Genomic DNA, 230,686 nt, shown 5'->3' with positions numbered 1-230,686 from the left:
CATGGGCACCGAAGAAGCGATGCACTATTTCAAGAACAATGCCGATGGAACGTTCACCGACCTCTCCGACAAGGTGGGCCTCAAGGGCATCAGCGGCGGCTTGAACATGGTGCAGGCCGACTACAACAACGACGGCTTCAAAGATGTGCTCGTGCTGCGCGGCGCGTGGAAAAAACAATTCGGTGAAGAACCCAACTCCCTGCTGCGCAACAATGGCAACGGCACCTTCACGGACGTCACCACGCAAGCCGGTCTGCTATCGTTTCACCCCACACAAGCGGCCACCTGGAACGACTTCAACAACGATGGTTGGATTGACTTGTTCATTGGCAACGAAACAGCCGTCGCGCAATTTGAAAAAGGTCACCCGTGCGAACTCTACATCAACAACCAGGACGGCACCTTCCGCGAAGTTGCCAGAGACGCCATGTGTGACATCGAGTTGTATGTAAAGGGAGTGACCTCGGGCGACTATGACCACGACGGATGGAAAGATCTTTTTCTCTCCACCATGAACGGCCAGCGCGTCCTGCTAAAGAACATGGGCGTGCAACAAGGCAAAGAGATCGCCTTTGCAGATGCCACACACGTTGCCGGGCTGGATCATGAACGCGGCAACACGTTCCCGACCTGGTTCTTCGACTACGACAACGACGGCTGGCTCGACATCTTTGCCTGCGACTACACCTTCCGCCACACGCTGGCCTTCTATGCCGCCGCAGAAAAACTGGGCATCCCCGAAGGCAACCCGCAAAAAATGTTGCTGTACCACAACAATCACAACGGCACCTTCACCAACATGGCCGACAGTCTCGGACTCGACAAGGTAACCTTTGCCATGGGATCGAACTTCGGCGACATCGACAACGACGGCTGGCTCGACATGTACCTGGGCACGGGCAACCCGGATTACAAATCGCTTGTCCCAAACAAAATGTTTAAAAACCTGGGTGGAAAAAAATTCGCCGACGTCACCAGCTCCGCGCGCGTAGGGCATCTTCAAAAAGGTCACGGCGTTTCTTTTGCCGATATGGATAACGATGGCGATCAGGACATCTACATTGAAATGGGTGGCGCCTTCCCTGGCGATGCATACCAGAACGCTTTCTTTCTGAATCCGGGTCAGAGCAACAACCATTGGATCTCGTTGCAACTGGAAGGCACCAAAGCCAACCGCGCGGCCATCGGCACCAGCGTGAAGGTCACCTTCACAGAGAATGGCCAACAACGAAGCGTCTACCGTGATGTAAACTCCGGCGGCAGCTTCGGTTGTTCACCGCTGCGGCGCGAGATTGGGGTGGGCCAGGCCGCCACCATCGATGAGATCGAAATTCGCTGGCATGGCAGCAACACTGTGCAGGTTTTCAAAAACGTAGGGGTCAACCAGTTCTTCAAGATCACCGAGGGCGACGACCAATTGAAAAAGGTCGACCTCAAGATGTTGATCTGGTCCCTGCCCGACAAGTTGTGTTTGCCCTTGGCATACAACAAGCCATAATCCGTTGGCTCAACACCGATAAGGAGGTGGCACGCTTGATGACTTGGGCGTGCCCCTCCTACGTCGGGTCGGGTCGGCTCGTATCGAACATGTAACTAGCCCTCTATTGCGTATACCCCTCCCGAATGTTCGGGTCGGGCTGTCCGCTATAGTCCTCGCTCCACCGCACCGGCCCACGCTGCTCCGGGCTGCCGCTACCATCCCTCACGCGTGCGGGGTCATAAATATGTCTCACGTTACTTTAAGTTTTCACGTATCTATTCATTTTATGGAGAGCGCTGGATCCTGATTGATCAATCCGCGCTTGATCAAAATGCGAATCCGATTGCGGTAATGCAGCAACTCAAAAATTAGATTGTCGACCCCTTGTTTCAACGTCCAGTTCGTCGCGGGATATATCGCATTAGTCGCAAATCCGCTTGTGGCCATCATTTTCCGGGGTGACCACACGTTCCATTGCCAGATCTAAGCAAATATATCTCCCCTTATGAAATCGCTGAAAAGAAATCTGAACCCAAACGTAGTGTTAGCTGGAGCCATCCTTATCCTGGCAAGTGTGTTTACTATTTCGGCTTGCAACGACGCAGATGAACCCGTCGCGACCCCTTCGATAACAAGTTTTACACCGACGAGCGGCCCTATCGGAACGACCGTCACCATAACGGGCACGAACTTCAACAGCACGATTGCCAATAATACCGTGACGTTCAACGGCACACAGGCAACGATAACGGCGGCCATTTCCACGCAACTCACCGTAACGGTTCCAACGGGCGCGACCACGGGAAAGATTGCCGTTACCGTTAGCGGAACGACGGTGACTTCAAGTGCCGACTTCACCGTAACAACTTCGACGACGACGAGTGACTGCAGTTCGGCCACAACACAAATTGAAAAGCTGGTGTGCCTGGCCAACACCTTCCTGTCCACGTTGACCAGTACGCAGCAGTCCGCTGTGGTGATAACGTTAAATCTAACGAATGCGAAAAGATGGTCAAATCTGCCTTGTGCTTTGTCGTGCCGGAATGGATTACTTTTCAGTAGTTTGACAACAGCCCAGCAAACAGCAGCCTTGGCGGTGATCGAGGCCGCATCAGGAACCGTCAGCAATGAGGGCTATGAAGAATTTCAAACGATTCGCGCAGCCGATGACTACCTGGGCACGATGCAGTCCGGATACAGTTCGGGGAATTATGTGATTGCATTTTTGGGGACACCGAGCACGACGGGTAAATGGATGCTCCAGTTTGGCGGGCATCACTACGCTCAGAACATAACTTACGACAATGGACAAGTCACCAGCATAACGCCATTGCATGAGGCGGTCGAACCAAACGGCTCCTTCACCGTGAATGGCACGACCTACAGCAGTCCGATGACCACGGAACTTGCCGCAGTTCGCGATATGCTTGCAGCATTCACCACGAGTGAGCTTGCTTCAGCCAAGATCTCGACAACTTTCTCGGATTGTCTAATGGTTCCCGGCTCGACCACCAACACATTCCCGTCTACAAAACAGGGTATACAGGTAGGTAACCTGAATTCAATCGCCCAGGCAAAAGTATTAGTGACCATTGCCGCCTGGGTCAATGATGTAGATCCGACGAGTGCTGCGACGTATCTCACTACTTATCAAAATGAGCTGGCGAATACATATGTTACGTATTCCACCAACACAAGTGGTGCCTCGGGGAATGCGAGTTCATTTTTTACCTCCAATACAGACTACGTGCGAATTGATGGACCAAGCGTATGGATTGAATTCATCTGTCAAAATGGGGTCGTCATTTCAAATCAAGTGCACTATCACACCGTAATGCGCGACCACAACCGTGACTATATCGGACTATAAGAATAAGCAACGTTCATTCGAGTTTATGGAAGCCCATTCATATTTCAGCGATCGCCAGCGTAAAAACTGGCGATTGCTCTTTTGGATAACGATCTTTGCGATGAGCGTTCTTTCCCCGCTAAGCGTCCACGCCCATCCATCGCCGAATTCAATATTACTCCTCGATGTAAGCTCACGCCAGGTCGTGTTGGAGGCACACATTCCCTTGCCCGAATTGGCACTCGTGTTGGGTGATGAAATACAAAAGACGCCCGAAGTGCTAACCGAGCGCTTCTCGTCACCGCTGCGCGCCTATCTGACGGAACACATTCATGCGTATGTTGACAAAAATCACCCGTGGCAGGTGTCCATTAAGCAAATGAGAATGGACAAAGGCAAATACGTCGACAGCAACATTCCGTATTGGGAGGTCGCCGTACAATTTGTACTGCTCCCAAATCCCGGCGAAGGCACCCGATCCTTTACATTGCAATACGATGCGGTCATGCACCAGGTGATGAATCACGTCGCGTTTATTTCAATCAGAAGCGACTGGGAGGCTGGTATCATCCATGCCGATACCACAAAAGATGTCAGTGTGATCGGTTGGAACCTAAGCGACAATTCGATTCCCCCGCTGGACGTGAACCTTGATGCGGGCAGTTGGTGGAAGGGGATCGCCAGCATGATCATGCTCGGCATGCAACACATAAAAGAAGGCACCGACCATTTGCTTTTTCTGCTGACCCTTCTTCTGTCGGCACCATTGACAGTTAAATACCACAGGTGGAGCAATTATGGTGGTCTCCGGTACAGCGTGTTTAACCTGCTAAAGGTTGTCACAGCATTTACGATAGGCCATTCGCTCACCTTATTAGTTGGAGCTTTGGGTTGGACACGCATCCCCAGTCAGCCGGTCGAAGTGCTGATTGCATTTTCAATACTGATCTCGGCAGTCCACGCATTCCGTCCGATCTTTGCCGGTAAGGAAATCTATATCGCCGCCGGCTTTGGGTTGATTCACGGACTTGCTTTTGCCAGCATCCTCACGGATTTAAACCTTGACACGGAACAAATGGCATGGAGCATTCTTGGATTCAATATGGGTATTGAGCTTATGCAGATTTTTGTGATTGCGATGACCATGCCATGGCTTATCGTGCTGAGCCGTTCGGCGCATTACGGCATCGTGAGAAGGGGTGGAGCAGGCTTTGCGATCGTCGCTTCCCTGGCATGGATTTTTGAACGCGTCTCCGGAACGTCAACGTTCATTTCAGTCATTATTGAAAAATTTGCCGGTCACGCGATGTACGGCATTGGTTTGCTTGCTGTTATTTCACTTGTCGTTCATTTTCTAAGCCGGCCCAAGGTTAACGTTGTGTAGGATGGGTGCACGTTAAGGGTACCGATCACGGGCCACTGCCACCGTGCATCGACACCGTGACGTTTGGACATGTTTTTGTATTTTGCATCATGAAAAAGAAAGAAATCCGTTTCCGCTGCTGGATCGAGATCGATGGTGTAAAATTCTTCGGCCCGGGCCCTGCCGAATTGTTGGAGCACATCGAACAGGAAGGCTCCATCGCAAAAGCAGCAAAACAAATGGGCATGTCCTACAAAAAAGCCTGGGACATGGTCGACGATCTGAACGCCCGTGGCAAAAGCCCTTACGTAGAATCCCGCAAAGGCGGCGAAAAAGGGGGCGGGGCTTCCTTGACCAAGGCCGGCAAAACCGTGGTGGCCCATTACCGTCGCCTGGCCGCCAAACTCAATAAGATCGTTGAAAAAGATGTGGCCATTCTGAAACACATCTGACGTTTTTCGTCAGGTGAACCCCGCCGTTCGCAGGCGCCGCCGGCAGTTTGGTCCGGTATTGTATTCTTCTCCCATAATCTGATCGCCCCACCGGCATCGAACATAGCAAAATGCGTATCTTTCGATATATATGATCGTATATATCGAAAAATCAATGCTATGAAAAGACTGTTACTCCCCATTGCCTTCTTCACATCATTTACTGTTTTTGCGCAGGCCCCCGACAGCCTCGCCCAGCGCGACCGTGTGTTCACGTTGGGAGAAGTGCTGGTGCTAGGTTCACCCCTCGACACCGCCAACGCGCTGTCGTTCAAGAAAATTGAAAAATTCAACCGGACCGACGTTTCCAATGCCCTGAACATATTGTCCGGCGTAACGTTGGCCAACGTAGGGCCGCGCAACGAATCGGTGGTCTACGTACGCGGCTTCGACCTGCGGCAGGTGCCGGTGTTCATCGACGGCGTGCCGGTGTATGTTCCCTACGATGGCTATGTCGACATGGGACGATTCACCTCTGTGGATTTATCGCAGGTGAATGTGTCAAAAGGATTTTCCTCTATTCTATACGGGGCCAACACCATGGGCGGCGCTATCAACCTGGTGTCGCGAAAGCCACAGCAAAAGTTTGAGCTGGGCGCACGGGCAGGCGTTTTCAGCGGCGAAGGATTCCGGTGGAATGTGAATGCCGGCTCGAACCTGGGGAAGTATTATTTTCAACTGGGCTTGTCGCAATTGAAACAGAACTATTTCCCCATGTCGAAAGACTTCACCGCCATGCCCAACGAAGACGGTGGTGAGCGCGAGAACTCTTATCGCGACGATATCAAGTTCAGCGTAAAGGCGGGCTTCACCCCGAATGCTACCGACGAATATGTCGTGAGCTTTAGTACGCAGCACGGTGAAAAGGGAACACCACCCTATACCGGCACGGACCCGAAAATACAAACGCGTTTCTGGCAGTGGCCCAAGTGGGATAAACAAAGCCTCTACTTCGTTACCAACACCGCCCTCGGCACAAAAAACAAACTAAAGACCCGCTGGTACTACGACACGTTTGTGAACGAACTCTTCAGCTATGATGACGCCACCTACTCGAAAATGACCAAAGGCTATGCGTTTCAAAGTTACTACGACGACTATACGGTGGGGGGAAGTGCGGAATTGGAATCGCATGTGATCAGCAAGAACACATTGAAATTGGGTGCTCAGTATAAGCGGGATATCCACCGCGAAAACAACCTTGGGGAGCCACAGCGGACGTTCATCGACAACACGCTTTCCATCGGGCTGGAAAATACGTACCAAATTATGCCCACTGTGGCCGTCGTGCCGGGCATCAGCTACAACGCCCGCAACAGCTCCAAGGCGCAGGACTACAACGCGGGCACGAAAGAAGTTTCTGATTTTCCATCCAATAACAACAACGCAGTGAACGCCCAGTTGGGGATCTTTTGGGACGTCAACCCAAGCCATACGCTGAAGGGCACGATCTCGCGCAAGACGCGTTTTGCCACCATCAAAGACCGCTATTCCTATCGCATGGGGCAAGCCATTCCCAACCCGGATCTGTCGGCTGAAGTGGCCGTTAACTACGATCTCACCTACACCGGGAAGTTTTTCAACAAGCTGGTGGTAACCGCCAGCGCTTTCCGCAGCGACATCTCCAACATCATCCAACAAGTGGACAACGTGCAGCCGGGCCGTTTCCAATTGCAGAACGCGGGCGACGCTTTGTTTTATGGCTATGAGGCCAACGCCGACTACCATCTCATGAAAGGCCTGAACCTGGGGGTCAACTACACCTACATGCGCCGGAAAAATGAGACCAATCCGTCCTTATATTTCACCAACGTCCCCGATCACAAAATTTTCGGATTCGTGGACTATAGCTTCCTGTCGCGCGTAAATATCCTGGCAAGTGCAGAACGCAACAGTAAGCGCTACAGCACCAGCTATGGAACATCGGCCGGTGGCTATACGGTGGTGAACACAAAGGCTTCGGTGAAGATCATCAAGAACCTCCAGCTGGAAGGCGGTGTAAATAATATATTCGACACCAACTATGCGTTGGTAGAAGGATTTCCGGAAGCCGGCCGTAATTATTTTGTCAGTTTGAGCTTCCGTAATTTTTAAAAGAGAAGGGAAAAAATGAAGAAACGAAAGCGGCCCTCGGTATGGATGCTCGCAACTGCGGCGACGACGCTGACGGTCTTGCTTTCGTTTCAAACACCCGGTCCCTCATCCCAACCCTACACCCTCAACTACCCAGCCTATTTCGGCGGCAGGTTCACCATCCCCGAAAACAACCCGATGACCCAAGAAGGGGTGGCGTTGGGAAGGATGCTGTTTTATGAGCCCAGGCTGTCGGGCAACAACCGGGTCACGTGCGCCACCTGTCACCAACAAAAATTGGCGTTCACCGACGGCAAAGCCTTTAGCGCGGGCGTTGACGGAACGTTGACCAAACGCAGTTCCATGTCGCTTTCCAATCTCTTGTGGGTGCGGAACTTATTCTGGGATGGACGGGTGAGTGGCCTGGAAGCCCAGGCCGTGGTGCCGCTAACGGACCCGCACGAGATGGGGCAGTCGCTCGAAGCGTCGGTGATGAAGTTGAAAGCCGACGGTTCATACCGCGAAAAATTTGCCCAGGCGTTTGGCTCCGGCGACATCACCGGAGAAAACCTGCTAAAGGCCCTCGCGCAATTTGAACGTACGCTGATCTCTGGCGATTCGCGTTACGATAAATATCTGCGCGGGCAATATCAACCCACAGCGCAAGAGCTGCGCGGCATAGAACTCTTCATGACCCCGCCTTCGCCGCAGCGGAATATTCGCGGTGCCAACTGCGGCCACTGCCACGGAACACCCAAAACTTTTGTCGAGCTCTTTCACAACAACGGACTCGACACGCTGCCCAAAGACGCAGGTCGCGAAGCCATCACCGGCCAGGCCATCGACCGGGGACGTTTCCGCGTGCCCACGCTACGGAACATTAGTCTCACAGCGCCCTACATGCACGACGGCCGGTTCGCGACATTGACGGAAGTCCTGAATCACTACAACGAACACGTGCAGCCCAGCACCACCCTGAGTCCATTCATCGCCGAAGCCACCAACGCGGTGGACGGTAAAAGTCTTATGCTGACGGAAACCGAGAAAGGCGACCTGTTGGTTTTCTTGCAGATGCTTACCGACTCGGCCTTTGTCAACAACCCTGATTTTTCGAACCCTCATTTTTTAAGAAGCACAAAACCGTAACTTTACCCTATGAGCAAGAAATTTTGCAATCCCTTTTTGCTGGCAGCCCTGCTGCTGATCTCCATCGCGGGTCACGCTCAACCTAAACCATCGTTCCGCGTGGAAGGCGAAGTGCTGAAACCGCGCACGCTCACGCAAGACGACCTCCTGAAGTGGAAGACCACCGAAGTGAAGGGCAAAGACCGCGACGGCAAGGAACACGTGTTCAAAGGCGTGCGCCTGGTCGATGTGCTGGATTCGGCTGGTGTAACCCTCGGCGGGAAACTGAGGGGAGAGAACCTGGCCAAATACGTCCTCGTGAAAGCCGCCGACGGCTATGAGGTGATCTTCTCCCTTCCGGAAATCGACCCAGAGTTTACCAGTCAAACCGTGTTGCTGGCCTACGAAGTGGACGGCCATCCGCTGGCGAAAGGGGAAGGTCCGTTTCGCATGGTTGTACCATCGGATAAAAAACAGGCGCGTTGGATTCGGGAGCTCACCACGATCAAGGTGGTGTTTTCAAAAGAATGACGGCGTCTGCGTAAGCAGCGTACAAATATTATTTTTGGTGATATGAACAGGATAAGACTCAGTATCGTATGCATTGTCATGATGATCGCCGGGCAGGGGCATGCACAACCCAAGATCCTGATCGCGGCGGCATCCGATTTGAAATTTGCCCTGGACTCCGTGGCCGCTACGTTTAAGAAAACTCACCCCGGAACGGTGGACATCACTTATGGTTCGTCCGGAAAATTATTCGAACAGATCTCCAACAGCGCGCCCTTCGATATTTTCTTCTCAGCCGATATCACGTATCCCCAACAGCTTAAGCAAAAAAAATTGACCCTTTCCGAGATCTATATATATGGAAAGGGACGCATTGTGTTATGGAGTAAAAAGATCGATCCGGAAAAAGAAGGCATGAACACCTTGTTGTCGCCGTCCATTTTGAAAATTGCGATCGCTAACCCACAGCATGCACCCTATGGAAAACGCGCGGAGGAGGCATTGGCTTATTATAAATTGACGGAGCGTGTGAAATCGAAATTGGTGTTTGGTGAGAATATTTCGCAGACCGCCCAGTTTGTGACTACGGGTGCGGCCGATGCGGGCATCGTCGCGTTGTCGCTGGCCCTTTCGCCAAATATGAAAAAAGAGAACGGGACCTATTTTCTCATTCCCGAAGAAAGCCATAAACCACTCGAGCAAGGAGCGGTCATCACAAAACACGCGCTGGGCAACGCCTACGCCAAAGCCTTCCTGGACTATATGAACGGCGCCACGGCCAATGCCATTTTGCTCCACTTTGGGTTCACCAAACCCTAGCCTATGCTCGACCTTTCCCCCTTCTACCTGACGCTGAAATTAGCCACCGTGACGACGGCGATCCTGTTTGTGATCAGCGTGCCGGTGGCCTATGGATTGGCGTTTGCCCGCTGGCGTGGCAAAGTGATCGTCGAGTCGATCGTGGGCCTGCCGTTGGTATTGCCACCTTCTGTTTTGGGATTTTATTTACTGCTGGCGCTCAGTCCGCTAAATGCATTCGGTCATTTCCTGGAAAAATATTTCGATCTGCGACTCGTGTTCACCTTCCCGGGACTCGTGGTGGCATCTGTAATTTATAGCTTGCCGTTCATGATCCAGCCGATCCAAAATGGCTTTCGGTCCGTGCCCGTGGCCCTCAAGGAGGCGGCGTACACATTAGGCAAGAGCCGGTTCACTACCCTCACCAAAGTTTTGCTCCCCAACATGAAAGGTGCACTCCTCACGGGTTGCATGCTCACCTTCGCGCATACGATTGGTGAATTTGGAGTGGTGTTGATGGTGGGAGGAAATATACCGCACGAGACGCGCGTGATTTCCGTGACGATCTACGATGAAGTGGAGGCCATGAACTATCACCAGGCGAATGTGTATGCCTCGATCCTGCTCGTATTTTCTTTCCTGGTATTGATCAGTGTTTACCTCGTAAACAATCGTGCATTTAAAGTTGACCCGTATCATGATTGAGCTCGCCATCACTCGAAAGCTACACGGCGCCGGTGGCGCGATCAACCTAAACCTGGATGTCAGGATCGGGACGGGTGATTTTGTGACGGTCTACGGTCCCTCGGGCGCGGGCAAAACCAGCGTACTCCGCATGCTCGCCGGCTTGCTCACGCCGAATGACGGACGCATTGTCTGCGATCGCCAGATCTGGTTCGACAAAAGTAAGGACATCAACCTAAGGCCACAGTTCCGGAACCTCGGCATGGTCTTCCAGGAATATTCGCTCTTCCCCAACATGACGGTGCAAGGCAACCTGGAGTTTGCCCTGCAAAAAGACCAGCCGAAATCAAGGATCGACGAGTTACTGCAATTGATCGAGTTGGAACAGCTCCGCGATAAAAAACCAGCGTTGCTTTCCGGCGGACAAAAACAACGTGTGGCGTTGGCCCGCGCCCTGGTGCGCCAACCCAACCTATTGCTCCTGGACGAGCCCCTGTCGGCGCTGGATACGGCGATGCAAATAAAACTTCAGGATTATATTTTACGCGTACACCGTCAATACAACCTCACCACCCTCATGGTGAGCCACGATCTCAATGAAGTAATCAAAATGTCGAAACGCGTTTTGATTTTGGAAGACGGCATCATCAAAAAAGATGGGCCGCCACTCGAGGTGTTGCCGTTGGATAATTTGAAGCCGTTTATAACCGGCGGTCTTTCGCGTTGAATGGCAAGCGGGGTCGGCCCGTCACGAGCGATCCCCAATGACGCGTTAAGATTTTAACAATTCAAATGAAAATACGCTTCCCTTCCCGATGTGACTCTCCACTTTTATCTTACCACCCTGGGCCTCGATAAATTCCTTGGAAATGGCAAGTCCCAGGCCCGTGCCCGATGGTGTGCCCGGTACCTGGAAGAATTTTTCGAATATCCTGTTCAGGTATTTTTCCTCTATGCCGGGGCCGTGGTCTTCGACCGAAAAAATGATGGCGCCGCTCTCCGATTTGCACCGCACCGTCACCGTTTCATTTTCCGGACTATAGCGGATGGCGTTGGTGAGGAAATTCACCAATACCCATGTCGTCTTGTCCAGGTCGGCCTGCAGGGATGGGATGTCGTGAAACGGCGCCACGGTTATGGCCACATGTTTTCGCTCGGCTTGAAATTTCACGGCTTCGGCGGCCAGGTGGATAATGTCGCCGGCGTCGGCCTTGCGGATGTTGAGCTTGATGTTGCCGGTCTCCACCTGGGAAAGATCCAGCAGCTCGTTGGTGATCTTCGAAAGGCGGGTGACTTCATCGTCGAGTGTGTGGATGATGTTGAGTTGCTCCTCGTTTAGCTCGCCGACCCGTTTGTCCTGCAGAAGGCGCGTGCACATTTGCAGCGAGGCAATGGGTGTTTTTAGTTCGTGTGAGATGGTGGCAATAAAGTTTGTCTTGGCCAGATCGAGTTCTTTGTAGGAGGTGATGTTCTTTAATAAAATCACCTGACCGATCTTCATCGCATCCGTTTCCCCTGTGGGCGTATGGTGGATGGTGATGGATTCTTTTGAAAAATAATTTTCTTTCCCGCCGATCACGGCTTTGACGAGCGCGCTTTCGGCTGGTGGGCTCTGCCGGATCAGACTTCTGAACAAGTCGTTATTCACGGCGATGTCGGGCGCATAGCGATCCATCACATCGTTGCTGGAAAGATTTAGCAGGTTCAGCGCAGGCTCGTTGGCGAAGATCACTTTGTCATGTTCGTCAAGCCCGATCACGGGGTCGGTCATGCGGTTGATGATGGTCTCGATGCGCTTCTTCTCAAACAGTATTTTGGCCAGATTGCTGTGTTCGTATTCGTCGAGCTTTTCTGCCATTTGGTTAAACGCTTCAGCCAGTTCTTCAAACTCGTCCTTGCGGTCGAAGTGCAGCCGCTCTTCGTAATTTTTGCGGGCGATTGACTTGATACTGCTGGTGAGCTGCACAATGGGGTTGGCGATGTAGCCGGGGAAGTTGATGATAAATGTAAACGCTGCCAGTGTACAAATGCTGCCGATGATGATCAGGTAGGTGGAAGCTTTGGTGGCCGTCTTTTGCGTCACTTCATTCTTCCGGATGATAGCTTTCATGTTCATATCCTGAATAGCAAGACAAATGCTTCGGATACGCACGATGTTACTGTCACCAAGCGTGGTGTTTTTTAGTCGCTCGAAGGCCACGCGAAGCGCAAGGGTGAGTTCGCGTTCACCCTTCTCCGTTACGTTGGCCTCCTGCAGTTTGAGGTTGGCCGCCATAGCGTTCATGGCCTTGACGGAGTCGATCTTCAGGCTGTCGCAATTTTCGACAATGCTTTTGGTGTACTCCAGCGTTTCATAGTTGTCGGTCAATATGTTCTCCGAATCGTTGGAGAGCGTTTCGAGATAATACAATCCCAACCCGCCGATGGTAACGATCACCAGGAAGAGAAAGATTACACCCCATGCCACTTTGATCTTGATGCTCATGATAGTATCACTAAGTCGATATCTGAATCTGAAAGTCTGTTAAGCAACTGGTTGAAGACGTTGGTCTTCAGGATCACTTGCCACAGCCGCAAGTGAGGCTTGCCGATGCACACGGTGGTGATCTTTTTTTCTTCCGCCACCGTGGCGATCACATCGGGTACGCGATTGCTTTTCACCTGGATCACTTCGGCACCCAGCTCGGTGGCCAATTTGAAATTGTTGATCAGGTGACGTTGTACGGAAAGCTTTATCCGGTTGGAATCTTCCTGCGGCGTCTGAACATAGAGCACATGCCATTTTGAATTGTAATACCCCGCCAGGCGGGCGGTCTTGCGAATGATCATTCGGGCGGTATCGTGGTTGGTGCTGATGCACGCCAGGAATCGCTCGTGTCGTATCCTTTTGTCTACCGTAACCTCGCTATCTACTTTGCGCTCGACCTGTGAGGCCACTTCCTTCAATGCCAGTTCGCGCAGTTGCAGGATCTTCTCCGCCTGGAAGAAATTTCGCAAAGCGGTCTCGATCTTGGAGGGATGATAGATCTTTCCTTCACGCAGGCGCACGATAAGCTCGTCGGCCGTCAGGTCGATGTTCACTACTTCGTCGGCGAGTTGCAGCACGCGGTCGGGTACGCGTTCGCGCACTTCGATGCCGGTGATCTGCTGGACTTCTTCGTTCAGGCTTTCGATGTGCTGGATGTTCATGGCGCTGATCACGTTGATGCCTGCGTCCAATATTTCCAACACATCTTGCCAGCGTTTTTCATTTTTGCTGCCTTCAATATTGGTATGGGCCAGCTCGTCGACGATGACCACCTCCGGGTGGATGTTGAGAATAGCCTGCAGGTCCATTTCCTCGAGTTCTTTGCCCTTGTAGAAGACGGTTTTCCTTGCGATCATCGGTAGGCCTGCGATGAGGTCATGGGTCTCTTTCCGGTTGTGCGTTTCAATGAAGCCTACCTTCACATCCACGTCATTCTTTAACAAACTGTGGGCTTCCTGCAACATGCGATACGTCTTCCCCACACCGGCGCTCATGCCGATGTAGACCTTGAATTTCCCACGCCTGGATTTCTTGATCAGGTTCAGGAAGTGTTCGACCGATTTCTCTTTTTCTTCCATGTCAAAGTTATGAAAGGCGTTCACCTGCGCATCTTGCGGGAAAGGGCGGATATAAGCCCGGTAAATATCCACACAGATTATGAAAGCCCACAGTTTTCTATTTAATATTTAAAGAAAGAAGCCGTGCCTAGGCACAGCTCTTCTCGTTGTTTCAAAAGGCCGGGCGCGAACCCATCAATCAAATCCCTGGACGGCATGATGAACTTTAAAGTGCAGACGTGCCGCCATGAGTACGGCATGAGGTTAAAAGCTTATGGCCAAGGCCGTGGAAACAAATGTGTCGTTTTTCGTGGCGCGCTGTTCTTTTGTGAAGACTTCATCCTTGCTATTTAAATGACGCACCTCGATCCGCCACAGTGCATTCGGAGCGATCTGGTAGTCAAGGTTGGCCGAAGCGCCGGCCGTCTTGAAACCGTGTGGTGTGCCCGTGGCAATGATCACGCCGTTGCCGTCGCTATAGTACTCACCGCGCGCGGCCACCGTAACTTTCTTGCTTAACGCGAGTCTTGCAATCACAACAGGCGAATACCATGCATTGGTAGAACTGCTTTCAGGACTTTTCTCTTCCACACCGTAGTCAAAGCCTACGATCAAACCAAAGGCCTCAGTCACCTGGAAGGTGCCATAGAAGTTATGGAAGTAACGCATCTGCCGGGCACTGTCGGGTTTGTCTGTGCCGATAAACGAACTGCTATTGAGGGTCATGGTGGATGAAGGTTTAAAGGTGATCTGCGTTCCGAAAGAGGGGAGGGAGTTGCCACTGACGCGCTGAATGCGTTGCCAGCCGTTCAGCACAAGCCCGGAGAAAAACCATTTGCCGTTGTCGGTGGTGTAAGAGATTTTGGCACCCGCTTCATAGTATGGTGTGTTGTCGGCCAATATACTCCGCGTGAGGCTCCAGCAATCTTTGCCGACGGCACTCTCAAAACCGATGTGCGAAGCAAAGATGCCCGCGTCAACCCACAGGTTCTTGCGGGCCGAAAGTTTTACACCGGCGTTGGCTTCATAGATATTCTTCAACACGCCCGGTTCGGAGGCGAGGTTGGCGTTGGCGTAGGTGCCGGTCATCAACGCCAGGTTGGCCCGCACGTTGTCGGTGTTATAGGACCCTTTGATGAAGCCGAGGTTGAGGTTCACTTCATTGTGTCGATTATAGGAATAGACAAAACTGGGTCGCGTGTTGTCTGCGGGCTTATTGAAGTCATAGACATAATAGGTTTCCAAATAACCGCTCACCGTGAAGGGGGAGGGTTTTTCTTCCTCCTGGGAAAAGCAAAGCATAGAAAATGAAGTCAATAGAAATATCAGGATGATAGTTTTCATAGTATAGTGCTAAAAGATAAAGGAGATGTGTGCGGCGGGAAGACAACGTGCGTTGCTTCCTGCCGGGCACACAAAAGTGATGACATTATTTTAATTCATCCAAAGCCATGTTCAGTTTTAAGACGTGTACTTTCGAGGGACCGAACATGCCCAGGAAGGGACCTTCGATGTGCGCGTTCACCAGGGCTTCGAGCTTATCGGCGCCCAGGTTCCGGACGCGCGCAATCCGCGCGATCTGAATTCGGGCGGCCTCCGGTGAGATGTCCGGATCCAATCCACTACCCGACGCCGTCACCAGGTCGGCAGGGATTTGTTCTTTGGCGATGCCGGGATTGTGCACGAGGAAGGTATCGATACGGGCCTGCACCGTAGCGAGATAGTCCGGGTTGCTGGGGCCTTTGTTGCTACCGGCCGAACCCGCGGCGTTGTACTCCACGGCGGAGGGCCTTCCCCAGAAATACTTGTCTTCCGTAAACTTTTGTCCCACGCGTTCATAGCCTACTACTTTGCCATGGACCGAAAGGGTTTCACCTTTTCCACCACCCGGTGCGGCCTTGCCAGCGCCCGCAATCAGCAGCGGATATAATCCCGCGGTGATGATCAACAACACCAGGGTAAGTTTGAGCGATATAATGATATTCGTTTTCATTTGTATTGCAATTTTAAATTCAGATGACAAAACCCAGTAAGGCGTCGATGAGCTTGATGCCGATGAAGGGTGCTATGATCCCTCCTAAACCATAGATAAAGAGGTTCCTTCTCAGCAGGGCCGACGCCCCGATCGGCTTATACGCCACGCCACGCAAGGCCAGCGGAATGAGCATCGGAATGATCAGCGCATTGAAGATGATCGCCGATAGAATGGCCGACTCCGGGCTGTTCAGGTTCATGATGTTGAGACTTTGCAGGGCTGGGATGGACGTTATGAACAGCGCCGGCACAATGGCAAAATATTTCGCCACGTCGTTGGCAATGGAAAACGTGGTGATCGTTCCGCGCGTGATCAGCAACTGCTTTCCGATCTCCACCACTTCAATCAACTTCGTCGGGTCGCTGTCCAGGTCCACCATGTTGGCGGCTTCCTTGGCGGCTTGTGTGCCGCTGTTCATGGCCACGCCCACGTCGGCCTGCGCCAGGGCGGGAGCGTCGTTGGTGCCGTCGCCCATCATGGCCACCAGTTTGCCGTTGGCTTGCTCTGCCTTGATGTAGTTCATTTTGTCTTCGGGCTTGGCTTCGGCAATGAAGTCGTCGACGCCGGCCTTTTCGGCAATGTATTTTGCGGTGAGCGGATTGTCGCCCGTCACCATCACGGTCTTCACGCCCATCTTGCGCAAGCGCTCAAATCGTTCGGCAATGCCGGGCTTGATGATGTCCTGCAATTCGATGGCACCCAACGCTACGTGATTCTCGGCCACGACCAGGGGCGTTCCTCCATTGGAAGAGATCTTGTCGACCGTGGCTTTTATTTCCTCAGGGAAACGGTTGCCGTTTTTCTCCACCAGTTTCCGGATGGCATCATAGGCGCCTTTGCGGATCATCCGGCCATCCAAATCAATTCCCGACGTGCGGGTATCGGCAGAGAATTTTATCACCTTCGAATTGGGCAAGCCATAGGAAAGATCTTCGGGACTTCCCATCGAAGCCGGATGCCGGTAGCCTTTTGTGGCCGCAAGCTCCACAATAGATTTTCCTTCCGGCGTTTCATCCGACAAGGAAGCCAGCGTGGCGCTTTCAATAAGACTATCCACGTTGACGCCTTTGCCTGGATGAAAGTGGGTGGCCTTGCGATTGCCGATGGTGATCGTTCCTGTTTTATCCAGCAACAGCACATCCACGTCGCCGGCCGTTTCTACGGACTTGCCACTCTTGGCAATCACGTTCGCGCCAAGCGCACGATCCATACCGGCAATGCCAATGGCCGACAGCAACCCGCCGATGGTGGTAGGAATAAGACACACGAAGAGTGAAATAAAGGCCGCAATGGTAATGGGCGTGTTTGCATAATCAGCAAACGGCTTCAGGGTAACACACACAATGGTGAAGATCATCGTGAAGGCCGCCAGCAAAATAGTGAGCGCGATTTCATTCGGTGTCTTTTGACGTGTGGCACCTTCTACGAGGGAGATCATTTTATCTAAAAACGTTTCGCCTTGCGAAGTGGTCACGCGCACTTTGATGCTGTCGGAAAGAACTTTCGTCCCACCGGTCACCGACGATTTATCACCACCCGCTTCCCGAATGACGGGAGCCGATTCTCCCGTAATAGCCGATTCGTCCACCGTGGCGATGCCTTCGATGATCTCGCCGTCCATAGGAATAGTATCACCGGCTTCACAAAGGAAGACGTCACCTTTCTTCAGCTGTGAGGAAGGCACCATTTTGATGTGATTGGAATTTTCGGCAAGCACTTTGGCTTGCGTTGTTTCCCGGGTTTTGCGCAGACTTTCGGCCTGCGCTTTTCCGCGGGCCTCGGCAAGCCCTTCTGCAAAATTGGCGAAGAGCAAGGTGACGAAGAGAATGATGAACACGACCACGTTGTACCACAGCGCACCTTGCGAAGCATCACCCGTGAGGAGCTGGTTGGCGATGACAAACAACATCACCAGTGTACCCAACTCCACCGTGAACATCACCGGGTTCTTGATCATCAGCCGGGGAGAAAGTTTTACGAACGACTGCTTGAAAGCGGAGCTCACCAAAGCAGGCTCGAATAATTTTATTTTGCGTTTTCTAGTCATGACTCAATTATTTTAAAGAGAAGTATTCGGCCAAGGGGCCCAGGGCGAGCGGAGGGAAGTATGACAGGGCGGTGACAATAATGATCACGGCAAAAGTCATCATACCAAATGTGAAAGAATCCGTTCTCAACGTGCCACCACTTTCCGGAATGAATTTTTTATTCGCGAGCAAGCCGGCAATGGCCACGGGACCGATGATCGGAATGAACCGACCCAGGATCAGCGCAAAACCGCTGGTCACGTTCCAGAAAATATTATTGTCGCCAAGTCCCTCAAACCCACTGCCGTTGTTGGCATTGGCCGAAGTGTATTCGTATAGCATTTCGGAAAAGCCGTGGTAGCTGGGATTGTTCAGCCAGCCCGAGGGTTTAACCGCCCACGCCACGTCGGGATGATGGGCCACCATGTACGCGGCCAGCGCCGTAAAGCCTTTCGTGATCAACGCAGTGAACAGCGTCACGATCATGGCGATCTTTACTTCGCGCGCTTCGACTTTGTGACCCATAAACTCGGGTGTGCGCCCTACCATCAGGCCGGAAATAAACACGGCGATGATGATGTAGATATAATAGTTCAGGATACCCACACCGCAGCCACCGTAAAATCCGTTCACCATCATGCCCAACAATTGCATCATGCCCGAGAGCGGCATGGAACTGTCGTGCATCGAGTTCACCGAGCCGGTCGAGATGATCGTTGTCACGATGCTCCAATACGCAGACGCAGCCGGGCCGAATCGAACCTCCTTTCCTTCCATCGCCCCAGTGTTTTGTGTAACACCCATTTGTGCGATGGCCGGGTTGCCGTGCAACTCGGTGATCACCGTTGGGATCAGCAAGAACAGCATGCCCACGGTCATGACGAGGAAGATCACGTAAGCAAATTTTTTCTTGCGGATGTAAAAGCCTAATGCGAAGATCATCGCCACGGGAATGATCACCTGCGCTACCATCTCCAGGATGTTGGTGAAGTAGTTGGGATTCTCCAGGGGATGCGCCGAATTGGCGCCAAACCATCCGCCACCGTTAGTGCCCAGGTGCTTGATGGCGATCATGCCAGCTGCCGGTCCACGCGAAACCTGCACAGCGTCGCCTTGCAGTGTGGTGATGGCATCCTTGCCGTCAAAGCTCGTGGGGCTACCGTTGAAGGCGAGCAATATGGCCATGACGATACAAAGCGGGAGCAAGATCCGTGTATTGGTCTTGATGAAGATGCTCCAGAAGTTTCCAAGGTTGTTCGTGGTCTTTTCTTTCAGCCCGTTGAACAGGGCCACCAGGCAGGCGATGCCGGTAGCGGCGCTCACAAACTGGAGAAAGGTGATCACCAGCAGCTGCGTCAGGTAGGTGAGGCCCGATTCACCCGAGTAGTGCTGGAGGTTGCAATTCACCACAAAGCTGATGGCGGTATTGAAAGCCAGGTCAGGGGTTTGCCCGGCGTTGCCATCGGGATTGAGTGGCAATTTGTCCTGGTACATCAACATGAAGAAGGCATAAAACAACCACACCATGTTGATGGTCAACATGGCCTTGAGAAACTGTTTCCAATCCATACTCTCGTTTGGATCGATGCCGCAAATGCGATAGATAAAGCGCTCCACCGGATTCAAAAAATCGGTGAAGGTGCGCTCGCCGCCAAAAACTTTGGCGATATATTTTCCCAAGGGGGAGGCCAGGGCCACCGTGATCAGGAAGGTGAAGATGATGCCTGTGATTTCTGTGTTCATACGATTCGGCATTAAAATTTTTCCGGTTTTACCAATACATAGAGTAGGTAGCAAAACACGGCTATGGATAAGATGAAGAGTGCAATGATCATGGCAGCGCGTTTATATTTTTTCGAAATAGTCGACAGATTTGAAGAAGAGCAGGAAGCTCAGCAGGAACGACAAGAGAAAGATGATGGTTAGCATACGACTTAGATTTTGGTATAGTGAAATTTAGAATGTTGTGATGGGGAGTTGAGAAGCCTTAAGCACGTTGTCTCAAAGACTCGAAGCGTGATGCAACTGGGCATAAGCAATCCGAAGCTCACCCGGCATAAACGGCTCAATCCACTTCCGCGCATTGGGTCGTTGGTCGAGTGAGTGGGCGAGCGTGTACAGGTAGATGTCCACGACGCCGTTTTTCACGGTCTCGTTTCCTTCCTTGAAAAGACGAAAGGCGACTTTCAAAAACTGTTCGAGTTTTTTGAATTTACCTTCGTCGCACAGCTTCAACGAAGCGTTGGCAAAAGCCTGGATCGATTTGTAAAACTGCCGTGTATAATGGGGGTCGTCTTTCCTTTCGGGAACTTCGCCATCCAGCATGACCAGGGCTATTCGTTCGGTTATCATATAGTGTTGTGAATGATTTACACCGCTCAGGGCAACAGGAATGCCGGAACCGTTAAGGGGTTCAATAACAGTCATTTAGGAAGATGCACCCCGGAGCCTACCCTACGGAATCCGTAGGGTGTTTCCGGAAATCATAGGGCACCCCAGGCCAGACCTTGCAAACAGGGCAGCGTGGCCAGATGGTATGGATGTTGCTAAGGACACGCACAAACAACCGGATCACACCGATATGGACGAAGACAGTAGTCATCATCATTTTAACATCCAACAAGCAACCACCGAACACCTCCACCTGGCGCCACGCATCGCTGCAACGATGGAGGAAAGTGCAAAAGCGAGGGGCACAGGCATCGGCAAGCGCTCACCCGAAACCATCGCCCACTACATACGCGAAGGGAAAGCCTTGATGGCCTTTCACCATGACGGCCGCTGGGCCGGATTTTGTTACATGAACGAATTCGACAACGGCGCCATGGTGTCCAACTCAGGGCTGATCGTTGCCCCGGAATTTCGTGAACACGGATTGGCCACCCTCCTTAAAAAAGCATTGTTTGACTTGTGCCGCGAAAAATATCCGGAAGCAAGCGTAATAGGCATCACTACCAGCCCTGCCGTTATGAAGATCAATACAGCACTAGGTTTTTATCCAACCGCATTTTCCGAAATGCCGCGTGACGAAAAATTCTGGAAAGGTTGTGAGCTGTGCGTGAACCACGACATCCTGAAACGCACCGGTCGCAAGTTTTGCCTCTGCACGGCCATGCGATTCGACCCGAAGGCAAAAACTGTCAGCGCGGTCAATGGAAATTAAGTCCAGGATTCAGAGGCTGTACTCTTTTATTTTTTGATACAACGTGGTTAAGGCAATGCCCAAAAGTTTTGCTGCCTGCGTTTTATTGCCCTGTGTATGGCGGAGCACTTTTAAAATGTGGTGTTTTTCGGCCACGGCAAGCTCAAAGGAGTCGCGACTTTCGTCGATAGCAAAGTCAGAAGGGAGCACCGACTCGGTGAGCTCGTCGTCGGCAAGGATCACGCTGCGTTCGATGACATTTTTCAGTTCGCGTATATTTCCTTTCCAGGGATGCTGCTCCAACGCTTTCAGGAACGCAGCGCTCATGGCGGGTTCGCGCTTGTTGGTTTTGATGGAAAACTGCGTGATAAAAAACCGGGCCAGGATCCCGATGTCGTCCTTCCGGTCGCGAAGTGAAGGAAGGGCGATGGTGAATACCGAGAGCCGGTAATACAGATCCTTGCGAAAATGCCCTTCATCCGATTCCTTCTCCAGGTTTCGGTTGGTCGCGGCAATGAAACGGGTGTTGACTTTCCGGGGCTTGCTGTCGCCCACGCGATAGTATTCGCCGGTCTCGATCACGCGCAAAAGTTTGGCTTGCAGGTCGATGTTCATCTCGCCGATCTCATCCAAAAACAAGGTGCCTTCGTGCGCTTCCTCGACATAGCCTTTTTTCGATTTGGTGGCGCCCGTGAACGCGCCCTCGGCATGACCGAACAATTCGCTTTCCAACAAGTCTTTCGGGAACGCGCTGCAATTCAACGCCACGAACGATCGCGATTTGCGCGGACTTTCATAGTGGATGGCCTGCGCAAACACTTCTTTCCCCGTTCCCGTTTCGCCCAGCAACAAAACGCTGGTATCGGTGGCAGCGACTTTTTCAGCAAGCGCAATACAATCTGTCAGACGTTTGTTCTCGCCGAGAATATTGTTGAACCCAAATTTCTTTTGGAGCAGTGATTCCAGCGCCACCACTTTTTGTTGCAGCATGGCTTTCTCGGCGGCCTTGCTTAGCAGGGGAATGATGCGCTCCTGGTGGTCGCCTTTTGTGAGATAATCGAACGCGCCGTTCTTGATCGCTTTCACGCCATCCGCGATGGTGCCATAGGCCGTGAGCACGATCACTTCCACGCCGGGATATTCTTTTTTGATCCGGGCCGTCAGATCGATGCCGTTGCCGTCGGGAAGTTTTACGTCCGAGATGACCACCTGGAACAGGTCGTGTTGCAGCGCCTTGATGGCCTCCTTCACCGACGCCGCCTGCGTAACCGTATAGCCTTCCAACTCCACCACGCGGGAGAGCAACTTCCGAAGATTCTCTTCGTCGTCGACGACGAGTACCGATGCTTTCATGAGATCTTAAAAATAACGCGTCTAAAGGTAAGCATTGCGGGCGTTCGCGCTACAGGCCACCCCAAAAAGCGTTGGGGAATAGTGTTGAGCGGTTGGCGTGGATTTTCCACATTTTGTTCGATTCAGTAGGGTTGGGATGCTGTGTAGGGCTGGCACAATTTTGTTGGGTTAATCCGTTGTTGAACCGCCTCACCTGTTCGGCGAGCAAAGAAAGACGCAAGGAAACGCAGTGCTTTGCTTTAACTTTGCTTGCCCGCCGAAGCTTCAGCGAAGGAGGGTGGTTTAACGCATTTCTTACGCCAAAGAATATGAGCTTAACAACCTACAAAAAGAAAAGGGCCTTTAGCGAAACCCCAGAACCCACCGGCGGAAAGTCTGCCGGTGCTGCGCATACATTTGTCGTTCAAAAACACGCGGCGTCCCACCTTCACTACGACTTTCGCCTGGAGATGGACGGCGTGCTCAAAAGTTGGGCCGTCCCGAAAGGCCCATCGATGGACCCTTCCGTGAAGCGTCTCGCCATGATGGTGGAAGATCATCCCTATGACTACCGGACCTTTGAAGGAACCATCCCAGAAGGCAACTACGGCGCCGGCACGGTCATGGTTTGGGATGCGGGGGCGTATGCCGCAGCCGATGGACCCTTTGCTTCGAAGAAAGAGGAAGACAAAGCGTTGCTTCACCAGCTGCATGCCGGCAAGCTAAAGTTTGTTATGCTTGGCGAAAAATTAAAGGGAGAATTTGCCCTCGTAAAAACCAGCGCCCGGGGCGAAAACGCGTGGCTGCTTATGAAGACCAAAGATGAATATGCCACCACCGGTGACATTCTTTTAAAGGACCGCTCAGCCAAGTCCGGGAAGACCTTGGACCAAATTCAAAAGAAACGTGCGCCAAAAAAAACGGCGGCCAAGAAGACCGCCACCAGGAAGACGGTAGCAAGAAAAACAACGGCCCGGAAAAAGAACTAGTCATGTGAAGCTAGCTCCATCCCAGGCCAATTCTTTAAGTCAAGCTCACAATTTGGTTTCCCAGCCCGACTCCTTCAGGGCTTCATCATTTTCTTTTTTCAAGAAATCTTTTTCCGAGAACGACTCGGTTTCCCATTCCATCAAGGCGTTGTCGGGCACGATCTCCACGGGAATTTTCCACGCCGAAGAAGGCTCGTTATACGCTAGGTTGGATTCGGCTGAGTAGCAGGAGATCACCGACCACCGCGAATTGTCCGACAGGTTGGCTTCGGAACGATGCAGCAGGTTGCTGTGAAAGAAAAGCGCGTCGCCGGGATGCAACTCGCAATAGACCAGCTCCATGGTTTTCAAGGCATTGTTGACCATCACCATGTCTGCACCCACCTGTTCTCCCGCAAAGCCATGATTGACGCGGCCAAGTTTATGCGAGCCCTTGATCACCTGCAGACAGCCGTTGCCTTTATTCGCCGTCGTCAGCGCGACCATCACGCTCATCAGTTGGTCGGGATACATAAATTGATTCTTATACCAATAACCATAATCCTGGTGCCACTCCCAGGCACCGCCCACCCGAGGTTCCTTTTGCATGAGCTTCGAATGATAGTGACAGATACGACCATTTCCCTCCATCAACTGCGCCACGCGGTTCACCATGCGCTCGCTTCGCGTGAGATAGCCATAGGGATTGTTGCCGGGCGTATACCAAAGCGAAAGCTTTGTCTTTTTACCCGACTGGTCATCAAGGTCCCAGGCATTGGAGCGGATGTTCTTATCCTCGTAGGCGATGGTCATGAGCCGGTCGATCTCCTGCGGATAGCAGAAGTTTTCGACAACAATGTATCCGTCGGTGTTGTATTGGGCCACTTGTTCCGGAGTGAATAGCGTTTTCATGGTTCGGTTGTTTTGAATAACGAAATTACGGCCCATTCCATCAGGAAGGCTACATCGGGGATGGTTAAAACTGGTACTTTTCTAACATGCTGAAAAAGTAGCCAGTAGTTAGTAGCCAGTAGGGGTGTGGGAGTGAGGGGGTGGGTGTTTGGGTGGACTTTAGATGATTTCCTTTAGGGCGGAGATAAAAGTATCGATCTCGGGTTTTGTGTTGAAGTAGTGGGGTGAGGCGCGGAGAGCCCAGGCGGCTTTTTTCTCGTCGAAGTCGATGACGGCAAAATTCCGGAAGCTGGGGACGACATTGATCTTTCGTTTTAGGAATTCGTTCACCAGGTATTTTGGGTCGGAACCGGCGACGGTAAAGGTGACCAGTCCGCAGGTTTCAGGACCGCGGTCGAGCATCCGAATCCCGCCCAACGGGGAAAGTTCCTGCCGCAGGTAGGTGGAGAGAAGTTTGACCTGTTGCCAGATGCGGTCCTCGCCGAGGTGCAGGCAATATTCAATGGCCATCCGAGTCCCCAACACGAGGGCATAGGCAAACTCCCAGTCTTCGAAGCGCATGGCGTCTTCGCGGGGTTTGTAGCGATCTTTCTCGATCCATTCCGCGCCGCGCATGTCGATGAACAGCGGCTCCAGTCCTTGTTGTAAGGCTTTGTCGGAAATGTAGAGAAATCCTGCGCCGCGGGGGCCGCGAAGAAATTTGCGGCTGGTCACGCTGAGGAAGTCGCATTTTAAAACTGCTACATCCAGCTTCATTTGCCCAACCGATTGGCAGGCATCCAGCAGATACCAGGTTTTGTCGCCGTGTTGTTGCGCATAGCGCCCATAAATTTCGCCGATGGCTTTCACCGGTTGAACGAGACCCGAGTTGGTGGGAACATGTGTGATGGCGAGCACGCGAGGCTGTAACGTATGGAGTTTGTGATCGAGATCGTCGAGGTCGACGCCACCACCGGGAGCATTTCGAATGTGCTCGATGCGGATGCCAAATCTTTTTTGACAGGACAGGAATTGGATCTGGTTGGAGATAAAGTCATCGGTGTCGGTCAGAATGATATCGCCTTCGCGAAACGGGATGGAGGATAGGGCGCGCGTATACGAGTCGGTCGCACTTGCCGTGAAGGCAATCTGGGAAGGCTTGCAGTTGAACAGCTTCGCCGCCACATCGTAGAATTGGCGGATGGCATCGTGTCGCAGCGCAGAAGCCTCATAGCCGCCGATCGCCGACTCCAGCTTGATGTGATCCAGAATGCTTTGCGTCACGCCCCGCGGCATCAGGCTGGCACCGGCGTTGTTGAGGTGGATGACCTGCCCGCAGCCTTCCGTGTCGTTTCGCAAGGCGGCGATCTCGTCGGAGGAGAAAGGACTCTCGTTTGTACTTTTCATAGTCGAAAAAAGTTTGATATGCCCTGCAAAATTGCCAAGGCCTGCCCGCACAATTTCTGCAAAGAACAGGGAATAGCAGTTTTTTCCGGTAATTTTAAATCCCAAAACGCATAAAACATGCAACCCCTGGACGAGTTCGACAAAAAGCTGTTAAGACTGTTACAGCGCAACAACAAGACCACCGCCGATGAACTCGGTGAAGCGGTAGGCCTGAGCCCGTCGGCCGTGCAGCGGAGGTTGAAACGGCTTCGCGATGAAAAAGTGATCGAGGCCGATGTGTCTATCATCTCACCCCAGGTAGCAGGCATCGGCATCACCTGCGTCGTCGACATTGTTTTACAGGATGGCAATTCGCGTGCGCTGGAGAAATTCAAGACCACCATGCGCAAATGCCCCGAGGTCATGCAATGTTATTTCGTGACCGGCACGTATGACTTTGTGATCCTGGTCAACGCAAAAGACATGCAGCACTACGAAGCGTTTTCAAAAAAATGGCTCATGGACAATAACAATGTAAAACACTTTTACACACATGTGGTCATGGACAAGGTGAAGGTGGGATATAGCGTGGACGTTTAAGATCGTTAGCAGACAGCCAGGGACCGTCAGATTACATCGTTCTTTCCGTAGAATCACACGAATTTTACCCGTAACATAACCGCTTGGAAGCCCGGCATCAATCCCCGGGCCAGAAAAATAATTCCATTTCTATAGCAAAAGTGAAAATAATCTATTTATTTCACATTCGTTAAGTAAATCAACCGCTATGAAAACTCCTTCGCTCGGAGAATTTGAAGAACTGGTTTTATTGATGGTGGGCGCCCTCCACGACGAAGCCTATGGCGTGGCCGTGCTCGAAAACCTGGAAAGTCATCTCAAAAAGAAACTTAACATCAGCGCCGTGCACGTCGCCCTCAAGCGCATGGAAGACAAAGGGCTGGTGCGATCGCGCTTCGGGGGCATCACCGAAGACCGGGGAGGACGCAGAAAAAAATACTACGTCATGACCGCCTTGGGCAAGCGCGCATTAGATCAACAATACGCCCTGCGCAACAGCATCTATAACCTGATACCGGATATATCCTTTAGCAAATGAAACCTCCAAAGCGAGCCTTACAATTCCTGCGGTGGTTTTGCCGTGAAGATTATCTCGAAGAGATCGAGGGCGACCTCATCGAAGTGTTCGAAAAACAATCCCTCCTCTCGCCTCGGCGGGCGCGGTGGGGTTTTATATGGAGTGTATGTAAATATTTGCGCCCGCAGTTCATACGGGCCTTTAAAATCAATGTTCACCAAAATGCCCGCGCCATGTTCCGTCATAATTTCACCATCACCTACCGGAGTTTCTTAAAATACAAGAGCTCCTTCTTTATTAACCTGATCGGATTGTCGTCTGGGTTGGCGTGTACCATACTGATCTACCTGTGGGTGAGCGACGAGTTGAAAGTCAACAACCTGCACGCAGCGGGCGATCGCCTGGTGGAGGTGATGGAGCGCCAGCTGGATAACGGACAGATCACGGTACAGAGCGGCACACCTGGCATACTGGCCGAGACCATGGCGCAAGAACTTCCCGAAGTAGCGTCTGCCACCACCGTATCCTGGACCGACAAATACGTGCTCTCCGTCGACGACCGGAACATGCAGGGGACAGGCGTCTATGCGGGCAGAGATTATTTCAAGATCTTTTCGTTCCCTCTCCTGCAAGGCGATCCGGGCAAAGTACTGATTGATAAAAAATCCATCGTGCTCTCTGACGAAATGGCCGTGCGTTTGTTTGGCACCACAGAAAATGTGCTGGGCAAAACCGTGACCTGGCAACACGAAAAGCTCTTCAATGTATCGGGCGTGTTCAAGAAAATGCCCGCGCAGTCCACACAACAATATGACTTCCTGCTCACGACGGATGAAATGAAAGAAGCACACCCCTGGACCTTGCAGTGGACGAACAATGCGCCGTCCACTTTTGTTGTGCTGCGCGAAGGAGCATCCCTGGAGGCCTTCTCGGCCAAGATCGTCAACTTTGTGGAAGATCATGGTGGAGAGAAAGGAACAACCGTGTTTGCCACTCCCTATTCTCGTCTTTACCTGCACGGCCGGTTTGTGAACGGTGTGGAGGCCGGCGGACGCATCGAGTATGTGCGCATGTTTTCGATCATCGCATTTTTTATTTTGCTCATTGCGTGTATCAACTTCATGAATTTGTCTACGGCCCGGGCGTCGCGTCGCATAAAAGAGATCGGGACCAAAAAGGCGATGGGGGCAAGCCGGCGTGCACTGATCATCCAATACCTGGGCGAATCCATGCTCATGGCGCTGCTCTCGATGGGATGTGCGTTTCTGTTGGTTATCCTCCTGTTGCCACAGTTCAATCTCATCACAGGAAAAACATTGACCGTGCCTACCGATTATCCGACACTCTTGTCGCTTGCGGGCCTTGCTATTTTTGCAGGATGGATAGCCGGCAGCTATCCCGCCCTGTATCTTTCGGGTTTCAACCCGGTGGCGATCCTGAAAGGACAGCTTCATGGATCGTGGAGCGAACTGTGGGTGCGCCGCGGGTTGGTAGTATTTCAATTTGTGTGTTCCGTGGTACTCATCGTATCGGTGTGGGTGGTGTATGAACAGATGCAGTATACACAAACCAAGAACCTGGGCTACAACAAAGATCACCTGCTATATTTCGAAGGACAGGGCAAGGTCACCCAAAACCTGGAGACGGTAATCGCCACGGTCAGAAATTTTCCGGGTGTGACCAACGCCTCCAGCATCGGCCATAGCCTGATGGAATTTGGCGCCGGCAGCAGCACCAGCTCCATGCAATGGGAAGGCAAAGACCCCGACCTGGTGGTGGAGATGGAGAACGTTAGAGTGAACTATGGCATGATCGAAATGCTGGAAGTGCAATTGGTGGCGGGACGTTACTACGCACAACAGTTTGGCGCCGAAGACTCCAACATCATTTTCAACGAGGCCGCCATCGCTGCCATGGGCATGGAGGATCCTATTGGCAAGACGGTAACCCTCTGGGGCAAACCCCGCACCATTGTGGGGGTGGTGAAAGATTTTCATTTCCGGTCGTTCCACGAAAAAGTGAAGCCGCTCTTCTTCAACCTCGCCCCCGATGGCACGTGGATGGTGATGATGAAGGTGGAGCCCGGCAAGGAGGCCGATGTCATTGCGCGTCTTGAGAAATTTCATAAGGACTACAATCCCGGTTTTCTTCTCAGCTATCGTTTTCTCGATCAGGATTATCAGGCACAATACGTTGCTGAACAACGCGTGGCCACACTTTCAAAATATTTCGCGGGCTTGGCCATTCTCATCTCCAGCTTGGGATTGTTGGGCCTCGCAGCGTTCACGGCCGAGCGCAGGCTAAAGGAAATTGGTATCCGCAAGATTCATGGAGCAACCAATGTCGGCGTTGTGTTTTTGCTGATGAAAGATTTCACACGGATGGTGCTGGTGGCCATTGTGATTTCTTTTCCGATCAGCTACGTTATAAGCCGGCAGTGGCTGGATGGGTTTGCTTATAAGATCAATTTACAATGGTGGTTCTTCGCGACGGCTGGTCTGTCGGCTCTTTTCGTGGCGTGGTTCACGGTGGCGCTGCAGACATGGCGTGCGGCACGAGTCAATCCGGCAAAGACGCTTCGCAGTGAATGATGGCTCCTTGGACGGTGAGAATATTTCGCCGCATGAGCTCCTGATAACGCACAACCCTGTTTCAATACCGGTCAGCCATAATCTTTTGCTGTCGTTTCAAATTGCTGGTCATTAGGCTTTTACCCGTTGGCACTCGCTTTGAAAGGATGAGGTCTGACCGAAATTTCAACGCTATGCTGAGAAACCATTTCAAGATCGCCCTGCGCAACATCTTGCGCAGCAAAGGGTTCTCCTTTATAAATATTACGGGACTTGCCGTTGGTATGGCAAGCGCAACGCTCATCCTGCTTTGGATCTATAATGAAGTGAGCTATGACCGCTTTCATAAAAATAAGGATTCTCTATACGAGGTGTGGAACAGGGGAACATTCGATGGCAAAATTCAATGTTGGAATTTTACTCCAAAAATTCTCGGTCCAACTTTAAAACAAGAGTATCGCGACATCGACGCAACCGCCCGAACCTTCTCCCGTTGGTTCGTGACCATTGCCGGCGAAAAAAAGATCTCCACAAAAGCGCTCGTTGCCGACCCCGCATTCCTCACCATGTTCACCTTTCCCTTTCAACATGGCGACCCGGGGACGGCCTTGAACAATGTTACCTCCATTGTGATCACGAGCAAAATGGCAAAGAAAATGTTCGACACCGAAGATGCCTTAAACAAGGTCATTACGATCGATCGCGATAATTTTACAGTCACCGGCATACTAAAAGATCTCCCCATCAACAGCACCTTCGATTTCGAATATATCCTTCCCTATTCGTATTTCGTGAAACGGGGAGAAGATGACACCAACTGGGCCTTCGATTTCATGAATACCTACGTTCAGCTTGCACCAGGAGCCAACGCGTTGGATGTGGAGGCAAAGATCAGGAACATTACAAAAGATCACACCAACGGGCAGGAGCAAAAAGAAGTATTCCTTCATCCCTTAACGAAGTGGCATCTGTACTCCAAATTTGAGAACGGAAAGCTTGCCGGAGGACGCATCGAAACGGTCATGCTGTTTGGATTCATAGCGATGTTCATTTTGTTGATAGCCTGCATCAATTTCATGAACCTGAGCACGGCCAGAAGCGAGAAGCGGGCCAAGGAAGTCGGCGTGCGTAAGACTGCCGGTGCCAACAGGGGTTTGCTCATCGTCCAGTTCCTGGGCGAGTCTATGCTACTGGTCTTTCTATCGGCCATCCTGGCGATGGTTCTGGTGCAAGTGTCACTGCCTTCCTTTGCTGTGCTGGTGAACAAAGAACTTTTCATTCCTTTCGATAACGTGTATTTCTGGTTGACCGCCCTCACTTTTATCGTGCTCACCGGGTTGGTCGCCGGCAGTTATCCGGCATTCTTTCTATCGTCTTTCAAACCTATTGCCGTGCTGAAGGGCACTTTTAAAAAATTGAATGCTTCTGTAAACCCGCGCAAGGTGTTGGTTGTGCTGCAATTCAGCTTTGCTATTGTGCTCATCATTTGCACATTGGTTGTCGTGCAGCAGATTCGTTACACGCAGCAGCGCGACACGGGGTATGACAAGAATCCGCTCGTCTATCATTGGATGACGGGTGATCTCTACAAAAATTATTCACCCCTCCGCAACGAGCTGCTCGCCTCCGGTGTAGCCGCCGAGGTCACCAAGACCAACTCCACGCTCACCGAGGGCTTTGGCACCACCTATGCGCTTCAATGGCAAGGCAAAGATCCAAACGATAAAACCGCTTTCGATGTCTTAAGTCAAGATCAAAACCTGGTGCGCACGGCGGGCCTGAAGCTGGCACAAGGACGCGACATCGATCTCGCGAACTATCCGGCCGATTCAAGCGCCATCCTCTTGAACGAATCAGCCGTCAAAGCCATCGGCTTCCAGGATCCTATTGGGCAACGCATCACCAACGACATGGTCGAATACCAGGTGGTTGGAGTCATCAAAGATTTCGTTTTCGGATCGCCGTCAGAGCAAGTCAAACCAATGGTCATTTTCGGCAGCAAGGCCGACGGGTTTAACGTCATCAACATCAAGCTAAAGGATAACGAGGCGACCGCGGGGAATTTGAAAACCATTCAGCAACTTTTTGAAAAGTATAACCCCGAACTCCCTTTCGAATTTCATTTTGTGGACGCAGACTATGCCAGAAAATTTGACGACATTCAGCGCATCGGTCAGATGACCGCACTCTTCACCGGCCTCACCGTGCTCATTGCCTGCCTCGGCTTGTTCGGTCTCGCCACCTACATGGCTGAAACAAGAATTAAAGAGATCGGCGTTAGAAAAGTGCTGGGGGCTTCCGCTTTCCGGATCACCGTTCTGTTGTCGAAAGATTTCCTGCGTCTGGTGATGGTCGCTATCCTTATCGGCTCGCCTATCGCCTGGTACATCATGCAGCAATGGTTGCAGGGCTACTCCTACAACATCGGTTTACACGCGTGGGTATTTGTTATGGCTGCCGTCGGCGTGCTCCTATTGTCCCTCTTCACCATAAGCTACCAGGCACTTAAGGCTGCAATAGCAAACCCTGTGGAGAGCTTGAAAACGGAATAGAATTCTGTATGGATTAGTTGATCTTAATTTTACAGTTTAACTTGTTGTATCCGGTCTCTGCCTCCCAAATTTCATGGTTGGCCAGCCTGATCGAATACTCAGCACGCTTTGCCAATGCGTTATGCGAGTCGGGAAAATTCAGCAGAAGCTCGTATGTACCGGAGGGTATTGCATTTGCCGGAAAACTTCCCTCCAACGCTACAATACCGCTGTACCATTTTCGAATATCGCTATCGAACTTTAATGTATGGATGGATTTATCGTCCACATTTCTAAGGATCAGTTCCACAGGCCGGGCGTTGACGGGCGAGGTGTAGCCGACATTCTCCAACATCAGTTTCACTTTCAAGGAATCCGATGTCGATATGATAGAAGGATAAATGCCTTTCTTTAATACGATTCGATAGCCGAGATTTCTCTTAATGCTTTCCATACATCCTCCTGTCACCCAATCGTTGTTCACGTCGTTGTTGTAGCTGGTGTTCAAGTAAGTATAGTGCATATCTTTCATCTCTTGTTCGGCATGTCCTGCGGGGCCACAGTCATTTTCGGGACTGTAGTCGTCGCTGCAAGTCTCGCCACCGACCACTACAAACCGGCTATCGGCAGCAAAATATTTTCGGAGAGTAGCGGTTTCGGATTTGCGAGGCGTGGCGGAGTTGCCGTAGTCATCGAATGTTCCGTAATCGTCTGGGCTGGAGATGAAGCAGTCGTTGTGGAAACCGATGCGGGCTTTGTCGGTTCCGCTGAAGGCTTCACTTTCGGTGATCGGCTCCACGGTGACCGGTGCTTGTATTCCATAGACTTGCCGTTGTTTGATTTGGGGTGTTCGAACCTGCACCATGATCTCTTGTGGAACAGCGTCAAGTAGTGCTTTCAATACTTCGATGCGGTCCTGCCAGTTTGCGTCGAGTAATTTCTTTTGGTGGTTGTTGTTGGAGGCGTCGCCAAAATGATCGGTGTAATAATTTTCACCCCAGATCCCGATAAATCCCATTTGAACAAACGCTGTCACGTCGGCATTTTCCTGAAGTATGGGTTTGAGTTGGGCAATGTGACCCAGTACGACATGCTTTGGTGCGTCGCCATAGGGCGGGCAAATGGAAGCATCCGGGCAGTTGCCTTTTTTGGTTTTGACAGTGTACGTAAAGCGAGGGATCAGCTTTACGCCGGCAACGCGGGCGGTGGTAAAATCTGTTTTCACTTGGGTGAGGAACTCTTCGCTCAAGGGTTGATCGGTGAATTTGTCCAGTACAAAATCTCTATAGACCAACGTGCTCACCACATCGTATTCGGCTTTGCCCTTACGGGTTGGCGACCGGTATCCTTTCAAAACATTTTCGGACAGCGGCTCGAAGTTACTCGCAAGGGCGTTGGTAGGATGATAAAATCCCCGTTCCGGGTTGAGAAAATCTTCGGCAGACTCCTGGTAGGTAACCTCCTGTGGAGCGGATTGGCAACCGATGATAATCAGCAAGGTGAAGTAGAGTATGCGGGGCATAGGGCGTTGGCTATTGGATCACAGGAAAGATGATATTTTTTTACGGACAAAAACACGTTGGATTTTACAGACGGTCATTCTGCGGGAGCAACCCCCGTACTTCAGCGGTGTCGCAGACACATCGCGCCGGGTGAGTGATGAAGTTCTTTTTTAAAACAGCGCTATCAAATTTTTCAAAAAGCATTAGTTCCATTATCTTGATCACCAAACAAGGTTATATTCTATTTCCGTTGCACTATGAAAATCTATCGTCTGGCCAAAGGATGGACCATTTTTGTATACATCTTTATGGTCCTGGTGATCGCTGGTTTAGGCTGGGGCATCTTCAACATCTTATCCAAAGGAAATCCCAATGAAACGGTGTATTGGCTTGGGCCAACGCTCATGATGATGGGCATTGGGCTGTCGATCTATCTCATCTTTGAGGTCAAGAAAGACACGTTCGTGATCGCCAAAGACAGGATCTATACTACCGGAACATTTTATAAACGCTCTTTGAACCTGGATGAGATCCGCGGATTTTCAGTGAATGAAAAATACATTTTTATCGAACCCACTACGAAGGGCAAAAAGCGGGTAAGGGTGAGCACCTATTTTGGACGCACCGACGATATTCTCGCCTGGCTTGGCGAACGATATCCGGACCTGGATGAACTGAATGCTCAGCAAGAGCACGAGGAAATACTTTCTAACCCTGAGTTTGGATGGACGGAGGAACAACGCGAACACCGGCTCACGCAGGCGCGTCGCCAGGCACGGGTCGTCAATGTTTTCGGCACGATCGCGGCGGCCTGGGCGTTCTTTTGGCCGCATCCCTATTTCTGGTCCATGATAGCTCCCATGGCAATGTTCATGGTTGGCCTGGTCGTGACCAAACTTTCGAATGGCCTCATCCGGATTGAAGAGAAAAAAAATTCTGCCTACCCGTCGGTTTTGTATGGGGTTATTTTTACAGGCATGTGCGTTATGGTCAGGGCGTTGTTGGATTTTAATATACTGGATTTCAAAAAAGCCTGGATGCTGACCGGCGTCATCACCACGCTGCTCATTATCCTGGTGGGATTCAAAAACTCGGAATTGAAATTCAAAACGGGCACCGAAATTTTCACATCGATCTTCATCGCGGTTGTGTTGATGGCCTACAGCTTTGGTACGGCGGTCACGTTGAATGGTTTGCTCGATACTTCGGCACCCGAAGTGTTCACCGTCAAAATTGTGAGCAAACATGTGAGCGGTGGGAAGGTGACCACCTATCACCTCATGCTCGAACCCTGGGGTGATCAAAAGGAATCGGAAGATGCTACAGTGTCGTCAGATTTCTATCACAGCATCGACGCCGGCGAATCGGTGGAAGTATACCGCATGAAAGGAGAACTCGGCATTCCCTGGTTTTTTGTTGCAGAGGATATGATCCTGGATGCCAAAGCCAACCCCAATCCATAAGACGAAAGCATCTCCACTAGCCCCTTCAATTTCCTGTCAGCGTAACCGTCAAATTTTCAAACAAACGGTTTTGGTCGCCCTCAACACGAATTTTTAAAAGGGCTGAATTCACAAACGTCATGGCGCGGGCAGTCTTGAATGACAGGGAGTCGAAGGTCAATGACGTTCCTTCGTGATTGGTGAAACCGTAGGTTTGGATGGTGGTGGAGATGGCGCTGATATGGCTGATCTTTGTATCCTCGCATGCCATTTCGGCGCCGTTCGAAAAATCAATCTGAACCGTGCCATAGAGGCCTGTCAGTTTTAAGGTATTGAAATTGACATCCCGCTTCAGGAACAGCTTGGCCATTTGGAGTGTGGCGTTTGTCGTGATCGTGTTGATGAAGCATTCCTCGAACGTGAGGTCATGGATCTTGCAGTTAATGGATACCGTCTGCGCATTGGTCATGCCGCCAATGTTGAGGGTTGTAATGACCGGGGAATCATCCGTGGTAAAGGAATTGAAATTGGTCTGCGAGCCCGCAAGCGTAACGGTGGCGATGCGGGTGTTGCCTTCGATGGCGATGGAATTTAAAGGACACTCATTAAACAGGAGCGACACAAGTTTACAGTCCTTGATGGTAAACGGATTGGGAAAGGTCGTAAACATCGTGTTTACCGGCTCGCTGACTTTTTTGTTTTCAATGATGCCACCGGCGATCATCAGATTTCTAAATTCATCGGCTGAAATTTGGGTCATATTTTTGGGGGATTAAAATGTTGCCTGAAACGGAAAATGCATCCACTGCCCGAAAGGGGACGACCTGGGATAGCTTTTGTCTAAGATAACGCTGGTCGCTGTTTATTCCTATCCTCCAAGGTGAAAATGTTTCTGTTGGGTGGCTCACCATAAACAGGTATGCAGCCGAATAAAACTGACCTTTGTTATTATCTTCGCTATCACGAAACATTGAAATGCCAATGACGGGTCTGAAAAATCTCCCCAGCGACTTCTCCGTAAAAGAAACCCTCGACCGGCTCGCAGCCTTGGTGTCGTCCCATGGCCTCACCGTTTTTATTCGCATCGATCATCGCGCCAATGCTGATCAGGTTGATTTGCCGCTTCGGCCCACGGAAGTAATATTTTTCGGCAATCCAAAAGCGGGCACGGTGTTGATGCAGGACAAACAAACCGCGGGCCTCGATCTTCCTATGAAAGCTTTGGCGTGGGAAGACGAAAATGGAAAAGTCTGGCTGACCTACAATGAAGTCGAGTGGATCTCACAGCGGCATGAGTTGACCGATAAAAGCGCCTCCATGGTCAAGGCCATCGAAGATGGAATGACCATGGTCTGCAACAGCGCAACAAAAAAATAAGGAGAGCTGTGACCGGCACAGCTCCATGATCCATCTTAAGGTGTCCGGATCGTCAGGTTTGCGAAGTCGCCTTCCAGCGCATCGTTCCACAATCCTATTTTCCCACTCTTTCGGGTGTTGAGCTTTTTCACCTTCAGCGAAGGCGTTGCCGCATTATTTACATAAACCCTGATCTCGTCTTCCGTCACTTCGATCTTGGCATGAAACCAGTCGGTTGCTTTCGGTGCGGGGTCGATGGCTTTTTCATAAACGCCATTGTGTTCTTCTCTTAGTTTATCCCACGGGAAATCGGGCATGGCCATATATTGAACGGCGTGAATTTTCCGAATAGGGTCCGGGTTCTGAAAATTGAACGGCCGGAAATAGACGATATCGTATGTATTGCTATCGACAGCATGGAATGCGATCCCCAAAAAACTTCTTTGAAGCACATCAAGACCGCGGAGGTCGACGTCAATCGTTCCTGTGGAGAAGTCGACGCCATTCAGCCAGGCAACCCCGGCCAGCGTGATGCCCTTTTTGGCGCCGTCGGTGATGGGGTAGGGCCTGGCGGGAATGAGGGTGAGCTGTTTCTCTTTGAGAAGTTTTTGGAGATCATAGGTCTTCACTGCCTGGGCATGGCCGGTGAACGACAGCGAGATCAGCAACAGAAGAATCGTGAGTTTTGCATTCATAGTTTTTGTGTCTTATGGCTTTATAAACGCAAAGGTTCAGCAACCTGGGAAAAGATCCGTGTCCATTTCTCGCTCGTTTTCCGTTCAATTCCCATTTTTTAAGGCTTACCCAGTATTTTGTATCTTGAATGCTAAATGACCTGAACGCAAAATGCTTTACGACCCTCAAAACAAGACCGTACAACGCTGTGCCCAAGGCATGACCCTGGAAGGGGAGGGTCAGGGTGAGGTTTTCCGGCAGGCCTGGGATGAGGCCACCACCGACCTTGAAAAATTCATCGCCGCCCATTACGTGGCCCGCCACCAACCCGGAGCATCCGCCAAACTCCAGTGGGACAAAACCGCACTCGACCACGCGCAACTTGTGCCCGACACCCAAGTGAAAGGAGCCTACTCCTCGCTCTACCTCAACATCGCCAAGGACTACGAAGACCTCCACGAATTCATCCAAGCCCGCGCGCACTATGAAACAGCCCTCTCTTACACGCCGTTTCTAAGTGACGATGGCTATGGCAAAATGATACGCGCAGGAATAACAGCCGGCATCGAAAGAATAAAGAATCGATGAACAACAAACTTGGCGAACCCCCACTTGCCCACCGAAGCTTTACGAAGGAAGGCGTCTTTCTTTGCTCGCCGAAGCTTTAGCGAAGGTGAGGCGGTAAAAACTGACGACCCATGCCCAAATTCAAAGCGCCCATCTACAAAACCGGCATCAACACCTGCGCCGACGTACCCGATGCGATCACCCGAAAAATGAAACCCACCAAAGGAAAAATTCACGTAAAGGGCACCGTCAACGGCTTTCCATTCGTCAAAACATTAGTACCCGTAAAAGGCAGACCCTACCGTCTTTTTGTCAACGCTCCCACCTTGAAAGGAGCAAATACCGCCATCGGTGAAGTTGCCGTCTTTGTGATCACACAGGACCTGCACAAAATAAAAAAGCAATACACCATGTCACCAGCTTTCCGCCGGCAGCTGCAGGTGCACAAAGTGCTGAAAGACTTCAACGCCCTCACCCCAGCCCGGCAGCAGGATATCTTAAAATACCTGAGTTTTGTAACAAAGGAAGAAACGCTGTTGAAGCATGTCGGAAAGATCGTTCAGAAGCTAAAGGCTGGTGAGAAAAACATTCGAATACCCTGAGAAGTAAGGTGCAAGCGTGAGCCTGCCTGTGTTAGCATGGCCGTTTTAACACGGCTTTTTAAAATTTTGATTTGACATAAATAATATAACTTTCGCAATCCTTATAAGAATGAGATCCCTATTCGCTCCATCCCTGATCCTGTTTGTATTGCTGGCCGCATGCGGCCGGACCGTTGAGGTCCAGACGGATTATGCAAGAGACCCGGACGGCAAGGAATATAAAGTTCGCGAATATGAGTATGTTCTCGCAAGTGACAGCAGCCAAAATGAAATTAAGCTACGGCACGGCTTTATGCGGCTTTATTATCCCAACGGGCAAATTCTGAAAGAAGAGCATTATGAACTGGGTGTCCAGGAGGGTGAGAGTAAGGTGTATGGCGATCCCGGGATTTTGTTTGACGTTGAAAACTGGTCAGATGGCGCCCTCGATGGCAAAGCGACTTCATACAATCGGGAGGGAGGGATTGTTATGGAAACGAATTATAAGAGAGGCAAGCGCGATGGCGAGGAGCGGATCTACCACGAGAACGGAAAAGTCAAGACCGTATTAATTAATAAAGACGACAGGCTGTGGCAGAGTGTTGCAAATTACGACAGCAGCGGAAGGAAGCTGGACGAGCTTGCCGTGGTGGAAGGCAATGGTGTTTTGAACGTCTGGAACTCCAGTAACACGCTTTTGGCAAGCACGGAGATGAGGAATGGTTTGCCTCATGGCAAAGCGAGGCGGTACTACGCAAATGGCAGACTTCAAGTGGAATATGACAACCGGGAGGGCCTGAAACAAGGTTTGTTAAAAGCCTATCATCACAACGGGGTGCTTGCCCGCGAATCAAACTACGAGGATGATTATCTGACAGGTGTCAATAGATTGTATGATTCAACCGGAGTGTTGCGGGAAGAGCTTTCCTACAAAACCCATCTGACGCCACTAGACATTAGCCGTCTTAACCACGGCATAACGAAGGTACTAAACGAAGCCATGGACCGTTACCAATTCGATAGAGGAGTATTATCTGGCGCCCACAAGATTTATCACGAAAATGGAAAGCTTCAATCTGAGGAATACCTTTTTGACAATCTACCCGATAGTATTGCCAGGGAGTATTATGACAATGGCCAATTAAAGTCGGAAATTTTTTACGATAGCGATTTCGAACAGGCCAGACGATATGAAAAGACCTTTGCTCGAAATGGAAAATTGGTTAAATCCATTAACCACGCCAAGCGGAAGCCCGGTGCTCTGGAATCAGAACCCGATACGGTTTCTTCTTTTTTGGAGGATGCCCTGGCACCTGATAAACCGTAGGCACATCACGCCATCAAATCCCGTTCTTTCAAAAAATCAAAGATCAAAATATCTACGGGAGCAACTTTATCCTTATCCCCAAACCGCAGCCACCGCATTTCCTCGATTTCCGCAGCCGGTGCCAATGTGCCGGAATAGGCTGCGCGATAGCACGTCATCCGCACCAGAGTGCCCTCCGGCTTCCCATGGGCCTGCGCTTCGAATACGCCCACAAAATCGATACTGGCTTCATCCAGTTGCACGGAAAGTTCTTCCCGGATTTCCCTGCATAAAGCGTCCACATCAGACTCGCCTTCTTCCCGTTTCCCACCGGGAATATAGTACTTGTCTTTACCAAAAGACCTGGTGGATAATATCTGTTTGTCTTTTAATTCAATCCAGGCAAGTTTGTCGATCACTTTCATCGAAATGGGATTCAGGTGCGATTAATGGATGAAAGTTAAAATATAAATAATAGGACAAGCAAGACTTTACTCATCTTTCAACACATCCACCGGATTGGTCAACGCAGCTTTCACGGCATGATACCCCGTAATGGCCATCGCCAACAAAAGCGTGCTGGCGCCTGTCACGATAAAGATCCAAACCGACGGTTTGATCGCGTAAGCAAAATCCTCCAGCCAAAGCCCCATCATCCAATACGACACCGGCGCCCCGATCGCGAAAGCGACAAGGATCAGTTTCGTATAGCCCGACGATATCAACACCAAAATATTATAAACCGAAGCGCCCACCACTTTGCGGATGCCGATCTCCTTGGTGCGTTGCTCTAACGAATACACGATCATTCCCAGCAACCCAAGACTGGCGATGAGAATGGCCAGGGTGGCCATCACGCGCAGCACTTTTCCAAATTGTTCGTGGGTGGCAAAGGTTTCCGCAAAGTTTGCGTCGACAAACGAATATTGAAAAGGAGTGTCGCCGGCGTGTTGTTTCCAAACTTTTTGGAGACTAGTCAGCGTGTTTTGCCAGGCCTCGCTGCTTTGTGGTGCTATTTTCAGGACCATGAAGTCGTTGCCGTCGTCTTCGATCATTTTGTTTTTCATGTTGAAGATGCCGAGGGGTTCGATGGGGCCGTCCAGGCTCCAGTAGTTGAAGTCGGCCACCACACCCACGACCTCAAAGGTCGCGTCGACGCCGCTGTTGGGATAGGCGAGTTTCTTTCCGATAACGGATTCATCCAGCGTCCAGCCGATGCGGCGTACAGCGCTTTCGTTGATGATCACGCGGTTGGAGTCGGCTGGTATCGCCGCATCAAAATTCCGTCCGAACTTTATTTTGATGCCCAGTGTGGGGATGTAGTTTTCGTCGCCACCGGTGTAGTTGAGCGGAAATTTCAAGTCACTTTGGCCTTCCGCTGAAAACGAGTCGCCGCCATAGATATAGGGTGGCGCCGATGCGCACCAGGTAGTGCTGATGGCGCCGGGCACGCTTTCGGCATCATGCGCCAGGTTCACGCGGTTGTTCGCGTGTTCTACATGGTGCAACACCAACAGGTTTTCCCGGTCAAAGCCAATATCTTTCTCGGCAACATATTTCAGTTGTTGAAACACAACGGCCGTGCAGATGATCAGAATGATGGAGACGCTGAATTGAAACACCACCAACACATTGCGAAATGATTTTCCTTCGCGGCCCACCTTCGATCTTCCCTTGATGGCCTCTACGGGGTTGAAGGTGGTGAGGAACAACGCCGGGTAGCTGGAGGAGATCAGGGCCATGAAGAGCGCGAGCCCCAGCAATCCACCGGCCACCCAAGGGTCGCGAAAAAGCGAAAGCGTGAGGTGTTTGCCGGTGATGAAATTGAACGCCGGGAGTAGAAGTTGCGATAGCGCAACGGCCGCCACCAAGGCCAGCAGGCAAAAGATGAGGGCTTCAAAGAAATAGCTGAGACCCAATTCCTTTTTATTCAACCCCAATATTTTCCGGATGCTGGCTTCCTTGATGCGCCGTGTGAATTGCGCGGTGGAGAGATTCATGAAGTTGACGCACGACAGCAGCACAATAAAGATGGCGGCGCCGATAAAGGAATAGATCACCGTGAGGTTCCCCGTGTCGGGAAACGATCCGACAACCGGAGATTCCGGTAAGTGAAGGGTGTTGATCGGTTGCAGGAACAGTTCCCACTTTTTCCCCGAAGCGATGTATTCGTCGTAGGTCATGCCCATCGCCGCCTTGATCGATTCTTCGGCGCGTTTGCGCGGAATGGTCTGTAATTTTTGGCGCACGGCTGCGATGTCGGCATCGGGTCGCAGACGAACAAAGGTTTCCAGTTGTGTCCATACCCAACTCCAGGCCCTTTGTTCGAGCTGAAATCCTTTTGACGATAGCAACACCGTAAACTGGAGTGTAGAATTTTCCGGAACATCCTCCATCACCCCGGTCACTTCATAAGTCTGTTGCGAGTCGGTATTCGGAGCCCCCAGACGCACCATTTTTCCGACGGGATTTTCGTTGCCGAAATATTTCACGGCCGTCGATCGTGTCATCACCAACGTGTTGGCTTGGCGGAAAGCCGATGCAGGGTCGCCCTGAAGCAGCGGGAAGTTGAGAACTTTGAAAAAATTGGTGTCGGCCGACAGTACTTTGTTCTCTTCAAAGACCACCACTTCATTGTTCGGCTTCACATAAGAAATAATGAAATCACCCGGCGTATGCAGGCTCGTCGTCATTTCCACTTCGGGAAGTTCTTCGAGCAGGGCATGGGCCACACCCGGACCGGTTCGTGAAAACTGGCTGTTCCGATTGTCGGCCCAGATGAAGGTTTGATTGACGCGATAGAGGCGTTCGCTATGCGGATGAAAATTGTCAAAACTAAATTCCTGGCGCACATACAGATAGATGAGCAGCGTACTGGCCATGCTCACCGTCAGCCCCAATAAGTTAATGGAGGAGAATAATTTCTGGCGTTTCAGGTTCCGCAGAAAAAGCAGGGCGTAATTTTTAAACATAAGTATTAGGTCTTGGGCGAAAACAGACAAAGGTCATACCACCCTCTGAAATCGGAATTTAAGGCTATTTTCAATATCGTCATGTTCACTTATGATAGCGGGTGTCCGTTTCTGACCGTCGCAGCGCCGGGTTCTTTTCGGTCCCTCCATGTTAACACACATAACATTCCGGTAAATCTGGCAAAACATTGCCCTTCTATTTTTGCGACATCCATTCCCACCATACCGTGAAACGCAAACTACGCTGCACCCTCATCGCCTTGTCGACCATCCTAACCCTGCATGTTTACGCCCAGGATTCGGCCACCAAAATCGTCGACGCGGCGTATCACCGCGCCGAAGCGATGCTCTTCACCCGGCCCGATTCCGCCTTTGTCATGACACAGGAAGCCCTTCGCCGGGCGCAAGATCAAGGCTACACCGAGGGTACGGCCTACGGACACTCCCTGGTGGGTGAAATTTTTTATCGCCAGGGTTTTTATGAAGAGGCTCTTAACCACCTGCTCAAAGCAGAAACGTTATACGAATCGTCGCGCAATACGGAAGCGTTGGCCCGGAACCTGAATCAGCTTGGGTTGGTCTATTACACCATCCGCCAACCTGAACTGGCGCTCGAAAAACACAACCGCGCTTTAAAACTCTACGAGGCTTCCAAAAATCTGAAAGGCATGGCCGACACGTATGGCAGTCTCGGCCGGCTCAGCGAAAAAAAACAACAGTATCCCGAGGCCCTGGACTTCCAACACAAAGCGCTGTCGTATTATGAACACGCCAACGACGTGCGGGGAACTTCCATCATCCTCGAAAACATCGGCAGCATCTATGAAGACCTCAATCAAAACGACACGGCCCGTTATTATTTCCTTCGTTCACTGAGCCTGAATGAGCTCACACGCGACAGCCTCTCCATGATCGTGAACCTGAACAACCTCGCCGATGTGCACCGGAAGAAGGGAGAGAACGAGCCGGCGATACGCTTTTCCACTAAAGCGCTCAACCTGGCCCTGCGCCTCAACGATAAGTATCAAGTCACCAGCGCGTATAAAGACCTGGGCAAAGTCTATAATCAAGCCGGTCTGTATAAAGAGGCCTACGCAAACCTGGAGAAAGGACGCATTTTGTATGAAGAGATCTATGGCGAAGAGACCCGTCGCCAGTTGGGACTGTTGCAAACATTTTTTGAGTTGGAGCGAAAGAATGGCGAGATCAGCGCTTTGGAGAGCGACCGGCAGCTGAACTCGGTGATCAAGATCTCGCTGGTGTCGGGCATTGTGCTGGTGTTGTTGCTGGCCGCGGCGATCATCAGCCGGCAGCGGTTAAAGATCCGGCAGGACAAGGAGCTGATCGAGTTGAAGGAATCACAGCTGGAATTAAAAGAATCGCAGCAAAAGCTCATGCATGTGGAATTGGAGAACGCCCACCTGCACGAACACCAGCTTCAGCATGCGCTGGAGAGCCGATCCAAATCGCTGGCGGCCCACACCCTGCACATCATCAGCAAGAATAAAATGATGGACGACATCAAGGCCAAGCTCCAGGAGGCCTTGCAGGAAGACTTCAAAGACCAGCGCAAAAAGATCACCAACCTGATCAAACTTATCGACCACAATTTTGTGCAGGACAAGGATTGGGATGACTTCCGCCACATTTTCGGGCAAGTGCACCAGAATTTCTTCGACCAACTCCAGAAACTGTCATCCGAGATCACGGCGGCCGACACGCGGCTGGCGGCCTTGATCCGGTTGAACCTGCCCTCCAAAGATATCTCCACCATTTTGGGCATTTCGCCCGACAGCCTGCGGATCTCCCGCTATCGCTTGCGCAAAAAACTCCGGCTAAATCAAGGTGACAGCCTCTCCAATTTCATCCTCAGCCTTTGAAAAATAGCGAAAGTTTCTCGGTGCGTCGGCGTGCAAAAGGATTGGCGTTGTTGCTGCCCTTTGTCTGAATTTTCAATGTATAACGGGCCGGTTTCCCACATCACTTGATGAAGAAGTTTCTAGTCTTTGGCTTGAAATGGCAGACTGAGTAGCATTCGATCACGTCGCCGGGGCCTACTCCTGGCTCCAGGAGATTTTTGTAAAAGAAAAGAGGCTGACTCAAAAGCGAGCCAACCTCTTTTTTTATCCGGATACTTCTCTGAGTAAGTTGGTGTTTATACGCTTACAAGAGATAATTTACTTGGGTCCAAATGCTCCAAAATAACTTGACGGCTTCGGGGAGGCGTATGTCTTTCCGCCGGCAGTCAGGGAAGCTGCATGATAGGGGCTGAAATTTGTGTTGCCTCCGGTCAATGCCGGTGAACCTGCCTGAAGATGAAAATCAAATGCGGCGGGGAAACCTTCATTCGCGGGTTCTTCCGCTGCAACCGCCGCCGCCACGTCAAATGTGGTTACGGCAAATTTTACAAACAACGGATCGTGACCGGCTGCTGTTGTTGCAACTTTATCAAATACGTTATTGGTGTACACGGGAGCAGGAACATCATGTGCTGTTTCAAAAGTAGAATCTACGCTGGCAGGACCGGTTTTGCCATTGCCATAGATGGTAAACCCATCTGTAGGATAAAATTCAGGGGTAAAATTATCGGTACCAACAGGGCTGGTGATACTGAGATAATGGAAGTTAAATCCGTTTGACAAATGCGCCACATCAGCCAGTTTTCCGTTAGAGAAACGAACACCGCGCGTGGAGTTTACGATCAGGTTGTTATACACCACGCCTTTGCCTCCTTGTTCAACATTGAACGAACCGCCGTGATCGGAGTGCGACGTTTGTCTCCATCCACATTCAACCGCTGTATTATTGTAAACGTGCAGTTCAGAGGATCCACCCTTGGCGTTAAACTTCACGCCGTTTGTCGCTACTTTATAGAACAAATTGTAGGCAATATCGCCAAACGTGCCCACCTTGAGATCAATGGCTTCACCGCCGGCCTTTCCATTTAAGATGAACGCGTTGTTGCTGACCAATACTTTTCCCTGATCTATTTGTACAGCAACATCCGCTGAATAAGCGAACGTGGAATTCTGAATCACACAAACACCATTGGGGTTGTTGAAGAATAAGGCGTATTCGGGCGTATTCGTATCGGCCACTTCGCCCAGCTTTACAATATCCTGCCAGGCCTGGCCGAGCATACCGGCGTATTCAACGCGCGTGTATTGCACCACCATTTCATCGGCGGCAAAAGTATTGGTGCCATCGGTGTTGGAAGACATAATACCTCCCCACAAGCCCGCAAAAATATTGGCTTTGGTCCGTTGCTGCGCCGGCACTGTAAACACCACGGAATCCGTTGCTGTGCCGTAGCTGTAGAAGTTTCCTCTCACGGTGAACGAATACTGGCCATCCACAATCACGGTTGTTCCTTCCAATAGCGTAAGGGATCCGGTTGGCTCAACAAAGACGTTGCCCGTTACGTGATAGGTGAGGTGAGGCCCCCAGGTGGTTGCCTGCGTGATATGGAACTCCTTTGTATCGGTTGATCCTACTGCGCCCGAAATTTCAACGGGAGGATGATCGGTAACATTAACGGAAACCGCAGTGGTGGACGATTGTTGGGCATTGTCCGTTACGGTAATCGTAATGTTGGCTGTTCCCAAAGTATACGTCGAGGTCATCTTGATATTTGCAGTGCCTACTGTTTTGCCGACGAGATCCGCTTTGTTGGTGATCTCCGCTGTTAAGATGGTGGCGTTATCGATCGTAACGGTAATGTCCTTAATGCCTGCTGCAGCAGACACATCCGCAGTAAAGACTCCCGTAGTGTCCTGTATAAGCGTCAGGGCAGATGACGTTGTGGTGACCACCGGTTTTGGCTTGCTGTCATCGTCTTTGCTGCAGCTTGCCAGAAGGGCGACAGTGCCCAAAAAGGCGATGACTGCCAATCTGCTTGTTCGTTTTTTCATGGTGTTTTGTTTTTTCATTTGAAGTTTATTCATTGATTTTGATTCTTGCTGAAATTGACCCGAACGCCTACTCGGAACGACTGATAGTATTCATCTCTGCGCGTGAGCGTTTTGTTCTGTGGATCCTTCTGGTAGGGATATTCATTGTCCTTTTGATACACCGGGTTCTTGATATACATTTGATAAGCCGAGTTCAGCAGGTTGGTTGCCTTGAGGAACACATCGACGGTTTTGGATACTCTTTTCTCTAAAGAGAAATCCAGAATAGCGATCGGTTTGCCATACAGGTCGTTGTTTAAATACGGCGAAATGGCTTCCAGTTTTTCACCGGTATACACCAGTGAAAGCTGCGACTCCCAGCCTTTGTCGAGGTTTTTGTACAGCAACGACACGTTACCAATGTGGCTTGCCTGGCCTTGCATGGGGCGCGTTTGGTTTACATAATAGGTGGTATAGCCTTTCGATAAATCGTTCGGATCAACCGGGCCAGGCAGCTGTTTTGTCGTGGTGATCGTCGAGTGGGTGAACGTGTAGTTGGCGCGTATGCCGAACTTGTTGAAGTAGTGTATGAAATCAATTTCGGCGCCCATGTTCCGCGCATTGCCAAAATTGTTGGGCTGCAGGGAATTTTCGTTGGCAATGCCGAATTTTGTTATCGTATATTCAATGGGGTCGGTAATGGATTTATAAAATACACCGACTAAAATCTGATCGGTAACATTGGGGAACACTTCCAATCGCAGATCAACGTTTTGTGCCCGTACGCGTTGAAGCTTCGGATTTCCGCGTTCAGGATAGCCGTCTTCCGGATAGAGGTAAGGAACAATTTCAAAAAAGCTGGGGCGCGAAATGCTTTTGTAATAGCTAAACCGCAGGTTCATTCCTGGTTTGATCTTATATTTCGCCATCAGGCTCGGGAGCACGTCGGTGTAATGCTCACTGGTGTCACGGATCACACCCGGCACAGGATTTTTTAATGTAAATCCCTGGTTGGTCTGTTCTGCCCGCACGCCGGCATTCACCTCCCATCGTTCAACATCCAGTTTCCCCAGCACATAAGCCGCATGGATATATTCGTGTGCCTTATAATTCTGGGCATCACTTGTGGCGCCCAGTGGGTTGGTCAATGACCAGGTAACATCGCTGACGGTGTTCCAGTTAGTGCCCTGAAATTGCTGCGTGGGCTTCGGCATAAAATTGTAGATGTCGTAATTGCCGTCGCGGTCTTTATGCCGTGCCATGGCTCCGGCCTTCAGCAGGCTTCTGCCCCACGATTCGGGCTGCACGGTCAAGTTCAGATAACCTGTCAGATCGTTATCCTTGTTGTTCAGCCATTGGCGTGAAAGCCCTTCCGCTCCCTGTGGTGTTTCCTTAAAATCCTGCATCGTGCTGCTGCGCGTAAACTTGGCATTGTCAGGCTCATTGTTGGATGCTGTCGAATAGACAGCCGACCATGCGAGCGCCAACGGCCCAAACAATTTGTGGTTGCCTTGCAGCGACGAGGTCAAAATACCTTGATTGGTGGTTTTTGTGCGCGTGGTGTAACCCAAAGAGGCATCTCCCTGAAGTGAATTGTAACCGAGCTTCAGGGAAGTTGACCTGATCTGGCGGGTTTCGTTATTGTCTAACGCGTAGTACCCGGCATAGAATTTAATTTCATTTCTATCATTGAATTTATAATCCAGTCGTGCGTGGCCCGCGCTGCGCATTTGATGAATCGAGTAATGCCGCTCTTGCAGCGAACCCAGCTGGGGAAGATCTGAACCATAGGGGTCAACATCATAATCAAACCAAAGGCTCTTGGTAGCACGGTATGAATTTTGAAAACTGCCGCCCACCAGCACGCCCAGCCTGTTATTGAAAAAACGGTTGCCAATGGAAAGCGAACCGATCAGGTCGGGCATCGGCTTGTTGTTTTTCACTTCCAGGTTCTTCTGCGTGAATTCATCAGGCTGAGCCGCGTAACCCGTGCCATACAGCTGGCGCGGCGAGTGTTTCTCAATCCCTGAAGCATTGTAATGATCAAATCCGTACAGCGTGTTGATGTAATTATATCCCGTTTGGAAATCGGCCTTCACTTCGAAATGATCGGGCGCGCTCTTCATGACCAAGTTCACGGCGCCGCCAATGGCGTCGCCTTCCATGTCGGCCGTCAGACTTTTATATACTTCCAGTCTTTCCAATAACGTTGCAGGAAAAATATCGAGCGGCAGATAGCGGTTTTTATTGTCCGGGCTTGGTATTTTAAAACCGTTTACCAGCGTGTAGCTGTAGCGTTTGTCCATGCCGCGCACAATGACATATTGCGGATCGCCATTGCTGTTGCGCTGTACCGTCAGGCCTGACATGCGCTGCACCAGATTGGCAACGGAAAGATCGGGTAAAATAGAAATTGCTTTTGCCGACATCACGTTTACGACCTGAGAAGCATTTCTCTCCGTGAGGCGTGCTTCTGCATCTGAACCCGCTTCGGCTTTTCCGGATACGACCACTTCATTCAGGACCTTTGAATCCTGCGCCAATTGAAAATCAATCGTTGCGGCATCCGATTCGCCAGTCATCGTAATTGTTTTTTCCTGTGTCAAATAGCCAATGAACGAAACGGTGATGGTGTGCGTACCTACAGGAACATTTTTGATGATGTACGTTCCGTCCAGTCCGGCAAGGGCATAAAGACCCTTACCGGCATCCAATAGAATAATCGCGCCTGTCAGCGGCTCTTTATTTTCATCCAGCAATTTTCCTTTGACCGTTGCTGCCTTTGCATGGCAGCACATCAGCAGAAAAGCGGCAACAAGTGCAATTTGTTTCATCCCGTTATTTTTTTACCGATCGGATTCCGTTCCGCGCAATCGCGAGGTCTTTTCCTGCCAAATCCTCCCAGCGATAGAGCTGAAAAGTCTTGTCCGTAGACATCCCCACAAACAATCCTGACTTGAATTTTCCAGGAAAAGAAACGCTCGTCACCTCAGAGCCATCGCTTTCCAAGGTTGATGTCGGAATGATCTTAATAAGCGGATGATCATGAGGTCCTTTTGCCGAGCCTTCACGCGGATAAACATTGAAATGATTTGCGCCCTGATCGGAAACCAGGATGTAACCTGTTCCATCATTAATTTTGTAAATCGAAATGCCCTCGTGATCGGCTGCAAAATGGGTTGTGGCAAACAGCGCTAGTTCCTCATCTCCCCTGGCCGGATCAGCATAATATTTGTGAACACCAACGCCTTCGTCCGAATAATAGACATATCCCAGCTCATCATCCACCGCAATCGATTCGATTTCCTTTTTGCCGCTGTACTTTCCAAACTTGCGCACAAGCGTTGCCTTCACCTGGCCGCGGCCGTTGTCTTCCAACTGGTATTGCCAGAGATAACCTCCTTCGTGCGGGCCATTTTTTCGTCCCACAATGGCGTAGATTTTCCCGTCGGCCTGATTTTTATAAAGCGCGATTCCCATCAACTCGCGGAAGCCCTCGCCCGTTTCGCCTTCAAACACTTCAATCCCGCCATGGTCAACAGGTTTCACGTCGGGCAAGCTGAAGATGCGTAGCTTATACGTCAACCGCTCGGTAACCACGGCGATGTCTGTCTGCTGGTTCTTCAGCGACAATCCATATTCAATGTCCACGTTGTTAGGGCGTTTCAGTGGGACCGTTTTTTCGGAAAGGATTTTTCCGGCAAGATCAAACACATACAAGCTGCCATTATCATCCTTGTTCGTACCGACGATCAGGCTTCTAGCCGTGTCGGCACTATTGATCCAAATAGCAGGATCGTCCGTATCAAACTGCACGGGCTCGGTAACCACCACGGGTTTTACAATCGCCACAGCTGTGGAGTCCTTGGTTGTGTTGACAATTTCTGCCGATCTGGTCTGCGAACATTGCGCGCTCACAAAAGCGAGCACTGCAAGTGGGAATATATTTTTTATCATTGGGTCAGAAAAAATTTCGATGCAAAGATCACCTGACCGGACGTGTGAAATCAATGGATTTGCGTTATCAAAAAGGCAACAACCGCCCGGAAGGGTGTTATCAAAAGGGCAACAAAATACCAAAAACGGTAGCTAAGGATTTGTTGCTTCAAGTTTTCTGGATCAACACAAACTTTATCGGGGATGAAGATCGGACAGGACTACTCTCCATCCCGGATCTTACCCCATACCCACACCGCTACTGGCTACTGACTACTGACTACTGGCTACTGACTTCTTAATACAACGTTAACACCCCTCACCCCCCTCATCCCAACCCGAATCCTTAAATTGAATTTTTAACCATCCCTATCTCTATTTTTTATATGAGAGCTTTTCTCTACGGGCTTCGCATCCGCATCAAGCTGCTGGCCGCCTTTGGATCGATCTTGTTGCTTTCCGTGGTTTTGATCGTCCTCTCCGGGAGTGCCATTGAGAACATTATCTATTTTAAGAGTGTCAACGAAGAAGTAGACATGCTGAAGCTGCGCTTGCAGACGATGGATCTGGTCACGAAGGAGTTTGTCTACGAAGGCTTCAAATCGCCATCGTTTCTCGAAAAGCAGGAAGCAGCGGCCATCACCACCTTTAACGAGAATCAGGCGGCTGCAAAAAGTCTCCTCGGAACGCTTCGGGATGTTCAGTCGGACAAGGACCAGGGCGCTCAGCAAACCGTGTCCCTCGACTTGACCCTCGACAGTCTGCAGACCAATTTCGAAAAACTGGTGGACCTCCTGAAACAACGCGGCTTCAAAGACTACGGGCTTGAAGGCTCTTTACGCACGGCCATTCATGCGGTAGAGAATTCAGGTTTTGAGTTCGATAAAGTGTCGATGCTGATGCTGCGCCGGCATGAGAAAGATTTTTTCTTGCGAAAGGATTTAAAATATCAGCAGGAGTTCAATGCCCGCTTCGAAACGTTCAAGAGCCAACTGGAGGCCACGGCAAATAAAGAGCTGATCACCTTCCTGGATAATTACCGGAACGAATTCAACCGCGTGGTGGAAATTGAAAAACAGATTGGGTTGACCGAAAGCGAAGGCATTCGCGGCCGGATAAAAAATCTCTTTATAAAAATGCGCCCGCAAATCGAAACGATCCATGCGTCGATGAAAGAGCAAAATGAAACCCAGATCAGCCGCACGCAATGGTTGCTGTGGACCGTCTTCATCATTCAGACCATTGCCGGATTTGTGATGGCCATCGTCTATGCAGGCTTGCTCACGAAGGCGATCAAGGAGATCCGTGATGGTGTGCAAAATTTAGCCGCCGGAATTTTCCCCGACAAATTAGTGGTGAAGACCACGGAAGAGATCGGGCAAACCAAGATGGCCTTCAACCAATTTATCGACCGTCTCCGGGCAGCCACACAATTTGCCGAACACCTTGGCGCGGGCAATGGCAACCTGAAGTACGACGAACAATACAACGACGACGTCCTCGCCAAGTCGCTGATCAGCGCCCACGATAAACTGCAAACCGCCGAAAGCATTCAGCAGCGGGCCAACTGGATCAATGAAGGAGCAGCCCAATTCAACGAAATCCTCAAAAATGATGCGGAGGACGTCAGGATCATGGGCGAACGGATCATTCACATTCTCGTTACGTACCTGAAAGCCAATCAGGGCGCGCTATACGTGGTAAATGGTACCGATGGCTCGCTATACCTCGAGCGCATCGCCACCTATGCCTATGGCAAAAGGAAATTTGTCGATGAGCGTATCGACGGCGATGCGGGCCTGCTGGGCCAATGCGTGTTGGAGGGCCAGACCATTTACCTGAAAGATATTCCCAAAGACTTTGTAAAGATCACCTCTGGTTTGGGCGAAGCCACACCCCGCAATGTGGTCGTTGTTCCCTTGAAAACACGCGAGAAAGTGATGGGTGTGGTGGAGCTGGCATCGTTCGGGATGCTGGAAGCGTATCACATCGAGTTCATCGAACGCGTAGCCGAAAGCATCGCGTCCATTCTGTACAATAAACAATCATCAACCGAAACCAAGCGACTCCTTGAAGAATCCCAGCAACGCGCGCATTCGCTTGCCCAACAGGAAGAAGAGATGCGTCAAAACTCGGAGGAGTTGCAGGCCACCCAGGAAGAAATGGAACGGCAAAGGCTGCACTTGCAACAGGAGATAAAGGCACTGAAGCAAAAGCTCAAAGAAACCGTACTGGAGACTTTATAAGGAAGCGGTGAAGGATCTCCTTCACCGCATTATGGCCACTCAATACTCGCCTCCGATTTTCCGCTTGTCGAGCCGCGCGTCGTTGAAAGCCGGCAAGGTTGTCGGGACATTGGCGAGTGCCGAGTTGTCGTTCAGGCTTTCCAGGAAGGCGATGATTTGCGCCTGTTCCTGTTTCGTCAGCAAAAGTTTATCGGGAGGTAACGTTTGGTTGGGAAGATCAATGCCGATGCCCGCGCCACCACCGCGATTATAGAAGTCGATCACCTCCTCCAGTGTTTTGAACACGCCGTTGTGCATGTAGGGCGCCGTGAGCGCTGCATTGCGCACGGTGGATGTTTTGAAAGCGTATGTATGCAGGGATCTGTTGTAGGCAACGAGTTTCCCTTTGTCGCTGTCGACTTTTGCATGAATGGTGTCGGGGTGCGCGGGTACCCCCAGCACTTCCGACTCGGTTTCGCGATACAGCGGAGGGACTGTACCGTTGAACAGCGGCGCAAAATGGCAGGTGCCACACTTGGCCTTACCCATAAACAAATTAAAACCATCCACTTCATTTTGCGTGAGGCTCGATTTGTTGCCCCGCATGTAGTGATCAAACCGCGAATTCAAACCGGTGAGCGAACGAATATAACTGGCCAGCGCCGTCTGCATATTCCGTTTGGTGATGGTGTCCTGGCCAAACGCATTTTTGAACATTGCGCGATACGCAGCGCTCTTCATGAGTTTCAATGCCGAGGCTTCCATGTGGCCATGCATTTCGATCGGGTTCGCGATCACGTTGTTCACCTGGTCTTCGATGAAACTCACGCGCTGATCCCAAAACTGGGATTGCTGAAAGCCGGCGTTGATCAACGTGGGCGCATTTCGCGCAACAGCGCCCTGAAAGTCAAACGCAACGCTCTTCACCTTGCCATCGGTAAATGCCTTGGAGGGCACATGACACGAAGCGCAGGCCCGGTGATTGTTACCCGACAAAACCGGGTCGAAGAAAAGTACCTTTCCCAGTTCGGCTACTGCCGGTTTCAATCCACGGTTGAACGTAGGCGCAAAGTGATCCACATTGAATACACCGGGTTCGAAGAACGTAGACTTCTCCAGGTTCACCGCCGTCAGGAAGGTGTTGTTGGGGACATGTGCAGCTTGTTGATACTGATACAACAATTTTGACAACGGATTGAGATGATCTGCAATGAATGTTGCACGGTCGAAAGCATTGAAGTCAACGGGCTTGTCCAGGTAGGCATACGCAGATTGGAGTTGGTTGTGCCAGGCCGTCTTTATACTCTCGTCCGCTAACCGGCTGGCATAGAAATCGGTCAGCGCGGCTACACCCTCAAGGGAAGCCTTCGCTTCGTCGATTGACTGAAAGGCGATGGGCGAATCAAAACCCGATATGCCCATGGCCATGACGGTGAGCAACTCGAGACGCGCGCCTTCAAAGACGTTGGCATCCGTGAGCGTGTTGGAGTGGATGGTATTTTGCAGGTTTCGGATGATGATCTGAAGTACTTTCGTTTCGTGCTGCACGGTGGCATAATCCAGGGAATCACTGAACACTTTTTCTTCCAACACCTGGAAACCCGTGGGGACAATGATCTTGTCGTCGTATTCTTCCATGCGGAGCAATGCCGGGCCGTTGATGCGCGCATACTCTTCCGGAAAATAAAACTGCGTCAACGACTCAATGTGTTTGAAATAGCGTCGCGCGCGCGCAAAATAATCCTGCAGGACGGCAGCCTCTTCGTGGCGTCCTGTCTTTTGAGACAGACTATCCAGCGAGCTTTGTATGGAATCGGTTTGGCCGAGCCAATAAGCGTTGACATCCGCCAACGGGCCGGAGGTTGTCTCTTTCGACTGGGTTGTACAGGCAGCAAGCAACAACATCATGGACAACCCCGTGAAAATTGATCTGGTTTGCATCTTCATAGAAATAAAGAAAAATGAAAACTGCCCGGAACACGCCCGGGCAGTTGAAAGAATCTTGATGATGGGAGAGGGAACTAGCGCGGCAAGCCGTGAATGACAACGATCTGGCTGCCTTCTTCAAAGTTTGTGGCCAGCGTTCCACCGTCAGCATTTTTAAACTGCGGCGACTTCCAGCTATGCACCTGAATGTTCAGTGTGAACGTGTTAGGGATGCCCACGATGTCGGAGATGTCGACCATGGCACCGTATTCCCAGCCACCGATGGCGGCAACCCCGTAGATGGCTTCGGCCTCTGTGTTGCCACGGAAGTGGTCGAGTTCGAATACCTTTCTCAGCGAGCCGGTGGTGAGGTTGTACTGGTACAGGTAAGCATCGTGATCGAAGTCGGCATAACCGTTGGGATCTTCGGTGATGTAAGCGTAGTTCTCGGTTACCATGATGTTGTCAGGGCTTTCATACGTACCGGCTTTGCCGTCGCGGTTGTCGCCGTCGAGTACCAGCTTGAGTTTGCCTTTCAGCGGATCGGTGGCATCGAGGACAAGTTTGTAGGTGCGGCCGTATTTCGTGCGGTCGGCATTGCCGGGTTGGCCCGTTACATTGAAATAAACTTCACGACCCACGCCATCTTTGCGATAGTCGATGTCTTCCACGCGGCCAAAAGCCAATGCTTTCAAGGCAGTAGCTGCCTGGTTGGTAGCTTCGCCGGTGAGGTCTTTTTGGTTGTCGATCTTCACGAATTCAACACTCACTTCAGTGTCTACCACCAGGTCCATTTCGCGGGGGTTCTGATCGACCGTGCGCATCACGTAGACGCTGCCGTTCTCCAGGTCGCCTACCGTCGACGATACATACATCGCTACTTGTCCGCCATACGTGCCCGAGTCGTCGTCGCCAATGATGATCACCGTTTTGCCGGTGTAGGCTGTTTTGGGGAGGGGCACCGCGTTTTCTGCGTACCAGCGTCCGAGGGCGGGAAGGAATTTGGGCGTGGTCTTCACCTGGTCGGTCACTACCACCAGGGGATCCAGTCCGTGGATCTGTGCGCTGGCGTTTTCACTGCACGTGAGGAAGACCGGGCCAAAGCCGTGTTCTTCGGGAGTGGCCAGCGTGGCCGAGCAAAGACGTGCCATACCACCGTCGGAGTTGAGAATGTATTCGCCTTTCACAGGACGGAAGGTCTTGTCGAGCGTGATCCGCGATACGGCAATATTGTCTTCGTTGTTAACAACCATCACAAAGCCATCAGCGGTTTTCAACACGCCGGTTCCGTCGGCTGCACCACCAAATACATAGGCGGGCGATTCGGGTAAATAGTCGGCGCTGCCAATCAGCGAGAATGCTTCAACGCTTTCGTAGCCAGGGAATTTTTTCAGGAAGGTGGTGGTGGTCGAGTGGTTTGCCAGGACAACCTCGTTGGCGTTTTCACCGTCGTCACCGGTGTCGCCTTTGTCACCCTTGTCGCCTTTGGTGCCGTTCGTGCCGGCGGGGCCCACGTCTCCTTCGGGACCCTTGCAGGCCGTCAGGGTGAAGGATGCTACTACCAGCATGCAGAGGATTTTGGTAATGAGTTTGGTCATGTGAAAATAAGGGGGTTAGATTAGACTTTGTACCAAAATTATCCCGCGGGTTTTCAATGGGCGTCAAATCCGTATTACCAGTCCGTTACGGTTTGCTGAAGTTTGTTATTGTGATGTTAATTGGTAATGTTGCAGCGGGGAGAAATCGACCCTTGGCATGTAGAAAATTGCAACTCACGATGGCGTGCATCGTCTATTTTCGGAACGTATGAATGGGGATACTTATGATAAACATGGATTCACTTTTAGAACGTGGCATGGTCATGAGTATTTGGTAAACCCAAATGAATACAGCTTGAAGGAGATGCGGGATCTGGACATAAGAAATGTCGAGTTAAGTTTTAATACCCAGCGCACGACCCGTCGCGACATAACGTTTTTAAAGTCTCATTACGATTTCATAGAGGGAATCTCGATAACCGGAAATCTGGACATCACGGCCCTGGGTAAATTTGTGAACCTCAGGCGGCTTTTGGTTCAAACGGCGCCAGCGCAGGTCATTGATTTCGATAATTTCCCCTTGCTGCAGGAATGCAGAATTGAATGGAGCAAGAAGGTCAAAAATATCGACCGCCTGAAGTCACTGGAGATCTTGCACGTATGGAAATACAAGATGGACGATCTGCAGGGCATTGGTGGATTGCGATCGCTTCGGGAGCTTTCCGTTATTCGCTCCAGTATTACATCTCTTGAGGGGATCGGATCGCTCGATGCCCTGGAGCGATTGGAGCTCGGGTATTTGCGTAAACTGAATTCGCTGCACGGCGTGGAGCGCGTGTCGAACTTGCGCAGACTTGATATTGATTGCTGCCCGCATATAGAGGACTTGTCGCCTGTTCAGGAATTAAAAAATCTGGAACAGCTCGGCACTTATCGCTGCCGGAAAATAAATTCCTTAAAGCCATTGAAGTATCTGACGAAGCTCGATATCGTGTATATCCTGGGAGGGACGGATATTGTAGATGGCGACATGACCCCACTGATCGGTAGAAAAGACGCGACCATCGCTACGCGGAAACACTACACCCATAGCAGCGGGGAGATCGACAAATTGAATGGCACCGTCAGGCCTAAACAGGAATGGGATTGGTGAGCGCGGCAGGGCCGAACCACCCATCCTAAACCAGCCCGAAGTGGCATGATAATTTCTGTGCTCTTGCCGAACGCTTTCAGGCGGGCCATGGAATTGGAGTGTCGATGCCCTCCAGGGGTCCGGTTTTACTCAATTAAGGTGAAAATGTGGTAATTTTTCAACACTTTGTGTAATCCTATCCCCAAAACCGAGCCTGTGGATATAATATTGGAAGCTGGAATCGTTTAAAAAAACTAAAACCAAACAAATGAATGCTATTCGAAATTCGTCACGACTGATCATGATCCTAATGGTGGTCATGAGCTGCGCCATGAGTTGTAAAAGTAAAAAGAAGGCTATGGAAGCGCAGGCTGCCGCTGAAAAGGCTAAAATGGAACAACAGGAAGCCGCCCTGCGCAAACAGCAGGAAGAAGAACAACGACGGAAAGAGGCCGAAGCCCAGGCCAAGCTCGATGCCGAAGCCCGCGAGCGCGAACGCCAGGCCAACGCCGCCGCCAGCGCACCTGCCGCCCGGTTGTCAAAATATTTTGACGCCATCTCCAACGCCGGCAGTCCTACCTCGGCCAACGCCAGCATCAGCGAAGCGCTGAGCTTGTTCTCCTCGCCCGACACGCCGCTCCTCATTGTGATCAGCGAAGAGAACGGGCAAAAGGACTACGATCGTCCCACCACCATTCAGAAATATCTTAACTATCTGAAAGACCAGAAAAAGAAAGCAGACAAAATCAGCAACCTGCAGTTCGACGGCTCCGGTAAGATCACCGAAGTGGAGTTAAGAAAAAATTGATCAACCCTTAAATACAACAATCATGGCTACTTACCGCTATACATATTGCACACTCTTGCTCCTTTGTCTTTCCCTCACGGCCCCGCTATGGGCCCAAACCGGCGAGATCAGCAAAGAAAGAAAACAAGCTATCGACTCGCTGGCCCTGGAAAAAGTGCGCGATCTCAGCAAATACATCAGCATCATCGGAAACAAAAAAACGGCCTTCTCGGAAGCGAACCGGGTGATGGACCGCGCCGAAGAACTTTTTGCACCCGGCAGCGAAATGGGCGTGTCGGCCCTCAACCGCAAGGAGGTGAACTATTACAAAGTGCGTAAATATTTTGAACGCCTCATGGCCCTCAACTACGACCGGGTGACCATCCAATGGTATGACATTCACTACATCAGCGACCTCGAACGCCAGCCCGACGGCCGCTATGTGGGTGTGGTGACCGTGTATCAACGCTTCGAAGGCACGTCCGACGACGGCTTGAAATACAAGGACACAACCAAGAAAGATATCACCATCTACGTGGAACGGAAAAAGACACAGATCGCAGGCCGGACCGTCGAGTTCTGGGATGTGATGCTGGGCGATATTCGCGTGACTGAAACGAGTGCATGAAGCTAAGCCGTCTTTTATTTTTTATACTGCTCCTCGCATCCTCCCGGTCGCTCCATGCCCAAATGGTGGACCTGGAGGATGAGAGCAAGCTCTACGCCTCTTCCAAACAGGTGAACCAATTCTTCCGCCGCTTCAATGGCGAGGAGGACGAGAAGGGAAACCGCTACTACGAGGGCGACAAACAATACAGAAGCACCAAGCTCCGGAAAAAATACCTCGGCATCCTCTTCGACGCCAGCAACAAGGGCATGACGGATGCGGTCAAAACCGACTTTGCAAAAAATGTATTGGATAAATCACTGCTGCTGGATTTCCACGGCGGCAACTGGTTTTCGGAAGTGCACACCACCTTCACCCAGAATGGCAAAGACCAACCCATTACATTGTTCATGGCGTTGGAAAAAGACCACCTCGGTTACAAATGGGTGATCCAACGGGTTTACGCCGATATGTTTGCGCCCTACTTTGCACGCGACACGATGAAGGTTGGTAAGTTCCTGCACCCGCTGAGTCATGAGCTGGATTTTATGAACCTGCGCAAGGCGTTCATCAACAGCGACAGCGTCAGCCAATTTGCGGCGAAAAGTTTCAAGCCCGATCACCTCTCGCTTTTTTTGTATGAGATCAAAAAAGGCACCTTGAAATTCAAGACGGTGAACGAAGTGAAATTTCATTTCTTCCAGATCGACGGCTGGTATTTCGAGCTGGCCCAATTTAACCGTCCCGGCTACAACACGGGTTGGCTCATCTCCAGCCTGACCAAGTTGAATACCCTTGCCGATATGGACGCCTTACGAAAGTACCTGTATTATGAAACGAAGTAGATCGCGCTGGCCCATTCTTTTTTTGCTATGCCTGCTGGCGGTAGGCGCGTTTGCGCAGCAATCGAAAACAAAAAAGCCCGCAAAGAAAACGACTACTCAAAAGCAAGCCCCTAAAAAACAGGCTCCCCAAAAACAAACCCCGAAGCCTGTAGCGCAAAAAACGACCACCCCAACCCAACCTGTGGAAACCGCCGCGGCCCCGACGAGTGCGGCCGATGACGAAAAGAAAGTGCGCGACATGGTGGCCTTCCTCGAATACATGCTGAACACCCTGGGCAGCAGTGGCACCTCCGCCCGCGACAAAGAAGTTCTTGTGCGCGAAAGCTACTCGAAGGTCTTCCGCGACGGCAAAGTGCAGGTGGAAGACGACCTCGACACGGAACGCAAAACCATCACCAACAAAGATGTGGTGGCCTACCTGAAAGACGTGGACTTTTTCTTCACCGACGTCCATTTTGAGTTTGTCATCGAAAGCATCAAAAGCGGAACGATGGCCGATGGGAAAACTTTTTATAAGGTCTCGCTCCGGCGCAACCTGAAAGGGACCAACTCGGAAGGCCTGCCGGTGAACAACACGGTGCCCCGGTTCCTGGAGATCAACTATGATCCACAAGACCGCGACCTCCGCATCGTCAGCATCTACACCAACCTGATCGACGAGAAAGGGGCCATCGAACAATGGTGGACCGACTTGTCGTATGAGTGGCAGGAGATTCTTTTGCGCGCGGGCAATGTGTCCGACAGTGCCACGTATCCGGTCATCAAAAAGATCATGGCCATCGAACGCCTCGACCTGAGCAACAACACCTACATCCAAAACCTGGAGCCGCTCACCGAGTTTACGAACCTCAAGAAATTGAACCTGTCGCATACGGCGATCAACGATCTGAACCCCATTCGCTCCCTCACCGACTTGCAGGAATTGGACGCTTCCTTCACCGCCGTTCACGACCTGACACCGCTAAAATATTCCAATCGTTTGGTGAAACTGAATGCCAGCCACACGTTCATTGACGACATCAGTGTATTGGAAAGAATGCCCCTGTTGCAGCAGCTGGATTTGAGCTATACGCCGGTGACCGATTTTACCTTCCTGCAAAACAACACGGAATTGATCACGCTGAATGTCGAGACCACAAAGATCGCCGACCTCACCGCCTTGCAGCCGCTGACCAAGCTCACAACGCTTGATCTTTCGCGCACAGCCGTGAAAGACCTGTCCCCACTAAAAGACATGAAGACGTTGGTGAATTTGGATGTCGACAGCACGGCGTTGCAAAACATCGCACCGTTGAGTGGACTCGAAGGCCTGGTGGTGCTTTCGCTGAATGCCACGCAGGTGACCGATCTCCAGCCGCTGCAGAAACTGACGCACCTCCAAAAGATCTACGCCGACCATGCCGCCGTTCGCCGCGAAACAGCCGATGCATTTATTGCCGCCCACCCGCGCGTGCTGGTCATATTCGACTCACACGACCTCAAGACCTGGTGGGATGCACTGCCCGACGCCTGGAAAGAAGTGGTGAGCAAAACGATGAAGTTCGGCGCAACCCCGGCCAAGGAAGAACTTGCCAAGTTGGACGTTGTGGACTCTATAAATTTCCGTGGCAACCTCGAGATCCGCGACCTGGAGCCGCTTCGGAAAATGAGAAGGTTGAAGGTTGTCATTGCAGCCCACACCAGCATAAGAGACCTTACTCCGTTGCAAGACCACAAGGAGGTCCGCTACCTCGACATCAGCGAAACCGAAGTGACGGATCTTTCGCCTATCGGCAACTTCTCGAAGCTGAAAGTATTGATGGCCGATAAAAGCAAGATCGAAAAGATCGATCCGCTTTTTGGGTTGACCAACCTGGAAAAATTATACACCGACAACACGATGGTGCACGACATCATTGCGCAGGAATTTTTTGAAAAGAATCCGCGCTGCCTCATGGTGTACAAGACCATCCACCTGAACCGCTGGTGGAGAGGGCTTACACCCGAATGGAAAACGGTGTTCCGGGGCCTGATGGGAACCGACACCACCACGACGCGCGAAAACCTTCACGTGTTGGTGGAACGCGAAAAAATGCACATCAAGGATGCACCCGTCAGCGACCTGACGGCCTTGAGTGAATTTGTGCGTCCGAAAGAATTGCATTTTTCCGGCACCGGCATCAGCGACGTGGCGCCGTTGGCAAACTTTAAAATGCTGACGTCCCTGCGCATCACGAACGGTCCCCTGCAGCAGATCGAGACGCTGAGCCAGTTGACAAGCCTGGAAGACCTCGACATTTCAAACACGCCCATCGCCGAGATCAAGCCCCTGGAGATGTTGGCAAACCTGAAGACATTCAACGCCGCAGGCACACAGATCAAACGCCTTGACCCGCTAAAGAATTTGTTGAACCTGACCGAGCTGGATTGCAGTAACACGAATGTGGGCAAACTCGATCCGGTGGACAATCTTCCTTTAAAAACGCTGAAGTGCTACAACACGAAAGTGTCCAGTCGCGCGATCGAGAATTTCAAACAAGCTCACCCCGATTGTAATGTGGTCTATTACCGGTGAGCAACCCAGCCTTGCACTGTCGTTTTAGCTTGGGTTTTAAGAAGGACAGTGCTAAGGCAAGGGTTGGCTTATTTCTTTTTCTCTGATAATCCGGCGAGCGCAAAGAAGAATCCGGCAAAAGCAAACGACTCACACAATCCCATGCGATCACTGGGGTCGTTCATGTTGGCGAAGAAACGGGGAACGTGCAACAGCAGGAACCAGCCAAAAACCATGATGCCCGATAGCAGCGCAGCCAATCTCCGCGTACCCGGAATGAGTATCCCAATTCCACCCGCAAAAAGACAGATGGCGCAGAAGTAGGTGAAGAATGCGTGAAAGGGAATATAGGCCGGAATGAAGCCGATCACGAATTCGGCATACAAAAAATGCGAATAGCCACCGGCAATAAAGAATGAAGCCAGGAAAACACAGCCGATATAAATCAGCACGTCCCAGTTTTTTTCATTCAACGTTTTGAGCGCACGCTGTTCACCGGTATACGTGGCGGCGATGACGATCGTGCCACCTACCATGAAAAACGACTTCAATCCATTAAGCCATTGACTTGCAAAGCTGGGTACCTGGCGAAACAGGGCGGAGATCAGGATCAACAGCCCGATCACGAGCGCGCCATACGCAGCGTATTTATGATTAACAAGGATCGCGAGTGCCGAAAGTGCAACAACGCCCGCCCCCACATAACCCAACATGGAGGCCATGCCGGCGAGTTCGGCAGGCAAGGCCGGCGGACGACCGAAGATAAAATCCTGGGCAAGAATGCAAATGAACGAAAGGCCGAGCATGCCAATGGCAAACATCAGGCGGCCAGCAGAAATAAGTTTGGGCATAGGGAATGTGATTCTGCATTTAAATTATAAAAAACTTATCGATGCCAGAATCGCCTTTAACCCAAGCGGGGTGAACGTCTTTTAGTTTTTTACAGAATTTTTTTTGTGAATCGAAAATTCTTCAGCAAACGACATGCGATCCGTCAGATAAATAAGAACAACGCCGCGGTGCGCAACGTCATTTTGTGACCCAACGATATTGTTTTCAAAGTGTCGAACTTCAACAGATTGGATATGGCGGGGGTTGATGGCCTTCAATAGATCGGCGGTGATGACCTCCGAGCCATGGATATTGCGAGGCTCTACGACGATATAGAGAGGCTCCGTCTTTTTTGGAAGCTCAAACGGCAACGGCTTGTTGGAAGCCAGGCTACCAGCTTTAGCGGTAGATGACCTATAGCCTTTCAGATAGATCAGAATGACTCCGGCCTGTGTTCCGTCATGGTGCCCAACGACATCACTGGCATAGCGCCAGACCGCGACGGATTGGATCTGCGCAGGGTTGATAGCCTTAAACTGCTCAGGGGTGATGACAGCCGAGTCGTTGACAATGTAGAGCGGCTCCATTGGTTTTGGAAGCTCAAACGCAAGCGGCTTTTCAGAAGCCACGCCACTTTCTTTGGAGGAAGGGTCCTGTGCGTAAACGAAGGTCGATACACAAACCGAAAGGAGGAGGGCCGGTAGTTTTTTCATGGGTCTTATTTTTTATAATAACGATACCCATGAAGTTAATAAAGAACGCCTTGATCTCCTATGGAAAGGATCGGTATTCGAGGCGGCAGGGTTACTGTGCGTGTGTTTTGTTTTTCATGACTTCTCCCGCTTTTGCGGGGAGGCCCAGGTCTCCCCTCTGATTCACCAAGTGCAAGACCAGTTTTGTCACGCGCCACCGGCCGTTTTGCTGAGCCACCTCGGCATCGTAATTACCTTCCACCGTCCAGGTGGCAGCGCCGATGAAATGATCGGCCTTTCCGGAAAACCGGACCTTTGCCACCGACCCTCCCAGGTCAACTTCAAATTGGGAAAGCTGGTGATGAGTTTTGTCAAATCCGGGGAGGAATGCAGCCCAGGCGTTGGCAATTTGTTGGCCGGTCAACAATGCTGGTTGTCCGCCGGCGAGGGAAGTATAGTCCAGCCAGACCTGGTCGGCCAGTGCGTTTTGCACGGCGGCCCAATCGTGTTGGTCGGCGCCGTGGAAGATGGTGGTGATGGTTTGAATGACGAGATCTTTTTCCATGATCGATTAGCGGTTTTGATGGGGTACTGTATTGCGATCCGCCCAATATCCCAGCGCTACAAAAAGCCACTGAAATTGTGCAGACCAGGCCAGTGCGGTCACATTTTCCGGTGGAGGACCGACAAGGCCAGACACCTGCACCGACAGCAGCAAAACAATGAGTACCCAAAAAACGATCCGCGCCGTTTTATTTTTAGCGATGGTAGAGCGTAGATAAAGATAAATGCCAGCCCCAAAAAGCAGACCCTCCACAACGTTGGTGATCTCCACCGACCCCCACAATCCAAAACCTACCTTGGCCGATGCCCAGGGAAACAGCGGCAGGTCATGGAAATGAACAACCAAATCCAGCACCCAGTGACTCAAAACCCCCACCCCCAGGATGACCGCATTGCGGCGGTCTTTTTTGATCAGCCAATACACGCCGCCAAAAAGTATAGACCACCCGATGGCCATCAGCAGGCTGTGCGTGATCGGGTAGTCGCTAAACTCCAACGTGCGGGTGCTGCCCAGTTCCGGGTGAATGACCACATGTTCCACGTTCAGCAACAGGAGGGTGGGCCACACCAGGTCGAGAAATTGTACGGCCATGAGGGAAGTTCCCAAGGAAACGTTAGGAGCGATTTTTTTGGTGGCAAGGCCTAATCCGAAGTGTCCGATGAACATGGTGCAAGGTTTTAAAAGTGGTACGATGACTTTTGCATCGCGCAACAAAGATGCTGATCGCCAATGGAAATCCAGCTTGACAAAAATCAAGAAGACGCAAAGTTTTTTAAATCACGAAAGTGATGTCTGCTTCTTGCGGATGCGGCTCAAGGTTTCGGGCGTCATGCCCATCATCGAGGCCAGGTATTGCAATGGCACCTGGTTGAAGAGCTCCGGGTTTAGGTTGAACAGCCAATGGTAACGCTCTTCCGCCTTCATGGAAAGAAGCGAAAAAATACGCTGCTCCATAAACAAAAAGCAGCGGGCAATAAATAGTTTTTCGAGATGATGCCATTGGGGCAGACGCTCGCCAAGCCGCACATAGTCCTGTTGCTGGATCGTATAGAAATCGCTGTCGGTCAACGCCTGAATGTTGCACCGCGAAGGCTGGTTGAAGATCAGCCCGGAAAGCTCCGTCACAAAGCCGTCCTTCCCGGAGATCCATTGCGTCACTTCCTGGTCGCCGTCGTCGATATAAAACCGCACCAAGCCGGTCCGTTGAAAACTGAGTGTGCGACACACTTCTCCCGGCTTTAGAAAAAAATCTCCCTTCTTCAGCTTCGTCTGTGAAAAGTACGAAGCAATCTCCTGCATATCCGACCCCGTCAATCCAAAATAGGTGGAGATATAGCGCTCAAGTTCATTCATGGCAGGAAAGTTAATCGCAGCGTTGCTGAGACGCAAAGAAAATTTCGTGCATTCCGTTTGCGCGACCTTCTGCCGGTTCAAACATCTATACGCACACACGAAAAGCACACACAAAGAAATCTGCAATTCACCCGTCACCGATACCGCTTAAATTTTTTTCACATCCGCTATGGATTCATGAAGTCCGCTCTTTCTACCTTCCTTAATATTTTCATCTCCTTCATCATGAAATTAAAGATCTCCCTGCTAATCACCGCCGTGGCCTTGCTGGCCTTCAAATTTATCCGCGAACCGATGGTGGCCAACTTCAAAGACTCGGCCTCCTATCGCTGGTTGAACAAAACCGTTCTCAACAGCCGCGTGCTGGACGACATGGAGGACCTCCAACACTGGCACTCCTTCACCACCGCTGGTGGCGAAGTGGTGGATGCCCGCAAAGTGATCAAGATCGTAGACGCCAGCGCGTCGGCGGCAACGATCCAGCTCAGCAAAGAACGCACCCACCATGGAAACCAATCGCTGCTCATGACCACCCCTACACGCCTGGATGGGCCCGCCCCCACCAGCGGCCGCGGTTGGGGCAGGTCTGGGGTGAGACGCCACTTCCCCGACGAAGACTGGTCATCGTTCAACCGCATCTCCATCTGGATCTATCCCAATCTGCCCGGCTTCTACACCACCGCGCTTGACTTCCGCCTCTATAACGACGGCGTCGAGAAATTGCCGGCGCTCTTTGGCCAGGAAGGGGAGACCTCGCTCATCCTGCGCAACCATGAATGGAACCACATCGTGTGGGAAATTGGCAACGTGGCGCGCGACAAGGTCACGAGTTTCGAAATGTCCTATGGCCTGTCGGGCAACACCCCCGACGAGGCCGACACCATCCAATTCTACTTCGACCAACTGGAACTCGAACGCGTAGACGCCGACAAGATCGAAGGCTGGGACGTTTGGCCCGGAAGAATTTCGTATAGCCACACCGGTTACCAGACCGGCGCACAAAAAACGGCCGTAGCTAACAACATCAAGGCGACCGAATTTAAATTGATCGACGAAACCACGGGCGAGACCGTGTTGTCGAAACCGATCGCGAACGTGAGCTCACACATTGGCAGCTTCCAGGTGATGGACTTCTCGGAAGTGCGCAGACCGGGAAGCTATATTCTTCAAGCCGGCGACGTCACCTCACAACCCTTTCGCATCGACGCCGACGTCTATGAACGGACCCTCTGGAAAGCACTCAACTTTTTCTACGCCGAACGCTGCGGCGCAGAGATCCCCGGCGTACACGGCGTTTGCCACCGCGACTGGACGTGTGTGCATGGCGATAAACGCATGGTCATCAACGGTGGCTGGCACGATGCGGGCGACCTCACCCAAGGCATTGAGAATACGGGTGAGATCACCTACGGTCTGTTCAGCCTCGCCGAGCAATTAAAATCGCGAGGCGACCATCCCGATCTATATGAACGCGTGCTGGAAGAAGCCCAATGGGGGCTGGACTGGGTGACGAAAACAAGTTTCGGCGATGGCTATCGCAACGGTGGTTCTATCAGCAGCCGTCGCACCAACAACATCATGGGCGACTTCGACGACATTGCCGCCACCGCCCGCAACAGTCCCATGACAAATTTCCAGGCCGCCGCCGTGGAGGCCATTGCGGCCCGCGTGGTCAAAGACGGCGATGAACGCCTGTCGAAGTTTGCCCTGAAGATGGCCGAGGCCGACTGGAACTTTGCCGTGGCCGGCATGGCCAACGTGAAGCCCTCGAAGGAAATATGGAGAGGATCGTTCGACTCCGACAATGTCCAGCATGAACTGGCATCCCAAGCCATCATCGCTTCCATCGATCTGTGGAAAGCAACCGGCAACAAGAAATATGCAGACAAGGCCATCGAATTGTCGGCGGTGATCACCGATTCGCAGCAGCGGAAACACACCGATTGGGATACGCCCATGACCGGTTTCTTCTACACCACTACCGCGAAGGAACGCATTCTCCACTATTGCCATCGCGGCCGCGAGCAAGGCCCGACGCTTGCACTCACCGCCTTGTGCGATGCCTTTCCCGATCACGCCGATTGGATGAAGTGGTATTCCAGCGTGACCCTCTACTCCGAATATTTGAAAACCATCAGCAACTACACAGCGCCCTATGGCGTGCTTCCCGCCTCGGTCTATACCGACGACGAATACATCAACGTGCCCGAAAGCCGCAAAGAATCTTTCCGCAAACAAGTGCTCAACGGCGTGCCGCTCGGCAAAGGACACTACCTCCGGTTGTTCCCGGTGTGGATGGACTATCGTGGGCATTTCGGCACCATCCTGCCCCAAGCCCAGGCCCTCGCCAGCGCGGCGCATTTGCGTGGCGACCTTCCGTCTGCGCAGCTATCACAACACCAACTGGAATGGATCATAGGCCGGAATCCTTTTTCGCAAAGCACGATGTGGGGTGAAGGCTACGATTTTGCACCCATCTACACGCCGTCATCGGGCGACATGGTAGGCGGGCTTCCCGTGGGCATTCAAAGCAGGGGAGAGGCGGATGCACCGTATTGGCCCGTTCAAAATACCTGGACGTACAAAGAGATCTGGGTACACCCCGTCGCCCGTTGGGTTTGGCTGCTCAAAGACCTCGCCGGCCCCTCGCTGGTGGAGGGCCAGGCCGACGGCCCCGTCAGCTTCAAAGAGGCGACCACCGGCCAGGTCATTCCCGTGTCGCCCGACAGGGCAACCGGTCACTTCCGGGTCTTTTTGCCCGAGGGCAAGTACACCATCTCAGGCAGCGGCCCGGAGCAAACACAAACCTTTTTGCCAGGCGGTTCCTATCAATTGGATCTGCGTACGGCCCATGCGTTGAGTCTCGAGCTTTCTGCCAAGACCTCCAAGGGTGAAGTGATCCTGACGCTAAAAGCCCGTGGCAATGGCTCACACAAGTTCAGCGTCCGGGTGGACAACCTTACCTTGTCGGGGCCCGCGAAAGAGGTCAACCTGAAGCCGGGCGCCACGGGATCGTTGGAATGGCGTGGACGAATCACCTCGGCCGACACCCCGTGGGTGGCCGTGATCGTTCCGGACAACGACATGTCGCTGCGAAAAGAAATTCGTGGCGCTGCGTGGGAAACGGTAACGCCCCGCTAGGATCAATCCTTCTTGATGACCAACAAATTTTTGGTGCGCGCTTCCAGGCCGGCAATGGCGGGAAGCGCGTTTGCCGGTTTGTCGAGATAGAAATAGGCCGTGGCCGATACATCGTCTTCGCGATAGTAGTTGGTCCAGCCCTGTGGGAAGCCATCACTCATCAGATCGGGAACCGGATTCATCTCCAGGATCTTGTGAAATTTGTCAGCGGCGACGCTCACCGGTTTCAGCACGGCCCCTTTCTTCTTCAACCGCCGCACAAAATCGGTGGACTCACCGCCGATCTGTTGGAGCGTCACTTTGCATTGGGTTTGAAAATAAATGGGATCGGGAACATGGTAGCGGTAAAAACTCCACTGCCTGTTCTTCGCATCCGCCAGCGGGCAGCCCTGGTAACGGTGGGCATACTGGCCTTGACCCCACGCGGTGCCGATGTAATCTTCCGTGCCGGTTCCCGTTAGCGTGGGGAACTGTGAGTCGCCGTCGAGGAAGACCTTTACTTCGCCTTCACCCCACCAACTGGTTTCATAGATGCTGTCGGCAATCACGCCAACGTTCATCCCCAGGAATCTTCCCTTGCCCGCTACCGGTGGAAGCACAACAAAGTCGCGCTCCAGCTTTGTCTTGTTCTCGCGGTTCCAATAGGCATGAAAATAGAACACAGGCTTGTCGTGTTTCTCCACCGTCGTAAAATCGACGTCGTAAAAAAGCATGACGGGAATGGTCGAGTCGTTGATGATCACAATTTTTGCGGAGGTACCAAAGGGCATGGGAATGTTGCAATTGAAGGACCGGCCTTCCGGATCGGAGAAGAACTCACTTTCAAACGGCGTCCTCCGGCCTAAACCAATGCCAAAGAAATCGCCCAGCGGTGCCGACACCGCCGGTGTTTTGGAGTTGTCCCAATACATTTCCAGGCGCAACGAGCGCAGCATTACGGGCGAGCGCTCATTCACCGTGAGCCAGATGCGGCGAACGATCCCCGCGCCTTTGTAATCGAGCATGGTTTTGGAGCCTTTCGGATCGATCATGTCAAAGGCATGCCCCTTAGCGGTTTTGTTCTCACGGCCCCCCATTCCTTTTTCGGCCGCGGGATTTTCAAAACTGCTCCACCGCGTTTTGGTATTATCAGGTATTTCATACAACGCCTGGGATAGGGCATGTTGAAGGGAGCAAACAAAAAGGAAAAGGAGCAAAGACCGATGCGGTTTCATACGATGCATTTGAGTAGGGTTAAAAAGAAGCTGCAGGCAACAGGAAGCATCCCGGCCTGAATGAATTTAGCAAGTGTGATGATCTTTTCCTACTCGGAATATTCCAGCGCGTGTTTGAGGCTCTCGGCCGACAAAGGTTTTGTCAGGTAATGACTGGCGCCCATGACCCGGGCCTTGTCGATGTCTTGCTGATTGTCGGAGGACGTGACGACGATGATGTTCACGTGTTCTTTTTCTTTGGCCGGCAGGCCCATGATCTTGAAGGCTTCCAGAAAATCAAAGCCGTTCATGATGGGCATATTGAGGTCTAACAAGATCACGTCGGGCACTGATGACGTTTCCCGGTAGCTTTCGTTCAGGTAGTCGATCGCCTGCTTGCCGTTCAGGGCCGTATGGATCTCGCTGGCCATACCGGTCTGCTTCAGCATCTGGGTGTTGATGAAATTGAAGATCTTGTCGTCGTCTACCAACAGTACATTTTTCATGGCGAGAAACTGGTTGCGGTGGCCGAATAAAAAAAAGCCTAGTGCACTCCTCCCGGGGAATGTAGCAGGCTTAGGAATGTTTAAGTTATACCTTTTTCCAGCGACAAGCAAACGCGTGTGACCTCAATTGGCCATCAGGACCGTCTCGCTGCTCTCAAATAGGTCTTTACTACGGTAAATAATTTTTAACGGAATGTCTTTCGGCAACTCCTCCAGATATTGGGCCCTCGTGATGACAACGACCTTGTTGTGGCCTTTTGCCAGCGAGTCCAGCGCGGCAGGGGTATGATAGACCTCGACAACCTTTTTTAAATTAAAAGCATAGGCGGGGTTAAATAAATGAAAGGAAACGATCTGGCGGTCAGCGTACGTACCCACCAGTGCCGGCATCGAGCGCGACACGGGGTTCTTGCCGTCGATGGCGGGGTAGGCGACATAAAAGAACAACACCACGACCAGCATCCAGCCGGCGGCCCAGCTATAAATGAACGCCCCGATCTTGCCCTGGCGGTAGAAATACCACCCCAAGAGGGCCCCGATGGACAAGGGTAAAAAAATCCACACCACGGGGAGCAGGTCTTTTAGTTCTTTTTCTTGTTGAAGGGCAATAATGCCGCCGATCAGGAGCGCTATGGCGATGAACAGGTGTACGGAGAGGCTTGCCGTCAGACCGGTCTTTGAGAAGTTATGAGACTGTGTCAGGGTATATAAAAAATATCCCAGAACAATCGCGAGAAAAGGAATGGCTGGCGCCGGATAGCTCGGGAGAACAGTTCTGGAGAATGAAAAGAAAATACCAAATGCCAGACCCACAACGAGGCAGAAAAGCAGGAAGGGTTTCTCCGTTCGCTCACGCCAGGCCAGCCTCACGGCCTGCACGATAAATACAGAGAACGGCAGCAAGGCGGCGAACAGGATGACAAAGGGAGCCAGGGGAAAGGCGCCATGGCCCTCCATCGTGGAGGTGTATCGCTCCAGGTTGTGGCCGATAAAAAAGCCGCGCAACCATTCACCGTGGGTTGCATTTCCAACGGCTACATACCACGGTAAGGCTATAGCACAAAACAACAGCACGCCAGGCAACAGCTTCAGTCGTTTTAAAGACGCGAGCGTGAGTTGCTTTGTGATGATGAGATAGGTGACAACAATCAACCCGGTCATTACGATGGCGATCGGTCCTTTCGTGAGAAAGCCCAGCGCGGCAGCCACATACATCCACCAAAGTTGTCCGGGCTGATCGTGAAATCCCCGGAAGAAAGAAAGCAGGCACCAGCTGATGCAAAGAATGAGATAAGGATCTGGCACCGCCAGGTGAAATTGAATCGTAAGCTGGATCGAGCTGAGCATGACTAATGCTGAGTAGAATCCCACGCGTTCGTTCACAATGCGGCCAACCTGGACATAGATCAACGCGATCAGCAACAGCCCCGCGATCGCAGAGAAAAACCGTGCACCCCAGGCCGACACCCCGAAAACGTTATAGGACATCATCATGAAGTAATAGTGAAGCGGCGGCTTGTCCGTGCGCAGTTCGCCATTGAAGGTGGGCACCACGAGGTTGCCACGGTCCATCATCTCACGGGCGCAGCCGGCATTTTTGGCTTCGTCGAGAATGTAGATGGAAGGCCCGCCCAGGTTGGCGAAATAGAGAAATGCGCCGAGCAGGAGGAGAAAAATAAGAGGTCGCTTCGAAACAATTTGCATGCCGAAAACTAAAACCAATCCTTTATAGTTTGGTTATGGTAGTATGAATTTATTCAATTTAAAGTAACGTTGAATTAATTGAAAAACGGACGGGATCAAGTTCCTTTGTATGGATTATGGAATTATCAGTAGTAGTCACACTGTACAATGAGGAGGAGAATATTCAGCCCCTGCTGAAAGCCATCAACAGCGCCCTCGTCAAATACAAATATGAGGTCATCCTGGTCGACGACGGCTCAACGGATCGCACCGTGGCCGAAGTGAAACAGCATGCCGACCATCGTGTAAAGCTCGTTATACTGAACAATAACTATGGTCAAACCGCCGCCATGGCGTCGGGCATTGCCACGGCAACCGGCGATTACATCGTGACCATGGACGGCGATCTGCAAAACGATCCCACGGATATCCCGTTCATGCTGGAAAAGTTGAAAGCCGAGCATTGGGACATCGTTGCCGGCAACCGCAAGAACCGGAAGGATGGTGCACTGTTGCGCAAAATTCCCAGCAAGATTGCCAACCGGCTCATCCGGAACCTGACCGGCGTGACCATCCGTGACTACGGCTGCACACTGAAAGTTTTCCGGAAGGAAACCGCCAAGCACCTCGGCCTGTATGGCGAACTGCATCGTTTTATCCCCATCCTGGCCGTCATGGAAGGAGGCCGGATCGTCGATGTGGATGTGAAGCATCACGCCCGCCAGTTCGGCACATCCAAGTATGGATTAGGCCGGACGTTTAAGGTCATGAGCGATCTGCTGCTCATGGTGTTCTTTAAAAAATACTTCCGTCGGCCGATCCACTTTTTCGGCCCGCTGGGCATCGTGTGTTTCATGCTGGGTTCGGCAATAAGCCTGTACCTGCTTGTTCTTAAAATTCTGGGGAACGACATTTGGGGAAGGCCCATCCTGATCCTGGGCATCACCCTCATCTTGGCGGGCATCCAGTTCCTGACGTTTGGATTGATCGCCGAGCTGATCATGCGTGTCTATTATGAATCGCAGCACAAAACAACCTATACCATCCGCGAAATTTTCACCAAATCCGAAGCGTTTGAACTGGAAACTGCTCATTAAGGTCCTGCTCACAGGCCTGGCAGTCTACCTGGTTTCCACACGCATTGATTTCCCGGCCCTGGGGGTGTGGATCGCGGCTGTACCGGTGCCGCTCATTCTCGTTTCTTTTCTGTTGTTCAATCTTTCCAAGATTGTCGGCGCGCTGCGATTGAACTTGTTTTTTCGCGCCGAAAACATGCGGCTCACCACGCTGCAGAACTTGTTGCTCTACTATAAGGGCATGTTCTACAATCTTTTTCTGCCCGGCGGCATTGGTGGCGATGGCTACAAGATCTACCTCATCAGCAACACGCTGGGCAATTCCTGGCGCTATGTGTTCAAGGCCGTGATGTGGGATCGCGTGAGCGGGGCCGTGGCCATTCTTTTTCTGTCGGCTGTATTGATGTTGCTCGTGCCGGTGACGTATGCCTACAGCTTTGTGTTGTGGCCCACGGTGGCTACCGCGATATTGGTGTTCCCGGTATTCTACCTCATCACGCGGTGGATCTCGCCGTCGTATGGGGCGATCACGATTTCCGGCAATCTATTGGCCATCCTTATTCAACTGCTGCAAGCTGCGGTGGCGCTCATCATTTTTCGCGGGCTGGAAATCGCCCCTGCCCAAATGGGCGAATATATGGTGGTGTTTTTTATTTCTTCCCTGGCCTCGATCTTGCCCATCACGGTAGGCGGTGTCGGCATACGGGAACTGGTCTTTTTGACGGCCGCCCGGTATACGGCCATTGAGCCCAACAAGGCCGTGGCTTTTTCCCTCATTTTCTTTGCCTTGAATGCCATCAGTGCATTGGCCGGTGCTTTTATTACCGTGAACCTGCAAAAGCCCCAACCCAAATCGGAGGTGGTGTCGTGAAATTTCCGGAATTGTACGAAGACACGTTGACGAAGAACAAGCAGAAGCTAGTGCTTGAACATTTTTTCGTTGAACGTATGATGATGACCCGTGCGGACGCGGATGTGTAAATTCTTGTCCATCCAGGGAGCATACTTGCGATGAGCAAATACGGAATAGATCAGAAGGGCCGTTACCGTTCCCAGGATCGCGCCTACCGTGACATCGACCAGGAAATGCTGGAGCAAGTACATCCGCGAATACCCGACGAGTAACCCAATGATCAGCAACAATACCGACACATTTTTGCGGCCGCTCAACAACGAAAAGAAGACAACAACGCCAAAGATGGTGGCCGTGTGCCCCGAAGGAAAAGAGTGATGCGAATGAACCTCAACGCCAGGCACGAAGTAAAGCAAGGAATTATCGATGTGCGTGATCGGCCTGCCGGCGTCGGCATAGATCAGTCGCTTTAAAACGGAAGTGATAATGGCCAGCAAGACGGCCAGTGACGTCGCCGCCAAGGCATCGTAGAACCGGACAAAAAGCAGGATGATGATGATCGGCACAAAAACTGCGCCATCGCCTAAATAGGTAATGACCCGGAAGAGGTTGTCCTGGAATTCGGTGTGGGTGCTATTGACCAGCAGGATGTCTTGTGTCTTCGGGATCAGTATGGAGAACAGCACCAGGGTGCCGATAACCACACCGTACAGGTACGATAGAAATTGAATATGTTTCTGATGGGGTAGGGGCAATCCCATGTCAATTCGTTTTTATAACACAAAGTTATTTCGCGACGAAGAAATGCGTTCAAACTTAAGGTCATGCTATTATTAAGAATTTCATCGCCGTGTTATGATTTTGATAACGAAATCCGAATGTTCCTTGTTCACGTCTTGCCCTCTTTTTTAGAGGAGACGTTGTAAAATTTCTATAGTGAAGCCTGTGACAGATTGGCAAAGAACCAGCGAAAACTGTAGACGGCTTCGTCTAATCGTCCGACCCAGCCTTGCCGCTTTGAGAAGAGCGAACATCGTTAAAATGCATGTCCATAATATCTTCTTAATGCGTCGATAATCTTCAATCGATTTCGAACTTTTTAACAAATACACAACGATTACCCTACTAGCCGGACAACAAAGCGGAGGACTGTTCCAGGCTTCTGATCTTCATTTAAACCGGCCGATGTCAAAATGGCGTATAGCCCGGGTGATGAGCGGTAATGCAGGAATAACAAAAAGATTCCCTGGGGAAAGCTTCCGGCCTCCTGTATAAAGTTTACAGTGTGGCCCTATCGTATTTTCCACATTCGTGGACCAACCCATATCCACCCGTGTTCCGACCATCCCAAACCGACCTTTTTTCGACCGACCTCATCCAAACCAGAAACAAACGCATCCGGAAAAAGATCAGAACGTGGGGCTATGTCGTATGCGTGGTGGTCTCTTCCTGCATGGGCGGCGACGAGCGCATCCCCTCGGATGGGGCAAAGACCAAGCTTCCTATTTCGCAAGGAGCGGAAGGCGCATGGGAAATGTTGGGCTACCACCCCGGCGACACGGTGCCCGACATCACGTTGTATTCCGGGGAAGGGCAACCTTTTCACCTCTATGCCGAACTCCAAAAGGGAAAGCCGGTCATGATCATCAACGGTAGCTATACGTGCGACATCAGCCGGGGAAATCTTCCTTCCATCAACGCGCTCAGTGAACGCATTGGTAAGAATATGGAAGTGGTCATGGTCTACACGATCGACGCCCATCCCAATGATATGATGAGTCCCTACTCGCCGGACAGCGACATCTGGATACCCCCCAACAACATTCGCGACAGCGTCTCGGCGCAGCAGCCAAAGACGTACGGAGAGCGCGTTGAACTATCGAAAACCTGGATAAAGGAAAATCAGATCCACGTGCCGGTCGTGATCGACAAACCCGACAATGAATACTGGATGGAATTTGGTCAGGCTCCCAACATGTGCTACATCATCGATGCCGATGGCGTAGTGGAATACCGGCAGACGTGGTACGATGAAAAAAAGCTGGAAGAAAAGATCCGGCACATCACCGAGTAGAGACTACATCCGCTTTTTTTCCACCGCAGGAACAACGCCCATATTGTACCAGGCAAACGTGTATTGATCGGCAACCGTCTCAATGGCTTTCGAGAGATTGGAGGCGCCGTGTCCTGATTTGGTGTTCACGCGGATCAACACGGGATTGGATCCGGCCTGCGAGGCCTGGAGGGTAGCGGCAAACTTGAACGAATGCGCGGGCACTACGCGGTCATCGTGGTCGGCCGTTGTCACCAGTGTTGCCGGGTATGCGGTGCCCGTCTTCAGGGCGTGGACCGGCGAATAGCGTTTCAGGTATTCGAACATCTCTTTCGAGTCCTGCGCTGTGCCATAGTCATAGGCCCATCCGGCGCCAGCCGTAAACACATGGTAACGCAGCATATCCATCACGCCCACATCGGGAAGGGCAACCTTGGCCAGGTCGGGTCGCTGTGTCATGGTGGCGCCCACGAGCAAGCCGCCGTTCGATCCGCCGGAAAGCGCGAGATAGTTACTGGAGGTATAATTTTGTTGGAAGAGGTATTCGGCGGCTGCAATGAAGTCGTCAAATACATTTTGTTTTTTTTGCTTGGTGCCGGCGAGGTGCCATTTCTCTCCATATTCGCCGCCACCCCTTAGATTGGGTTGGGCGAACACACCGCCATTCTCCAGCCAGACGATACGCGACGTATTGAAGTTTGGCGTAAGGCTCACGTCGAACCCGCCGTATCCATACAAAAGGGTGGGATTCTTGCCGTTCAATACCAATCCTTTCTTGTGTACAATAAACATGGGCACTTTCGTCCCGTCTTTGCTGGTGTAAAAGATCTGCTTGGTTTCATACCCGTCCGGGTCAAATTCTACTTTGGGTCTTTCGTATACCGTCGACGTACCGGAAGCGATATTGAATTTGAAGATCGTGGGCGGGTAGGTAAAGGATGTGAACGTATAATACACATCGCTGTCTTTTATTTTTCCATCGAAGCCGCTGGCCGTGCCGATGCCCGGCAGTACAACGTCGCGCCCGGGTTTGCCGTGGTAGTCGAATTGCCGGATGAGTGTGCTGGCATCTTTCAGATAATTGACAAAAAGTTTTTTGCCGGCGATGCTGACGCCCTGTATAACATTTTCAGTTTCCGGAATGATGTCCTTCCAATGGGCTGACGTAGGATGGGCAAAGTCCACTTCCACTACGCGGTTGTTGGGTGCCTTCAAATTGGTGCGGAGGATGAGGCGCGCGCCGTCGTTGTCCACCACGGTGTGATTATTGTCGAAGTTGTCGGCCAGGGCCACCAGTTTGCCGTGGGGATCGTGCAGGTCCTGCACATATAATTCGTTGCCCGTGGTGCTGTTGGCCGCGTTCACGACGAGGAAGCGTTCGTCTTCCGTGAGACCCGCGAAAATATATCGGCGCGGTGTTTTCTCGCCGCCAAAGATCAGCACATCCTCGCTTTGTGGCGTGCCGAGCTTGTGATAGAATAATTTATGGTGCTGCGTCTTCGATGACATTTCACTGCCCACCGGTTTGTCATAGCTGCTATAGTAGAAACCTTCATTTCCTTTCCAGGAGATGCCGGTAAACTTCAGATCCACCAAAGTATCTTCCACCACCGATTTGTCTTTCGTGCGGATCACGATCGCCTTGCGCCAGTCCGAACCACCTTCCGACAACAGGTAGGCCGCCAGGCTTCCATCTTTCGTGAACGACAATCCCGCAAGCGAGGTGGTGCCATCGTGCGAAAACGTGTTCGGGTCCAGAAATACCTCGGGTGTCCCATGCTCTTCGGCCTTCCGGTAGAGCACGCTTTGATTTTGAAGGCCCGCGTTCTTGTAGAAATAATAATAATCCCCCTCCCGCGAAGGGGCGCCGAGGCGTTCGTAATTATAAAGTTCTTTCAGACGTTCCTTGATGGTCTCACGATAGGGGATTTTTTCAAGGTATCCAAACGTGATTTCATTTTGATCCTTTACCCAATCGGCGGTCGCTTGCGCCGTGTCGTCTTCCAGCCAGCGATAGGGATCGCTCACGGATTCGCCAAAGTAGTTATCGACGGTGTCCGTCTTTTTTGTTTCGGGATAAGTCATGTGGATCGCAGCTTCTTTCTTTTGCGAACATGCCATAACAAATCCTGTGATGCAAGCGATAAGATAAAGTTTCTGAAGTTTCATAAGGGCCAGGTGTTTCCCGAAATTTAAAAGCAAACAACAAAGACGCCAATAGGAGATATAATTTTACCTGACTCCTGCATTCTGACTCTTGGATTCTGACTCCTGCATTCTGGCTCCTGGATTCTGGCTCCTGACTCCCGCTATTTCTCCACTTTCTCCTCCAACACCTGAATCTCTGTCCGTTCCCGCTTGAGATCCATGCGGATCAATCCGAAGAGACTCATATAGATGTTCGCCACCCAAACCAACGAGAATCCGGCCAACAAATACCCACGCCAGTCCTGGAGCAGCAGCGTGTAGTCGGTGAGAAACAGAAAAGCGACGGTGACGTAATGACTGAAACAGTATTCGCAGGTGAACAGGTAAAAGAATTTTCTTTCCCCGAGCGAGCGCCCCTCCTGGCTTCTCCGGAGGCAATATTCCCGGGGTTCACGGAACACTTCTTCGTGGGTAACGGTCCATGCCACGCAGGCAATGGGGATGGCCAGCACAAAGAGCCAAACGATTTGGAGTTGGATAGTCATAGACCCTCTAACAACAAACTCGCCGATTGGTTAGGGACTTTTCGCGGCTTCCCCGCAATAAGTGTCCCCGCTAAACCGAGTAGTAAAAAAGAAACATGAGGATGACCTACCGTTTTGGAAGGGCCTTCTGCTGGGTGAGCCGGTAGAGGAGGACGGCCGTGCGCTTGCTTTGCATGGCCACGGTGCGGGGGTCGGCGATCTCGTGGATGGTGTGTCCGCCGGCACTGCCCAACCCAAGCCCATCGATCGCCATGTCGACATAGCCCGAAGTGAACGAGATGTCGGCTGCTCCGGCATCGCGGGGTTTGTTGGCGGTGACGGGCCCATAGCCCAGGTCTTTGCTCACCTGGTCGAAATATTTTAGCAGTTCATAATTGCCGGGTGAAGGGGCGAGGGGCGGATAGCCTTCGTCGAAGGTGATCTCGGCTTGTGTTTGGGGAAGGTGATGTGCAACGATGCCCTTCATAATTTCCTGCGCCTTGCTGAGTTGTTCCGGGGAGATGGCGCGGATGTCGCCCGTGACGATGACGTCCTTGGCAACGATGTTTTCCTTGCCAAAAGCGGAACCACCGTTCTTGTCGCCGTTGTGTTCCACGGTCGAGCCGCCCAGGATCACGCCGGGGTTGAACGTGAGGTCGGGTTCTTTGGAGAGGTCGTTATAAAAACTGTTGAGGATGCGGCTGGCCTCATAAATGGCGCCGGCGCCGATTTTGTCTGTGAAGATCTGCGAAGAATGCGAAGGAACGCCCGTCACCTTCAGGATCCAGCCCGAAGCGCTGCGGCGCGAAATGTTGGCGGTCTCCGTAAGGCCGTCGCCATCTTCGAAGCCGATGGCGATGTCGGCTTCCTTGGCGGCCTCGATGAGATCGTACTTGGATTTCGACAGCGGGTCGCCGCTCATCTCTTCGTCGCCGGTCATCACCACCAGGATGTTCATGTCTTTCAAAAGCCCCGCATCGTTCAGGGCTTGCAGGGTTTGGATGATCACCACATCGCCGCCCTTCATATCGCCTACGCCGGGGCCATGCACCACCGAATCATTCTCTACGGTATATTTTTGAAACGGGCTCGACAATTCAAATACCGTATCGAGGTGGCCAATGAGCAGGATAGTTTTTCCTTTACCGGAGTGGCGGGCCACCAGGTGGCCGGCGCGATTGAAGGGGGTGCCGTCAACCCATTGGGTTTTGAATCCGAGGGCGTCCAGCTTGGTGCGAAAGACCTGCCCCACTTTGCGCACGCCGTCAAAATTCATGGTGCCGCTGTTGATGTTCACCACCTCTTCCAGGAGCTTCAACGCTTCGCCCTGGTGTGCATCCACGTAGGCGGCGAGTTTCTTTTCGGTTTTGGAGAGCTGGGCTTGCGCGGTCACGACCACACCAAGAAAGAAAATGAAAAATCCGGCTGTGCGGAGAAGAACAAACGATAACGAAGTTGATTTGGGGTGAGCGATGGTCGGCATGGCGGTTAGGGGTAGTATGATCAATGGTGTCCAAATTAAGCATCTCCAGACGATTTACAAATACAATGGCGGCGCAGCGGATGCTGCGGCCGACCGGCTTTTCCTTTTGACATCATCAAAAAAATAAAAAAAGCGTTGCGCGTAAAATGGCTGAAAAGTATATTTATGTAGTCAACTACCTAATTTGAATATCCCGAAAGAACATATGCCATCCTCACCCGAATTTCTCCTCCGTCCCGCCACCCAGGCCGACGTGCAAAGCATGCTGGACATTTTCAATGACGCCATCATCAACACCACCGCCGTGTACTACTACGAGCCCAACACGCTCGACATGCGCCAGGCCTGGTACGACGACAAAGTGAAAAATGACATCCCCGTGCTCATTGCCGAAGTGAACGGCCGGGTGGCGGGCTTCGCTTCCTATGGCGAATTCAGAACGCGGCCCGCTTATAAATACACCGTAGAACATTCCGTTTACGTCCATCCCGATTTCAGAAAACGCGGCATCGCGCGCCAATTGCTGGAAGCGCTCATCGCCATCGCCAAACAAAAAGAGATCCACTTGCTGGTGGCCGGCATCGATGGAGAGAACGCCGTCAGCATTCACCTGCACGAACAGCTCGGCTTCGAACCTGCGGGCCACATCCGCCAGGTAGCCTATAAATTTGGACGGTGGCTGGACCTTGTGTTCATGCAGTTGACCCTGGAGGGCCCGCCACATCCCAACGAACTGACGCCATGAGCAACCTCATCAACGAACTCGGCGAACTCGCCTTGTCCACGCGCCTGATGCGCCTCAGCGAAGGTATGCGCAAAGACGTGACCCGCATCTACAACGAGCACGGCATCGACTTTGAATCCAAGTGGTTCCCCGTATTGTATGTCCTGTCGAAACGATCGCCCCTCAGCGTACTGGAACTGGCCAATGAGATTGGCTATACCCACCCCTCCGTGATCGCACTGGTCAAAGAGATGGAAAAAAAGAAGCTTGTCAAATCCGTGCCGGGCAAAGACGATGGGAGAAAGCGCATGCTTCACCTCACACAAAAAGCCCTGGACATGGTAGAGGAGTTGGAGCCGCTTTGGCATGTTATGCGCTTGGCATCAAAACAAGTCTATAATAATGGAAGCAGCCTGCTGAAAGCGGTGGAGGATGCGGAGGCGGCGTTGGAAGAGGAGGGGTATTATGAGCGGTATAAGAAGGCTGAGTTAGGAGCCAGAAGCCAGGAGCCGGGAGCCGGAATTCAGAAAATGGGGGGCAGGGGTCGGGCATCAGGGGGGAAACCCAAAGGGGGGGTAAAAAAGAAAAAATAATTTTTTTGTATCCTTTTTAAAGGGGATTGGTATTTAAGGTGTTCTGAATCTGTTTTCCTTTTTTGGAAAGCATTTTTTTGGATGATTTTATACTAAAATGTAGAACAAATTGAAAAAATGGCTATATTTCCTCTACAATCTAGTAACATAAAAGATGATAGAGACACGATTGGGAGAATTTGAAGAGGTTATCCTGCTGTTGGTAGGCATTCTGGGAGAGGAGGCCTATGCGTTCAACATTGCCGAGGAATTTGAGTCACAAGCCGGGCGACCGGTGTCGATCGGTGCTGTGCATTCGACGCTGACGCGCTTGGAGGAGAAAGGATTCCTGACCTCGCAGATGGGAGAATCCACGGCGGAAAGAGGCGGGCGGCGAAAACGCATCTACACGATCACCGCCTACGGACGCAAGACGCTTAGCGCAGCACGCGATTTCCGGATAGCGTTGTGGAAACAGTTTCCCGGGTTTGCAACAAGCAAGCTCTCATGATGGTCTTTCGCATACATGGAGAATAAAAAACATACACCGCCCCGCCTCGCCCGGCGTTTCCTTTTGACTTTTCTTCGTCACGACCTGGCGGAAGAAGTGCAGGGGGACCTTGACGAGAAATTCCTGTCCATGCTTCGGAAGACGACGCCTGCGCGTGCGAAGCTGCAATATTGGTACCAGGTGCTACAGTATCTACGGCCGTTTGCCATCCGTAAATCGACATCATCATCAAATCACTACGCTATGTTTAGAAATTATTTCAAGATCGGATGGCGCAATCTCGCCAAACAAAAGATGTACTCCTTTGTGAAGATCGGTGGTTTTGCACTTGGTATTGCAGCGTGTTTGCTCATCGCCTTGTTCATCCGCGACGAGTTGAGCTACGATCAGTTCTATGCCGACGGCAATCGGATCTACCGGGTCGTGGAAGTGTATACGGATCATGGTGAGACCGAGCGAGGTGTTTGGATGGAAGCGCCTTTTGCCGCTGCGGTCAAGACTGACTATCCGGAGATCGAGAAGGCCGGCCGGTATAATCCCGTAGAACTTTTCGGCGCAGGGAGCAACCAAATCCGACCCGACAACGGGATGGACAATACCTATGAGGAGGGATTTGTGTTTGCCGATCAGGAATTCCTGGAAATCCTGAAAGTGCCTATGGTGTACGGCAATCTCGCGCACTGTCTAGACCAACCCAACAGCATGGTCATCACCAAAAGCAAAGCCGACAAATATTTTCCGGGAGAAAATCCGGTGGGCCAGTTAATGGTGGTAAACGACGATGCAAAACAACCTTATAAGATCGGTGGTGTCATCGAGGATTTTCCGGCCAATTCGCAATTTGATTTTCATTTTATCATCACCATGAAAGAACGCGAGTTTTGGCAAGGTGAATCAAATTATTGGGGTGCCAGCAACTATCCCACGTACTTGTTGTTGCGCCCCGGCACGGACGTGAAACAACTGGAAAAGAAACTCCTCCGGGTCACCGAGAAATATTTGCTACCCCTATGGATAGAACAAGGTCGCTCCAACGCAAAACAAATGGCCAAAGATATGCAGTATGAATTGCAACCCATCGCCAACGTCCATCTGCGCAATGCAGGGATTGAAGATCCCGTGCCATCGCATGGCGACATACGTTTCGTGTGGTTGTTCGGCGTGGTCGCCGCTTTCATCTTGATCATTGCCTGCATCAATTTTATCAACCTGTCCACCGCCAAGTCGGCCAACCGCGCCAAAGAGGTAGGGCTTCGCAAAACCGTAGGGTCTTTCCGCAGCAACATCATTAACCAGTTTCTGATCGAATCGCTGCTGTTCAGTTTTCTTTCGTTCACATTGGGATTGCTCCTGGCGTGGTTGTTCCTGCCTTATTTTAATGTGCTGGCGTCTAAGTCGCTCTCCTTTCCGTGGAACGAGTGGTGGTTGGCGCCGGTCATGCTCGGTTCGTGCGTGTTGATCGGTCTGCTGGCAGGATTGTATCCATCCTTCTATCTGTCGTCGTTCAAACCTATCCAGGTGTTGAAGGGCAATGTCAGCCGGGGCAGCAAGAATGCCACGACACGCAGTGTGTTGGTCGTCTTTCAATTTACGACGTCCATCATCCTCATCATTTCTACGTTTGTTATTTACCGGCAAGTGCATTACATACTGACGAAGGATGCCGGCTTCGATAAGGAACAAGTGTTGCTCCTCCAGGGCACCAACACGTTGGGCGATAAATTGAAAACCTTAAAGGATGAACTCTTGCAATTAGCGGATGTGAAAAGTGTCAGCGTTAGCGATTACCTTCCTATCAACGGTACAAAGCGGAACGGCAACGGATTTTGGCTGGAAGGCAGAAACACGATCGACAAATCGATCGGTGGCCAGTTCTGGCAAGTGGATCACGACTATGTGAAGACCATGGGCTTAAGACTGGCCGCCGGCCGTGACTTTTCCCGCGACATGGCCTCGGATTCTTCGGCGGTCATCATCAATCAAAAAATGGCCAAGGAACTTGGCCTGACCGACCCGGTCGGAAAGCGCATGATGAATTGGCAAGTCTATACCATCATCGGCGTGGTGGAGGATTTCAATTTCGACAGCTTCCGTTCGGATATAAGTCCGCTGGTGTTAAAGTTGGGAACCAGCCCCAAGATCGTCTCCGTGAAGCTGAATGCAAAAGACGTGACCACAACCCTTGCCTCTATCGAAACGATTTGGAAGCGCGTCGTCCCCCATCAAGCCATCCGCTATTCATTTCTCGACGAAAGGTTCAATCGCATGTATGATGATGTACAACGCATGGGCCACATCTTCACTACATTTGCCGTGCTGGCCATCATCGTCGCTTGCCTGGGATTGTTTGCGCTCTCGGCGTTTATGATCGAGCAGCGCGGAAAGGAGATCAGCATCCGGTTGGTCTTGGGGGCTTCGATGGAAAATATATTCCGGTTGCTCACCTTCAATTTCGTTAAGCTGGTCCTCATCTCGATCGTCATCGCGGCGCCGGTGGCGTGGTATATGATGGACAAATGGCTGCAGGACTTTTCTTATAAAACGGAGTTGAGCTGGGATGTCTTTGCATTGGGCGGGGTGATGGCGGTAGTGATCGCGTTGATCACCATCAGCTACCAGGCCATCCGCGCCGGCCTGGCCAACCCCGCGGCGAGCTTGCGGTCGGAATAGGTTGGACCATGATCGTTTTCGCACAGCGCTTGATTATATGCGAACACGATCCCCGCCACGCAATCGTTTTTAAGGTATATCAGGCTGCATTTCAGGCATGGCATAGGATTGGTATGCCGGGTAGGGTACGTCGTGTTTTAAAACGTAAACTGTAAATGCCATGATCAGAAATTACCTCGCCGTTGCCCTGCGCAACCTCCGGAAGAACAAAGGATATTCCGCCATCAACATCGGGGGCCTGGCCGCGGGGATGACGGTGGCGATGCTCATCGGGCTGTGGGTGTTCGACGAGTTGTCGTTCAATACCTATCACGACAACTACCCCCGCATCGTACAGATCATGAAAGGCGGCGTCTATGAGGGCAAAAGCTACGGAGGCCAACGCCATCTTCCACACCCGCTGATCGAACAGCTAAAGACCCACTACAGCAGTAATTTCAAACACATCGTCCCTTTCTGGGGCGGCGACTATGTTTTGTCTTTTGGAGAAAAGATCATCTCGCAAAGTGGCGCCTATACCGGGGAGGGGATGCCCGACATGCTGACGTTGCACATGCTGGCGGGCACGCGCTCGGGACTCCAGGATCCGCATTCGATTTTATTATCAGCCTCCACGGCAAAAGCCTTGTTTGGAGAAACCGATAACGCCTTGAACAAGATCATCCAGGTCAACAGTAAGATCGATGTGAAAGTCACGGGGGTTTATGAGGACCTTCCGTACAACACGCAATTTAATTTTCTGAAAGTGGTGATGCCCTGGGCGCTCAACGAGATCAACAACCCGTGGATGAAGGAGCAGAGCTGGGCAAACCATTTTCTGTTCATCTATGCGGAGATCGCTCCGAACACGACGCTGGCCCAGGTAAATGAGAGTATTCGTGAAGCCGAGATCACCGCCATCCGCAACATTCCGGCCATGCAACCCGAATTGGCGTACAGCCCAGCGATCATGATCCATCCTATGTCTGACTGGCATTTGTACTCCAGCTTCAAGCAGGGTATACTCGAGAACGGGCCCATCCAGTCGGTGCGCATCATCGGCATGATCGGGGGCTTTGTGCTGCTGTTGGCCTGCATCAATTTTATGAACCTGAGCACGGCGCGCTCCGAAAAACGAGCCAAAGAAGTGGGCATACGAAAATCCATTGGGTCCATCCGGAGCCAACTGATCTGGCAGTTCTATTGCGAGTCGTTCCTGGTGGTGGGCCTCGCTTTCCTGCTGAGTCTCGTGGCGATCGCGGTGGCACTGCCAGGGTTCAACGACCTCACGTCAAAAGAAATGCAAATGCCCTGGACAAACCTTTGGTTTTGGGTGAGCTGTATTTGCTTTTGCGTCGTCACGGGCGTGTTGGCCGGAAGTTATCCAGCCCTTTATCTTTCGTCTTTCAATGCCATCCGTGCGCTGAAGGGCACTTTCCGGATGGGCAAACTGGCCTCATTGCCCCGCAAAGTATTGGTGGTAATGCAGTTTGCGGTCTCGGTGTCGCTCATCATTGGAACGATCATTATTTATCAACAGGTGATGTATGCTAAAGACCGCCCGACCGGCTACGACCGTGAGGGATTGGTGATGGTGCAACGCAAAACCGATGAATTCTTCAGCCAGGCCCAGGCGCTTCGAAACGAGTTGTTGAAAACTGGCGTGGTGAAAGAATTCGCCGAGTCCGGTGGACAGCTAACGGAATCATGGTCGGGCAACGGCGGTTTCGACTGGCAAGGCAAGGACCCGGCTCTTGATGCAAACTTCGCCACACTCTCCGTCTCGCATACTTTCGGCCGTGCCGTAGGATGGCAATTCGTCGACGGCCGCGATTTTTCCGAGGAGTACGCATCCGACTCCAGCGGATTTGTGCTGAACGAGGCGGCGGTCAAATACATGAATATAAAAAATCCGGTAAACCAGATCATGCACTGGAAAAATGATGCGTATAGTGTGGACCGCGACTACAGAATATTGGGTGTGATCAAAGACATGGTCATGGAATCACCTTTCGAACCGGTGCGACCCACCATTTATTTTGTGCAGGGCTGGCACGGCTGGTTCGTGATGAAGATCGATCCGAATGTCAGCATCAGCCAGGCCATGCCCAAGATCGAAGCCGTGTTCAAAAAAATAATCCCGTCCGTGCCGTTCGATTATAAATTCACGGATCAACAATTTGCCTTGAAGTTTGCCTCGGAAGAACGCGTGGGGAAGCTGGCGTCCGTATTTTCCGTGCTCGCCATTTTCATCAGCTGTCTCGGCCTTTTTGGGTTGGCTTCTTTCGTGGCGGAACAACGCACCAAAGAAATTGGGATCCGCAAGGTCGTTGGCGCATCCGTATTCAACCTCTGGCAAATGCTGTCGAAAGATTTTGTGGTGCTCACCGTGGTGGCCTGTGCGGTGGCCATTCCCATCGCTTATTATGCGCTGGATGGCTGGTTGCAAAACTATGCCTACAGGATCAGTATTTCCGGTTGGGTGTTCCTCTACGTGGGGTTGGGTGCCGTGTTGCTCACGCTGATCACGGTGAGTTTCCAATCGGTGAAAGCGGCGTTGATGAACCCGGTAAACAGCTTGCGGTCGGAGTAGCAGCGTGTTGCTGCTTCTGGCCAACCCACGCTTGCGCCGAAGCTTCAGCGTAGGCTAGCGCTTGATATCGTTCAGCACAAAAGGAATGTGGATCTCCACCGGATTTCCCGACGTGCCCACCCACGGGCCCATGATACTCATGGCTTCCTGGATCTTTCCCCTGAGGTATTTCAGATTCAATACCGTGTGGTCTATCCGTTGCAGTTTCCCCGAGGGATTGGTCGACACGATGTAGGGCAGGGATGGCGTCTGGGGATGGTATTCCATTTTATCCACAAAAAGCACATCGATCGCCTTCACGGCATTGGCCTCGACAGCAACGCTCACCTGGAAATTGTAGTTGGTGTAGGTGTCCATCATCACTGCAGGGATGGTCATGTATTCCACAAAATAATCGTTGGCCAGCAAAAAGCCACCCAGCGGTTGCACGTCGGCGCGCGGTGTACGGTCGGGGTAGTAGAGGATGACGAACTCTTCGCTTTGATCGTCGTGGAGCATGGTGTTGTTCTTGTAATAGGGAGCTAGCGTTTCGGGCGCCATGGATTTCTGATCAAAGTTGTACTCCATCAACACCTTCTTGCCGAACTTGTCATAGATGGTCCAAACGCCCACGGGCGTTCCGTTTTTATAGCTCCCGGTCTTGATCACTTTGGTTTTTGCATTGAAGTATTGCCAGCTTCCTTCCGGGTTTCCGTTCACAAAGCGCGCCACCAGTTTGGGCGTTCCATCGGAGTGAAAGAGTTCGTAGGCGCCATTCAATTTTCCATCGGTGTATTCGATCTGGCCGATGATGACACCCCGCTTGCTTTTGCTGATCCACGCGCCGTCCTTCAAGCCGTTCTTGAAATGACCTGATTCAATCACCACCTCGTTGCAAATCCACTCATAGGGGCCGTCCGGTCTTTTGGGCTCGGTGGTGGAGTAGGTGATCTTTTCCTCACAATTGCAATGCGGATATTTCAGGACCGTCTGCGCTTGAGAAAGCGCGACGATCAGCATATTGAACAAAGTAACGAAGACGATTTTTTTCATAGGTCCGTGTAAAAATCAATACGGGATGTTGGCGCAAAATACGAGTTTATCGACAAATGAGCGATGTTTTTTACCCGGGATGTGACCTCGCCGGAGTGCTCGCACGCACCAGCAGGCATCGTTTCCGGCCATATTTCAAAATAAATAATGTGGAATTATTTCAATTCAGTATTTTACCTTTCGATATAGCCCCACCCCCAGATGCTCAAACATTATTGGAATACCGCCCTCCGGAATCTTATCCGCCACAAGCGTTTCACGATCATCAATATGATCGGCCTGTCCATCAGTATGGCCGTGTTCCTGGCGTTGACGAACTATGTGGGCTATCAACTGAGCTACGATAAATTTTATCCGGGTGGCGATCGTATTTACCGCGTCGACTATTTCGAGTACCAGCAAGGGCAACCCGTATTGCAAAGCGCCCGCACGCACGACCGCACGGCCCTGCTGATGCATGCCTACGCACCCCAGGTGGAGGCCGTAACGCGGGTGTACAATGAGAAGGCCTATATCTTCACGGAAGACGTGCGCATCGTGGATCAGAACATGCTATACGTCGACAGCTCGTTCCTGAAAGTGTTCCCGCTAAAGCTCATCAGCGGCTCGGTGGATCAATCGCTGACGCCGCCCAGTTCGGTGATGATCTCTAAATCGCAAGCCCACGTCTACTTCGGCGACGCCGACCCGATGGGAAAGATCCTGTACTTCAACGAGCGCCTGCCCTTCACGGTGACCGGCGTGTTTGAAGATATCCCTGCCAACACCTCCCTGGAATTTGACTTTCTCCTCTCGTGGTCGACCATGCCCTACTACGGATGGATCTCGCGCGACGGCGACTTCAATGCACCGTGGACCTTTACCTATGTGAAGCTGAAAGACCACGTGACCGACATCGCTGCCATTGACCGCGAGTTGACAGACATGGCCAACAAACACATCACGACATTGGAGAAACGGGGGCATACGGCGCGGTATGCTCTGAGTCCCTATGAGGACCTGCACACCTCGGCCGGTGCGTTGTCGGGCGAGGCCAAACCGGCCATCAGCAAAACGATTTTGTTTGCGTTGATCTCGCTGGCGATCTTCATTGTGGTGGCGGCGTGGATAAACTATGTGAATCTGTCGCTGGCCCGCTCGCTGGAGCGCGCAGACGAGATCGGCGTGCGCAAAGTGTTCGGGGCGTCGCGGTCGGCGATCAGCGGGCAATTCCTGTTGGAGGCAGTCGTGCTTTCCAGTGTCACCTTTGGTTTGGGGGCGGGGCTCTACCTTCTGTTTACGGGGCCGTTTGCCAACCTGCTCTTTACCAACATTGCCTTCCGCCCAACCCAACCCGCCACGTGGGCGCTATACTTTGCGGGTTTTGTGACCGGCACGACGCTCATCGCGTTTTATCCGGCCCTTTTCATTTCGCGCTACAAGCCGGCCCTCATCCTCAAGAACAAGCTCAGCATCGGCCGGGGCAAAGCCGGCGTGTTGCAGCATAGTCTTATGGTGTTCCAGCTTTTCCTGGCGGTGGCCATCATTGGCATCACACTGATTGCGGGACGGCAGCTCACCTTTATGCGTAACTTTGACTCGGGCTTCAACACCAGCCACACCATCACCCTGCGCGCACCGGCCTCCACCAACTCTGACTCGCTGCGGCGTTCGCGCTACCGCTCGTTCCGTAATGACGTGATGCAGCATTCCGCTTTCCGGTCGGGCACGGCATCCATGAACATCCCCGGACAGGAGATCCGGTTTCACGATGAGGACATTCACGCCGTGGGATCTTCCAATATTAAAAAGCAATCGTACTGGGTCATGTGGATCGACGAAGGTTACCAGGAAACTTTCGGCCTCACCTTGCTTGGAGGGCGCAACTTTCTCGAACGGGAACCGGGCCTCACGTGCATGATCAACGAGACGGCCGCACGCGCACTGGGCTACGAGAACCCGACCGATGCAGTGAACACCACGATCATGAACGCTGCCCACGACAAGGCAACCGTTGTCGGTGTCTGGAAAGACTATCATCACGAATCGGTGCACAAACCCGTCGATCCCATTGTGTTCTATCATCGCCACCCGAACGAGTATGGCTATTACACATTCTATGTCCAGTCGCGTCAAGGCGATTATCTCCAGAATCTGCAGACGTTGTGGCATAAACATTATCCGAACGACCCGTTCATTTATTATTTCATGGATCGTTTTTTTGGAGAGCAATTCCAGGCCGACGAGCTTTTCGCGCGCTTGTTAAATCTTTTTAGTATTATCTCTATCGCTGTGGCGAGCCTGGGGCTGTTCGGCATGGCGTCGCTGGCGATGGTGAAACGGACAAAGGAGATCGGCGTGCGCAAAGTGTTGGGCGCCTCGGTGTGGAATATCCTGGTCATGCTTTCGAAGACCTATGTCAGGCTGATCATCATCAGTTGTGTGTTGGCCTTTCCGTTGGCGTATTATTTGACGCGCCAATGGCTGCAAACTTTTGCCTATAAGATCGATGTCCAGGTTTGGATGATCGTGTTGCCGGGAGTGATCGTGCTGGTAGCGACCCTGGCCACCATTGCCGGGCAATCGATTCAGGCCGCGATGGCCAATCCCGCGAAGAGTCTGAAAGATCAATAAATAAAAAAGAACCGGCAAGGGATGCCGGTTCTGATGTCGTGTTGATAATTGATTAGCGGAAAATTATTTCGACGCCGCCATCATCGTTTCTCTCCGGCGATAGAAGTAATAGGAAGTAAATCCGAGGGCGACAAAGATGAACATGAACGCCGCGCCTGCTTCGCCAATCGCGAATGCCGAATAGGTTGCACCGATCAGGTCGAACATCAGTCCGGCATAGGCCCATTCCTTCAGTCGTGGAAAGCGGGGAATGAGGATGGTGATGGCGCCCACAAATTTCGCTACCCCAAGAAAGGGAATGATATAGGTGGGATACCCCAATTTTGTTTTTATCAATTCCACAGCATCGGGCGCAGTGACGATATTGGAGAAAGATGAAAAGATCATCAGGGCGGCGAAGAACCCGGTGAAGATCCAATACAGGATGTTAATTTTTTTCATGACGTTTTAAGGTTTTGGATGTAGTTGTTAAGAAAGTTAAGCATTAGATTTTTTTTCAAAATAAAGGAGCCAGTGGTTGCCGAATTTGTCGGTGAGATCACCAAACACGGCGCCCCAAAACGTGTCTTCCAGGGGATGCGTTGGCACGCCATCGGTCGCGAGACGTGAATAATAGGTGCGGGCCTGTTCTTCGCTGTTGCAGCGGAGCATCATGGAAATGGAATTTCCATGCGAAAGCCCCGTCTCCGGAACCATGTCGGAGCCCATCAGCACCAGGGTGTCGTTGGTGAGCGTGGAGTTGAGCACATAGTGTTTCATATGCGACGGCATGAATGCGGCCAGGGGTGATTCCCCTACCGTCTGTAACACCAACTCACCCCCCAGGCACTCCTTGTAGAAGGTCATCGCCTCGAGGCAATTGCCGGAAAATGTGAGATAGGAACTGATGCTGGCCATATTTTTCGATGTTTGGATCAGGTCTGGTTTGATGACACAAAGTTGGGGCGTCACAGGGGGAATGAAAAGGGGGGATTCCGTCAATTGAAAGGTTGATTCCGACACGATTGATTTAGGGACGAACATTGTTTTATATTTACTATCATGAAACACATATCCATTCTCGTACCGCGCGGCCATACCAGCCTGGTGAACATTGAAGGGAGTCACCAGATCTTCTCGGAGCTGAATGTTTTTCTGAACGAGCTCGGCAGAGCGCCCATGTTCACCGTGCAGTTGGTCGGCATTGAAAAAGGAACCAGCCAGCGCAACGGTCTTTTCACGATCGCGCCCCATGTACTGATCCGCGATGTAAAAAAGACCGACCTCATCGTCATCCCCTCCGTGCACGGCGACCAGAAGCAAGCCATGGAGATGAACGCCGAATTTATTCCCTGGATAAAATCGCAATACGCACAAGGCGCATCCGTGGCAAGCTTATGCCTGGGCGCATTCTTTCTGGCTTCCACAGGCCTACTCGACGACAAGCCTTGCGCCACCCATTGGAAGATGGCCTCCGCATTCCGACAAATGTTCCCGCAGGTGAACCTGATGGACAATAAGATCATCACCGAAAAAGATCGCATCTACACCAGCGGTGGAGCCTATTCATACCTCAACCTGATCCTGTACCTCGTGGAAAGAATGGCCGGCCGCGACATCGCTGTGCTCGCCTCGAAATCCTACGCGATCGACATCGACCGTCAAAGCCAATCGCCGTTCATCATTTTTGAAGGACAGAAGTCACACCAGGACGAGCCCATCAAACAAGTGCAGGCCTTTATTGAAGGCAACTACCAGGATCGCATCACGGTCGATAAACTTTCTCACCAATTTGCCTTGGGCAGAAGAAGCTTCGAGCGCCGGTTCAAAAAAGCCACGGGCAATACCGTGATGGAATATATCCAACGCATCAAGATCGAAGCGGCAAAACGTGATTTTGAAACGAGTGGCAAAAACATCAACGAAGTGATCTACGATGTCGGCTACACCGACACAAAAGCGTTCCGTACCATTTTCAAAAAAATTACGGGGCTAACCCCGGTTGAGTACAGGAATAAATACAATAAGCTGGAGGTCACAGTGTGATCTCGTTTAGATCTGTGTTACCATCATCCTTAAGCAAAGGCTATGAACATCATTCCTTCAATGCGATGCCGGGACGTGGCGCGATCAGTGGCCTTCTATACAACCGTGCTCGACTTCAAGCACCATGGAACGTGGCCCGAAACCGGATCGCCGTCCTTTGGTATTGTCAGCCGGGAGGGTGCCGAGTTGCACCTGTCCAGTCATTCCGGCGACGGTACCTTTGGCAATGTGGCCTCCGTCCTGGTTCACGACATCGATCATCTTTTTCAGCAGTATGTAGCGCGCGGGTTGAACACGACCTCAAAGATGGATTCACCGGTTCATCAGGGTCCGACGGATCAAACCTGGGGAACGCGCGAATTCTATGTGGATGATCCCGATGGGAACACGCTACGGTTTGTCCAACGCCCCGCTTAGCTTTCCGGGATCGTCACCACAAACACCGTTCCTTTGGCCAACGCGCTGGTGACGGTGATCTCCCCTCCCAACAGTTGCGTCAGCTCTTTGGCGATCGATAGTCCCAGCCCGGTCGAGCCTTCGCCACCGGTGGGTTTATTGGAGAGCTTTTGGAATTTTCCGAAGAGATAGGGAAGGTCTTCTTCCGGGATGCCCGGTCCTTCGTCCGTGACGGTGAAGCGAAAGCCATCGCTATTTTTTTCGACATGCAATTGTACGACCCGGTGGCGCGGCGAAAATTTGATAGCATTGGAGAGAAGATTTTCCAATATGCGCGACAACGCGTCGGCGTCGGTATAGAGCAGACCCGGCATGATCACCGCCTTGAAATCGATGTGCTTCAGCCGGGCCTGGTGCGAAAATTCATTCTCCAGTTTGGCCATGAGCTTGCCCACCTCCACCGGCTGTTTCGCGATGGGCGTGGCCCCGCGTTCGATGCGGTTGATGTCGAGCAGGTTCAGGATGAGGCGCAGCATGTCGTGACAGGCGTCCTCCATGTAGTTGAGGTATTCCCGGTCTTTTTCCACGCGACCGGACTCTTCCAGTTTCATCAACTCGATGAGCCGGAGGATGCCCGACAAGGGTGCCTTCAGGTCATGCGACGCAATGCCGAGGAAATGATCTTTCGCCGCATTGGCTTCCACGAGTTGCTTGGTGCGCTCCTGCACTTTTTCTTCCAGGGCCTCGTTGGCGCGATTTAAAGTCTCGACGAGATTCTTGATGTTCCGTTGCCGTTCGATCAACGCGACCAGGGCCACCAGCGATGTGAGACCGATGAGGGAGAAAGCAAAGAAGCGTACGCTGTCCTCCATGCTCATGTTCTTTTCCAGCGTCTCGTTTTGGCGGGCCAGCAGCAGACGCTCCCGGCGTACGAGGTCCTCCACCAAAACACGCAACGAGTCCATGTGGGTCTGTCCGGTCTTGATGTTCAGGCGATGTGCGGCGCTGTCTTTGCCGTGGGCATTAAAGATGCGGATGCCACTGTCCAGGTCTTGCGAGCGCCGCTGGATCCCCTGCAGGATTTCTCCCTCCAGAAAACGGGTTTGCTCCTCGTTGTCGTTGATCAGTTTTTTTAAGGTGTTGGTTTCGGTTGAGATCCCATCCTGGGCCTGTCGATAGGGCGTTAAGAAAATACTGTCACCGGAAAGAATATAGCCCCGTTGCGCCGACTCCATGTCGTGAATAAGCGACAGCAGCTTCGTGGCCGACTCGATGGAACGGTAGCGCCGGATCACGGTCTGTGTCGACTCCTCTTTTTCAACCGTGTTATAGTGCGTGATGTAAGCACTCACGATCACCAACAAAATGGAGAGCACGAGTAAGACATAGATGCCGGTGGCCTGTAACCGGTTGGGTTTTATCTTCATGCGAGGGGTTCCCGATTTGGCGTCTAAAATAGGGAAAATATACGCCGGAAACGGCAAGCCGGGCGCTCTGCCCTATAAACGGTCAATATGAAAATTTGCTGGTGCTGTGACTTTGTCCCCGGTGAGTCATCTAAAGGGAAACAAGTCGCCGGACCAAATCCATACGGCCCGGAAAATGGTAGACAGGTTTTGCAGGATTAGGTAGGGTAGAGCCACTCAGGGATGAGTGGCTTTTTTTTTGAGGATGATCTATTTCCTGAAAAAAGCCGCGATGGAATTGAAAAGCCCCTGGTCTTCGCTGATGGTGACAAAGAAGGACGCGGGCACGTTATAGAGGGCAACATCTTTCAACATCCCGATGAACCACTGCGAGCGATCTCTTCGCGTGGTGGGGATTTCTGAATGCTGGAAGGATGGCAGCACGGCCAGCGGTTGACCGGCCGCGATATATTCCTTGATCACATCGTTGGGAAAAATGAGGGAGGGCAGGACCAGGATGTGCGGTAGATCCCGGTTCACGAAATCACGAAACGTGGGCAGGAATTCGCCCTTTAAAAAATTCCGTTCCGATCGCACAGGTTTAAGCCGGAGCTGGAGCAGTTGGAAATTCTTTACGTAAAAGCCTTGCGCATCGGCCAGCGAATGATAGACCTCCTCCAGCGATTCCCCCGTAGATTCCGTCACGGTGGTGAACAGCGACAAACGACCCTTTAGCCGGCGCGCCAGTTCGGCCGACCAGGCATAGCCCATGCGAAAATCATGATCGATCCGGAAAGGATAGAGAATGGTCTTGGTCATACTGCCATTTTTCTTTAGAGCGCGAAAAGCGGGAAAGTCACATTATGCCAACATGGCCAACGCTTCCGCTAGGCCAACGCTAAGGGCGACCACATAGACGTTGTTCAATTTTTCCTTGGAACGTTTCAGACGCATTTTGATGGCGCTGGTGGAAAGCTGCAATTTTTCCTGGAGCGATTCGATGGACTCGCCTTCGCGGTATTTCAGGAAGAGCAGTTCTTTGTCGGCTTCGGGCAACTGGTTGATGAGGCTGAACATGATGGTTTCTGATTCGATGCGACGCTCCACTTCGTCGGAATTTTCGGCAAGACGGTCGGCTTCCTCATCCAACGCTTCGGTGGATTGCACGCCGTTTTTATTCTTCTTCCGCAGCGCCAACAGGCAATGGCGGTGCGCGATGATATACAGCCAGGTGGAAAAGGAGGAATCCTTCCGGAAATTCTTCAGATGATCGAAAGCCTTCAACAGGGCCTCCTGCGCCAGGTCAAACGCCTCGTCCGGATCTTTCACCAGCGAGAGGCATTTTTGGAAAACTTTTTTGTAATAGCGGTTATATAATTCACCAAGCGCATCGGTGTCGTTTGCCAGGATGGAGGTGATCAGTTCTTCGTCGGATTTGCGGACTTCGGTTTTCATACGCTGGGGGTTTTGAAATGATGCCTAAAGGTGGCTCATCCCAAACCAGCGGGGTAGAGTATAAAAGCGTATTTTAAAAAACCGGTAAAACCCTTAGCGCCCTACGCAATTCTCGTAGCCGCTGCGCATTTCTCGTAATCCACGCGTGAAATTGACCTAAATAAGGGCTTTTTCGATGGCGTATTTGACAAGCCCCGCCGTATTCTTTACCTGTAATTTTTCCAGGATGTTTCTGCGGTGTGTGTCCACCGTGCGAATGCTGATGAAAAGCTTTTCGGCGATCTCCCCATTGGAGTGTTCCTGAGCGATGAGCTTGAGCACTTCGATCTCGCGATCGGAAAGGGGCGAACCCGAAGCTTGTTTGGCAGCCGAAGCGGGCTTGCTTTTCAGATCGGTAATGGCCTTCAGCAATGTGGCCGACACGGTATGACTAAAATAACTATTCCCCTGCACAACGGTGCGGATAGCAGACAGCAGCTCATCGCGCCCCACATTCTTTAACAAATAGCCGCTCGCACCCGCCTCCAACATATAAATGATGTGTTCTGCTTCTTCATGCATGGTCAACGCCAGCACCCTGACATCCGGAAACATCGCCCGTACCTTCCGCGTGGTTTCCGTTCCATTGCTCCGCCCCATGTCGATATCCATCAACACCACATCCGTCACGGTCTTTTGAAGCATATCCAACACCTCCGTCCCGCTCTCAGCCTCCCCCACAACCTCCATGTCGTCCTCGCGCTCCAGTATCCCCCGCAACCCAATCCGAATGATCTTATGGTCATCGGCCAACAATACCTTGATCTTGCTCATAATCCTATTTTACAAAAAATAAACGGCAACTACCGTAATTTAATTTTACCATTCAAAAAGAAAAGGCATTCGGGCGATCCAAAGGCTAGGAGCCAGAAGCCAGAATCTAGGAGTTGGTGTTCAGTAGCCAGTATTTGGTAGCCAGGCATTCGGGCTCCGGATCATTCCCTTACGACAAAACTCTCACAATGCTCAACGCCTTCCTCAAACTCCAGCAATATCCCTTCATCCTCCGGATAGTACTTCGCCTTGTTATAGTCCTCTCCTGCAAATTTTTTGATTGCCTCAATATTGGTCCATTCGGTTACTGTCCAGAAATGACAACAATCGGGGTCCATCTTTTGCCATACTTTGACCGATAGGTTTCCGGGTGTTTGCAGGTATTCGCGTGTGCCTTCGTGGAGGAGAAATTGGAGATAGGATGCTGCGTGTTTCGGAGCGGTTCTCCCATGCCAGATTCGGGTGATCATTTGTCAGAGGGTTTTGCGGGTGAAAGTCTGTAAATAGTTCATGCGATCAAACTGAAATGTATTTTAGAAATCCGATTTTTCGACGACCGGCAAGGATCCTGTAGGCAAAAATCCCCAGAGATTCGGAAAACTACCCCATACACGTGAGGAGGCACCCCCGGAGAGCCGGTTTTGAAGGATCAACGGTGGCATGAAATTGTAGTTGCTATCCATGACTGCTGTTCACAACGCACTATGAAAAAGGTACCAAAAAATCCAAACGATCACGACCGCAAAACCCCCTCGACGAAGGGAAGCAACGACGACCGGAAGTTCACCTCCTACGACACCCGTCGCCCGGAAACGTCGACGCCCCAAAAAGTGAGGGAGGGCAACGAGTCCCCGGCCGAACAAGCCCGCCTGAAAAAGGCGAGAGCAAAATCCTCCTAAGGACCTGCTTTATCGATTGCAGTCTTAAACCTGAAGGCAACAATTGTTGTAGCTACAGGACTGGGATGGTTTATTTATTCGGGTATAGATTTCCTTTCGCGAAAACATTATTTTTGCCGGGAGGAGAACACCTGTCTATAGCCCCGTTCTCTGGTGTTTAAAATATGGAGAAAAAGATCTGTGTGTTGTATGCGGATGATGATGCAGACGACGTCGAATTGTTTCAAGAGATTTTGCGCGAGATCGATCGCTCCATCCTATTCCTGTATGCGGCCGACGGCCTTCAGGCGCTGAAGGTACTACGGGAAGCGATCGTCCTCCCCGATATTGTCTTCCTCGACATCAACATGCCCCTCATCAACGGCAAAGAGTGCCTAATGGAGATTCGTCGTGACAAATACTTGAAGAAACTCCCGGTGGTGATGTACTCGACTTCCAGCACCGAGAACGAAGTGGTGCGATGCCTGGAACTGGGCGCGTCCGATTATCTCTGCAAAGCCACAAATTATGCTAAACTGCGCCAGGACCTCGAATCTATTTTGAAGAACCTGAAATCTTCGCAGGTCTATAAAATCAATTAGCCCGGGCGAATACCGTTTCCCTTACGCTCACCCCAGGCCCGCCCGAAACAAAAAAAATAGGGACGAAGCTTTTCAGTGCCCAATTTCCTACATTTCATATTCATAACCCGTATGCAGATGAAACCTCTCTTGCCCGCTTTTGTCTTCGTCTTCTTTTGCGTTACCCTGCACGTTACGGCACAGCCTGACCGGATCAAATCGATCTTCCCCGAAGGCACGGTCATGCACCAAAACATAGCCTATGCCAACGATACGCTAAAAAAACATTTACTGGATATTTACCTCCCCGCCAAAGCCACCGCCAGCACGCCGCTAGTGATCTGGGTGCATGGAGGCGCGTGGATGTTGAATGATAAGTATGCGGACATGGGCTATATGAAGAACACCATCCGCACGATCCTGGAAAAAGGATATGCGCTGGCTTCCATCGACTATCGTCACAGCACCACCGCGGTATTCCCGGCTCAGATCCAGGACTGTAACCAGGCGGTCGAATTCCTGTACAACCATGCAGCAACCTACAAGCTCGATAAGAATAAATTTGTGCTGATGGGTTTCTCTGCCGGTGGACACCTGGCGTCGCTGTTGGCCCTGTCGAACAACCAAAACCAACCGGGTTTTTATGCGGGGAATAAGAAGCCCTCATTTTCCATCAAAGCCGTGTTGGATTTTTATGGACCCAGCAACTTTCTGCTTTTCTACGGCAATGCAGATCCCAACGCAGCAGACGACACACCGGTCACCAAATTGCTCGGCGCGTCTCCATTGAAACGCCCCGACCTCAGCAACACGGCGAGCCCGGTGACCTACGTCGATAAAAATGACCCACCCTTTTTTATTGTTCACGGCGAAAAGGACCAGGACGTTCCGCAAGTGCAATCGTATCTGCTCAAAGCCTATCTGGACGTAGCCCACGTAAAGAACGAGCTGACCGTCGTGAAAGGCGCTCCGCACTATGGCGAAATGTTCGACACGGAGGAAGTGCGCACAAAATTGTTTGCCTTCCTGGATAGCATCATGAAATAAAAAAGGCATCCGCCACGGCGGATGCCCTCTCCAAATTTATTCTTCAGAATCTTAATGATGCGATGGCGCGCGCACGGAATGCGAGTGGCCACCGGTTCCGTGAGGTGTTGAGGCATGTGTCCTGCCACCGGTTCCTCCGTGAACCACCGTGGTGCGCGACCGGCCGCTGGTGCCGTGAACCGTTGTGGATCGTGTCCGGCCATTGGTTCCCTGGTACGTGCTGGTCCGGGTTCGTCCGTTGGTCCCCTGGTAGGTGGCGGTCCTGGTTCGGCCATTGGTTCCCTGGTAGGTCGTGGGTCGTGTGCGACCGTGGGTGCCATAGTCGGCGGTGGTTCGCGTCCGGTTCACGTAGTGGCTACTGGACGGGTGGTAAACCGATCGAGTATAACGATAGTGTGTGACCGCCGGTGCTGTACGGGTCCGCACGATGACCGAGGTCGATCGCATGGGCGAGTACATGCGGTGCGCGTACGCCACCCGGTGATAATTCACCACGCGATAATAGGGACGGTATGGCGAGCAATAGGTGTAGAATCTATGCCAGCCCCACGGACGCCAGGGATGCCACCACAGGGGCCATCCACCCCAAACCCACGGCGACGCCCAGACCACATACGAAGGGCCGTAGACATATTGCACGGCAGGCCAACCCCAAACATTGACGACTACCGGCGGCGTTACAGCCGCGGCGGGTGCGGGCTGGCTGGCTGGGGTGGATTGGGTGGCTTGCGGCTCCACGATCAATTGCTCACCGTAAATATCTTCGTCACCCACGATTTGGAGCACCACGTTTTGATTTCCTTTCCGCTCCACTTCCACTACGGCGATGTCCTGGTTCTCGGTTTCGGATACGGCATCCTGGAGAACGAAGGCGTGATTGTCGCCGTCGCGTTTGTCGATCACCCGGATGTAGTCGATGTCACCGTCGCCGTTCAGATCCAGGTTGTTCACGCCGTTGTTTTCGGTGTTGATCATGCGCTCGAATTCCTCCGGCGAACCCGCTTTTTTGAACATTTCCAGGGCGCCTTCCAGGCTGAAGTTATCGCCCGGCAGACCGGTGGAATCTTGCGCCACGCTGTTTTGCGCCGGGAGCACCCCGGCGACGAGCGTATAGGCTATGATGAATATGATCTTCGTTGTTTTCATGTCTGCATTGTTTATGTCTGCACTTCAGGACTGCACGCCTTTTGGGTTAGACTAGGTTGAGGGGGCGGGGTTTAAGCAGGTATGATCAAGGATTCTGCCAATTTTCCGGTTGTCTTCCGAAATCCGGAGAAAATTATTCCGGACCATTATATTTACGCATTCGATATCCTTTTTTGATGACCGTCACGCGCTATTTTTTAACTCCGCTATGTTTGCCCAGGTTGAGCAACCCGACCATTTAGATCCGCAAGCGCTGGATGCCTACCTGGCGCGAGGCTGGTTTAGGATGGGTCAAACCATCTTCACCACAAACTTCCTGCATTTTTCGGACCAAATGTATAGCGCCATTTGGCTGCGTGTAGCGCTCGGGAGTTTTGGTAATGACAGCGTCCAGGCAAAATTGTTCCGGCAGAACAAAAATTTCCGAACCCGCATTCAGCCGGCGGTGCTCACTTCCGAACACGAAGCGCTCTATCACCGTTACCGGCAGCCGCTGGCGTTCGAGCCATCGGCCTCGCTGGGTCAATTGTTGTATGGCAAGCGCGCCGTGAACACCATCTACAACACCTACGAGATAACGGTACACGATGGCGAAAAGCTTATCGCCGTGGGATTTTTTGACCTGGGACTAAACAGCGCCATGGGCATTACCTCGGTGTACGACCCGGAATACAAAAAATACAGCCTGGGGAAATACCTGATCTACCGGAAAATGGACTTCTGTAAAATGCAGGGGCTCCAGTATTTTTATCCGGGATATTTTGTCCCCGGCTACTCCTATTTCGACTACAAGCTCACCATTGGCCGCGCGGCCCTTCAATTTCTAAAACTCACCACCCAGCAGTGGGTGCCCATCGCCCAATTCACCGACGACGACGTGCCTTACCAGGTGATGCGCAACAAACTTGAAAGTCTGAATGCACTTTTGCCGGCTGGCCAGATCTTGAAATACGAATATTTTGATGCGAACCTCGTGCCCGACCTGAAGGACTTCGAGTTGTTCGATTTTCCTCTGCTTTTGCAATATTCGGACCCCTCGGAGAATGGCATCCTTCAAACCGTCATTTTTGATGTACGCGACGGAGAATTTCACATGCTGCTCTGTTCGCCGGCCTTCACGCCAAAAGAACCCACGACCGATCCGGACTTTTACTCGCGCCATCTCCTCCTGGTGGAACAAGAAATTTTTTCAACGCCGTCGCCACACGACATGGCAGAAGTGATCCTGAAATTTGTCAGGCCCTTATCGTAATATTTTTGAATGATATAAAAGGTGAACAGCCCGATTAGTCGGGCAGGGGTTTCACCAGGATGTCTTTGTAGTATACTTTGCTTTTCGGATCATGTCCCTGCAAGGCGAACGTGCCGCTGGAGAGTTTGCCGTTCTCACCTTCGGTGTATTCGTTGATCACTTTATCGTTGATCTTCACCGTGATCTTTTTGCCTTGCACGGTGATGCTTTGCGTGAACCATTCATTGTCTTTTGCAGGAGCTTCTTTCACATCCTGGATGGCATAGATGCTGCCGGTCTTGCGCCAGTCGGTATGCGTATTGTTCACCTGGATCTCATACCCTTTGGATGGCCATCCATCTTCCTGGTAGACGGTGTGAATAAAGATGCCGGAGTTCGATCCCGGTGTGGTCATGACCTTGACTTTGAACTCAAAATTTTTGAACGTGTGGTTCATCACAGGCCCCTCGTAGAACAGGTGCGCACGATCGCCATTCACGACGATCGCTCCATCGGCAATGGTAAACGTGCCTGGGTGTTCCGCAGCCTTCCAGCCATCGAACGTCTTGCCATCCCACAGGCTGATCCATTCGCTGGTTTTGTGTTCGGGCGATCGATGCGACGACAGGGTGAGCAACAAGAGGAGGGGCAGGCAGAGTGTGACGATGGTTTTCATGGCTGAGTTTTTTGTGAAGAATAAAGATACCGAAATCTTCCTAAAGCGAACCGGTTCCACAAACGGAATACACAAGAGGCAAGGCGGAATGGATGTGCGGTAGCTCCGGGAATAAATGCTTCGCCGAATAAATGCATCGGGTCATCTGGATTGCTTCGATTTTTGCATCTTTGTTAACGGAGACCATCTCCAGCTTCCTCAAAAAAACATGTCCATGGATAAACGATCATTTCTAAAAGCATCAACCGCTTTGGTGGCCGGCACGGCTTTATCGCGACTGGTGGCTTGTTCGCCCGATAAAAAACCATTGTCAAACTGGTCGGGCAACCTGGAATACGGCACCGGCAATGTGTTCTATCCCAAAACTGTGGAAGAGGTGCAGGCCGCGGTACGTCAATGCGACAAGGTGCGTGCCCTCGGCTCACGCCATTCCTTCAACCGCATTGCCGACAGCACGGTAAACCAGATCTCGACACGGGACCTGAACAAGATCGTTTCCCTCGACAAAACCGCCGGTACCGTCACCGTGGAGGCGGGCGTGAAATATGGCGAGGTATGTCAGTACTTGCACGAGAACGGTTTTGCGTTACATAACCTCGCATCGTTACCCCACATCTCCATCGCCGGTTCCATCGCTACAGCCACACACGGGTCGGGGGTTAAAAATGGGAACCTGGCCACACAGGTTATCGCGCTCGAATTTGTGAGTGGCAATGGCGAGGTCATAAACTTGTCGGCCGAAAAAGATGGCGATGTGTTCTATGGCGCCGTGGTTGGTTTAGGAGGACTTGGGGTGGTCACGAAGGTGACGCTGCAACTTGAGCCCACCTTCAACGTGCAACAAGTGGTGTATCGCAATCTGCCCATGCAGGCGTTGGAGAATAATTTCCTCGACATCATGTCCAGCGGCTATAGCGTGAGTCTCTTTACGGATTGGAAGAACAAAAATGTAAATGAGGTCTGGATTAAAAGTCGTGCAGAGGCGGGTGTGACTCCCACCATCGCACCGGAGTTTTACGGGGCAAAACTTGCTGCGCAAAACATGCACCCCATCGAAGACCAGCCGGCAGGAAATTGCACGGAACAAATGGGCGTTCCCGGTCCGTGGTTTGAGCGGCTGCCTCACTTTAAGATGGGATTCACTCCCAGCGCCGGCAAAGAACTGCAATCCGAATACTTTGTGCCGCTCGAACATGGCTATGAAGCCATGATGGCCATGGAAAAGCTTCACGATAAGATTGCCCCGCACATCTTCATCTCGGAGATCCGCACCATTGCTGCCGACAACCTTTGGTTAAGTCCCTGCTATAAACGCGATGCCGTGGCATTGCACACCACCTGGAAGCAGAACTGGGATGGTGTGATGGCGGTGCTGCCGCTCATCGAAGAACAACTCGCACCCTTCGGAGCACGCCCCCACTGGGGCAAGCTGTTCACCCTGGCGCCATCGGTGCTGCAGTCGCGCATCGAAAAACTGGACGACGCCCGGAAAATTTTTAGCCAGTATGATCCCCAGGGTAAATTCAGAAACGAATTCCTGGAGGTCAATCTTTACCCGGCAAGTTAGGTATGCAGACCCGTATCGTGCGTATTCGTTTTCGTTGTACTTTTAGACGTTTGTCCAGCCCAAGCTGAACCCCTTGCACCCTATGAAGGACGACCGCCCTCAACTGAGAACCGTAAACGTAACCCGCTACGTCACGCCCCTGCGTGAAGGCGGATCGCTGCCGGCCATTGCCGAAGCCGACGACCAGTTTCTATATGTGCTGAAGTTCCGCGGCGCAGGCCAGGGCACCAAGGCCCTCATCGCCGAATTGGTCGGTGGCGAGATCGCGCGCACCCTGGGCCTGCAGGTCCCCGAAATAGTTTTCGCCAACCTCGACAGCGCCTTCGGAAGAATTGAAGGCGACGAAGAAATACAAGACCTGCTAAAAGCCAGCGTGGGCCTGAACCTCGCGCTCCACTATCTGTCAGGTTCCATCACGTTCGATTCCCTGGTGATCCCGATAGACACGCGCCTGGCCTCCCGGATCGTGTGGCTCGATAGTTTGCTCATGAACGTGGATCGCACAGCGCGCAACACCAACATGTTGTGGTGGCATAAAGAGTTGTGGTTGATCGATCATGGCGCGTCATTGTATTTTCATCATTCCTGGAACGGTTGGGAGGAACCTGAAAAGCCATTCCCATTGGTCAAGAATCACGTGCTGCTGCGCCAGGCCAAAGAACTGGATGCCGTGAACGCCGAATACAAAGCGCTGCTCACCGAAGCCCGCATCCGCGACATCGTGGCCCTGATCCCCGACGAGTGGCTCGTGGAGGGCACGCCCTTTGAAACACCTGAGAAACACCGCGAGGCCTATACGCAATTTCTGACCACGCGCATTGCCCATTCCGATTTTTTTGTAAAAGAAGCCCAGTATGCAAGAGAGTCACTTGTTTGAGTACGCCGTCATCCGCGTGGTGCCCCGTGTCGAGCGAGAGGAGTTCGTCAACGTGGGCGTGATCCTGTATTGCTCACATCAAAAATTTCTGGACACCCGCTTCATCCTAAACCCGGATCGGATCAAGGCCTTGTGTGGCGACCTCGACCTGGTGGAGTTGAACAATCACATTGAATCTTTCGAGCGCATTTGTCACGGAGGGTCCACCGCCGGCCCCATCGGCGCGCTCTCCATCGCCGAGCGTTTCCGCTGGCTCACGGCCACGCGCAGCACGATCCTCCAGACATCCAAAGTGCACCCAGGATTGTGTGACGACGCACACAAAACCTTGTTACGACTGTATCATGAGTTGGTGCTCTAAGTAAAAAGTATTTCCTTTGAAATAGCAGGGCGTGAAACATCACGTGCCCAATCGTCCCTGATCCACGGGAGCTTTCATGTCTATTTTACTTCCTCGCCCCTCTCGAGCGAAAAAGTGTCGCAAACCACCCCTCTAATTGCCGCGTTCAGGCACCCTCTGCTGTAGCTACCGCCAATATATTTGTATCGTTATCACGCATAACATTTCTGCTCCTGGAGCGGTTTAGAAATACAGAGGGCGTGTGACACCAACCGTGATCCATCAACCTAAAAAATTAAATAAAATGGTAACCTTAAATCCTTATCTGAACTTCCAGGGCAACACGGAAGCAGCGTTCAACTTTTACAAGTCTGTATTTGGTGGGGAATTTGTGTTCATACAACGCTTCAACGAGACACCGGCCGGTGCTGGCATGTCGCCCAAAGAAGCGAATGGCCTGATGCACGTATCCCTGCCGATAGGGGGCAACATGCTCATGGGAACCGATGCCGTGGAATCGATGGGACAAAAGGTGATGCCGGGCAACAACATTCACTTGTGCCTGAGTCCCGACTCCAAAGCGGAGGCCGACAGACTGTTCAAGGCCCTTTCGGCAGGAGGCACACCCGTGATGCCGATGGCGGACCAAGCCTGGGGCGCATACTTTGGAATGGCCACCGACAAGTTTGGGATCTCCTGGATGATCAACCAGGATACGAATAAATAACAAATGGTAGAAGGTGGCGGGCTGCCGGTGGACATCTATCGGCGGCCCGCTTTTACTTTAGTTCAAGTTTTTTGAGACCACCTGTAACGCTTACATCATGATGATCGAAGTTTTTAAAACCAACGTCCGGCATCGTGCCATCGCTAACATGCTGATCGACCGCATCCATGAAACCTGCCCGCACTACAAAGCTACTTTCGACCTGGATGATTGCGACCGGATCCTCCGCGTGAAATCGTCTACAGATGAACTGGAGCCGCAGGTGCTGATCGATATTTTGGAGGAATTCGGATTTCATGCCGAGGTCCTGCCTATGGAAGATCAGCCTGCCGATCCGTTGTTCCGGTTGTCGCCCTAGGATTTTTTTTGCCCAGGGCGTCACTTCACCCAAGGGAACCCAAACTTTTTGTTGGGCGCCCGCGTTTCTACGACATTGCATTTCGCATGAAGGTAGAAAAATACATTCCCACCCCCGCGCTGAGGTCTTACATCAAGGCGTTCATGATCGTGGCAAGCGATGGGGGTATGGAAAACCGGATTTTGCCCAGCACATCCATGGTGATGGCTTTCCGGCTTGCCGGCGACATCGCGATCACGGAACAGGACAACACGGCACCGTTGCCCACCTCCATCATCACCGGCTTGCGAAAAACACCCCGGCTTGTCCGTTACGAAAAAGGAGCAGCCACCCTGCTGGTCATTTTTGAAGAGGGCGGAGCGTCGGCATGGTTTCGGGAATCCCTGCACGAATGGTTTGGGTCGAGCGTTGGCCTGGAGGACATTGTTCGCCGCGATCGGCTCCGGGCGTTGGAAGAGCAGTTGATGGAAGCCACGAACAACCGCCAGCGTATTGCTTTAGTAGAACAATTTCTTTTGTCCACAAAAAGACAAGCCCCGCACGATCCCCTGGTGCTCCACGCCGTGCAAACTATACAGCAAGCAAAAGGCGACATTCGTATCGCCACGCTCATGGACACGTTACCCATCAGTCGCGATCCATTCGAGAAACGTTTCCGCAAGATTGTAGGCACTTCACCCAAACATTTTTCATCGCTCGTGCGGCTGCGAGCATTGATCGACAATTATTCCACCCATAAAAGCCTGACCTATGCCGGCCATGCGGCAGGCTATTTCGATCAGGCACATTTCATAAAAGATTTCAAAACATTCACCGGTCTCACGCCACACGACTTCTTCAAAATTCCACCGCATTGGTAAGTAAAGGGCACTTGCATTTCTTTGCGTTGACTTTTGCTGCCTGCCCGCCGAAGCTTCAGCGAAGGAGGGCGTCTTTCTTTGCTCGTCGAAGCGTTAGCGAAGGCGAGGCGGTTCAATGTGTTTTTTAAAAATGACGAGCCTCATTTCGATCGGGCGATCATTCGAAGAAGAACGACTACGAAATATTTGTCGACTACATTAGCTTTGGATTTTAAACCATAAAAGATGAGTAAACCAAAAGTAGGATGGATTGGGCTGGGCAATATGGGCACACCCATCGTAAAGAATTTGTTGAAGGCCGGCTACAGTGTCCAGGTCTTCAATCGCACAAAAGAAAAAGAAACGGAAGCCGTAAGGACCGGAGCAACTTCGGCCACAAGCCCTGCCGCGATCATGGAATCATGCGACATCATCTTCACGATGGTTTCGGATGATGCGGCGGTGAAGGTGGTGTTCGATGGAAAAGACGGCTTGTTGCAAAAAGAATACCCCGGCAAGCTGGTGATCGACATGAGCACGGTAGCGCCCGGAACGTCACGTTACCTGGCCGACCGTTGCAATGAGAAAGGCATCGCGTTCCTGGAAGCACCGGTATCTGGCAGTGTGAAGCCGGCTCAGGATGGCACGCTCGTTATCCTGGCGGGTGGTGAGGCAGAGGCCTATGCCCGGGCGAAACCACTTTTTGATGTTATTGGCAAAATCTCGCTCCATCTGGGTGGCCAGGGAGCGGGCAGCTCGGCCAAGCTCGCGATGAACTACTTCGTGGCGCTGACACTACAGGGCCTTGCCGAGATGGTGGTCTTTGCCGAAGAGCACGGCGTGAAAAAAGAAGACATGCTCACCATTTTGAATGAGGGTTCGTTTGCCAGCCCGGCCTTGAAACTGAAATCGTCATCCATTGTGGCCAACGCGTTTCCGCCTGCGTTTGCCTTGAAGCTCATGGCCAAGGACCTCCGCCTGATGAAAGACGCGGGATTGGACACGCCGATGTTCCCGGCCGTTCACGACAGCTATCAGCAAGCAACCCAAACCACTTTCGCGGAAGAAGATGTGATGGCCATTTTCAAATACCTGGAGAAAAAATAGCAGGGGATGCAACAGCGGAAACACCGGGGTGGCAAAGGAAAAAACGTTACGCAAGAAACGAAGATCAAAACCTATGACACCCGGTCTTTTCGCGACCGGTTCATGCAGCAGGAACAAGCGCTGGACGAGATCCTGAAATCGGATTTCGGGAAATTCTTTATCGTGCGTGTAGAGGACATGTTGCGGCTGATCAAACTACCTGTGCCGCCGGCGCGATCGACCGCCCACACGTTGATCTACCTGACGTCAGGCGAAGCAAACATGACCATCGGCAGCGAATCGCATACGATCTACAAGGATGAATGCCTGGTCGTGCCGGCCACGCAGGTTTTCTCATTCCGACACCGCGACGTGAACAAAGGCTACCTGTGTCATTTTCGCGATGACGGCCTGCTGGGAAAGTTCAGCAAGAACGCATTGCTCCGGGACTTTGAGTTTCTTCAACCATGGAATGCACCACGCATCACCCTGGACCGCGAAACGTCACAACACGTGGAGCACCTCTTCAAAAGATTGCTCAACGAATATTCCAAAAATGGACTGGAGCACATCGACGTTATCCAGTCGAACTTTATCGCGTTGTTATGTGAAATAAATCAAGCGCGCGCAAACGTATCGGTCGATAAGCCATCGCAAGCCGGGCACCTCACCAATCGGTTCAAGGCGTTGCTCTTCACGCATAGCAAATCGCATCATCGCGTTGGCGACTATGCGGCGTTGCTGAACATCAGTGCCAATCACCTCAATAAGTCTGTGAAAGCCGTTACCGGCAAGTCGCCAACCAAATGGATCGATGAGGCGCTGGTGTTGGAAGCGAAGGTGCTGCTGCATCAGAGCAGTTTGTCGGTCAGCGAAGTCGCGGCGGAGGTCGGTTTTTTTGATCCATCCTATTTCAGCCGTCTGTTCAAGAAACAGGAAGGGGTCACACCCCTGCAATTCCGGAAAAGGATTGAAAAATCCTGAAAGTGTCCGCATTCATCCTAATCCAGCAACGGGTTTCCAACTTCTTTTGTGAGGAAACAAATCGATGCGTCCCATGTATGCCTTTGTCCTGTGGTTTCATTCTCTCTTTCGGTGGGCGGTGTTGACCGGCCTGTTGTATGCCCTTTATCGCGCCTACCGCGGCTACCGGCTGCAACTGGATTTCACAAACCACGATGAGTCCGTACGTCACTGGACCGCGACGTTGGCACATATTCAATTGACGGCAGGTTTCTACCTGTACCTGATCAGCCCTTTTGTGAAGGCTTACTTTTCTGCCAACCCATCGGCAGACTCTACGGAAGGGACATTCTTCGGATGGATCCACATCACGTGTATGCTGGTGGCCGTGGTCATGATCACGGTAGGATCGGCGTGGACAAAACGAAAAGTTTCCAGCCGCGATAAATTCCGGACCATGCTGGGTTGGTTTGGCGTGGGACTGCTCGTTATATTGCTGGCCGTTCCGTGGCCCTTTTTGCCGTGGGCCCATCGTCCGTATATCCGACCATTTTAAAAATATGAAACAGTATCTCTATTCACCGCTCGGCCGGTTGCGCCTGGTGGCATTTCTCGAAGGTTTGTCGTTGATCGTCCTGGTATTTGTCGGCATGCCGTTCAAATATTGGATGGGCAATCCCATGCTGGTGAAGACCATCGGCCCCGTGCACGGCGTGTTGTTCGTGGTGTACGTCATCATCACCCTGGGCGTGGCGGTGGAACAGCGCTGGAAATTTATGACCACCACCTGGAAAGTATTGCTGGCCAGCTTTATTCCGTTTGGAACATTTTATATCGACAAGACCATCCTGCGCAAAGCGACAGCCGCGGAGTAGCAAGCGGTACACTTCAAAGCATAAGGGGACAACGATCGTCGTTACGGAAGCGGAATATACTCCTCCGACTCGACATATTCGTCAGGCTCAGGAGGGCGCGGTTCTCCAGGTTTTACCCGGGCGTCGATGCGGGCGATGAGCCCCAGCATGGCCATAAAGAGAATGGAGAGCACCTGGGAAATGAAGAACACTTCCTGGGGATAAAGCCCGACGATCATCATGAAGAAAACCGTGAGCGCAATGACGACCACGGATCGCCACACCGGGTCGCGTGTTTTGAAATAGATGGAAACACCGTACCCGAACATGATCGCAGAGATGGTACACCACAGGAGCAACCCGACCCAACCGGTCTCGATGGCAATCTTCACGTACTCCGAGTCGGGCGGGAATGAACCGATGAAGGTGTTGGGGGAATACTTCATCCCCAGATACCCCGTGCTACCCAACCCAAAGCCTATGGGATTGGCACGGATGTAGGCCCGGATGGTAGCCTGGTTTCTCAAACGCACTGCCATAGACGGATCGTCGGTGACGGAGAACGCCGTGCTCATCACATACAATGCTCCGGAAGAAGGACCGACCACTACCGCAGCGCCGATAAGAATAAAAACGCCCACGGCCATGAGCACTTTGCGATGCAACGTGATGGCGGCAAAGATCACCATACCCACCGGCAACATGATCATGGCCGTACGCGAACCCGTGTAGAGCATCGACCAAAAACAAACCAAACACGTGACCACCGAGAGAAGGCGCAACCTCAATTTCGTTTCATAAAAGAAAACAACGAACGCAGCGACACCCGTGATGGCCATCACCATCCCAAACTCGGAAGGGGAGAAGAAGAACGAGAATTTGCGCAGACGGCCCCAGGTGAACAAGGCACCATACAAGTTTTCATCGCTGCTGGCCCAGGCATAGTCGAAGGAAGGTAAGCCGGCAAATTCCTGGAACAGTCCGTAGAGCCCGCAAAGCAGCCCCAACGAAAACCAGCCGATATAGAAAGCGTGAATGTCCTTTTTGCTATCGATCGAACCGTAAACAATAAAGAACGCCGAGATCAGCGGGATGTATCCACGCAAGGCCAGCGCGCCGGCCACGCGCGAGGTGGCGGCAGGATTGAGCAATTGGAGAAACAGGTAAAAGACCCAGAGGGAAAGCAAAATGCCCGGCAAAGTTTTCAGACCGCCGATCCGCCCGTTGAGGGCAAGGGTGAGCAAAATGACAAAACAAAGTCCCTGGATGGCCTCGCCCACCGGTATGCCGAACAGCCCGAAGGCCTTGATGAAAAACGGTATCAGAAAACTGCTGGCCAGCAGGAAGAATATATTATAGCGGGGAAACCGGTAAGAGATATAAAAAACAGAAACGAACCCGATGATGCCGATGACCACCACATTGATGACAATGCCAAAAAGATTCGTGAGCAACAGGATGCCGACGTTGAGCGCAATGAGCAGGATGCCCATGATCCACGAATTCCGGATGGAAAAGAGACGATCAGGCATTATCCAAAAAGTATTTTATAGAAAAAGAATAAGGACGTGACCGCGCCGAGCACGATCAGGCCAACCTTGTGAATTTTCTCGAAGCCGATTTTATTTTCATTATCGTCGTCCATGCGCTAAAGTATTTTTAGGCGTTCGGATCAAAGATAGCGAATTTGACGCTTTCCCACGATTGCCCGGAACATGGTTTCGGATGGCCATTCCGCCGCCGGCATGGGTTGGACACCTCGGATCGCGGATCCCTACAGGGTGCTGCGGGTCTTGGAGGAAAGCAGGTTGAGCACCGCCTTGGGCCAATCCTTGTTCATGAACGGCTTCTCGAAGAGCAGGTAGGCGATCACGCTCACGACAAACACCAGGGGCAGGAAAATAAGGGCCTGCACAAACAAGTTTACCTCGTAATAGTTTGTGATCTGCAAATTGCGCGTCAGGATCATCAGGAACTCGGCCAGCGGCAAGTGAACGAGATAGATCGTGTAGCACATTCCACCGATAGACATGATCCAACGGTTGGTGACAAACCGGTTCGCATAGTTGCCGCGGAAAACGGAATAAAAGAAAACAAAGAAGAGCACGGCTTCCGCCAGGCGATCGGGGAAATTGAATTCCCAGTCCCAGATCAGGATGACCAATACCAGCGATGCCAGCGCCAGGAAATCGAAAATCGTGTTGCGCCGGGGACGCACCTTCCAATCCACCAGGTAAATGTCGGTCAGGATAAAGCCGATCAGGAAATAGTGAAGGTATCCCAACACCGTGAGGTAGTAGGGCAGCCGGAAGAATTCAAAGTACTGCTGCACCACCATAAAAAGAAAAATGAACGCGGTTACACAAATGCGTCGCGTCACCTTGTTGCGTATGGAGAAAAATCCCCAGGCGAGGAAGGGCGCCAGCACATAAAACTGGACTTCGACCTCCAGCGTCCACGTGGCGGGGTTGATGAGCGACCAACCCTGGTAAATAAGGCCGTGGGTGTAGGTGATGTTGGCAAAATAATGCGGCAGGTATTCAGCAAAACTTTGGTGTTTGAAAATAACAAACGCCACAAACATGATGGACATCCAAATGATGTAGGGCGGTTCCAGGCGGGTGAGCCGGCGGATATAATAGTTCTTCAGCTTCATTTCCGTTTGCCCCGCCAGACGTTTGGCCGCAAACGGTAGCGCCAGGATAAAACCACTGATGATAAAAAATACATACACGCCGATAAATCCCCGTGTGGCCACAAAGGCCAGGACATTGTCCTCCACCGGGCTGGAAAACTCGATGATCGTATTGCGTACAAAACGTTCGTGCAGGTGCTGGATGAGAACCGTAAAAATGGCAATGAAACGAAGGCCGTCGATTTCCCGGATAAGCTCAGCACCGGTGGTGATCCGTTTGAGCCGATCGGGCAATCTGTTCAAAATTTCAAACATTGACGCAAGGGTAGTTTTATCAGCTTAAAAATAAACGTTCATTCTTGATTTCTCCCTATTGACCAACCTATTTCTAGCGAAAATGTGGAATTCAGGTAAGGCCCTGGCCGAAACAGGACAATCACTGTGTCTTGTCTGGTGGAGGAGTCGAAGGTTGAGGGCTCGTGCTTCAGAGCGTGTTTCGGTAGTGTGCCGGGAAGTTTAAGTTTATTTTAAAAATCAAGAGCATCATCGTAACGAAGCGGATGTCGGATTTTTATGGTCCAGGTTGGTTGGTAAATAAAAGGCTTGGATCAGCGGGCATCATCCTCCAGCACCAATTCCGCCGACTCCACGACGATGCGGACAAATGACGTGTCCGTGAACGTGTCTACCAGCCGTCGCTGATACGCCAATTCCTGTCCTGGTTTTACCGGCTCGACAATGGTAAAGCGCGTGACGCGTGTAGCGTCGGCAGATTTTCCATAGGTGACCAGCAACACAACATTCTTGTACGTGGTCAGCGATGCCGTGTTCCGGATCCGTCCGTTGATGATGGTTTGACGGATCGGATTTTTCTTCCACGTGTGCTGATGATGAAGAAACGCCTTGATGTTCCGCGCCTCTTCTTCATAGATGGGATTGTTCCTTTTGCGCCAAGATGCAAAGCCCACATCGGTGACTTCGCCTTTGGTTACGGTTTTCTGTCGCGTGTGAAAGGTGGCGTGTTCGTGGGTGGTGACCAACACTTCACTTTCCGGCTCTCCGGTTGCGGCAAATTTTACTTTTCCTTCGGTCACGGAAAGTGTAGTGAGCGTATCCTCAGCCTTCACGTTGAACGACGTGCCCAACACGCGCGTGGTGGTGGCGCCGGTGATCACTTCGAACGGGCGGTTCGCATCGGGAGTCACTTTAAAGTAGCCCTCGCCTTGCAACGTCACCCGCCGGAATTCGCCGTGAAAGGCTTTGGTGTAGGAAAGCCGGCTATGAGTATTCAACCAAACCCTGCTGCTGTCCGGCAGATAAAAACTGGCGACCTGGTCCCCGGTTGTCCGTTCGAATTCAACGGCAGGATTCAAATGGATGTAACCGTACACCGAAAGCATGACGACAAGGATGCAGGCCGCAACTCTCCAGAGCAACCTCCGGCCGGGAAAAGCATGGCTATTTTTTGAGTGGGCTGCTTCTTCTTTTTTAATGCGCTCCAGGAGACGTACGAGTTCGGTCTCGGTGTCGGGATGATGGAGGACAAGTTTTTTGCCCGAGTTTTTCCAAAGGGCCTTTGCTTCCTGGAAGATGCGGCGATGCTCTTCCGATTCCGCCAACCAGAATTCCAGCGCCAACCGCCCGCCCTCATCCAGCTCGTTGGACAAATAAGCGATGATGGCGGCTTCCTGGGAATGATGGTCGTTCATACTTGTACTTTCTACACGTCTTCTCTCATAGCACGCCACATGGCAGGAACCCCCAAGCGGCTCCCGGAAATAATCACAGTGACAATAAATAATAGCATACCCAACCGACCAGGGCCAATGCTGCAAACGATTTCAGGGTAATAAAAGGCTTCAATGCCACGCGAAGCTTTTCCAGGGCAATGCCCATTTGGTTCTCTACGGTTTTAGGCGAAAGGCGCAGCACGTCGGCGATCTCCTGGTATTTCATGCCCTCCTGGCGGTTGAGCATGTAGATCGTTTTGCATTGGGGCGGAAGATTGTCGATGGCCTGCCGGACGTGGTGTTCCAATTCCGTGAATTCCACGCGGTCTGTCCCGGGGTGGGCGTGGAGGGTGTCGTCGGTTACGTGGTCGTGCAGGCGAAGGATCTTTTTCTGGAACCGCAAGTGATTATAGGCCGTGTGGGCGGTGGCTTTAAAGAGATAGTGTTTGATGGGGCCATCCAGGTCGAGGTGGTCGCGGCCGGCCCACAGTTTTGCAAAAACTTCCTGCACGATGTCTTTGGCGGCGTCCGGGTCGTTCACCAGGTTATAGGCCATGTTGCATAGTTCCCGATGATGCTGCCGGAACAGGTCCTGAAAATTCTTTTCGGAGAGGTCTTGCATGAGGGTTCGGGCTGAGCGTTTAAGGCCGGCAGGTTTTCCCAATCCTGGATAAGATTAGTTCTATTTTGGGAAAATCAGTTTTCTTTTGGTCTGGGTTGGGGGTTGAATAAAGCTGGCGTGCTATACCACTGAACCCAATAACCTAGACCATGAACGACCCTTAACTCAATCACCGGTACCCGGTACAATTTTTGAACCTGTTTGTAACGACAGGTGAAGACGACACCCGATTTTGATTAGAAGCCCAACCCTACTACGGCCGCTAATTAAAAGAAACCCAAATGGAACAACTCATTCGTAAAAGAGACTTGATAACACTGCTGGACGGCCGGGAGGCCAAGGTGCTTGAGCTGATCACGCAAACGCCGGCCAAAGTGTTTAAAGTGGAGATCACCGCCGACAAGCATGTCGAGTATTTGGATGAATCGAAACTCAAGTTGAAAAAACAACACGTGATCAACAAGTGGAAAGACATGATCCGTTAGCCCTTAGCAGTATGTTGCACTCCGATCCTTAACCCGGACGAATGTAACATCGTGGTAGCCCCGCACGGTTTTCCGTGGCGGGGCTTTTTTGTGGATCAGAAAAAAAGGCGCAAAGAAATCGGTAACGCAAAAAGCTTCTTGCGCTCACTGGCTTCTCAGTGCCTTTGCCATAAAATATACGAAGAGCGGATAGCCCGAAGGGATCACTTCTGCAAGATCAACCAGCTCAACGCGTCAGTATACGAGTTAAAAGATTTTACGATACCGGAGGAAGGCATCGCCTTCTTGGCCGATAGTTCAGAAAAGATGTTGGGAGAAAAGATCCACGCAAAGTGGTTGAGACCATGCTCGATCATTTGCGGGAACCACACCGTAGCCGTCCACTCGGCTGCTTCTTGCCAAGGCCCGGTCACTTGTGAATTGTCGTTCAATACCTTGCTCACTTTCTTTTGCTTCAGCAAGTCAAGGATAATGAGACCGGACTTCATGATTGACTCCTTGTTCTGGAATCCAAGCCAGTTACAGTAGAGATACTTGTGTTCGGGGTCGTAACTGATTTCGAGATTCTTCTGTTTGGATAATGACTGCATAATTTTGGGTTTGGGTTGCGGCTAATAACATAATGGCCAATTGACGAATGAAAGTAATGAAGATAGCCGATGTAACACAAACATCAAAAGCATGCCTGAAAAAATTGATCTTGGATTGGGATGGTCGAGTGCGAGGAAGCTCCGGAGGTGAGGTCAAAACTCCACAACTTCCATCTGAACGCGCGACGCATTTTCAGGAACGGCTATGTTACAACTGTAGTCTCTGATAGAATAAGGACACCACACCCCGGTATAAACGGAAGTCATACCCGTAATAATACCGACTGCATCCAGCACCTGCACGTTCGTCAACGGAACTTGCAACCCGAGCCCATGCATCTTAAGCAAGCTTTCTTTCTTTGTCCACAAGGAAAAGAAAGATTCGATCGTGTTGGGAGCTTTCATAAGGAAGGACCACTCGCTCTCGGTGAAGCTTGATTGATATTCCTCCAGCGGAACATCGCGGATCTTTTCAACATCAACGCCCACAGGACCCTCATCCGAAACCAGACAGATCACCAAGTCGAACGAATGCGTGATAGAAAAATCCAACGGCAACGAGAGACGGGGTTTACCCTGATGATCGGAAGTGAGGTGTAACTTTTGAAGCGAAACTTGTTTTTTTTGCAGGAGACACTGCAGCAGCCATCGTCCGATCAGACTGTTAAGTAACTCACCTTCAAACACGTATTTCGTAGTGGGCAACAACACGGGCGCGATTTTCTTTTTAAGCGTTTGAAGGCCTGGCATTTCTGAAAAGTCTCTTTTGTCATAACATGCGCCGGTGATCATATCGCGTAGTGAGTGGTGTTCTGCAATGGTTTGGGATGGTCATTGATGCACCCCTGATTCCGGGGAGTACACAGAAAAAAATACTTGGATTGCGCGCAATTTTCGAAAAAGGTTTTTGGGTAATGTTTCAAGGGTTGTTCAAAAGTATGCAGGAATACTTCATGGTACATTCGATTATTATTTCACGATAGCAAGATTTTTTATGAAGACATCTCATCACAACCAACCATCCTCTGTTATGAAAGAACCCATCGCCATCGTCGGCATGTCGTGCCGTTTCCCCCACGCCGAGACCCTGCAAGCTTTTTGGAAACTGCTCAGCGAAGGTAGGGATACCATCACAGAAATACCAAAGTCGCGGTGGAACAACGATGACTACTACGACTCCGATCCACTCGCCCAGGGCAAGTCACACCAACGCCATGCGTCCATGCTGGAAAACATCCATGACTTCGACCCGCTGTTCTTCAACATCTCGCCAGCGGAGGCCGCGGAGATGAACCCTTCCCAAAAGCTAATGCTGGAGTTGGTTTGGGAAGCCGTCGAGAACTCGACCATCCCCGTCCAATCCGTGCAGGGAAAGAAGGTCGGTGTGTATGTCGGCAACATCTGGAACGACTTCGAACATTTGCGTAAACACAAGAATGCCCCGGTCACCTCACATTCGGCCGTGGGCCAATCGTCGAATATTATTGCCAACCGCGTCTCGTTTGCCTTCGGCTTCACGGGTCCCAGCCTGGTGATGGACACGGGTTGCTCTTCGTCGCTGGTAGCACTCCACCTGGCCTGTCAAAGTTTGTGGGACGGCAGCACGGAGATGTCGTTTGCCGCCGGCATCAACCATATCCTCGACCCCGACCAAAACGTTTTGCTCGCCAAGTTCGGAGGGCTCTCCAAAAAAGGAAAGTGCAGCACCTTCGATGAAGCCGCCGATGGCTTTGTGCGCGGCGAAGGTGCCGGCGTGCTGTTTCTGAAACGACTCTCAGACGCCGAGCGCGACGGCGATACCATCTATGCCGTCATCAAAGGTTCGGCCATGAACAACAACGGCTACAACGTAAACCTGCCCGCCACCAGCATTGAAGGCCAGAAGCAAGTGTTGCGCGAAGCCTATGCGGGCTCGGGCATTGCACCCGAAGACGTACATTATGTAGAAGCCCACGGCACGGGAACCAAATTGGGTGATCCCACAGAGACGCGCGCCTTGGGAGAATTTTTCGGCCAGCGTCGCACGACCAAACTTCGCGTAGGTTCTGTGAAAACAAACATCGGTCACCTGGAAGCCGCCGCCGGCATGGCAGGCCTGATCAAAGTGGTGCTCGCGATCCGGCATAAAATGCTCCCCCCAAGTCTGAACTTTAAGAATCCCAACCCGGCCATCGCATTTGAAGAATTGAAAATTCAAGTGCAAAACGAACTGGGTCAATGGCCGACCAGCAACGGTGAAAAACTGAGAGCCGGCATCAACTCCTTCGGCTGGGGTGGCACAAACGCGCACACGGTCATCGAAGAATACAGGCCCATCGTGGTGCAGTCCGTGCCCACGCATCGGGTCACCAACCGTTATGCGCTGCCGCTGTCGGCCCGCTCGCAAAAAGCATTGAAGTTATACGCAAAAGAATATGCCGATCGCATCCAGGCGGGCAACGAAGAGGCGTTCGCCAATCTTTCCGTGGCTACGGCGTTGCTGAAGCCGGGCTTCGACTTCCGCGTCCTGCACACGGGCACCAGCAAAGAAGCGGTGTTGAGCAGCCTGGAAGAATTTTTGAAAGATGACCAGGAGTTGACTCCCGCGGCACCGCTGTCGGCGCGCGAGAAGGTGGTCTTTGTATTTCCGGGTCAGGGTTCACAATGGCTTGGCATGGGCAGGGAACTGATGCAAAAGGAAACGGTGTTCCGCCAGGCGATCGAAGCCTGCGACAAGGCCTATCGTCCTTACACCGACTGGTCGTTGCTGGAGCAACTTCAATCGACAGACAACAACGGTCGCTGGAATGAGATCAACGTGATCCAACCCGCCATCTGCGCGATTCAAATTGCCCTGGCCAAATTGTGGATGGCTTGGGGTGTTCGCCCGCAGGCTGTGGTTGGTCACAGCATGGGGGAAGTGGCGGCCGCGCACATCGCGGGGACCATCAGCCTGGAAGATGCCGCCAACATCATTTGCACCCGCAGTAAATTAATGAAGCGCGTCAGCGGCCAGGGCGGTGCCATGGCGGTGACCGAACTGGATCAAAACGCTGCCACGGAAATGATCCAGCGCTACCCGGGTCTGTCGGTCGCCGTATCGAACAGCCCCAAGTCCACCGTGGTGGCTGGAGATAAACAAGCCATCGATCAACTCTTGCAGGAATTGGAAAGCAAAGGTCTCTTCGGTCGGTTGGTAAAGGTTGATGTGGCCTCCCATAGTCAGCAAATGGATCCGTTGAAGGAAGAGCTTCGCGTGGCACTACAAGGCATCACGCCACGCGAAGGCGGGATCGCCCTGTACTCTACCGTGCAGGCACGACAAATGGAAGGAAGAGAGATGAATGCGGAATATTGGGTGAGCAATCTCCGGAACACCGTGCAGTTCTCTACGATCATGCAACAATTGATGGACCGCCAGCACGTCGTGTTCATCGAAGTGAGTCCGCACCCGGTGCTGACCAACGCCGTCAACGAATGTGCAGAAGCTGGAAAAATGAAGGTCATCACAGTGCCCTCGCTTTTCCGCGAAAAACCGGAACAGGAATCGCTTCTTAAAAATCTGGGTGATCTTTATGCCAAAGGGTTCGATGTGTGCTGGAAAGATTTTTACGGTATCGCCAAGGCGCCCATCGTTTCCCTTCCGGCATACCCGTTTCAACGGGAGACCTATGCGCTGGAAGATCGCTCAGCCGAGCAACGCGACAAAAACACCGGCCTGCGTTTCCCGTTGTTGGGCCAATCGATCACACTCGCCGGGCTGGACGAAGTGCGGTATTGGGAATCGCAGATCGGTCTCGGTAAATATCCCTATCTCGCCGATCACCAGGTAAACGCTACGCCTGTATTTCCAGGCGCCGGCTACGTGGAGATCATCCTCGAAGCCGCCCTTGAAATTCACGGGGCTGGCGTGCCGATCATCCGGAAGCTCAATTTCATTCAATCCATCAACCTGGTGGAGGGTGAACTCAAGCGCGTCCAGTTGCGCATGGTGGAAAACGAGAACGGTCGCAATGACTTTAAATTCTTCGCCCGCGGCAGTGCGGACGATAAGTCGGGATGGACATTGCTGGCGGAAGGTGTGCTCACCATGTACACCGGCTCACTCATCCATACGGATCGTTTTATCAACACGACCTCAACGACGGTTTCTTCCGTCGATACAAAAGAATACTATCGGTCGCTGCAAGGTCTTGGCTTGCAGTATGGAAAACATTTTCAGGGACTTCAAACCTTGTCGATGGAACGCCGGGGTGCCAATACCTACGTGTCGTTTGAAGTACAGCCCGAAGAAAGCATTCGTCAGAATGCGAGCCGCTATGCGCTGCACCCGGCCTTGCTCGACGCCTGTTTCCAGCCGCTGTTCCTCACCATCGCACAACAACCCGATGCCTCTTCCGACCGGACCACGTTCCTCACCTCGGTAGACGAAGTGCAACTCCTTGGACAAATAGATTACTCCCAACCCGTTCGCGGAGAAGCCCGGCTCTACCCGGCGCGCACCGACAGCGAACGCGGCACGATCACGGTGAAAGCCGATCTCATCATCTTCGGCAGCCACGACAACGTGGTGTTGAAAGTTTCAGGCTTACAAGGCAAGATCCTGGACGCCGACCTCATCCGCCGCGAAAGCGAAAAGATCAAGAGCTGGTTGTATGACGTCGAGTGGAGCGAGCGCGCTGTGGAAAAGAAAAACACCAAACCGGAAATGCAGACGTGGCTTTTGTTCGGCGATGTCTACGGACTGAGTTGCATTCTCCTGGAGAAAATGGAAGCCGCCGGCATCCGGTTTATCCACGTCACCCCCGACCGCGAATTTGGCAGGGTGGAAGATGGATCGGGCTTGCTGCAATATAAACTCGACTATGCGGATAAAGACGGTTATGCGCGATTGGCCAAAGACCTGGCGCACCATGTGCCGGTTTTGGATGGCGTGTTGCACATGGGCGGAATCTACTACCCTTCCAGCGAGCGGGAGCTGACTTCGGATGAAATGGAGGCAGAGCAAGTATTCGGCAGCATCAGCGTGTTGTACGCCCTTCAAGAAGTGATGGCGCATCAAACGTCGGCGCCGAAACTCGCCGTAGTCACCAACGGTATGCAGGTGGTGGGCTCCGACAAACATCAACCCCAGGTCGTCCACGCGGCGTTGTCGGGCCTGCTGCGGGTGGTCAGCAATGAGTTGCCCCAGTATGAAGCCAAACGCTACGACCTCAGCTTCAACCCGATGATGGAAGAGCTGGATCAGGTTGTTCAATTGATCAAGGAATCCGACAGCAACGACCGCGAGATCACTTTGCGTGGCCGGGTGCAGTTCGCGCCGCGGTTGAAGGCATTGTCCAACACGGCCACCGCCGCCAAGGCGTTGCAAGCCCGCTATTCGGATCAGGGCACTTACCTCGTCACTGGTTTCAGAGGCTTGGGTTTTGTTTTCATCGAATGGATGATCCGTCGTGGCGCCCGGAACTTTGCGCTCCTGAGCCGCACCGGTAAAGCACCCGATAGCGTTCTCACGAAGATCTTGGCCTACCAGTCGCAAGGATGCCGCTTCACCACATTCCAAGCCGACGCGAGCCATGCCGACCAATTGCAAAATGTGCTGGAAGAAATCCAAAAATCCATGCCACCCCTGAAAGGTGTTATTCATGCTGCCGGTGTCATCGAAGCAAAGTCCATCGACAAGATCTCGGAGATTGAATTCATGGAAACGCTGGCGCCGAAACTGAAGGGAGCCTGGAATCTCCACCTGCTGACCCAACACCTGAGCCTGGATTGTTTCGTCCTGTTTTCATCGGCATCATCGCTGATCGGATTGAGCGGACAAGCCAGCTATGTAGCCGCCAACAGTTTCCTGGATGTGCTGGCGCATCGCCGCAAGCAAAAAGGCCTTACGGCACAAAGCATCAACTGGGGCGTGATCAAAGACGTGGGCATGGTTGCCAATGAAAGTGAGCTGGAGAAATATGCACGCGCCGAAGGGTTCGAACCCATCGTGATGAAAGAAGCGATGGAAGTATACGATACCATTGCCGCACAGGACTTCACGCAGATCGGCATTATGAAAATTGACGCGGTGCAAATGGGTTCGTATTACTCGACGATGGCCCGTACGAACTACTTCAAGGGTTTGCTGGCAACCGATAAATCGGCCGATGCAGAAAAAGAAGTCAGCTTCCTGGAAACCTTCGGACGCATGACAGACGCTGGCGAACGCAAAGAAGCGTTGGAACAACTCATCACACGCCATGTCAGTAAGATCATCAAGATGCCGGCGGCGCGCATCAACGCTTCCATGACTTTCAAAGGATTGGGTGTGGATTCGCTCATGGCCATTCAGTTGAGAAACCTGTTGGAGAAGAGTGTGGACCTGAAGCTTTCGGTAGCCATGTTCTGGTCGCATCCCAGCATTCGCGAATATGCGCTCTATCTTTTTGATAACCTTCGCCCACAAACGGCGGAACAGCGACTAATCATTGCCCTGGAACAACAGGACGCCGCCGCCGAGGCCACGGTGGACAATCGTTGGTTCGTCACCACCCGCGTGAACGATAAGGCTATACGCCGACTCTTCTGTTTTCACGACGCCGGCGGAAATGCTTCGCTCTATCACGATTGGGAAAACCGACTGGGCGATGGCGTGGAGGTGGTATTGATAGAGCTTCCCGGCCGCGGCATGCGTTGGGCCGAGCAACCGTATCGAAAACTGGAAGATCTGCTGAAAGACATGATGCCCGTGCTGCTTACCAAAATGGACAAACCGTTCTCGTTCTTTGGTCACAGCATGGGAGGCCTCATCGCCTTCGAAGTGATCCGTTCCCTGCGCCGCCTGAACAAGGCCTTGCCGGACAAGCTGTTCGTGTCGTCCACCCCAAGCCTGTTCTCCTATGACAAAGGGCAAGTGGATCACCAACTTTCCGACGCAGACCTGGCCGCGATGTTCCCTCACGTATCCATCGAAAACAGCAAGGACGCCGAACTTCAACAGATCCTCATGCGCATCTTGCGCGCCGACCTGGAATTATTGAATAATTATCAATATACCGCAGAAGAGCCCCTCCCGGTTTCTATTGTCGGGTTCCATGGCGAAGACGACGCACGCGTCACCCGTCACCAGGTGGAGCAGTGGCAGAACGAGACCACAAAATCTTTCCAATTGGTTTCACGCCCCGGCGGGCACCGCTACATCGAACATGAGGCGGTGTTTGTGACGGCCACGATCCTGGATTCCATTGGCGATGAAGAAGCTGTGTTGTCTGTTAACCAACCTTCTTAATGCCATGAAAGAATCTGTAAAAGATAAGGTAGTGGGTACCTGGAAACTGGTGTCGTGGACCTATGTGAATGAAAAGAACGAGTTGATCGATTACTTCGGGAAAGAGGCCACGGGCATTTTAATGTACGACATCGCGGGCAACATGAACGCCCAATTGATGAAAGCCGGCCGTGTGCCCTTTGCCTCTGACTCCATTAATAGTGGCACGGCGGAGGAATCGAAGCATGCATTTCACAGTTACCTGGCGTACTTTGGAAAGTATTACGAACGCGCCCCGGGCGAAATCATTCACTTTGTGGAAGGAAGTCTATTTCCGAATTGGATAGGGATGGAGCAACTGCGCTATGCGGTGCTCACGGGCAACGTGTTGCAGGTGAGCACACCGCCCGTCCCAACCCAAACCGGCGAAACGGTGTTTACGGTAACCTGGGAGCGAGTCGTTTAAGATCAGGCGGTGGACGTTCCGTTCAACGCGATCATGAATTCGGTTCCCTTTCCAGGTTCGCTGCTCACACGGATGTCGGCCTGGTGCAGTTGAAGAATTTGTTTGGTGATGGCCAACCCGATGCCGGAGCCATGCTTCCGCGTGGTGTAAAAAGGAATAAATATTTTTTCCAGCGTGGCTTCGTCCATGCCTTCACCGTTGTCGAGAACGTGGATGATGGTGCTTCCATTGGGATGACGCGACGTGTTGATCTGAATGACCGGATCGGTCGTGGAGGCCAGGGCATCGACCGCATTGAGGATGAGGTTGATCAGCACATGCTCCATCATTTCCGGGTCTGCGAAAATGGATAAGTCGATGGCGGCGGTTTGCAGGACGATGTTGTGTTCCAGTAGTTTCGTTTGTAACAGTAAGTGCACGCGTTCAACGATGTCTTTCAGGTTGGTTCTTCGGGGGGCGTGTTTGGGGATGCCCGTTAGTTTGCGATAGGTCTGTGTGAAATTATAAAGCCCTTCGCTTCGTATTTTGATGGCTTCCAGTCCTTTGTCGAGGGAACTGTAGAGCGATGCGTGCTCGTCGCCAAATGCCGGTTGGTTTGTGGTCACCATGCCGTGGAGGGTAGCGCTCAGGGAAGTGATGGGAGATACGGAGTTCATGATTTCGTGGCCCAGCACCCGGATCAGCTTCTGCCACGCTTCCACTTCGCGCGCATCGAGTTCGCTGCGGATATCTTGCATGGAGATAAGTTTATAGTAGCGGCCCTGCAGCTTGAACTCCGACGCATGAATAGACAAATGCAGCACGTCGTTTTGCACCCGGAGTTTCTCCAGGCGCGTTTCTCCTGAGCGTATCTCCCGCAAGGTCTTGACAAAAGGTTCACCGAATACCTCCAGCGCTTTCAGGTTGGGGAGGATGCTTTTCTGAAGCAGATTTTTTAACGACGGGTTCGCGAGGTGGATTTTTCCCTCTGCGTCGATGCTGAGAATGCTCACGCGGATGTGTTCCACCAGCATTTCCAGGTAGCGATATTGTGTTTCTTTTTCCGTGCTGATTTTTTTAAACGCCTCGGAGATCGCGTTCAGTATGCCATAGAGCTCATCCAAACGTCTGCCTTTTCCCGTCGACTGGAAATGCGTGGTGAAGTCCTTCTGCAGAAGACTCACCATAAACACTTTCATATCCCGGTTGAAACGGTCGACATACCAAATGAATTCGCCCACCACCATGCAAACACCGGCAGCGAGGTATACGCTCCGAAGGTATCGTTCGTGCACCAGGCACCAGGCCAGCAACCCAATGCTCACCACCAGTAAGAGCACTCTGAAAATGACATTGATGCGGAAGTTTTTAAATACCATACGTTTCCATTCTCCGGTATAAAGCCCCGCGCGAAAGACCCAATTCTTCCGCAGCATGACTGACGTTGCCCTGATGTTTGGCGATGACCTTGCGAATGGCCCACGCTTCCAGTTGCTCCAGGTTGAGGCGATCGAATCGAAACTCACCGGATAAAGTTTGTTGCACCGACCCAAAATCGCCGGGCATCAGCGCTTCACCCTCGCACATGATGACCGCCCGCTCCACCGCATGCTGCAGTTCGCGAATGTTCCCCGGCCACCGGTAGCCACCCAGTTGCGACTGGGCTTCCGATGAGATCTTCAGATAAGGCTTTTGATATTTCACGGCAAATTTTTTCAGAAAGTGTTGCGCCAGCAGGGGAATATCTTCGGGCCGGTCGTAGAGTGTCGGCACGGTGAGTTCTACGGTGTTGATGCGATATAAAAGATCCTCCCGGAATTTTCCCGATTCCACCATGGCATGCAGGTTGCAATTGGTGGCGCAGATGATGCGGACATCCAGGTCGATGGGCTCGTGCGTTCCCAGGCGTGTCACTTTTTTGCTTTGCAGTACCGTGAGCAGCTTGGCCTGGAGTGATAAAGGGAGGTTTCCGATCTCATCCAGTAACAACGTGCCGCCAGCCGCGGCTTCGAATCTGCCGACGCGATCTTCCTTGGCGTCGGTGAACGCACCCTTGCGATGACCAAACATTTCGCTTTCAAAAAGATTTTCACTCAAGGCCCCAACGTCCACCGTCATGAAGATGCCCTCGGCGCGTCGTGACTTTTCGTGGATCTCGCGGGCGATCACTTCTTTCCCGGTACCGTTCTGGCCTAGGATGAGTACTTCGGCCTCGGTGGGTGCTATTTTCTCGATCGTCTTGCGAATGGCTGTGATGCCGGGTGACGTACCGACCAACGGTTCATTCTTCTGGCTCAACGCCGACACCAGCGAGCGTTGTTGAGAGCGCAATTGTTTTACTTTATTTTTTTCCTGGCTCACCAGGTTCGCGGTTTTCACGGTGGTCAGCAGTTTTTCGTTCTGCCAGGGCTTGACGATAAAATCCAGCGCGCCTTCCTTGATCGAATCGACGGCAAGTTGAATGTCACCGTAAGCCGTCAGGAGGATCACTTGGGTATCGGGATGCTGGCTGAGGATTTTTTTGAGCCAGAAACGTCCCTGGTTGCCTGTGGTGTCGCCGCTCCGGAAATTCATGTCGAGCACCACAACATCAAACCCCTCCTGGTCAATTAATGCGGGGATTCGTTCGGGGTTATTCAAGGTCTTTACGACGGCGAAATGCGGCTCCAGCAACATTTTCACGGAGAGCAGTACAAACTCATCATCATCCACCAACAAAATACGGCCGAGGGGTTTACTCATTTTCCAATGCTACATTTAGAAGAAGATTTAAAGCTATCCATCAGCCGTCGAAAAACCATAAAAAGTGCCCAATATTGGACAGTGCCTTTTCTATGGATGGGCAGTTTTGGATTGGAAATCTGAAAAAGGCGGCTTTTCAACCCTAAAAACGGCCTTTGGCAATGTGGCACATGCCATGCCCTGCGACAGAGCGAGCAACCTAATTTAACCAGCACCAAGCGTCATGATCCTACACCACTTACTCCTCGTCTTTCGGAATTTTAAACGGTTCAAGAGCACATTTTTGATCAATCTCATCGGATTGTCGACCGGGTTGACTTGCGCGGTGTTGATCTTTCTTTGGGTGAACGATGAGCTGACCGTCGATACATTTCACAAAAACGATGCGCGTCTCTTTTCGGTGATGACCTATAAAAAATTGACCGAGGGCATCGACACTTCCCCCTCCACACCGGCCATCCTGCGCGAGGCATTGATCGCAGAGGTTCCGGAATTTGAAAATGTGGCCACCTCGGTCGCCTTCAATGAGCCCTATGAGTTTTCGGTTTCGGCGGACGCCAAGCACGTGAGCGCCGTGGGGCAGTTGATCAGCGAAGATTATTTCAAAGTATTCTCTTATACTTTTCTGCAGGGCGATCCTGCCAACGTTTTGACCGACAAAGGTTCGATCGTCATTTCAGAAACGCTGGCAAAGAAATTTTTCAACACGACCGACCATGTTGTAGGTAAGGTGGTGGATTGGGAGGTGTTGAACATCAAGAAACAATTTGTGATCACCGGTGTCTATAAAGAGCTGCCCACCACCGCTTCCGACCGGTTCGATTTCGCTTTGTCGTTCGAAGTGTATAAGGAGATCGTGGGCAAGGAGGCCTTGACGTATGGAAATTTTGGCACGAACACCTATGCGGTATTGAAGGAGGGCGTGCGCCCAGCCGATGTTGACGCGAAGATCGCGGATTTTATAAAACGAAAAGACCCGACTTCGCACGTGACCTTATTTTTGCAGCGCTACTCCGAGCGATACCTGTATGGGCACTACGAGAACGGCGTGCAGGCGGGCGGCAGAATCGAGTACGTCCGGTTGTTTTCTCTTATTGCAATTTTCATTCTCATCATAGCCTGCATCAACTTTATGAACCTGTCGACTGCAAAGGCCACGACACGCATGAAGGAAGTGGGTATCAAAAAAGCGATCGGCGCGGGAAGACGGACATTGATGGCACAACACCTCGTGGAGTCACTGTTGATGGCCTTCTTATCCCTGGCCGTCGCCGTGTTGGTGGTCGACCTTTTGCTTCCCTTGTTCAATGACGTAACCGGCAAGCAATTGACGCTGAACTTTACCGGTCGTTTCGTGCTGGCTTTGGTTGGGATCGCCACGGCTACAGGCCTGCTGGCGGGCAGCTATCCAGCCTTCTATCTTTCAGGATTCAACCCGGCACTGGTATTGAAGGGCCAGTTCGTTAACTCCGCCAATGAATTCTGGGCGCGGAAGGGATTGGTGGTGTTTCAATTTGCGCTGTCCATCGTCTTCATTGTTTCGGTGATGGTCATCTACAAGCAGATCGAGTACGTTCAAACTAAAAACATCGGGTTCGATAAAGACAACATCATCTACTTTAAACCCAGTGGAAAAGTTGGCGAAAGCCTTGAAACTTTCCTGACCGAAGTGAGACAGATGCCTGGCGTGGTCAACGCATCCAGCAGCGCCCACGCGATGGTGAGGGCTGAAAACAGCACGACCGGGATGGAATGGGATGGAAAGAATCCTGCAGACATTATACCCTTTGAAAACGTCGGCGTCAACTATCAAATGGTGGAGACCTTGGGTGTGGAGATGCTTGCCGGACGCACGTTCTCCAGCCAATTTGGCGATGAGCGATCGAAGATCATTTTCAACGAGGCGGCCATCGACGTGATGGGACTGAAAGACCCCGTGGGAAAAGAGATCACAATGTGGGGCAAAAAAATGCAGATCATCGGTGTGGTCAAGAACTTTCACTTTCAGTCATTACACGAAAATGTGAAACCGCTCTTCTTTCGGTACGTTCCCGACGAAACCCTGCATGTTATGGTGAAGATCGAGGGCGGCAAAACAAAAGAAACCTTGGAACGCCTCGGCCGGTTCTACACGACCTTCAATCCCGGCTTCACGTTCGATTATAAATTCCTCGACCAGGATTACCAGGCCCAATACGTAGCGGAAAAACGCGTGGCGATCTTGTCGCGCTATTTCGCGGCGCTGGCCATCATCATATCGTGCCTGGGTCTGTTTGGACTGGCAGCATTCACCGCCGAGCGACGCTTGAAAGAGATGGGCATCCGGAAGGTGCTGGGCTCCAGTGAAGCCGGCATCGTTTACCTGCTGACAAAAGATTTCACCCGGATCGTGCTGGTGTCGATCGTGATCGGATTGCCGGCAAGCTATTTTGTGGTGCGCTACTGGCTCGACACGTTTGTATTCAAGATCGATCTTTCCGGTTGGTATTTTGTCAGTGCCGGTGGGGTTTCACTCTTGATTGCGTGGCTGACGGTAAGCACGCAAGCCTTTAAGGCGGCGCGGATCAATCCTTCGAAATGTTTGAAAGAACAGTGACCAGTGATCCCGAATTCAGTAAGCATACATGGTCAAGTAGTTGCTAACAAATTCAATCAGACCCATTCGTCATGATAAAACACAATATCCTTTTGCTCTTCCGCAATTTTCGCCGGTTCAAAACGACTTTTTTCATCAACCTGGTCGGGCTTTCTGCGGGCCTGGCGTGCTCGCTGCTCATTTATTTTTGGGTGAATGACGAATTGCAGATCGACCAGTTTCATGAGAAAAAGGACCGGCTGTATCAAGTACTGGAAAATCGGGTACGGTCCAGCGGCATTTGGACATCCTACGTCACCTCGGGTCTTTTGGGTGAAACGCTGTCGGGCGAAATGCCCGAGGTGGAATATGCCATAAGCACATCGTCCGACCAAGCCGCTACGCTCACCCTTGGCGACAAGAACATGAAAGCGCAAGGCCGTTTTGTGGGAAAGGATTTTTTTAAGATGTTTTCTTTTTCCATCCTGCAGGGCGATGTCAACAAAGTGCTGCTCGATAAGAATGCGCTGGTCATCAGCGACGAACTAGCCTTAAGACTTTTTAATACAACCGATAATGTGGTGGGTCGGACCGTTGAATACGATCACCATGATGCCTATGTGATCTCGGGGGTGTTTAAAAAAATGCCGCAACAATCCACGATCCAAGTCGATTTCTTAGGAACGCTCGAAAAATATAAAGATGGAAAGCAGTGGTTTCAGGATTGGGGCAATACGGCAACCCTGGCGTATGTGTTACTCAAACCGAATGCGGACGTCGCGGCCTTCAACGCCAAGTTTGCCAGTTACATCAAGACCAAAACAAATGGAGAAGACGCTCACCGCATGCCGTTCCTGAAACTTTTTGCGAGGGATTATCTCCACGGCCACTATGAGAACGGCGTTGAAACCGGAGGAAGAATCACCTACGTGAAACTGTTTTCCATCATCGCCGCTTTTATTCTCGTCATTGCCGCGATCAACTTCATGAACTTGTCGACGGCCAAAGCTTCGCGACGTATGAAGGAGGTGGGCATTAAAAAGGCTGTTGGCGCGGGACGCAAAACACTCATGGTTCAATACCTTGGCGAATCTTTATTTATGAGTTTGCTCGCCCTGGTGCTGGCCATCCTCGCAGCGGATTTGATACTGCCAAAGTTCAACGAGATCACCGGCAAGCATATTGCGCTTCATCTCGATGCGATCGCCGCGCTGCAGTTGCTTGGCATCACGGCCGTTACGGGTTTGCTGGCGGGGAGTTACCCCGCGGTGTATCTATCAGGTTTCGACCCGGCCACGGTGCTGAAGGGCCAATTCAGCACGTCGTTGGGCGAGCAATGGGCGCGGAAGGGGCTGGTGATCTTCCAGTTTACGATCTCCATCATTTTTATTGTCTCGGTTGTGGTCGTATATAAACAAATCGAATTCGTGCAATCACGCGATCTCGGCTACCATAAGGAGAATGTCATTTTCGTACCTCGCGAAGGGAACATTTGGACCGATGCTTCATTGGAAACCTTTCTGACGGAGATAAAGGCGATTCCCGGCGTCGTGAACGCATCAAGCTTGGGGCACGGCCTCACTGGCCGCAACAGCGGTACCACCGGCGTAGAATGGCCCGGAAAAAATCCAAGCGATAAAACAGCATTCGAGGTCATGACCGTTAACGGCGGGCTGATGGAAACGCTGGGTTTCGAAATGAAAGCGGGTCGCGCGTTCTCAAAAGATTTGACCGACACCGCACGAATCATTTTCAACGAGGCGGCTATCCGTTTTATGGGAATAGAGGATCCGGTTGGAAAAGTGGTGAAGGTGTGGGGCAGTAATATGGAGATCATTGGCGTAGCAAAAGATTTTAACTTTGAATCGTTGCATGAAACCGTCAAGCCGTTGTTTTTGCGGATGTATCCCGGCAATACATGGCACATCGTGATCAAGTTGGCCCAGGAACATCAACACGAAACGATACAGCGCATTGAAGAGACTTTTCGCAAAGTAAATCCCGGTTTTATTTTTGAATACAGTTTTTTGGATCAGAATCAACAATCGCTCTATGCGGCCGAGCAGCGCGTTGCTGTTTTGTCGCGCTATTTTGCCGGTTTGGCGATCCTCATCTCGTGTCTGGGTCTTTTCGGTTTGGTGTCGTTCACGGCCGAGCGCCGGCTGAAGGAGATCGGTATCCGGAAAGTCTTGGGATCAGGCGTGTTTCGTATTGTGCTCCTGTTGTCGGGCGATTTCACGAAAACGGTGGTGATCGCTATTCTCCTGGCCTTGCCGTTGAGCTATTTCTTGTCGCACCGCTGGCTGGAAGGCTTTGCGTACAAGACACCTTTGGAGTGGTGGTACTTCGTCGCCGCAGGCCTCATCGCTTTGTGTATTGCCTGGCTCACGGTAAGCCTGCAAGCCTTTAAAGCGGCGCGGATCAATCCCGTCAAATGTTTAAAGGAGCAATAATGCCCGGGGTCCCGGGATTCAATGAGCATCCAGAAACAGAACATTCATTAAAAAATTCGAGCAAACGAATCTCATCATGATAAAACATAGCATCCTTTTACTCTTCCGCAATTTTCTTCGTTTCAAAACGACTTTTTTTATCAACCTGGCCGGACTTTCTGCTGGCCTGGCGTGCTCGTTGCTCATCTATTTTTGGGTAAACGATGAATGGCAGGTCGACCAGTTTCATGAAAAAAGAGACCGGTTGTACCAGGTGGTCGAAAACCGCGTAAGATCAAGCGGCATTTGGACAGCCTACACGACGTCCGGTCTTTTGGGTGAAACACTGTCGGGAGAAATGCCGGAAGTGGAATACGCCATGAACGTGTCTTCAGAGCAGGACGCTACATTTACCATCGGCGACAAAAACATGAAAGCGGAGGGCCGCTTTGTGGGAAAGGATTTTTTTAAGATGTTCTCCTTCTCCTTGCTGCAGGGCGACATCAACCAGGTCCTGCTCGACAAGAGCTCCCTGGTGATCAGCGACGAATTGGCCCTAAAGCTTTTCAACACCACCGATAATGTAGTGGGTCGGACCGTTGAATACGATCATCATGATTCGTATGTGATTTCGGGTGTGTTTAAGAAAGTGCCACAGCAATCGTCGATGCAATTGGATTTTTTAGGCACCTTCGAAAAGTTCAAAGACGGAAAAGAGTGGCTCCTGAATTGGGGTAACACCGGAACCTATGCCTTTGTGTTGCTCAAGCCGGGTGCGGACGTGGAGGCCTTCAATGCAAAGTTTGCCAGTTATATCAAGGTCAAAACAAAAGACGAGGATGGCTATCGCACGCCGTTCCTGAAACTCTTTTCGAGAAACTACCTCCATGGCAATTATGAGAATGGTGTTGAAGTGGGTGGCCGGATCACGTATGTGAAATTGTTCTCCATCATTGCCGCCTTTATCCTTGTTATTGCCGCTATCAATTTTATGAATTTATCCACCGCCAAAGCTTCGCGGCGCATGAAAGAAGTGGGTATCAAAAAAGCGGTTGGCGCGGGACGTAAGACACTTATTCTTCAATACCTCGGTGAATCGTTATTCATGAGCTTGCTCTCGTTGGTGCTGGCTGTGCTCATCGCGGATTTGTTGTTGCCAAAATTCAACGAGATCACGGGCAAACACATTGCGCTTCACCTCGATGGCGTCGCGGCGCTGCAGTTGATTGGCATCACCGTCTTCACGGGTTTGCTGGCGGGGAGCTATCCTGCCGTGTACCTTTCGGGGTTCAATCCGGCCACGGTGCTGAAAGGTCAGTTCACGGCTTCGTGGGGTGAACAATGGGCGCGGAAAGGACTGGTGATCTTCCAGTTTGTGATCTCCATCATCTTTATTGTTTCGGTGGTGGTGGTATACAAACAAATCGAGTTCGTGCAATCACGCGATCTTGGCTACAACAAGGAGAATGTCATCTTCGTGCGCCGCGAAGGGAACATTTGGACCGATGCTTCACTGGAAACTTTTCTGACGGAAATAAAAGCGATACCCGGTGTGGCAAATGCATCGAGCTTGGGGCACAATCTCATGGGACACAACAGTGGCACTTCCGGTGTAGAGTGGCCTGGAAAAGATTTGAACGACAGAACAGAATTCGAGAACATGACCGTTAACCACGACTTGATGGAAACGATGGGCATTGAGATGAAAGAAGGCCGGACCTTTTCGAAGGATTACACCGACACCGCGCGGATCATTTTCAACGAAGCGGCCATTCGGTTTATGGGCTTGGAGGATCCGGTTGGAAAGGTGGTAAAATTATGGGGGGATAACATGGAGATCATTGGCGTGGTAAAAGATTTTAATTTCGAGTCGCTGCACCAAAAGGTGAAGCCTTTGTTTTTGAGAATGTATCCGGGCAACACCTGGCACATCGTGATCAAGCTGGCGCAGGGGCCCCAGCAGGAAACGATAAAGCACATTGAAAACACATTTCACAAGGTCAATCCAGGTTTTATTTTCGAGTACAGTTTTCTGGATCAGAATCAACAAGCCCTCTATGCGGCCGAGCAACGGGTGGCTGTTTTGTCGCGCTACTTTGCCGGGTTGGCGGTGCTCATTTCGTGCCTCGGGCTTTTCGGTTTGGTGTCGTTCACGGCCGAACGCCGGTTGAAAGAGATTGGCATTCGCAAGGTTTTAGGCTCAAGTGTGTTTCGGATCGTGTTCCTGTTGTCGGGTGACTTTACCAAAACAGTGCTGATCGCCATCCTGGTGGCGTTGCCGCTGAGTTATTTCCTGTCACACTATTGGCTGGAAGCGTTTGCGTACAAAACGCCATTGGAGTGGTGGTACTTTGTGGTGGCGGGTCTCATCGCCTTGTGTATCGCCTGGCTTACCGTGAGTGTGCAGGCCTTCAAAGCGGCCCGGGTCAATCCTATCCGGTGTCTGAAGGAACAATAGATACTGACCATCCTAAATCAATTGACGTTCGATAAAACACAAAGACATGATGACCAAGCACGCGTTTCTTTTACTCTACCGGAACTTCAAGCGTTTCAAGAGCACTTTTTTCATTAACCTCATCGGGTTGTCGGCAGGCTTGTCGTGCTCATTGCTGATCTACCTTTGGGTGAACGACGAGTTGCATGTGGACAAGTTCAATGAACACGATGAGCACCTTTACCAGGTATTGCAGAATTTCTATAACGAGGGCGACATCGGAACCGGCAGCGGCACGCAAGGACTGCTCGCCCGTGCCTTAGCCGATGAAATGCCGGAAGTCGAGTATGCCGCGTCAGTTGTTCCCGCCGATTGGTTTTCGGCAAAAGGCATCGTTTCCTTTGAAAACAACAGCGTGAAGGCGGGCAGTCAATTTGTGAGCAAAGACTACTTCAAGATGTTCACAGTCCCTTTTAAAGAGGGTGATCAGAATCTTTTGTTTGCTGATAAATATGGTATCGCGATCTCCGAGCAATTGGCGATGCAGTTGTTCCAATCACCAGCGAATGCCGTGGGCAAGATCGTGAGCTGGAACGGCGACCAGTTCAAAGAGCCCTGTCACATCATTGGCGTTTTTGAGAACCGTCCCGCCAACGCGACCGATCCGTTTGATATTTTGTTGAACTATGAACTGTTTTTCTCGAGCCGCGAGGGATTGCAACATTGGAGCAACAGCGATCCCAGCACATTCGTGTTGCTGAAGAAGGGTACTGATCCCAAGGCGTTCAACGAAAAGATTGCCGGGTTTTTAAAAACAAAGAATAAAGAGACGAAAAACACATTACTGCTGCAACACTATTCCGATCGCTATTTGCATGGGCGCTACGAAAACGGTGTGCCGGTGGGAGGACGTATAGAATATGTCCGGTTGTTTACGGCCATCGCCGTTTTTATCCTGGTGATTGCCTGTATCAATTTCATGAACCTTTCCACCGCCAAGGCTTCACGGCGCATTAAAGAGATCGGCATCAAGAAAGCCGTGGGCGCAAGTCGCTACACGCTGGTGACGCAATACCTGAGTGAATCGATGTTCATGACTTTTTTGTCGCTGGCGGTGTCGGTGCTCGTGGTCGACATCGGACTGCCGCAGTTCAATGCGATCACCGGCAAACACCTTACCCTGCAATTAACACCCAGCCTTATACTGACGGTATTGGGCATCACCTTCATCACCGGGCTGATCGCCGGCAGCTACCCGGCCTTATACCTTTCAGGATTCAAGCCCGCCGTTGTGTTGAAGGGAAAGTTGAACAGCTCGGTGGGCGAGCGCTGGGCGCGCCAGGGGCTTGTGGTGTTTCAATTCACCGCGTCCGTCATTCTCATCGTGGCAGTACTGGTGGTGTATAAGCAGATCGACTATGTGCAGTCCACAAATTTGGGCTATGACCGCGATAACGTTATCCACTTTGAGATCGAAGTAAAGAACAACGGCGACTCTACCTTCTTTGAGATCGGGGGAGGACTGGACCAGGCGGTGGCCTCATTCCTGAATCGCGTACGGAGTCTCCCCACCGTGGTCAATGCAGCGAACTTTGATCACGATGTCGTTGGCCATCATGGCGGACTTGGCGGCGTGGACTGGAAGCCAGGCGATGAGGATAGTAAAAAAGGCTTTTCCAATCTCGAGGTTGGATTTGATTTTATTGAAACCCTGGGCATTCAAATGAAAGAAGGCCGGTCGTACTCGAAGGAACTTAGCGGCGAAAAGAAAAAGATCGTCCTCAACGAAGCGGCCATCGACATGATGGAGCTGAAAGATCCCATCGGAAAGACCATCCGGGTGTGGGGAGAGGAGAAGCAAATTATCGGTGTAACCCGGAATTTTCATTTCGAATCGCTGTTCGAAGAAATGAAACCTTGCCTGATCCAACTGGAGCCCAGGGTTCCCCGGATCATGGTAAAAATAAAAAAAGGAGCCGAAGCGGAAGCACTTCCCCAGATCCAAAAGCTCTACCAGGATCAAAACCCTGGCCTGGCGTTCGATTATAAATTTCTCAACGACGACTATCAGGCACTTTACGCTTCCGAGCAACGTGTTTCGGTGCTGTCCCGCTATTTCGCGCTGTTGGCTGTTCTCATTTCTTGCCTGGGTCTCTTCGGCCTCGCCGCCTTCACAGCCGAACGCCGTTTGAAAGAGATCGGCATCCGGAAGATTTTGGGTTCGAGCGAGATGGGCATCATCTATTTGCTCTCTGGCGATTTCACAAAGATCGTGCTGGCCGCCGTGGCAGTCGCGGTGCCTGTCAGTTATTTTATGGTCACTTTGTGGTTGCAAAGTTTTGCCTATAAGATTGATTTGAATGTGTGGTACTTTTTGATTCCGGCCCTCGCTGCGTTGGTCATTACGTGGTTGACCGTGGGAAGTCAGGCGATCCGCGCCTCCCGCGTAAGTCCAACCCAATCCTTAAAAGAAGAGTGACCTGGGTTAGTGATCTTGCCGCACTTTGATCTTGAAGCGTTTGAAGGGATCGGCTGGCCGCTCCAGATGGAGTTGAGAGGTGGTGAAGTACATTTACCTTCGGCAGCCGGCGAAAAGGAGTCGGGCCATTTGAGGTCGCCGCGTTTTTTTAACCAGCCGCTTTCATCCCATGATGAAATCGTTTTTTGTAAACGCTACTTGTTCTTCAGCGATTCCTGTGTTTGTTGTGCCATCAATAAGTGGTGCTCCAACACAGGCACCTTTCCCTGGGCCCAGGATTGCAAATCTTTGTCGTTTCCTTTTTTTGCTTCTTTTTTGAATTCGTCGATGTCTTCCTGATGGTCTTTCACCATGAAATCAGTGTAGGCTTCGTCGAACGCTTTGCCCCTCCTTTTCTGAAGATCGTCATAATATTCTTGATTTTTTTCACTTAGCGTCTGCGGGAGTGTGATATTTTTTTGCGAAGCCAGTGCGGCCAGTTCTTTGTTGGCCCCACTGTGGTCGTCGATCATGCTTTGGCCGAATTTCTTCACCTCGGCCGACGATGCGTTGGTAAGGGCCAGGTTCCCCAATTGAATTTCCAGCAGACCACCATCGGCAGCGGCAATGGCAAACTGCACATCATCCTCCACGCTCGTGGTGTCGAACGTTGCTTTGTTTTGCGCTTCGGCCACCTCCTTACTATCCGGCGGGGATTTTTTTGAATGGCAGGAGTCGATGCTGGTGATGATCACCAAAGCAAGGAGCATGAGGAACATCATGTTGATTTTCATGGCGGTTGGCGTTGGCGTGATGATTGAAAAAGATATCCTACGGGTAGTGTCGGGAGTACTAGTCGTCCGTCCGGTGAAAGAGCACCTTCAACTCTTCCTTGGCTTTTTCGAGTTTTTCTTTTTTTGCCGGGGTTAGATTTTTTCCTGCCCGGTTGATGTAGAAGTTCAACATCGACATCGCGGATTGATAGGGCGTGCCCTTCCTGCGGTTGCTTTGCTGTGCCGAACGTTTGACGGAGCGGGCGATCTTTTTAGGATCCGACAAACGGAAAACGTTTTTCCGGAGATCCATGGCATCGCTGGTCTGGGTTACTCGCGCTGACCACTTCCGGGTTTTGCGCGTGTCACGGTGAGCGGAAGATGAGGTGGTTTTTCTTTTGGTAAGCATAGTCTTCGACATGTGTTGTTTCCTTTGACGACGCGAAAAAAATGCCAGTTCACGACCATGCTATTCGAGCGCGTAGGGCATTTTTATACCGGGCAAATGGAACCACCTGGCGAAGCTTGAGTATCCGGAATCAGCAAAGAGGGAAAGAAATTCCACAGTTTTCGGGGGCGATGGCGCTACAGATGCTTTATTTATTTGGTGGGAGCCGGATTTGATTTTTTCGGATCAAAGCCAACGCTTGCACCGGACTGAGGCGCTTCAACGATTGATAGGTCTTGCCACGTGCGGCATTATAGGCAGCAAAAAATTGTTCGAGCTGATTGAGAAATGTTTTGCTGACATCACGCAATGATTGGATATTCTCATACGACCGGCTCGCCACGGGCACGGCCAGCACGCGATCGTTGCGCACCCATTTAGTTTTATCCCGCTGTCTGGCAGTCACCGCCCCAATCACGCGGCACTCCATCAGGCACCCACTAACGGCTGGTGTTTCGCTCATGACCAACACATCCAGCGGATCACCATCGCCGGCCAGTGTCTGGGGAATGAAACCGAAGTTGATGGGAAAGATGAATCCTTCCGGAAGTTCGTGACGGACCACCATGAGATCAAGATTTTCATCGTAGGCATATTTAAAGCGACTGCCTTTCGGCGTTTCGATCACCACATGAATATGCTGATTTACAAAGGTGGCAATACTGGATAGTTTCATAGAATCGAAGAAGTCAACATAGGATGGTCGCTGATTATTGGCACTGGCCTAGCGCCACCCAGATCACGATAAAAACCAGGACTGTGCCCAGGCATCCGCCGCCAAGTTTTTTTGCGCCATAGCCGGCAATAAGTCCTCTAAATAAGTTATTCATGTTGTATCTGAGTTAGGTAAATAAAGATATACAAATCCTTACGGCTTTCAATTCCGTGCCAAGTTCTACTGGTATTTTCTCAATCCCGATAGGTGTGGAATTAATGGTGTGACGGGGAAAAAGAATCCCCATAACTTTTAAGTAGAGGGCAAAAAGGGATTGAATTCTTTGTCTTCTGTTCTGGTACGAATGTTACGGATGGTTAGACATTCGTATGTTAAATGAGATTTTTATGATAGACTACAGCATTATATTGAACATCCTGCGGAGCAACCTTCGCGACAGTTCAGCGCAGCGCTACACCAAAGAACGTTGCGCCTGGATCGACGACGCAAACTTTATTGTTGTGCGGCCCGGCACCAGCGAATATCCAACCAAAATCAACTCTCTCAACGCGGTGCAATACATCGAGCGTATCAAGCTGTTGTATTCGTCCATCAGCAATGAACAATGAGGAGTAGGGGGCAGGGTCAATTTTATCCGGGTATGACTTTGAGTCGTGCGATCGATGCGGCAGTTCGTCGATCCGGCGCTAGACGTTGTTGCCGGAGGCTTCTTTCTCGCTCTTTTCCTTCCTTTGTTCTTTTTTCTTTTTCTTCTTTTCCTTCCTTTCCTTCTTTCTTTCGGCTTTATCTTTTTTTCTATCCGGCTCGTCTTTCTTGCCGAAGACTTTTTGAAGGACGTTCTTCTTTTCTTCCTTTTTCGTGTCTACGGAAGCAATGTTGATCTCGTGATCGATCGTGGGCTGAAGGGCTTGAATAAAAGCGTTTTCCAAGACGTTATAGATCGCGCTCCAAACATTGGTGTCAGGATTCTTGAGGCTTCCTTTAAATTCCACCTTGGTTGCTACCTGGTCTTTTGACTGATTTTGAAAGACCTCGCCCACGGTTCCCACAAATCCTTCCCACATTTTTTGAAAGATATTGTCTTTGCGGTCTTCTTTACCCAAAACATCGAGGTCTTGGATGAGCGGCTTCACATAGCCGGCAAAGTTCCCTTTTTTGGCAGCCACTTCGGTATATAGACCGAACTTTCCTTTGTTCACATCCACCTTAGCATAGGCCTGGAAGAACTCGTTCAATTTTACCAGGTTGGTATGCTTCAGGTCGGCATTCATGTCGAAGGTGGGATCGTCGGCCAGGGGATTCATTTTTGCATTCAGGGAAAGCTTGCCCTCATAGAGATCCGCTCGCATCGTGAAAGAGGCTGGTAACAGGGCGGCGGAGTCGTAACTATTCCGAAGGTTGAGCGCCAGGGCATACGTGTGGGTCAGCGCCAGGTCTACTTTGGGTTTTGAGAATTCGTCCTTGTACTGAATCTCGCCATCGTTGATCTCGACGCGGTTCACGTTTAAGGGCATGAAATCGTCCAGAAGTTTTTTAAATCCTGTCGAATCGTTGCGCACTTGTTTAGGTTCAACCTTGTCTTTTGTGAAGCGGATCATCGGGCGCTCGAAAACCAATTCGCCGACAATGGACCCGTGAAAGAGCGCTTTCCACTCTACGGAAAGGTCTACGTTGTAAGCGGCAAAGAACGGTGTCTCTTTGTCTTTCGCCGTATCCAGTTTGTGAAGATAAATACTGTCGATTTTATAGGCGCCACGGATCAGCGCAATGTCCACGTCTTCAATATGGCCACGATAGCCTTTCATGTTGGCTAGTGTTTTATTGAGATAATTTAAAACGACGTATGGCAATATGAGCCGGCCAACCACCAACAGCGCCACAAAACTGATGGCGACAATAAGGCCCATTCTTTTTTTATGTTTGTTTTTTGCAGCGGTCATAAAATTCTGTTCAGATGTTGCTGACACGCGAATGTCAGGCAGGCGATCAACTCGGCGGAACGGGATTGATTTTTGATAAGGTCGCAGAAAATTCATGCCAAAGGGTGCGCCCTGAAGAAATGCGGAGTTTTGTCTACACACGGCGTGGCAAAGCCTCTTAGCTACCTCCTGAGGTAAAGGCCTGCTGGCAATAAATCGGGCCTTCATTGTTCGGAATTTTCTCTCTAGATTTGAACAGCACCCTCGTGAACTCGCCTCGACCCGTTCCTCAAGAACACGCCTGCCAGTCAATCGACGATGCCTGTAGGAAGGCTCATCGATGGACTATCTAAAAACAAAATGTATGGAACAAAAAGAGATGCACTGCCTTGTGCTCGACGCAGTACAAGGTCACTCGCTGTCGATCATGGAGATCTTGTCAATGCTGAAGAAAACGATCCTGGGAACGAACGAAGATCAACTGGTGAATGCTTTGATCGGCTCACTCAGTTTTCTACTCACGGCGAATTACGTCCGGATCTTCGAAGGCAATAATTTCGCGGGCGAAGAAACGGCCCTGGACAATTTTGAGGTCAACGTTGAATTGATCATGGGGTATGTAGACGATTGGAAGAAGCTGGACTATACGGGAGTGATCTACAAAATCGCGATTACGGAGGAAGGTATCGGTTTCTTTGCGAGGAGTTGCAGATCCCAATGAGGGGTTCAAAAAGAAGAAAAAAAGCAAAGCGGACGGAAAATACTGAAATGGTCACCATTTTTTACTGAAGCTGTCACCATTCTGAGGCGGTCGGAATAGGACAATTTTGTAGCACAATAAAATTGAATCACTTATGGAATCTAAAAACAAGATCGCCCTGATCACCGGCGGCAGCCGCGGATTGGGAAAGAACATGGCTTTGAAACTAGCCGAAACGGGAAACGACGTGCTCATCACCTACAACAGCAATAAACAGGAAGCCGAAAGCGTGGTGGCCGAAGTCAGAGCCCGCGGAAGAAAAAGTGCGGAGCTCCAATTGAATGTGAGCGACAGCAAGACCTTCGATGATTTTTTTAAACGCGTGTCCGCTCAACTCGAGGAAAGCTTTGGCGCCGAGAAGTTTGACTTTCTCATCAACAATGCCGGCATCGGCATTCACGCCTCGATCGCGGCAACGGAAGAAGAAATGTTTGACGAACTGATGAACATCCACCTCAAGGGCGTTTTTTTTCTCACACAAAAGGCCTTGCCTCACCTCAACGACAACGGTCGTATCATAAACCTTTCCACCGGCTTGGCGCGTTTCACCACACCGGGTTATGCTGCCTATGCTTCCATGAAGGGTGGGGTGGAAGTGTTTACCCGTTACCTGGCAAAAGAAGTAGGATCGCGGGGCATCACCGCCAATGTTGTTGCGCCGGGCATCATTCAAACGGATTTCACGAAAGCCACCTTTGAACATGCACCCCAGGTCATAAAGCACATCGAAGGCAACACGGCCCTGGGAAGAACCGGCGTGCCCGACGACATTGGTGGCGTGGTAGCGTTCCTTTGTACGGAAGAAGCGCGCTGGATCAACGCCCAACGGATCGAAGCTTCGGGAGGGATGTTCTTATAAACTCTTTTGTTCACTGCGGCGGGGAATCTCGTCGCATAGCCCTTCGAAGTGAACAAAGATGTTGATCCACAACACACGTGATAACCGGAAAGTGATGGGCAGGAATCCGAGCACCACGGCCAACAAGGTGACAACCATGAGGGTGGTGGTGATCTCGCTCACCAAAACCGAAAGCGCTACCCACACGGCAACAAAAAGGGCGGTGTTGATGGCATAGCTCACGAACATGGCGCCGTAGTAATATCCAGGCTCGGGCTCAAACGACTGCCCGCAGCAAGCACACGTCTTGTTCATGATGGTGAATTTGGTGGGATGATAGAGGGTTTCGCTGGGAAACATCTTGCCCTGGTGGCAACGCGGGCATCGGATGGCCAGTATGCTGTAGGAAGTGGAACGGCTGAGGTCCATGGCGTTTTTTGTTTAGCTATTCAAATAAACGCATCCGGAACCCCGGTGGTACAGGACGGTTTAGCTATTCTATAGCACGGATCATGGATTCTTTAAACTGTTCGGGCGTCAGACCCGTCTGTTTTTTGAAGAACCGTATGAAATAGGACGTTTCCGTGAAATTCAGGGCATGCGCCACCTCGTTGATGGTGAGATCGGAATAAGCAAAATACCGTTTTGCTTCCAGGACCACGCGTTCGTGGATAAGGTCGCTCAGGGTCTTGTTTAGGTTTTTTTTGCAGATGTTATTGAGATAAGATGCGGAGAGGTGCATGCGTTCGGCATATTCGGAGGGTTGCTTTAGGGTGGCGTAATGCTGGTCGATCAACTCCTCCAGCTTTCGAAGCTTGAAGGTCGTGCCTTGTGCAGCCTGCCCAGCTACACCGGTGGCGTAGTGGCGGGCCACTTTCAGGAGCACAATGTCCAGGTAGCTTCGCAGGAGGCGCAAGTCCGGCGGGGAAGGCCGGTGAAATTCGGCCTGCATTTCCTGAAGCACCCGGTCCAACATGGGTTCCGCATTCGGCGGCAGTGGGATCAATGGATTAGGATGGAGTGAATGGAAGAAGGGGAAATCCAGCAGGCTGTTTTCCGTCAACCCCATCCGGTAAAATTCAGGAACAAAGAAAACGATGTAGCCATCGGTTCCGGGTGCCAGGTTCCAGGCATGCACCTGGCCGGGCGTCATCACAAAAAAAGATCCCGGGCCGAGGTCATACGAAACAAAGTCGATGTCGTGTTTGCCCGAACCTTGGATGACGTATAAAAGCAGGTAAAAGTCATGGCGGTGGGGCTTGCTGATGAATTCGTGTTGCTTCAGGTGGGTCTGAAGCTTTTCGATGTAGAAGAGACTGTCGTCCGCCTTTTTGCTAAAGGTGTCGAGGCAATACACGGGGGTGTGATCGGAGGGAGATGGAGAACGCGTTGCCATCGGTGCCATAGGCTAGGTTAGGAGGATGCCTGCGGCGAAGCGCCCGGCGTCCCCTTTGCGGGCCGAGAAGAAATGCGCGTTGTTTTTTACGGAGCAAAGGTTGGAGATCTCGATGGCTTCGTCGCGTACACCGAATTCCAGCAGTTGGATTTGGTTGGCCTTCCACAGATCGAGCTTTGCCTTGTCATCCGCTTGCGGGATCATCAGCCCGCTTTCCTTCCCAAAGGCATGATGCACCGACTGCACGACTTCTTCACCTACCTCGTATGCATCCTGGCTCACCGAGGGCCCGATGCCTGCGACAATATCTTTTCCTTCGGTGCCATAAGCGTCGCGCATGGCTTGCAACGTTTTCTCGAGAATGCGGGCCACGGTTCCGCGCCATCCCGAATGCACGGCGGCCACCGCCTGGTGTGTTTTATCATAGAGCAAAATCGGAACGCAATCCGCCGACATCACAGCGATGCACAATCCTTTTTGATTGGTCATCAATGCATCGGTTTCCATCAGCTCCTCCAAAGGTGTTTGTGACGTGACCTGCACGATCCGGGTCTTATGCACCTGCGAGGGGAAGAACAAACGCGCATAATCTACACCCATGGCCTTTGCCAACAGCTGCCGGTTGCGCCGGACCAATTCCTTATCGGGTGTGCTGGAGAAGCTCAAGGTGAACTCATCACCGGCCTCGTGTGTGCTGCGGTCGGTAACGAAATGTTTTATGCCAGGCGTTTCAGCAAGGTCATCAAACTGCCATAGATGAAGATCGGCGATCTGTATTCTTTTCATGCTTGTTCAATAAACAGCGTATCCAAAGTCTGGTTTCAAATATATCCATAAAAATGGAAACGATTGCGTTCGTACGAGTGAGCGTTCGGAAGCACACGCACATTTTTGATCTTGTTTTGGCTTTGGCAACGATGGAAATACAGAGGGGAAATCGGTGCTTGTCGAGGCGATTTTGGCCTCTGAATTTCTTGCATTTTGGAAATCTTATGTTGGCCTTCAAACGTTTATAGTGTGGGTGCTAACGCAAGGTCTATTGAACGAATGTACCCGACCGATGGACGCTTTAGCATCATCCGATTTTTATTTTGCCTGGAGCGGTTTTCGCAGCAGGTTATGAACTTCATTCCGTGATATATGAAAGAAAATAGCAAGCATGTTGTAGTGGTCGGCGGCGGTTTTGCCGGCATCAACCTGGCCCAGCAACTCTACAACAATCCCCACTTTCGCGTAACCGTCGTCGATCAGAACAACTACAATTTTTTTCCTCCTTTGCTCTACCAGGTGGCCACGGGTTTCCTGGAAACATCGAACATCAGCTTCCCCTTCCGAAAGCTTTTTCAAGGCAAAAGCAACACCAGCTTCAGATTGGGCGAACTGCAGAAAATTGTCCCCGAAGAGAAAAAGATCGTCCTCTCCAGCGGCGACTTGAGCTATGACTACCTCGTATTGGCCACGGGCACGGAGACGAATTTTTTTGGCCTCGAGAACGTGAAGAAACATGCCTTACCGATGAAGACGGTGAACGATGCCATTGAAATGCGTAATTATCTTTTGCAAGCAGCAGAGAAAGCCACGGTGATTTCCGATCCCGGTGAACGAAGGAAATTCGGATCTATCGTCATTGCCGGCGGCGGCCCCACTGGCGTGGAGATCTCGGGTATGTTGGCCGAAATGAAAGAGTATGTTTTCGCCAAGGACTACCCTGAGCTTAACATCGCTCAAATAAAAATTTTCCTCGTAGATGCGTCACCTACGCTGCTCTCGCCGATGAGCCAGAAGTCACAGCGCTATACTTACGACACCCTGACAGAAAGCGGCGTGACCGTAAAACTGGATGTGTCGGTGAAAGACTACGTAGACGACACCGTGATCTTGAGCAACGGCGAAAAGATCGAAACCAAAATTCTCATTTGGGCTGCTGGTGTAACGTCGAAGGTCTTTGAGGGAATGCCCAAGGAAAGCTACGGACGCGGCCGCCGCTTGTTGGTGGACGAGCACAATAAAGTGAAAGGTTTGGATGCTATCTATGCCATTGGTGACACGAGCTTCCAGACGACTGACAAAAATTACCCGGAAGGTCACCCGCAGTTAGCGCAGGTGGCCATCCAGCAAGGCAAGCTGTTGGCGAAAAACCTGGTGGCGCAGTTGAAACAAAAACCGATGAAACCCTTTGCCTATAATGATAAAGGATCTATGGCCATCATTCGCCGGAACAAAGCTGTCGCCGACCTTCCGAAGGGCCTCTTCTTCCGCGGTTTCATTGCCTGGGCGATGTGGCTTTTCATCCACTTGTTGTCGCTCATCAACTACCGGAACCGGCTCAAGACCCTCTATAACTGGACCGCTGCCTACTTCACCCGCGACCAGTCCCTGCGGATGATCATACGGCCCAGCCGTAGGGAATAGGGGTCGACCCTGCATTCAATGAACGACAGCGTTTAGAATCCCCAGACACGCACGCGGATGAACAATCGCGGGTGAAGGTTGTTCTACAAATGTTTGTATCTTCGGCTACGGTTTTCGGGGATCGCCAACCTCTATTAAGTTCCCATGAGCTGCATCAGACACCTGCTTACGATTCACCAAACGGAATGGTCGATCTACTCCGCACTGACCACGGTGGAAGGCTTGTCACATTGGTGGACGCCCCGTGTCAGCGGCGACCCCGGGGAAGGCGGTACGCTCCGGTTCTACTTCGGCGACTATTATAAGGAAATGGAGGTGGTGAAAAATGAGCCACCAAAAATGTTAGTTTGGCGCTGCACAGAAGCGGTGCCCGAGTGGATCGATACGGTAATCACGTTCGAGATCATCAAACGCGCGGAGGATGGTTGCCAGTTGTTGTTCAACCATGATAAATGGCCACCCCTTACCCGCCTGTTCTACCAATGCAACTACGACTGGGCGATGTTCCTGAGAAGCTTAAAAAAATACGTGGAGACCGGCATGGGCCATCCCTATCCAAACCAGCACGCCTGGGATGCTTCCGTGAATACGGAGGGCGCCTATTAACTCAGACTATGCTAAAACCTCGATGGCCGCAAGCTTCAGTTGCTTGCGATATTGCGACGGGCTGATGCCAGCATACGTCTTGAACCACTTTGTAAAATTGGAAGGATCGTAAGTGAGCCGGCGGGCCACTTCGTTGATGCTGTTGTCTGGATTTTGCAAAAGTTCTTTGGCAATATCCAGGATCTTGTGTTCGTAGAAAAAACAAGGATGTTTTCCGGTGAGGTCTTTGATCACATTGCTTAGGTGCGTAGGATGGATGAAAAGACGCGACGCGATCTCGCGGAGTTCGAACATTTCCTCGACATCACCGGCCAGTACATCCTCGAGATGCCGGTCCAGAAGGCGTAAATAATCTTTGAAGATCTCTTCGCTGCGTTGCATACCGTTTTTTGGGTTTAATGTCTTATCGTTGAAAATTCCAACACCGTTTGCAGCCCTTTCGTTTTCTATGCCCAAAGAAATCGAGGCAGAAACGCGCCGTCTGCTTTCGGGGAGGCCTTTCCCGAAAAGCCGGGTTCAGTGTCCATCCTAAGTCAAAGACGCAACCGTCCGGGTTTTATTTTTCGCTGGTAAGCTTGGTGATCGGTGTCAGCTCCACTTTGCGAAACTCCACCTCGGAGCCTTCCGCCTGCAGGGCGATCTGCCCTTTGCTGGCCGTGCAGTTGGTGCCATAGTTGACCAGGTCTCCGTTCACCCACACTTTAATAGCGCTTCCCAGGCACTCGACCACCATGGTGTTCCATTGACCCAATGGCTTTTCAGAGTTGTCGGTGAGATTCTTGATGCGGCGTTCCTTCCCTTCTGTTATGCCCCAGTCATTTTTGGGACCACGGCGCTTTTCCATATCCGGCACGGTAATGTCTTCGACGATACACCAGAAGTCGCCCGCGTTTTCATGCATCATCTGGGCCTCGATGGATTTCGGAAACATTTTGTAAAGCGATCGGGGAGTGGAAGCATGCAAGAGCACGCCGCAATTGCCGGGTTTGCCGGGAAAGCGATACTCCACCTGCAGGCGATAGTTCTGGTAGACCGCATCCGTAATGATATGTCCTTCGGGCGTGGCCAAACTCACCAACATGCCCTGGCGAATAATGAAAGGCGAGGGCACCGAAGCGCTACTGTCCATGGCAGGAACGTCGATGTGCCAGCCGGTAAAATCTTTTCCATTAAAAAGTGAGCGCGTTTGGGCGTTGGCGGAAAATGTCAAACATAAAAAGGCAAGCAGGGCAATGGACTGTAATTTCATAGGGGTTCTGATTCAGGTTGTATAGGGTAGAATAGGATTTTGCATGATCAGGCTGGTGAAGATAACATTTTGTGCATAAATCACCGGCAGGGGTATGCCGGTGAACATTACCGGTGAAGGGCGGAAACCGGTGCGTTTGATTTTTTTAAGTCGCCGCTATTGAACAATTTTAAGACATGATACGGAAACCACCCACCCTGGACCCCTATCCAAAAATATACCTGTATCGCCGCCTCGTGCAGGCCAAGCTTTTCATCGACGATCATTACGCCGAAGCAATCGACATCGACAACATGGCCGACGAAGCCACGTTCTCCAAATTTCATTTTATCCGGTTATTCAAAACCACCTACGGCAAATCGCCACACCAATACCTGACCAGCGTACGCATCGAAAACGCAAAGCAACTCTTGCAAACCGACATCACCGTGACCGAAACCTGCGAACGCGTAGGCTTCAATAGCATCACCTCCTTCATCGGATTATTTAAACGATTCACAGGCCTCACGCCATCGGCCTATCAACAGCAACAACACGACCGCCACGCTGCCCTCATCCAAAACCCGCTCCACTTCATTCCCAATTGTTTTGCCGAAAAGAAAGGCTGGACCCCGCCCCATCCCAAACCATAACGCTAGCCGACGTCAACGTCCGAAAATAGCAATTTTCAAGAGGGCCTCTTTCCCCACTTAGGCCCACCTTTACAGCACAACAAACGCAAAAAGATATGATCACAAAAATGAACCACGTCAGCATCTTCGTCCTGAACCAGGACAGTGCTTATGATTTCTATGTAAACAAACTCGGCTTCAAGGTCCACACCGATGCCCCCATGGGCCCGGGCGCACGCTGGCTCACGGTCTGCCCACCCGAACAACCCGACCTGGAAATTTCCCTGATGGCCATAGAAGAAGGCATGATGTTCAAAAACGGCACCGCCAAACACATGCGCGACCTCGTCAAACAAGGTACCTTCGGCTTCGGCGTCTTTGAATGCAAAAATCTCTTAGCGACCTACGAGGAATTGAAGGCCCGCGGCGTGGAATTCACGAAAGCCCCAACGAAAGAATTTTATGCTTTCGAAGCGTTGTTTAAGGATGATTCGGGAAACTGGTTTTCATTGGGGGAGAGAAATTAGGAGTCAGAATACGGGAGCCAGGAGCCAGAATCCAGGAGCCAGAATTTAGTAGTCAGTAGTTAGTAGCCAGTAGGGGTGTGGGAGCGTAGTGCGAGTTGTGAGTTTTAAATTTTAGGTGTAATACCACTACTTGATCTGACAGCACATGATTTTTTGTAAGATAAGTCTTGATCTATTTCAATTTATTTTAATCTCTGAATTCCTCTTTGTTCCGTTTTTATTCACACTCAACTCCAAGATCACTGGCTACTAACCACTGAATTTTGACCACTACTGGCTACTGACTACTGAATGCCGAGAACAAGCTTCTGGCTCCTGGCTCCTGGCTTCTGGCTCCTGAACACCGCTCCCCAACTACATCGACTCCCTCAAAATCTCCACCGCTCTATCCTGCTCCTTCAGTTGCAACGAAGCAAACCCCAACCGAAGTGCGTTGTAATTTTTCGTGTGCGTATTATACAACGATCCGTCACCAATAAGCAACCCCTTCTTCGCGGCGTGTGCCGACATCTTTTTGAGATCCACATCGTGAAAGGTTCCCCAGATCGACATGCCGCCGTCGGGTACCTTGAAGGTGATGCGGTCGTGGAGCTGGTCTTTCAGCAGCGCGGCAAAATGATCGCGGCGTTCGTGATAGAGCTTTACTACTTTTTTGATGTGGCGTCCCATGACGCCGTTGTGATAGAGGGCCGCGATGGCGGCTTCCATCATGCTGTCGCCTTGCCAATCCATGGAGCGGCGCAGGTGGGCTACGGCGTCGATAAAATTTTCGGGGGCGATGATGAATCCCACGCGCACAGAAGGCGCCAGGGTTTTGCTGAGCGTGCCGATGTAGATCACGTTTCCGTGTTGGTCCAGGCTGGCCATGGGCAGGATGGGGTTGCTCGCGTAGTGAAAATCATAGTCGTAGTCGTCTTCGATGATGGCAAACCGGTAGCGTGCAGCCAAATCCAAGAGGCGGATGCGCCGCTCGGGGGTTAAGGTTACCGTGGTGGGATGATGGTGGTGGGGGATGACGTAGATGAGTTTGACCTTTTTCTTTTTACACAAGGTTTCGATCGCGTCGACGTCGATGCCCTGGTCGTCCACCGGCACGCGCAGGATCGTGGCGCCGGCCTGGCGGAAGGTGAGGGTGGCGGCGAAGTAGCTGGGCTCTCCCACGATGACGGCGTCGCCGGGTTTGATGAGGAGTTGGGTGGTGAGGTAGATGCCCATTTGCGCACCCTTGGTGATCATGACATTGCTGGCGGTGATGGGCAATCCGCGCGTGTCGCTCAGGAATGGGGCGAGTGTTTCGCGCAGGTATTCGGGTCCTTTCGGCGTGCCGTACTGATAATATTTTTTGAAACCCCTCGACCGGGCCACGGTCCGGAATTCGCGCAGGAATAATTCCGTGGGCGCCAGACGCGTGTCGGGGAAACCATCGTTGATGGCGAGCAGGTTCGGATCGCGGAATTGTCCGACGGGAAAGGGGATCACTTTTTTCTCGTCGATATGAAAAAATGTTTTCCCGGGATATTGCCCGATCTCTTCTCCGGGCTTGATCTTTTTCGGTTTGATGTCCGGCAGGTCGCGCACCACGAAGGTTCCCTTGCGGGGGATCATTTCGATCCACCCCTGGGCCATCAATTCATCATAGGCCGCCAACATGGTTTTTCGATGGATCCCGAGGTGCTCCGCCATTTCGCGCGACCCGGGTAACTTCAGTCCCCGACGCAACGTGCCCCGACGGATGTGGTGAATGATGGCATTGGTGATCTGCAGATAGACCGGCGCGTCTGCCTTCCGGTCGAGCTGAATAAGGTCCTTTAAAACATGCATGACTGGACTACCTTGGTTCTTATTTCTGGACTAGTAGAATAGTCCAATAAAGATAGACCTTTGATCGGTAATCGTAAACGTCATGAAAAAATATCAAGACCTGGCCATCCTGCTGTTGCGGGTGGCCACTGCCGCAAATTTTTTGTCACCTGTGGCCAGCCGGTTGGGATTTTGGGGAGAGCAGGGGAGTGGGTGGGCTGCTTTTGTGGTGTATACCGGCGAAGTGAATTCGTTCGCCCCACCCCACATCGTCCCATGGTTGGCCGTCATGGCCACGGTGCTGGAAACAGCTTTGGCGCTGATGCTCCTCGCCGGTTGGATGACGCGCTGGGCCGCACTTGGCGCCGCGGGACTAACCTTTATTTTCGCGCTCACGATGACCTACTCCTTTGGCGTAAAAAGTCCCCTGGACTATGCGGTGTTCGTGGATTGCACTTCGGCTTTTTTATTGGCCACAATGCCCACCTATCGGTGGAGTATCGATCAGCTGTTGGACCGCCAATGATACAAAGAATCCTGTTGGAGATTATTGCCGGAATAAACGAAATAGATGATGACGCTCAATGATAACACCATGAAGTCAAATGAAGATCTGACCGTTCAGCTTGCTGCGCTGGAAAAGATTGCCCTCCAACTGGAGCCTTCTGCTTCCCAGCGGCAGGCCATCGCCCAACAAGCTTTCGACTATATCGATGAATTTATCACCGCCTTGCCGGATGCTCCGGGCTACAAAGAAAAATCCTGCGATGCGCTGAAAGCCTTGACGATCGACGATCACGGCAAACCGTTTGATGAACTGCTCCATATATTGCGCGATGAGGTGGATCAATCCGGCATTAACTCCGCAGCCGGAACCCACATGGGCTATATCCCCGCCGGAGGACTGTGGACCAGCGCCGTGGGCGATATGCTGGCGGCAGCGGCGAACCGGTATGTCGGCATTTTTTATTCCAGTCCCGGCGCCGTGCGCATCGAGAACCAGATGATCCAGTGGCTTTGCACGATCACGGGCTATCCTGCCACGGCCCACGGCAACCTAAGCTCGGGCGGTTCCATGGCCAGTCTCATCGCCATTCAGACCGCACGCGAAGCGCATCAAATCGATTCTACGAACGTACGGCAAGCGGTGGTCTATTTCACCGCGCAGGCGCATCACTGTCTGCACAAGGCGTTGCACATAACCGGTTTGCACGAAGCGCAGCAGCGCATCATTCCTATGAATGCGCGCTATCAAATGGATACTCGTGCACTCGCCGACGCGTTGCGTCAGGACAAAGACAACGGCTTGATGCCCTTCCTCGTCATCGGCACCGCGGGCACCACCGATACCGGGGCGATCGACCCGTTGGATGCCATCGCCGACCTCTGCGAACAATACAACGCGTGGTTTCATGTGGATGCGGCCTATGGCGGATTCTTTACGTTGCTCGGGGACATCGCTGTGAAATTCAAAGGCATCGAACGATCAGATTCGCTCGTGATGGATCCACACAAAGGCATGTTCCTGCCCTATGGCACTGGCGTGGTGCTGGTGAAGGATGCTCATACGTTGCTGCGCACCTACTCCCACCAGGCCTCCTATATGCAAGATGCCTATGGCTTCGACGAGATCAGTCCTTCTGATTGCAGCCTCGAGCTGTCGCGACATTTTCGCGGCCTGCGCATGTGGCTTCCTTTGCACTTGCATGGTGTGAATGCATTCAAAGCCAACCTGGAGGAGAAGCTTCTCCTCTGTCGCTATTTTCACGAAGCTGTAAAAGAATTGGGCTTCGAAACTGGTCCGGACCCGGATCTGTCGATCACACTTTTTCGATATCCGTCGAAGGACAGCAATGCCTTCAATCAACAATTGTTAAAAGCCCTGCACGCCGACGGCCGCTGTTTTTTCTCCTCAACCCAGATCAACGGCCAGGTGTGGATCCGTTGTGCGGTGTTGAGCTTTCGGACGCATTTAAAGGAAATTCAGCTGGCGTTGAGGATGGTGGAGGAAAATTTGGAGCGGATAAAAGAGGAGGTAAGTTGAGATAAGAGCGATAATAATACGCCTTCATTTTCGCTCTCAGAGCCGCCATTTGTTCGTTGATACGACATTAGTGATGAATTTACTCAAGAATTACTCCAAAAAACCGTGTAAACATACACCACGGTAAGGCTAGGTATTGATCCTTTCTTTTGCGCCGGGCCATAAAATAATCTCATGGCCATTTTTTGTCCGTCTGATCGATTTTTTTTGCCATCAGTTTAAAATAGGGATGTATGATTATCGTGATATTGTTTTACATCCTGATGTGTAAAATGATCTTCAAGGCATCAATTTTTCTTATAAAGAAACAGCTATCGCCAGGAAAATTAAGAGAGAGTGAGATTTTGTGTGAATTGTAAATCACTCGTCCAAACTTTAAAAGTATAAATCATGGAAGATCAAAGAAACACCGATTGCTTAGACCTAGTTGAAGTCGCAAAAGCCTTTGAAGTGGAAGAGCTGGAGGAGAGGCTTGAATTTGGATCGTGGACGTTGTACGCCGAAGGAAATTCGAACGGGTCAATGACGGCCGGCGCGAAGCTTCAACTCTAGAAAAAAAACAGGCAGAAAGCGATTTTGCTTTCTGCCTCCTCTTAAATTATGAAAAGTTTTTTATTTCTCTTTTTTTTAAACTTAGGCTCCCCTTGTTTGTGGGGCCAGGTTGAAATAGGGGGCACCGTAGTCGACCAGGTCACGAATAGTCCAATTCCATTCGCGAGTATTTTGGCAGACGATGGCCAACACGGCACAGTGAGCAACGAAAAGGGAGAGTTTACCCTGAGCGTTGCCGGGATGCCCGTGGAATTGTTATTGTCGCACATTTCCTACAAGACATCTAAGTTTAGAATTGATTCGATTCAAACAGGGTTCGTTGTAGTGATGGAGCAAGCACCTGTTTTTTTGCCCGAAGTATCGGTTGATGGGAATGCGGCATATAAAATGGTGGAGAAAACCTTTGACAGGGCATTGGCCGAAAAAACTGTGTTTCACTACGGAAGGGCCTTTTACCGCCAAACTTCATTCATGAATCAAACCCCCACTGAGATCTTAGAGGGATTTTTCGATACAAAGTTCAATAACAACGGTGTGGAAGCTTCAAAAATTACGGAGGGAAGATTTGCAAAAAGGGAAATAAAAGGGAGTTTGAATTTTCTGAACTTCTCGATTTTTGCCATTGGTGCCGGTGTTTATCAGGAGCGCCCGAAGCCTATATTATTACCCCTAAGCCACGAAGGTCTCCATGCCTACGATTTTGAGATCCTCAACATTCTCATGGAGGGCGATCAGGAAATTGTCGAAATATCTTGTCAGCCCCATGTCGGTCTTCGGAAGCCGGCATTCGAAGGAAAGATATTTGTCGATCGAAACCGGGAACAAATTATGAAGTTAAGTGGCATCGTACGGTTGGGCAGCCAGGGATTTGACCTAACCCGGGATCGAAAGCCGATTCCTTATCACGATGCGATTTTGAGTCTTGAAGTCGTCTTTACAAATCCTTCGGCGGACCGATACCAACTATCCCACATCAAAGCAGATCTTCAATTGCTATACAATATTGGATCAGAACCATATACGGCAAAAATAACTTCACTATACACACTTTTTAACTATGCGACTGCTCTGAATGATGTTCACTTCAAGAAGATTCGAATAAAGACGAACGACTTAAAAACTATACAATCGGCACCCTACAACCCCGAATTTTGGAAGGATAACCCCATCGTTAAGAGAACTCCCTTGGAGGACGATATTGTTCGTTCGTTTGAATCGGACGGGGCATTTGGAAATTATATTGATCATTGACCCCTTTTCCGAAATTCACCCCGTATTTCTAAAGGATGGAATAAAAGCCCGAAGTTTAGTAGCTTTAAATGACAGGCCTGCCCTGCAATAGGACGGCCATACCCTACGTTACTAAACCGCAAGACCGTGTTCCCATGAATGAGGATGATGCGTCGCCGGAATTGAAATGGTATTCTATCGGGAAACTGTGGCCCCTTTTGGTGAGCCTCGGCAGCGCCATGGTCATGTTGCTGGCATTTTTTATACCATCGGTCCAGGATCAATGGGATCGGTATCAATCGCGTGAAGTCATTCAACAATACGAGCACCTCGGCGATCAATTCTTTGAAGAAGAACGGTTCGACATGGCCGAAAAGGCTTATGAGAAGGCCTTCGAAATGTCGGAAGAAAAGCGCCTCGATATTGAAGTGAAACGGCTCAACGCCAAAGTCAACCGGGTGAGCCTCGAACCCCAGTGGGGCGCCAAGCCGCCGGAGGATATCCAGGACATCGATTTTCAATTTCTTCTCCATCTCCAAAAAGACAAAGCCGATCCGAAGCAGCGTGTCTTCATACTCAACAGCTATGGCATCTATCTCTCCGGCGTGGGTCGCACGGCCGACGCACGTGCTGCCCTGGAAGAAGCGTTGCAACTGGACCCCAACGATGTGTTGGCCTATGTCAACCTGGGGAATCTGTTCGATCAAATGAAAGAGAAAGCGGAGGCAGAAAAATATTACAAGAAGGCATTGGCCCTGCAACCCACCAACATCCAGGCCCACTATAACGCCGGACTTCTCTATGCCGAGCAGAATCGATGGCCGGAAGCTGTAAAAGAATTTGAAAGCGCACAAGAACAAGAACCCGAGGATGCCGACATCGCCCGTGAACTTGCCCATGCGCGACAGCATAACGAAACAACACCCTCCCCCGCGCAACCTCCCGGCCATAAATAAGCAACTCACTTTAACGCCAGTCCAACATGTCAGGCACGACACACGCTAGCAAAAAGCAGGTATGGAAGAACATCTTCCGCATCATCATCCCGCATCGTAAAAGATTTCTCATCGTAGTGGTCATCGGCTTGCTTAGCACCGGCGCCAACCTCATCGAACCGCTTGTCTACCGCGAGGCCATCAACGACGTGGCGGGTTTGTTTGTGCAGCGCGCCAAAGACGAGACACTCAAAACGTTTTCCACCGACAGTCTCAACACAGACGACGACGATCCGGTGAGCAAGCTCATCGAGAAGGCCACCACGCCGGCAGTAAAAGAATCGCACGGTAAAAATCATGTGGCCGCGCGCACGCCTCAACAAGCGCTGGAAACACTGTTGTGGGCCGTGGCCATCATCTTTGCCGTGAACCTGCTGGGGCATGTTCTTTGGCTGATCGGCGACAATATGAATGTGAGGCTGTCGTGCAAGATCGAGCAAGGATTTATTCAAAATACATTCGCGCATGTGCTGAAGCTTCCGTTGTCTTTCTTTAGCAAGCGATCCAGTGCTGCGCTCAGCAAGCAGATCAATCAGTCGGAAGAAGTGTCGGCGATTGTGAATGGATTTTCGCAGGAGATTTTGCCGGAGGTGATCAGTTTGGTTGGGATCCTGATCATTATGTTTTGGCAAAACGTAACGCTTACGCTGATTGCCTTGTCGATCATACCATTTTACCTGCTCATCGCCTGGCGCTCGGCCAACCGCTTGGAAACGGGCTTGTCAAACTACTATGAACGCTGGGAAGAGGTTTCTTCACGCATGCAGGATGCTTTAGGCGGCATCAAGACCGTGAAACTTTCAGGCGCAGAAGACCGGGAAGTGAAGGCTTTCCATTCCATTTCGGACAAAGCCTACCGGGACTATGTAACGCGCAGCAAGCTGGCCAACAAGTATGTGTTTTGGGAGAACATCCTCACCAAATTTGCCAGCGCCCTGGTGCTCGGCTATGGCGGCTACCTCACCCTGGAAAATCAGTTGACTCCCGGCGACGTCGTGATGTTCGTAGCCTACCTCGACCGGCTCTACGATCCCATCGACACGTTGTCTAGCCTGTGGGTGAACCTGCAACAGAACGTGGCCTCCATTGCCCGCGCGTTCAATTTATTGGACAACGGCCAAGGCGAGAAAAAAGGAAAGCCTTTAACGATGGAACACGGCCGGGTAGAATTTCGCGATGTCCATTTTGGCTATACACCGGAAAAAGAAGTGTTGAAGGGAATCTCTTTTACACTAGAACCCGGAAAGATGACGGCCTTGGTTGGAACATCGGGTGCGGGGAAAACCACTACGGTAGATTTGCTCATGAAACTCTACGAACCGCAGGGCGGTACGATCCTGATCGACGGTCACCCGCTGGCAGACCTGGATCCGTCATCCGTACGCCGCAACATTGGCATGGTCGCCGCCGATGGCGCCATATTCCGCGGCACCCTGGCGGACAACATCCGCTACAAACGCCACGATGCCACGCTTGACGAAGTGAAGGCCGCAGCGGTTGCTGCCGGCATGCAAAGCACCTTGCAGCGCCTCCCCGATGGATTGAAAACCAAGGTTGGTGAAAGCGGCTTTGGCTTGTCGGTGGGAGAGCGGCAGCGCGTGCAAATTGCCCGCGTATTGGTGGCGAAGCCTCGCATCCTGGTTTTGGATGAGGCCACGGCAAACCTCGACTACGCCACCGAAGCCGAAGTGAAACGGACCATCAACGAGATCCGAAAAGAAAACACCGTCATCGCCATCGCGCACCGCTACTCCATGATCCGCGATGCCGACCACGTGCTCGTGCTCTCCGACGGCCAGGTGATCGAAGCCGGCACCCCCGAGGAACTGATTGCCCAAAACGGATGGTTCGCCCGCTTTGCACAAGCCCAAAATGACCCCGAGCCTGAAGAAGCTACCGACAACGAAGAAGTGGAAGACGAAGAGGAGGCAGAAGACGAAGAAACGGGAACCGATGCGTCATAAAAAAACCTGGCGAGGGCCGCCAGGCTTTTTTCACAAAACAAAAACAAAGATCAGTATCAGGTAGCAGCCCAGGCTCTATCACCTTTCTTGTAGGGATAAGCGCCATCGTATCTTCCGGGTACGGGCAAAAAGCGAAGCGCCTTGGTCGATCCAACTTCAGAAGTGAAGTAGCCCCACAATGTGAGTTGCTTCATCAGGGTGAAGTAGTGTTGAGGGTCCTCTTCTTTTTTGCTCGCCAGGTAATCCTTGGCTTCCTTGTCCACCTCCACCAACAAGTCATGTTTCTCCGTAGCGGAGAGGGACATGAAATCTTTGGAGAATTTTTTATTCGACGCTTCGTTCAGTTTGCCGATGCCATCCATAAAGATCTTCTGATCTTTTTCTTCATAGCAATCGGAAACGATGGTCTTCATGAACTCGCCAATCTTGGACTCCTTTGCGCCGGGCGACGCGGCCGATGTGGGAAGAATGGTCTCACCCACTTCGTCGAGGAAGGAAACGGTCTCGGGCGTGAAGGTGCTCCCTGTTGCCGCCACTTCCGATTTTTTTGCACATCCGCTCAGGAAAGCCTGGGAGCCTACAACGGTTCCTCCCAGGATCAGGCCTACGCGTGCTATAGCATCTCTTCTATTCATAATGCTTTCAAAAATTAGATGTTCATTTTCTTTAATTCTTTCACAGCGTGGTCTGCGGCGCGTGCCGTAAAGGCCATATAGGTGAGCGAAGGATTCTGACAGGCAGCCGAGGTCATAAACGATCCGTCTGTGATGAACACGTTCTGAGCATCCCAAACCTGGTTGAAATTGTTCAGTACCGACGTTTTAGGATCCTTGCCCATGCGGGCCGTTCCCATTTCGTGGATACCGCGGCCGGGTGTGCCGTCGCCGATTTTGCCCGTCACGTTCTTCACGCCGGCGGCTTCGAGCATTTCTAGCCCGTCGTTGAGCATATCCTGGCGCATTTTGTTCTCGTTCTCTTTCAGCTCGCAGTCGATCGACAGAACGTTCAGCCCCCACTTGTCTTTCTTGGTTTTGTCGAGTGTGGCTTTGTTGTCGTGGTAGGGAAGGATCTCGCCGAAGCCGCCGATGCCCATGGTCCAGGGTCCGGGTTCGCTCAGCGCTTCTTTGTATTCCACGCCGATGCTGTACTCGGCCACATTGCGGCCCCATCCTTCGCGGCTGGCACCACCCTGGTAGCCGAAGCCACGGATGTAGTCGCGTTTCTCGCCGTACATGTTGCGGTAGCGGGGGATGTAGATACCATTGGGACGGTTGCCATAAACATATTTGTCTTCGTAGCCGTCCACGTGTCCGTGTGAGTAGACGCCGAGGTGGTGATCCATCAGGTTGTGACCCAGTTCGCCGCTGCTGCTGCCCAAGCCTTCGGGCCAAACATCGGTAGCAGAGTTCATGAGGATCCACGCGGTGTTGAGGGTGGAGGCATTCAGGAAGATGATCTTGGCTTTGTATTCATAGGTTTGGTTGGTCTGTGCATCCAACACTTCCACGCCGGTGGCCTTCTTCTTGTCTTTGTCATACAGCACCTTGGTCACGATGCTCCAGGGACGCAGGGTCAGGTTGCCCGTTTTCGTTGCGGCGGGCAAAGTCGATGACTGCGTGCTAAAGTATCCTCCAAATGGGCACCCCAAACCACACTTGTTGCGGTATTGGCATTGTGTACGACCGGCGAGCGGGCCCGTCACGTGAGCGGCGCGGCCGATGATCATATGGCGTTTGCCTTTATAATGTTCTTTGATGCGGGCGGCCACGTCCTTTTCTACGACGGTCATGTCCATCGGAGGGAGGAACTGTCCGTCAGGAAGGTGGTCGATACCGTCTTTGTTACCGCTGATGCCGGCGAATTTCTCCACGTAGTCATACCACGGTGCAATTTCTTTGTAGCGAACCGGCCAGTCTATGGCGATGCCTTCTTTGGCGTTGGCCTCGAAGTCGAGATCGCTGAGGCGATAGCTTTGCTTGCCCCACATGAGGGAACGGCCGCCCACGTGATAGCCGCGGAACCAGTCGAAACGCTTCACTTCCGTGTAGGGACAATCTTTGTCGCTGGCCCACCAGTCCGTATTGATTTCATTCAGCGGATAATCACGCTTTAGCACCGGATATTCCTGAACCAGTTTCAACGGTGCTTTGCCGCGATGCGGAAATTCCCACGGTGCCTTGTTGGTCTGGGTGTAGTCCTTCACGTGTTCTATATTCTGGCCACGTTCCAGCATAATTACCTTCAGCCCTTTTTCACAAAGCTCCTTTGCTGCCCAGCCTCCGCTAATTCCCGAGCCGACAACAATGGCATCATAAACATTCTCACTCATAGATTAGACATTTAATGAGGCATATTACGAATAGTTTGCCATTGTTGCATCCTGACGGCCTGGTAAATGCGTATGATTTACACTTAAGGTATTCTTGAAGGAAGAAATCGACCGGTAAATAATAAGCGTTCTAAATAAGTGCAGAGGGCACAACGTATGGCGTGCTAAAATATTCTGATCGCAAACCGAAATTGTTTGGACTGGGTTGGATATTACGCCAGGGGGACCCTACACCGTAATTTCCCGGAGCACGATCTCGTTGTTCACCACCGAATAGAAAGACGTGGGGATTTCCTGACGCGCTTTGAAATAGCTGCTGTATTCCGGTGAGAACGTAATGCGGTTTTCCAGGGCCTCATTGTAGTTCCCGGTCAGGGCCATGAACAGCTCGCATACTTCGCGTACCCCAAATTGGGAGCCGTCGTGGGCCGTGGCGTAATCGGCCAGTTTATTTTCTACCACATAATTCCGGAACATGGGGTTTGCCTTGCGGCTAATGAGCATCCGAACCCCGCAGATGCGGGCCAGGGACAGGTCCAGCACGTCATCGAAAACAAACAGGATGTTCTCGTTCTTCAGCCCAAAGGTTTCCTCGAAATGTTTCAGGGCGATGGTCTTGTCTTTCACCTGGTAATAGACCCGGTGAAAATGCTCGCGCGCCCCATACCGAAACGAGATCCGGTTCTCTTCCCCGGACAGCACGGCGCAATAGGGCATCTTCCCGGTGGCCATCCAGCTGCTCAGCCGCAACAGGTTGGTGCCCATGGCGTCGGTTTCGCTGAAGGTGCTGCTACCGTGTTCATTCTTTGATCCATCGTTGAACACCCCATCCCAATCGAACACAAAGGCACGGATGTGTTTTAATTTCTCCGCCAGGGTCTCGATCGGTGTAACAAACTGGCCTCCGGGGGTGGTGAAAATTTTTTCGATGTTCTTCATGATGGGGATGGATCAGACAAATAAAATAAAAAGGGCCTGTACCGAAAAGCATGGGATGCTCATTTGATACAGGCCCGGGATAAAATCGCAAAAAATTATTTGCTGGCGTTTGCGCGCATATCTTGGATATCGAGCATGCCCACGGGCTTACCGTTGTCGGTCACCAACAAAGTGTCTACGTTGAATTTCTTGAACAGCGCGTTGGCATCGTTCAACAACGCATCGCCTTCGATGGACACAGGCTTGCCGTATTCGAAGTCCTTCAGGTTCTTCTTCAATACGTCGCGTCCTTCTTGCTGGATCTTTCTGCGGAGGTCGCCGTCGGTGAATACACCCACCAGCGTGCCATCCTTCTTCACTACGGTCACAGCACCAAAGCCGAATTCGGTCATCTTCACGATGGCGTCCACCAGCGGGGTGTCGTCGGTCACAGTTGGGTTCACGGTATCTACCACGTTCTTCACCTTCACGGTCATGAGACGGGTGTGTTCCACGAATTGTTCTGTTCCGACGGTGGTGAAGTTGTTCTCGGTAAGCGCCTTCATGATCTTCCAGGGTGCGGTGATGGTGTGCACGCCCAGGTTCAGGGCATTGCGCACGTGTTCGGCCGTGCGCACAGACGAGAACATTACTTTCGTATCATATCCATAGTGATCCACGGCAAACACGCATTGCTCCACCAGCGACAAGGCATCGTGACCTTGATCTTGCAGACGGCCCACAAGCGGGCAAACATAGGATGCTCCGGCTTGCATGGCCATGTAAGCTTGTTGCAGCGTGTACACCAGGTGAACGTTCACCAGCAACCCTTCGCGGCGCAGCATGTTACAGGCGCGAACTCCTTCCAGGGAAACGGGAATTTTGAACACCGTTTTCTTCGGGTCGAGGCCAAGGTCGAGCTGGCGCTTTGCTTCGGCCAGAACTTCTTCAGCGGTATCGCCGAGGGCTTCGATCTGAAGCACGGGAACGATCTTGGAGAGCTTTACGATCAATGAATCGACGTCTTTCACACCACCGCGGTGCATGAACGTGGGAGTGGTGGTAAGTCCGGTGAGAAAGCCGAGCTTGAACGCTTCTTCAATCTCTACGATGTCCGCTGAATCGAGGTATAATTCCATACTTGTATGTTGTTAAAGATAGATGGTTTAATGGTTAAGCGAGTACAACCTCGCGACTGCGATATTTAACTTCCACGGCGTGCATCTCCAGGATGGGTTTCATGAACTCTTCCAGGTCGTATACGCACAGCTGGCTGGCGGCATCGCACAAAGCCTTTTCCGGCTCGGGGTGCGTTTCGATAAAGACACCGTCAACACCCGAGGCCACACCGGCACGGGAGAGTACAGGCAGGAATTCGCGCGCACCACCTTTGGCGTCGGCGCTGGGAATACCATACTTGCGGATGGAGTGCGTCACATCGAACACCACCGGATAACCGATCTTGTTCATATGATAGAAGCTGCGGGGATCAACGATAAGATCGTTGTAACCGAAAGTATAACCACGCTCGGTCAAAATGATGTTGTCGTTGCCGGCTTCCAGGCACTTGCCTACAGGGTGCTTCATGTTGTCGGGCGACAAGAACTGGCCGTGTTTGATGTTGATGGTTTTGCCCGTCTTCGCCGCGGCTACCATCAAGGTAGTTTGCATACACAGGTAGGCAGGGATCTGCAACACATCCACCACATCACCGGCGGCTTTGGCCTGGTCTGGGTAGTGAATGTCGGTGAGGATGGGGAATCCGAATTGCTCGCGCACCTTGGCCAGCAGCTTCACGCCCTTGTCCAGTCCGGGACCATCATAATATTTCACGCTGCTACGGTTGTCTTTTTGAAAAGACGACTTGTAGATAATCTTAATATTCAACCGCTCGGAAACTTCTTTCAGCTTCTCGGCAGTTTTCATCATGATCGATTCGTCTTCAATTACGCAGGGGCCGGAGATGAGAAACAACTCATCCGCGCCACACTCGATGTTTCCTACTTTAACTATTTTCTTACTCATGGTCTGCGAGCTTTATGGTTATAAGATTATAAACGTTTGAATAATTCTTTGATCGTATCCAGGGTGATCTTGTCTTTCCAATCCAACCCGATGGCGTGATTCCACATGTGCGGAAGGTTGTATGACACTTCGGCCATTTTCGTGATCGTCTCGTCCGACCACTCCTTCGCCAGCCCTTGTGGCAACGTGATGTTATGCTTCTTCAGCATCTTCTTGAAGTCGGCAACACCTTGCGGATAATAATCGTGAAGGTGATTGAAGGCAAGACAGTTGGCGTAGCAGTGGCGCGTTCCCAGGATCTTCGAAAGTCCATAGGAGAGGGCGTGACATACGCCGACTTCGGAGTAGGTGAGGCTCAGACCGCCCATCAGCGACGCGACCATCAGTTTCTCGTCGTTCTCGGGAGTTTGTCCGCTGCCTTCGTTCAGGTAAACATCTTCACAAAGTTTCATGGATTGTTCCGCGAACGCGTGGCTATACACATTGTTGTAGATACCGTTCTCGGATTCCACGCAATGGATGTAGGTATCCATACCGGTGTAGAACCACCAATCGCGCGGCACACTGGCAATGAGATCGGGATCCAACACGACTTGATTGAAGACGGTCCACTCGCATTTCAACCCCAGCTTTTTCACAGGGCCGGTCAACACGGCCGTCATCGAAACTTCGGCGCCGGTTCCCGAGATGGTGGGAACACCTACGTGATAGATGCCGGGTTTCTTTATCAAATTCAATCCTTGATACAAGGTGGAGGAACCTTCGTTGGTAAACATCAATGACGCTGCCTTCGCAATGTCCATGATGCTTCCTCCGCCGATGCCCACGATGCCAGCGGGCAAGCCATTCTTGGCCAGGATGTCGTCACGCATGGCGTCTATCTGTTCCGTGGTGGGTTCGTGTTTGTCCACATCGATGAACATCACCACGTCGCCAGGCTTCTGCGGGATCTGGGAGGCCAGGGGTTTGCCTTTAAAATATTGATCCACCACGAAGACCATGAACTTGTCGTTGTCACCGCGTCGTTCGTTGAGAATGTCGCCGAGTTGTGCAAAGGCACCCCGGCCGAAAACCGTTTTTTCTATTCCTTTGAAATTCTTATGCATGCACAGTAGATAAAGCTTGTGTTACACTTTTTGAAATGCCATCGGCCAGGGCGCTCAATTGTTCCGGCGTCCAGGTGACGCGGATGCCGAACGAGATGAGACGGCCCACTACATTTTGAGATACGGGCAACTTCAGATTCTTGTAATCTTGAGGCGCACCCAACACGTTGATGGGAAGATTAGCGGCCACGCGAAGATCTTTCAAATGATCCCACTGATTGATGAAGTGATACATGTTGGTGAACCAGTAGTTGAAACCACCGATGCCGTTTGCGTTCAGGGCGTCAACGGTACGCTTGGCGGTTTCTGTGTCGGGCAACAACAGGTTGAGGAAGGTTGCGGAGTCGCCTTCGGGATCGGCCAATGTGGCGAACCCGATGCCGGGTGTTTTGCGCAGCGCTTCGGTAAGGAATTTTTTATGCTTGCGATTGGTCTCGCGGATCGACGGCACACGGCGGGTTTGGGCTGCTCCCACGGCGGCGTGCAATTCGCTGATGCGGAAGTTGAAGCCGATGATGGGGTGATTTTCCATGCCGCGGTTCGAACCGATGTGGTCGTGGCCGTGGTCGGAATACGTCTCGGCGTGATGGTACGCTTGCTCGTCGTTTGTGACCAGCACACCACCTTCACCGGCAGTGGCGATCTTGAAGAAGTCGAACGAATAGCAACCGGTCTTTCCAAACAGTCCCACGCTTGTTCCTTTGTAGGAAGCGGCAAAAGCCTGACCGGCGTCTTCCACCAGGGTGAGTTTATGGTCCTTGCAAACTTTCAGGATCTCGTCCATCCGGGCCATGCCGCCGCACATGTGCACGAGCAGGACGGCTTTCGTTTTTGGCGTGATGGCTTTGCTGATGCCCTCCGCGCTCAGGCAAAGGGTTTCATCGATTTCGGCAAACACGGGAAGGGCGCCGCAAAAAAGCACGGCTTCCACCGAAGCGATGAAGGTAAAGGGCGGTACGATCACTTCGTCGCCCGCACCGACACCGGCTGCTGCCAGCGCGCAGGCCACGGCCGTGGAGCCGCTGGATACCGCATGGGCAAACTTGGCGCCGGTGATCTTTTTCACTTCGGCCTCGAAATCGCGCGCCTTCCAGATGTTATTCCGGACGTTTTCGTGATTGTAGCGAAACAAAATGCCGGTTTCCAGCACGTCATTGATCTCTTTTTTCTCTTCGTAACCGAATAATTCAGTTCCTGGCATATGGTTGATTAATAAGGTTTTACTATGAAATCAGACAAGTATTTAGAACGAATGGCCAGAAGCCTCCAGGGCTTCACTTTAGACGAGAAGGAGGCCCCTTACCAAGGCCTCCAAATTTTCCACAATAATATTAAACTTTCAGGTCACCCTTGTCATAAAAGGCCAAATTTTGAGGTCTGGGGCACGAAAGGGCTGGTGGCGGAAGGCGTGGATCACCATGCGTGAAAGTCGGGGCTAAAAGCCCCTTGAGGTGGTGAGTTTTTTTAGTCTGTCCTGAAGACTTCGGGGGAGTTGTGAATGCGGGTTTATGATGGAATGTTCCCTTGCTACTGGTCAGGGCTAAAGCCCTTTGAACCCGTTACGGCCTAACCCCAGCCTAAAGGCTGGGGTTACTAGGAAATGCAAGGTTTCGTTTGAGAAAAGAAATAGCGATGCTATGAAGGTTTCATCCCTTGATTAAAGCGCACGGGGCGCATTTTTTTGTATTCTTTAAAACCCTGGGTACCTCCGATTACATCGAAGCACCCGGGTCTATGATTGGTAATCCGTTCGGGATTGAAGATCCTTATTCAAGAAGATGTGTGCGCAGACTAGGCCTTTAGGCTATGCAGTGGGCTTTAGCCCTGACCTTGATCGTGAAGGACTGCGATCAGTGTACGGCACTCATCAGCTTCGAGTCCTCCGCGGTGATCTTTACAATGGCATAGCGCTCGACGCCAGTGATGACGATTTCATCCATAATGTCGATGACGTTCTGGTAACGCGATTTGGACGAAGGCTTCACAAACACATACAGCCCTTTCACCGACGCATTTTTTTCTTGCAAGAGCTTGCGTACGCCTTGCGCGGAGTAATCGGTCACCGCCGTGGCAGCAGCACGGGGTTGGCCCATGTAGGTGTAGATTTTATTGTGCTCACCTAAAACCAACGTCAACGCTTTCTCGTCGGGTATGACCGGCGCCACGGTGTGGAGGTCCGCCTTCTCGGGCATGGCAACCTCTTGCACATAGGGTTTGTAGAAGGATGTGGTGAGCATGAAAAAAGTGAGCAGCAGAAACGCCAGGTCCACCATGGGCGTCATGTCAATGTGGGTGGAGGCTCGGACACGGCGCACTTTTCCTTGTGCCCCTTCGGACGTGTTGATCATTGCCATAGTCGTAAGTGTTTGGTGAGATTTAGAACTATAATTCGAGGCACACCGAATAGTCACAGAAAAAAACGCGACAAATTTTTGGTAAAATTTTTATCGCAACAGAATGATTATCTTCCGGCAAAAATGTAAGGTTCAAATGTCCACGCAACGCCCCATCACCGCTGCCTTACTGGGCAGCGAACTCCAGTTCACCATGTCCCGCAGCAGCGGCCCCGGCGGACAAAACGTGAACAAGGTGAACACGAAGGTGACCTTGAAGCTGGACATAGCCCAATCGTTTGTGCTCACCCCCGAAGAAAAGGAGATCATCCTCCGCAAGCTCGCATCCAAGATCACCACGGAGGGTATATTGGTCATCACCGCGCAAGACAAGCGCTCCCAACTTCAGAACAAAGAAGCCGCGCTGGCAAAATTGGAACAATGGATGACCAAAGCCTTCGCAAAAAAGAAAGCGCGCAAAGCCACCAAACCCAGCAAGGGGGCCATCCAAAACCGCATCGATAAAAAGAAAAAAGCTTCGGAAAAGAAGCAATGGCGCCGCAAGATCGAATGAGGAACGGTCCGTTTTTGATGCAGACTAAATGCAATAGTGTTGCAATTGTGCAATCACCTGCCTATTTTTGTCCGGAACATTTTTTCATTGTTCCCATTTCTAAAATGAAACATCGCGCCAACGATAAGGGTAACAACACGGGGATAAAGACCTGGGCTGTGCTTTGCTTGTTGGTATTGTATGCGCTCGGTTCGCTGCCCATGGAGGCCGTCCACCGCATGTTGCATGCCCACGCGCCGGCGGTGGTGCATACCGTCAAGGCTGAAAAAGATCCGTGTCACCGCAGCCTTTACCATCGCGACAAGGCATGCGATCATAAGACACACGTGTCCAGCCTGAAGAAATGTCCGTTATGTCAATTTTCTTTTCATGCTGATCAATGGATGAGCGTTGCTTCGCCTTCGGAGCATCATCTTTTGATGGCGTCATTCCAAACCCGCCTGGTCCAACTTTATGTTCATCCGTGCGCACTTCCCGGATCCTCGCGCGCACCTCCTGTGGGTTGATACGCATTGCGGCGCGTTCCTGAAAAAATGAAACTCCAGTTTGCGGAAAGGATTTCCTGTCAATTTTTTCATACGTCAAAGAAATGTGCGTAGTCTTTGGCTGTCCGCGACAACGCGTCGTCTCATTCCATTCTTCTTCTTATTAACCTGAAAAACCATCATGAAATTTCATTTCTTTTCTTTTTCCTTTTATGCCATTGTCCTCTTGATGATCGTCAGCGGATGCCATAGCGACGATCCTCAAAAGGAAGATACGCCGGAGTTGATCACGAAAGCGACACTGACGTTCACGCCAACGGATGGCACGGCAGCGGTCGTGGTCACAGCCACCGATCCCGACGGGGAGGGCTCCAAAGACATTACCATGGACGGCCCGATCAACCTAACTCTGAACAAGGGCTACGTGCTCACCATCCAACTGATCAATGAACTGGCCCAGCCGACAGATGCGGAATATAACATCACCGACGAAGTGCGTCGCGAAGGCATCGAGCACCAGTTCTTTTTTTCATGGACGAACAATGTATTTTCCAACCCGGAAGGAAACGGTAACATCGACAATCGCACCGACCCGCTCAACTATGCCGGCGGCACAGATTCCCACGATGCCAACAACCGCCCACTCGGTCTGACCACGCAGTGGACCGCGGGAGCTGCAACGGCCAGCGGAAATTTTCGCGTGTTGCTAAAACATCAACCCGACCTGAAGTCGGATACGTCCGATTCCAACACCGGGGAAACCGACCTGGATGTTACGTTCACGATCAATGTGAAGTAAGTGCGGTCACGCATCAGGTCATCCGGAGCAATCGTTTCAGCCGGTGTTTAAAACGCTGGATGTGATACTCCGATTTCAATTCTTTCATGCAGTCGGCGCACAGGCAATCGGCGAACCGTTCCTGCAGATAGCGCCGTTCGTCGTCGTTCAGTTTCACGGTGCTGCACTGGCATAAAGTGATAGAGCCGACCTTGCATTCGAAAGGCGTGCGGCAGCGGGGGCATTGTTTTTCTTCGTGCTTCGTCATCATTTAAAATAAGCAGGCCGGTACAACCCGGCCTGCTTTTTATTTTACGTTATACACTCAATTCTTTCACGCCGGCTCTCAACTCGCGGGCGGCTTCCACCATTTCCACCAGGGCTTTGCGTGTTTCGTCCCAATGACGGGTCTTCAACCCGCAATCAGGATTCACCCAAAGCTGGGCGGCAGGCACCACGGCGCTGGCCTTGCGCATGAGCGACACCATTTCCTCGCGCGAGGGCACACGTGGGGAGTGAATGTCGTAAACACCGGGCCCGATCTCGTTGGGGTAGTTGAAGTCCGCGAAAGCGTCCAACAGCTCCATCTGCGATCGCGAGCACTCGATGGTGATCACATCCGCATCCATGTCGGCGATGTTCTGGATGATGTCGTTGAATTCGGAATAGCACATGTGGGTATGGATCTGCGTTTCGTCGCGGACGCCACTGGCCGAGATGCGGAACGCCTTCACGGCCCATTGCAGATAAGTCTGCCAATCGATTTTGCGCAGCGGCAACCCTTCGCGGATGGCGGGCTCGTCGATCTGGATCACCTGGATACCGGCCTTCTCGAGGTCCACCACTTCCTCGCGGATGGCTAACGCGATTTGAAACGCGGTCTCGGACCGGGGCTGATCATCGCGGACAAACGACCATTGCAAAATGGTGACGGGGCCGGTGAGCATGCCTTTCACGGGTTTGTTGCTCAGCGATTGTGCGTATTGGGCCCACGCCACGGTCATGGGTTGGGGCCGCGACACGTCGCCAAAGATGATGGGCGGTTTCACACAACGCGAGCCATAGCTTTGCACCCAGCCGTTTTTCGAAAACACATAGCCGGCCAGTTGCTCGCCGAAATATTCCACCATGTCGTTACGCTCGAATTCGCCGTGCACCAGCACATCGAGGCCGATCTCATTTTGCCAGCGGATGGCGTCCTGTGTGGCTGTGCGCAGCAGGGCATCGTATTCGTCTTGGGTCAACTCGCCTTTTTTCCATTGTGCACGCCAATTTCGTACCTCGGTGGTTTGAGGGAACGAGCCAATGGTGGTGGTGGGAAAGAGGGGCAAGTTCAAGGCGGCTTGTTGTTTCTTTTTGCGGGTGGCAAAAGGATGGGCACGTTGCGCGTCAGCGTCCGTGATAGCAGCCACCTTGGCTTTTACCGAGGGGTTGTGAATGAGCGTGGACGTTTTCCGGTTGTCAATTTTGCGCTGATTGTCGGCAAAGGTCTGGGAGGAGCCCTTGCCGAGGGTTGCCAGTTGCTTTAGGATGGATACTTCGTGCAGTTTTTGCCGGGCGAAGGCCATCCAGCTTTTGATCTCCGGCAGCAACACCTTGTCGTTGGTTTCCAGCACCAGGTCGCAGGGAGAATGCAGCAATGAACTCGAGGGCGCGATCATGATCCGGTCAGGGGATAGCCGGGACGTTGCTTTTTCGATGAGCGCGAGCGATTTGGCAAAGTCGTTGATCCAGATGTTGCGGCCGTCCACAACGCCCAACGAAAGGGTCATCTTGTCGGGAACGTGATTCAACACGGCGTCCAGTTGTTCTGGGGCGCGCACCAGGTCAAGGTGCAAGGCACAAACGGGAAGGGATGTGGCGAGGGTCACATTGTCGCGCAGCCCTTCGAAATATGTGGCCACGATGGTTTTCAAGGCAGGGAACTCTTTCCGGATCTCGCCATAAGCATAGACAAACGCTTTTTTCTCCTTTTCGGTCAGGTCCAGCGAAAGGAAGGGCTCGTCGAATTGGACCCACTGCACGTCGAGCTTGTCCAGTCGCTTGAGCAACTCGATGTATACGGGCAGCAGGTTTCGGATGAGGTCGATCCGGTCGAAGCCGGCTTCCTTTTCTTTGCCCAGGAGCAAGTAGGAAACGGGGCCGATCAACACGGGCTTGGTGAGGATGCCCAGTTGGCGCGCTTCATAAAACTCGTCGATCACTTTCGTGGAGAAGAGTTTGAAGGGTTGGTCCTTATGGAATTCCGGAACGATGTAGTGATAGTTGGTATCGAACCACTTGGTCATTTCCATCGCGGTGATGTCGAGGCCATCTTTTTGGAATCCGCGTGCCATGGCGAAGTAGAGGTCCAGCTCCGCGTTGTTTTTGTTGAGGATCACTTCATGGTAGCGTTCAGGGATGGCGCTCACCGTAAGCGACATGTCGAGCACCTGGTCGTAGAACGAAAAATCGTTGGAAGGAATGATGTCGATGCCGGCGTCTCGTTGCAGTTGCCAGTTTTCCTGCCGTAGGTTGCGGCCCACCTGGTAGAGGTTTTTCAATGTGGTCTTGCCGGCCCAGTAGAGCTCGCAAGCCTTCTTCAGTTCGCGCTGGCTACCAATGCGCGGGTAGCCAAGATTGTTGGTAAGCATGAGTTTGCTTTTTTAAGGTTGAACAAATAGTTAAACCAGCAAGCCCTTCGGCAGCTAAACGGATGCTTGTGCGAAATGAAAGATCTACAGGAATAAATACAGACACAACCGCCTTCACGAAAGGGGCTGAGGAGGATTCAATGCCTGACAAAATGCTTCAGTGCGCGAAAGCAAAGTCAATGCGTTACAGGCAAGTCTCCTGGCTTTCCCGACCCTTGTTCGCCTTCTCGTCCACCGATGGCGGACAATGGCATACTTGAACAAGCGCTGACCTTCACGTTCACGAAGGCGGGATTACAGTTGCGCGACAGCTCGTGATTTACACACGATTCCTTATTAATTCCCGTGTAGGGGAAACCAGCAACGGCGATGATGTTTAAAATGCAAAGAACAGACTGATGCAGTAAAGGTAGTGCAAAAGATCGGGGATTGAAAAAAAGGACGTCGAAGGTGTAAAGGTTGGATCTCTTGAGGGCGTTTGATCGCCAGAAACGACGGCGATATACGCCGGCAATGCGGGGTTAGGATGGTCAATAGAGGTTGGAAGGCGTTTGTTTTTTATAAATCCCCGAAAACACTTAACTTATCGTAGTCGATTGCGGTTAGAGATATAATAATAGAACCTAGATAGCTGATATACCCGATTTAAGTTATGGTACTGTCTCAGAACGTGAAGAGATGGTCGCACTATTTTTCAGGAACATGCCTTCTATTGGCCCTGTTGGTGTTGGTGGGATGGCAATTTGACGTTGAAATTTTTAAGCGACCAATGGCCGGACTGGCTGCCATGAACCCCATGACAGCCCTCTGCTTTTTATGCGCCAATACAGCCCTGTGGCTTGTTCAGTCGGCCCGGAAATCCGACCGGGTGGTGGCCTATGGCTTGGCCGCATTTTGTTTTTTGGTCGGGGGTTGGCGCTTGTTGTCTAACCTGTCGACCAGTATCATACCGGTGGATACACTCCTATTTTCAAGCCAGCTTCAAAGCGAGTTTTCAGCCAAAGGTTCCGAGCGCATGGCCCTGGCATCGGGTTTCAATTTTATGGCGTTGGGCATCCTGCTGATGCCGTTCCGGATCATACGGAATCCCTATGTGACCCAGGCGGCGGCGAGTTGGATTGGGCTGGCGGCGTGGTTCTCCGTATTGGGCTATGTTTTTAGCGTGCCCGAATTTTATGGTGACCTTCCCTTCCACCCCATGGCCATTCACACGGCCGCAGGCTTCTTGTTGACCTCGCTCGCGTGGCTCATGCTTCGCCCGGATGAAGGTTTCATGAAGGAAGTAAACCGCAGAGGACCCGGTGGCGTGCTGGCCCGAACGCTTCTGCCCACCATCTTCCTGCTGCCCATGTTGATAGGCTACATTCGCCTGTGGGCACAAGCGCGTTACCATTTCTCTACGGAGTTCGGCGTGGCCATCCTGGTGTCCAGCATCACTTTCTTTTTAACGTGCGTCACCTGGCTGTGTGTGAAGATGATCAACACGCGCGACGAACAACGCTTTGCTGCGGAAGGGGAGCTCCGCGAATTGAACCTGGATCTGAAAGAAAAGAACAACGAGATCGGCACACTCAACGAGGAGTTGAGTGCTTCCAATGAAGAACTCTCCGCCACCCTGGAGGAGGTGACCGCTGCAAACGAAGAACTTACGTCGCTGAATGACCAACTGAGCCTGGCCTCCGAAACCATTCGCGAACAAGCAGAGATCATCCTGCAGCAAAAAGATGAGCAACTGAATCGCACACTCGACGCCATGGATGTGATGGTGTGGTCCATCGACCTCACGGATAAGCGAAAGCACTTCATGAGCCGTACCATCGAGCAGATCCTGGGCGTGAAGGGAGATGAACTGCTGAATAACAATGGAAGGAGTTTTACCCAATGGGTACTCCCGGAAGACCGGCCCCTTCGTGAAGCGTCGATAAAGGAATTAGAGACCCAGCCCACCTCGGAGGTTTCCTACCGCATCCGCGACAAGGAGGGCAACATCCGCTGGCTCGACGTGCGAAACCGCCTGTTGCGCGATGAGTATGGAAAGGCCCTGCGCCGCGAAGGGGTGGCCATGGATGCAACACTCAAAAAACAACAGGAGCAAGCCATCCGGCAATACAAGGAAAACCTACAAATTATTTTTAGCAACACCCTGGAGGAGATCTTGTTGCTGGATTATGAGGGACGGATCGTGATGTTCAACGAAGCACTCGAAAAGTTTATCGCCTATAGCACGGGCAGAAAACCGGAGGTAGGGATGTACGTTTGGGACATGACGGTGGCCGAACGCCGCGATATTGCAAAAGAACTTTTCTTCCGCGTGCGCGGAGGGGAGGATGTCACCGTCGAGGCGCCCATCCACCTGCCCACCGAAAACCTGGTGCACGAGCTGCGCTATAGCGCTGTCGTGATCGAGGGCCAGGTGAAATACGTCACCATCATTTCCATCGACATCACTGAAAAGAAAAAGCAGGAGCAAACCGTGCTCCGGTCCGAAGCCAACCTCCAGGCGATCTTCAACCATACCAACGATATTTTCACGTTGCTCGACGAGCAGTACAACATCGTCATGTTCAACCAGGCGAATAAAACTGCCTTCACCGAATATTTCCAGGTGGGCGCGAACATCATCGACCTTCTGCCCGAAGAGCACCGCGGCGTGTTCCTGCTTTCGTTGCAGCGCACGGCAGAGGGCGAGTTCATTGAATATGAAATGGAATACGGCACGGCGCCCGACATCACCTGGTATCATGTGACGATGGAAACGATCTACACCGACAATCGCCTGACGGGCTATTGCATCACGGCCCACGACTACACGGAAGTTAAACGCGCGGCTATCACCCTGCGCGAGAGCGAAGAGCGTTTCCGCGCGTTGATCGAGAACAGCGAAGATGTGGTGGGCATGATGGAGCCGGCAGGTCGTATGATCTATGTGAACCCCGGCGTCGAACGTGTGACCGGCTATTCGCCGGAAGACTTCCTGGTCATGAACCTGGAGACCATCATCAACCCGGAAAACAAAAGGGAATACCAGCGTTTCTTCAACGACGTTCGCCACAATCCGCACAAGCTCATCAGCACCAGCTTCCGGTCGCGGCATAAGAACGGACACTGGCAGTGGATGGAGGGCACGGCCATCAACCTGCTCGACGTGGAAGGCATTCAAAGCATCGTCACCAATTTTCGCGACGTCACCAGCCGCCGCAAGTCGGAAGAGGAACGCAGCCTGCTGTTGTCGCAACTCATCGAGCGCAACAACGATCTTCTCCAGTTCTCCTTCATTGCCTCCCACAACCTGCGCGGCCCGGTGGCCTCCATGCTGGGCTTGATCAACCTGATGGGCATGGAAGAAATGCCGGAGGATACCCGCAGCATGTTGAGCATGGTGCGCCATTCCGCCAACCGCCTCGACGAAGTGATCAAAGACCTCTCCGCCATCCTGGAAATGCGAAGCCACGAAGTGCACGCCAAAGAAGACGTACCCATCCACGAGATCGTCGACAGTATCTGTCAGGCGCTCCAAACCCAGATCGACGAAAGCAACGCCCGCATTGCCATGGATGTGAAAGACATCCAGGTCTTCTACACGATCCGCAGCTACTTCTACAGCATCCTCTACAACCTGATCTCCAACGCCATAAAATATCGGTCACCACGGCGCAACCCCGCCATCGAGATCAGCACGTTTAGAACCCGCACCACCTGCGGCATCCGGGTGAGAGACAACGGCATGGGTATCGACCTCGACAAGTTTGGCGACAAGATCTTTATGCTGTACCAACGCTTCCACCTGGAAGTGGAAGGCAAGGGTATGGGTCTTCACATGGTAAAAACCCAGGTCAACTCCCTCAACGGCTCCATCGATATAAAAAGCACACCGGGTATTGGTACGACGTTCACGATCCATTTCCCCCTCTAGAACTTAGGTTTGTTCTTCTGTGATCTGCCCGAGAGCGCATGATCGACAGAAAATTTTCCAGCCCCGCCCAGGGCCACGATCGAAGCCAGCGCCACAACCAGCAGGTGGTATTCAAATCCCTCACCCCCCTGACTTCCCGACCAATTCAGGAAGAATCCAAATTTCCCATGCTCTGCCGCAATAGCACCTGCCATAATCAAGACGACACCGGCCGACAGCACTCTGCTAAACAAACCCGTCACCAGCGCAATCATTCCGAAACTTTCTACCCCGATGATCAACAAGGCAAGTAAATAGGGGAGACCAATGGTTCGCGTGAAATAGTCGATTGTCCCGGCAAAGCCGTAGCCCCCAAACCAACCCAGTAACTTTTGCGCACCATGGGCCATGACCACAACACCCACCACGACCCGCGCGATCAGTAAGGAAACATCAGGAGAAACGATTCTTGTTTTCATAAGGCTTTGTTTTAGATGATCAATTTCCGTAGAAGAAATGCTCCTTGGCGATAAGCCCATCCTTCCAGTGCTGCACCGAAACTTGGAGGTAGTTACGCACACCCCATTCTTTGTGCGTGTAATCATAGCGCCATACGACAAAGGAAATATTTTCGTCTGTCGCGACCCCATGCACAGAGGCGCCCCTGAACTCGGTTATGTTTCCCAGGAACTCCAGTTCGCGCAGACGGTTGGCTTCCTTGCCGACCGTGGGGGCGTTTGCATTTTCCTGCATCTGCACATCGTTGTGATAATACTTTTCGAAAGCTTCCATGAGTTTCCCGGAGAGCACGAGTTGATTGAGGTCGTCCAATTTTTCTTTGATGGTGTTCATAAAATTTTTGTTTTGTGTTTGAAATTGTTGACACAAAATTGTGCGAGGCCCAGGACCTGTGCATTGATTTGACGCAAGAAAGAAGATTGATCTAGATCAAGTAATTCCGCGGAGAACGGAATGGATCAAGGGTGAACCTATTTTTTAGCCTGTTGCTTTCGGATACGGCTCAAGGTTTCGGGGGTGAGCCCCAGGTAGGAGGCGACCTGGTTCTGTGGAAGACGTTGTTCCAGGGTTGGGTACTTGGTGATGAAAGAATGGTATTGTTCTTCAGCCGTTTGGCTGATCGAGCCGATGATCCTTTGTTGTTGTGCCACAAAGGCATTCTGCAACAGGATCCGGAACATCCGGTTGAATTCAGGGACCTGTTGATAAAGTTTCTCCAGGTCTTTTTTCTCGATGGAGAATACTTCCGTGTCCTCCAGCGCGTCGATATTTTGTGTAGCGGGTGTGCCAGTCAGGAAGCTGTACAGGTCGGAGACCCACCATCCCTCCACAGCAAACATCACGATGTGCTCCGTGCCGTCGTTGTCTACAGTATAGGCCCGGAGACATCCCTTTACTACAAAATTTTCGTAGAGGCTCACGTCGCCCGCTTGCAACAGGTACTGGCGCTTTCGCAATTTCCGGTGACGAAGCACACTCTTGAAAAATTGGATGTCCTGCTCCGACAACACGATGTGTCGCGAAATGTGTTGAAGGATAAATTCGTGCGGATCGCTCAAAGCGTGGAGAGATGTTTTGTCTTCAAATTAAAAAAGGATGGCGGCATCCGCAAGAATAGTGTCGCCCTAGACCAAAGCCTTGAGCCCCTTGCGTCAACCGGCGCGATGACACCTATTCCTCCGGGCCGTTTTCCTTTTGCTTGAGTAACAAAAGTAATTTCTTGTTGAAGTCGTGCGTCTTTTCACCCAGGGGACCAAAAAAGGTCGCGTCGAATTTTTCCACGGTGCGCACGGCTTGCTTGATCACTTTCTTTCCGCTCTCCGTGAGTCCCACGGTTTTGGCGCGGGTGTCGGTGGCATGTTCCTGGCGGAAGAGGAAGCCCTTGGCCTGGAGCGTGCGGAGCACGGTGGAGGTGGTCATGGGGTCGATCTTGGTGTGGGCCGACAATACGATCTGCGTCACCTGCTCGTGGTGCAGCGCTAGCCAGTGAATGCTGGCCATCAACACGTATTGTGCGTGGGTGAGGTCGTGTTTTTCGAGGGCTTTTTTTAGCTCCCGCTGCCAGAGGAGGGTGACTTGCCACAGCAAAAAGCCGGGGCTGTCTTCCGCCTTGTCAAAACTGAATGTGTTGTCGGCTGTTTTCATTTGGGAAGCAGGGTTGATCGGATCCGGGTAAAGTCTTCTTCTTTGATCTCAAAGAAACCAAATCGGAAAGGAAATCCCCAGGACTTTTTGTTGGTAATAAATTCCAGGTCGTCCACCAACGGTACGATGGGGGCATCCTGGCAGGGATAGAAGTGCACGTTCCGCCGGAAAGGATGAAAATGGCTGGTCATGCTCACGGCATAGACCTGGTCGTCCACCGCCTGGCCGATCGCGGTGAAGGCCTGGAGTTTGGTGTCGCCTGCGAAGGTCTCTTTGGGCGAGTAGATAATGACCCAATCCTGAGGGCGGATGCGCTTCAGGGGACCTGCTTTCCCATGATTCGCCTGGATGAAACCACCTTGCACGCCGCGGCTGGCGTGATCTTTCGAGGCCACGACGACCCAATATTTTTCTGTTGTCATACGGGTGTTGTTTTTAATATGTACAAATATAATATGTTAACATATTAAATGCAACACAAAAGAAGAAGCCCGGGGTTTCCCCCGGGCGACTCTAGATTAAAGCGCACACAACAAGATTTTTTACCGGCCACCGCGTGCCACGATGGGCCGGCAGGTTTGTTTGTTTGTTAGTATTGTCTGTTCTCCTCCACCACGGTCGAGGGAATGAAGTGCATCATGCCGAACATGCCCACCACCATGATCGATACCAAACCGATGGCGAATACTGCGGGATTGCTTTCCACAAGTTCAGGAGAGAACACGTAGATGCCGGCAAATACCACGGTGGCAGCGATGATGATAAAGAAGAAGATGAGGGAAATGGGTTTCATACTGTTGGGTTGTTTGTGTTGGTTTGTGATGGGGTAATTCCAATTCACATGCCACCGGCCCGACCGTTGAAAGGAGCCTGAAAACGCACTTTTATTTTCGCCGGCTTCCCAAAAGGGGATGGAAAAATCTCGAAACGGTAGGATGAGGGTGATTACTGAGTGCAGGCTTGGGTTGGGGACGTGCCGGCGGGATGGCCTCCCCGTTTCAGGGGATGTGGTGCCCGGAGATGCCGGTATCAGCCACAAAGTCGACAGGTTTTTGCCTATTTAGACCCCAATTAAATTAGACAATGGCACCGCTTTGGTGTCTCCGGGTTCCGAAAAATCGACTTACTTTGACTTTCCATTTTTTTTATTGCCATGTCCAGTAAACGCCCCGCCCTGGGATTCATTTTTGCCACACTGCTGATCGATATTATCGGTCTGGGGATCATCATCCCGGTGATGCCCCAATTGATCGATGAACTTACAGGGGGTACGAACAGCGAGGCCGCCGCCTATAGCGGTTGGCTCTATCTCGCCTACGCCTCCATGCAATTTCTGTGTGCCCCGATCGTCGGGGGATTGAGCGACCGGTATGGTCGCAGACCCGTGTTGCTGGCCTCCTTGTTCGGGTTTGGAGTGGACTACACCTTTCTCGCGCTAGCACCTACGATCGGCTGGCTCTTTCTCGGAAGAATTGTGGCAGGCATGATGGGGGCAAGTTTCACGACGGCGGGGGCCTATATTGCTGATGTGAGTCCACCGGAAAAACGCGCCCAGAATTTTGGCATTATTGGAGCAGCTTTTGGATTGGGATTTATCATTGGTCCCATGCTCGGCGGCGCGCTCGCCGTATTTGGTTCGCGGATGCCCTTCATGGTTGCTGCGGGTCTGTCGCTGGCCAACTGGTTGTACGGCTTTTTCATTTTGCCCGAGTCTTTGAAACCCGAAAACCGGAGAAAGTTCGAATGGTCGCGCGCCAACCCGGTCAGTTCGCTGCTGAATTTGAGACGTTACCCCGTCATCCTGGGCTTAGTGGCTTCGCTGGTCCTGGTCTATATTTCTTCACACGCCGTGCAAAGCAACTGGTCATTTTATGCCATCGAAAAATTTAAATGGGGCCCCGGAATGATCGGCATCTCATTGGCCGTTGTCGGACTGGTGTTTGCCATTGTGCAGGGCGGACTCATACGCATTATCATCCCCAAGCTCGGCCAAGCCCGCAGTGTTTATGTCGGTCTCGGATTCAATGCGCTTGGCTTTATCCTCTTTGCCCTCGCCACACAAAGTTGGATGATGTTCGCCTTCACGGTCGTGTATTGTATGGGAGGCATTGCCGGTCCGGCGCTGCAAGGCATTATCTCCACGCAAGTCCCCGCCAATGAACAAGGCGAACTGCAAGGCGCCTTAACAAGTCTTATGAGCGCCACCGCCTGCATCGGTCCGGTATTGATGTCAAACACATTCGCCTATTTCACCAACAGTCACGCGCCAATCTATTTGCCCGGTGCCCCCATGCTACTCGGAGCCGTCCTAACCATCACCGCCACCCTCATGGCCCGCGCCTCCCTCAAAAAAAACATGCCCCACCAACCCCCAACACCCAAACCCGACCCCACCACACACCCCCTAACCGACGACTCCTCAATCCTAACCCCCGGCTCTTAAAAAAAAACTTCTGGCTACTGAATACTGACTACTGAATGCCGAGAACAAACTTCTGGCTACTGAATACTGACTACTGTCTACTGAATGCCGAGAACAAGCTCCTGGCTACTGGCTCCTGGATTCTGGCTCCTAACTTCAAAGCCCCAAAACCGCCTTCAACTTCACATACCCCGTCTTACTCAACGGAATCTTCGCCCCATTCTTCAACAACGCCAAGTGCGTATCCTTTTCTAACGGCTCAATTCGCGTGATCTGCGATACCGCCACGATATACGACCGGTGTACCCGCACAAACTGATCGGTATCCAAACTCTGTTCATAAAAACTCATCGTCTTCTTCTTTAACAGCATCTCCTTCGCCGTAAAGATCTTCACATAATCATCATACGCCTCCAGGTACACGATCTCGTGCACAGGAATGATGCGGATGTTGCTGCCTTCTTTCACCACGATGCGATTGCGTTCTTCAGGCTGGCGCACTTCCTCGTGAATGAGCGCATTGGTGGCCGACTTGGCGCCTGACGTTTGATGATGCGCCAGCCACTTTTGAACGGCTTTCGCAAAGCGGTCTTTGCTAAACGGTTTCAACAAATAATCGATGGCGTGGGCCTCGAAGGCTTTGATGGCATATTCGTCAAAGGCCGTGGTGAAGATCACGGCCGGGGGTTGTTCGATCAGTTCCAGCATTTCGAAGCCGTTGATCTTGGGCATCTGGATATCGAGAAAGATGAGGTCGGGCTTGTGCTGGGCGATGGCTTTCACACCCTCGAAGCCGTCGTTGCATTCCTGCACTACGGTGAGGTCGGCAAAATCGCGTAGGTATTCGGCCACGATGCTGCGGGCGAGTGGTTCGTCGTCGATCAGTATAACGTTCATCATGCGGGTTGGGGAATTTTGATTTCGGTTTTGAATAGGGGGCCTGTCATTTTTGTCGACAAAAGATCCTGGCGCGCATAGAGCAGGTAGAGCCTCCGTTGCACAGAATTGAGTCCGAAGCCCGTGCCTTGTCGTGGTCGCGAGGTCTCGGGGTCGAAGGGGTTTTCTACCGTGATCACCAGTTGTTTGTCGGTCGTCCTGGCATCGATGCGGATGGTGATCTCGCCCACGGTGTCGTACAAACCGAATTTAATGGCGTTTTCCACCACGGGTTGCAACAGCAACGAGGGCAGAGTGAGGCCGGCGGTTTCTTCGTCGCGGACGATCTCGGTTTTGAGGCGGTGACCGAAGCGCACTTTTTCGATCTCCAGGTATAATTGTAAATGGTTGAGTTCTTCGTCGAGGGTGACAAACTGCTGGTCGTCTTTTTTGATGGTGCCGCGCAGAAAGTCACTCAGTTGTTGGATCATCAGGCGGGCTTGTTCGGGTTTGGAGCCGGCCAGGGCGCTGATGGAATTGAGACTGTTGAATAAAAAGTGGGGTTGAAGCTGTTGCCGTAAGGAGGCCAACTCTGCTTCACGCGAAAATTTCAGGGTTTCCTGTTCGCGTTTTTCGTTGGCGCTTTGTTCCTGCATATAAAACCAGATCCAGCTCTGCATGCCGATGAGGGCGATCATGAGCCAGGCAAACAATCCGCGGATCACGTGCGAGCCGGCGAGGTATTCCTGGTAAGGAACGTTGTCTTGAAAAAAAGATGACATCAGGTAGCGATGCAAAACGGCGCAGAGACTGGCCAAAGCAATGCTCCAGATGAGGAGATAGATGGCCGTTTTTGGGCCAGCCTGGTAAAATTTCAGCGAGTTGAACATGATGTAGCCCGCTGTGGCTACCAATAAGTTGAAGTTCACTGCATCTGCCAGGGCCACGTTCCATGCAAACCCGAAGGTCGTGATCAGCGCGTAGGTCTCGAACAAGGCCAGCATGCTCCACCAGGTGGACACGACCATGAATATTTTTTTTACAGATACAGTAAGATGCATACGTACAGAACTTTAGAATAAAGGCATCGCGTTCAAACGGAGCGCGATGGCCTTTTGGTGGATAAAGTTAATGTACGGAGCGCCTTCTTCCATCTCGTGGATGCGTGAATATACTTCCGTGCCATCTTCGAGGTTCTTCAGGGAGATGACTTCCGACACGTTGATGAATTCCCACTTCACTTTTTTCATGTTGTCGTTGTAGAAGGTGTCTTCCTCGTGCAGGCCGATCATGCGGGCTTTCAGGAAGGCTTCTTCTTTGGTTTCGGCGGCTACCAGCCGGAGTTGTTCGTCGAACTGTGCTTTCGAGCTCTGTTCGGCTGAAATGTTGAAGACGATTTTTGTGATGTACCAGTTCATAAGGATTACTTGTAGGGTGATTAAAATGATTTGCATAGGAATAACGATCGAGAGAGTTGGAATTGGACAGGAATCCGGTTAAAAACTCCTGATCTCAATGCCACCGAACACACACGTGCCTTCCAGGACCAGGACCTTGGTTTCGTCATAGACCATGCCGGGCTGGATATGACGCTTATCTTCGATGGAGCCGAACACGGTCACCAGTTCGTCGGCCTGGATCTTCCAATGGGGGGGGACCACCAGTTTGGTACCGCCAAAAACTTGCACGACTTCCAGGTTCACCCGGCCGTTGATGTCGGCCTGACTCATGTTCAGTTCCAGGCCGCCGAACATGCACACGCTTTCGCCGCCTTTAAAGTCCTTGCTGATCACGTTTTTTTTTGTTCCGCCGAAGATGGAGACTGAATCGATGGTGTCGCCTTCTACGGGCTTGCCTTCGTGGTAGTAGTTATATTGACGCTCCCACTTTCTTTTCCAGCGCTCCTCATTCCACCGATGGTGGCGGAAGCGACGGCGGGGTTTGAACATGATGCCGATACCGATGAGGATGATCACTGCGGGCCAGAAATATCTCCAGACATCAAGGTCGATGTGTTCTTTGCTCAGGAGGAATGCACCGATAGCGATCGGAATGAGCCAGCCAAAGCTTTTGAACGAATGACGGGCGCCTACGTATAAGCCCAGGACGATCAGGAGCGAAGGCCAGGTAAAGATCCATTCAGGAATATCGACACCGACCTGGCGGGCCAGTAACAAACCGCCGACAACCATCACCACGAGGCCGCCGAAAATCCGGCCCGAACGATGGCCTCCCCATTCGGGGCGGTTGTCAGTAACTTCTTTTTTATCTTCTGTTTCCATTTTGTTTTCCATTTGTGTTTGATTTCTGATTCAAATAACGGCACGATTTAGCCCTGCGGCCATCGTTAAAAGGCCGGTTCCGGGCGGCGGTAGGTGAATGACGGATGGGCGGCGGTGAAAATTCCCGGCAAATTCCGCGGGGCAGGGATGGGGCGGCGAACCCGGCGGTGAACTTGCCAGATTGACCCGAAATGCGTTACCTTAATCAAAATTTCAGACGGCGTATGACCCAAGAGGAACGTTTTGCAAAAGTTATCGCCATGTTCGATGACTATAATCAGAAGGACCCTCACCTCGAATCCTGGCAAGGGCAGCAGGTTCCGAAGGAACTGTTGTATGCCCAACGGATGAGCGAGCGGCTGAAAAGCTATATGCCCGATGCCCCCGAATACCTGGTGCTGGCCGCCCGTTGCCAACACATCGGGCGATGGGAGATCCCACGGAACACCTACCCGATGGATCGCAAGGGCTACCTGCAATGGCGCAACCAACTCAAAGTGCACCACTGCAACATCGCCGACCGCATCATGCGCAGCTATGGCTACGACGATGAGACCATCCAAAAGGTGAAGTCCCTGCTGGCGAAAGAACAGCTCTTCCACCATCGTCCCGACACCCAGGCCCTGGAAGACGTGATCTGCCTGGTCTTTATCGAATTTTATCTCGAAGATTTTGCCACCAAACACGACGACGCGAAACTGGTGGAGATCCTGCGAAAGACCCTGCACAAAATGTCGGCAAAAGCCATCGAATCCGCCGGGAAGATCGCGGTCTCTGAACGGGTAGCCGGCCTCATCGGGCAGGCGGTTACCAAGAGTCTCTAAGCCTGCAGTTTTTTCTCCAGGTGGGTCAACAGGTTTTCGGTGGAGCGGTCCAGGATATCGAATACTTCCTGGAAGTTCCGCTCGGTCCCGTAATAAGGGTCCGGCACATCCTCGCCCGGAGCAGTAGGGTCAAAGTTGCGCATCATCGCCACCTTGTCGCGGTCGGCCGGGTTCTGCACGAGGCGCAGCACATTTTGATAGTTGCTGCGGTCCATCACGAAGATGTGATCAAAATCCAAAAAGTCCTGAGACGTGAACTGGCGGCCCAGGTGGTCGATGGCGATGCCATTCTTTTTGGCGTTGGCAATGGTGCGGGGATCGGGTGTATCGCCGATGTGATAGTTGGCTGTACCACACGACTCCACCAGGAAGTGCTGGTCCAGGTTCCTGCGGTGGACCTTATCCTTAAAAATGGCTTCCGCCAGGGGGGAGCGGCAAATATTGCCCAGGCAAACAAAAAGTACTTTCACTTTATTCATAGTCAAAAACAGCGCAAAAACCGGTTATTTCGGTAAATCATCCCAAAATAAACACCCGGGTGGTTACGAAAGAAACCGATGGGCTATTAATCGATGCATTAGTATACTTTTTAAGTAACCTTTTGATTTGAAAAGCCCCTCTCGCTCAGGAGGTGGCTTTTCTATTTTTAGGGCCTGGATTCTTTTTAGCTTTGTCTGAAACACAACCCGCTATGGAATTCATCATCGTCACTGAGCAATACGCTCCCGCTGTCGCCCTCATCCAACTCAACCGTCCCAAAGAACTCAACGCCCTCAACCGCCAGCTCATGGAGGAAGTGCGCGATGCGTTGAAGGGGTTGGATGCCAACGCAAACGTGAGGGCCATCATCATCACCGGCAATGAACAAGCCTTCGCCGCCGGGGCCGACATCAAACAAATGGCCGATATGTCGGCCATCGATATGTTGCTGATCGACCAGTTTAGCACGTGGGACCAGATCCGGAAAACGAAGAAGCCGGTCATCGCCGCGGTGTCGGGTTTTGCCCTCGGGGGTGGATGTGAATTTGCCATGACCTGCGACATGATCGTCGCTTCCGAAACGGCCACCTTCGGCCAGCCCGAGATCAAGATCGGCACGCTGCCGGGAGCGGGTGGCACACAACGTCTCACGCGCGCGGTGGGCAAAGCCAAAGCCATGGAGTTGATTTTGACCGGGCGCTTTATGCCGGCAGAAGAAGCCCTGACCCACGGGTTGATCAACAAGATCGTCCCGGTCGAAATGTATTTAAAAGAAGCCGTGGCGCTGGCCCAGGAAATTGCGCGCATGTCACCCGTGGCCGTGCAGTTGGCGAAAGAGGCCGTGAACCGTTCGTTCGAAACGTTGCTGGACGAGGGCCTGGCCTTCGAGCGCAAGAATTTCTACTTGTCGTTTGCCTCTGCCGATCAAAAAGAAGGCATGAAGGCGTTCATCGAAAAAAGGAAACCGAACTACACGGGCAAATAAAACCCTACCTAACCGTGACGCCTAGGCCTACCGAAACCGTGCTAAACTTTTGCAGGGTGTAGTCGCCTGAGAGGTAGATGGGGCCAAGATTCAAACGCATACCGGCGGTGACGCGGAAGCTGTTGTTCTTGAAACTCATCGCCACCGGATCGTTGATGGCCGGGGTGACCGGAGTAACAGGGAGGAATGCATAAGAGCCCTTCACATCGGCTGTGGTCTTCACGGCGTTGTAGCCCAATCCGCCATAAAAAGTAACCATGGCGAGTTTCTTCGAGATCAAGGCTTGCATCAGCCAGGCGTTCATGTTGTAGTGCAATTCTTGTGGCTTGGTAGCATCGCCCGAAGCCACATAGCCGGCAATGTTGGTGGAGCCTTTCAGGTTGGTGTAGCCCACCAACACGGAAAGATCGAAGGGAAGATGTTTGATCCCGGGGATGTGTTGTTTGATGTCGTGCAGAACACCGAAGCCAAGGTATTTCACTTTGGTGTCTCCGGCAGTCACTTCCGGCATCCACCGGATCTTCAGGTCGGTGCTCTTCACGATGCCGATACCCAATTGAACGGTGGGCGCCAGCGCGCCGCTGATCTTGAAATTATCTTTGAAGTCCAAGCCTTTCGGACCACTGAAGGTGACGCTTTGCCCTCCATAGGTCGAGGCATAGGTGGTGGACTCGCTTGGGCCAACCAGGGTCGGGGCATTGCCGCTGGTGGGAGAGACCAGCGTCGTGGTTTTTAGTCCCAACTCGGCAGGGCGGAAGTAGTTATTGGAAGAGGGAATGAAAACGCCGTTCACCGTAACACCCAAATCAAAACCCAGGGTTTTATGCGCTTTGGCCGTGGTAAACCAGCCGCCGTTGAAGCCATAGGATGCGGCCGTGATCATGGGCGAGAGATAGGCACTCATGAGCTTTCCGGCATCTTCGGGCCCGGCTTTCAGATAGTCGCCGATGTCGGTTTCGCTTTGGGCATAGCTGGAAACAGAGAAGGCTATGAACAGTAAGAAGAGAGAGCTCTTGCGTACAATTAGCATCATAAGGTGGTTTTTAAATTTAAAAATAAAGATTTTATAGATAGTGAGGGCCTTATGGGTTGAAATTTAAGTGTCTTCTTTGCCATGTCGTTGTCTGGGGTTCACCCCAAGTTGCCTATTTTTGACGCTGCATGATCATACTGTATAATCTCGTCCTTTTTGTGATGCGCGCCGGCTACAGCATAGCCGCCCTTTTTCATAACAAAGCCCGGGCATTTGTAACCGGAAGAAAAGACGTCTTTGTGAAACTAAGCGACAACTTTCGTCAAAACCACGCCAAGGTGGTTTGGGTGCACTGTGCATCGCTGGGTGAATTCGAGCAGGGCCGCCCCCTCATCGAGTCGTTAAAAAAAGAATATTCGCAAACAAAAATATTGCTCACCTTCTTCTCACCGTCGGGCTACGAGGTGCGCAAGCATTATGACCAGGCCGACTTCGTGTGTTACCTGCCGTGGGATTCTGCGGCGAACGCGGAGCGATTCATTTCCATCGTGAAACCGACGCTGGCCGTATTTGTGAAATATGAATTCTGGCATCACTATGCCAAAGCGTTGAAGCGACACCAGGTTCCATTGCTATCCATCTCGTCTATCTTTCGCGAGGAACAAATGTTCTTTAAGCCTTACGGCGGATTTTATCGCGGCATCTTAAAGAACTTCTCGTACTTCTTTGTGCAAAACGAAACATCGCTGCGCCTGTTGAAATCCATCGGTATCACCGCCTGCGCTGTAGCCGGCGACACGCGGTTCGATCGGGTCTATGCCATTGTGAAACAGGGCGGCGAAATTCCAGTTGCCAAACAGTTCAAAAGCGATCAGAAGACCTTCGTGGTGGGAAGTTGCTGGCCGGAAGATTTCGAAGTGCTGGCACCCCTCATCAACGAGAACCGTGTCAAGTTCATCATCGCCCCGCACGAGATCACGGAGACCTTTATGACGGCGATGGAAAATTCCCTGCAAGTAAAGTCCATCCGGTTTTCGCAGGCGGCCGGCAAGTCCCTGGAGGACTACCAGGTGCTCATCATCGACAACATCGGCATGCTTTCGCGGTTGTATCGCTATGGTGAATTTGCCTTTATCGGCGGTGCCTATGGCAAGGGGCTGCACAACATCCTGGAGGCCGCATGCTATGGCGTGCCCATCTTCTTTGGCAACAAAGATTATGAGAAATACCAGGAGGCGGTGGACCTCATCAACCGCGGCGGTGCGTTCGAAGTGCGCGACTATACCGACCTGAAAGCCAAATACGAGATGCTGAACTCGCCCGAGACCTTTTTGTTGGCCTGCGATGTGACGCGTCTCTACGTTGAAGAAAACCTGGGCGCTACCGAAAAGATCATGCACTATTGCCGAACTTTACTGGTATGATAGAAGGCCTGGTCCTGCGCTCTACCGGTTCATTCTACGAGGTGCTTGGCCCCGATGGAAAAATACACACCTGCCGGGTGCGGGGAAAGATCCGGCTGGAAGGCATCAAAGAAACCAACCCGGTGGCTGTGGGCGACCGTGTGTCGGTGGACCTGGAACACAACATCGGCTCCATCACGGCCATCCTCGAACGCAAGAATCACATCCTTCGACAGTCCGTCAAGAAAACGGGACACTCGCATGTGCTGGCGGCCAACGTGGATCAGGCGTTGCTGGTCGTGACGTTGACCTTCCCCCGAACATCGCTCGGATTTATCGATCGCTTCCTGGTGAGCGCCGAATCGTTTCGCATCCCGCAGGTCATTTTGTTCAATAAGAAAGACATGCTGGATGAGGAGGGGAAACAAAACGTGCAGGAGCTTATGGAGTTGTATACCGGCATTGGCGTAGCCTGTTTTTCGATCTCGGCGTTGCATGAAGACCAGGACGTACTTTGGGATATCCTTCGTGATAAGGTGACGTTGATCGCCGGCCATTCCGGTGTTGGAAAATCAACCTTGCTGAACAAGATCGCCCCGCACATCAAACAAACCGTTGGCGACGTGTCGGACTTCTCCTCCAAAGGAACTCACACCACCACCTTTGCTGAAATGTTCGCGCTCGATGAGAAGACCTATGTCATCGACACTCCCGGCATAAAGGAGTGGGGTTTGGTGGACATGAATGCCCAGGAGATCTCGGACTATTTTCCGGAGATGCGCGAGGTTCGGCTGGAGTGTAAATTCGGCGCACGCTGCATCCATGTGAACGAACCGCAATGCGCCGTCGTCGACGCCATACGGGCAGGGGAGATCGCGCTGAGCCGCTATGAAAATTATCTGAGCATGGTATTGGGACAAGATAACCGGAGATAAGCTGCGATGTTTTTCCAAAAACAGCAGGCCAAATGAAATACACCGTAAACGACACAGAACTTTCGTATGAAGTCACCGGCCCACGCGCCTGGGGCGACGAACGGGTCTTGTTGAATGATGCGGTCGACCTCACGGCAGCAACACCCTGGAGCGCTACAGGTTTTTCGATCGAACAACTTTTTGATGCGGCAACCTACTCCACGTTCATGTACAACACGCGCAGGTTGCTGCTGAAAAGCTGGCACGAAGGCGGGCTTTCCGTGGACGATGATTTTGATTTGGAACAATATCATACACAGGTCCGCGATTTCGAAGAACACCTGAAAGCCATTGAAAGAACCAAGCTGCTTTCCACAAAAGATTTCCCCGTGCCGGTGCGCATGGTGGAGGATCGCATCTCGGAGCTGTGCCAAGTTGCGTTGGTAGCGAAGAATCCATTCGACGGCCAATCCATTTTTCACTTTCGTGTGATCCGTCCCCGGCAAGCCGACAACAATCCCTTGCACCGCGATGTTTGGCTCGACGACTATGATGACTGCATCAATCTCTATATCCCAGTCGCCGGCAGCAACGCGCAGTCGTCGCTCATCCTGATCCCGGGAAGCCACCGGTGGCCGGAGTCCCGCATTGAAAAGACAGTGGAGGGAGCGGTGATCAACGGCGTGCGGTTCAATGTGCCTGGCGTGACCGACATCCGCGGTCCTTACCAGGTCACGCGGCCCGACCCGGGCGTCAATGAAGTGCTCATGTTTTCGCCCTATCTCATTCACGGCGGGGCCATCAACCTAAACCAGGATCAAACCCGAATTTCCATCGAAATGCGTTTGTGGAAACGCTAGTAGCGCCACCGTTGATAGAATAGGCGCAATTTCGCGAGGGGTAGTTTTGATTTCATCAGTCCCAGCAGAAGCCGATCTGATTTTGATGGCGATTCCAAAGTCGTCAACAGGTTGTAGAAAAGTTTTGCCTCTTTATGGTTCTCCGAAAACACGGATTGCCGCAACTCGTAACGCACCCGTTTCAACAAAGCCTGTTTGTCACCCGCATCACGGTTTAAGTGTTGCGCTTTCTCGCAGACGAGGTAGGTCGAGTGCAGTTGAGGATCGCCTCGTTTGTACCATCCCGAAGAGAGTGACTGGTGTTTGCGCCGGACGTTGGTTAACCGGTCGGGGAAGAACGCGTATTTGTATTGTCGCGCAGAACGTACCCAAAAATCAAAATCTTCATACGCCAGCGTTTCGTCATAACCCTGCAGTTCGTCAAACACTTTTTTACGAACCAACATGGTGGGGGAGGCGATGAAATAGGTGCTCAGTACATCGCGGTAGACATCGCCTTGGGGAATGTCCGCCAGCAATTTTTTGGCAAAGAGATAATCGTAATGTTGGCGAAACACCTGGCCCTGGGTGTCGATATAATTGGCATCGGTGAAGACCACGCCATAGGTGGAGTCGAGTTGTGAAAAAAGCTGGAGTTGTTTTTCGATGCGTTCGGGAAGCATTACGTCGTCGGTGGCGAAGTCGACCACGTATTCGCCGGTGGCCAGGCGCAGGCCTTGGTTGAAGGCTTTGCAGTTGCCCAGGTTTTGAGGCAGGGCCAACAGTTGAATGTTGGGATGTTGCGCGAGGATGCGACGGATCACCTCGATGCTGTTGTCGGTACTGGCGTCGTCCACGACGATGACCTGGAGGTTTGGGTAAGTTTGATCGAAGACCGACTTCAGGGCTTCTTCCACGAAGGCGGCGTGGTTGTAGCAGAGGCAGATAATGGTAACCAATGGCCTTTCCATCACGAGAAAGTTTTCTCGAACGTGAGCTTCGGCGTGGGAATGCCGCCCAAACGCATTTTAAAATCCAGCAGGCCGAAGTTCGGTCTGCCTTCCACGGCCGATGTCCCCAGATCCAATAGCGTGAGGTTGTATAGCGTACAATACGAATACAAGCCTTCGATGAGGAATACTACCGGGCTGAGATGGTCATAAGCGCTGTCGTGAGCCGAATAGAAATTATACAACACGCGATCATTGACCACGATGGAAATTCCGGCTGCCACGAGTTGATCGTCCTGGTAAACGCCAAACAAAAGATAGCGTTCGGGAAATCTTTCGGCCACGCGTCGGATTTCTTCCAGGGTCATGGAAAGTGAATAGCCTTTTTGGTTTCGGCTGGCCAGTATGAAGTGGTAGATCGTGTCCAGGTTGTCGAGTGTCAGTTGGCGGCATTCCAGGGCGGAGGCCAGGGCTTGTTTGAGTTTCCGTTTTTCCCATGGGTCGAGGTGTTCTTCAAATTTCCCGATCACCGGAATGGTCGCACCCGTCTCCGCGTGGGTCGCGCGATAACCAAGGTTTAGGAGGAATGTTTGAAGCAGGGCTTCGCGGCGGGGAGCATAGGAAGCAGGCGAATGTTTGATCACCACCTTGCGAACACCTGCCTTCCTGATCTCGCCTTCGACAAACAAAAGAAATTCAAATAAAACCTGGGAGGACAGATCGTCTGCACAGTCCACTGAACCAAAAGGCGCACGCCACGGGCTTTGTGCAACATTTTCTTCCACATAAAAATGAATGCCTGCCACGGCCTTTTTTTCTTTTACTTGGATCACAAAAAAAGAATGCCAGCCCGACGGCGATTGCAGCAGCCGGTAGGGTGCGGTGTTGAATAGCGATTCATCAAAATCGAGGCTGATGTCTGCGGGTAGCGGGCCGTTGTGAAAAATGAAATCTCCCAATTAATACGGTATTCCTAGGCGTTTATAAATAAAATGCATGAGCCACGCCGGTCCGATGAGCAGGAATTGTATGTCTTTCAAAAAGGAGGGCTTTTTGCCTTCCACTTTGTGGCCGTAGAACTGACCAACCCAGGCCACAAAGAAAATGACCAGGCTCACCATCCACAGCGGCGCAAAGTCGGCGCGCACAATTAACTGGATCACGAACAGGCACAACAACCCAAACAGGGCCATGCCAATGCTCAAAGGTATGGAAAGCGTCACATAATACAGAAGCACCAGTACCAGGACCACCCCAGCCCAATTCGCATACGGGTTGCCCCACCCCAACACCGACTGCACGGCCTGCGAGGGGATGGAGGCGATGAGCCCCACGACGCTCAAAAAGATCAGGGGTACACAGATCCAGTGAATGGTCTTGTTGGTGACGTCCTGGTGGCTTTCGCCGTACTCGTTCAAAAGCAAGTCGATCTTGCGCATAACTTTTGGGGTTTGTCACACCAATTTACGCCAATGCTGGGTTTTTTCAAACGATTGCGGACTAGGCAACGACCTTCGTTTTCACGCTCGCCCACTTCTTGATTTGCCAGTGGATCCGGCCCGTGGTGAGGTGTTTTCCCTCCACGTCGTGAATTTTCACTTCGCAGGTAACGACAACGGCCTCTTGTTCGTTGAGAGGGGCGGTGATGTGCTGGGCGATCCACTCGGGTGTTAAAGCAAACTCGGCCACGGCGTCCATCTTGCCCTGGTAGTGATATTCCATTTCCAGGCGCTGCATGATGACGCGATAGGTGTCGAAGCCCAGCCGCGAGATGAGCAGAAAACCGGTGGCATATTCCGACAGCGTGGCCAGCGCGCAGGCGTGAAGCCCGCGGATGTGATTAAAATTTTTCCGCTTGTAGGGGATGCTGATCCGGACGCGGTAATCTTCAATGAGCGTGACCGTGAACGCATGGGGCTTGTTGAAAGGGATCATGCGGAGCAGGCCTTGGTTGAGGACCCACAGGTGAAAAGACGAACGTTTTGCGCGCTCCAGGTATTTGCTGATGTTCATATGCGAAAAAATTGACCTCGGAAGTTAGCTGAAAAATATATTCCTTTAATAACCCTTTCTGTCATGAAGAAGCCCTTTCTGTTGTTCCTGCTGTTGGCCCTCGCCATGCCGCTCTGTGCGCAAGTGGAGGCATTGGAACAGCAGCTAAAGGACATGCCCCGCGACACGCAACGGGTGAATTTGCTGAACCGCCTGGCCCGGTTGCACTACAACACGGCCCCGGAGCGCACCCGCTATTTCTCAGGACGGGCCCTAACCTTAGCCGACTCAATTCACTACACAAGGGGTTTGGCGGAGGCCTATAAAAACGAAAGCCTGCTGTTTCGCTTGAAGGGGGAAAATGCACGCGAGCTGGAGACCTTGCTGCGCGCGTTGCAATTGTTCCAATCGCTCAACGATTCGCTCAGCATCGCACAAACCTACACCGACATGGGCGCGGCCCATCACCAGGAAGGCGACTTCAAAGCCGCCCGCGATCAATACATGAAGGCCCTCGACATGCAACGGGCCTTCCACAACAAGGAAGGCATCGCGCTGACGCTTCGCAAAATCGGCGTCCTGGAAATGGACATGGAAAATTATGCCCAGGGCCTGGAGGCGTTCGACCTGGCCCTGAAGCTGGAACGCGAAAACCACAACCCCGAGGGCATCGCCAACTTGCTCAATAATTTGGGCGTGGCCTATTATGAAAAGGGCGATTACGCCAAGGCATTGCAATATTATGACTCCTCGCTGACGCTGTTTCGCGAAACGAACAACATGAACCGGCTGCCGGCAGCCTATCACAACCAGGCCCGCGTGTATCTGGCGCAAGGCAATGTGGAGCGGTCCCTGCAACTGGCCAGCCTGGGCCTGCCCATTGCCGAGCAAACCGACAACCGCATGGCGTTGCTGGAGTCGTACCAACTACACACCGACATTTATGCGGCCCGCCAGGACTACAAAAAAGCATTCGACTACCTGCAACGCAGCGAAGTGTTGAAAGACTCCCTCGTCGGCGCCCGAAGCCGGATCCGCTATGCGCAATTGAAAACCCTGATCGAAACCGAGCGCAAAGAGCAGGAGATCGACTTCCTGAAACAAGAGCGCGCCTGGACCCTGTTCCGGCAAAAGATCACTTACGCTGGCCTGGCGTTGGCGTTATTTGTGGGGGGCATCGTCATCTACTATCAACGCAACACGATCCGCACCAAGAAAGAGCTGCTTAAGAAAAACGACCAGGTGCATGCTGCGCGGCAAGCGTTGCTCACGCTGGAGCTGGAGAATAAGAAGCTGCAGGAAGGCCAACTGCAACGCGACCTGGAGTTTCGCCACAAAGAGCTGCTCACCTACACGCTCAATCTCGTGCAGAAAAATACCATCATGGAAAACCTTCGCGAAGGGATCCACGAACTGTTGAGCACCAGCGACAAGAATTCCAAAGCCAAGATCTCCAAACTCATCAAGGTGATCGACTACAGCCTGGAGATGGAGAAGGATTGGGATGAATTCAAGATGTATTTCGAGAAGGTGCACTCTTCTTTTTTCGAGCGCCTCAAACAGCAATACCCCGACCTAAGCCAGAGCGACCTGAAGCTTTGCTCGCTCATCAGCCTCAACCTGAGCATGAAGGAGATGGCGGAGTTGATGGGCATTTCGCCCGAGAGCGTGAAGATGGCCCGGCACCGGTTGCGCAAAAAGCTGAATATTCCCACCGAAGAGAACCTGGCTGATTTTGTGGCTTCCTTTAAAAATAGCTGAACATCAATTACTTGTAAATTCTGTAAACCAATTGTATACGACCTTTTCTCAGGGCAACGCCAACTTTCTTTGCGGTCATCCAGTAGAAGGATGCAGAAACTAAATCCCTTTCAACCAATCTTATTTCTGTTATGACCGAAAGACAAATTCTTCTCGTAAAGAACTCGTGGAGTTATGTGGTGATCAACTCACAGGAAGCCGGCGAACTCTTCTACAGCCGCCTCTTTGAAGTGGCGCCCGCGGTGAGGTCCATGTTTAAACACGATCAAAAAGACCAGGCCCGTAAGCTCATGAACATGGTGACCCTCGTGGTGACCAAACTTCAAAAGCTGGACGACATCATGAACGAAGTGAAGCTGCTGGCCCAGCGTCACGGAAAATATGGAGCGCAACCCGAGCACTATAAGGTGGTGGGCGAATGCCTGCTATGGACGCTCGAGCAAGGCCTGGGTGACAAATGGAACCCGGAACTGCAAGAAGCCTGGACGACGGTGTACGTCACCCTGTCGTCGGCCATGATCAAAGGACAGTTGGCTGCGGCCTGACCTGGGTTCATTGCGGCCCACCCCGTCAGAAAAAAAGAATCTCTCGAAAAAAAACCTCTCTAAATAACCCTCCTAAGCCTGCACGGGAATTTTCCTGTACAGGCTTTTTATTGCTATGAAAAAGAAATTTAACTTCCTCGACCTCGTATTGATGCTTCCTGCCTTAATCGCATTAATTTACGGCATCATTTCAATTCACTAAGGCATGAAAAAAGTAATTGTACTCGGTGCCGGCCTCGTTGGAAAGGCCATGGCCATTGACCTTTCTAAAAACTTTGACGTTACCTCGGCCGACATCAATGAAGAGGCACTCGGCTTCGTGGCGCAACACGGCATCAAGACCCAAAAGGTGGACTTCACCAACCTAACCCAACTGGCTGCAGCCTTGCAGCCGTTCGATCTGGTGGTGGGTGCCGTGCCGGGATTTATGGGGCTGCAAACCGTGCGCACCGTGATCGAAGCCGGCAAAAACATCGCCGACATTTCCTTCTTCCCGGAAGATCCCTTTCAACTGGATGAACTGGCAAAAAAGAAAAACGTGACGGTGATAACGGACTGTGGTGTGGCACCCGGCATGGGAAACATCATCCTGGGCTATCACTATCACCGGATGAAGATCACCGACTATGAATGCCTGGTGGGAGGTCTGCCCGTGGTGCGGGAATGGCCCTATGAATACAAAGCCGTTTTTTCACCCATCGATGTCATCGAAGAATATATCCGCCCGGCCCGCTATGTGCAACAAGGTGCCGTGATCGTGAAGGAAGCCTTGTCGGATCCCGAACTGATCCATTTTGACGGCGTGGGCACGCTGGAGTCGTGGAACTCGGATGGACTCCGGTCGCTCATCAAGACCATGCCCGGCATCCCCAACATGATCGAGAAGACGCTGCGCTACCCCGGTTGCATCGAATACCTGCGCGTGTTGCGCGAATCCGGCTTTTTCTCCTATGAACCCGTCGACATCAAGGGCGTGAAAGTTCGCCCGATCGACGTGACGGCCAAATTACTTTTCCCCAAATGGAAATTGAAACCCGGCGAGGAGGAGTTCACCGTGATGCGTATCCGCATCGTGGGCGAGGAGAACGGAAAGCCGAAAACCTATCAATATAATTTACTCGACCGCACCGACAAGGCCACAAACACCTTGTCGATGGCGCGCACCACCGGCTACACCTGCACTGCGGCGTTGAACCTGATTGCTAACGGCACGTTCGACCGCAAGGGCATCTGTCCTCCGGAATATGTTGGCGAGAAAGAAGAGAATTTCCAGTTTGTCGTAAACTACCTGAAAGACCGTGGCGTGCACTACGGCATTCAGCAGCAGTAAGCCCCAAGTGAAAAGACTTGTCTGTGCACACGTCTTTTTGAACGGAAGAGCTGATGAATAACCGCGGACTTTGGGCCTAGTCTATGCACACATTTATCTATGGGAAAGGCGAGGTTGTGGTTGCATGGTCACTGTTATTCAGCTCCTCATAAGGTACCATTGGCTTAGCTCCACACGAACTGGCAGAAAAAAAATGCACTCAAGCCCGTAGGGCTTCCCCATCATAACGCCCGGTGCAACCGGGCGAAAGGCGACTAGATATAAACAACCCCAGCGGGGTTACCCTTCGGGTGGGTTCTCCTTAAAGATCCGATTCACACCATTACGGTTCAGAATCTCCATCTAGTCGTCCTCAGCATACCACACCCCGAACGTTCGATGAACCCCACACAATTTGCCGCCCTAGAACACTCATACTAATATAGATTTGCGACTACGAATTGGATTCCCCCACTAAAGGTAACCCTTACAGGGTTGAGATATGTGGATTCGCTTCGCCCGGTTGCACCGGGCGTTATGATGGGGAAGCCCTACGGGCTTATTTAGTTCAACGTCTTGAATTCGCCCTTTTCCAAAGAAAGTTAAATCACGATAATGTGTGTATAGACTAGGACTTTAGGCCAGGGCTAAGGCAATACTTCATTTCAGTTCGCTAGTCGGCGGACTGACCACGCCGATAGAAGATCGGCAGGCGACTACACATACAGAGGGAAAAGTCAGGGCTAAAGCCCGGCAATATATTCATTGGACATTCCCCGGACTAAAGTCCGGGGTTATTCAACATCTTACTCACACTTAGATTTCCAAACGTAGGGGGGCTCGCTCATCTATACCCTTTCACTTCAAAAGATGTGTGCATAGACCAGGACTTTAGTCGGGGGTTATTCTTTCACCGCGTCCTTCTCTTCAAAGATGTGGTATGGATAAAAAAGATCAGGCCTTCGCTTTATTCGCCAGCTTACTCTTCCAATAGCCGTAGCTGAAATAGATCGCCAATCCAAAGGCCATCCACCCGAAGAAAACTTTCCAGCTGAAGACGGGGATCTCGATCATGAGATAGCAGCAGCACAGCAACCCCAGCACGGGGATGAGGGAAAGCTTGCGCAAAAACGAAAAGACGGTGATCACGGCGGTGATCAGAAGGAAAATGAGGAATAAGATCTCCTGGTGCGCCTCATGGGTTAAGTTGGTCACCGAGCCCATCACGCGTTCGCGAAAGCTATAAAGAAAAATAATAAAGAGTACGGGCACTACCCATTGACCGTTGATGTAGGGGAGGTTGAAGCGTCCATTTGTTTTTTCACGCCGGGGCAACATCAAAACACCGCCACACACAATGGCAAAGGCGAATAAGGTGCCAATGCTGGTGAGGTCGGTCATCAACGCGCTGCCTACGAACAGGGAAGGAATCGCTACTATAACACCGGTCATGACCGTGGAGAACCCGGGGGTCTGAAATTTAGGATGGATCTTGCCAAAGCGTTTTGGCATCAATCCGTCTCGGCTCATGCTCATCCAGATGCGGGGTTGGCCGATTTGGAAAACCAGGAGCACGCTGGTGGCCGCTACTACGGCGCTCGCCGAAATGAAGAAGCCGATCTTGCCTTGGTTGATGCGTTCGAATACGTATGCCAACGGGTCGGCTACCCCATCGAATTCCGAGTAGTTCACCATACCGGTAATGACCAGGGTCACCACGACGTAGATGATCGTACAAATGATGAGCGAATAGATCATGCCCCGCGGCAAATCGCGTTGGGGGTTGGCACATTCTTCGGCCGTGGTGGACACGGCATCAAAACCGATATAGGCAAAGAACACGGCCGATACGCCTTTCAATACGCCCGTAAATCCATTGGGAAGGAACGGTGTCCAATTATCGGTGTCGATATAAAAAATGCCGATGCCGACAATGAAGGCCAGCACCACCAATTTTAGACCCACCATGAAGTTGGCGCTGCTGCGGCTTTCGCGGATGCCAATAAAGGCGAGGATGGTGATCAGGATGATGATGACAAAGGCGGGGATGTTGCAGATGATCCGGTAGCCGGCGAACAACGGTGCCGTGGTCCACGCCAATCCATCGGTGGGGCTACCGGCTTTCACAGCCGCCTTGTACACATCTTCTGCTGTGTACGGATCGGTGGCCAGCCAGGTGGGCAAGTGCATGCCCACGCCTTCCAACAGGTTCACAAAATAGCTGCTCCAGGAAATGGATACCACCACGTTGCCAATGCCATATTCCAAGATCAAGGCCCAGCCAATAACCCAGGCGGTGATCTCACCGAACGTCACATACGAATAGGTGTAGGCGCTGCCGGCCACGGGCACGCGCGAGGCGAACTCGGCATAACAAAGGGCCGTGAACCCACAGGTGACGGCCGTGATGAGGAAGAGGAAGATCACCCCAGGCCCGCCGTCGAAGGCCGCCTGGCCGATGGTGGAGAAGATGCCCGCGCCAATGACCGCCGCAATGCCCATAGAAGTGAGGTCTCGCACCCCCAGGATCTTCTTCAATTCCGGAGAACTATGGCCGTCAACGGGTTCGGATGGATCGTTTAGGATGGTGGTGAGAGATTTTTTTCTAAAAAGGGAATTCGACATTCAATTTGAGTTAGGCGGCCTCAAAATAGTTGATTTTTTTGACTTAACTTAGGGCACCCATGGAGGGTATTTTTTTGGCACCGGTTTTATCACGATTTTTTGATGCATTTACCGAAAGAAGAGCACCCGGACGTATCGGGTCACCAGGGACCCAAGGTCACCATCACATCGGAGGAGGTTAACCAGCTTCCCTTGCGCGCTTTTGAGGGGAAAGTAAGCGTCATCACCGAGCCCTCAAAGCTGGCAGCCATGCAGAAGGAGATCGAGAAGCACGACGTGCTGGGCTTCGACACCGAAACACGCCCCAGCTTCAAGCGCGGCCAAACCTACAAGGTAGCCCTGCTTCAACTGGCCATCCCAGGCAAGGTCTTTCTTATCCGCCTCCACCAGACCGGCTTGCCCGACGAGATCGTGTCCATTTTTGAGAACACCAACATCATCAAAGCCGGCGTGGCCATTCACGACGACATCAAGGCCCTGCAAAAGCTGAATCGCTTTCAACCCATATCCTTCATAGAATTGTCGACCATGGCCAAGGCTTCGGGCCTGCAAGTGGAGAGCGTAAAAAAACTGGCGGGCTTGCTCTTGGGATTTCGGATCTCCAAAAGCGCACAAACCTCCAACTGGGAAGCCCCGACGCTCACCGAAAAGCAGATCGACTACGCCGCCACCGACGCCTGGGTATGCCTGGAAATATATCATCACCTCCTGCGCAACTACTTTCACGTGAAAGCGTAAACAAGAGCTTAACCGCTTTTGCATGATCGCCAAAATCCTCGAAAAACAGACCCTCTCCGCCAACTGGTACAAGCTTTACAAGTACACGTTCTCCTTTACAGACAAACACGGCAACGAGCTCGTCCAAAGCCGGGAGGCCTACGATCGCGGCAACGGCGCCACCATCCTCCTTTATAATAAAGCACAACACACCGTAGTGCTAACACGCCAATTCCGCCTGCCCACCTTCGTCAACGGCAACGACGACGGCATGCTCATCGAAGCCTGCGCCGGTCTCTTAGACCTCGACAACCCCGAAGACTGCATCCGCCGCGAAACCGAAGAAGAAACCGGCTACCGCGTGGCCCACGTCCGCAAGATCTTCGACGTCTACATGTCGCCCGGCTCCGTGACCGAGATCCTTTACTTTTTTGTAGGAGAATACACAGCCGATCAAAAAGTAGCCGAAGGCGGCGGCGTAGACGAAGACGAAAACATCGAAGTACTGGAACTGGACTTCAACAAAGCCTACAACATGATCGCCACCGGCGAAATCAAAGACGCCAAAACCATCATGCTACTTCAATACGCCAAGCTGAACAACCTCGTCTAGTTCGATTCAACATCACCGCAACAAATAGTTTTTGCGTCCATGGCCCTTTGTACTTAATACTGGCTACTGACTACTAACTACTGGCTACTGACCCGTCAACAGGAGAGTACAGGTTAGGTCGATTCGCGAATATTATTATCTTGGTTCGCATATAACCTGCAACCATCATGCGAAGTATCTCCTTACTCATTCTGCTGGCCGCAACGCTAAGCCTGCAGGCCCAGACCCTCACGATTCGCGACCTCACGTGCGAACATCAAAATAATCCGCTCGGCCTTGACGTGACCGTCCCCAGATTTGGATGGAAGCTTGTCTCGGGGCAACGCGGCACGATGCAAAAGTCCTATGAGCTGCGCGTCGGCACGGACGATAAGGCACTTGTGAAAGGACAAAAAATACTCTGGCAAAGCGGGCCCGTCGCTTCCGATCAATCGGTACTCGTGCCTTATGCCGGTCCCGCGGTCACCTCACGCCAACGTTACTACTGGCAAGTGAAAGTTGCCGACAACAAAGGGAACTCCTCCGCGTGGAGTGAAGTGAAGTATTGGGAAATGGGTTTGCTAAAAGCTTCCGATTGGACCGCGCGCTGGATCGAATCCGATCTTCCCGGCGACAGCGTGAACAGCCCCGCGCCGATGTTGCGAAATAATTTCACACTCAAGAAGATGGTGAAGTCGGCAAGATTGTATGTTACCTCGCACGGTCTTTATGAATGCTACATCAATGGCCAACGCGTAGGCGATCAATTCCTCACCCCAGGCTGGACCAGTTATAACAAGCGCCTCCAATACCAGGTCTATGATGTTACAAGCCTGGTCACGAACGGTGCGAATGCTGCCGGGGTCATCCTCAGCGATGGATGGTACAGAGGCAATCTGGCCTGGGAAAACAATCGCAATATCTATGGCAAAACACTAGGCCTCCTGTTTCAATTGGAAGCGACCTATGCCGACGGCAGCAAAGAGATCATCACCTCCAACGAACAATGGAAAAGTTCAACGGGTCCGGTGACCCGCGCAGGGATTTACTACGGCGAAGCTTATGATGCACGGCTAGAGAAAAAAGACTGGTCGATGTCGAGCTATACGGCCGGCGATTGGCATGGCGTGCGCGCGGTCAATGTATCGAACGACAACCTGATAGCATCTTATGCACCCCCGGTAAAAAAACACGAAACCTTCAAACCAAAATCATTGAAGGTGACGCCGCAAGGGGAATTGATTGTGGACTTCGGACAAAACCTCGTAGGCTGGGTGCGCTTCAAAGCGAACGGAAAGGCTGGCGACAAGATCGTCGTCCATCATGCCGAGGTGCTGGACAAGAAAGGAAATTTCTACACCGACAATTATCGCGCAGCCCAAGCTGAGATCGTATACACCTTGAAAGGTGGAGGCGAAGAAGTCTTCGAACCCCATTTTAGTTTCTTTGGCTTTCGCTATGTGAAGATCACGTCCCCCAACAAACTCACGGCCGACCAGATCACAGCAGTGGCCGTGTATTCAGACATGGCGCCCACAGGCAACTTCACCTCCTCCAACCCACTGATCAACCAACTTCAACACAACATCCAGTGGGGACAAAAAGGAAACTTCGTAGACGTCCCCACCGATTGCCCCCAACGCGACGAGCGCCTGGGATGGACGGGCGACGCACAAGCTTTCTCGCGCACGGCGACCTACAACATGAACGTGGCCACCTTCTTCAGCAAGTGGCTGAAAGACCTTGCCGCCGACCAAGTGAAGAACGGACGCGTGCCCTTCGTGATCCCCAACGTGCTGGGCGATAGCGCCTCGGCCTCCACGGGTTGGGCCGATGCAGCGACGATCATTCCCTGGAATGTTTACTATGCCTATGACGACAAGCGCATTCTCGAGCAACAATATGAAAGCATGAAGGCCTGGGTAGGCTACATGGAAGCACGGAGCCGGAACGATTTATGGAACCGAGGCTTCCACTTTGGCGACTGGCTTTTCTACCGTCCCAATGATGACACCGATGGCCGCTCCGCAGTGACCGATAAATATTTGATCGCGCAATGTTTCTGGGCAAACTCCACACAGATCATGCTCAACACCGCGAAAGTGTTGGGCAAAGAAGATGACGTGAAGCACTACACCGAATGGCTGAAACGCATCAAAGACGCCTTCCTCAAAGAATACATGGCCCCCAGCGGACGCCTCGTAGCCGGCACACAAACGGCCTACGTGCTGGCCCTGAACTTCGACATGCTCCCCGAAACCCTGCGCGCCCAAGCCGCCGAACGCCTGGCACAAAACGTGAAGGACTACGACAACCACCTAACCACCGGTTTCCTGGGAACGCCCTACCTCTGCGAAGTGCTGACACGCTTTGGCTACACCGACGTGGCGTATAGCCTCTTGCTCCAGGAGACCTACCCTTCGTGGTTGTACCCGGTGAAGATGGGTGCCACCACCATCTGGGAGCGCTGGGATGGCATCAAGACCGACAGCACGTTTCAAACGCCGGGCATGAACTCCTTCAATCACTATGCCTATGGCGCCATCGGCGATTGGATGTACCGCCGCGTGGCCGGCCTGCGCGAAACAGCGCCAGGCTACAAAGAGCTGATCATCGCGCCCCAACCGGGCGGCAACCTGAAAAACGCCACCGCCGAACTCGAGACCCTCTATGGCCCCGCTAAGTCGGCCTGGAAGCTCGAGAACGGAGTGTTCACCCTCACCGCCGTGATCCCCGCCAACACCACCGCCCAAATCGTCCTACCCGATGCAGCAGATGCTTCGGTGACCGAGGGTGGAGTGGACGTCGGCAAAGTGAAATCCGTCACGGCCATGACGAAGGAGGGCACGAGTGTGCGATTAACGCTGGGGTCGGGAACGTATACGTTCACCTATGGAATGAAGCAGTAACCCTGACCATGTCAGGGATAGGTGGTGATGGTGGATGAAGATATGTGTCCGTTGCGTTAAGATTACTGCGAGCATACTCTCGCAGGGGTATTCATCGTAACCCGGGCCTTAGCCTAGTCTATGCAGATTCAATCCCGAAGGGATTACCTATCATAGACCCGGGTGCTCCGATGTAATCGGAGTACCCGGGGTTCAAAGAATACAAAAAAAATGCGCCACGTGCGCGCTTTAATCAAGTGGTGAACCTTCATGGCGCATCGCTCCGATGCGCCTGGATACAACGTACCGGTTGCGTGCCAGATCGCTCGAAGCACGGTCTATATCTTTCCTGTGGCACGCCTTTCTTAATTACCTCACGACCCCGGGTACTCCGATTACATCGGAGCACCCGGGTCTATGGTAGGCAATCCGCTTCAGCGGATTGTTCTAGCCCAAAAGATATGTGCGTAGACTAGGGCTAAGCCTGGGGTTATCCACAATCACCACAACTTGTGATCATAGCCTGGGGACTAAAGGCCAAGGTTATTCGTTGGCGGCTAAATTGGGTTATCGCCTTTTTTTGCTTTTTTTGAATAAAAGTCACTCAAATGAAATTTCTTCGGGGAGTATGTTGTCTTCTGGTCATTCTGTTCGTCTCAACGCGTTGTTCGGATAATGATCAACCGTCGGCCAATGATCCCAACGGTAAACTGATCGAATCCATTAGTGCCGGCACCACACCTGCGGCGACACTTAAACTTCTGGTGACCATTTCCGGCTACAAGATCGACCCTTCCATTCTGAAACACGACGTTGAAATATTCAAAGTCAAGTACCACACCCAGTTTCAAGGTGAAGACATCACCGCTTCCGGCCTCATCATTTTGCCGCAAACCAACGAGTCGGTCAGCATGCTGAGTTTTCAACACGGAACCACTACGTTGGCAAGCGATGCGCCCTCCGTGCAATCGACGGGTAGTTTCGATGTGGAGTTGTACAGCGCCATAGCCTCGGCTGGTTTTGTGGCGGTTGTCCCCGACATGATCGGCTTTGGCAGCAGCAGCACTACGTTTCATCCTTACTACGTGGAAGAGCCCACAGCCCGCGCCGTTTCAGACATGATCGTTGCCGCCCGCGAATTGGCCGACCAAAAGAAACTTGCCTTTGACGGAAAACTGTTCCTGGCCGGCTATTCCCAGGGAGGCTATGCCACCATGGCCGCCCACAAGGCCATTGAATCCGAACCCCTCGCGGGCATGACCCTTGTTGCCTCCTTTCCGGCCGCGGGAGGATTCGATCTGAAGGCGATCCAGGAATACCTCTTTTCGCAAACCGAATACGCCGACCCCTACTACCTGGCCTACCTGGTGAACAGTTACCAACAGTACTACAAAGAGAACAACCTGCTGAAAGATTTTTTTAACGAACCGTATGCCTCCGCTATCCCCGGCCTTTTCGATGGACAACACGCGCCAAGTAGCATTGATGCGCAGCTTACAACGTCAATGAAGGATCTTGTTTCAGATGATCTCCGCGAAGGGATAGACACACAACCGCGGTTTAATTATATCGTTGCTTTGCTTAATGAAAATTCGCTGGTAAATCAATGGTATCCTAAGACCGTGATGTATGTGTATCACGGGGTTGACGACACAACGGTGCCTTACAGCAATTCTGAATCCACTTATCAAAAGCTGATCGCTAATGGGGCTTCTGCTGAACAACTGCACTTTATCTCGCTTGAGGGGGATCATGGTTCAGCAGTAAAGCCGTATGTCGAGGATCTTGTGCCGAGGTTGATGGCGTTGAAATGAGGAGGCCGCTACGCAATTGCTGTCAATGTCAGCGTTGGCGCAAATTTTCTGGGTAGGCGCATGCATATCAAAATCTGCTATCTTCGTAGTATGACCATTCTCCGACTCAAACATTGGCAAGTGTTCCTGCTGGCTTGGGGACCTCACGCCATTTCAATGCTTCAGCTAATGCTTGCTCCCGAAACTGTAGGGGCCACCCTTCCGCTATGGCTTCTCGTGGTCACAATTGGGACAACAAATTGTTTTATTTGGGCTTGGAAGATTATGGCGGGAATGAACCAAATTTACCCGGCGGCAAACATTCTTGCATTCAAGATAGCTTTTTGGATCCCATGTATCAGTACATTGACCTTTGTCGCCAACCTGGTGTACGATCTCTTTTTTCATAAACGGGAACCAACGGGTATAAACAGCTTAGCGTTTTGGATTGGCACAGGCATCTTATCCTCGGTTTGTATTTTGTTTGGCTTAATGCTCATTGGAAGAATGGTGAGAGCTGTCGAGCTAAAAAGAACGCCATTGATTGGAGAACACCTTTTTGAATCTCTTATAATGTTGATTCCACCGGTGGGAGTTTGGATTGTTCAGCCGAGACTGAACCGGATATTGGCTAGTCAGGAAGCTTCCAAAACTTAAACCCCAAAGAGTCCTCCTCGTAGCACCGGGTGCAACCCGGTGCCCACTCATCGCTGTTCGTAATGGGAATTGACAGCCTCCTGACCTGTATAGTTAGGGCCAGCCTGATCATCCGCACCGAGGTATCTGAATGGAATATTTAAGAAACGGTGTCCCTTTGCAGTGAGTAGGTGTCGTTTATTGTTATAAGCTAAATCATTGTCGTGAAGCCAAGCTGATATGTCTTTATGAAAATTTCTCTGCGATGGATTTTTGAAATTGTTGAGATCCAGATTGGCTATAAATGTTCCCTCGGGTGTTAGTAAACTACAGGCCTTTTGAATGGCACTTAGCTTATCACCAATATAGTGTAGGCCATGAACACAGGTTATTAGGTCAAATTTAAAATCCGTATTAACGTTAAAAAAAGACCCTGTAAAAAGTGTAATTGATTTACAGTCAGCAGGAATCGGGTCATAGGTATCTACCAGGTCGATACCGGCCAAGTGAAAATGATGATCAGGAAATCGAGTTTCAAGATGCTGCGCGGATTGAATGAGCGCCCTGGCCCTGCCGCAACAGATGTCCATCCATCCCACGGAACTCAGTTTTTTGGAGCGTTCAGTCAGAAATTCGATGGGAGATAGCCAGATATCGCGTTCGTAGCTATTTACCCCCACGGCATTGCGCTCTCTGTTCATTCGGTTATTGGCCACAATAGGCGAGGATTCCAGACGATCATGGGGCAGGAGGCTCATTATAGCTTAGTGTTCACCTAATTGTTATTAAATCTATTGAACGACCTCCAATACTTGTCCTTGTAAATGTCGTAGTTGATATTAATAGTCGGGTAGTCCTTAGTCAACTGGTGTAAAACTTTGGAAGGCTTTCTGAAATCCTTACAGGCAAAATAGACTTCTCTTAAGCTGTCGGCGGTCTGTCGCCCGATGTTCAAATAACCGTCGGAATCTTTCAACTGCTCGAGTATCCTTTCCTCAATTTCATTTAGTAGCTGATATGTTTTTTCGTCTGGCATACCATTGTTGAATTGCCCATCATAGGGTATTTCCAATGTCGCGATCCAAGGATGCGATGCCTTCTTGTTCCAATGGAGTATGTCTGTGTTAATGGTGGCAATAAGTTTGTTGCCGCTCTCCAATTCAGCCTCTAGAATTGCGAATTCAGCCGTGTCGGTGTTTTGTAACGTACCTTCATATTTTTCAATGAACTCCTTTTGCCGCCAGAGCAAAAAGTCCTTTAGTTTTTCGATGGGTATAAGGTCCTTTTCTGCCTGTTTCCTTCCAATTACTTTCACATTATCAATTGTGGTGACTGAATTCAATTCGCCAATGAAATTGTCCAGAAAGATATAGGTCCCATTGGTAATGGAGGATTTGTCGTCCTCATGGTAGTCTTTATGAACGATTGTAATGTCTATCTCATCCGGATGGTCTTTCACATCATTGGGATAAAAGGATAAAGTATTACTGTCATACGTGTAACCTGCCATGTCAATTCGGACATTCGTTATGTCCATTGGAGGTTTTAAGGATGTAAAGGTCCACCCAGGAATAGCTGGTGCAGCATGTACTAACTCCTCAACAAAAACAATATTCTTAATATTCCCATCCGGTGTCAGGATTAATTCAACCGTATTTTCGTCTAACATCCCAGTCAGATAAAAGAAACCGTCTTGCAGTTCGTTGAGTTTTGGCGATAACTTATCAAAAAATTCTTTCTCGATATTCTTTTGATTTTTTACTGCTTTGAAAAATCCTCTTTCATTTTCTTGAAACCACTTCCAAAAGTCTTGGTAGGTTCTTATGGGCTCTTGCTTTGTCCCGAATAGTCGTTTTAGTATACTCATCGATTAATCTTATTTTGGCATGGCCAGTTCAACTTTGTCAGTGTGATTTTATAGGCATTGTTGGTAGGTGTGACTAATGCCGATCTTCAACAGTGCCATAAACAATTCCCGCTTTTTTGAAAAATTCCTGCAACGCCTTATACTCGTGCGGATAAAGCGTGGAGACCGTTATGCGGGTTGGTTCAGCCTTATATTGTAAGCATTCAAAGCATATTTCGATATATCCGATGACACGCTCGCCATTGTCAAAAAAGACGATTCCGTTTCGGGGCTCATAACATAATGCGATTTCATTTGTGTCCTGATCGTCATAATTCATCAATAGATGCAGAAGCTCCTCCTCCGCTTCATTGTCCAGCGTTTTCACTTCAAACATTTTGGACAGGTCAATCTGTCCATTTGTTTTAGGTATCTCAGGTTCGTAAGGAGCGCTTTCTAACTTGATTGTATCAAACCCGGGGTAGTCATATTTGAACGAAACCAATTTAATTGTCTTCGTCTTATTGTAGGGAAACGATTTTTTTATTTCGGAAATCGTCATCTGTTTAGACGTTTTCTTATGAACCCGTTCTTGTCCAAAACAACAAGCTGTTGAAAGTAGAATCAATATGACGGTTAAGCTCTTCACGCTATTGTAAATGCCTGCCAACGGTTTAGATATAGGGCGTGGCGGCAGACCAAATTAAAAAATAATCGTCAATCGTGCAGGCATTGGTTATATGCCTGTTGTAAGTCGTTTTTTACTTAGTCACCACTTCCAATGTCCCACCGCGACGATTGTTCTCACCTGTCAGAATGCCTCCGGGGCGATATGCAATTGTAAGGCTCAGATCGGTTGACCGGAAAGCAGCTGATCGGGAGTAAAGAAGTCCGCGAGAGGACGCTACGTTCGAATCCGGACAGCTCCGGTGCGTCACAAACTTGTTCAACTGGTTATTATACAACAATTTAGGGCAATGGCACATCAGTTGATATGATGCAGATTAAACCTCGCATCATGTTCACGAATTTCTTTAAAACCACTTTCAGAAACCTGCGGAATAATAAAGTCTATTCCTTCATCAATATCGCTGGCCTCACGCTGGGCATGGCTTGCGCGATGCTGATTCTACTGTATGTAAACGACGAGGTAAGCTATGATGCGTTTCAAAAAAACACATCGGTATTGTACCGCATAAACCGGCAAATCACAAGACCCAATGGCGACATCGACAAGAGTGGTTACACTGGCTACCTGCAAGGTCCAAGGTTTGCGGCCAATATTCCCGAGGTAAAAGCATTTGTGCGTTACCAGCAAGGCGAAATGAATATTCAAAAAGGTGTCGACATTCGCGCACAACAGGTTTTTTTAGCCGATACCAATTTCTTTTCCGTTTTCAGTTTCCCGCTGATAGCCGGTAATGTACACACGGCCTTGCAGCAACCCAATTCCGTTGTGATCACGGAAGATCTGGCGAAGAAAGAATTTGGCACAACCGATGCCATCGGCAAATTGATCATGTTTAAGGATGGCGATAATTTCAACCCTTACGAGGTTACTGCCGTTGCCAAAAATTGCCCGCAAAATTCATCCATCCAATTCGACGTCGTCATGCCGTTGAAAGTTTCAAAAGAGGATGCGGGCAATAATGAAAACTGGTTCAACTCATTCCTGAACACGTTTGTCGTGTTAACGCCGCAGGCCGATGCAAAGATGACGGGCGATAAGATGCAGCGCTTTTTTTTAACCGATGCCGCAGAGACCATAAAGGCTATTCAGCAACAATATAATGTCAAAGACATTGGCTTATCGTTTTATCTGCAGCCTTTCAGCGCTATTCATTTAAGTCAGGATGCAGCGGCGGAAACGCCATTGGTCAATGCCAGCAATCCTGTTTATTCCTACATACTTTCGGGGATTGCCGTTCTTATTTTACTGATCGCCTGCATCAACTTCATCAACCTGACCGTGGCGCGTTCTGTAAAGCGGGCAAAAGAAATCGGTATACGCAAAGTAGTCGGCAGCAGCAGACGGCAACTGATGGTGCAGTTTCTTGGAGAATCTTTCGTGTTCTGTCTTGCTGCTTTTAGTTTATCCATCGTTGTTGTGGAGGTTGTGTTGCCGGTGTTCAACCAGCTATGCCATAAATCACTTTCGCTGGCTTACCTGCTGGATGTGAAACTTGTAGCCGGCTATGTGCTGCTGCTCATGGTCACAAGTTTGTTGGCGGGGTTGCATTCGGCCATGGTGTTGTCCAGCTATCAGCCCGCGCAAACTTTGTATGCGCGTTTCAATTTATCCGGAAAAGGTTACCTCCAAAAAAGCCTGGTTGTTTTTCAGTTTGCGCTCGCTTCATTTTTGATCATTGCAACATTCGGCATCTTTCTGCAGTTCGATTATCTCACTACCCAGCCCTTGGGTTATGACGATGAAAATATTATAACCGTCGAGAAAGCGGGCTTAACCCAAAAGGAAGCGGCACTCTTCAGACAGAGCCTGCTGCGCCATGCTGATATTATTGATGCTGCACCGAAAAATAGCGGCTATGCGGGCAATACGCTTAAAGTGAACGGCGATAGCCCGATCAATATAATTTTACAGGCGGTTGATACATCGTACCTGTCCCTCTTAAAGATCCCGATCGTACAGGGAAGAAATTTTTCTTCACAGTTTCCGTCCGATTCAACAAAGAGCGTGTTGGTAAATGAAAGTTTTGTAAAGCAAGCCGGCTGGGAAAACCCGATCGGCGAGCAGATCTCAAATTACGACAACAACGAAAAATTGACGGTTATCGGTGTTGTAAAAAATTATCATTTCAAGCCGCTCACACATGCCGTTGAGCCGGAATTGTTTACGATGAGCCCGCAAAATAATTATGGGATGATGTATATAAAAATTCGCCCGGGCAGCGAGACGCAAAGCCTCGCGTTTATACAACAAACATTCAGGCAATTGTTCCCGCTCGACGCTTATGCTTATAATTTTCTCGACCGCAAAAACGCCGCCGCTTATGAAGCAGAAGCCCGGTGGAAGCAAATTATTTTATTGAGTGCCATGCTCACCATTTTTATTTCCTGTATCGGTTTGTTTGGGCTATCGGTTTTATCGGCCGAGAAAAGAACAAAAGAAATCGGCATACGCAAAGTGTTGGGCGCGTCCGTGAGCAGTATTGTTTCTATTCTTTCAACAGATTTTTTAAAGCTGATTGTTATTTCGCTGGTCATCTCCATACCGCTGGCATGGTTGGCGACCGACAGCTGGCTGCAGCATTACCCTTATCGCATCACGCTCAGCTGGTGGCTGTTTGCCTCCGTAGCTTTTTTGGTGATGTTGATTGGGTTGTTTACCGTCAGCTTTCAATCCATCAAGGCAGCGGTGGCCAACCCGGTGCAGAGTTTGAAAACGGAATAAAACCAATCACTTGTAGATCTCATTCAAAATGCCGGCCAAACGAATACCGGCCATCATCAACCTTTCGCGCACGAGGGGCATGTTGACATAGGCGTATTTATAGCCCAGCTTCCCGTTCCCATAGGCATATACTTGCGGGCGATAGGAGATGCTTTCTTTTGCCCAATCGCGTACCGATGCTTTTTGTAGTGCGGCCACCCGGGTGGCGTCGGGTTTGTCGAGCGACTCGGCCAGTTCGGTATAGCTCAATTTTGTGCCGTCGATCATGTCGCTGTCCCAAACCCGGTGCAGGTTGCTGTCTTCCCGGAACCAGCTTACTTTCACCTGGTTGCCACCCTGGTCCTTGATGCCAACGTGTAGGGGCTGGTGGATGTCGCCGATGAGGTGGATGAGCATTTTCACGTGCTCTTGTTCGTCTTTGGGGCTTAGCTTTTTTGTTTTCAATTCTTTGATGAGGCGCTCCAGGGTTTGGATGACGTCTCCATGCGGGTTTTTGTCGCTTTGCTCATAGGTCTGGCCGTTCAGGATGGTGACCCAGTGCCAGTCGTTGGCATAATCATAGGTGGAGTCCGAACGGATGTCGTCCATCCAGGTGCTGGCCATAGCAATGGACTGACCGTTGAGGATGCGTTGTAGTTCTTTGCGTGCTTTTTTGGTGAGATGCTTTTCGGCAACAAGACCAGTGGCGCGATGGCCCGTGGCGCCCCAGGCCCAGGCGCTGAGACAGACTGCCAGGGAGAGCAACGTAAGGATGACTTTTTTCATTATTCAGGTTAAAGGCCGGTAATTTCTCACATTTCCAACAAACGGAAATGAACTGGCCATGAATTTAAATTTATATCTTTAGTGAAAGGCTGATCTATGCCCCAAACGGTTAAACTCTGTGCATTCCTGGTAGCCAATCAATTTGATATCAAAGGGATAAAAACTTTCCTCGATATCAAGCCCCTGGCCGATAGCTCGTCAGAACTTTTCTATTTTTTCGACGGACAGAAATTTCAATACTATTTCAACTTCGGCGTAGTGGTTTTTTCGGGCTATTCCGAAGACGAGATGAAATGGGCCATCAAGACCGTGCAGGCCTTCCAACGCAACCAGGTGGTGACCCCGTTGCGCGACGACCACGTGATCAGCGCCAACCCCGGCAACGAGCTGCGCTTCGGTTTCGACGAACTCATCCTCGACAAGATCGACGACAAAGTGATCCGCATCACCATGTTCAACCTAGCCCAATCGGTGGCCCTGGACCACTATCACGAAGTGACCGAGAATTTATTGACCGAGGTAAAAATCTTCACCAACCAGTTGGAGACCACGGGCAAGCTGAAAGTGAGCCGCAACAACATGATGCGCTTCATGGGCCGCGCCCTCAACACCCAAAACGACATCGCCGAAAATATTTACATCTTCGATGCCCCGGACCTGGTTTGGGATGATGCCTACCTGGACAAGTTGCACCAAGGCCTTATCAAACATTTCGACCTGCGGGTGCGTTTCAGTGAAATAGAGTATACGTTGCGTATCATTGAAGACAATCTTGGCGTTTTCAGAGAGGTCATCAACCAAAGGGAGAGCAGTTTGTTGGAATGGATCATAATCATTCTTATTCTCGTGGAAGTTTTCGATCTGCTGATCACAAAACTCCTCAAACTTACATGACATGAAGCAGGCCCTCGCCCAAAAAAAGAGGGCAGACCCGATATGAAAAAAGAACTTGTACTCGGTTTCGATATCCTGGCTCAACCCGACGATGTTACCTGCGGACCCACCTGTCTGCATGCCCTCTACAACTATTATGGCGACGAGCTTCCCCTCAAGGAAGTGATCAAGGAGGTGAAGCAGCTCAAATTCGGCGGCACCCTGGCCGTGCTCCTGGGTCACCACGCGTTGAAGCGCGGCTACAACACCCACATCTATACCTACAATCTCAATGTGTTTGACCCCACGTGGTTCAAGACCTCGTCGAAAAAGATGATCCAGCAGTTGAAAGCCCAGATGGAGTTCAAGGTGAAGCGTAGAAAATTGCAGGTGGCCTCCCGGGCTTACATCAATTTCTTGCAAGCCGGCGGTGAGCTGCGCAACACAGAGTTGGACGAGAATCTTATCAAAGACTATCTGAATCGCTCCATTCCGTTGTTGGCGGGGCTTAGTGCGACCCATCTCTACGGCACCGCCCGCGAGATCCCACAGTTCGACATCTACGACAGCATCAAGGGCGAACCCTCCGGACACTTTGTGGTGATCACGGGCTACGACGAAGCCAAGAACTGCGCCTACATCGCCGACCCGATGGAACCCAACCCGCTGGGAAAAGGACAAGTATACAGCGTAAGTTTTCCGCGTCTCATAAACAGTATCATGCTCGGCATCGTTACCTATGATGCCAATTTGATGGTCATTGAACCGAAAGAAAAAAAGACCCATGCCAAAACTCATCATCGTTGAAAATCCCAGCCACTGGCGGTTCAATCTCGAAGACGTGGAAGTCATTTCGCCTTCGCGGTATATCGAGGGCGAAGATTACCCGGCCCGTGGACTGAAGGTGATCAACCTTTGCAAAAGCTACCAATACCAAAGCCTCGGCTATTACGTGTCGCTGCTGGCCGAAGCCCGGAAACACAAGGTGCTGCCCGGCGTATCGACCATCCAGGACCTGCGTTTTCCCTCGATCCTGCGGGAAGATTCACAGGACTTCGACGACCTGATCCAGGCGTCGTTCAAGGGCGTGACCACCGACAAAGTGGAGTTCAATATTTACTTTGGCAGCAGCAATGAAGAGGATCTGAACCCGCTGGCGAAACAACTTTTTCAATACATTCAGGCGCCGAGTTTGCGGGCCACGTTCACGAAGCGAAGCAAGTGGGTGCTGCAAAGCATCAAGCCGTTGAGTTTGGGTGAAGTACCGGAAGAGGACCAGTCGTTGCTGCGTTCGTCGGCAGAGCGTTACCTGCTGCGCAAACGCGAAGTGCGGCCCGACAAAAAGAAATATGACATGGCGATCCTCGTTGACCCGAAGGACGCCAATCCTCCGTCCGACGAAAAAGCCATCCAGAAATTCATCAAGGCCGGCGACCAGGCCGGCTTCAACGTGGAGTTGATCACCCGCGACGATTTCGATGAGCTTATTCAATACGACGCCCTCTTCATCCGCGAGACCACCTACGTGAACCACTACACCTTCCGTTTCGCCAAGAAGGCCCAGTCGCTGGGGCTGACGGTGATCGACGATCCGGAGTCCATCCTCAAATGCACCAACAAAGTTTACCTCAACGAATTGCTGACGGCCAACAAGATCCTCACGCCCAAGTCGTATGTGGTGAGCAAAGAAAACTATAAGGCCCTTTCGGAGAAGCTTCCTTATCCCTTCATCCTGAAGCAACCCGATGGTGCGTTCAGCAAAGGCGTTTTCAAGATCAAGGATCCGGAAGAGTATAAAAAAGTGTGCACCGAGATGTTTGTGAAATCGGAGTTGCTCATTGCCCAGGAATTTTTACCGACGACGTTTGACTGGCGTGTCGGCATCATTGACGGCAAGCCGCTGTATGTTTGCAAATATTTTATGGCCACCGAACATTGGCAGATCGTGAACTGGAATTCGGAAAAGCAAAATCGCGAGGGTGATGTAGAGGCAGTGGCCGTAGACAACGCACCGGCCGGACTGATCCGGACCGCCCTGAAGGCCACGGCCCTCATCGGCCGCAGCCTCTATGGGGTGGATATGAAGGAGGTGGACGGAAAGTTCTACGTGATCGAGATCAACGACAACCCCAACATCGACTCCGGGATGGAGGATAAGATATTGAAGGACAAATTATACGCCACCATCATGGATGTTTTTCTAAACAAGATCAAAGCCGAAAAATGATGCACCAACCCTCACGCATTCACCTTTTCCAGGGCTACGGCGTAGAACTGGAATACATGCTCGTCGACCGCAGCACACTACAGATCAAACCCATCACCGACGATCTGCTGAAGCACGAGCTGGGGCACTACGGCAGCGATGTTGACAAAGGGATGGTCACCTGGTCGAACGAGTTGGTGATGCACGTGGTCGAGTTGAAGTCCACCAAACCGGAGTCCGACTTCGCCACATTGGAAAAAGAGTTTGCCGCCAATGTGAAGAACATCAACGCCATTCTCTCACAATGGAACGCCATGCTGCTGCCCACAGCGGCTCACCCCTTCATGGATCCCATGACGGAAACCAAGCTGTGGCCGCACGAGAACAACGAGGTCTATACCATCTACAATAAAATATTCGATTGCAAAGGCCACGGCTGGTCCAACCTGCAAAGCACCCACCTAAACCTGCCCTTCTACGACGACGAAGAGTTTGCCCGCTTGCACGCGGCCGTCCGGCTGGTGCTCCCCTTGTTGCCCGCCCTCTGCGCCAGCTCGCCGATGCTGGATGGAAAATTGACGGGCCTGATGGATACCCGGTTGAAATATTATAAGACCAATCAATCCAAGATCCCCTGCATCACCGGGAAGGTGATCCCGGAAGCCGTGTTCTCGCGACGCAATTACCTGAACACGATCTACGAAAAGATCAAGGCCGAGATCGCCCCCTATGACCCCGAAGGCGAACTGAACGCCATCTGGGTAAATTCGCGCGGCGCCATTCCCCGTTTCGACCGCGGCTCTATCGAGATCCGGATCATGGACATCCAGGAATGCCCCGCTGCCGACCTGGCCGTCGTGTCGTTTGTGATCGGCCTCATCAAAGCGTTGGTGAATGGAAAGATCGCCGACCACGAAGCGCAGATGAAATGGAAAACAGAAACGCTGGCGCACATCCTCGATCAAACCACCGAAAAGGCACAGGAAGCTGTGATCACGCAAAGCGAGTACCTCGCCCTTTTTGGGATGCAACAAACTACAGCCACCGCGGGCGAAGTGTTGCAACATCTCGCCGTGAAAATGGCCACGTATGACCCGCAGCCGGAGCGATGGAAAAAACCGGTTGATCTTATTTTGAAAGAAGGGACATTGTCACAACGGATCGTCGGCGCCATGGGAAAAGATCCCTCCCATGAAACGATCGTGGCAACCTTCAAGATGCTCGCCACCTGCCTCGCCGACAATAAAATGTTCAGCCTGTAGGCCGTGTATTTGCGCCTTTACGGGATGCCCCGCAAAGACGCCCTACACAACAGTCCAGGTTAATGAATGGACGACACCGCCGTAGACGGCTCGCCTTCGCGAACGGTCAACGTCAGCGTAGCGCCTTTTGTCTTGTGTTCCAAAGTGCCATTGAGAATGATCATGTAACTTCCGGGCTTTGCCGTTTTGGCCACCGCGATCTTGGCGATACCCTCGGTGGTTACATCGGTTGCCGGTTCAAAGGAGACGGTGATGCCCTCCGGCAAGCCGGATGACAATCCCAACACACCTTTTGATTTTGAATAGCTCTTGGACCGGTTCAAATGCACCGTCACGTCACGCGACTCGCCGGTTTTGATCTCGAGAGAGGAGGTGGAAAGCTCAATAGCAAATTCCGAACGCGGAGCGGGTTTTTCCTGGGCCGCAGCACTGACAACACACAAGGCCCAGACAAAGAGGAGGAGGAAAGTTTTTTTCATGCGCGTAATTGTTTGTTGAGGCTAACGCGAAGAAAAAGGATTCGGCCCGGCCGGCGATCACAATGAAGCGAACGGCGCCGATCTTGTGGCAGGCTGTGCAGGGTTGGGGTGAGCCGACGGTGGTGTGGGGTGAATGGCCATCAGGCCATCTCCATCGCATTGCGCAAATGATGGATCTTTTCGATCACTTCCTTGCCCTTGGTGCGCGACACTGGAATGGAAATGTCGGTGTCCAGGATTTGAAGCTTATAACCGTTCGCATTCCCGCTGATGTTGGCGATGGCGTTCACGTTCACCAGGTAAGACCGGTGGCAACGGATGGCAAAGTCGTTGTTGATCTGGCTTTCCATGCTCTTGAGGTTGGCCCGCAACAGCTTCTTGTGCATGCCCTTGGCGTCTTTCCACACCACGGTAGAATAGTTGTCGTCGGCCTCGATAAAGAGGAGGTCGGGGAGGTGAAAACTCAGGGTTTCACTGGTCTCTGAATGCAGGGTTAGGTGGTGGTTTTGGCCGTTGCTGGCTGGGGTTTCCCGTTTCAAGCTTTTGATCTCCTTCAATTCCCGGTTGGCCTGGGTGGCGCTGCGCAGGTGTTGCTTCAGGACATTATTTCTCAGGAACAGCGTCATGATCGTGATGGTGATCACCCCCGTTTGGGCCACCTGCCGGTTAGCCCCAATCACGAGCTCCCAAAAGGGCATGTCTGGAAAAAGAAACAGTTTTTCAATCAGCGAACTGGCCGCCCCGATGACCACACAATGCCACAAGGTGAGCAGGATATATTTTTTGATGGTCCACTGCGAAGAGTCAAACGTTTGCGGAAACAATCGGGGCAATACGAGTATATTGAAGAAGAGAACCAGGAACGTGACCCCGCCAAACAAAAATTTGTGCCCCAGGGTGAGCACATGCTGCTGGTGGTGCGACGTCTGGTAGACCTGCAGAAAGAAGACCACAAAAAGACTGACAAACAGAATGAAGATGACGTTTTTACGCTCGTCATTCAGATAGAACGGAAAGGGAGAATCGAGTTTTTCAGCTAAACGCATCTTCTCATTTCGTTTATGGTAAAGCTAGGGGCCAGGAGCCAGAATTTAGTAGCCAGTAGTTAGTAGTCGGTATTCAGTGCGAATTTATTTTGTTTCTCTACGGGCTCGGACGTCAAGCATGTCACCCCCCAACCTGACTACTGACTACTGGCTACTGAATACTGACTACTAAACTCCTGGCTCCTGGCTTCTGGCTCCTGCTTTCTGAACTACCCCCAGCCTCCAGGGTTTCCGATTGTACGCAGGATGTGGTAAAAAGATAAGGATTGGGGTGAAAAGTTATGAGCGGTAGCCCATTTTTAAACAAAACGGATGGCCATGCTGTATTGTGTAAATTATAATTTGACACTATCGTGAACATCATTTTCACATGCGAACACGCCGGAAATACAGTGCCGCCCGCCTTTGGGCATTTTTTTAAAGGGCAGGAGGACGTTTTGCAGTCCCACCGCGGGTGGGATCCGGGTGCGGTGGAGGTTGCACGCTATTTGTCCGACCAATTGGCGGCTCCCTTATGGGTATGCGAGACCACCCGGTTGTTGGTAGAACCTAACCGGTCATTGCACAATGATGCCCTGTTTTCGGAATATGTGAAGGCCCTGACGGATGCGGAAAGGGAACATATTTTGGAACATTACTACCACCCACACCGCGGCGCCGTGGAGGACCTCATTGAACGGGCATCCCAACCCACCCTCCATCTCGCCATCCACTCCTTCACCCCCGTCCTCAATGGCGTCACCCGCACAGTCGACGTGGGATTGCTGTTCGATCCCTCGCGGCAAAATGAAACCGAATTTTGCCGGCGCTATGCCGAAGCCCTGAAACAATATCTGCCGGCAATGTCCATCCAGTTTAACGCCCCCTACAAAGGCATCGACGACGGATTTCCGACCTACCTGCGCACGGTCTTTCCCGATGAGTGCTATATCGGCATCGAGGTGGAGATCAATCAAAAATATATCGGAACAAAAGAATGGGAGCCGATCATGCATGCGCTGAAAAACGGGATTACCAAAGTCCTGGACGAGCTGCCCTACCTGTGATGTGACTATAACATTCGCACAGGCTTCACCACATAGCCAGCTTTGCGCAGCAAGGCCACCAGCCCCTTCTCGCCCGCCAAATGCAGGGCCCCCACGGCGATAAACGTCGGCTGTTCCTTCATCAAACCGGGGAGTTGTTTCATCCAGTTACGGTTGCGATCGTTGACCAGCACGTCTGTTTCTTTTTCGGAGAATACTTGCCGGGTCATCATCGATTCCAGTTCGGTGAGGTTGCCCTCTCGGTAATAGCGGTTCATGTTCACAACGTCGCTTTTCGCGCGGTCTTTTTCCAGCACGAGGTCCATGAGCATATCTGCTTGCCGCTTGTAGCTGAATTGATGGTAGAGCGCGTTGATTTGTTCATCGAACGACTCGAGACCGACCATCTTTTTGCCTTCGGTCTTTGCGCGCTGTTGGAAATAGAGATCCATGGGGCGGTCGTTGGCCGGGGCAGGGAAATATTTTTGTTGAAGGGTGCTCGTGATCAGGATCTCCACCATCATGGGATTCATCTTGTTGAACATCTTCAGGTCGTAGCCCGACAGCTCCTTTAGCCAGGAGGCCGTTTGTTGAAAGTGTTCGCGGCTCAGCAACATGTCGAGCGTGGTGTCTTTCATGATGGAGGCGGTCATCATCTTCATGGTCATGGTGCTGTCGAAGAGCAACTCGCCCACTACGGTGCCGCTGCTTTTGAATTTATCCATCACCTGCGTAAGGCTGTCCACATACGTGGAGCCTTTCAAGTGAAAGGTCCCAAAAAGATAGGACGGCTTGGAAAGACCGTTGGCACTGATCTCCCAAAACACGGCATTCTCCACCGCCGGCGATTGGGACAAGGCTGGAGAGGAGAGGCCGCACAACGTGAGCCAGAAAAATAATCGCGTGTAAGATCTCATGGAGTTGCCGTTGGGGGTGGGGTGAATATTGATTGCAGGAAAAAACAGAAAATTTATTGCTCCAGGTCTTTCAACAACCCCTTCAGTTTGTCGAGGTGATTGCCGTATAATTTTTTCAGATACCAGTTGGTGAACGACGTACAGAGGAAGAACACCACCGCGGCCATAAACAACAGGTAAGCAATGGTTTTTGGTTTCGACAAATGTTCCAGAAACTGCGTGGTGCCCCGCTCGATTGCGCCCAGCAACAACACCAATCCAAAATAGAGCGGGTAGAGGATGGAATAGCTTCGCCTGTAAAACTTCAGATAACCCGTCAGGCTATTGATGAGTGCCACCAGGTTCGCGTGAATATTCTCGTTGTGTGGGTTGAAGCGATTCAGGAGCATCAGCTTTTTGACATAATAGAATGTATAGGCCAGGCAGATCACCAAGATGGAAATGAAAGACCACTTCAGCATGCCCGAGGTCAGCGCCAGGGCATAGATCAGCAGCGCCACGCTCACGACCAGGGTGAGCACCAGTTCGAACCAAACGTTGCGCTTCAGCTTCTCGATGATGGAGCGGCTTCGTCCTGTTAACATGGAAGCGATCTCCGTTTCATTCTTGGGCTGAAACGCAGGTTCGCTGCTCTTCCATATGCTTTTCAAGTCTTCGAGTTCCATGGTTAGGGACACATAAGTTTTTTGAGTTTTTCACGAATGCGGTTCATTCTGACCCGCACATTATTTTGGGTGATACCAATCGTCTCGGCAATCTCTTCATACGGCACTTCTTCCAGGGCCATCATGATCATGGCGCGCTCGATTTCCGAAAGCTGGCGTATGGCCCAATGGAGACGTTGCACTTCTTCCTCCCGGTCGTCGGCCCAACCGTCGGAAATGTTGAGGTGCAGCTCTTTCAGGTCTTCGGTTTTCACGTTGCGGGTTTGCTTGCGAAAACCGGAGATGGCCGTGTTCAGCGCGATACGATACATCCACGTGGTGATCTTGGCCTCACCCCGGAACGTAGCAAATGACTTCCACAATTGGAACACGATCTCCTGGAACAGATCGTTGCGCACATCCGGGTCGTTCTCATACATGATACAGACCTTATGGATGAGCCCCTGGTGCTCATTGATCAGGTTAATGAATCGCTTTTCTTCCGCTATCGCCAAGGGGTGCCTTTCGTTGATGAATACGTCGAAGGTAAAAAAAGAAAATTACAGGCAAAGCATATGAAATACGGATAGGGTCATACAGCAACGGTCGTTCGAAGAGGTCTTTTGTTCTTTTCATAAATAATCGGGGATCGGAAGGCATAGAAACTACAGTGCCCCGGCCACCGTTTTCTCGGGCAGGCCAGGGCACGGAAGGCGCTAGTGAGGGTTATATGCTCTTTAAATACAGGTGAAGCGCTTTCAACTCCAGATCCGAAAATTCTTTCGTCATCGTCCAGGGCATTTCTTCCGGCTTCAAGGTTTTCCCTTCGGGAGTCAAGCCTGTGCGCAGGGTTTGGATGAACTGTTCGTCGGTCCATTGACCCGGATGTCCCGTGCTGCTGATGTCGGCCACCTCCGGATATCCCGGGGCCACCGGATCGCCACCTTTTAAATTCTCCCGGTGACAACCTGAGCAGGAGGTAGCCAGGTATTTGCCATACTCCTCGGAAACCTCTGCCTTCACCTGTTTCGCCAGTTTGCGATCATGGTCGATCATCTCGGCGGGAAGCAACGGCAACTTGTCCAGGTCGGCCAGCACGCGGGCCAGCGGGCCGATGTTGGATTTTGGAAACTCGCGGTCAACCGGCTCCAGGTTGGCGCAATAGGAAATGATGGCTGTCAGGTCTTCTTCACTCATGAGGGTGAACTCATGGGAGGGCATGAACAGGAGAGGCGTGCGATCGCGGCGCAGTCCGTGGCGCAAGGCCAGCGACCAGTCTTCGGCGTTGAAGTCGAGGGGCCGGCCACCCTTTCCCTTCGTCAGGTTGGGGGCGATCAGGAGACCCAGGGCGGCATCGTCCACAAACACTTTGCCTCCCAGATCCTTGCCATGACACTCATTGCAAGCTTTAATGCGGATCAGGTGCTCGCCGCGTGCCAACACGGCCGAATCGTTCAGGATGGGCAGTACCTGCGGGGTTATGGCATACTGCTTCTGCATGCGCCGGTTGGTACTGATGTGTGCCTTGGTATAATAGCCGGCGATGAGGACAACCAAAACGCCGAGGACAAGGCCGGTAACTTTCAGGATCTTCTTAATCATAAAGGGGTTCAAATCATTTTTCCATCTTTTACGGTCCAACCAAACCCCGAAGCGTACGTTAAACGGAGCATTCCATCCGCGAAAAGGATTTTATGAATCGAACTAACTGTATTACGGTAGACTACAGCCAGATTTTGCCCCCCGCATGGTCTGCAACCCCCGTCGCTGAAATAGAATTCGTCGCCCATAGTCCCATTCATGCCGATTGGGGCCACCTGTCGCTCCAGGACTTGATGCTGCCCGAGATCCACCTCGTGAAATTCGATGGCCAGCTAAGCCAGAACCTCCATTTGCAACAGTGCGGGTCATGGGAGTCCACTACGGTGGACACTTGCATATTTCTGGAAGGGGCCATCGAGTCTGATTTCGCCGGCCTGCAAAAACGCATGCGCATGGACAAAGGCCAGCACAACTTCGTGTACAAACCCGAAGTGAACGAGCACCACTACATGAACGCCCAAAGCCTGAGCATCCTCCACCTTTCCATAGATCGTCTTTATTACAGCCAACTGTTGTGCGACCAGGAAAAATGGCAAGCAAACCTCAAGGAAAAGTTGTTGAACAAACAACCCGTGAGCGGCAGCCTCGACGACATGCAGATGACACCCAAGATGTTTGGCGTGGTTCATGACATCCTCAACTGCTCGCTCAGCGGCAACCTGCGCAAGATCGTGATCGAAGCCAAAGTGCTCGAGCTCGTCGCCTTGCAACTGGACCAACTCGTAAAGCGTGATCAAGCCTCCACGCATCAAAAAATAAACGCTAAAGATCAAGACGCCTTCTACGCCCTCCGCGATTTCCTTCACCAAAGTTTCGCCGACGACCATTCGCTGCGCACCCTCAGTAAAACCTTCGGCCTGAACGAATTCAAACTCAAAAAAGGCTTCAAAGAAATTTTCGGCACCACTGTATTCGACTACCTGCATGATCTGAAAATGGAACACGCCCGCCGCCTCCTCCAGGACGCTGGCGCCTACGTCAACGAAGTGAGTGGCCTGGTGGGCTACAAAAATCCCAACCACTTCTCAACAGCCTTCAAGCGAAAGTTCGGCATCAACCCTGCGCAGTACAGGAATTAAGAATTGTTTTTTCCAATGGCCACTGGGTTGCATGAAAAAATAAATTTCTTTCAGTGCGCTGTAAGTTTTCCAAACGCTGATTGCATTTAATCCGCCTAGGCGGATTTCCAAGCATAGCCCCAGTGAAACTGGGGGTAAGCGTAATATAATTAGAACAACCCCAACGGGGTTACCCTTCGATGTCGCCGCCCACTGCGGAAATTGGAAAGTTAGTTTGATAATAGAACCTGTCAAGGCCGCTGTATTTTTTCCCCGAAGGGGTAACCCCTCCGGGGTTGAAAGACAAACACATCCTTTCCCCGGGTTTCACCCGGGGCTATGGTAGGGAAGCCCTACGGGCTTCGGGGCGCTTGGTTTGTTAGGAGAGATTAGGTGGTGACAAAGTTCCGCCAAGGCCTTCAATATAATCTGGTAAAATCACCTCTTATCCTTTGTTAGATTAAAGCGTAGCAGGATTAGTCGAAGGCCTCGGTTTGCAGGAATCCGATGTTCAAAAGAATTTCATCGGGGGCAGCAACACGCCGTTCACGGTGAATACATCGCAAAGCCAATACACCAATCTCGCGGCGCATGTTTATGGCTTTCACGTGCGCGCTTCGGTCATCAACGGTACCGATAACCTGAACTATGGCCCTTCTCCCGGCAAATACGACTATATCACCACCAATGCGGATCGTTGTTGAGATCGGCGATGTCGGCGCCCATGCTGGAGACGGAGCAATAGTCGACGTGGTCGATCAGTTCTTCGCGGAATTTGCCGTGGCCCTGGTTGGTGTAGAGATAGTCAGGGCTCCCAAAAATCATTGCATAGTGCAAACCTATTTTATGACGGCACATCCTGTTTTGAGTTTACAATTCACGGTAAACCTATTTCATGACTAGACACTTTGATTTGCCACGATAAGTCCCTATTTCATGACTAGACAATTTGATTTGCCACGATAAGCCCGTAGGGCTTCCCCATCATAACCCCCAGTGCAACTGGGGGTAGAAGCAATTATCCGAACAACCCCAGCGGGGTTACCCGATTTGGTCAACAGGCAAGTCGGAATCTGAAAGTCTAACGAACGGGAACCACATCAACGCCGCTGTATTTGATGCCCGAAGAAAGGGCAACCCCTACGGGGTTAAAAGACAACGCTCCCTTACACCGGGTTTCACCCGGTGTTATGATGGAGAAGCCCTACGGGCTTAGGTGTGGAGATGTTTAAAGATTGATTAAGACCTGCAATCCGAGACTCCATTTTGACTCAGGACATCTCGACGAATTCCATGTTTTGACTTAGGACATCTTGACGAATTCCATCAAAATATTAATACAGCAGCCTTAAAATACTAGATTCATTGAGTTGACGACCCTTTTTCGTCAAGCAAACGCGTTTGACTAGGTGTGGAGATGTCTAGAGATTGATTAACCTGCCATCCGAGACTCCGTTTTGATACAGGATATCTTGACGAATTCCATCAAATATGAATACAGCACCCTTAAGCAAATACTAGATTCATTGAGTTTACGATCGCCTTTCGTCAAGCGAAGGCGTTTGACAAAGACACAGAGAGGCTATGCCCAATTCAAAAAAAAATCTTGTTGAAAAATTATTTCGACTTCTCCGGATGGCCTTCCAAATTGAAAAGCTCATTCAAAACTTCAGACAACGTCTCTGCATCGCCGCGGCGGCATGCGGCCTTTAATTGCAATACGGGGTACTTCAATATTTTTTGCATCAGCGATTTGCTCATCTCTTCCAAACGCTCGGCTTCTTCGGGCTTTGTGTTTTTCAGGAAGCGGGCCAACTCTTCCTTGCGGATTTGCTCCAGCGTATTTTTCAGTTTCTGGATGGTCGGCGTCACGATCATTTCTTTCGACCAGTCTTCAAAGTCGTTGATCACTTCTTTGATGATGGCCTTTACGTGGGGGATCGAGGCTTTGCGTTTTTCTACGGCTTCGTTGGTCTTCTCGCGGATGTCGTCGAGGTTGTAGACGATGGTGCCGGGGAGTTCTTCGATGGTGCTCTCTACGCTGCGGGGCATGGAGAGGTCGATGAAATATTTGTGGGAAAGAATTTTTACGTTGCTCAACAGCTCACGGGTAATGAGCGGGGTGTTGCCCGACACGGAACTGATCACGATGTCGGCGGCGGCGATCTCGTCGGCCAGGGCGTCGATGCTGCCGAAGGTGAAGCCGCATTTCTGGGCCAGCTTTTCAGCTTTTTCAACGGTCCGGTTCAGGATTTTCACCTGGTTGAGGCGCGAGTGCACCAGGTTCAGACAAACGTCCTGTCCAATCTCGCCAACCCCTACTACCAGCACTTTGGGCGAAGCCAGGCCGGCGGTGAGGTCTTCGGCCATTTCTTTGGCGGCATAAGAGATCGAGGCGGCGCCGTCGCGGAAGGAGGTTTCCTGCACGACGCGTTTGTTGACAAAAAATATGGTGTGCATCAACCGGTGGAGGAAGGGGCCGGCCATATTCTCGTCGGCGCTCCACTGGTAAGCATTTTTTACTTGTCCGGAGATTTGAAGGTCGCCGATCACCTGGGCGTCCAGGCCAATGGCCACGTCAAAAAGGTGCTGTACGGCCTCGGGTCCCTGAAAAAAGGTGAAATGTTCTTCAAAACCGGCGTCGATTTGTTTCAGCAGGGCAAGGCCTTTGAAAATTTCGGTAGAAAAGTCCTTTTCGGCCAAATAGTATACTTCGGTGCGGTTGCAGGTGGAAACCACCAGCACGTCGGTCGCGGTGGTATAGTCACGAATAAAATTTAATAGCTTTTTAGAAGCCTCCTCGGTCAAAGAAACCTGCTCCCGGATCGCAACCGGGGCGGTTTTGTAGGTGAGCACTAATGCTTTAAAATTCTGTGTCATGGCGCGTTACAAAAGTATAACCTGGACGAAATCGAAGGGTGACAAAAGTCAATTAATAAGTAATTTAGAATCGGTATAAATAACCACAATCGGCTCCGTCTCACCCTATTACGGAGAGAGGTGAATTTTAGTTCTTTTATTTCAATCGATTTATTTGTCCACGATGTCGGATTCCATGGGGGTGAGGATCGTCAGCAGGTCATTTTTCTCGCGTTCGGCCACTTCACAGAAGTCCAGGGCTGCCGCAAGGTCAGCCATCAGGGCGCTGAATTCGGCGGCGGAGATTTTCATGCCGGTATGGGCCTCGAGCATGGTCTGTCCCTTGTACTGGCAGGGGCCTCCGGTGCCGGCGCAAATCTGGTCGATCAGGTTGTTGCGGAGCACTTGCAGCCGGTAGTGATTGCCCACGGTGGCTTCGAACCGGGTATTGATCATGTCGTCGGCCACCACATTGGTGAGAAATTTATCGGTCACCTTGGAGATGACGTCGATGCCGCCCAATCGGGTGTAGAGCGTGGGCTCGCCATTGCCTTTGTTGTCGTCGGTACAACGCGTCGTAAAAGCCATCGCGATGGCCATCAGACAGGCAAAAAGTATTCTATTCGGTTTCATTTTCAGGAGGGTCAATTTTTTTTGAAGGATCAGTTTCGAAGATCGAGCACGGAAATAAAAGCATGGAACGGCGCTGTCATCCCGTGCATCGGGCAGCCGCCTGAAGTTTGAAGTGCTTTTTGAGCAACCCGCCATTGACCTTTGTTGGAAAGCTGGCGGGCCAGTTGGGCTTCATCGATTTCCTTCCGGTGAAAGAGCACGGAAGCGACACGACCTTCTTTATTGACGGAGCAAGCAGTGACACCCGGCAGCGCACTCATTTTTTGTTCCAGTGCCAGCCGTTCGGCAGGTGTCATCGGGCCTTTCAACCGGTAGGAAGCAAGGTCAACGGTTGGCAATTTTTCGGCGACGGACAATGGCCTCAGATTGGCATACGTAAACAATCCGGCCAGCACCACCACGAGCGATAGTGAGAGGATCTTTATTTTTTTCATGGGATGTGCAAAAATTTTGGTACGTGAGAATACACTTCTTTAACAGTTCAGCGCTTTATCTGTTTTAATAATATAGTTCACCGACATTCGAAAGATTCATCCCTTGGATGCTGAAAAAAATTTGCCATTTTAGGTAAACCGTTAGCTGCTATCCATGATGAATCAAATACAACGTTGGGTCAGAGACTACTTTGGATTTTCCCGCTCGCAGGTAAATGCTTTTCTCATTTTACTTCCGTTGATGATGCTGATCGTTTTCGCACCGGCGGCGTGGAAAAATTATGTGTTACCACGTCCATACGACGACGCGGAAGATCGCGCTATGCTCGACAGCCTTGTCGCGGTGTGGGAAGCAGGGTTGGAGAAGGATAAAGTTGATGAGAAAGACCCGGTGGCGCCGTCCGTTTTCAGGTTCGATCCCAATACGGCCACCGTTGAACAATGGCGTGCATTGGGATTATCGGCAGCCTCGGCGACGCGTATTGCACATTACCGGGAGAAAGGCGGAAAGTTTAGGGTAAAGGCCGACCTCCTTAAAATTTATGGCATCGACTCGGCGTTCTATCGACGCGTGTTTGCCTACATCGCCTTGCCGGAGAACAAAACGGCGACCGACGGAAAGCAGAATTTTTGGGATAAGCACCCCAACGAAAGCAAAGAAAGCCCGTTCAAAAAGAACATCGCCCGCTTCGACATCAACGCGGCCGACACCGCGCAACTGAAGAGCGTGTACGGCATTGGCGAAAAGCTGTCGCAACGCATCTTGAAATACCGTGACGCCCTCGGAGGATTTGTGACGCTGGAACAACTGACGGAGATCTACGGATTGGACACAGCCGTAGTGGCCCGGCTCAAGACAAAATGTGTCGTGTTGCCGGATTTCCGGCCGGATCGGATCAATATTAACCAGGCAGACGAAAAAAGGCTGGCCGCCCATCCCTATTTAAAGAGCGGTGCGGCCCGCATCATCGTCGCCTACCGATTTCAACATGGAGAATTCACGTCCCTGGACGATCTTCGAAAGATACAAGGCCTCGATCCTAAGATCATTGACAAAATCGCACCATATTTAACCCTGTAAGACCAACCGATTAAGGTCCTTGCTGTTCTTCAGGAGAAGAAATTTTACATATAAGCTCATGTCGCATCCTGTTAAAAATATATTGCCATCCTACCTGCGGAGGCTCACCAACCTTTCGGGCAACAACCGCTCGTTGCTGTTGCTGCGTTTGCATGCCGAACAATTGATCGATGTGCATACCCTCAGTTTTCTCAACGGCGAACCTTCGTTCGAATTGATCAAGGCCCTCATCGCCAACAAAAGCAAAAAGGTGTGCCAGGTGCTCGACAGCCGCCTGGAAGCCAACAACGAAAGCAGCCGGAGGCTAAAAAAACTTCAACGCATCGATCATTTTATTTTTGAAGAACGCGGGTCCAACGATCTGCATGTAGGCTGGCCGTTTGTGCGTGGAAAATTTTCAGACGGATCGATCGTGCGTTGTCCACTTTTGTATTTCCCGGTCAGCATTGTGCAGGAGGGGCAACATTGGGCGTTGCAGCCGCGGAAAGATGCGGGCATCACGTTCAACAAGTCGTTCTTGCTGGCCTTTGCTTTTTATAACCAGGTGAAGCTCGAAGAAGAACTGTTGGATACCAGCTTCGAAGATTTCGATATTGACAGCACGGTGTTCCGCACGCAATTGTATGAGTTGCTGCGCGACCGGTTGGAGATCAACTTCAACCCCGACAATTTCCTCGACACGCTCACGCCATTTGAAACGTTCAAAAAGGAAGCGCTGGAAGAAAACCTTCGCAACGGCGAGCTCAAATTGTACCCCGAAGCCGTGCTCGGAATTTTTCCCCAGGCCGGGTCACAATTGGTGCCGGACTATTTGCAGCTCATTGAAAATGATACCGTCACCGACCTGGAAGAATTCTTCGTGGAAAAAAATACGGGAAGCGACGGTCTCACCGCCCAGGGTGCCCTCATGAACAATGCCATCAGCGAAGAGAAGATCTTTGCACCGTTTGTGATGGATGCTTACCAGGAAAATGCCATCAAGGCCATCAAGCACGGCCACTCCATCGTGGTGCAGGGCCCGCCCGGCACAGGCAAGTCGCAGCTCATCTGCAATCTGCTGGCCGACGCCATTGCCTCCGGGAAAAAAGCGTTGCTGGTGTGTCAGAAACGCGCCGCCCTCGACGTGGTGTACGACCGCTTGAAAGACATCGAACTCGGCGACTTCCTGGGACTGGTCCATGATTTTCGAAACGACCGGAAAGAAATTTATGCCAAGATCGCCCGGCAGGTCGAGCGCGTGGAGGAATTCAAGACGCGCAACCGCGGCATCGATGTGATCCAGACCGAACGCAAATTTTTCCAACTCTGCCGTCGCATCGATCAGGTGACGGAGGAACTGGAAGAATTCAAACACGCCTTGTTCGACGACAAAGAATCGGGACTTTCTGTGAAGGAGCTCTACCTCACGTCGGAACTGAATGGACCGTCGATCAACATAAAACAAGAGTATCCCTTTTTCAACTTCGGCGAGCTGCATGATTTTCTGCGCAAGCTGAAGACCTACGCCCAATACGCCGCGCGCCTGGAGAACGATCATTATGTGTGGCGCGAGCGGCGCTCGTTTGCCGGCTTCAAACCATCGGATGAAAAAAAGATCGCGCAAATCGTTGCCGACATTCCGAGCTATCAAAACAAGGTGGCCGGTGCCATCGAAAAACTCATCGGCATCCGCCCGCACCTTGAAGACTGTGAAACCCTGGCCGCCAAGGAAGACGACATCCTGGGCATGATCAGCGTCATCAAAGACGACGACACCCACTTCTATTTCCAGTCCATGATCAACGAAAGCGAGGACGAGACCAGCCTCCTGTGGCTCCTGAACATGGAGCGGGTGATCATGAACTGCTACGACGACGAGATGCCCGAAACCACCTTGCCCTCGAACGAGTTGGGCAAGTTCCAGGAGGCGCTGCAACACTCACAGGCTGCCCGGACCAACCTGATCCGCCTCATCCGCTGGCATTTGTTCTCGAAAGAAAAATTTTACCTCCGCCGCGTGTTGGTGGCCAATCAACTCAACTATAGCAAAGAGGGTCTGCGCATCATGGAGCGCCGCATCGACAGCCGTCTCAACCTCGAGCACCATCTCACGGCATTGAAGAACAAACCCTGGTTGGTCGAATTGCCTTCGAACTACGACAAGGATACGTTGCAACGGTGGTTCGATCGTCAAAAATTGGCCGTCCGTGCCAAGCTCATCTTCAACACCCTTCGCGAAGTGAAGGATGCCATTAGCGTTCACAAATATTCGCGTCGTGAGTTTGGGAATTTATTCAAGGATATCCTGTCGGCCATCTCCGGTGTGCGGGAAAAGAAAGCGGGTTGGTTGGTGTGGCTTGCGCCCTACCAGGTAACGCAGCTGACATTAGAACCCGGGCGGGAGGAAGAGTACCTGAAAACATTGCACCGCGACTTTGATACCCTCTGCGAATACGACACGCTAAAAGAATCACTCAAATTCTTTGAACGCGACGTCACCCTGAAGCTCTACGACCACCTCGGCACGTGGGACAGCGATGCCATGGAAGGGTTGTTCCAAAACAGCTTGCGCCTGGCCTGGATCGACCACATTGAAACGAAGTATCCCATCCTGCGCGCCGTGTCGTCGATGAAGATCGACACGCTGCAAGACGAGCTGAGATCGTCGCTAAAGGAAAAGAAAAAGCTGAGCAAGGAAATTTTATGGGTGCGTGCCCGCGAGCGGGTGTATGAGAACCTGGAGTACAACCGCCTGAACAACCTGGTGACCTATCGCGACCTGTTGCACCAGGTCACGAAGAAGAAAAAGATCTGGCCCCTGCGCAAACTCATCGAGTCGTCGCCCTACGAGCTGTTCCAGTTGGTTCCCTGCTGGCTGGCGTCGCCCGAGTCGGTGTCGGCCATTTTTCCCATGACCACGGGGTTGTTTGATATCGTCATCTTCGACGAGGCCTCCCAATGTTTTGCCGAGCGCGGCATTCCGGCCATGTATCGCGGCAAGCAACTGGTGGTGGCCGGCGACGACAAGCAGTTGCGGCCCAGCGAGCTGTACCAGGCACGATGGAGCGAGGGAGAGGAGGAGAACCCCGACCTGGAAGTGGACTCACTGCTGGAGCTGTCGGCGCGCTACCTGGCCACCGTCCACCTGCAAGGTCACTACCGCAGCAAGTCACTGGCCCTGATCGATTTTTCGAACACCCACTTCTATGGAGGAAGGCTGCAGTTGCTGCCCGACCGCGAAGTGATCAACACCGACGACCCGCCGATCCAATATCACAAGGTGGATGGTGTCTGGGAAAACCAGACCAACGCCGTCGAAGCCCAGGCCGTGGCCCGGTGTGTGCTCGACATTTTGCGCGAGCAGCCCGAGAAAGAAATTGGTGTGGTCACCTTCAACGCGCCCCAGCAGATGATGGTGCTCGATGCCCTGGAAGCCGAGGCCCTGCTGGCCGGGCAGACGTTGCCCGAGTCGTTGTTTGTGAAGAACATCGAGAACGTGCAGGGTGACGAAAAAGATATCATCATCTTCTCCATCGGCTATGCGCCCGACAAAAAGGGAAGGCTCATGATGCAGTTTGGAAGCCTGAACATGGCCGGTGGCGAGAACCGCCTCAACGTGGCCGTGACCCGTGCCCGCGAGAAGATCATCCTCTTCACCAGCATCACTCCCGAACAGCTCAAGGTAGACGACATTCGGAACGAAGGTCCCCGGTTGTTGAGGGACTACCTGGCCTTTGCCCGCGAGGTGAGCGCCGGCCGCTACCGGCCCCAGTCGCCCATCCAAACCCAGCACACGAAGGCCTGGTTCCTCAGCCGCCGTCTGCAGGAGTGGAGTGCGAGCCGCATGCCCGAGTTCACCTTCGACACGGAGGCTCTGCCTTTCACTGACATCAACGTGTTAAAAGACGACCAATACTTGGGCGTGATCCTCACCGACGACGTGCGCTATTTCTCCGCGCTGTCCGCCAAGGACGTACACGCCTATACCCCTGCGCTGTTGACGCAAAAGAAATGGAAACACCTCATGGTGTTCAGCCGGAATTTCTGGAAAGACAGGGAAAAAGTGGAAACAGAATTAATGCTCTTTGTCGGCTCTCAAGCCGTTCAGAACGGGTAGGAGATCTTTGGCGAGCGCACTTTGATCTGCTGGGCCTCGCCGTTGATCCGGCCGTGTTGCGGGCAGTAGCAATTCAGGATCGAGTCCATCTGCTCCTCGCCGGCCGACACGCGCCTGGCCTTGGCCACCGTGTTGAGATCCAGGATGTGGAGCAGGGGTTGCTCTACGTCTTGGAGACGGGCAAAAGCTTCCAGCAATTTTTCATCCCAGATGTGATAGAAACGCACCAGGTCGTCGGGGTAGATGATGACGCGGTCTGTGCCTTCTTCGGGCACCACTTCAAAGGGCTCCTCCAAGTTCAAGTAGCCATAGTCATCGGTGAGTTGCTCGCCGGGATAGATGTCGCGGATGGCGATCTCGAACTCGTAGGCGGTGGTGATGCAGTTGGAGTTGGAGCTGTGGTTCACA

The 230,686-nt window shown here is 51.6% G+C and carries 206 protein-coding genes and 1 riboswitch (2 of these 207 cut by a window edge); of the genes, 102 read left to right on the top strand and 104 right to left on the bottom strand.

The features are described 5' to 3' along the window. Positions 1 to 1,498 carry the 3' portion of an FG-GAP-like repeat-containing protein gene (locus tag BUB30_RS19535; RefSeq protein ID WP_221408744.1) on the top strand. The gene continues 737 nt to the left of window position 1, outside the view, so 1,498 of the gene's 2,235 nt are visible here — the last part of the coding sequence; its start codon lies off the left edge, out of view; it ends in the stop codon at positions 1,496 to 1,498. Between the two features lie 103 nt (positions 1,499 to 1,601). On the opposite strand, the gene BUB30_RS35815 is transcribed toward BUB30_RS19535, so the two are convergent. Further along, a complete protein-coding gene (locus tag BUB30_RS35815) occupies positions 1,602 to 1,733 on the bottom strand; it encodes a hypothetical protein (protein WP_262485806.1) in 132 nt (43 codons plus the stop codon). A 252-nt stretch (positions 1,734 to 1,985) separates the two neighbouring features. On the opposite strand from BUB30_RS35815, the gene BUB30_RS19525 reads away from it, so the two are divergent. The 9 genes from BUB30_RS19525 to BUB30_RS19485 all read left to right on the top strand — a co-directional run bounded on the left by BUB30_RS19525 (position 1,986) and on the right by BUB30_RS19485 (position 11,100). Beyond that, complete coding sequence (locus BUB30_RS19525) at positions 1,986 to 3,350, top strand: DUF3500 domain-containing protein (RefSeq protein WP_084138239.1); 1,365 nt, start codon at positions 1,986 to 1,988, stop codon at positions 3,348 to 3,350. Positions 3,351 to 3,375: 25 nt separating this feature from the next. Then, positions 3,376 to 4,713, top strand: coding sequence for a HupE/UreJ family protein (locus tag BUB30_RS19520; protein ID WP_073137118.1), 1,338 nt, complete (start codon positions 3,376 to 3,378; stop codon positions 4,711 to 4,713). 89 nt (positions 4,714 to 4,802) lie between these two features. Next, positions 4,803 to 5,144 carry a winged helix-turn-helix domain-containing protein gene (locus BUB30_RS19515; RefSeq protein ID WP_073137116.1) on the top strand — a complete coding sequence of 114 codons (342 nt, stop codon included), beginning with the start codon at positions 4,803 to 4,805 and terminating at the stop codon, positions 5,142 to 5,144. Positions 5,145 to 5,303: 159 nt separating this feature from the next. After that, complete coding sequence (locus tag BUB30_RS19510; protein ID WP_073137114.1) at positions 5,304 to 7,277, top strand: TonB-dependent receptor plug domain-containing protein; 1,974 nt, start codon at positions 5,304 to 5,306, stop codon at positions 7,275 to 7,277. Between the two features lie 15 nt (positions 7,278 to 7,292). Continuing rightward, on the top strand, positions 7,293 to 8,402 hold the full coding sequence (locus BUB30_RS19505) for a cytochrome-c peroxidase (RefSeq protein WP_073137112.1): 1,110 nt from the start codon (positions 7,293 to 7,295) through the stop codon (positions 8,400 to 8,402). A gap of 9 nt (positions 8,403 to 8,411) precedes the next feature. Further along, positions 8,412 to 8,912, top strand: a complete 501-nt coding sequence (locus tag BUB30_RS19500; protein ID WP_073137110.1) for a molybdopterin-dependent oxidoreductase — start codon at positions 8,412 to 8,414, stop codon at positions 8,910 to 8,912. 42 nt (positions 8,913 to 8,954) lie between these two features. Then, positions 8,955 to 9,710 (top strand): molybdate ABC transporter substrate-binding protein, encoded by a 756-nt coding sequence (gene modA / locus BUB30_RS19495; RefSeq protein WP_073137108.1) that lies wholly within the window; start codon positions 8,955 to 8,957, stop codon positions 9,708 to 9,710. A gap of 3 nt (positions 9,711 to 9,713) precedes the next feature. Beyond that, positions 9,714 to 10,394, top strand: a complete 681-nt coding sequence (gene modB / locus BUB30_RS19490) for a molybdate ABC transporter permease subunit (RefSeq protein ID WP_073137106.1) — start codon at positions 9,714 to 9,716, stop codon at positions 10,392 to 10,394. Continuing rightward, on the top strand, positions 10,387 to 11,100 hold the full coding sequence (locus BUB30_RS19485; RefSeq protein WP_073137104.1) for an ATP-binding cassette domain-containing protein: 714 nt from the start codon (positions 10,387 to 10,389) through the stop codon (positions 11,098 to 11,100). Before modB ends, BUB30_RS19485 begins: the two co-directional genes overlap by 8 nt. Before the next feature lie 45 nt (positions 11,101 to 11,145). Here BUB30_RS19485 and BUB30_RS19480 read toward each other — a convergent pair whose 3' ends face one another. The 8 genes from BUB30_RS19480 to BUB30_RS19445 all read right to left on the bottom strand — a co-directional run bounded on the left by BUB30_RS19480 (position 11,146) and on the right by BUB30_RS19445 (position 20,372). Further along, positions 11,146 to 12,858, bottom strand: coding sequence for an ATP-binding protein (locus BUB30_RS19480; protein ID WP_073137102.1), 1,713 nt, complete (start codon positions 12,856 to 12,858; stop codon positions 11,146 to 11,148). Continuing rightward, positions 12,855 to 13,979, bottom strand: coding sequence for a histidine kinase (locus BUB30_RS19475; RefSeq protein WP_073137449.1), 1,125 nt, complete (start codon positions 13,977 to 13,979; stop codon positions 12,855 to 12,857). Before BUB30_RS19475 ends, BUB30_RS19480 begins: the two co-directional genes overlap by 4 nt. Positions 13,980 to 14,222: 243 nt before the next feature. Beyond that, on the bottom strand, positions 14,223 to 15,302 hold the full coding sequence (locus tag BUB30_RS19470; protein WP_073137100.1) for a porin: 1,080 nt from the start codon (positions 15,300 to 15,302) through the stop codon (positions 14,223 to 14,225). Between the two features lie 85 nt (positions 15,303 to 15,387). Further along, positions 15,388 to 15,951, bottom strand: a complete 564-nt coding sequence (locus BUB30_RS19465; RefSeq protein WP_073137098.1) for a K(+)-transporting ATPase subunit C — start codon at positions 15,949 to 15,951, stop codon at positions 15,388 to 15,390. Positions 15,952 to 15,970: 19 nt separating this feature from the next. Beyond that, positions 15,971 to 18,040 carry a potassium-transporting ATPase subunit KdpB gene (gene kdpB / locus BUB30_RS19460; protein ID WP_073137096.1) on the bottom strand — a complete coding sequence of 690 codons (2,070 nt, stop codon included), beginning with the start codon at positions 18,038 to 18,040 and terminating at the stop codon, positions 15,971 to 15,973. 7 nt (positions 18,041 to 18,047) lie between these two features. Continuing rightward, on the bottom strand, positions 18,048 to 19,763 hold the full coding sequence (gene kdpA, locus BUB30_RS19455) for a potassium-transporting ATPase subunit KdpA (RefSeq protein ID WP_073137094.1): 1,716 nt from the start codon (positions 19,761 to 19,763) through the stop codon (positions 18,048 to 18,050). An 11-nt stretch (positions 19,764 to 19,774) separates the two neighbouring features. Continuing rightward, positions 19,775 to 19,855 (bottom strand): potassium-transporting ATPase subunit F, encoded by an 81-nt coding sequence (locus BUB30_RS19450; RefSeq protein WP_073137092.1) that lies wholly within the window; start codon positions 19,853 to 19,855, stop codon positions 19,775 to 19,777. A gap of 166 nt (positions 19,856 to 20,021) precedes the next feature. Beyond that, complete coding sequence (locus BUB30_RS19445) at positions 20,022 to 20,372, bottom strand: DUF7674 family protein (protein ID WP_143164987.1); 351 nt, start codon at positions 20,370 to 20,372, stop codon at positions 20,022 to 20,024. Positions 20,373 to 20,556: 184 nt separating this feature from the next. On the opposite strand from BUB30_RS19445, the gene BUB30_RS19440 reads away from it, so the two are divergent. Then, a complete protein-coding gene (locus tag BUB30_RS19440; protein ID WP_073137088.1) occupies positions 20,557 to 21,183 on the top strand; it encodes a GNAT family N-acetyltransferase in 627 nt (208 codons plus the stop codon). A gap of 9 nt (positions 21,184 to 21,192) precedes the next feature. Here BUB30_RS19440 and BUB30_RS19435 read toward each other — a convergent pair whose 3' ends face one another. After that, positions 21,193 to 22,515, bottom strand: coding sequence for a sigma-54-dependent transcriptional regulator (locus BUB30_RS19435; RefSeq protein WP_073137086.1), 1,323 nt, complete (start codon positions 22,513 to 22,515; stop codon positions 21,193 to 21,195). Between the two features lie 308 nt (positions 22,516 to 22,823). On the opposite strand from BUB30_RS19435, the gene BUB30_RS19430 reads away from it, so the two are divergent. Then, positions 22,824 to 23,483 (top strand): DNA polymerase ligase N-terminal domain-containing protein, encoded by a 660-nt coding sequence (locus BUB30_RS19430; RefSeq protein ID WP_084138266.1) that lies wholly within the window; start codon positions 22,824 to 22,826, stop codon positions 23,481 to 23,483. A gap of 45 nt (positions 23,484 to 23,528) precedes the next feature. Here the strand turns inward: BUB30_RS19430 and BUB30_RS19425 are convergent, their stop codons facing one another. Continuing rightward, entirely contained in the window at positions 23,529 to 24,374 is an 846-nt protein-coding gene (locus BUB30_RS19425) for a phytanoyl-CoA dioxygenase family protein (protein ID WP_073137447.1), read from the bottom strand. A 159-nt stretch (positions 24,375 to 24,533) separates the two neighbouring features. Then, on the bottom strand, positions 24,534 to 25,760 hold the full coding sequence (locus BUB30_RS19420) for an aminotransferase class V-fold PLP-dependent enzyme (protein WP_073137445.1): 1,227 nt from the start codon (positions 25,758 to 25,760) through the stop codon (positions 24,534 to 24,536). Positions 25,761 to 25,877: 117 nt separating this feature from the next. Between BUB30_RS19420 and BUB30_RS19415 the strand changes: the two genes are divergently transcribed. The 4 genes from BUB30_RS19415 (at position 25,878) to BUB30_RS19400 (ending at position 31,957) form a co-directional block, all read left to right on the top strand. Beyond that, the gene (locus tag BUB30_RS19415) at positions 25,878 to 26,339 is read left to right on the top strand and encodes an Lrp/AsnC family transcriptional regulator (RefSeq protein ID WP_073137082.1); all 462 of its coding nucleotides are present in this window, start codon (positions 25,878 to 25,880) and stop codon (positions 26,337 to 26,339) included. 187 nt (positions 26,340 to 26,526) lie between these two features. After that, positions 26,527 to 26,856 carry a PadR family transcriptional regulator gene (locus BUB30_RS19410; protein ID WP_073137080.1) on the top strand — a complete coding sequence of 110 codons (330 nt, stop codon included), beginning with the start codon at positions 26,527 to 26,529 and terminating at the stop codon, positions 26,854 to 26,856. Beyond that, a complete protein-coding gene (locus tag BUB30_RS19405; RefSeq protein ID WP_221408743.1) occupies positions 26,853 to 29,426 on the top strand; it encodes an ABC transporter permease in 2,574 nt (857 codons plus the stop codon). The genes BUB30_RS19410 and BUB30_RS19405 overlap by 4 nt, the downstream gene beginning before the upstream one ends. A 173-nt stretch (positions 29,427 to 29,599) precedes the next feature. Next, positions 29,600 to 31,957 carry an ABC transporter permease gene (locus tag BUB30_RS19400; protein ID WP_073137078.1) on the top strand — a complete coding sequence of 786 codons (2,358 nt, stop codon included), beginning with the start codon at positions 29,600 to 29,602 and terminating at the stop codon, positions 31,955 to 31,957. A 13-nt stretch (positions 31,958 to 31,970) separates the two neighbouring features. On the opposite strand, the gene BUB30_RS19395 is transcribed toward BUB30_RS19400, so the two are convergent. Beyond that, positions 31,971 to 33,458, bottom strand: a complete 1,488-nt coding sequence (locus BUB30_RS19395) for a DUF4832 domain-containing protein (protein ID WP_073137075.1) — start codon at positions 33,456 to 33,458, stop codon at positions 31,971 to 31,973. Positions 33,459 to 33,695: 237 nt separating this feature from the next. On the opposite strand from BUB30_RS19395, the gene BUB30_RS19390 reads away from it, so the two are divergent. After that, positions 33,696 to 34,901 carry a twin transmembrane helix small protein gene (locus tag BUB30_RS19390; protein ID WP_073137073.1) on the top strand — a complete coding sequence of 402 codons (1,206 nt, stop codon included), beginning with the start codon at positions 33,696 to 33,698 and terminating at the stop codon, positions 34,899 to 34,901. A 25-nt stretch (positions 34,902 to 34,926) separates the two neighbouring features. Here BUB30_RS19390 and BUB30_RS19385 read toward each other — a convergent pair whose 3' ends face one another. Then, positions 34,927 to 35,640 carry a hypothetical protein gene (locus BUB30_RS19385; protein WP_073137071.1) on the bottom strand — a complete coding sequence of 238 codons (714 nt, stop codon included), beginning with the start codon at positions 35,638 to 35,640 and terminating at the stop codon, positions 34,927 to 34,929. Between the two features lie 221 nt (positions 35,641 to 35,861). Between BUB30_RS19385 and BUB30_RS19380 the strand changes: the two genes are divergently transcribed. After that, complete coding sequence (locus BUB30_RS19380) at positions 35,862 to 36,257, top strand: DUF302 domain-containing protein (protein WP_073137069.1); 396 nt, start codon at positions 35,862 to 35,864, stop codon at positions 36,255 to 36,257. A gap of 35 nt (positions 36,258 to 36,292) precedes the next feature. Here the strand turns inward: BUB30_RS19380 and BUB30_RS19375 are convergent, their stop codons facing one another. Then, complete coding sequence (locus BUB30_RS19375; protein ID WP_073137067.1) at positions 36,293 to 36,931, bottom strand: hypothetical protein; 639 nt, start codon at positions 36,929 to 36,931, stop codon at positions 36,293 to 36,295. 151 nt (positions 36,932 to 37,082) lie between these two features. Between BUB30_RS19375 and BUB30_RS19370 the strand changes: the two genes are divergently transcribed. The 3 genes from BUB30_RS19370 (at position 37,083) to BUB30_RS19360 (ending at position 39,386) form a co-directional block, all read left to right on the top strand. Next, entirely contained in the window at positions 37,083 to 37,499 is a 417-nt protein-coding gene (locus BUB30_RS19370; RefSeq protein ID WP_073137065.1) for a hypothetical protein, read from the top strand. A gap of 110 nt (positions 37,500 to 37,609) precedes the next feature. Next, a complete protein-coding gene (locus BUB30_RS19365) occupies positions 37,610 to 38,080 on the top strand; it encodes a DUF1905 domain-containing protein (protein WP_073137063.1) in 471 nt (156 codons plus the stop codon). 109 nt (positions 38,081 to 38,189) lie between these two features. Continuing rightward, positions 38,190 to 39,386, top strand: a complete 1,197-nt coding sequence (locus BUB30_RS19360; protein WP_073137061.1) for a toxin-antitoxin system YwqK family antitoxin — start codon at positions 38,190 to 38,192, stop codon at positions 39,384 to 39,386. A 5-nt stretch (positions 39,387 to 39,391) separates the two neighbouring features. Here the strand turns inward: BUB30_RS19360 and BUB30_RS19355 are convergent, their stop codons facing one another. Continuing rightward, positions 39,392 to 39,790, bottom strand: coding sequence for an NUDIX hydrolase (locus tag BUB30_RS19355; RefSeq protein WP_073137059.1), 399 nt, complete (start codon positions 39,788 to 39,790; stop codon positions 39,392 to 39,394). Between the two features lie 66 nt (positions 39,791 to 39,856). After that, complete coding sequence (locus tag BUB30_RS19350) at positions 39,857 to 42,337, bottom strand: ABC transporter permease (protein ID WP_073137057.1); 2,481 nt, start codon at positions 42,335 to 42,337, stop codon at positions 39,857 to 39,859. A 227-nt stretch (positions 42,338 to 42,564) separates the two neighbouring features. Between BUB30_RS19350 and BUB30_RS19345 the strand changes: the two genes are divergently transcribed. Continuing rightward, the gene (locus BUB30_RS19345; protein WP_143164986.1) at positions 42,565 to 44,217 is read left to right on the top strand and encodes a tetratricopeptide repeat protein; all 1,653 of its coding nucleotides are present in this window, start codon (positions 42,565 to 42,567) and stop codon (positions 44,215 to 44,217) included. 297 nt (positions 44,218 to 44,514) lie between these two features. On the opposite strand, the gene BUB30_RS19340 is transcribed toward BUB30_RS19345, so the two are convergent. The 3 genes from BUB30_RS19340 to BUB30_RS19330 are packed head-to-tail and all read right to left on the bottom strand — an operon-like array spanning position 44,515 to position 50,184. Further along, positions 44,515 to 46,248 carry a hypothetical protein gene (locus BUB30_RS19340; protein ID WP_143164985.1) on the bottom strand — a complete coding sequence of 578 codons (1,734 nt, stop codon included), beginning with the start codon at positions 46,246 to 46,248 and terminating at the stop codon, positions 44,515 to 44,517. A gap of 29 nt (positions 46,249 to 46,277) precedes the next feature. Beyond that, a complete protein-coding gene (locus BUB30_RS19335) occupies positions 46,278 to 49,061 on the bottom strand; it encodes a TonB-dependent receptor (protein ID WP_073137051.1) in 2,784 nt (927 codons plus the stop codon). A gap of 4 nt (positions 49,062 to 49,065) precedes the next feature. Then, positions 49,066 to 50,184 (bottom strand): phytase, encoded by a 1,119-nt coding sequence (locus BUB30_RS19330; RefSeq protein WP_073137049.1) that lies wholly within the window; start codon positions 50,182 to 50,184, stop codon positions 49,066 to 49,068. A gap of 365 nt (positions 50,185 to 50,549) precedes the next feature. Between BUB30_RS19330 and BUB30_RS19320 the strand changes: the two genes are divergently transcribed. Beyond that, positions 50,550 to 52,409: a GAF domain-containing protein gene (locus BUB30_RS19320; RefSeq protein ID WP_073137045.1), complete on the top strand. Its 1,860-nt coding sequence runs from the start codon at positions 50,550 to 50,552 to the stop codon at positions 52,407 to 52,409. 39 nt (positions 52,410 to 52,448) lie between these two features. On the opposite strand, the gene BUB30_RS19315 is transcribed toward BUB30_RS19320, so the two are convergent. Together BUB30_RS19315 and BUB30_RS19310 are read right to left on the bottom strand one after the other, a co-directional pair. After that, a complete protein-coding gene (locus tag BUB30_RS19315; protein ID WP_178377151.1) occupies positions 52,449 to 54,329 on the bottom strand; it encodes a cytochrome-c peroxidase in 1,881 nt (626 codons plus the stop codon). Between the two features lie 80 nt (positions 54,330 to 54,409). Further along, the gene (locus BUB30_RS19310) at positions 54,410 to 55,912 is read right to left on the bottom strand and encodes a PhoX family protein (protein WP_084138238.1); all 1,503 of its coding nucleotides are present in this window, start codon (positions 55,910 to 55,912) and stop codon (positions 54,410 to 54,412) included. 295 nt (positions 55,913 to 56,207) lie between these two features. Between BUB30_RS19310 and BUB30_RS19305 the strand changes: the two genes are divergently transcribed. From BUB30_RS19305 to BUB30_RS19285, 5 genes are all read left to right on the top strand, one after another. Then, positions 56,208 to 57,005 (top strand): leucine-rich repeat domain-containing protein, encoded by a 798-nt coding sequence (locus BUB30_RS19305; RefSeq protein ID WP_143164984.1) that lies wholly within the window; start codon positions 56,208 to 56,210, stop codon positions 57,003 to 57,005. Positions 57,006 to 57,252: 247 nt separating this feature from the next. Continuing rightward, positions 57,253 to 57,792, top strand: a complete 540-nt coding sequence (locus BUB30_RS19300; protein WP_073137039.1) for a hypothetical protein — start codon at positions 57,253 to 57,255, stop codon at positions 57,790 to 57,792. Positions 57,793 to 57,814: 22 nt separating this feature from the next. Continuing rightward, positions 57,815 to 58,399: a hypothetical protein gene (locus BUB30_RS19295; protein ID WP_073137037.1), complete on the top strand. Its 585-nt coding sequence runs from the start codon at positions 57,815 to 57,817 to the stop codon at positions 58,397 to 58,399. Then, positions 58,396 to 59,223: a hypothetical protein gene (locus BUB30_RS19290; protein WP_073137036.1), complete on the top strand. Its 828-nt coding sequence runs from the start codon at positions 58,396 to 58,398 to the stop codon at positions 59,221 to 59,223. Before BUB30_RS19295 ends, BUB30_RS19290 begins: the two co-directional genes overlap by 4 nt. Beyond that, on the top strand, positions 59,210 to 61,777 hold the full coding sequence (locus tag BUB30_RS19285; protein ID WP_073137034.1) for a leucine-rich repeat domain-containing protein: 2,568 nt from the start codon (positions 59,210 to 59,212) through the stop codon (positions 61,775 to 61,777). The genes BUB30_RS19290 and BUB30_RS19285 overlap by 14 nt, the downstream gene beginning before the upstream one ends. 68 nt (positions 61,778 to 61,845) lie before the next feature. Here BUB30_RS19285 and BUB30_RS19280 read toward each other — a convergent pair whose 3' ends face one another. The 5 genes from BUB30_RS19280 to BUB30_RS19260 all read right to left on the bottom strand — a co-directional run bounded on the left by BUB30_RS19280 (position 61,846) and on the right by BUB30_RS19260 (position 65,197). Continuing rightward, positions 61,846 to 62,607 (bottom strand): DoxX family protein, encoded by a 762-nt coding sequence (locus tag BUB30_RS19280; RefSeq protein WP_073137032.1) that lies wholly within the window; start codon positions 62,605 to 62,607, stop codon positions 61,846 to 61,848. Positions 62,608 to 62,688: 81 nt separating this feature from the next. After that, on the bottom strand, positions 62,689 to 63,300 hold the full coding sequence (locus BUB30_RS19275) for a hypothetical protein (protein WP_073137030.1): 612 nt from the start codon (positions 63,298 to 63,300) through the stop codon (positions 62,689 to 62,691). A 91-nt stretch (positions 63,301 to 63,391) separates the two neighbouring features. After that, positions 63,392 to 63,844: a nuclear transport factor 2 family protein gene (locus tag BUB30_RS19270; RefSeq protein ID WP_073137028.1), complete on the bottom strand. Its 453-nt coding sequence runs from the start codon at positions 63,842 to 63,844 to the stop codon at positions 63,392 to 63,394. Positions 63,845 to 63,850: 6 nt separating this feature from the next. After that, the gene (locus BUB30_RS19265) at positions 63,851 to 64,510 is read right to left on the bottom strand and encodes a metal-dependent hydrolase (protein WP_073137026.1); all 660 of its coding nucleotides are present in this window, start codon (positions 64,508 to 64,510) and stop codon (positions 63,851 to 63,853) included. Between the two features lie 111 nt (positions 64,511 to 64,621). Beyond that, positions 64,622 to 65,197, bottom strand: coding sequence for a Crp/Fnr family transcriptional regulator (locus BUB30_RS19260; protein ID WP_073137439.1), 576 nt, complete (start codon positions 65,195 to 65,197; stop codon positions 64,622 to 64,624). Positions 65,198 to 65,422: 225 nt separating this feature from the next. Between BUB30_RS19260 and BUB30_RS19255 the strand changes: the two genes are divergently transcribed. After that, positions 65,423 to 68,338, top strand: a complete 2,916-nt coding sequence (locus tag BUB30_RS19255) for a glycoside hydrolase family 9 protein (protein ID WP_178377150.1) — start codon at positions 65,423 to 65,425, stop codon at positions 68,336 to 68,338. 2 nt (positions 68,339 to 68,340) lie between these two features. Here BUB30_RS19255 and BUB30_RS19250 read toward each other — a convergent pair whose 3' ends face one another. From BUB30_RS19250 to BUB30_RS19240, 3 genes are all read right to left on the bottom strand, one after another. Beyond that, complete coding sequence (locus BUB30_RS19250; RefSeq protein WP_221408742.1) at positions 68,341 to 69,534, bottom strand: glycoside hydrolase family 172 protein; 1,194 nt, start codon at positions 69,532 to 69,534, stop codon at positions 68,341 to 68,343. 107 nt (positions 69,535 to 69,641) lie between these two features. Continuing rightward, positions 69,642 to 70,037: a response regulator gene (locus tag BUB30_RS19245; protein WP_073137020.1), complete on the bottom strand. Its 396-nt coding sequence runs from the start codon at positions 70,035 to 70,037 to the stop codon at positions 69,642 to 69,644. Between the two features lie 123 nt (positions 70,038 to 70,160). Further along, positions 70,161 to 71,759 (bottom strand): ArnT family glycosyltransferase, encoded by a 1,599-nt coding sequence (locus BUB30_RS19240; RefSeq protein WP_143164982.1) that lies wholly within the window; start codon positions 71,757 to 71,759, stop codon positions 70,161 to 70,163. A 98-nt stretch (positions 71,760 to 71,857) separates the two neighbouring features. Between BUB30_RS19240 and BUB30_RS19235 the strand changes: the two genes are divergently transcribed. Together BUB30_RS19235 and BUB30_RS19230 are read left to right on the top strand one after the other, a co-directional pair. Continuing rightward, positions 71,858 to 72,817 carry a glycosyltransferase family 2 protein gene (locus tag BUB30_RS19235; RefSeq protein WP_073137016.1) on the top strand — a complete coding sequence of 320 codons (960 nt, stop codon included), beginning with the start codon at positions 71,858 to 71,860 and terminating at the stop codon, positions 72,815 to 72,817. Further along, positions 72,795 to 73,667: a lysylphosphatidylglycerol synthase transmembrane domain-containing protein gene (locus BUB30_RS19230; RefSeq protein ID WP_178377149.1), complete on the top strand. Its 873-nt coding sequence runs from the start codon at positions 72,795 to 72,797 to the stop codon at positions 73,665 to 73,667. The genes BUB30_RS19235 and BUB30_RS19230 overlap by 23 nt, the downstream gene beginning before the upstream one ends. A 47-nt stretch (positions 73,668 to 73,714) precedes the next feature. On the opposite strand, the gene BUB30_RS19225 is transcribed toward BUB30_RS19230, so the two are convergent. Beyond that, entirely contained in the window at positions 73,715 to 74,410 is a 696-nt protein-coding gene (locus BUB30_RS19225; RefSeq protein ID WP_073137012.1) for a phosphatase PAP2 family protein, read from the bottom strand. A gap of 572 nt (positions 74,411 to 74,982) precedes the next feature. Between BUB30_RS19225 and BUB30_RS19220 the strand changes: the two genes are divergently transcribed. Continuing rightward, a complete protein-coding gene (locus BUB30_RS19220; RefSeq protein ID WP_073137010.1) occupies positions 74,983 to 75,723 on the top strand; it encodes a TlpA family protein disulfide reductase in 741 nt (246 codons plus the stop codon). A gap of 3 nt (positions 75,724 to 75,726) precedes the next feature. On the opposite strand, the gene BUB30_RS19215 is transcribed toward BUB30_RS19220, so the two are convergent. The 3 genes from BUB30_RS19215 to BUB30_RS19205 form a co-directional block, all read right to left on the bottom strand. Continuing rightward, positions 75,727 to 77,871 (bottom strand): prolyl oligopeptidase family serine peptidase, encoded by a 2,145-nt coding sequence (locus BUB30_RS19215; protein WP_073137009.1) that lies wholly within the window; start codon positions 77,869 to 77,871, stop codon positions 75,727 to 75,729. 140 nt (positions 77,872 to 78,011) lie between these two features. Further along, a complete protein-coding gene (locus tag BUB30_RS19210; RefSeq protein WP_073137007.1) occupies positions 78,012 to 78,395 on the bottom strand; it encodes a hypothetical protein in 384 nt (127 codons plus the stop codon). 106 nt (positions 78,396 to 78,501) lie between these two features. After that, entirely contained in the window at positions 78,502 to 79,881 is a 1,380-nt protein-coding gene (locus BUB30_RS19205) for a M20/M25/M40 family metallo-hydrolase (protein ID WP_245804129.1), read from the bottom strand. 181 nt (positions 79,882 to 80,062) lie between these two features. Here BUB30_RS19205 and BUB30_RS19200 point away from each other — a divergent pair, with 181 nt between their 5' ends. The 5 genes from BUB30_RS19200 (at position 80,063) to BUB30_RS19180 (ending at position 86,906) form a co-directional block, all read left to right on the top strand. Beyond that, entirely contained in the window at positions 80,063 to 80,602 is a 540-nt protein-coding gene (locus tag BUB30_RS19200) for a GNAT family N-acetyltransferase (RefSeq protein ID WP_073137005.1), read from the top strand. Continuing rightward, positions 80,599 to 81,174 (top strand): MarR family winged helix-turn-helix transcriptional regulator, encoded by a 576-nt coding sequence (locus tag BUB30_RS19195; protein ID WP_073137003.1) that lies wholly within the window; start codon positions 80,599 to 80,601, stop codon positions 81,172 to 81,174. Before BUB30_RS19200 ends, BUB30_RS19195 begins: the two co-directional genes overlap by 4 nt. A gap of 154 nt (positions 81,175 to 81,328) precedes the next feature. Continuing rightward, on the top strand, positions 81,329 to 81,664 hold the full coding sequence (locus BUB30_RS19190; RefSeq protein WP_073137001.1) for a PadR family transcriptional regulator: 336 nt from the start codon (positions 81,329 to 81,331) through the stop codon (positions 81,662 to 81,664). Positions 81,665 to 81,679: 15 nt separating this feature from the next. Beyond that, positions 81,680 to 84,334 (top strand): ABC transporter permease, encoded by a 2,655-nt coding sequence (locus BUB30_RS19185; protein ID WP_221408741.1) that lies wholly within the window; start codon positions 81,680 to 81,682, stop codon positions 84,332 to 84,334. Positions 84,335 to 84,494: 160 nt separating this feature from the next. Beyond that, a complete protein-coding gene (locus tag BUB30_RS19180) occupies positions 84,495 to 86,906 on the top strand; it encodes an ABC transporter permease (RefSeq protein ID WP_073137000.1) in 2,412 nt (803 codons plus the stop codon). 54 nt (positions 86,907 to 86,960) lie between these two features. On the opposite strand, the gene BUB30_RS19175 is transcribed toward BUB30_RS19180, so the two are convergent. Then, a complete protein-coding gene (locus tag BUB30_RS19175) occupies positions 86,961 to 87,938 on the bottom strand; it encodes a toxin-antitoxin system YwqK family antitoxin (RefSeq protein ID WP_073136997.1) in 978 nt (325 codons plus the stop codon). A gap of 201 nt (positions 87,939 to 88,139) precedes the next feature. Here BUB30_RS19175 and BUB30_RS19170 point away from each other — a divergent pair, with 201 nt between their 5' ends. Then, positions 88,140 to 90,551: an ABC transporter permease gene (locus BUB30_RS19170; RefSeq protein ID WP_073136995.1), complete on the top strand. Its 2,412-nt coding sequence runs from the start codon at positions 88,140 to 88,142 to the stop codon at positions 90,549 to 90,551. 63 nt (positions 90,552 to 90,614) lie between these two features. Here BUB30_RS19170 and BUB30_RS19165 read toward each other — a convergent pair whose 3' ends face one another. Together BUB30_RS19165 and BUB30_RS19160 are read right to left on the bottom strand one after the other, a co-directional pair. Next, the gene (locus BUB30_RS19165) at positions 90,615 to 90,992 is read right to left on the bottom strand and encodes a DoxX family protein (protein WP_073136993.1); all 378 of its coding nucleotides are present in this window, start codon (positions 90,990 to 90,992) and stop codon (positions 90,615 to 90,617) included. 36 nt (positions 90,993 to 91,028) lie between these two features. Beyond that, positions 91,029 to 91,448: a VOC family protein gene (locus BUB30_RS19160; protein WP_073137433.1), complete on the bottom strand. Its 420-nt coding sequence runs from the start codon at positions 91,446 to 91,448 to the stop codon at positions 91,029 to 91,031. A gap of 144 nt (positions 91,449 to 91,592) precedes the next feature. Here BUB30_RS19160 and BUB30_RS19155 point away from each other — a divergent pair, with 144 nt between their 5' ends. Then, on the top strand, positions 91,593 to 92,576 hold the full coding sequence (locus BUB30_RS19155) for a GlxA family transcriptional regulator (RefSeq protein WP_073136991.1): 984 nt from the start codon (positions 91,593 to 91,595) through the stop codon (positions 92,574 to 92,576). A 42-nt stretch (positions 92,577 to 92,618) separates the two neighbouring features. Continuing rightward, a complete protein-coding gene (locus BUB30_RS19150) occupies positions 92,619 to 92,993 on the top strand; it encodes a bleomycin resistance protein (protein ID WP_073136989.1) in 375 nt (124 codons plus the stop codon). Here the strand turns inward: BUB30_RS19150 and BUB30_RS19145 are convergent. The 5 genes from BUB30_RS19145 to BUB30_RS19125 all read right to left on the bottom strand — a co-directional run bounded on the left by BUB30_RS19145 (position 92,990) and on the right by BUB30_RS19125 (position 97,116). Beyond that, on the bottom strand, positions 92,990 to 94,399 hold the full coding sequence (locus BUB30_RS19145) for a sensor histidine kinase (RefSeq protein ID WP_073136987.1): 1,410 nt from the start codon (positions 94,397 to 94,399) through the stop codon (positions 92,990 to 92,992). The genes BUB30_RS19150 and BUB30_RS19145 overlap by 4 nt on opposite strands. Positions 94,400 to 94,648: 249 nt before the next feature. Continuing rightward, positions 94,649 to 95,197, bottom strand: a complete 549-nt coding sequence (locus BUB30_RS19140; protein ID WP_073136985.1) for a hypothetical protein — start codon at positions 95,195 to 95,197, stop codon at positions 94,649 to 94,651. A 42-nt stretch (positions 95,198 to 95,239) separates the two neighbouring features. Then, complete coding sequence (locus tag BUB30_RS19135) at positions 95,240 to 95,833, bottom strand: RNA polymerase sigma factor (RefSeq protein WP_073136983.1); 594 nt, start codon at positions 95,831 to 95,833, stop codon at positions 95,240 to 95,242. A gap of 156 nt (positions 95,834 to 95,989) precedes the next feature. Next, complete coding sequence (locus BUB30_RS19130; RefSeq protein WP_073136981.1) at positions 95,990 to 96,646, bottom strand: response regulator; 657 nt, start codon at positions 96,644 to 96,646, stop codon at positions 95,990 to 95,992. 161 nt (positions 96,647 to 96,807) lie between these two features. Further along, positions 96,808 to 97,116, bottom strand: coding sequence for an antibiotic biosynthesis monooxygenase (locus tag BUB30_RS19125; protein WP_073136979.1), 309 nt, complete (start codon positions 97,114 to 97,116; stop codon positions 96,808 to 96,810). A 234-nt stretch (positions 97,117 to 97,350) separates the two neighbouring features. On the opposite strand from BUB30_RS19125, the gene BUB30_RS19120 reads away from it, so the two are divergent. From BUB30_RS19120 to BUB30_RS19110, 3 genes are all read left to right on the top strand, one after another. Next, the gene (locus BUB30_RS19120; RefSeq protein WP_073136977.1) at positions 97,351 to 97,545 is read left to right on the top strand and encodes a hypothetical protein; all 195 of its coding nucleotides are present in this window, start codon (positions 97,351 to 97,353) and stop codon (positions 97,543 to 97,545) included. A gap of 164 nt (positions 97,546 to 97,709) precedes the next feature. Continuing rightward, complete coding sequence (locus BUB30_RS19115) at positions 97,710 to 98,126, top strand: response regulator (RefSeq protein ID WP_073136975.1); 417 nt, start codon at positions 97,710 to 97,712, stop codon at positions 98,124 to 98,126. A gap of 117 nt (positions 98,127 to 98,243) precedes the next feature. Continuing rightward, positions 98,244 to 99,152: an alpha/beta hydrolase gene (locus tag BUB30_RS19110; protein ID WP_084138265.1), complete on the top strand. Its 909-nt coding sequence runs from the start codon at positions 98,244 to 98,246 to the stop codon at positions 99,150 to 99,152. A gap of 51 nt (positions 99,153 to 99,203) precedes the next feature. On the opposite strand, the gene BUB30_RS19105 is transcribed toward BUB30_RS19110, so the two are convergent. Further along, the gene (locus BUB30_RS19105) at positions 99,204 to 100,298 is read right to left on the bottom strand and encodes a hypothetical protein (protein ID WP_073136973.1); all 1,095 of its coding nucleotides are present in this window, start codon (positions 100,296 to 100,298) and stop codon (positions 99,204 to 99,206) included. Between the two features lie 208 nt (positions 100,299 to 100,506). On the opposite strand from BUB30_RS19105, the gene BUB30_RS19100 reads away from it, so the two are divergent. Then, positions 100,507 to 101,550 (top strand): GNAT family N-acetyltransferase, encoded by a 1,044-nt coding sequence (locus tag BUB30_RS19100; protein WP_073136971.1) that lies wholly within the window; start codon positions 100,507 to 100,509, stop codon positions 101,548 to 101,550. A 34-nt stretch (positions 101,551 to 101,584) separates the two neighbouring features. On the opposite strand, the gene BUB30_RS19095 is transcribed toward BUB30_RS19100, so the two are convergent. After that, positions 101,585 to 102,205 (bottom strand): 3-keto-disaccharide hydrolase, encoded by a 621-nt coding sequence (locus BUB30_RS19095; RefSeq protein WP_073136969.1) that lies wholly within the window; start codon positions 102,203 to 102,205, stop codon positions 101,585 to 101,587. A 214-nt stretch (positions 102,206 to 102,419) separates the two neighbouring features. On the opposite strand from BUB30_RS19095, the gene BUB30_RS19090 reads away from it, so the two are divergent. From BUB30_RS19090 to BUB30_RS19045, 10 genes are all read left to right on the top strand, one after another. Beyond that, on the top strand, positions 102,420 to 103,772 hold the full coding sequence (locus BUB30_RS19090) for an FAD-binding protein (RefSeq protein ID WP_073137429.1): 1,353 nt from the start codon (positions 102,420 to 102,422) through the stop codon (positions 103,770 to 103,772). Between the two features lie 82 nt (positions 103,773 to 103,854). After that, entirely contained in the window at positions 103,855 to 104,649 is a 795-nt protein-coding gene (locus BUB30_RS19085; RefSeq protein ID WP_073136967.1) for a HipA family kinase, read from the top strand. Next, on the top strand, positions 104,627 to 105,010 hold the full coding sequence (locus BUB30_RS19080) for a DUF3037 domain-containing protein (RefSeq protein WP_073136965.1): 384 nt from the start codon (positions 104,627 to 104,629) through the stop codon (positions 105,008 to 105,010). Before BUB30_RS19085 ends, BUB30_RS19080 begins: the two co-directional genes overlap by 23 nt. Before the next feature lie 283 nt (positions 105,011 to 105,293). Then, a complete protein-coding gene (locus tag BUB30_RS19075) occupies positions 105,294 to 105,716 on the top strand; it encodes a VOC family protein (RefSeq protein ID WP_073136963.1) in 423 nt (140 codons plus the stop codon). Between the two features lie 97 nt (positions 105,717 to 105,813). Further along, positions 105,814 to 106,074 carry a hypothetical protein gene (locus tag BUB30_RS19070; protein WP_245804128.1) on the top strand — a complete coding sequence of 87 codons (261 nt, stop codon included), beginning with the start codon at positions 105,814 to 105,816 and terminating at the stop codon, positions 106,072 to 106,074. A gap of 86 nt (positions 106,075 to 106,160) precedes the next feature. Next, positions 106,161 to 106,934 carry a helix-turn-helix domain-containing protein gene (locus BUB30_RS19065; protein WP_073136961.1) on the top strand — a complete coding sequence of 258 codons (774 nt, stop codon included), beginning with the start codon at positions 106,161 to 106,163 and terminating at the stop codon, positions 106,932 to 106,934. A 225-nt stretch (positions 106,935 to 107,159) separates the two neighbouring features. Then, the gene (locus BUB30_RS19060) at positions 107,160 to 108,020 is read left to right on the top strand and encodes an NAD(P)-dependent oxidoreductase (protein WP_073136959.1); all 861 of its coding nucleotides are present in this window, start codon (positions 107,160 to 107,162) and stop codon (positions 108,018 to 108,020) included. A gap of 6 nt (positions 108,021 to 108,026) precedes the next feature. Further along, positions 108,027 to 108,983: a helix-turn-helix domain-containing protein gene (locus BUB30_RS19055; RefSeq protein ID WP_073136957.1), complete on the top strand. Its 957-nt coding sequence runs from the start codon at positions 108,027 to 108,029 to the stop codon at positions 108,981 to 108,983. Positions 108,984 to 109,056: 73 nt separating this feature from the next. After that, the gene (locus BUB30_RS19050) at positions 109,057 to 109,518 is read left to right on the top strand and encodes a hypothetical protein (protein ID WP_073136956.1); all 462 of its coding nucleotides are present in this window, start codon (positions 109,057 to 109,059) and stop codon (positions 109,516 to 109,518) included. A 4-nt stretch (positions 109,519 to 109,522) separates the two neighbouring features. Further along, on the top strand, positions 109,523 to 109,837 hold the full coding sequence (locus BUB30_RS19045) for a DUF3817 domain-containing protein (RefSeq protein WP_073136954.1): 315 nt from the start codon (positions 109,523 to 109,525) through the stop codon (positions 109,835 to 109,837). A 41-nt stretch (positions 109,838 to 109,878) separates the two neighbouring features. On the opposite strand, the gene BUB30_RS19040 is transcribed toward BUB30_RS19045, so the two are convergent. From BUB30_RS19040 to BUB30_RS19025, 4 genes are all read right to left on the bottom strand, one after another. Then, entirely contained in the window at positions 109,879 to 111,348 is a 1,470-nt protein-coding gene (locus BUB30_RS19040) for an O-antigen ligase family protein (RefSeq protein WP_073136952.1), read from the bottom strand. Between the two features lie 242 nt (positions 111,349 to 111,590). Beyond that, positions 111,591 to 112,766, bottom strand: a complete 1,176-nt coding sequence (locus BUB30_RS19035; protein ID WP_073136951.1) for an acyltransferase family protein — start codon at positions 112,764 to 112,766, stop codon at positions 111,591 to 111,593. A 293-nt stretch (positions 112,767 to 113,059) separates the two neighbouring features. After that, complete coding sequence (locus BUB30_RS19030; RefSeq protein WP_073136949.1) at positions 113,060 to 114,160, bottom strand: FecR family protein; 1,101 nt, start codon at positions 114,158 to 114,160, stop codon at positions 113,060 to 113,062. A gap of 73 nt (positions 114,161 to 114,233) precedes the next feature. Next, positions 114,234 to 114,803 (bottom strand): RNA polymerase sigma-70 factor, encoded by a 570-nt coding sequence (locus BUB30_RS19025; RefSeq protein WP_073137425.1) that lies wholly within the window; start codon positions 114,801 to 114,803, stop codon positions 114,234 to 114,236. A gap of 281 nt (positions 114,804 to 115,084) precedes the next feature. On the opposite strand from BUB30_RS19025, the gene BUB30_RS19020 reads away from it, so the two are divergent. Then, on the top strand, positions 115,085 to 115,288 hold the full coding sequence (locus BUB30_RS19020; RefSeq protein WP_073136946.1) for a hypothetical protein: 204 nt from the start codon (positions 115,085 to 115,087) through the stop codon (positions 115,286 to 115,288). 203 nt (positions 115,289 to 115,491) lie between these two features. Here the strand turns inward: BUB30_RS19020 and BUB30_RS19015 are convergent, their stop codons facing one another. Then, positions 115,492 to 115,878, bottom strand: coding sequence for a hypothetical protein (locus BUB30_RS19015; protein WP_073136944.1), 387 nt, complete (start codon positions 115,876 to 115,878; stop codon positions 115,492 to 115,494). A 153-nt stretch (positions 115,879 to 116,031) separates the two neighbouring features. After that, complete coding sequence (locus BUB30_RS19010) at positions 116,032 to 116,628, bottom strand: 4'-phosphopantetheinyl transferase family protein (protein ID WP_073136942.1); 597 nt, start codon at positions 116,626 to 116,628, stop codon at positions 116,032 to 116,034. A 280-nt stretch (positions 116,629 to 116,908) separates the two neighbouring features. On the opposite strand from BUB30_RS19010, the gene BUB30_RS19000 reads away from it, so the two are divergent. Both BUB30_RS19000 and BUB30_RS18995 read left to right on the top strand, forming a co-directional pair. Beyond that, entirely contained in the window at positions 116,909 to 123,130 is a 6,222-nt protein-coding gene (locus BUB30_RS19000; protein WP_073136938.1) for a type I polyketide synthase, read from the top strand. Positions 123,131 to 123,134: 4 nt separating this feature from the next. Beyond that, on the top strand, positions 123,135 to 123,575 hold the full coding sequence (locus BUB30_RS18995) for a lipocalin-like domain-containing protein (protein ID WP_073136936.1): 441 nt from the start codon (positions 123,135 to 123,137) through the stop codon (positions 123,573 to 123,575). Between the two features lie 2 nt (positions 123,576 to 123,577). Here BUB30_RS18995 and BUB30_RS18990 read toward each other — a convergent pair whose 3' ends face one another. Then, complete coding sequence (locus BUB30_RS18990; protein ID WP_073136934.1) at positions 123,578 to 124,933, bottom strand: sensor histidine kinase; 1,356 nt, start codon at positions 124,931 to 124,933, stop codon at positions 123,578 to 123,580. Further along, positions 124,923 to 126,296 (bottom strand): sigma-54-dependent transcriptional regulator, encoded by a 1,374-nt coding sequence (locus tag BUB30_RS18985; protein ID WP_073136932.1) that lies wholly within the window; start codon positions 126,294 to 126,296, stop codon positions 124,923 to 124,925. The genes BUB30_RS18990 and BUB30_RS18985 overlap by 11 nt, the downstream gene beginning before the upstream one ends. A 223-nt stretch (positions 126,297 to 126,519) precedes the next feature. Here BUB30_RS18985 and BUB30_RS18980 point away from each other — a divergent pair, with 223 nt between their 5' ends. From BUB30_RS18980 to BUB30_RS18965, 4 genes are all read left to right on the top strand, one after another. Further along, positions 126,520 to 128,892 carry an ABC transporter permease gene (locus BUB30_RS18980; RefSeq protein WP_073136930.1) on the top strand — a complete coding sequence of 791 codons (2,373 nt, stop codon included), beginning with the start codon at positions 126,520 to 126,522 and terminating at the stop codon, positions 128,890 to 128,892. Positions 128,893 to 128,963: 71 nt separating this feature from the next. Further along, on the top strand, positions 128,964 to 131,324 hold the full coding sequence (locus BUB30_RS18975; RefSeq protein WP_073136928.1) for an ABC transporter permease: 2,361 nt from the start codon (positions 128,964 to 128,966) through the stop codon (positions 131,322 to 131,324). A gap of 76 nt (positions 131,325 to 131,400) precedes the next feature. Further along, positions 131,401 to 133,761 (top strand): ABC transporter permease, encoded by a 2,361-nt coding sequence (locus BUB30_RS18970; RefSeq protein WP_073136926.1) that lies wholly within the window; start codon positions 131,401 to 131,403, stop codon positions 133,759 to 133,761. A 46-nt stretch (positions 133,762 to 133,807) separates the two neighbouring features. Then, positions 133,808 to 136,219 (top strand): ABC transporter permease, encoded by a 2,412-nt coding sequence (locus BUB30_RS18965; RefSeq protein ID WP_245804127.1) that lies wholly within the window; start codon positions 133,808 to 133,810, stop codon positions 136,217 to 136,219. 194 nt (positions 136,220 to 136,413) lie between these two features. On the opposite strand, the gene BUB30_RS18960 is transcribed toward BUB30_RS18965, so the two are convergent. The 3 genes from BUB30_RS18960 to BUB30_RS18950 form a co-directional block, all read right to left on the bottom strand. Then, entirely contained in the window at positions 136,414 to 136,992 is a 579-nt protein-coding gene (locus BUB30_RS18960) for a DUF4142 domain-containing protein (protein WP_073136924.1), read from the bottom strand. Between the two features lie 58 nt (positions 136,993 to 137,050). After that, positions 137,051 to 137,380, bottom strand: a complete 330-nt coding sequence (locus BUB30_RS18955; RefSeq protein WP_073137421.1) for a DUF3175 domain-containing protein — start codon at positions 137,378 to 137,380, stop codon at positions 137,051 to 137,053. Between the two features lie 187 nt (positions 137,381 to 137,567). Beyond that, on the bottom strand, positions 137,568 to 138,095 hold the full coding sequence (locus BUB30_RS18950) for an inorganic diphosphatase (RefSeq protein WP_073136922.1): 528 nt from the start codon (positions 138,093 to 138,095) through the stop codon (positions 137,568 to 137,570). Between the two features lie 386 nt (positions 138,096 to 138,481). Here BUB30_RS18950 and BUB30_RS18945 point away from each other — a divergent pair, with 386 nt between their 5' ends. Then, on the top strand, positions 138,482 to 138,703 hold the full coding sequence (locus tag BUB30_RS18945) for a hypothetical protein (protein ID WP_073136920.1): 222 nt from the start codon (positions 138,482 to 138,484) through the stop codon (positions 138,701 to 138,703). Between the two features lie 78 nt (positions 138,704 to 138,781). Here the strand turns inward: BUB30_RS18945 and BUB30_RS34670 are convergent, their stop codons facing one another. After that, a complete protein-coding gene (locus BUB30_RS34670) occupies positions 138,782 to 140,035 on the bottom strand; it encodes a DUF748 domain-containing protein (protein WP_084138231.1) in 1,254 nt (417 codons plus the stop codon). A gap of 343 nt (positions 140,036 to 140,378) precedes the next feature. Between BUB30_RS34670 and BUB30_RS18930 the strand changes: the two genes are divergently transcribed. Then, positions 140,379 to 140,735 carry a hypothetical protein gene (locus BUB30_RS18930; protein WP_073136918.1) on the top strand — a complete coding sequence of 119 codons (357 nt, stop codon included), beginning with the start codon at positions 140,379 to 140,381 and terminating at the stop codon, positions 140,733 to 140,735. Positions 140,736 to 140,868: 133 nt separating this feature from the next. Next, positions 140,869 to 141,633: an SDR family NAD(P)-dependent oxidoreductase gene (locus BUB30_RS18925; protein WP_073136916.1), complete on the top strand. Its 765-nt coding sequence runs from the start codon at positions 140,869 to 140,871 to the stop codon at positions 141,631 to 141,633. Here BUB30_RS18925 and BUB30_RS18920 read toward each other — a convergent pair. The 3 genes from BUB30_RS18920 to pgeF form a co-directional block, all read right to left on the bottom strand. Beyond that, on the bottom strand, positions 141,628 to 142,041 hold the full coding sequence (locus BUB30_RS18920) for a DUF983 domain-containing protein (RefSeq protein WP_073136914.1): 414 nt from the start codon (positions 142,039 to 142,041) through the stop codon (positions 141,628 to 141,630). The genes BUB30_RS18925 and BUB30_RS18920 overlap by 6 nt on opposite strands. A gap of 64 nt (positions 142,042 to 142,105) precedes the next feature. Then, a complete protein-coding gene (locus BUB30_RS18915; RefSeq protein ID WP_084138230.1) occupies positions 142,106 to 143,017 on the bottom strand; it encodes a helix-turn-helix domain-containing protein in 912 nt (303 codons plus the stop codon). Between the two features lie 3 nt (positions 143,018 to 143,020). Beyond that, the gene (pgeF, locus tag BUB30_RS18910; protein WP_073136912.1) at positions 143,021 to 143,794 is read right to left on the bottom strand and encodes a peptidoglycan editing factor PgeF; all 774 of its coding nucleotides are present in this window, start codon (positions 143,792 to 143,794) and stop codon (positions 143,021 to 143,023) included. 354 nt (positions 143,795 to 144,148) lie between these two features. On the opposite strand from pgeF, the gene BUB30_RS18905 reads away from it, so the two are divergent. Further along, positions 144,149 to 145,420, top strand: coding sequence for an NAD(P)/FAD-dependent oxidoreductase (locus tag BUB30_RS18905; RefSeq protein ID WP_073136910.1), 1,272 nt, complete (start codon positions 144,149 to 144,151; stop codon positions 145,418 to 145,420). Between the two features lie 144 nt (positions 145,421 to 145,564). Then, complete coding sequence (locus BUB30_RS18900) at positions 145,565 to 146,026, top strand: SRPBCC family protein (protein ID WP_073136908.1); 462 nt, start codon at positions 145,565 to 145,567, stop codon at positions 146,024 to 146,026. 6 nt (positions 146,027 to 146,032) lie between these two features. On the opposite strand, the gene BUB30_RS18895 is transcribed toward BUB30_RS18900, so the two are convergent. Further along, positions 146,033 to 146,407, bottom strand: a complete 375-nt coding sequence (locus BUB30_RS18895) for a helix-turn-helix domain-containing protein (RefSeq protein ID WP_073136906.1) — start codon at positions 146,405 to 146,407, stop codon at positions 146,033 to 146,035. Positions 146,408 to 146,582: 175 nt separating this feature from the next. Then, the gene (locus BUB30_RS18890) at positions 146,583 to 147,275 is read right to left on the bottom strand and encodes a 3-keto-disaccharide hydrolase (protein WP_073136904.1); all 693 of its coding nucleotides are present in this window, start codon (positions 147,273 to 147,275) and stop codon (positions 146,583 to 146,585) included. 176 nt (positions 147,276 to 147,451) lie between these two features. On the opposite strand from BUB30_RS18890, the gene BUB30_RS18885 reads away from it, so the two are divergent. Together BUB30_RS18885 and BUB30_RS18880 are read left to right on the top strand one after the other, a co-directional pair. Further along, positions 147,452 to 147,907 (top strand): helix-turn-helix domain-containing protein, encoded by a 456-nt coding sequence (locus BUB30_RS18885; RefSeq protein ID WP_073136902.1) that lies wholly within the window; start codon positions 147,452 to 147,454, stop codon positions 147,905 to 147,907. 95 nt (positions 147,908 to 148,002) lie between these two features. Further along, on the top strand, positions 148,003 to 148,413 hold the full coding sequence (locus tag BUB30_RS18880) for a VOC family protein (protein WP_073136900.1): 411 nt from the start codon (positions 148,003 to 148,005) through the stop codon (positions 148,411 to 148,413). 354 nt (positions 148,414 to 148,767) lie between these two features. Here the strand turns inward: BUB30_RS18880 and pdxR are convergent, their stop codons facing one another. After that, positions 148,768 to 150,234, bottom strand: a complete 1,467-nt coding sequence (gene pdxR / locus BUB30_RS18875; protein WP_073136898.1) for a MocR-like pyridoxine biosynthesis transcription factor PdxR — start codon at positions 150,232 to 150,234, stop codon at positions 148,768 to 148,770. A gap of 82 nt (positions 150,235 to 150,316) precedes the next feature. Here pdxR and BUB30_RS18870 point away from each other — a divergent pair, with 82 nt between their 5' ends. The 6 genes from BUB30_RS18870 to BUB30_RS18850 all read left to right on the top strand — a co-directional run bounded on the left by BUB30_RS18870 (position 150,317) and on the right by BUB30_RS18850 (position 156,998). Continuing rightward, positions 150,317 to 150,739, top strand: a complete 423-nt coding sequence (locus BUB30_RS18870) for a DoxX family protein (protein ID WP_073136896.1) — start codon at positions 150,317 to 150,319, stop codon at positions 150,737 to 150,739. Positions 150,740 to 150,784: 45 nt separating this feature from the next. Continuing rightward, entirely contained in the window at positions 150,785 to 152,257 is a 1,473-nt protein-coding gene (locus tag BUB30_RS18865) for a pyridoxal phosphate-dependent decarboxylase family protein (protein ID WP_221408740.1), read from the top strand. A gap of 390 nt (positions 152,258 to 152,647) precedes the next feature. After that, complete coding sequence (locus BUB30_RS35205) at positions 152,648 to 152,809, top strand: hypothetical protein (RefSeq protein ID WP_178377148.1); 162 nt, start codon at positions 152,648 to 152,650, stop codon at positions 152,807 to 152,809. Between the two features lie 48 nt (positions 152,810 to 152,857). Then, a complete protein-coding gene (locus BUB30_RS18860; RefSeq protein ID WP_073136894.1) occupies positions 152,858 to 154,060 on the top strand; it encodes a carboxypeptidase-like regulatory domain-containing protein in 1,203 nt (400 codons plus the stop codon). 134 nt (positions 154,061 to 154,194) lie between these two features. After that, entirely contained in the window at positions 154,195 to 154,995 is an 801-nt protein-coding gene (locus BUB30_RS18855; RefSeq protein ID WP_073136892.1) for a tetratricopeptide repeat protein, read from the top strand. 26 nt (positions 154,996 to 155,021) lie between these two features. Then, on the top strand, positions 155,022 to 156,998 hold the full coding sequence (locus tag BUB30_RS18850) for an ABC transporter ATP-binding protein (protein ID WP_073136890.1): 1,977 nt from the start codon (positions 155,022 to 155,024) through the stop codon (positions 156,996 to 156,998). Positions 156,999 to 157,054: 56 nt separating this feature from the next. On the opposite strand, the gene BUB30_RS18845 is transcribed toward BUB30_RS18850, so the two are convergent. The 8 genes from BUB30_RS18845 to BUB30_RS18805 all read right to left on the bottom strand — a co-directional run bounded on the left by BUB30_RS18845 (position 157,055) and on the right by BUB30_RS18805 (position 165,730). Continuing rightward, a complete protein-coding gene (locus BUB30_RS18845) occupies positions 157,055 to 157,633 on the bottom strand; it encodes a gluconate 2-dehydrogenase subunit 3 family protein (protein WP_073136888.1) in 579 nt (192 codons plus the stop codon). A gap of 14 nt (positions 157,634 to 157,647) precedes the next feature. Beyond that, positions 157,648 to 159,327: a GMC oxidoreductase gene (locus BUB30_RS18840; RefSeq protein ID WP_073136886.1), complete on the bottom strand. Its 1,680-nt coding sequence runs from the start codon at positions 159,325 to 159,327 to the stop codon at positions 157,648 to 157,650. A gap of 228 nt (positions 159,328 to 159,555) precedes the next feature. Beyond that, positions 159,556 to 160,266, bottom strand: a complete 711-nt coding sequence (locus BUB30_RS18835; protein WP_073136884.1) for a hypothetical protein — start codon at positions 160,264 to 160,266, stop codon at positions 159,556 to 159,558. Between the two features lie 95 nt (positions 160,267 to 160,361). Then, the gene (locus tag BUB30_RS18830; protein ID WP_073136882.1) at positions 160,362 to 161,384 is read right to left on the bottom strand and encodes a transaldolase family protein; all 1,023 of its coding nucleotides are present in this window, start codon (positions 161,382 to 161,384) and stop codon (positions 160,362 to 160,364) included. Between the two features lie 34 nt (positions 161,385 to 161,418). Beyond that, the gene (gene kdsA, locus BUB30_RS18825; protein ID WP_073136880.1) at positions 161,419 to 162,270 is read right to left on the bottom strand and encodes a 3-deoxy-8-phosphooctulonate synthase; all 852 of its coding nucleotides are present in this window, start codon (positions 162,268 to 162,270) and stop codon (positions 161,419 to 161,421) included. Between the two features lie 26 nt (positions 162,271 to 162,296). Beyond that, on the bottom strand, positions 162,297 to 163,376 hold the full coding sequence (locus tag BUB30_RS18820; protein WP_073136878.1) for an iron-containing alcohol dehydrogenase family protein: 1,080 nt from the start codon (positions 163,374 to 163,376) through the stop codon (positions 162,297 to 162,299). Beyond that, entirely contained in the window at positions 163,369 to 164,577 is a 1,209-nt protein-coding gene (locus BUB30_RS18815; RefSeq protein ID WP_073136876.1) for a DegT/DnrJ/EryC1/StrS family aminotransferase, read from the bottom strand. The genes BUB30_RS18820 and BUB30_RS18815 overlap by 8 nt, the downstream gene beginning before the upstream one ends. Before the next feature lie 649 nt (positions 164,578 to 165,226). Continuing rightward, a complete protein-coding gene (locus BUB30_RS18805; protein WP_073136872.1) occupies positions 165,227 to 165,730 on the bottom strand; it encodes an ExbD/TolR family protein in 504 nt (167 codons plus the stop codon). 136 nt (positions 165,731 to 165,866) lie between these two features. On the opposite strand from BUB30_RS18805, the gene arfB reads away from it, so the two are divergent. The 3 genes from arfB (at position 165,867) to BUB30_RS18790 (ending at position 167,567) form a co-directional block, all read left to right on the top strand. After that, a complete protein-coding gene (arfB, locus tag BUB30_RS18800; protein ID WP_073137413.1) occupies positions 165,867 to 166,283 on the top strand; it encodes an alternative ribosome rescue aminoacyl-tRNA hydrolase ArfB in 417 nt (138 codons plus the stop codon). A 104-nt stretch (positions 166,284 to 166,387) separates the two neighbouring features. After that, positions 166,388 to 166,789: a hypothetical protein gene (locus BUB30_RS18795; RefSeq protein ID WP_073136870.1), complete on the top strand. Its 402-nt coding sequence runs from the start codon at positions 166,388 to 166,390 to the stop codon at positions 166,787 to 166,789. 160 nt (positions 166,790 to 166,949) lie between these two features. Beyond that, entirely contained in the window at positions 166,950 to 167,567 is a 618-nt protein-coding gene (locus BUB30_RS18790; protein ID WP_073136868.1) for a hypothetical protein, read from the top strand. Positions 167,568 to 167,580: 13 nt separating this feature from the next. Here the strand turns inward: BUB30_RS18790 and BUB30_RS18785 are convergent, their stop codons facing one another. Both BUB30_RS18785 and metE read right to left on the bottom strand, forming a co-directional pair. Further along, positions 167,581 to 167,817 (bottom strand): cysteine-rich CWC family protein, encoded by a 237-nt coding sequence (locus BUB30_RS18785; RefSeq protein WP_245804126.1) that lies wholly within the window; start codon positions 167,815 to 167,817, stop codon positions 167,581 to 167,583. A 46-nt stretch (positions 167,818 to 167,863) separates the two neighbouring features. Beyond that, the gene (gene metE, locus BUB30_RS18780) at positions 167,864 to 170,179 is read right to left on the bottom strand and encodes a 5-methyltetrahydropteroyltriglutamate--homocysteine S-methyltransferase (protein ID WP_073136865.1); all 2,316 of its coding nucleotides are present in this window, start codon (positions 170,177 to 170,179) and stop codon (positions 167,864 to 167,866) included. Positions 170,180 to 170,351: 172 nt separating this feature from the next. Beyond that, a riboswitch (cobalamin riboswitch) is annotated at positions 170,352 to 170,556 on the bottom strand. Between the two features lie 275 nt (positions 170,557 to 170,831). Between metE and BUB30_RS18775 the strand changes: the two genes are divergently transcribed. After that, positions 170,832 to 174,092, top strand: a complete 3,261-nt coding sequence (locus tag BUB30_RS18775; RefSeq protein ID WP_084138228.1) for a PAS domain S-box protein — start codon at positions 170,832 to 170,834, stop codon at positions 174,090 to 174,092. Here the strand turns inward: BUB30_RS18775 and BUB30_RS18770 are convergent. The 6 genes from BUB30_RS18770 to BUB30_RS18745 all read right to left on the bottom strand — a co-directional run bounded on the left by BUB30_RS18770 (position 174,089) and on the right by BUB30_RS18745 (position 177,027). Continuing rightward, complete coding sequence (locus tag BUB30_RS18770) at positions 174,089 to 174,550, bottom strand: DoxX family protein (protein ID WP_073136861.1); 462 nt, start codon at positions 174,548 to 174,550, stop codon at positions 174,089 to 174,091. The genes BUB30_RS18775 and BUB30_RS18770 overlap by 4 nt on opposite strands. Before the next feature lie 19 nt (positions 174,551 to 174,569). Then, a complete protein-coding gene (locus BUB30_RS18765) occupies positions 174,570 to 174,923 on the bottom strand; it encodes a SnoaL-like domain-containing protein (RefSeq protein WP_073136859.1) in 354 nt (117 codons plus the stop codon). 137 nt (positions 174,924 to 175,060) lie between these two features. Next, the gene (locus tag BUB30_RS18760) at positions 175,061 to 175,648 is read right to left on the bottom strand and encodes a Crp/Fnr family transcriptional regulator (protein WP_073136857.1); all 588 of its coding nucleotides are present in this window, start codon (positions 175,646 to 175,648) and stop codon (positions 175,061 to 175,063) included. Between the two features lie 112 nt (positions 175,649 to 175,760). Beyond that, entirely contained in the window at positions 175,761 to 176,234 is a 474-nt protein-coding gene (locus BUB30_RS18755) for a MarR family winged helix-turn-helix transcriptional regulator (protein WP_073136855.1), read from the bottom strand. Further along, positions 176,231 to 176,656, bottom strand: a complete 426-nt coding sequence (locus BUB30_RS18750) for an EVE domain-containing protein (protein ID WP_073136854.1) — start codon at positions 176,654 to 176,656, stop codon at positions 176,231 to 176,233. The genes BUB30_RS18755 and BUB30_RS18750 overlap by 4 nt, the downstream gene beginning before the upstream one ends. A 167-nt stretch (positions 176,657 to 176,823) precedes the next feature. Next, complete coding sequence (locus BUB30_RS18745; RefSeq protein ID WP_143164981.1) at positions 176,824 to 177,027, bottom strand: hypothetical protein; 204 nt, start codon at positions 177,025 to 177,027, stop codon at positions 176,824 to 176,826. Positions 177,028 to 177,387: 360 nt separating this feature from the next. Here BUB30_RS18745 and BUB30_RS18740 point away from each other — a divergent pair, with 360 nt between their 5' ends. Then, the gene (locus tag BUB30_RS18740) at positions 177,388 to 178,677 is read left to right on the top strand and encodes a TCR/Tet family MFS transporter (protein ID WP_073136850.1); all 1,290 of its coding nucleotides are present in this window, start codon (positions 177,388 to 177,390) and stop codon (positions 178,675 to 178,677) included. A 135-nt stretch (positions 178,678 to 178,812) separates the two neighbouring features. Here the strand turns inward: BUB30_RS18740 and BUB30_RS18735 are convergent, their stop codons facing one another. The 4 genes from BUB30_RS18735 to BUB30_RS18720 all read right to left on the bottom strand — a co-directional run bounded on the left by BUB30_RS18735 (position 178,813) and on the right by BUB30_RS18720 (position 181,826). Continuing rightward, on the bottom strand, positions 178,813 to 179,556 hold the full coding sequence (locus BUB30_RS18735; RefSeq protein ID WP_073136848.1) for a LytR/AlgR family response regulator transcription factor: 744 nt from the start codon (positions 179,554 to 179,556) through the stop codon (positions 178,813 to 178,815). Continuing rightward, positions 179,553 to 180,593, bottom strand: a complete 1,041-nt coding sequence (locus BUB30_RS18730; RefSeq protein WP_084138227.1) for a sensor histidine kinase — start codon at positions 180,591 to 180,593, stop codon at positions 179,553 to 179,555. The genes BUB30_RS18735 and BUB30_RS18730 overlap by 4 nt, the downstream gene beginning before the upstream one ends. A gap of 12 nt (positions 180,594 to 180,605) precedes the next feature. Next, a complete protein-coding gene (locus BUB30_RS18725; protein ID WP_073136846.1) occupies positions 180,606 to 180,950 on the bottom strand; it encodes a DUF4288 domain-containing protein in 345 nt (114 codons plus the stop codon). 78 nt (positions 180,951 to 181,028) lie between these two features. After that, on the bottom strand, positions 181,029 to 181,826 hold the full coding sequence (locus tag BUB30_RS18720; protein WP_073136844.1) for a LiaF transmembrane domain-containing protein: 798 nt from the start codon (positions 181,824 to 181,826) through the stop codon (positions 181,029 to 181,031). Positions 181,827 to 182,038: 212 nt separating this feature from the next. Here BUB30_RS18720 and BUB30_RS18715 point away from each other — a divergent pair, with 212 nt between their 5' ends. After that, positions 182,039 to 182,638 carry a DUF4202 domain-containing protein gene (locus BUB30_RS18715; RefSeq protein WP_073136842.1) on the top strand — a complete coding sequence of 200 codons (600 nt, stop codon included), beginning with the start codon at positions 182,039 to 182,041 and terminating at the stop codon, positions 182,636 to 182,638. On the opposite strand, the gene BUB30_RS18710 is transcribed toward BUB30_RS18715, so the two are convergent. Beyond that, complete coding sequence (locus BUB30_RS18710; RefSeq protein WP_073136840.1) at positions 182,635 to 183,117, bottom strand: low molecular weight protein-tyrosine-phosphatase; 483 nt, start codon at positions 183,115 to 183,117, stop codon at positions 182,635 to 182,637. The two genes, BUB30_RS18715 and BUB30_RS18710, sit on opposite strands and share 4 nt — an antisense overlap. A gap of 212 nt (positions 183,118 to 183,329) precedes the next feature. Here BUB30_RS18710 and BUB30_RS18705 point away from each other — a divergent pair, with 212 nt between their 5' ends. Further along, positions 183,330 to 184,103, top strand: coding sequence for an enoyl-CoA hydratase-related protein (locus tag BUB30_RS18705; protein ID WP_073136838.1), 774 nt, complete (start codon positions 183,330 to 183,332; stop codon positions 184,101 to 184,103). Positions 184,104 to 184,107: 4 nt separating this feature from the next. Here the strand turns inward: BUB30_RS18705 and BUB30_RS18700 are convergent, their stop codons facing one another. Next, positions 184,108 to 185,136 (bottom strand): DUF6588 family protein, encoded by a 1,029-nt coding sequence (locus BUB30_RS18700; protein ID WP_073136836.1) that lies wholly within the window; start codon positions 185,134 to 185,136, stop codon positions 184,108 to 184,110. Positions 185,137 to 185,264: 128 nt separating this feature from the next. On the opposite strand from BUB30_RS18700, the gene BUB30_RS18695 reads away from it, so the two are divergent. From BUB30_RS18695 to BUB30_RS18685, 3 genes are read left to right on the top strand one after another with little or no spacing between them, the layout of a single operon-like run. Next, positions 185,265 to 186,500: a 3-deoxy-D-manno-octulosonic acid transferase gene (locus tag BUB30_RS18695; protein WP_073136834.1), complete on the top strand. Its 1,236-nt coding sequence runs from the start codon at positions 185,265 to 185,267 to the stop codon at positions 186,498 to 186,500. Continuing rightward, positions 186,497 to 187,414 carry a ribosome small subunit-dependent GTPase A gene (gene rsgA / locus BUB30_RS18690; protein WP_073136832.1) on the top strand — a complete coding sequence of 306 codons (918 nt, stop codon included), beginning with the start codon at positions 186,497 to 186,499 and terminating at the stop codon, positions 187,412 to 187,414. The genes BUB30_RS18695 and rsgA overlap by 4 nt, the downstream gene beginning before the upstream one ends. 32 nt (positions 187,415 to 187,446) lie before the next feature. Then, entirely contained in the window at positions 187,447 to 188,253 is an 807-nt protein-coding gene (locus tag BUB30_RS18685) for a phytanoyl-CoA dioxygenase family protein (protein WP_073136830.1), read from the top strand. Here the strand turns inward: BUB30_RS18685 and BUB30_RS18680 are convergent. The 4 genes from BUB30_RS18680 to BUB30_RS18665 all read right to left on the bottom strand — a co-directional run bounded on the left by BUB30_RS18680 (position 188,250) and on the right by BUB30_RS18665 (position 191,195). After that, on the bottom strand, positions 188,250 to 189,203 hold the full coding sequence (locus tag BUB30_RS18680) for a glycosyltransferase family 2 protein (protein ID WP_073136829.1): 954 nt from the start codon (positions 189,201 to 189,203) through the stop codon (positions 188,250 to 188,252). The genes BUB30_RS18685 and BUB30_RS18680 overlap by 4 nt on opposite strands. Further along, on the bottom strand, positions 189,203 to 190,141 hold the full coding sequence (locus BUB30_RS18675; protein WP_073136827.1) for a GNAT family N-acetyltransferase: 939 nt from the start codon (positions 190,139 to 190,141) through the stop codon (positions 189,203 to 189,205). The genes BUB30_RS18680 and BUB30_RS18675 overlap by 1 nt, the downstream gene beginning before the upstream one ends. After that, positions 190,142 to 190,621, bottom strand: coding sequence for an Mpo1 family 2-hydroxy fatty acid dioxygenase (locus BUB30_RS18670; RefSeq protein ID WP_073136825.1), 480 nt, complete (start codon positions 190,619 to 190,621; stop codon positions 190,142 to 190,144). 61 nt (positions 190,622 to 190,682) lie between these two features. Next, a complete protein-coding gene (locus BUB30_RS18665) occupies positions 190,683 to 191,195 on the bottom strand; it encodes a DUF4442 domain-containing protein (RefSeq protein ID WP_073136823.1) in 513 nt (170 codons plus the stop codon). A 63-nt stretch (positions 191,196 to 191,258) separates the two neighbouring features. Between BUB30_RS18665 and BUB30_RS18660 the strand changes: the two genes are divergently transcribed. The 3 genes from BUB30_RS18660 to BUB30_RS18650 all read left to right on the top strand — a co-directional run bounded on the left by BUB30_RS18660 (position 191,259) and on the right by BUB30_RS18650 (position 194,810). Continuing rightward, positions 191,259 to 192,935 carry a tetratricopeptide repeat protein gene (locus tag BUB30_RS18660; RefSeq protein ID WP_073136821.1) on the top strand — a complete coding sequence of 559 codons (1,677 nt, stop codon included), beginning with the start codon at positions 191,259 to 191,261 and terminating at the stop codon, positions 192,933 to 192,935. Between the two features lie 131 nt (positions 192,936 to 193,066). Continuing rightward, positions 193,067 to 193,480: a globin family protein gene (locus BUB30_RS18655; protein ID WP_073136819.1), complete on the top strand. Its 414-nt coding sequence runs from the start codon at positions 193,067 to 193,069 to the stop codon at positions 193,478 to 193,480. A 205-nt stretch (positions 193,481 to 193,685) separates the two neighbouring features. Then, complete coding sequence (locus tag BUB30_RS18650) at positions 193,686 to 194,810, top strand: saccharopine dehydrogenase family protein (protein WP_073136817.1); 1,125 nt, start codon at positions 193,686 to 193,688, stop codon at positions 194,808 to 194,810. A gap of 933 nt (positions 194,811 to 195,743) precedes the next feature. Here the strand turns inward: BUB30_RS18650 and BUB30_RS18645 are convergent. Continuing rightward, positions 195,744 to 197,414 (bottom strand): APC family permease, encoded by a 1,671-nt coding sequence (locus BUB30_RS18645; protein WP_073136816.1) that lies wholly within the window; start codon positions 197,412 to 197,414, stop codon positions 195,744 to 195,746. 102 nt (positions 197,415 to 197,516) lie between these two features. On the opposite strand from BUB30_RS18645, the gene BUB30_RS18640 reads away from it, so the two are divergent. The 5 genes from BUB30_RS18640 (at position 197,517) to BUB30_RS18620 (ending at position 204,061) form a co-directional block, all read left to right on the top strand. Further along, complete coding sequence (locus tag BUB30_RS18640; protein WP_073136814.1) at positions 197,517 to 198,152, top strand: 3'-5' exonuclease; 636 nt, start codon at positions 197,517 to 197,519, stop codon at positions 198,150 to 198,152. A 22-nt stretch (positions 198,153 to 198,174) separates the two neighbouring features. After that, entirely contained in the window at positions 198,175 to 198,744 is a 570-nt protein-coding gene (gene nudK / locus BUB30_RS18635; RefSeq protein WP_073136812.1) for a GDP-mannose pyrophosphatase NudK, read from the top strand. A gap of 167 nt (positions 198,745 to 198,911) precedes the next feature. Beyond that, positions 198,912 to 201,632: a glycoside hydrolase family 78 protein gene (locus BUB30_RS18630; protein WP_073136810.1), complete on the top strand. Its 2,721-nt coding sequence runs from the start codon at positions 198,912 to 198,914 to the stop codon at positions 201,630 to 201,632. Positions 201,633 to 202,219: 587 nt separating this feature from the next. Then, complete coding sequence (locus tag BUB30_RS18625; RefSeq protein WP_073136808.1) at positions 202,220 to 203,425, top strand: alpha/beta fold hydrolase; 1,206 nt, start codon at positions 202,220 to 202,222, stop codon at positions 203,423 to 203,425. A 90-nt stretch (positions 203,426 to 203,515) separates the two neighbouring features. Beyond that, positions 203,516 to 204,061 carry a hypothetical protein gene (locus BUB30_RS18620; RefSeq protein WP_143164980.1) on the top strand — a complete coding sequence of 182 codons (546 nt, stop codon included), beginning with the start codon at positions 203,516 to 203,518 and terminating at the stop codon, positions 204,059 to 204,061. 47 nt (positions 204,062 to 204,108) lie between these two features. Here the strand turns inward: BUB30_RS18620 and BUB30_RS18615 are convergent, their stop codons facing one another. From BUB30_RS18615 to BUB30_RS18605, 3 genes are all read right to left on the bottom strand, one after another. Next, the gene (locus BUB30_RS18615; protein ID WP_073136804.1) at positions 204,109 to 204,798 is read right to left on the bottom strand and encodes a methyltransferase domain-containing protein; all 690 of its coding nucleotides are present in this window, start codon (positions 204,796 to 204,798) and stop codon (positions 204,109 to 204,111) included. Positions 204,799 to 204,815: 17 nt separating this feature from the next. Further along, positions 204,816 to 205,907 carry a DUF695 domain-containing protein gene (locus tag BUB30_RS18610; protein ID WP_073136802.1) on the bottom strand — a complete coding sequence of 364 codons (1,092 nt, stop codon included), beginning with the start codon at positions 205,905 to 205,907 and terminating at the stop codon, positions 204,816 to 204,818. Between the two features lie 73 nt (positions 205,908 to 205,980). Further along, entirely contained in the window at positions 205,981 to 206,448 is a 468-nt protein-coding gene (locus BUB30_RS18605; RefSeq protein WP_143164979.1) for a hypothetical protein, read from the bottom strand. Between the two features lie 456 nt (positions 206,449 to 206,904). Between BUB30_RS18605 and BUB30_RS18600 the strand changes: the two genes are divergently transcribed. Then, entirely contained in the window at positions 206,905 to 209,298 is a 2,394-nt protein-coding gene (locus BUB30_RS18600; protein ID WP_073137411.1) for an ABC transporter permease, read from the top strand. Between the two features lie 6 nt (positions 209,299 to 209,304). Here the strand turns inward: BUB30_RS18600 and BUB30_RS18595 are convergent, their stop codons facing one another. Continuing rightward, positions 209,305 to 210,063, bottom strand: coding sequence for a S1/P1 nuclease (locus tag BUB30_RS18595; RefSeq protein ID WP_073136798.1), 759 nt, complete (start codon positions 210,061 to 210,063; stop codon positions 209,305 to 209,307). Positions 210,064 to 210,159: 96 nt separating this feature from the next. Between BUB30_RS18595 and BUB30_RS18590 the strand changes: the two genes are divergently transcribed. From BUB30_RS18590 to BUB30_RS18575, 4 genes are read left to right on the top strand one after another with little or no spacing between them, the layout of a single operon-like run. Continuing rightward, positions 210,160 to 210,957, top strand: coding sequence for an RMD1 family protein (locus BUB30_RS18590; protein WP_073136796.1), 798 nt, complete (start codon positions 210,160 to 210,162; stop codon positions 210,955 to 210,957). Between the two features lie 42 nt (positions 210,958 to 210,999). Further along, the gene (locus BUB30_RS18585; protein WP_073136794.1) at positions 211,000 to 211,743 is read left to right on the top strand and encodes a C39 family peptidase; all 744 of its coding nucleotides are present in this window, start codon (positions 211,000 to 211,002) and stop codon (positions 211,741 to 211,743) included. Continuing rightward, the gene (locus BUB30_RS18580; protein WP_073136792.1) at positions 211,721 to 213,163 is read left to right on the top strand and encodes a RimK family protein; all 1,443 of its coding nucleotides are present in this window, start codon (positions 211,721 to 211,723) and stop codon (positions 213,161 to 213,163) included. Before BUB30_RS18585 ends, BUB30_RS18580 begins: the two co-directional genes overlap by 23 nt. Then, positions 213,160 to 214,404 (top strand): carboxylate-amine ligase, encoded by a 1,245-nt coding sequence (locus BUB30_RS18575; protein WP_073136790.1) that lies wholly within the window; start codon positions 213,160 to 213,162, stop codon positions 214,402 to 214,404. The genes BUB30_RS18580 and BUB30_RS18575 overlap by 4 nt, the downstream gene beginning before the upstream one ends. Before the next feature lie 59 nt (positions 214,405 to 214,463). On the opposite strand, the gene BUB30_RS18570 is transcribed toward BUB30_RS18575, so the two are convergent. Together BUB30_RS18570 and BUB30_RS18565 are read right to left on the bottom strand one after the other, a co-directional pair. Then, positions 214,464 to 214,883: a COG1470 family protein gene (locus BUB30_RS18570; protein WP_073136788.1), complete on the bottom strand. Its 420-nt coding sequence runs from the start codon at positions 214,881 to 214,883 to the stop codon at positions 214,464 to 214,466. A 140-nt stretch (positions 214,884 to 215,023) separates the two neighbouring features. Then, positions 215,024 to 215,929, bottom strand: a complete 906-nt coding sequence (locus BUB30_RS18565) for a LytR/AlgR family response regulator transcription factor (RefSeq protein WP_073136786.1) — start codon at positions 215,927 to 215,929, stop codon at positions 215,024 to 215,026. 353 nt (positions 215,930 to 216,282) lie between these two features. Between BUB30_RS18565 and BUB30_RS18560 the strand changes: the two genes are divergently transcribed. Next, on the top strand, positions 216,283 to 216,975 hold the full coding sequence (locus tag BUB30_RS18560; RefSeq protein WP_178377147.1) for an N-formylglutamate amidohydrolase: 693 nt from the start codon (positions 216,283 to 216,285) through the stop codon (positions 216,973 to 216,975). 5 nt (positions 216,976 to 216,980) lie between these two features. On the opposite strand, the gene BUB30_RS18555 is transcribed toward BUB30_RS18560, so the two are convergent. From BUB30_RS18555 to BUB30_RS18540, 4 genes are all read right to left on the bottom strand, one after another. Further along, positions 216,981 to 217,871, bottom strand: coding sequence for a TraB/GumN family protein (locus tag BUB30_RS18555; protein ID WP_084138225.1), 891 nt, complete (start codon positions 217,869 to 217,871; stop codon positions 216,981 to 216,983). 53 nt (positions 217,872 to 217,924) lie between these two features. Next, positions 217,925 to 218,536 (bottom strand): hypothetical protein, encoded by a 612-nt coding sequence (locus BUB30_RS18550; RefSeq protein WP_073136782.1) that lies wholly within the window; start codon positions 218,534 to 218,536, stop codon positions 217,925 to 217,927. A 2-nt stretch (positions 218,537 to 218,538) separates the two neighbouring features. Further along, positions 218,539 to 219,030, bottom strand: coding sequence for an RNA polymerase sigma factor (locus BUB30_RS18545; protein ID WP_073136780.1), 492 nt, complete (start codon positions 219,028 to 219,030; stop codon positions 218,539 to 218,541). Between the two features lie 211 nt (positions 219,031 to 219,241). After that, positions 219,242 to 220,117, bottom strand: coding sequence for a cytochrome c (locus tag BUB30_RS18540; protein WP_073136778.1), 876 nt, complete (start codon positions 220,115 to 220,117; stop codon positions 219,242 to 219,244). 92 nt (positions 220,118 to 220,209) lie between these two features. Between BUB30_RS18540 and BUB30_RS18535 the strand changes: the two genes are divergently transcribed. Together BUB30_RS18535 and BUB30_RS18530 are read left to right on the top strand one after the other, a co-directional pair. Then, positions 220,210 to 221,196, top strand: a complete 987-nt coding sequence (locus BUB30_RS18535) for an AraC family transcriptional regulator (protein WP_084138224.1) — start codon at positions 220,210 to 220,212, stop codon at positions 221,194 to 221,196. Positions 221,197 to 221,669: 473 nt separating this feature from the next. After that, positions 221,670 to 221,879, top strand: coding sequence for a hypothetical protein (locus tag BUB30_RS18530; RefSeq protein ID WP_073136773.1), 210 nt, complete (start codon positions 221,670 to 221,672; stop codon positions 221,877 to 221,879). Here the strand turns inward: BUB30_RS18530 and BUB30_RS35200 are convergent. From BUB30_RS35200 to BUB30_RS18510, 4 genes are all read right to left on the bottom strand, one after another. After that, complete coding sequence (locus BUB30_RS35200) at positions 221,854 to 222,012, bottom strand: hypothetical protein (RefSeq protein WP_221408739.1); 159 nt, start codon at positions 222,010 to 222,012, stop codon at positions 221,854 to 221,856. The genes BUB30_RS18530 and BUB30_RS35200 overlap by 26 nt on opposite strands. 780 nt (positions 222,013 to 222,792) lie before the next feature. Next, the gene (gene hemA, locus BUB30_RS18520; protein ID WP_073136769.1) at positions 222,793 to 224,055 is read right to left on the bottom strand and encodes a glutamyl-tRNA reductase; all 1,263 of its coding nucleotides are present in this window, start codon (positions 224,053 to 224,055) and stop codon (positions 222,793 to 222,795) included. Between the two features lie 150 nt (positions 224,056 to 224,205). After that, positions 224,206 to 224,667 carry a group I truncated hemoglobin gene (locus BUB30_RS18515; protein ID WP_073136767.1) on the bottom strand — a complete coding sequence of 154 codons (462 nt, stop codon included), beginning with the start codon at positions 224,665 to 224,667 and terminating at the stop codon, positions 224,206 to 224,208. A 29-nt stretch (positions 224,668 to 224,696) separates the two neighbouring features. After that, positions 224,697 to 225,101 (bottom strand): hypothetical protein, encoded by a 405-nt coding sequence (locus BUB30_RS18510; RefSeq protein ID WP_073136765.1) that lies wholly within the window; start codon positions 225,099 to 225,101, stop codon positions 224,697 to 224,699. 154 nt (positions 225,102 to 225,255) lie between these two features. Here BUB30_RS18510 and BUB30_RS18505 point away from each other — a divergent pair, with 154 nt between their 5' ends. Beyond that, entirely contained in the window at positions 225,256 to 226,182 is a 927-nt protein-coding gene (locus BUB30_RS18505; RefSeq protein WP_073136763.1) for a ComEA family DNA-binding protein, read from the top strand. A 58-nt stretch (positions 226,183 to 226,240) separates the two neighbouring features. Further along, entirely contained in the window at positions 226,241 to 230,278 is a 4,038-nt protein-coding gene (locus BUB30_RS18500; protein ID WP_073136761.1) for a DEAD/DEAH box helicase, read from the top strand. Here the strand turns inward: BUB30_RS18500 and BUB30_RS18495 are convergent. Next, positions 230,266 to 230,686: the 3' portion of an SET domain-containing protein gene (locus BUB30_RS18495; RefSeq protein ID WP_073136759.1), read on the bottom strand. 233 nt of this gene lie beyond the right edge of the window; 421 of the gene's 654 nt are visible here — the last part of the coding sequence; the start codon falls outside the window, past its right edge; the stop codon is at positions 230,266 to 230,268. The genes BUB30_RS18500 and BUB30_RS18495 overlap by 13 nt on opposite strands.

This window comes from Chryseolinea serpens (assembly GCF_900129725.1).
In the GTDB taxonomy this organism is placed as follows: Bacteria; Bacteroidota; Bacteroidia; order Cytophagales; family Cyclobacteriaceae; genus Chryseolinea; species Chryseolinea serpens.
The sequence above is the reverse complement of the archived record's forward strand: the minus strand, read 5'-3'. Positions and strand labels throughout refer to the sequence as shown.

Coding starts and splice junctions, on each gene's coding strand:
- BUB30_RS18765 (WP_073136859.1), bottom strand. CDS start 174,923: ATGAACACCATCAAAGAAAAATTGGACGACCTCAATCAACTCGTGCTC.
- BUB30_RS19340 (WP_143164985.1), bottom strand. CDS start 46,248: ATGAAAAAACGAACAAGCAGATTGGCAGTCATCGCCTTTTTGGGCACT.
- BUB30_RS19290 (WP_073137036.1), top strand. CDS start 58,396: ATGAAGCTAAGCCGTCTTTTATTTTTTATACTGCTCCTCGCATCCTCC.
- pgeF (WP_073136912.1), bottom strand. CDS start 143,794: ATGAAAAGAATACAGATCGCCGATCTTCATCTATGGCAGTTTGATGAC.
- BUB30_RS19500 (WP_073137110.1), top strand. CDS start 8,412: ATGAGCAAGAAATTTTGCAATCCCTTTTTGCTGGCAGCCCTGCTGCTG.
- BUB30_RS19285 (WP_073137034.1), top strand. CDS start 59,210: ATGAAACGAAGTAGATCGCGCTGGCCCATTCTTTTTTTGCTATGCCTG.
- BUB30_RS19135 (WP_073136983.1), bottom strand. CDS start 95,833: ATGAAAACCGAAGTCCGCAAATCCGACGAAGAACTGATCACCTCCATC.
- BUB30_RS18835 (WP_073136884.1), bottom strand. CDS start 160,266: ATGAAGAACATCGAAAAAATTTTCACCACCCCCGGAGGCCAGTTTGTT.
- BUB30_RS19335 (WP_073137051.1), bottom strand. CDS start 49,061: ATGAAACAAATTGCACTTGTTGCCGCTTTTCTGCTGATGTGCTGCCAT.
- BUB30_RS18550 (WP_073136782.1), bottom strand. CDS start 218,536: ATGGAACTCGAAGACTTGAAAAGCATATGGAAGAGCAGCGAACCTGCG.
- BUB30_RS19080 (WP_073136965.1), top strand. CDS start 104,627: ATGCAAGAGAGTCACTTGTTTGAGTACGCCGTCATCCGCGTGGTGCCC.
- BUB30_RS18950 (WP_073136922.1), bottom strand. CDS start 138,095: ATGAAACTATCCAGTATTGCCACCTTTGTAAATCAGCATATTCATGTG.
- BUB30_RS19190 (WP_073137001.1), top strand. CDS start 81,329: ATGATAGAGACACGATTGGGAGAATTTGAAGAGGTTATCCTGCTGTTG.
- BUB30_RS18715 (WP_073136842.1), top strand. CDS start 182,039: ATGACCCAAGAGGAACGTTTTGCAAAAGTTATCGCCATGTTCGATGAC.
- BUB30_RS18510 (WP_073136765.1), bottom strand. CDS start 225,101: ATGAAAAAAATAAAGATCCTCTCACTATCGCTCGTGGTGGTGCTGGCC.
- BUB30_RS35205 (WP_178377148.1), top strand. CDS start 152,648: ATGGAAGATCAAAGAAACACCGATTGCTTAGACCTAGTTGAAGTCGCA.
- BUB30_RS19315 (WP_178377151.1), bottom strand. CDS start 54,329: ATGCAAACCAGATCAATTTTCACGGGGTTGTCCATGATGTTGTTGCTT.
- BUB30_RS18860 (WP_073136894.1), top strand. CDS start 152,858: ATGAAAAGTTTTTTATTTCTCTTTTTTTTAAACTTAGGCTCCCCTTGT.
- BUB30_RS18965 (WP_245804127.1), top strand. CDS start 133,808: ATGATGACCAAGCACGCGTTTCTTTTACTCTACCGGAACTTCAAGCGT.
- BUB30_RS18925 (WP_073136916.1), top strand. CDS start 140,869: ATGGAATCTAAAAACAAGATCGCCCTGATCACCGGCGGCAGCCGCGGA.
- modA (WP_073137108.1), top strand. CDS start 8,955: ATGAACAGGATAAGACTCAGTATCGTATGCATTGTCATGATGATCGCC.
- BUB30_RS19195 (WP_073137003.1), top strand. CDS start 80,599: ATGAGCAACCTCATCAACGAACTCGGCGAACTCGCCTTGTCCACGCGC.
- BUB30_RS19180 (WP_073137000.1), top strand. CDS start 84,495: ATGATCAGAAATTACCTCGCCGTTGCCCTGCGCAACCTCCGGAAGAAC.
- BUB30_RS19485 (WP_073137104.1), top strand. CDS start 10,387: ATGATTGAGCTCGCCATCACTCGAAAGCTACACGGCGCCGGTGGCGCG.
- BUB30_RS19435 (WP_073137086.1), bottom strand. CDS start 22,515: ATGAAAGCATCGGTACTCGTCGTCGACGACGAAGAGAATCTTCGGAAG.
- BUB30_RS18735 (WP_073136848.1), bottom strand. CDS start 179,556: ATGATGAACGTTATACTGATCGACGACGAACCACTCGCCCGCAGCATC.
- BUB30_RS19100 (WP_073136971.1), top strand. CDS start 100,507: ATGTTTGCCCAGGTTGAGCAACCCGACCATTTAGATCCGCAAGCGCTG.
- BUB30_RS19010 (WP_073136942.1), bottom strand. CDS start 116,628: ATGCCAGGCCTTCAAACGCTTAAAAAGAAAATCGCGCCCGTGTTGTTG.
- BUB30_RS19225 (WP_073137012.1), bottom strand. CDS start 74,410: ATGGGATTGCCCCTACCCCATCAGAAACATATTCAATTTCTATCGTAC.
- BUB30_RS19525 (WP_084138239.1), top strand. CDS start 1,986: ATGAAATCGCTGAAAAGAAATCTGAACCCAAACGTAGTGTTAGCTGGA.
- BUB30_RS19105 (WP_073136973.1), bottom strand. CDS start 100,298: ATGAAAACAACGAAGATCATATTCATCATAGCCTATACGCTCGTCGCC.
- BUB30_RS19255 (WP_178377150.1), top strand. CDS start 65,423: ATGAAATTAAAGATCTCCCTGCTAATCACCGCCGTGGCCTTGCTGGCC.
- BUB30_RS18895 (WP_073136906.1), bottom strand. CDS start 146,407: ATGCAACGCAGCGAAGAGATCTTCAAAGATTATTTACGCCTTCTGGAC.
- BUB30_RS19400 (WP_073137078.1), top strand. CDS start 29,600: ATGCTGAGAAACCATTTCAAGATCGCCCTGCGCAACATCTTGCGCAGC.
- BUB30_RS19130 (WP_073136981.1), bottom strand. CDS start 96,646: ATGAGCAAGATCAAGGTATTGTTGGCCGATGACCATAAGATCATTCGG.
- BUB30_RS19145 (WP_073136987.1), bottom strand. CDS start 94,399: ATGAAGATAAAACCCAACCGGTTACAGGCCACCGGCATCTATGTCTTA.
- rsgA (WP_073136832.1), top strand. CDS start 186,497: ATGATAGAAGGCCTGGTCCTGCGCTCTACCGGTTCATTCTACGAGGTG.
- BUB30_RS19310 (WP_084138238.1), bottom strand. CDS start 55,912: ATGACCAAACTCATTACCAAAATCCTCTGCATGCTGGTAGTAGCATCC.
- BUB30_RS18985 (WP_073136932.1), bottom strand. CDS start 126,296: ATGAGTAAACCCCTCGGCCGTATTTTGTTGGTGGATGATGATGAGTTT.
- BUB30_RS18555 (WP_084138225.1), bottom strand. CDS start 217,871: ATGAGATCTTACACGCGATTATTTTTCTGGCTCACGTTGTGCGGCCTC.
- BUB30_RS18880 (WP_073136900.1), top strand. CDS start 148,003: ATGATCACAAAAATGAACCACGTCAGCATCTTCGTCCTGAACCAGGAC.
- BUB30_RS18845 (WP_073136888.1), bottom strand. CDS start 157,633: ATGAATAGAAGAGATGCTATAGCACGCGTAGGCCTGATCCTGGGAGGA.
- BUB30_RS18820 (WP_073136878.1), bottom strand. CDS start 163,376: ATGCATAAGAATTTCAAAGGAATAGAAAAAACGGTTTTCGGCCGGGGT.
- BUB30_RS19065 (WP_073136961.1), top strand. CDS start 106,161: ATGAAGGTAGAAAAATACATTCCCACCCCCGCGCTGAGGTCTTACATC.
- BUB30_RS19470 (WP_073137100.1), bottom strand. CDS start 15,302: ATGAAAACTATCATCCTGATATTTCTATTGACTTCATTTTCTATGCTT.
- BUB30_RS18535 (WP_084138224.1), top strand. CDS start 220,210: ATGAATCGAACTAACTGTATTACGGTAGACTACAGCCAGATTTTGCCC.
- BUB30_RS19475 (WP_073137449.1), bottom strand. CDS start 13,979: ATGGAAGAAAAAGAGAAATCGGTCGAACACTTCCTGAACCTGATCAAG.
- BUB30_RS19170 (WP_073136995.1), top strand. CDS start 88,140: ATGCTCAAACATTATTGGAATACCGCCCTCCGGAATCTTATCCGCCAC.
- BUB30_RS19270 (WP_073137028.1), bottom strand. CDS start 63,844: ATGGAAAAAGATCTCGTCATTCAAACCATCACCACCATCTTCCACGGC.
- BUB30_RS19320 (WP_073137045.1), top strand. CDS start 50,550: ATGAGAGCTTTTCTCTACGGGCTTCGCATCCGCATCAAGCTGCTGGCC.
- BUB30_RS18515 (WP_073136767.1), bottom strand. CDS start 224,667: ATGAAACCGAATAGAATACTTTTTGCCTGTCTGATGGCCATCGCGATG.
- BUB30_RS18580 (WP_073136792.1), top strand. CDS start 211,721: ATGCCAAAACTCATCATCGTTGAAAATCCCAGCCACTGGCGGTTCAAT.
- BUB30_RS18975 (WP_073136928.1), top strand. CDS start 128,964: ATGATAAAACACAATATCCTTTTGCTCTTCCGCAATTTTCGCCGGTTC.
- BUB30_RS18815 (WP_073136876.1), bottom strand. CDS start 164,577: ATGCCAGGAACTGAATTATTCGGTTACGAAGAGAAAAAAGAGATCAAT.
- BUB30_RS19095 (WP_073136969.1), bottom strand. CDS start 102,205: ATGAAAACCATCGTCACACTCTGCCTGCCCCTCCTCTTGTTGCTCACC.
- BUB30_RS19360 (WP_073137061.1), top strand. CDS start 38,190: ATGAGATCCCTATTCGCTCCATCCCTGATCCTGTTTGTATTGCTGGCC.
- BUB30_RS19330 (WP_073137049.1), bottom strand. CDS start 50,184: ATGATAAAAAATATATTCCCACTTGCAGTGCTCGCTTTTGTGAGCGCG.
- BUB30_RS19280 (WP_073137032.1), bottom strand. CDS start 62,607: ATGCCCAAACTTATTTCTGCTGGCCGCCTGATGTTTGCCATTGGCATG.
- BUB30_RS18990 (WP_073136934.1), bottom strand. CDS start 124,933: ATGGTATTTAAAAACTTCCGCATCAATGTCATTTTCAGAGTGCTCTTA.
- BUB30_RS19295 (WP_073137037.1), top strand. CDS start 57,815: ATGGCTACTTACCGCTATACATATTGCACACTCTTGCTCCTTTGTCTT.
- BUB30_RS19510 (WP_073137114.1), top strand. CDS start 5,304: ATGAAAAGACTGTTACTCCCCATTGCCTTCTTCACATCATTTACTGTT.
- modB (WP_073137106.1), top strand. CDS start 9,714: ATGCTCGACCTTTCCCCCTTCTACCTGACGCTGAAATTAGCCACCGTG.
- BUB30_RS18575 (WP_073136790.1), top strand. CDS start 213,160: ATGATGCACCAACCCTCACGCATTCACCTTTTCCAGGGCTACGGCGTA.
- BUB30_RS19395 (WP_073137075.1), bottom strand. CDS start 33,458: ATGCCCCGCATACTCTACTTCACCTTGCTGATTATCATCGGTTGCCAA.
- BUB30_RS19480 (WP_073137102.1), bottom strand. CDS start 12,858: ATGAGCATCAAGATCAAAGTGGCATGGGGTGTAATCTTTCTCTTCCTG.
- BUB30_RS18740 (WP_073136850.1), top strand. CDS start 177,388: ATGTCCAGTAAACGCCCCGCCCTGGGATTCATTTTTGCCACACTGCTG.
- BUB30_RS18915 (WP_084138230.1), bottom strand. CDS start 143,017: ATGGCACCGATGGCAACGCGTTCTCCATCTCCCTCCGATCACACCCCC.
- BUB30_RS19210 (WP_073137007.1), bottom strand. CDS start 78,395: ATGACTATCCAACTCCAAATCGTTTGGCTCTTTGTGCTGGCCATCCCC.
- BUB30_RS18505 (WP_073136763.1), top strand. CDS start 225,256: ATGATGAATCAAATACAACGTTGGGTCAGAGACTACTTTGGATTTTCC.
- hemA (WP_073136769.1), bottom strand. CDS start 224,055: ATGACACAGAATTTTAAAGCATTAGTGCTCACCTACAAAACCGCCCCG.
- BUB30_RS19265 (WP_073137026.1), bottom strand. CDS start 64,510: ATGTTCATCGGACACTTCGGATTAGGCCTTGCCACCAAAAAAATCGCT.
- kdpB (WP_073137096.1), bottom strand. CDS start 18,040: ATGACTAGAAAACGCAAAATAAAATTATTCGAGCCTGCTTTGGTGAGC.
- BUB30_RS18600 (WP_073137411.1), top strand. CDS start 206,905: ATGTTCACGAATTTCTTTAAAACCACTTTCAGAAACCTGCGGAATAAT.
- BUB30_RS18570 (WP_073136788.1), bottom strand. CDS start 214,883: ATGAAAAAAACTTTCCTCCTCCTCTTTGTCTGGGCCTTGTGTGTTGTC.
- BUB30_RS18750 (WP_073136854.1), bottom strand. CDS start 176,656: ATGACAACAGAAAAATATTGGGTCGTCGTGGCCTCGAAAGATCACGCC.
- BUB30_RS18725 (WP_073136846.1), bottom strand. CDS start 180,950: ATGAACTGGTACATCACAAAAATCGTCTTCAACATTTCAGCCGAACAG.
- nudK (WP_073136812.1), top strand. CDS start 198,175: ATGATCGCCAAAATCCTCGAAAAACAGACCCTCTCCGCCAACTGGTAC.
- BUB30_RS19070 (WP_245804128.1), top strand. CDS start 105,814: ATGATGATCGAAGTTTTTAAAACCAACGTCCGGCATCGTGCCATCGCT.
- BUB30_RS18630 (WP_073136810.1), top strand. CDS start 198,912: ATGCGAAGTATCTCCTTACTCATTCTGCTGGCCGCAACGCTAAGCCTG.
- BUB30_RS18755 (WP_073136855.1), bottom strand. CDS start 176,234: ATGAAAACAGCCGACAACACATTCAGTTTTGACAAGGCGGAAGACAGC.
- BUB30_RS19275 (WP_073137030.1), bottom strand. CDS start 63,300: ATGAAAAAACTACCGGCCCTCCTCCTTTCGGTTTGTGTATCGACCTTC.
- BUB30_RS19390 (WP_073137073.1), top strand. CDS start 33,696: ATGAAAATCTATCGTCTGGCCAAAGGATGGACCATTTTTGTATACATC.
- arfB (WP_073137413.1), top strand. CDS start 165,867: ATGTCCACGCAACGCCCCATCACCGCTGCCTTACTGGGCAGCGAACTC.
- BUB30_RS18970 (WP_073136926.1), top strand. CDS start 131,401: ATGATAAAACATAGCATCCTTTTACTCTTCCGCAATTTTCTTCGTTTC.
- BUB30_RS19150 (WP_073136989.1), top strand. CDS start 92,619: ATGAACATCATTCCTTCAATGCGATGCCGGGACGTGGCGCGATCAGTG.
- BUB30_RS19035 (WP_073136951.1), bottom strand. CDS start 112,766: ATGTTTGAAATTTTGAACAGATTGCCCGATCGGCTCAAACGGATCACC.
- BUB30_RS19520 (WP_073137118.1), top strand. CDS start 3,376: ATGGAAGCCCATTCATATTTCAGCGATCGCCAGCGTAAAAACTGGCGA.
- BUB30_RS18920 (WP_073136914.1), bottom strand. CDS start 142,041: ATGGACCTCAGCCGTTCCACTTCCTACAGCATACTGGCCATCCGATGC.
- BUB30_RS18540 (WP_073136778.1), bottom strand. CDS start 220,117: ATGATTAAGAAGATCCTGAAAGTTACCGGCCTTGTCCTCGGCGTTTTG.
- BUB30_RS18710 (WP_073136840.1), bottom strand. CDS start 183,117: ATGAATAAAGTGAAAGTACTTTTTGTTTGCCTGGGCAATATTTGCCGC.
- BUB30_RS19355 (WP_073137059.1), bottom strand. CDS start 39,790: ATGAAAGTGATCGACAAACTTGCCTGGATTGAATTAAAAGACAAACAG.
- BUB30_RS18955 (WP_073137421.1), bottom strand. CDS start 137,380: ATGCTTACCAAAAGAAAAACCACCTCATCTTCCGCTCACCGTGACACG.
- BUB30_RS19140 (WP_073136985.1), bottom strand. CDS start 95,197: ATGACCAAGACCATTCTCTATCCTTTCCGGATCGATCATGATTTTCGC.
- BUB30_RS18885 (WP_073136902.1), top strand. CDS start 147,452: ATGATACGGAAACCACCCACCCTGGACCCCTATCCAAAAATATACCTG.
- BUB30_RS18610 (WP_073136802.1), bottom strand. CDS start 205,907: ATGAGTATACTAAAACGACTATTCGGGACAAAGCAAGAGCCCATAAGA.
- BUB30_RS18730 (WP_084138227.1), bottom strand. CDS start 180,593: ATGCATCTTACTGTATCTGTAAAAAAAATATTCATGGTCGTGTCCACC.
- BUB30_RS18905 (WP_073136910.1), top strand. CDS start 144,149: ATGAAAGAAAATAGCAAGCATGTTGTAGTGGTCGGCGGCGGTTTTGCC.
- BUB30_RS18945 (WP_073136920.1), top strand. CDS start 138,482: ATGATAGACTACAGCATTATATTGAACATCCTGCGGAGCAACCTTCGC.
- BUB30_RS19185 (WP_221408741.1), top strand. CDS start 81,680: ATGGAGAATAAAAAACATACACCGCCCCGCCTCGCCCGGCGTTTCCTT.
- BUB30_RS19415 (WP_073137082.1), top strand. CDS start 25,878: ATGCAACCCCTGGACGAGTTCGACAAAAAGCTGTTAAGACTGTTACAG.
- BUB30_RS18645 (WP_073136816.1), bottom strand. CDS start 197,414: ATGTCGAATTCCCTTTTTAGAAAAAAATCTCTCACCACCATCCTAAAC.
- BUB30_RS19045 (WP_073136954.1), top strand. CDS start 109,523: ATGAAACAGTATCTCTATTCACCGCTCGGCCGGTTGCGCCTGGTGGCA.
- BUB30_RS18775 (WP_084138228.1), top strand. CDS start 170,832: ATGGTACTGTCTCAGAACGTGAAGAGATGGTCGCACTATTTTTCAGGA.
- BUB30_RS19215 (WP_073137009.1), bottom strand. CDS start 77,871: ATGAAACTTCAGAAACTTTATCTTATCGCTTGCATCACAGGATTTGTT.
- BUB30_RS18795 (WP_073136870.1), top strand. CDS start 166,388: ATGAAACATCGCGCCAACGATAAGGGTAACAACACGGGGATAAAGACC.
- BUB30_RS18660 (WP_073136821.1), top strand. CDS start 191,259: ATGAAGAAGCCCTTTCTGTTGTTCCTGCTGTTGGCCCTCGCCATGCCG.
- BUB30_RS19055 (WP_073136957.1), top strand. CDS start 108,027: ATGCAACAGCGGAAACACCGGGGTGGCAAAGGAAAAAACGTTACGCAA.
- BUB30_RS19385 (WP_073137071.1), bottom strand. CDS start 35,640: ATGACCCAAATTTCAGCCGATGAATTTAGAAATCTGATGATCGCCGGT.
- BUB30_RS19380 (WP_073137069.1), top strand. CDS start 35,862: ATGACGGGTCTGAAAAATCTCCCCAGCGACTTCTCCGTAAAAGAAACC.
- BUB30_RS18695 (WP_073136834.1), top strand. CDS start 185,265: ATGATCATACTGTATAATCTCGTCCTTTTTGTGATGCGCGCCGGCTAC.
- BUB30_RS18685 (WP_073136830.1), top strand. CDS start 187,447: ATGAAATACACCGTAAACGACACAGAACTTTCGTATGAAGTCACCGGC.
- BUB30_RS19450 (WP_073137092.1), bottom strand. CDS start 19,855: ATGATCATTGCACTCTTCATCTTATCCATAGCCGTGTTTTGCTACCTA.
- metE (WP_073136865.1), bottom strand. CDS start 170,179: ATGCTTACCAACAATCTTGGCTACCCGCGCATTGGTAGCCAGCGCGAA.
- BUB30_RS19175 (WP_073136997.1), bottom strand. CDS start 87,938: ATGAAAAAAATCGTCTTCGTTACTTTGTTCAATATGCTGATCGTCGCG.
- BUB30_RS18670 (WP_073136825.1), bottom strand. CDS start 190,621: ATGCGCAAGATCGACTTGCTTTTGAACGAGTACGGCGAAAGCCACCAG.
- BUB30_RS19025 (WP_073137425.1), bottom strand. CDS start 114,803: ATGCAAGACCTCTCCGAAAAGAATTTTCAGGACCTGTTCCGGCAGCAT.
- BUB30_RS19115 (WP_073136975.1), top strand. CDS start 97,710: ATGGAGAAAAAGATCTGTGTGTTGTATGCGGATGATGATGCAGACGAC.
- BUB30_RS18680 (WP_073136829.1), bottom strand. CDS start 189,203: ATGGAAAGGCCATTGGTTACCATTATCTGCCTCTGCTACAACCACGCC.
- BUB30_RS19515 (WP_073137116.1), top strand. CDS start 4,803: ATGAAAAAGAAAGAAATCCGTTTCCGCTGCTGGATCGAGATCGATGGT.
- BUB30_RS19370 (WP_073137065.1), top strand. CDS start 37,083: ATGCTTTACGACCCTCAAAACAAGACCGTACAACGCTGTGCCCAAGGC.
- BUB30_RS18500 (WP_073136761.1), top strand. CDS start 226,241: ATGTCGCATCCTGTTAAAAATATATTGCCATCCTACCTGCGGAGGCTC.
- pdxR (WP_073136898.1), bottom strand. CDS start 150,234: ATGCATGTTTTAAAGGACCTTATTCAGCTCGACCGGAAGGCAGACGCG.
- BUB30_RS18770 (WP_073136861.1), bottom strand. CDS start 174,550: ATGAAAACAAGAATCGTTTCTCCTGATGTTTCCTTACTGATCGCGCGG.
- BUB30_RS19375 (WP_073137067.1), bottom strand. CDS start 36,931: ATGAATGCAAAACTCACGATTCTTCTGTTGCTGATCTCGCTGTCGTTC.
- BUB30_RS19200 (WP_073137005.1), top strand. CDS start 80,063: ATGCCATCCTCACCCGAATTTCTCCTCCGTCCCGCCACCCAGGCCGAC.
- BUB30_RS19075 (WP_073136963.1), top strand. CDS start 105,294: ATGGTAACCTTAAATCCTTATCTGAACTTCCAGGGCAACACGGAAGCA.
- BUB30_RS19445 (WP_143164987.1), bottom strand. CDS start 20,372: ATGATAACCGAACGAATAGCCCTGGTCATGCTGGATGGCGAAGTTCCC.
- BUB30_RS19365 (WP_073137063.1), top strand. CDS start 37,610: ATGCCCAAATTCAAAGCGCCCATCTACAAAACCGGCATCAACACCTGC.
- BUB30_RS19040 (WP_073136952.1), bottom strand. CDS start 111,348: ATGCCTGATCGTCTCTTTTCCATCCGGAATTCGTGGATCATGGGCATC.
- BUB30_RS18870 (WP_073136896.1), top strand. CDS start 150,317: ATGAAAAAATATCAAGACCTGGCCATCCTGCTGTTGCGGGTGGCCACT.
- BUB30_RS19410 (WP_073137080.1), top strand. CDS start 26,527: ATGAAAACTCCTTCGCTCGGAGAATTTGAAGAACTGGTTTTATTGATG.
- BUB30_RS34670 (WP_084138231.1), bottom strand. CDS start 140,035: ATGACCGCTGCAAAAAACAAACATAAAAAAAGAATGGGCCTTATTGTC.
- BUB30_RS18655 (WP_073136819.1), top strand. CDS start 193,067: ATGACCGAAAGACAAATTCTTCTCGTAAAGAACTCGTGGAGTTATGTG.
- BUB30_RS19350 (WP_073137057.1), bottom strand. CDS start 42,337: ATGTTTAAAAATTACGCCCTGCTTTTTCTGCGGAACCTGAAACGCCAG.
- kdpA (WP_073137094.1), bottom strand. CDS start 19,763: ATGAACACAGAAATCACAGGCATCATCTTCACCTTCCTGATCACGGTG.
- BUB30_RS18700 (WP_073136836.1), bottom strand. CDS start 185,136: ATGATGCTAATTGTACGCAAGAGCTCTCTCTTCTTACTGTTCATAGCC.
- BUB30_RS18650 (WP_073136817.1), top strand. CDS start 193,686: ATGAAAAAAGTAATTGTACTCGGTGCCGGCCTCGTTGGAAAGGCCATG.
- BUB30_RS19465 (WP_073137098.1), bottom strand. CDS start 15,951: ATGAAAACGAATATCATTATATCGCTCAAACTTACCCTGGTGTTGTTG.
- BUB30_RS19000 (WP_073136938.1), top strand. CDS start 116,909: ATGAAAGAACCCATCGCCATCGTCGGCATGTCGTGCCGTTTCCCCCAC.
- BUB30_RS18850 (WP_073136890.1), top strand. CDS start 155,022: ATGTCAGGCACGACACACGCTAGCAAAAAGCAGGTATGGAAGAACATC.
- BUB30_RS19120 (WP_073136977.1), top strand. CDS start 97,351: ATGAAAAAGGTACCAAAAAATCCAAACGATCACGACCGCAAAACCCCC.
- BUB30_RS19165 (WP_073136993.1), bottom strand. CDS start 90,992: ATGAAAAAAATTAACATCCTGTATTGGATCTTCACCGGGTTCTTCGCC.
- BUB30_RS19425 (WP_073137447.1), bottom strand. CDS start 24,374: ATGAAAACGCTATTCACTCCGGAACAAGTGGCCCAATACAACACCGAC.
- BUB30_RS18840 (WP_073136886.1), bottom strand. CDS start 159,327: ATGAGTGAGAATGTTTATGATGCCATTGTTGTCGGCTCGGGAATTAGC.
- BUB30_RS18855 (WP_073136892.1), top strand. CDS start 154,195: ATGAATGAGGATGATGCGTCGCCGGAATTGAAATGGTATTCTATCGGG.
- BUB30_RS18605 (WP_143164979.1), bottom strand. CDS start 206,448: ATGACGATTTCCGAAATAAAAAAATCGTTTCCCTACAATAAGACGAAG.
- BUB30_RS18590 (WP_073136796.1), top strand. CDS start 210,160: ATGCCCCAAACGGTTAAACTCTGTGCATTCCTGGTAGCCAATCAATTT.
- BUB30_RS19505 (WP_073137112.1), top strand. CDS start 7,293: ATGAAGAAACGAAAGCGGCCCTCGGTATGGATGCTCGCAACTGCGGCG.
- BUB30_RS19090 (WP_073137429.1), top strand. CDS start 102,420: ATGGATAAACGATCATTTCTAAAAGCATCAACCGCTTTGGTGGCCGGC.
- BUB30_RS19125 (WP_073136979.1), bottom strand. CDS start 97,116: ATGATCACCCGAATCTGGCATGGGAGAACCGCTCCGAAACACGCAGCA.
- BUB30_RS18595 (WP_073136798.1), bottom strand. CDS start 210,063: ATGAAAAAAGTCATCCTTACGTTGCTCTCCCTGGCAGTCTGTCTCAGC.
- BUB30_RS18615 (WP_073136804.1), bottom strand. CDS start 204,798: ATGAGCCTCCTGCCCCATGATCGTCTGGAATCCTCGCCTATTGTGGCC.
- BUB30_RS18585 (WP_073136794.1), top strand. CDS start 211,000: ATGAAAAAAGAACTTGTACTCGGTTTCGATATCCTGGCTCAACCCGAC.
- BUB30_RS18785 (WP_245804126.1), bottom strand. CDS start 167,817: ATGATGACGAAGCACGAAGAAAAACAATGCCCCCGCTGCCGCACGCCT.
- kdsA (WP_073136880.1), bottom strand. CDS start 162,270: ATGAGTAAGAAAATAGTTAAAGTAGGAAACATCGAGTGTGGCGCGGAT.
- BUB30_RS19110 (WP_084138265.1), top strand. CDS start 98,244: ATGAAACCTCTCTTGCCCGCTTTTGTCTTCGTCTTCTTTTGCGTTACC.
- BUB30_RS18565 (WP_073136786.1), bottom strand. CDS start 215,929: ATGCGTTTAGCTGAAAAACTCGATTCTCCCTTTCCGTTCTATCTGAAT.
- BUB30_RS19050 (WP_073136956.1), top strand. CDS start 109,057: ATGTATGCCTTTGTCCTGTGGTTTCATTCTCTCTTTCGGTGGGCGGTG.
- BUB30_RS18720 (WP_073136844.1), bottom strand. CDS start 181,826: ATGGAAAACAAAATGGAAACAGAAGATAAAAAAGAAGTTACTGACAAC.
- BUB30_RS18930 (WP_073136918.1), top strand. CDS start 140,379: ATGGAACAAAAAGAGATGCACTGCCTTGTGCTCGACGCAGTACAAGGT.
- BUB30_RS19160 (WP_073137433.1), bottom strand. CDS start 91,448: ATGGCCAGCATCAGTTCCTATCTCACATTTTCCGGCAATTGCCTCGAG.
- BUB30_RS19440 (WP_073137088.1), top strand. CDS start 20,557: ATGGATGTTGCTAAGGACACGCACAAACAACCGGATCACACCGATATG.
- BUB30_RS18805 (WP_073136872.1), bottom strand. CDS start 165,730: ATGGCAATGATCAACACGTCCGAAGGGGCACAAGGAAAAGTGCGCCGT.
- BUB30_RS19060 (WP_073136959.1), top strand. CDS start 107,160: ATGAGTAAACCAAAAGTAGGATGGATTGGGCTGGGCAATATGGGCACA.
- BUB30_RS19420 (WP_073137445.1), bottom strand. CDS start 25,760: ATGAAAAGTACAAACGAGAGTCCTTTCTCCTCCGACGAGATCGCCGCC.
- BUB30_RS18640 (WP_073136814.1), top strand. CDS start 197,517: ATGCATTTACCGAAAGAAGAGCACCCGGACGTATCGGGTCACCAGGGA.
- BUB30_RS18960 (WP_073136924.1), bottom strand. CDS start 136,992: ATGAAAATCAACATGATGTTCCTCATGCTCCTTGCTTTGGTGATCATC.
- BUB30_RS19235 (WP_073137016.1), top strand. CDS start 71,858: ATGGAATTATCAGTAGTAGTCACACTGTACAATGAGGAGGAGAATATT.
- BUB30_RS19030 (WP_073136949.1), bottom strand. CDS start 114,160: ATGAACGACCATCATTCCCAGGAAGCCGCCATCATCGCTTATTTGTCC.
- BUB30_RS18625 (WP_073136808.1), top strand. CDS start 202,220: ATGAAATTTCTTCGGGGAGTATGTTGTCTTCTGGTCATTCTGTTCGTC.
- BUB30_RS19015 (WP_073136944.1), bottom strand. CDS start 115,878: ATGCAGTCATTATCCAAACAGAAGAATCTCGAAATCAGTTACGACCCC.
- BUB30_RS18980 (WP_073136930.1), top strand. CDS start 126,520: ATGATCCTACACCACTTACTCCTCGTCTTTCGGAATTTTAAACGGTTC.
- BUB30_RS18745 (WP_143164981.1), bottom strand. CDS start 177,027: ATGAAACCCATTTCCCTCATCTTCTTCTTTATCATCATCGCTGCCACC.
- BUB30_RS18890 (WP_073136904.1), bottom strand. CDS start 147,275: ATGAAATTACAGTCCATTGCCCTGCTTGCCTTTTTATGTTTGACATTT.
- BUB30_RS19430 (WP_084138266.1), top strand. CDS start 22,824: ATGAGCTTAACAACCTACAAAAAGAAAAGGGCCTTTAGCGAAACCCCA.
- BUB30_RS18620 (WP_143164980.1), top strand. CDS start 203,516: ATGACCATTCTCCGACTCAAACATTGGCAAGTGTTCCTGCTGGCTTGG.
- BUB30_RS19085 (WP_073136967.1), top strand. CDS start 103,855: ATGAAGGACGACCGCCCTCAACTGAGAACCGTAAACGTAACCCGCTAC.
- BUB30_RS19260 (WP_073137439.1), bottom strand. CDS start 65,197: ATGAATGAACTTGAGCGCTATATCTCCACCTATTTTGGATTGACGGGG.
- BUB30_RS18865 (WP_221408740.1), top strand. CDS start 150,785: ATGATGACGCTCAATGATAACACCATGAAGTCAAATGAAGATCTGACC.
- BUB30_RS19020 (WP_073136946.1), top strand. CDS start 115,085: ATGGAACAACTCATTCGTAAAAGAGACTTGATAACACTGCTGGACGGC.
- BUB30_RS18830 (WP_073136882.1), bottom strand. CDS start 161,384: ATGGAATTATACCTCGATTCAGCGGACATCGTAGAGATTGAAGAAGCG.
- BUB30_RS19155 (WP_073136991.1), top strand. CDS start 91,593: ATGAAACACATATCCATTCTCGTACCGCGCGGCCATACCAGCCTGGTG.
- BUB30_RS18900 (WP_073136908.1), top strand. CDS start 145,565: ATGAGCTGCATCAGACACCTGCTTACGATTCACCAAACGGAATGGTCG.
- BUB30_RS18705 (WP_073136838.1), top strand. CDS start 183,330: ATGGAATTCATCATCGTCACTGAGCAATACGCTCCCGCTGTCGCCCTC.
- BUB30_RS19245 (WP_073137020.1), bottom strand. CDS start 70,037: ATGAAAAATGTACTGTTGGTAGACGACGACAAGATCTTCAATTTCATC.
- BUB30_RS18665 (WP_073136823.1), bottom strand. CDS start 191,195: ATGAACATCAGCAAATACCTGGAGCGCGCAAAACGTTCGTCTTTTCAC.
- BUB30_RS18995 (WP_073136936.1), top strand. CDS start 123,135: ATGAAAGAATCTGTAAAAGATAAGGTAGTGGGTACCTGGAAACTGGTG.
- BUB30_RS19300 (WP_073137039.1), top strand. CDS start 57,253: ATGAATGCTATTCGAAATTCGTCACGACTGATCATGATCCTAATGGTG.
- BUB30_RS18790 (WP_073136868.1), top strand. CDS start 166,950: ATGAAATTTCATTTCTTTTCTTTTTCCTTTTATGCCATTGTCCTCTTG.
- BUB30_RS19405 (WP_221408743.1), top strand. CDS start 26,853: ATGAAACCTCCAAAGCGAGCCTTACAATTCCTGCGGTGGTTTTGCCGT.